Here is a 223,878-nt window from a genome sequence, read left to right on the forward strand (position 1 = left end):
AGGGTCTGGAGCAGGCACTGGCGGCGTTCATCCGCCTTGCCCAGCCCATCACCTTCGACGCGCCCGACGGACAGCCCGTGTCGATGCTGCTGTGCCTGCTGGTGCCTGAAAACGCCACGCAGCAGCACCTGGACATCCTGGCCGAACTTGCCCAGCTGATGTCCAACAAGGCATTGCGCGAGGCCCTGGCCACCGAGCCCGATCCGGCCATCGTCCACAAAATGCTCACGACCGGCCAACTCTGATCCCACGCGGAATCGCTGCCATGCTCACGGTGCAGGAACTCGTCGACGACAACGCCGACAAAATCCCCTTTAACTGGATCTCGGGCCAGGGCGCCGCAGACCGCGCGATTCCCGACGACGGCATGGCAGCCGCCGACCTCGTCGGCCACTTGAACCTGATTCACCCGTCGCGCATCCAGGTGTTCGGCCAGGAAGAGCTGGCGTACTACACGCGCTTCGACCTGCGCCGCCGCATGCACCACATGGACGAGCTGCTGATCGGCGGCGTGCCGGCGATTCTGCTGGCCGATGGCCTGACGCCGCCGCAAGATCTGGTCGACCAGTGCGACCAGCACCAGGTGCCGCTGCTGTCCACGCCGGTGGCCGCCGCGCAGCTCATCGACCTGTTGCGCATCTATCTCGGCAAGAAGCTCGCACCCACCACCACGGTGCACGGCGTGTTCCTCGACGTGCTGGGATTGGGCGTGCTGATCACCGGCGAATCGGGTCTGGGCAAGAGCGAACTCGCCCTTGAACTGATTTCGCGCGGCCACGGGCTGGTGGCCGATGACGCGGTCGAGTTCTCGCGCACCGCGCCCAACATGATCGAAGGCCACTGTCCGCAACTGCTGCAGAACCTGCTCGAAGTCCGCGGCCTGGGCCTGCTCGACATCCGCACGATCTTTGGCGAAACGTCGGTGCGCCGCAAGATGCGGCTCAAGCTCATCGTGCACCTGGTGCGCGCCACGGCGCAGGACAAGTTCGAGCGCCTGCCGCTGCAGGACATCACCCAGGACATGCTGGGACTGCCCGTGCGCAAGGTGATGCTGCAAGTGGCCGCGGGCCGCAACCTGGCCGTGCTGGTCGAGGCGGCGGTGCGCAACACTATCCTCAAACTGCGCGGCATCGACACGCTGGGCGAGTTCATGGAACGCCAGGCCATGGCGATCCTCCAAAGCAGCAAATGAGCCCGCAACGTCGCCCTGCGGCATCGTGAGCCTTTACGAAACCCTGGCCGACGAGATCGCCGCGTCGATTGCAAGCGGCGTCCTGCGTGCCGGCGACAAGCTGCCTTCGGTGCGCGACGCGTGCGCCGCGCGCGGCGTCAGCCCTTCCACCGTCTTCCAAGCCTATTACCTGCTAGAAGCGCGCGGCCTGATTCGCGCGCAGCCGCGCTCGGGCTACTACGTCAACGCCCCCGCCGAATCGCTGCCGCCCGAACCGGGCGCCTCGTGTCCCGACGGCGAATCCACCGAACTGGCGATGAGCGAGCGGATCTTCGACATCCTCGGCTCGGTGCGCAACCGTGACGTCACGCCGCTCGGTTCGGCCTTCCCCTCTCCGCTTCTGTTTCCGTTGCCGCGATTGGCGCAGGCCATGGTCGCGCATCTGAAGCGCCAGGATCCGCGCGACACCGTCGAAGACCTGGCGCCCGGCAATCCGCGCCTGCGCCGGCAGATCGCGCTGCGCTACCTGATCGGCGGCATCAACCTGCCCGCCACCGATATTGTCGTCACCAACGGCGCCCTGGAGGCGTTGAACCTCTGTCTGCAAGCGGTCACGCAGCCGGGCGACACCGTCATGGTCGAGGCGCCCACCTTTTATGGTGCGCTGCAGGCGCTGGAACGACTTGGCCTGAAAGCGCTGGAAGTCCCTACCCATCCGCGCACGGGCATCGACCTGGACGCGATGCAGGCTGCCATCCTGCGTCACGCACCGCGCGCCTGCTGGCTGATGACGCAATTCCAGAATCCGCTGGGCTGCCTGATGCCCGACGACCGAAAGCGGCAACTGGTCGAACTGCTTGCGCGGCACGACATTCCGCTGATCGAAGACGACGTCTATGGCGAGCTGTACTTCGGCACGACACGGCCCGTACCCGCAAAGGCGTACGACACGCGCGGACTGGTGCTGCATTGCTCGTCGTTTTCGAAATGCCTGGCGCCCGGCTATCGCATCGGATGGGCCAGCGCCGGACGCTACGCCCAACAGGTGCAACGCCTGAAATTGTCATCGACGCTGTCGGCATCGGGCCCCGCACAGGGCGCGATTGCCGAATACCTGGAACAGGGTGGCTACGACCGCCACCTGCGTCGCCTGCGCCAGACCTTGCAGGCGCAGCAGGAGCGCATGGCCGACGCCATCGCACAGGCCTTTCCCGCCGGCACGCGCGTAACGCGGCCACAGGGCGGATTCTTCCTGTGGCTGGAACTGCCCGCCGCCGTGGATGCGTTGTCGCTGCACCGCCAGGCGCTGGCGCGCGGCATTAGCGTGGCGCCTGGCCCGATCTTCTCGGCCAGCGGCCAGTTTGGAAGCGCGCTGCGTCTGAACTACGGACATCCCTGGGAAGCCGGCATCGAGGCCGCGATCCGCACGCTGGGCGATCTGGCGCACGAAGCCTGTCGCGCGGCGACCGCCGCACGCTAGCGCGCCTGTCCGGCCGCGCGCGGGACATCCGCCCGCGGCCTTCATCAGCGCTAATTCAACGTCGACGACGCCCGCGCGCGCTTTACCTCCAGCGCGCTGACCCCGCCCGCCTCGTTGCCCCAGCTATTGCGGATGTACGTCACGAGCATCGCAATGTCGTTGTCGTTCAGCACCTGGCCAAATGGCGGCATGCCGTGAGGACGCGGGTTTGCAGCCGTGGCGGGCGCGTACCCGCCGTCCAGCACCATGCGGATGGCGTTGACTGGCGACGGGGCAGTCACCGTCGGATTGCCGGCCAGCGCGGGCCACGCCGTGCCGCTGCCCTTGCCGTCCGCCTGGTGGCATTGCGCGCATTGCTGGCTGTACAGCTTGCCGCCCAGCTCCATGGCCGCGGGCGCGGGCGCGGCGGCACGCGCATCGGTTGCGGGCGGCGTGGCGGGCAGCGATTTCAGATACACGCCGATGCCCAGCGCGTCATCCTCTGTCAGGTGCTGCGTGCTTCCCAGCACGACTTCCGCCATCGGCCCGCTGACCGTCGAATGCGCCGCAATGCCGGTCTTGAGCAGCGTGGCGATGTCCTGCGCCGACCAGCGCCCCATGCCGGTCTGCATGTCGTTCGTCAGCGGCGGCGCGTACCAGTCCAGCACGGGAATCACGCCGCCGGCCAGCGCGTCGCCGCTGCGCGTGGCGCCCAGGCTGTTGCGGGGTGTGTGGCAGGCCGCGCAATGGCCCAACCCTTCGACCAGATAGCGGCCGCGATTCCATTGGACCGATTGACCGGGATCGGCTTCTTGCACTCCCGGCTTGAAATACAGCGCGCGCCATGCCGCCAGCAGCATCCGCTGGTCGTACGGAAAGGCCATCTCGGGCGGCCGGTTGGCCTGCCTGACGGGCGAAATGCTGCGCAGATAGGCATACAGCGCATCCGAATCGCTGCGCGTGACGCGCGTGTATTCGGTGTAGGGGAACGCCGGATACAGCAGCGTGCCGTCCTTCGATTTGCCGTTGTGCAGCGCCCGCCAGAAGTCGTCGGCCGTCCAGGCGCCAATGCCGGTCTCCGCGTCGGGCGTGATGTTCGGGCCGTACACCGTGCCGAACGGCGTAGGCACAGGCGTGCCGCCGGCAAACGCCTTGCCCCCTCGGCTGGTGTGGCAGGCCATGCAGTTTCCAGCCAGCGCCAGGTAGCGGCCGCGCTCGATCTGCGCCGCGCCGTCGGCCGCCGCCACGGCGGGGCCGGTGCTGGCATCGTCACGCGTGCCGAGCCAATACAACGTGCCTGCGGCCACCACGACCACCAGCAGCAGAACAACCAGGATTCTTTTCATCAGCGTCATTCGCGGCCCCGTTCAGCGTTGCGCCTGGCTGCCGCATTCCGCGGGGAGCCGGACCGAATTCGCGGCGTCGGGCACGTAGGGCTCGACGACGGGCTGCGACGACAGCCACGCCGCCAGGGCGCCGATGTCGTTGGGGGTGAGCTTGTTGGAGATGTCGGCCATGCAATCCGGCGCGGCGGCGCGGCGCAGGCCGTTCTTCCAGCCGCCGATCTGCGCGCCGATGTAGTCGCGCGGCAGACCCAGCAGGCCTGGGATCGCGGGCAGCATGCCGGACAGGGCCGCGCCGTGACAGGACGCACAGGCCGGCAGGCCGCGCGCCGCATCGCCCTCCTTGGCAAGCCGGCGACCGGCCTCCAGCGTGGCGGCGGACACGTCCGCGCGAACAGGCGCCGGATACGGCACATGCTGCTCGGAAAAGTACGCGGCCATCTCGCGCAGGTAGTCGTCGGGCAAGCCGGCCAGCAGGTGCGTCATGGGCCGGTACTGCCGCCGCCCGTCGCGAAAGTTCAGAAGCTGGTGATAGAGGTAGTCCTGCGGCTTGCCGGCCAGCCGCGGATAGTAGCCGTCGGCGCCCGCCCGGCCCTGTGCGCCGTGACAGGCGGTACAGGCCGCGACCCGGGCCGCCATGGTGTCGGGCTGCAGCGTAGGCGGCGCCGTCTGCTGCGCCAGCGTCGGCGCGGACATAAACACAACAGCCGCAGCCGCCAAAGCGCTGCGGAAGGCCCAAAACCGCGGCAGTGAAACACTACAAGAGGAAATGAGGGCTAACATCTAGGTCAAATTCCAACCCCCCGAATCGTGATGGCGGGGCGCGTAAAAGTGGAACTGCGATGGAACTGCGGCGTCTGCGGCCCCTAGCTTACGTCAGGGCATGCAGCGGGGAACAGGCGCAGATCCTGAGTTTATGGCCATATCAGATGCTATCCCGCCGGCATCGTCCTGGAAAAGCGTGCCACAATCATGTCCATGTTGAAAGTCGTCCTCGTCACCGGCATTTCCGGTTCCGGCAAATCCGTCGCGCTGCGCATGCTCGAGGACGCGAGCTACACCTGTGTCGACAATCTTCCCGTCCGTTTCCTGACCGAGTTCATTGCGCAGGCGCGCGATGACGGCATGGAACGCGTCGCCGTCGCAATCGACGTGCGCTCACCGGGTGAACTGGCCGAACTGCCCGACGTGGTCACCGCGCTGCGCGCCATGGGCACCAGCCTGCGCGTCGTCTTCCTGGATGCCAACACGGCCACGCTGGTGCAGCGCTATTCCGAATCGCGCCGCCGCCATCCGCTGACCGACCGCCTGCAACGCGGTGGCACGGCGCCGTCGCTGACCGAATGCATTGCGCTGGAAAGAGAGCTGCTGGCGCCGCTGCGCGAGCAGGAACACGTCATCGACACGTCAGAGCTGACGCCCGGCCAGCTTCGTGCCTGGATCCGCGACCTGATCAAGGCGGACCGCGCGCCGCTGGTGCTGACGTTCGAATCCTTCGCCTACAAGCGCGGCGTACCGGGCGACGCGGACCTGGTGTTCGACGTGCGCTGCTTGCCCAATCCCCATTACGACCGCAACCTGCGTCCGCTGACCGGCCGCGACGAACCCGTGGCCACGTGGCTCGCCGGGTATGAGCAGGTGGGCCTGATGATCGACGACATCGCGGGCTTCCTGAAACGCTGGCTGCCGCTGTACACGCAGGACACCCGCAACTATCTGACCGTGGCCATCGGCTGCACCGGCGGCCAGCACCGTTCGGTGTATGTCGTGGAGCAACTGGCGCTGCGCTTTGCCGACCACGACCCGCTGCTGGTGCGCCACCGCACGCAACTGCCCGACGAAACCGCATGACGCTTTCCCGCCCGCTACATTTCCTTTTCATGCTGCTGCTGGCGATCGCCGTGGCAGGCTGCTCCACCAGCGGCGGACGCAAGAAGGGCGGCTACTACAAGGACGACGGGCCGGACGCCAATCCGCCGTCGAACCTGGACCAGATCCCCGACGCGGTGCCCAAGCTGGAACCTTACGCCAGCGGCGCGAACCGGCCCTATGTCGTGTTCGGCCAGCGCTACGTACCCGACACCAGCGGCCAGGCCTACAAGAAGCGCGGCATCGCCTCGTGGTACGGCAAGAAATTCCATGGCAACTCCACGTCGATCGGCGAGACCTACGACATGTATGCCATGACCGCCGCGCACACGACGCTGCCCATCCCCAGCTACGCGCGGGTGACCAGCATGATCAACGGCAAGACGATCATCGTGCGGGTGAACGACCGCGGCCCCTTCCATAGCGACCGCATCATGGACTTGTCCTACGTCGCGGCCTACAAGCTGGGCATCATCGGCCCGGGCAGCGGACAAGTGGTCGTGGAAGCCATCCAGCCCGAAGAGATCCGTCGTCTGGCCTCGCAAGGCGCGCCTGCGGCCCCCGCGCCGGAACCGGAATCGGCCACGGGCTCCACGCCGGTCATGGCGCCGGTGACGTCCACCCCCGTGCCGTTGGCGCCCGAGCCCCTGGCGCCTGCCGCGCCCAGCCCCGCCCCGATGCGTCCGGCTGCCGGCGCCGCCACGGGCAGCGTCTACCTGCAGGTGGGCGCGTTCAGCCAGCCCGGCAACGCGCAGTCGCTGGTCAGCCGCATCAATACGCAGCTCGGCGCCGAAGGCGCGCCGCCGGCGTCGGTGGAACAGGCCAATAATCTGTACCGCGTGCGGATCGGTCCGTATCCCGATCGCCAAAGCGCGCTCAATGCCGTGCCGCTGGTGTCCGACCGGATCGGCATCCTGCCGACGATCGCGTCGCAGTAAGCGGAACGACGGCTACCAGGGCAGCTCTGCCTGCCCGTCGCACACCCGGCGCGCGTGCGCGCTGCGGCTCACATAGCGGTTGCCTTCATGCGCCAGCAGCGCCTGCTTGCGCGGCAATCCGCCGCCGAAGCCCGTCAGCGAGGTGTCCGCGCCGATCACGCGGTGACACGGAATGATGATGCTGATGGGATTGCGGCCGACCGCGCCGCCGACTGCCTGTGCGCCCTTGGGCCGGTTCACCGTGCGGGCCAGTTCGCCGTAGCTGGTGAGCGTGCCGAATTCCAGCGCGCACAACGCATGCCAGACCTGGTGCTGAAAGGTTGTCCCCACCGGGTCGAGCGTCACGTCGAACAGGCGGCGCTCGCCAGCAAACCATTCGTCAAGTTCGCGCCGCGCCTGCTCCAGGAACGGATCGCTATCGGTCAGCGTCCATCCATCCGGCGGCGGCAGCAGCGCCTGATCGGTGAACCACGCGCCGCGCAATCCCTTCGGGCTGGCCACCAGGCGCAGATCACCGAGCGGCGTGGGCATGTCGCGATAGGTCAGCCGCTCTTGCGGATCGGCAGGCTTGTTGGACACGACGGTCGAATACACCATGGCTTACTCCTGCCCCTTCTTGCGGGTCAGGGCACGGTTGTAGAGCACGTCGCGCGGCTGGCCGGTGACCTTGGCCGCGACCCGCGCGGCGTCGCGCACGGACAGCGACTCCAGCAAGGCATCCAGCAGGACGTCGTGGGCGGGATCGACGTCGTCGGATTCAGGCGCGTCCGCCTCGGCATGGACGATCAGCACGAACTCGCCCTGCTCGCGATGCGCATCGGCGGCCAGCCATGCCGCGGCCTCGCCCAGCTTGACGGTGCCGATCTCTTCGAAGCGTTTGGTCAGTTCGCGCGCGACGGTCAGTTCACGTTCCGGACCGCAGGCCTCGAGCAGGTCCGCAAAGGTGGCCGCCAGCCGGTGCGGCGATTCGAACATCACGACGGGCGCAGGCAACGCGCACCATTGGCGCAGCCAGCGCTGCCGGGCCACTGCCTTGGACGGCGCAAAGCCCGCGAAGGCGTAGGCAGGATTCTCGTCCGTGGTGACACCGCTGCCCATGAGGGCGGCGATCACGGCGCTGGGGCCGGGTACAGGCACCACCGCATAGCCGGCGGCGCGCACGGCGCGGACCACGCGAGCGCCGGGGTCGCTGACCGCGGGCGCGCCGGCATCGGACACCAAGGCCACGCGCTGGCCTTGCGCCAGTCGCTCGCAAATGGCTTGCGCCGCGGCGGCCTCGTTGTGGCGATGCGCCGCCATGAGCGGCGTGCTGACGCCCCAGGCGTCCAGCAGCGTGCGGCTGGCGCGCGTGTCCTCGGCAGCGATCACATCAGCCCGTTGCAGGGCGTGCCAGGCGCGCAGGCCCAGATCGCCAAGATTGCCGATAGGCGTGGCCACGACATACAGCGTCGAGGCGGGCCAATGCTGGCCCGCCACGCGTTCCGACACGCGGGACCAGGCATCGCCGGCAATGGGAGGTGAGACGTTTTGATTCATTGCTGCCTGCTGACACGAAAAACCATGTCAGTGTAGCCGCCTATGCCCGCTGCTTTCGGAATCCCATGACGGACGACACCCTGCGCCTGGCCTGCGAACTCGCCCTGGCGGCACGCCGCCGCGCCGCAAAACGCCGGCGGCGAACCGGGCGCACGCCTGCCGACCGCCCGCCCCCGCGCCGCTCTCCCACCCAGCGGCGCGGCGACCATCATGAAGCGGCGGCGTTGCGCCTGCTGGCGGCCCAGGGTCTGACGCTGCTGGCGCGCAACCTGGCCTGCCGCGCCGGGGAAATCGACCTCGTCATGCGCGAGGGCGACACGCTGGTCTTCGTCGAGGTCCGGGCGCGCGCCGCCAGCCGCTTCGGCGGCGCCGCCGCCAGCATCGGCCCCGAAAAACAGACGCGCCTTGCCCGCGCGGCGGCGTATTGGCTGCCCGAACTGGCCCGCCGGCACTGGGCCGGCCTGGTCCCGCCCGCCCGCTTCGACGCCGTGGTTTTCGACAACGGCGACCCCGCCTGGCTGCGCGGCGCATTCTGGCTGCCATGACCGGGCAAGTCTGGCGGGACATCCCCCCTCGCCCACGTTGCGCATGGACAGAACCGCGGCCCTGCCCCGTGAGATAATCGCGCCCATGGATATGACCTCTCGTATGACGTCGCACTTTCGCGACGCCATGGCCGCTCACGAACAAAGCATGAACGTCCTGGCCGAACCGCTGGCCGTGGCCGTGGACGTGCTGTTCGGCGCCCTGGCGAACAACGGCAAGATTCTGGCTTGCGGCAATGGCGGCTCGGCTGCCGACGCGCAGCATTTCATCGCGGAACTGGTGGGCCGCTTCGAACGCGAACGCCTGCCGCTCGCGGGCATTGCGCTCAACACCGACACCTCGATTCTCACGGCAGTCGGCAACGACTACGGCTTTGACGAAATCTATGAACGGCAGGTCAACGCCTTCGGACAGGCCGGCGACGTGCTCGTGGCCATCTCGACCAGCGGCAATTCGCCCAACGTGGTCCGCGCCATGGAAGCCGCCAGCGCGCGCGAGATGCACGTCCTGGCCCTGACCGGCAAGGGCGGCGGCGTCATGGGGGAACTCATTACCCCGATGGACGTCCATCTATGTGTTCCCAGCGATCGCACCATGCGCATCCAGGAAGTCCATATTCTGCTGCTGCACGCGCTGTGCGACGGCATCGACGCTCTTCTGCTTGGAGACACCGAATGATTCTTGACGTCAGACCCGCAGTCCGCCCGCTGATGCTTGCCGCCGCGCTATCGACCGCGGCGCTTTCGCTGACGGCCTGCGCGCCCTTGATCGTGGGCGGCGCCGCCGCCACCACGGCGGTCGTGGTCACCGACCGCCGCACGTCCGGCGTCCAGCTCGAAGACCAGAACATGGCGTTCAAGGCCCAGAGCCAGATCGCCCAGAAGCTGGGCGACACGGCCCGCGTCAACGCCATGGCCTACGGCGGCCACCTGCTGCTGACCGGCGACGTGCCCTCCGAAGAAGCCAAGAACCAGGCCACGGCCATCGCGCAAAGCGTCGAAAACGTGAAGCAGGTCATCAACCAGCTCAACGTCGGCCCCATCGCCTCGTTCGGCCAGCGCTCCAACGACACCTGGCTGACCTCCAAGGTCAAGACCGCGCTGCTCAACACCAAGTACGTGCCCTCGGGCACCATCGCGGTCACCACCGATCGCGGCGTCGTCTACCTGATGGGCAAAGTCACCCAGGCAGAAGGCGAATACGCCGCCAATGCCACCGCCGACGTCGGCGGCGTGACCAAAGTCGTCAAGCTCTTTGAAATCATCAGCCGCGAAGAAGCCATCCGTCTGTCTGGCAGCGGCTCCAAACCCGCCACCACCGAAAGCAAGGCGCCCATCGAAACCGGAACCGGTCCGGCCACCGACAACGCGGCTGGCACCGGCGGCACGAGCAGCGGCGTTGAAGCAATGCCCATCAAATGAAAAAAGCCATCGTAGCCCTCGCAGTTCTCGTGGCGGTCGGCATCGGCGCCTGGTTCGCCATGCGCCCGGCCCAGACCGCCCCCGACGTCACCTTCACCACGCTGGAAGGCAAGACCTTCTCCATGCAGGACCTGCGCGGCAAGGTCGTGCTGGTCAAATTCTGGGCAACCAGCTGTGTGACTTGCGTGAAGCAGATGCCCGACACCATCTCCGCCTACAACGAGTATGCGGACAAAGGATATGAAGCCATCGCGGTCGCCATGAACTACGACCCGCCCAACTTCGTGCTCAACTTCGCTGAAACCCGCAAGCTGCCGTTCCCGGTCGCGCTGGACACCAAGGGCGAGATCGCGCGCGCCTTCGGCGACATCCGCCTGACGCCCACGGCGTTCCTCATCGACAAAGAGGGACATATCATCAAGCGGTACCTGGGCGAATACGACAAGGCCGAGTTCCACGCCACCGTCGAAAAGGCCCTGGCCGCCGGCTGATCCGCCGCATCGGCGCAGCCCCAAGGAATCGCCCGCTGCAAGCGGGCGATTTTTTTTGGGCTTGAAGATGGCTGAAGGTGTCTGACACCCATCGGGCAAGATCGCCCAATGGATGAGCCGCCACAAGGGTGTCTGGCACCTTCCAATAAAAGGCCGCCCGTTGTTGAACGGGCGGCCAGTTTCTTACATGAAGCGCACGGATCGCAGGGTGCGGGCGGTTGCAGCCGCCCGCGCGCCGCGCATCAGAAGGCGGGAACCACTGCGCCCTTGTACTTTTCCTGGATGAAGGTCTTGACCTCCGGCGAGTGCAGCGCGTCGACCAGCTTCTTGATGCCGGGCGCGTCCTTGTTGTCGCTGCGGGTGACCAGCACGTTGGCGTACGGCGAATCGGCGCCTTCGATGAACAGGGCATCCTTGGTCGGCACCAGACCGGCTTCCAGCGCGTAGTTGGTGTTGATCAGCGCCAGGTCCACGTCGTCCAGCGCGCGCGGCAGCATGGCGGCTTCGAGTTCGCGGAACTTCAGCTTCTTGGGGTTCTCGACGACATCGGCGGCGGTCGCCAGGATGTTGGCCGGATCCTTGAGTTTGATGACGCCCTGCTTCTGCAGCAGCACCAGCGCGCGGCCGCCGTTGGACGGGTCATTGGGGATGGCGACCGTGGCGCCGTCCTTCAGGTCGGACAGGCTCTTGATCTTCTTGGAATAGCCACCGAAGGGCTCGACGTGGACCAGCGCCACCGGCACGAGCGTTGCCTTGCGATCCTTGTTGAAGCTTTCCAGGTACGGCTTGTGCTGGAAGAAGTTGGCGTCCAGTTGCTTGTCCGCCAGTTGCAAGTTGGGCTGCACGTAGTCGCTGAACACCTTGATGTCGAGCTCCACGCCTTCCTTGGCCAGCTTGGGCTTGACCACTTCCAGGATCTCGGCGTGCGGCACCTGCGTGGCGCCCACGACCACCTTTTCGGCGTGAGCCGCGTTGGCGGCAACCAGGAGGACCGACGCCGCCAGGGCGGAACGGACAAAGTTCAAACGCATGTGTTGCCTCTTTTATGATGAAAACCGGGATCGATGTCCCGCAGGTTCGGGCAGGCCCCCTTTTGCGAGACGTGCCGTTGTGAAAACGCCCCCAATTTACCTGAATGCCGGTTATTTGTCGGGCATATGGACATGGGTTTGCAGCATAAGAAACCTGTGGGGACTACAATCCGTCGTATGCTTGCGCTAGGCGCGTTCCAACCGCGTTCTTGTGCAGGCATTTTTTTAACGCCCATCAACTTTTTTGTTATTTATCTGCCGACTTAGCTGCCATGACCGACACCCCCGACCCTGCTGCCGTTTCGTCTCCCGCCGTCAAAGCCGCCGTGCTGTCCGAGGCTCTGCCGTATATCCGACGATTTCACGGCAAGACCATCGTGGTCAAGTACGGCGGCAACGCCATGACGGAAGAGCGATTGCAGCGCAGCTTCGCGCACGATGTCGTGCTGCTCAAGCTGGTGGGTCTGAACCCGGTGGTGGTCCACGGTGGTGGTCCGCAGATCGATGACGCCCTGCGCCGCATCGGCAAGCAAGGCACCTTCATCCAGGGCATGCGCGTCACCGACGCCGAGACCATGGAAGTCGTGGAATGGGTGCTGGGCGGCCAGGTCCAGCAGGACATCGTCATGATGATCAACGAGGTCGGCGGCAAGGCCGTCGGCCTGACCGGCAAGGACGGTGGTCTGATCCAGGCCCAGAAGAAGCTGATGGCCAACAAGGACAACCCGTCCGAGCCCATCGACATCGGTTTCGTCGGCGACATCACGATGGTCGAGCCGGCCGTCGTGAAGGCGCTGCAGGACGACCAGTTCATCCCCGTCATTTCGCCCATCGGCTATGGCGAGGACGGCACGGCCTACAACATCAATGCCGACGTCGTCGCCGGCAAGATGGCCGAAGTGCTGGGCGCCGAAAAGCTGCTCATGCTGACCAACACCCCGGGCGTGCTGGACAAGGGCGGCAAGCTGCTGCGCAGCCTGTCGGCCCAGACCATCGACGAGCTCTTTGCCGATGGCACGATCTCCGGCGGCATGCTGCCCAAGATCTCGTCCGCGCTGGACGCCGCCAAGAACGGCGTCAATTCGGTGCACATCGTCGACGGCCGCGTGCCGCACTGCCTGCTGCTTGAAATCCTGACCGACCAGGGCGTCGGCACGATGATCAGCTCGCACTGATGACGCACACCCCCGCAGCACGGCGCGCCGCGCGATCGTCATGATGCAAGTGCGACGCCAGTTGCTGCGGCCCGCGGTGCGGATGCGCCGCTCCCGCGGGATTGCCACAGGCGCGCCCGCGCGCCTGTGGCTGTTCGATCTGGACAATACGCTCCACGACACCTCGCACGCCATCTTCTCCAAGATCGACCACGGCATGACGATGGCGGTGGCCGAGGCGCTAAACGTGGACGTGGATGCCGCCAACCTCGTGCGCAAGCAGTACTGGAAACGCTACGGCGCCACCATGATCGGCATGGTGCGCCACCACGGCGTGGATGCCCACGAATTCCTGCATCGCAGCCACGACTTCGACGTCGCGCCGTTGATGCGCTCGGAAAAGGCGCTTGCCTACAAGCTGCGCCGCCTGCCCGGGCGCAAGGTCCTGCTGACCAACGCGCCGCTCCACTATGCGCGGTCCGTCCTGTCGCAACTGGGCATACTGCGCCAGTTCGACAGCCTGTGGGCCATCGAGCACATGCGGTTGCATGGCGAGTTCCGGCCCAAGCCCTCCGCGGCGCTGCTGCGCTACGTGCTGGCGCGCGAAGGCGTTCCCGCCCACCGCGCCGTGCTGGTCGAAGATACGTTAGCCAACCTGCGGGGCGCCCGTCTGGCTGGCCTGAAGACGGTCCACGTGTATCACCCCGGCACGCCCTTCGGCCGCGGACGCTCGCACCGCCCGGCCTACGTCGACTTGCGGGTAAACTGCGTCAGTGATTTATTGTTACGCCGACGCCCCCTGCGGGGCTGACGGCTCGCAGCATCCCCTCCACCCGTCATCCTGCGCGAAGCAGTCCCTCCCATGGCGAGCAAACCCGGCGAGCGCAAGACCCAGATTCTGCAGACTCTGGCCGAAATGCTGGAACAGCCGCACGCGTCCCGCATCACCACGGCCGCTCTGGCCGCGCGTCTGGAGGTCTCCGAAGCCGCCCTCTACCGGCACTTCGCAAGCAAGGCGCAGATGTTCGAAGGACTGATCGAGTTCATCGAAACCAGCATCTTCACGCTGGTGAACCAGATCGCCACCGCCGAGCCCTACGGATTGCCTCAAGCCCACAAGACGGTCTCCATGCTGCTGACGTTCTCGGAGCGCAACAAGGGCATGACCCGCGTGCTGACCGGCGATGCACTGGTCACGGAAGACAACCGGCTGCAGGAGCGTATCAACCACATCAACGACCGCATCGAGGCGTCGTTGAAGCAATCGCTGCGCATCGCCATCACCGACGGCGGCCTGCCGCAGGAAGCCAACATTGCCGCGCATGCCAGCCTGCTGACGCATTTGGTGCTGGGCCGCTGGCTGCGCTACGCGCAAAGCGGATGGCGCGTCACGCCCACGCTGCATCTGGACGAACAGCTGCGCCTGGCCTTGGGCTGATGCGCCCGAATTAGCGCCATTTCACGTACCAATCCCGGTTCTTTTCGTGGGTCGACCGCACGCATCGTGATCCGATTGGTTCGCGCCGATGCAACACTCGCATGCTTGCCCCGCGCGGGGGGCGACGAGCATAATGCCCAGGACGAGTTTTCCACAAGCGCTGTTCTCCACCTTCTTGACGTTCATCAATACGGGTTTTCCACAATGCCGTCACGATCATCCTGTAGCGTCGACACACCGATTTGATTGACCCCGTGCTCGCGGGCGGTGTTTCGTCAGTTTGACCTCAACCGGAGAAGGATATGGCCGCGGAAACCGCAGTCCCCGCCTCGCAAGCCCCCAAGAAAACCAAGATTCCAATCGGGCTCATCGCCGGCATCCTCGTGATGATCGGCGTTTTAATGATGCCCCTGCCCGCGGACCTGCCCGTTGCAGGCCACCGCATGCTGGCAATCCTCGCGTTCGCCGTGGTCGTGTGGATCACCGAAGCCGTGTCGTATGAAGCCAGCGCGATCATGATCACGACGCTGATGGCTTTCCTTCTGGGCACCGCGCCCACCATCAAAGACCCCAACGTTCTCTACGGCACGTCCGCCGCCATCAGCATGGCGCTGACGGGCTTTGCGAACTCGGCGCTGGCGCTCGTCACCGGCGCCTTGTTCATTGCCGCCGCCATGACATTCACCGGACTGGACCGGCGCATCGCGCTGGTAACACTGTCCAAGGTTGGCACCAGCACGCGCCGCATCCTCATCGGATGTATCGCCGTGACGATCGTGCTGAGCCTGGTCGTGCCCAGCGCCACCGCGCGCAGCGCCGCCGTGGTGCCGATCATGATGGGCGTCATCGCTGCCTTCGGCGTGGACAAGCGCTCGAACATCGCGGCCGGCATCATGATCATCGTGGCCCAGGCCACCAGCATCTGGAACGTCGGCATCCAGACCGCCGCCGCGCAGAACCTGCTGACGGTCGGCTTCATGGAAAAGATGCTGGGCGAACGCGTGGCGTGGTCGGACTGGCTGATCGCCGGCGCCCCCTGGTCGCTGATCATGTCGGCCGTGCTGATCGTCATCGTGCTCAAGCTGCTGCCGCCTGAAAGCAACAGCATCGCCGGCGGCAAGGAAGCCGTCGAGAAATCGCTGCTCGACCTGGGTCCCATGACCGGTGCGCAAAAGCGCCTGATGGCCGTGTCGGTCATGCTGCTGCTGTTCTGGTCCACCGAAGGCAAGCTGCACAAGTTCGACACCACCTCGACCACCTACTTCGGCCTCGTGCTGCTGATGCTGCCGCGCTTTGGCGTGATGACGTGGAAAGACGTGCAATCGCGTATCCCATGGGGCACGGTGATCGTGTTCGGCGTGGGTATCAGCCTGGGCACGGCGCTGCTCACGACGCAGGCTGGCCAGTGGCTGGGCAACCAGGTGGTGCTGCACACCGGCCTGGACCATCTTGGCCCCCTCGCCATCTTCGCCATCCTGGCGGCCTTCCTGATCGTCATCCACCTGGGCTTTGCCAGCGCCACCGCGCTGACCTCGGCCATGCTGCCCATCCTGATTTCGGTGCTGGCAACGCTGCCGGGCGACTTCAGCCGCCTGGGCATGACGATGCTGCTGGGCTTCGTGGTCAGCTACGGCTTCATCCTGCCCATCAACGCACCGCAGAACATGGTGTGCCTGGGCACCGAAACTTTCAACGCCAAGCAGTTCGCCAAGGTCGGCATCATCGTGACCATCGTCGGCTACCTCTTGATGCTGCTGATGGGCATGACGTACTGGCGCTGGCTGGGCTGGCTGTAAGGAGTCGTCATGAAAATCACGCTAGCCCAAGCCAACGAATACGGCAGCCGGGTGCTGATGGCACAAGGCGTGCCGGAAGACATCGCCCGCGACGTGGCCGAGCATCTGGTGGAATCCGACCGTGTTGGCTACACAAGCCACGGCCTGTCGATCCTGACGAATTACCGCCGCGTGCTGTCCGAGGGCCTGGCTCAGCCCGACGGCCGCCCCGAACTCCTCAACGACCGCGGCGCCATGCTGGCCTACGATGGCCACCACGGACTGGGTCAATACGTGGGCAAGGTGGTCATCGAAAAGGCGATCGAGCGCACGCAGGAACACGGCCAGTGCATTCTGACCCTGCGCCACAGCCATCACCTTGGCCGCATGGGCCATTTCGGTGAAATGGTGGCGGCCAAGGGGCTGATCCTGCTGGCCTTTACCAACGTGATCAACCGCTCGCCCACCGTCGCCCCGTTCGGCGGCGCGCAAGCGTGCCTGACCACGAATCCGCTGTGCTTCGCGGGCCCGTTGCCTGGCGGCCGCCCGCCGTTCATTGTGGACATGGCGACCAGCTCGATCGCGGTGAACAAGGCGCGCGTGCTGGCTGCCAAGGGTGAACAGGCGCCGCCAGGGTCGCTGATCGATGCAGAGGGCAATCCGACGACTGACCCGGGTGCGCTCTTTACCGATCCGCCTGGTGCCCTGCTGCCCTTCGGCGGCCACAAGGGCTATGCGCTGGGACTGGTGGCGGAACTGCTCGCGGGTGTGCTGTCCGGCGGCGGCACGATCCAGCCTGAACATCCGCGCATCGGGGTGGCGACCAACAACATGTTCGCGCTGCTGCTCGATCCGCAGGTGGACTTCAATACTGACTGGCGGTCGATGGAAGTCGGCGCGTTCATCGACTACCTGCATGCGTGCAAGCCGCAGCCTGGGGTTGAGTCGGTGCAGTATCCGGGTGAATACGAAGCTCGGAATCGGGCGGTCAATGCGGATTCGGTGGAATTTGATAGCCGGATCTGGGATGGGTTGACGAAGTTGGCCGTGGAGCTTGGGGTGCCTGACGCGTTGCCTTAGGGTGCTTTGGATGGCGGTGGTTAGGCTGGCATCGAGTCAGGTTCTTTAGACGCCCGCCGCAGCGGGGGCTTGGGTGCGCGGGGCTACGATTGCGGTCCGGAGCCTTCGCTCCGGACTGCCCCGTCCTCAACCTCGTCCGCCTTCGGCTCCCTTCGGTTTCCGTCGGGCGCATCTACACGCCCCGCGCACCCAAGCCCCCGCTACGACGTGCTCCAGTTGCTTCAGCTTTGCTGGCGGCGGGGCGAGTTGGGTTCTTTAGGTTCTTGCCCACGGTGGGGGGAGAGAGAAAGATCTTGCGGGGCCCGCCCCCGGCCGGCCGCGCGGGCGGCCTTTGGGGGCTTACGCGGCGTCTTGCGTCGCGGCGATGACGCTTCGCGTGTGGCTGCAATTGCTACAGGTGCCTGACGCCAGCAAACGCGTAAGACTGATTCCGGTGTTTGACACCAGCAAACTCGTAAGACCGTTTCCGGTGTCTGACACCGGCAGAAGATCGAAACCCGTCGCTCATTCCGGTGCCTAAAACCAGCTGCAAATCGCGCTAGCCTGGCCATTAATCGTCACTTGAACTCCAGTGCCCGATGGGCGGCGCGCGAACGGGTCGGGGAGTGTCATAAATTTTGTGTTTGGGGCCTAACATGTTGCTCAAGGAGCATGTATGGCTACCAAGAAAAAGACACCGCTGAGGGAACTGCCGGCGATTCCCGCCGAGCTGGTTGATCAATTCGTCAAAGGCCCGATGACCGCCGAGGCGGTGCAGGACCTGTCGATGGCGTTCAAGAAGGCGCTGATCGAACGGGCCCTTGGAGCGGAATTGGGCCACCATCTGGGCTACCCGGCGGGCGGCGAGCGCCCCGAGCAGGCCACCAATCAACGCAACGGCAAGAGCTCCAAGACGGTCCTGACCGATGATGGGCCGCTTCGGGTAGAGATCCCACGCGACCGCGATGGCAGCTTCGCCCCGATCCTGATCCCCAAGCACGAGCGCCGCTTTACCGGGTTCGACGACAAGATCATCGCCATGTACGCCCGCGGCATGACGGTGCGCGAAATCCAAGGGTTTCTGCTCGAGCAGTACGGCACGGAAGTCTCGCCGGAGTTCGTCAGCTCGGTGACCGACGCGGTGATGGACGAGGTCACCGCCTGGCAAACGCGGCCCCTGGAGACGATGTATCCGGTGGTGTTCTTCGACGCGCTGAGGGTCAAGATCCGCGAGGACGGCGTGGTGCGCAACAAGGCCGTTTACTTGGCGCTGGCGGTGTTGCCGGACGGCACGCGCGACATCCTGGGCCTGTGGATCGAGCAGACCGAGGGCGCCAAGTTCTGGATGAAGGTGTTCAACGAGCTCAAGACCCGCGGCACGCAGGACATCCTGATCGCTGTCACTGACGGTCTGAAGGGCATGGAGCAGGCGCTGAACGCGGTGTTCCCGGCCACAACGCTGCAGACATGCATCGTGCACTTGATCCGCTCCAGCCTGGAATACGCCAGCTGGAAGGAGCGCCGGACGGTGGCTGCGGCGCTGAGGCCGATCTACACGGCGGCGACCGTGGAGGCAGCGCTGGCCGCGCTCGTGCAGTTCGAGCAAGGCCCTTGGGGCCAACGCTACGCGCCGATCGCAGACGCATGGCGCCGGGCATGGGACCGTGTGATCCCGTTTTTTACGTTCCCACCGGCGATCCGCAAGGTGATTTACACCACCAATGCGATCGAGAGCATTAATGCCCAACTGCGCCGCGCGGTGAAAACGCGAGGTCACTTCCCAAGCGATGAAGCCGCCACCAAGCTACTGTGGCTGGTCCTACGCAACATCACCGGGGCCTGGGGCAGCGCCACGCACGACTGGAAGGCCGCTATGAACCAGTTCGCCGTGATTTATGCAGAACGCTTCACTGACCCGTATCGCTGAGATAGCATCAATAAGCCTGATAGAACCAACTATCAGGCTTCTAACGCCTCAAACACAAAAATACTGACACTCCCACGGGTCGGGAAGCTGTGGCTGGCGGTCGACGCGCGCCGCCCATCACCGCCACTCCCTCTTGATCGCGATGCCATCAGCACACCGATCTTCACCAGCGCGAAGCGAACATCGCGACGACGTCCCACCACCCCGATGCCGATTGCCGCCGCCCGGGCGGCAGCAATTCGGCGGCCCCGCAGATCTCCTACCCTGACCACAGGTCTTGCAGCGCCCCATACCAAAGACCCCGGCAGCACGGCGTCGCGGTCACCGTGGGCGCGAGCGCCGTCGATGCGCCCGAGGGAATCTGAAGGGAAGGCCGAAGGCCTGGACGAAGATGACGAAGGGGCAGTCCGGAGCGAAGGCTCCGGACCGCAATCGTGGGCGATCGTGCCCACGGTGACCGCGGCGTCGGGCGACCTACGAAGAACTTCTTGGCGCCAAGATCACCGACCTGCGAAGCGCCCCAGGCAACAGGAGCCAACAAATGCAGGAGATAAAAACTACGCAGCGACCAAGGAATTCGATCGGCAAACCACCATCAAGTCTTCACAGACCGATGCCGACTAATACTCATCATGATCCCAAACGCAATCCCCATCGTGAACAACGCCGTCCCCCCATAACTCATGAACGGCAACGGCACCCCCACCACGGGCAATATCCCCGTCACCATGCCTACGTTCACGAACACGTAGATGAACAGCATCATCGTCAGCGCCCCCGCCAGCAGCCGGCCGAATTGCGACGCAGCCCGGGATGCGATCGTCAGACCGCGCGCCATCATCAGGCCGTACAGCACCAGGATCGCAATACCGCCGTACAGTCCGAATTCCTCGGCGTACACGGCAAAGATGAAGTCAGTCGTGCGTTCCGGAATGAAGTCCAGGTGTGTCTGCGTTCCCTTCATGTAGCCCTTGCCGTACACGCCGCCCGAGCCCACTGCGATCATTGACTGGATCGTGTGAAAGCCCTTGCCCAGCGGATCGGAGCTGGGGTTGAGCAGTGTGCAAACCCGGTGCTTCTGGTATTCATGCAGCACCACCCAGTCCACGTCCGGCTCGCAGAGCTTATCTTCGTAATAGACCAGTGTGCCGATGGCAATGACGCCGGCCAGCATCACCGGCACCAGCAGTTTGAACGACAGTCCCGCGAAATAGATCACGAAAAAGCCCGCGCCGAACACCAGCAGCGCCGTGCCCAGGTCGGGCTGCAGCACGATCAGGCCAAAAGGTGCGGCCAGCATCGCGGCGGCGGCGAGGAAGTCGCGCACGCGGACCGCGCCTTCGTGGCGCTGGAAATACCAGGCCAGCATCATCGGCACCGCGATCTTCATCATCTCGGACGGTTGGATGCGGGTCACGCCCAGGTTCAGCCAGCGGGTTGCGCCCTTGCTGGTTTCGCCGAAGAACTCGACGCCCAGCAGCAGCACCACGCCCACCACATAGAACGGCAACGCCAGCTTCATCAGCAGCTTTGGCGGAATCAGCGCCATTGTCCACATCGCGAAGAACGCGATGATGAAGTTGCGCGACTGTTCCGCGAAGCGCCAATCCGTGCCACCGACGGCCGAGTGCATCACCGTCAGGCCCAGCGCCGCGAACATCATCAGGATCGCGAGCAGCGGCCAGTCGAAGGCCGTGAACACGCGCAGCAGAATCAGGCCAAGACGTTTCATTGTTGGCGCACCAGGTCGGAGGCGATGTCATCGACGGTCGCCATGGTGTCGGCGGGTTGGGGACGCGCGATCTTGTCCTGGCGATCCTTGGCCAGCCAGTAATCGAAGACCTTGCGCGCGACGGGGGCCGCCACGCTGGCGCCCCAGCCGGCGTTTTCGACGATCAGCGCCACGGCGATGCGCGGTTGCTCGAGCGGCGCGAAGCCCATGAACAGCGCGTGATCGCGCAGGCGTTCGTCGATCGCGCTGGCCCGGTAGTGGCCGCCACGCAGACTGAACACCTGCGCCGTGCCAGTCTTGCCGGCCGCCTGGTACGGCGTGTTGGCGAACGCGCGCCGCGCCGTGCCGGCGCGCACCACGTCGGCCATGGCGTTCTTGATGACGTCCACGTTGGCCTGCTTGAGCGGTATGCGGTAGTCCGGCGGCGCCTCGGTGGGCTTGGCCACGCCCGAGCGCGAATCGCGCACCGCGTGCACGAGGTGCGGGCGGCGGTACAAGCCGTTGTTGGCCAGCGTGGACGTGCCCTGCGCCAATTGCAGCAGCGTAAAGGCGTTGTAGCCCTGACCCACCGCCACGGAAATCGTTTCGCCCGCGTACCAGCGCTGGCGCTCCTTGTCCTTGTAGGCCGAGCGCTTCCAGTCGGTGGACGGCAGCACGCCGCGCTTCTCGCCTTCCAGGTCGATGCCGGTGATCTGGCCGAACCCGAACTGCTTGGTGAAATCGTGCAGGGCGTTCACGCCGATTTCAGGGCCGAGCGAATAGAAATAAGTGTCGGACGACACGACGATGGCCTTGTGCATGTCCGTCATGCCGTAGGCCGCGCCGCCCGCGTTGCGGAACTTCTGTCCGCCGAATTCGTAATAGCCCGGATCCGAAACCCGATCGGTCGCGCGGCGTTTGCCCAGTTCCAGCGCCGCCAGCGCCACGAAAGGCTTGTAAGTGGAGCCGATGGGATACGTGCCGTACAGGGGACGGTTGATAAGCGGATGGTCCGGCGATTCGTTCAGCATGCGCCAGTTGTCGACGTCGATGCCATCCACGAACAGGTTCGGGTCGAACGACGGCTGCGACACGAACGCCAGGACCTCGCCCGTATCCGGGTCGATGGCGACGAGTGCGCCGCGCTGGCCCTCGAAGGCCTCTTCGGCCACCTTCTGCAGGCCCATGTCGATGGACAGCATGATGTCCGAGCCCGGCACCGGATCGATGCGGCGCAGCGTGCGCATGGGCCGGCCGCCGGCGGTGACCTCGACTTCTTCGAGGCCCGTGCGGCCGTGCAGCTGCTCTTCCCAGGTCTTTTCGATGCCCTTCTTGCCGATGACCTCGGTGCCGCGGTAGTTGCCGAGCTGCCCGGCCCGGTCCAGCTCTTCGATGTCGTTGTCGGCGATGCGGCCGATGTAGCCGACCACGTGCGCGGCCGACACGCCCTGCGGGTACTCGCGCACCCAGCGGGCGCGCAGTTCGACACCGGGGAACTGGAAGGCGTGCGCGGCAAACCACGCGGCTTCGGTTTCGTTCAGATTGTTGCGCAGTTGCAGGCTGGCGTAGCGGCTGGATTCGGCCGCGCGGCGCTTGAAGCGGCGCTGGTCGGACGGGCTGATGTAGACGACTTCGGTCAGGCGCTCGAAGAGTTCGTTCATGTTGCCCGCGTGGGCCGGCACGACTTCTAGCGTGTAGGTGCGGTAATTGCGGGCCAGGACTTCGCCGTTGCGATCCAGGATCTCGCCGCGGCGCGGCGGAATCGGCACGACCGCGATGCGGTTGCGGTCGGCGCGTTCGGACAGGCCTTCGTAGCGGTCGACCTGCAGATACCAGAAACGGCCGACCAGCACGCCGAAGCAGACCAGGGCGAAGGCGCCGCCCACCCAGGCGCGCAGGCGAAAGCGCTGCTTCTGCTGCTGGCCGGTTTTCTTGAATTCAAACATGACGCAACGCCGCCGTCAGGCGGATGAGGATTCGGCGTCGTCGACACCGCGTTGCGGCAGGTGCAGCACCCAACCCGCCAGCGGCCACAACGCAGCCGTCAGCAGCACGCTGATGCCCCAGTCCCAGCCCGGCCATTTTCCGGCCAGCCACGCGTGGATGATCTGGGTGACGAAGCGCGCAATGAAGAACACAGGCAGCATGTGCATCGCCTGGCTCCAGAGGTCGAACCGTTGCAGCCGGCGATGCAGGACCACCGCGCCGTAGGCGACGAGCGTGTACGACAGCGCGTGCTCACCCAAGAGGCCGGCGTCGTGCACGTCCATCAGCACGCCGAAGAAGAAGGCCGTGAACAGACCCACGCGGCGCGGCTCGTGCACGCACCAGAAAGCGATGATGAGCAGCAGCACGTCGGGCGCGCCCTGCCACAGACGCCACGGCAGCAGCGACACCAGCCAGGCGAGCAGGACGGTGCCCCACACGAAAAAGGCATGCGCGGGACCCGACAGCCGGTCGGGATGCACGTTGCTGGGCGTGCCAAGGCGGCGCGGGGACTGCCCCGCAGCGTGTTGGTTAGTCCGATCCACCGGAATCGACCTCCTGACGGTTGGACTCGGCGCGATCCACATCCACCTGCAGAACCAGGAAATGGCGATAGCGTTCGGGGTGGGCCAGCGGTTCACATACGGCGCGCGCGAAACCGGAGGCGGTATCGCGTTCCACCGAGGTCACCTTGGCCACGGGCAGGCCGGCGGGAAAGAGGCCGCCGACGCCGCTGGTGACAATAGTATCGCCTTCCTTGATGTCGGCATTGGCCGCCAGGTAACGCACTTCCATCTTGCCGGGCGAGTTGCCGCCGAACGCAATCAGACGAAGTCCGTTGCGCAGGAGTTGCACGGGGATAGAAACCTGCTCGTCGGTGACGAGCGCCGCTTCAGCGGTCATGGGCGTCACGCGAACGATCTGGCCAACCACACCGCCTTCGTCGATGACGGGCATGCCGGGCGCCAAGCCAGCCTTGCTGCCCTTGTTGAAGACCAGGCGCTGCGTGAACGCGTTGGTGGGTTCGTACATGACTTCAACGACCACGGCGGACTGCGCCACGGTGTCGGTCACGCCAAGCAGGCGGCGAAGCTGGGAGTTTTCGGCGGCAAGCTGCGCCGCGTGGGATGCGACTTGGGCGAGTTCGATGCGCTGACGCTGCAAGGCTTCGTTTTCGCTGCGGATGAGGTTGGCCGCGTTAACCCATTCGTTGACTTGCTGGACGAGATCGCGCGGCGCCATGACGGCACGCTGGAACGGATAAAGCCCTACGGCAATCGCGCGGCGCGCCGGTTCCAGCATGCGCCATTGGGAATCCATGACGATCAGGGCCAGAGCAAGGACGACCAGAACGACCAGCCGCACCTCTGCCGGTGGGCCGCGCCTGAATAGGGGGGGAGTCCCTTGTCGTTGCATGAATCTCAGCCCGGGCGCCCGCGTCCGAGGCCCCCGCAGCGGCCGGAGCCAGAAAAAAGCGGGGCTCCGGGCTGGCGGGCAATATTAGTCGTTGATGAAGATGGCGCCCAGTTTCTCAAGGTGTTCCAGCGCCTCGCCGCAACCGCGCACGACGCAGGTCAGGGGATCGTCGGCCACCACGACCGGCAGGCCGGTTTCTTCTTGCAGCAGGCGGTCCAGGTCACGCAGGAGCGCGCCGCCACCAGTCAGGGCGATGCCCTTGTCGGTGATGTCGGCGCCCAGTTCGGGCGGCGTCTGTTCGAGCGCGATCTTGACGGCGGAAACGATCTGGTTGAGCGGATCGGTCAGCGATTCGAGGATCTCGTTGGACGAGACCGTGAAGCTGCGCGGCACGCCTTCGGCCAGATTGCGGCCCTTGACTTCGATTTCGCGGACTTCGGAACCCGGGAATGCCGAGCCGATTTCCTTCTTGATCAGTTCGGCCGTGGGTTCGCCGATCAGCATGCCGTAGTTGCGGCGGATGTAGTTGACGATGGCTTCGTCGAACTTGTCGCCGCCGACGCGCACGGAACCCTTATAGACCATGCCGCCCAGCGAGATGACGGCCACTTCCGTGGTGCCGCCGCCGATGTCGACGACCATCGAGCCGCTGGCGTCGGACACGGCCAGGCCGGCGCCAATGGCGGCGGCCATGGGTTCTTCGATCAGGAACACGTGGGAAGCGCCGGCGCCGAGCGCCGATTCACGGATGGCGCGGCGTTCAACCTGGGTGGAGCCGCAGGGTACGCAGACGATGATCCGCGGGCTGGGCGCCAGCATGTTGCGGGGGTGCACCATGCGGATGAACTGCTTGAGCATCTGTTCGGTGACCGTGAAGTCGGCAATCACGCCGTCTTTCATGGGCCGAATGGCCTCGATGTTGCCGGGAACGCGACCGAGCATCTGCTTGGCTTCGTGCCCGACGGCCTGAATGATCTTCTTGCCGTGGGGGCCGCCTTCATGACGGATTGCGACCACGGAAGGCTCATCGAGAACGATGCCCTTGCCGCGGACGTAAATCAGCGTATTGGCGGTACCTAGGTCAATCGCCATATCGCTGGAAAAATAACTGCGCAGGAATCCGAACATGGGAGCTCAGCTAAATTCTGGGGGGAATTGGGGTCAAGCCGCGGGGCGTTTGGCCCGTGAAACAACGGGTCCGCCTGTCATCACGGCGATTAAACCGTGAATCATAACTTATAATTTCCCCGGAAATAGCGCATAAATGCAGGCTATTCAAGCTTTGTAACGGGTTTGGCGTATGCATACTGCCCACTCCCGCCCCGCGGCCTTCGCTTACCGATTTTTGCAATCCCCCATGGCGCTCAACGACAAAGATGTGGCCCGCATTGCCCGGCTGGCCAGAATCGAACTGACCCCCGACCAGCGCACCGTCGCGCAGGCCGAACTCAACGGCATCCTCCACCTGATCGAACGGCTTCAGTCCGTCGATACCCAAGGCGTCGAACCCCTGGCTCATCCCCTGTCCGCGCACGAGGACATCGTATTGCGCCTGCGTGAAGACGCCGTGACCGAAGCCGGATCGGAAGCCCGCCGCCAGGAACTGCTGGCCAACGCGCCCGATGCCCAGGACGGCCTGTTCCTGGTTCCCAAGGTCCTGGATTAAGTCATGACGAAACCTGCCCTGCATACCCAATTCGAGGGGATCGCCGCGTTGCGCGCGGCCCTCGCGCAACGCGAAGTCAGCGCGGTAGACCTGGCGCAAAGCGCCCTCTCGGCCGCCGAAGCGGCCAGCGGCCTGAATTCCTTTTTACATATTGACGCCGAATTGACGCTGGCCCAGGCCCGCGCGGCCGACGCTGCACTGGCAGCCGGCACCGCGGGTCCGCTGGCCGGCATCCCGATCGCCCACAAGGACGCGTTCGTGACGCGCGGCTGGCGCACTACCGCGGGCAGCAAGATGCTCGACGGTTACGTCAGCCCGTTCGACGCGACCGTCGTGGAACGCCTGGGCGCGGCCGGCGCGGTGTCGCTGGGCAAGCTGAACTGCGACGAATTCGCCATGGGCTCTGGCAACGAGAACTCGGCATACGGCGCCGTGAAGAACCCCTGGGATCACGCCGCCGTACCCGGCGGCTCGTCGGGCGGTTCGGCCGCCGCCGTGGCCGCCCGCCTGGTCGCCGCCGCCACCGGCACCGACACCGGCGGCTCGGTCCGCCAACCCGCCGCGCTGTGCGGTGTCAGCGGCATCAAGCCCACTTACGGCACCGTGTCGCGTTACGGCATGGTGGCCTTCGGCTCCAGCCTGGACCAGGCCGGCCCGCTGGCCCCCAGCAGCCGCGACCTGCTTGAAATCCTGGACGTCATCAGCGGCTTCGATCCGCGCGACGCCACCAGCCTCGAAAAATGCGATGGCGCGGTCAACGAACCCGGCCGCGTGCGCCGCGACTTCGACGCCGCGCAGGCCCGTTTCGACGCCGCCGGCAGCCAGCCGCTCAAAGGCCTGCGCATCGGTGTGCCCGAAGAGTATTTCGGCCCCGGCCTGGCCCCCGATGTGGCCGCCGCCGTGCAGGCCGCGCTTGAGCAGTTCGAAGCGCTGGGCGCCGTGCGCGTGCCCGTCTCGCTGCCGCGCACCGAGCTGGCCATTCCGGCGTATTACGTCATCGCCCCCGCCGAAGCGTCCAGCAACCTGGCCCGCTACGACGGCGTGCGCTACGGCCATCGCGCCAAGCAGTATGGCGACCTGAACGAGATGATCAGCCGCTCGCGCGCCGAAGGCTTCGGCGACGAGGTCAAGCGCCGCATCCTGATCGGCACCTACGTGCTGTCCCACGGCTATTACGACGCCTACTACCTGCAGGCGCAGCGCCTGCGCCGCCTGATCGCGCAGGACTTCCAGCGCGCCTATGCCGACCAGTGCGACGTCATCATGGGGCCGGTGACGCCGTCGGTCGCCAAGAACATCGGCGACAACCGCGACGACCCGACCGCCGACTGGCTGGCCGACGTCTACACGCTGGGCGTCAGCCTGGCGGGCCTGCCCGCCATGTCGATCCCCTGCGGCTTCGGCGGCGAAAAACAGAATCGCCCCATCGGCCTGCAGATCATCGGCAACTACTTCGACGAAGGCCGCCTGCTGGCCATCGCCGACCGCTACCAACACGTGACGGACTGGCATCAGCGTGCCCCTGTCCAGCAAGGCTGAGAACATGAACTGGGAAATCGTCATCGGCCTGGAAACGCACACGCAGCTTTCCACGGACTCCAAGATCTTTTCGGGCAGCAGCACGCAATTCGGCGCCGCACCCAACACGCAGGCCAACGAAGTCGACCTGGCCCTGCCGGGCAGCCTGCCGGTCATGAACCGCGGCGCGGCCGAACGCGCCATCCGCTTCGGCCTGGCCGTGGGCGCCAAGATCGCCCCGCGCTCGGTTTTTGCGCGCAAGAATTACTTCTACCCTGACCTGCCCAAGGGCTACCAGATCAGCCAGTACGAGCTGCCGGTGGTGGTGGGCGGCTCGCTGTCATTCTTCGTCGGCGAAGAAGAAAAGACCGTCAACCTGACGCGCGCCCACCTTGAAGAAGACGCCGGCAAGTCCCTGCACGACGACTTCAACCTGGGCAATGGCAGCCCGGCCAGCGGCATCGACCTGAACCGCGCCGGCACCCCGCTGCTGGAAATCGTGACCGAGCCCGAAATGCGCTCGGCTGCCGAGGCCGTGGCCTACGCGCGCGCGCTGCACAGCCTGGTCGTGTGGCTCGGCATTTGCGACGGAAACATGCAGGAAGGCTCCTTCCGCTGCGATGCCAACGTGTCGGTCCGCCCCGTGGGCCAGAAGGAATTCGGCACCCGCACCGAGATCAAGAACGTCAACTCGTTCCGCTTCCTGGAACGCGCCATCACCTTTGAAGCGCGCCGCCAGATCGAGCTGATCGAGGACGGCGGCACCGTCGTCCAGGAAACGCGCCTGTACGACGCCGACCGCGACGAAACGCGCAGCATGCGCAGCAAGGAAGACGCGCACGACTACCGCTACTTCCCCGATCCCGATCTGCCCACGCTGGTGATCTCCAGCGCGTGGGTGGACGAGGTCCGCGCCGCCATGCCCGAACTGCCGGCCGCCCAGCGCGCCCGCTTCGAAACGGAATACGGCCTGCCCGCGTACGACGCCGCGCAACTGACCATCAGCCGCGATCTGGCCGCGTACTTCCAGGCGGTCGCCAACGCGCTGCCGGCCGGCCAGGCCAAGCTCGCGTCCAACTGGGTCATGGGCGAAGTCGCCGCCGTGCTCAACAAGGAAGAAAAGACCATCGCCGAATCGCCCGTCGCGGCGCCGGCGCTGGCGGCCCTGATCGGCCGCATCATCGACGGCACCATCTCCAACAAGATCGCCCGTGAAGTCTTCGGCGCCATGTGGGCTGGCGAAAACGGCGGCGATGCCGACGCCATCATCGAATCGCGCGGCCTGAAGCAGATCAGCGACACGGGCGCCATCGGCGCGATGATCGACGAGGTGCTGGCTGCCAACCCGGCCATCGTCGAGGAGTACCGCGCCGGCAAGCAGAAGGCGTTCAACTCCCTGGTCGGCCAGATCATGAAGGCCGCCCGCGGCAAGGCCAATCCGCAGCAGGTGAACGATCTGCTGAAGCAGAAGCTGGATAGTTGATGGACCGCCGGTTCTCCCCACGGAGAACCGGCGCAATATCAGACTGAATCGGGGGCCGCGGCATATTGCCGCGGCCTTTTGTTTGGCCAAGAATGATCTGGTCGATTTCGCCGGAGGCTTGGCCATGAACTACACCGAGGTCAGCAGCAACGACTTGCTGCACCGATTCACCGATTACCTGCAGGCCCTCAGCCAAGGGCAGCACTTCATCATCGCTGTCGACGGCGTGCGCCGCGCAAGGCTGACGCCCGTCCTGCCCGATACCTCACTGAACGCGCACGATGCCCTGGAGGCCATGAAGCGCCTGCATACCGCGGCTCCGGTCTCCCACGACATCATCCGCGCCTGGATCGAAGAAGGCCGGGAATGAACACCATCCGTCTGGTGCCGGACGCGTCGGTCGCCCTTGCCTGGCTGCTGTACCGCGTGGATGTCCACGAATCGCTGCTTGCCCAGCATCTGCTCGACGTCGCGCACGGCTCGCAAAACACCGTGCCTCACATCTGGCGCGTGGAAGTTGCCAATGGCGTTTTGCGTGCAGAGCGCAGCCAGCGCATTTCGCGGGCCCAGGTCGCTGCGTTCAATCAACTTCTCGACAACCTGCCCATCGCCGCCGACAACGACGATGCGGCTTCCAGCATCGCGCGCACCTGCCAGCTTGCCCGCGCCCATGGGTTGACTGCCTACGACGCCAGTTATCTCGAACTCTCGCTGCGGCAGCGCGCGTGCCTGGCCACCTTTGACCGCAAGCTGGCGGACGCGGCGCGGGCCAGCGGCGTCACCGTGTTCGGGCAACCGCACGGCGTCGCCGAACCCGTTGCGCCCTACCTATGGCAATGACGTTTTGGCAATTGCATCTTTGCAATGACAAAGGGCGGCCCATGGCCGCCCTTTGTCATTGCTTTCAGCAACGAGACGCTTACTTCACCCCGTACTTCGTCCGATACGCCAGCACGGCATCCCGGTTCTCCGCAAACGACGTATCATCCTGCAGCAGGGCCAGGATGTCGGTCAGCGAGGCAATCGCCACCACGGGGATGCCGTAGGTCTTGGCCACGTCCTGCACGGCCGAATGCGGCGACAGGGCGTCGTCCGGGCCGGCGCGTTCCATGCGGTCCATCGCGATCAGCACGGCGGCCGGTTCGGCGCCGGCGGCGCGGATGATTTCCACGGACTCGCGCACCGACGTGCCGGCCGTGATGACGTCGTCAATGATGACGACCTTGCCTTTGAGCGGAGCGCCGACCAGCGTGCCGCCTTCGCCGTGATCCTTGGCTTCCTTGCGGTTGTAGGCGAACGGCACGTCGCTGCGGCCCTGCATGTCCGGGTGGCCGGCCAGCGCCACGGCGGTGGCGGTGGACAGCGGGATGCCCTTGTACGCGGGGCCGAACAGCATGTCGAATTCGACGCCGGAATCCAGCAGCGCCTGTGCGTAGAACTGCGCCAGCTTGCCGACCGAACGGCCATTGTTGAACAGGCCTGCGTTGAAGAAATAGGGGCTGATGCGGCCCGACTTGACCTTGAAGCTGCCAAAGCGCAGAACGCCCTCGTTCAAGGCGAAACGGACGAAATCCAGGGCGGTGACGGAGGACGGGGCGGCGGGCATGCAGGGTGATCCGGTAGGTGGCAGACCCCGCATTTTATCCGCTGTCGGGGCTGTTCCAGGTGGCCGCGGCGGAGTCGGTTAAATTCCTGGCATTGTCCGCCCCCTTGCGGCCGCATTACAGGAGTTTCGCTTTGCTGCGCATCACGTCGATCAACCTCAATGGCATCCGGTCCGCCTTCAAAAAGGGCCTGCAACCGTGGATGGAAAAGCACGCCGCCGACGTGCTGTGCCTGCAGGAAATCAAGGTATCCCACGAGGACCTGACCGACGAACTGCGCCATCCGCCCGGCTACACCGGCCACTTCCACCACGCCGTGAAAAAGGGCTACAGCGGCGTGGGCATCTACCTGCGAGATGCCGCCGAGCGCGTGAACAACGGCTTTGATTGTGAAGAGTTCGATAGCGAAGGCCGCATCATCCGCGCCGACTGGAAGGATCTGTCGGTCATCAGCGCCTACCTGCCTTCCGGCTCCAGTGGCGACGAACGCCAGCAGGCGAAGTACCGCTTCCTGGACAGTTTCGGCCCGTGGATCGATGCCTTGATGCACGAGCACAAGACGACCGGCCGTGAATTCGTCATTTGCGGCGACTGGAACATCGCGCACAAGGAAATCGACCTAAAGAACTGGAAGGGCAACATGAAGAATTCGGGCTTTCTGCCCGAAGAGCGCGCGTGGCTGACGGACGTCTTCGACAAGCGCGGCTTTGTGGACGTATTCCGCACCATCGACGACCGCCCCGACCAGTACACCTGGTGGAGCAATCGCGGCCAGGCCTGGGCCAAGAACGTCGGGTGGCGCATCGACTACCAGATCGCTACTCCCGGCATCGCGGCCAAGGCGCGCAGCGTCGCCATCTACAAGGACGAACGCTTCTCGGATCACGCGCCGTTGACGATCGATTACGACTTCACTTTGCGCGCGTGATTTTTCTCAAAATAAATATAGGGACGCATTAAGGGCGCCAAGCGGGCGGCGGCGTCTTTGCGACGCTGCCGGATGCCCCGCAGCGGCGTATCAGAAGGCGCCCTGCCCTATGCCGCATAGGCGAAATTAAACGGGGACACTTCAAAAATCCCTGAATTTTCAAGCTCCCCCGTTTGATCAGCCCGGTTTCCATCCACAGGCGGTCAACACTCCGCTTTTATACGTCCCCGTTTATCGTCTGGAAAAATCTGTTTGTTATCAAGGTGATGGCGCAGTTTTTCGCTTTGCGCAGGGCAACATTTTGCCCCTACAATCCCCGCACCATACAGGTGCAGCCATGCACCAAAACAAACTGATCGCGCCCCAATTTGGCGCAATTTCCGCACCTATTCGAAGCACCCCCGAGGAGATCATGGTGAAAGTGCAGAGTCTGGACGACTTCCTGCGTGGCGTCGCCGCGCGCGACCCGCAGCAACCCGAATTCATGCAAGCCGTCCAGGAGGTGATGCTCAGCTTGTGGCCCTTCGTCGAGAAGCATCCCCACTATGCCGAGCACGCTCTGCTGGAACGCCTGGTCGAACCGGAACGCGTCATCCAGTTCCGCATCTGCTGGACCGACGATCAGGGCCGCGCCCAGGTCAACCGCGGCTTCCGCATCCAGCACAGCTCCGCAATCGGGCCCTTCAAGGGCGGCATGCGCTTTCACCCGTCGGTGAACCTGTCGATCCTGAAATTCCTCGCCTTCGAACAGACCCTGAAGAATTCGCTGACCACGCTGCCCATGGGCGGCGGCAAGGGCGGTTCCGACTTCGATCCCAAGGGCAAGTCCGACGCCGAAGTCATGCGCTTCTGCCAGGCGCTGATGATCGAGTTGTATCGCCACCTGGGTCCGGACACCGACGTGCCCGCCGGCGATATCGGCGTGGGCGCGCGTGAAGTCGGCTTCATGGCCGGCATGATGAAAAAGCTGTCCAACTCGACCGCCAGCGTCTTCACCGGCAAGGGCCTGACCTTCGGCGGCAGCCTGATCCGCCCCGAAGCCACCGGCTACGGCACCGTCTACTTCGCCGAAGAAATGCTCAAGCGCGTGGGCAAGTCGTTCGACGGCATGCGCGTGTCCGTGTCGGGCTCGGGCAACGTGGCGCAGTACGCCATCGAGAAGGCCATGGCGCTGGGCGCGCGCGTCATCACCGTGTCGGATTCGAACGGCACCGTGGTCGACGAAGCCGGCTTCAACCACGAGAAGCTTGTGGCGCTGATGCACATCAAGAATGACCTGCGCGGCCGCCTGGACACCTACGCCCGCCAGTTCGGCCTGCAGTACGAAGCCGGCAAGCGCCCGTGGCACGTGCCCGTCGACGTCGCCCTGCCCTGCGCCACGCAGAATGAGCTGGAGCTGTCGGACGCCCAGACGCTGATCAAGAACGGCGTGCTGGCGGTTGCCGAAGGCGCCAACATGCCCGCCACGCTGGACGCCGCCAAGGCCTTCATCGCCGCGCGCGTGCTGTACGCGCCGGGCAAGGCCAGCAACGCCGGCGGCGTCGCCGTGTCGGGCCTGGAAATGGCCCAGAACTCGGCCCGCCTGTCGTGGACCCGCGAGGAAGTGGACACCCGCCTGCATGCCATCATGCGCGACATCCACGAAAACTGCGTGCGCCACGGCCATTCGGAGCGCGAGTACGTGAACTACCTGGACGGCGCCAACATTGCCGGCTTCGTCAAGGTCGCGGACGCCATGCGTCAGCAAGGGCTGTATTGATCGCCGCCCGCTGAAGCGCGCGCGACAACGCGCGGGCCCGGCATGCAAAAGGCCGACTCGGATGAGTCGGCCTTTTGCATTGCGGCGATGGCGGGCCGCGGATGGGCCCGCGCCTGCGCCTTTAAAAAGCGCGCAGCCTGGCGGGGTGGCGCAAAGATCAGTGCTTCATCGCGCCGTGATCGTGGCTCATGCCGGGATTGTGCGAGGCCGGCTTGACCTTGAACTCCACCGCCACTTCGCCTGCCTTTTCGAACTTGAGCGTGGCGGGCACAGTGGCGCCATCCTTGAACGGCGCCTTCAGCTTGATGAACATGACGTGATAGCCGCCCGGGCTGAGCTTGACCTCGGTATCGGCGGGCAGCGCGATGCCGCCTTCGACCTGACGCATCTTGGAGACGCCGTTTTCGGTCTGCACGGTGTGCAGTTCGACGCGTTCGGCGGCATCCGACGAGACCGACAGCAGACGGTCCGGCGCCTTGGCATCGTTGTCGATATCCATGTACCCCGCACCGTTGGCCTGTCCGGGCGCCGAGGCGCGGACCCAGAGATCGTCGACTTCGACCTGGCCGACCTTGTAGTCCTTGGCCCACGCCGAACCGGCGGTGCACAGGCCGATCGCGGCAACAACGGCAAACTTGCGGATGTTCATGGGTGTCCTCCTGAGACGTTAGCGGCGCCTGACCAGGCTGCGGGCGGCTGACAGCACCGAGTCGGTCAAGGCTTCCATGGCCTCGGAGTTTACCCGCCAATGCTGCCAGTAGAGCGGCACGTCCTCCCACGCCCGGCCGCGCAGCAGAACGAGTTGACCGGCATCAAGATGTTCCTGCACGAGCGGCAGCGGGTTCATGGTCCAGCCCAGTCCGCCCAGCGTGGCCTGCACGAAGGCGCGCGTGGACGGCACCCACCAGACCGGCGGCTCCCACGGCGCGGGGTCGGCGATCTTGTGCGCAAACCGCGCCTGCAGCGCGTCCTTGCGGTTGAAGACCAGAACGGGCGCCTGAGCCAGCGTCTGCGCGTTGACGCCCGAGGCGAAGTAGCGCTTGTGGAAGTCCGGCGTGCAGGTGGCCACGTAGCGCATGCTGCCCAACGCGTGGATGCGGCAGCCCTGCACCGGATCGGCCAGCGTGGTCACGGCGCCCAACACGGAGCCGTTGCGCAGCAGCGCGGCCGTGTGATCCTGGTCTTCGGACAGCATGTCCAGCGTGGCGCGGGTGCGCGCCGCGAATTGCAGGGCGGCGTCGACGAACCAGGTTTCCAGGCTGTCGTGGTTGACCGCGATGGGGATGCTGGCGTGGGGCACGTCGTCGTCGGCCACGCCCAGCCGGTTCAGCGCGTCGTGTTCCAGCAAGGCGGTCTGCTCGGCCAGTTGCACCAGCACCTGTCCGTCTGCCGTGGCGGCGGCCGGCACCGTGCGTTGGACCAGCAGCCGGCCCATCCGGTCTTCCAACGCCTTGATCCGTTGCGACACCGCCGACGGCGTAACGCTGAGCGACAGCGCCGCGCGCTCGAAACTCCCTTCGCGCACCACTGCGGCCAGGGCGCGCAGGTTACCGTGATCGATTTTCATCAGATTAGAAATACTTAATATAGTGAAGGAAAATTAGCTGTATTTCATATATATGGCAAGGGAAAATGGCGCATTGCCGATCGCTCTCAGCATTCGGCCACCCATCAAAGCGCCGCCACAGGCGTTGCAGTCACAGGTATTTTTTCCATGTTTGCCACCTTGTCATCCCCCGCCTTTCTTACCGCCTGGGCCAGCGGCACGGCCACGGGCCTGGGCCTCTTTGCCGTCGTGGGCGCGCAAAGCGCGTTCATCCTGCGCCAGGGCCTCATGCGCGCGCATCTCTTGAGCGTCGTCGCCATCTGCGCGCTGATCGACGCGGTCTTCATCTTTGCCAGCGTGTCCGGCCTGCAGGCGCTGACCGCGTGGTTCCCCTGGCTGACGACCGCCGTGCTGTGGTTCGGCGTGGCGTTCCTGACCTGGTACGCCGCGCAATCCGCGCGCCGCGCCTGGACCGCCACGGGGGGTCTGGCCGCCGCCCGCGACGTGGTGCCGTCGCGCCGCGCCGCCATGCTGGGCGCGCTGGGTTTCTCGCTGCTGAACCCGCACTTCTGGCTGGACATGGTGGTGGTCGGCTCGCTGGCGCACGGCTTCGAAGACGCCCGCATGGCCTTCGCCGCCGGCGCTTTCACCGCCAGCCTGCTGTGGCTGGCGGTACTGGGCATCGGATCGCGGCTCTTTGCACCCTTCTTTGCCAGCGCGTCGGCCTGGCGCGCGCTGGACGGCATCATCGCCGTGGTCATGGCTGGTTTGGCGATCAGCCTGGCGCTGAAGGGCGTCTGAGCCTCGCCATGTACACCTCCACGTTCATCTTCGCCATAAAGCAGTTCGACGACGCATTCCACCGCCTCGACCAGCGCATCGCAGAGGCGGCGCGCGCGATGCCGGGCTACCTGGGGGAAGAATCCTGGGAAGACACCACGCGCGGGTTGTTCGCCAATGTCTATTACTGGCAATCGCTTGAAGCGTTGGACGCGCTGATCCGGCATCCGGCGCATCAGCAGGCCAAGGCCGCGCAGTCGCAATGGCTGGACGGATACCGGGTGGAGATTGCCCAGGTGCTGCGCCAGTACGGGCACGGCGTGCCCGCGCCGGCACTTTTATAATCGGCGCCTCACCACTTTCTGTCGGGCGCCGGGCCGGCCCGCCAACGCGCCATGCGTGGACCTTCGCCTTCCAAAGACGTGCGCCTGCCGCCGCTTGCCGCCATCCAGGCGTTCGAAGCGGCCGCGCGGCTGGGTTCCTTCGAGCGGGCGAGCGAAGAACTCTTCGTCACCGCCAGCGCCATCGGCAAGCGCATCGCCTCGCTGGAAACCCTGCTGGATGTCACGCTGTTCATTCGAAGCAGCCGCGGCGCGACGCTGAGCGCGGCCGGACGCGAGTACCTGGAACAGGTGCGTACGGCGCTCGATCTGCTGTCCGACGCCTCGCTGCACAAGCGCAACGAACCCAAGCTGGAAACGCTGCGCGTCGTGTCCACGCCGACATTCGCCCGGCAGGTGCTGATTCCTGCCCTGCCCGGTTTCACCGCGGCAAACCCCGGTGTCGAACTTGAAATCATGCTGTCCATTCCCTACCTGGACATCATGCCCCCCAACGCCGACGTCTGGATCCGCTTTGGCAGCGGCAAATATCCCGGCCTTCATGCGCATCCGCTCACGCACGATCCGGTGTTCGCGGTGTGCGCACCGAGTTATCAAGCGGCGCGCGGCCCGTTCAAGCGGCCCGCCGATTTGGCGCGCGCCGACCTCTTGCGTTGCCCGATGGAACCCTGGCGTCCGTGGCTGGCGGCGGCTGGCCTGGACTGGCCCGAGCCGTCGCGCGGCGTGTGGCTGGTAGACCTGGGCATGATGCTCGCCGCGGCGCGCGCCGGCCAGGGCGTGGCGCTGACTCGCCGATCGCTGGCCGCCGAGTGGCTGGACGAAGGCAAGCTCGTTCGCGTGCTGGATGTGGAGATCCCCGGCGAGTCGCAGTACTACCTGTGCACCGAAGCCACACGCACACCGGGCGGCGCGGCCCAGGCGTTTTCCCTATGGCTCGCCGAGGTCTGCAAACGCGCAGCCCAATGGCCATGCGGGCCGCAGGCCGGTCAGGAATAAATTTCCAGTTATCTGCGGAATGAATTTCCGCACGACGCCGCACCCTGATCGCTAGGATGCGGCCAGCGTGACTGCGCCCGTCCCGGAGACACGCTGTGTGGACAAGCGGAAGCGGACGCATTGCGAACGCAACACCGACGCACGCCCATCTCACCGCCCATTCCACTCACAGCATTCAGCAAGCTGAAAGGAACCTTGCATCCGCACTAGGTATTTACGCGGAAAAGCACCGCCGGGTCAGATTCGCGTAAGCGATTAAGCAGACAGTCACGACACGCAACAAAGGAGCGCGCCAACAAAACACCATCCGCCGATTGGCGCCAGCACACGGCTTTCCACGCAGTTCACCCAATTACAACGGAGACATCCATGGATTTTCGTTTGAAGCTGCTTGCAGGAACCCTTGCATTTGCCCTATCGGCCGCGTCCCACGCCGCCGACCCCATCAAGATCGGCGTGGCCGGCCCCTACACGGGCGGATCGTCCTCCATGGGCGTCAGCATGCGCGACGGCGTTCGCCTTGCCATTGAAGAGATCAACAAGAACGGCGGCGTGATGGGCCGTCAGCTCGTCGCGGTCGAACGCGATGACGAAGCCAAGAACGAGCGCGGCGTACAGATCGCGCAGGAACTGATCAACAAGGAACAGGTGACCGCCACCGTCGGCTACATCAACACCGGCGTCGCATTGGCCTCCCAACGTTTCTACCAGGACGCCAAGATCCCGGTGTTCAACAACGTGGCCACCGGCAGCGTGATCACGCATCAGTTCAAGGCGCCTGAATACCCCGACAACTACGTGTTCCGCAATGCGGCCCACGACAGCATCCAGGCCCCGATGATCGTGGAAGAAGCGATCACGCGCCGCGGCTTCAAGAAGGTCGCGATCCTGGCCGACTCCACCAACTACGGCCAGCTCGGCCGCGAGGACCTGGAAAAGGCCCTGGACGCCAAGGGCATCAAGCCGGTCGCCGTCGAGAAGTTCAACATCAAGGACGTCGACATGACGGCCCAGCTGCTCAAGGCCAAGGCCGCGGGGGCCGAAGCCGTGCTGACCTACGGTATCGGCCCGGAGCTGGCCCAGGTCGCCAACGGCATGACCAAGCTGGGCTGGAAGGTGCCGATCATCGGCAGCTGGACGCTGTCCATGGCCAACTACATCGACAACTCCGGCGCCAACGGTGAAGGCGCGCGCATGCCGCAGACCTTCATCCAGGACCCGGACACGCCCAAGCGCAAGGCGTTCATCGACGCCTACCTGGCCAAGTTCAAGCCCAAGAACAACCGCATCGATTCGCCGGTGTCGGCGGCGCAGGGCTATGACTCCATCTTCCTCTTGGCCGCGGCCATCAAGCAGGCGAACTCGACCGACGGTCCCAAGGTGCGCGAAGCACTGGAAAACCTGCAGACCCCGGTCGAGGGCGTGGTGATGACCTACAACAAGCCCTTCTCGCACGACAACCACGACGCGATCACCGCGAAGGAAGTGGTCATCGGCGAGGTCAAGGGCGGCCGGGTCATCAAGGCCAACTAAATCCCGACAAGCAGGAAGGCGGCGGCTGCCCGGCCGCCGCCGCCCGCGCCTGAAGCTTCGGGCGCGGGGCATGCAGCCGCCTGAAAACAGCGTTCTGCCCAAGGGGGTTGGGACGGAACACAGCGCCTCAAGACACACACCATGATTCTTCTACAGCTCATCTATAGCGGTATCGCGCTAGGCATGATCTATGCGGTCATTGCGTTCGGCTACCAGCTCACCTTCGCCACATCGGGCACCTTGAACTTCGGCCAGGGCGAAGCCCTGATGCTGGGTGCGCTCGTCGGCCTCACGCTCGTCGGACTGGGCGTGAACTACTGGGTCATGATTCCCATCGTCTGCATCTTCGGCTTCGCGCAGGGCGCGCTGGTCGAACGCGTGGGCGTGCGGCCCGCCATCAAGACGCGATCGGAATTCGGCTGGATCATGGCCACCATTGCGCTGGGCATCATCTTCAAGAACGTGGCCGAAAACATCTGGGGCCGCGACGACCTGCGCTTTCCCTCGCCGCTGCCCGAGGCGCCGATTCAGGTGCTGGGCGCCAACGTGCTGCCGATGGAGCTGCTGGTGGTGTTCGGCGCGCTGGGCATGATGATTCTGGTGGAAATCTTCAACCGCAAATCCATCTACGGCAAAGCCTTCGTCGCCACGTCCAACGACCGCGACGCGGCCGGCCTGATGGGCATCAACACCGGCATGGTCATCACGTTCTCGTACGCACTGTCGTCGCTGACTGCGGCGTTTGCCGGCGTACTGGTCGCGCCGCTGACGCTGACGGGCGCCACGATGGGCGCCGTGCTGGGCCTGAAGGCATTTGCCGTCGCGATCATTGGCGGCCTGTCCAGCGGGATGGGCGTCGTGGTGGGCGGGCTGATCCTGGGGATCGCCGAAACGACCACCGGTTTCTATCTATCAACGGGATACAAAGACGTGCCGGGATTGGTATTGCTGCTGCTCGTTTTGACCTTCAAGCCCGCCGGCCTGTTCGGCAAGACCGCGATCAAGAAGGTGTAAGCGATGAAACCCCTGCATCTTCTCCTATCCATCGTGGCCGTGGCCTGCCTGGCCGCCGTGCCGCTGGGCGTGACCAACACGTATTACCTGCACCTGATTGAAACCATCATGATCTATTCGATCCTGCTGTTCGGGCTCGATATCGTGGTGGGCTACACCGGCCAGGTGTCGCTGGGCCACGCCGGCTTGTTCGGCATCGGCTCGTACGTGGCCGGCGTGCTGGTCTTTCATCTGCAGATTCCCATCTGGCTGACACTGCCCGCCGCCATCGTCATCGCCGCCGCCTTTGGCGCAGTGCTGGCGCTGCCGGCGCTGCGCGTCACCGGCCCCTATCTGGCGATGGTGACGCTGGCCTTCGGCACGATCATCCAGATTCTGATCAACGAGATGACCTTCCTGACCGAAGGCCCGCTGGGCATCAAGGTCACCAAGCCGTCCATCGCCGGCCACGTGCTGACCAAGGCCGAATACTTCTGGCTGGTCGCCGCGCTGCTGGTGATCTCGCTGATCGTGGTGCACCGGATCTTGAAGTCGCACCTGGGCCGCTCTTTCGAAGCCTTGCGCGACAGCCCCATCGCATCCGACTGCATGGGCGTGTCGGTGTACCGGCACAAGGTGATCGCCTTCGTCATCAGCGCCGGCTTTGCCGGCCTGGCGGGCGCGCTGTACTCGTATTCGGAACAGTACATTTCGCCGAACACGTACAACTTCGAACTGACGATCCTGTTCCTGCTGGCCATCATCATGGGCGGCCGCAAGAGCCGCACCGGCGCGCTGCTGGGCGCCTCGATCATCGTGCTGCTGCCCAAGATGCTGGACGACATCGGCACCTTCCGCCTGATCGCGCTGGCGGTGGCGATCCTGGTGACGGTGGGCAGCGTCGTGGCCATCTCCAAGGGCCGCACCGAGCCGCGCAAGGTCGCGGTGCCGGTGATCGGCACGATCGTGCTGGCCATCTTCTCGTACTGGCTGGACGCCGTCACCGATTGGCGCCTGACCATTTTCGGCGCGATGATCCTGTTCGTCGTGTACTACCTGCCCGACGGCATCGTGGGCTTCGTTCGCAACCTGTTCTTCTCCACGCGCCGCGCGGCCCTGGCCGTCAAGAAAGACCTGGTGAAGGAACAGGACGCCGTGCCGGACGCGGTGGCGGGCAAGGGCGAGACCCTGCTCGCAGCCAAGAACTTGCTGATGCAGTTCGGCGGCCTGAAAGCCCTGAACGAGGTGGACCTGACCGTCAAGCGCGGCACCATCCACGGGCTCATCGGACCCAACGGTTCCGGCAAGAGCACGATGATGAACGTGCTGACCGGCATCTACGTGCCCACGGCCGGCGCGGTGGAGTTCGGGGGCAAGTCGCTCGTCGGCCTTCCGCCCGCGGACATCGCCGAAGCCGGCATCGCGCGCACGTTCCAGAACGTGCAACTCTTCGGCGAAATGACCGCGCTGGAGAACGTGCTGGTGGGCCTGCATCACACGTTCACGACGGGTCTGGCCGGCATCGCGCTGCGCACGCCCAAGTGGAAGACCGAGGAACAGGGCGCACGGGCACGGGCCATGGCGCTGCTGGAGTTCGTCGGCCTGGAATCGCTGGCCAGCGAAGAGGCGCGCAACCTGCCCTACGGCAAGCAGCGCCTCCTGGAGATCGCCCGCGCACTGGCGCTGGATCCGCAACTGCTGCTGCTGGACGAACCGGCGGCAGGCCTGACGGCGCCTGACATCGTGGAACTGCTGGCGATCATCCGCAAGGTGCGCGACCACGGCATCACGCTGATCCTCATCGAGCACCACATGGACGTGGTGATGGGGGTGTGCGACACGGTGTCGGTGCTGGACTTCGGCCAGAAGATCGCCGAGGGCCTGCCTAACGAAGTGCAAAGCAACGCCAAGGTGATCGAGGCGTATCTGGGCGGCGCGCCCGCCTGACGCCAAGGGGACAAGAAGATGCTATCGATCAAGAATCTGGAAGCAGGCTACGGGAAGGTGAAGGTGCTGCACGGCATCAGCATGGAAGTGCCGAAAGCCAAGGTGGTGACGTTGATCGGCTCGAACGGGGCTGGGAAGACGACGACGATGCGGGCGCTGTCGGGGATGATCCGGCCGACTGCGGGGGAGATCACGCTGGGTAGCAAGCGGATTGATGGGATGGAGTCACATCGCATCGCGCGGTTGGGGCTGGCGCATTCGCCGGAGGGGCGCCGGGTGTTTCCTACGCTGTCAGTGACCGACAATCTGCTGCTGGGTGCGTTTCCGCGTCTGACGGGTAGCCGGCCTAAGGGTGACGTTCAAGCTGATCTGGGGCGGGCGATGGATCTGTTCCCTCGGCTGAAGGAACGGCGGGATCAGCTGGCGGGGACGCTGTCAGGCGGTGAGCAGCAGATGCTGGCGATGGCGCGTGCGGTGATGTTGAATCCGGAATTGGTGCTGCTGGACGAGCCTTCGATGGGACTGGCGCCGATTCTGGTTGAAGAGGTGTTCCGGATCATTGCGCGGCTCAAGGAGGAAGGCGTGACGATGCTGCTGGTGGAGCAGTTCGCGGCGGCGGCGTTGAATGTGGCGGATTATGGGTATGTGCTGGAAAACGGGCGGATTTCTGTGCATGGGAGTGCGGAGAAGTTGAAGCATGATCCGGCTGTGGTGGCGGCTTATTTGGGTGGGGGGCATTGAGGGTGACGATTGGTCGGCTAGCGGTGAGGTGGGTTCTTTAGACGCCCGCCGCAGCGGGGGCCTGGGTGCGCGGGGCTACGATTGCGGTCCGGAGCCTTCGCTCCGGACTGCCCCGTCCTCATCCTCGTTGCCGCCTACGGCGGCTGCCTTCGGATTCCGTCGGGCGCATCTACACGCCCCGCGCACCCAGGCCCCCGCTGCGACGGGCTCGTGTGGTTTCAGCTTTACCGGCGGCGGGGTGAGTCGAGTTCTTTAGGTTCTTGCCCACGGTGGGGGGAGAGAGAAAGATCTTGCGGGGCCCGCCCGCGGCGGCCGCGCGGGCGGCCTTCGGGGGCTTACGCGGCGTCTTGCGTCGGAGCGATGACGCTTCGCGTGTGGCTGCGATGTGGTCGGGTTCTTGCCTATGTCAACGTTGGGTGTCTGACACTGACGAGCGTCATTCGCAAGCCGCTCTCCGCAAGCGCGCAAGCGCACGCCGCACCGACGACCCACGGCTCCGATGCCGATTGCCGCCGCCCGGGCGGCAGCAATTCGGCGGCCTCGCAGATCTCCTACCCTGAACACAGGTCTTGAAGCGCCGCGTACCAAAGACCCTCGTAGCACGGCGTCGCGGTCACCGTGGGCGCGAGCGCCGTCGATGCGCCCGACGGAATCCGTAGGAGTCGCCGCAGGCGAGGACGAGGATGAGGAAGGGGGAGTCCGGAGCGAAGGCTCCGGACCGCAATCGTGGGCGATCGTGCCCACGGTGACCGCGGCGTCGGGCGACCTACGAAGAGCTTCGTGGCGCGGCAAAAGGAAATGGGCCTCGCAGGCATCCGACCAAATCAGTCTTCACCTGCGAGGCCCACTCTCACGTCACATTGATCAATGCGACGTCACCCTCAGATGATCGTCAACGTCACATCAATGTTGCCGCGCGTTGCGTTCGAGTACGGGCACACGATGTGTGCGGCCGCGACCAGCTTTTCGGCCTCAGCGCGGTCCAAGCCCGGCAGCGAGATCTTCAGTTCCGCTTCGATGCCAAAACCCGTCGGAATCGCGCCGATGCCGACGATGCCGTTTACCGACACGTCCGCCGGGATCGCGATCTTGTCGCGGTTGGCGACGAACTTCATGGCGCCCAGGAAGCAGGCCGAGTAGCCGACGGCGAACAGTTGTTCCGGGTTCGTGCCTGCTGCGCCGGCGCCGCCCAGTTCGCGGGGGGTGGTCAGCTTGACGTCAAGGTTGCCGTCGTCGCTGACGCCACGGCCTTCACGGCCTCCGGTGGCGGTGGCGTTGGCGCGGTAGAGGACTTTTTCGATCGACATGGTGTGGTTCCTTTGAATGAAAGTTTGTACTGCTTGCCTTACGGGACCCTTCCCGGGTTGGCGGTCAACGATGAACTTGCGACTTGCTTAAGAGTTTAAATCGTGAACAACAATATCGTGCGCTATTTATAAAACCGGATGATGACAGTCATCACCCACAACCTCAAAGACTTCCGGCCAGCTTCTCCCGCAGCGCGTGCAGCATCTTCGTCATGCCCTGCGCTTCGTCCAGCGAACACTGCGCTGCCGCGCCAACCGCGTGCGGCACCGCTTCGGCCTTTTCGCGCAGATCGCGGCCCTGTTTCGTCAGACCCACGATCACCTGGCGCTCGTCGCTCACGGCGCGCTTGCGCGTCACCAGGCCCGCGGCCTCCAGGCGTTTAAGCAGCGGCGTCAGCGTGGCCGAATCCAGAAACAGGCGGCTGCCGATATCCGTCACCGTAATTTCGTCGCCTTCCCACAGCACCAGCATCACCAGGTATTGCGGGTACGTCAGGTCCAGCCCGCTCAGCAGTTTGCGGTACACCTTGTTCATCGCCAGCGAGGTCGAGTACAAGGCGAAGCACAACTGGCTGTCCAGCAGCAGCGGATTGAATGCGGCTTTGGTCTTGTTTCGGGATTTCATGGTGCGATATTAAATAGCGCGCGATTTATCGTCAACACTTTTTTTAGGTCCTGATAACGATTACGCCGCCTGCTCCGCTTCCACCGCGCCGCGGTCCGAGCCGTATTGCTTCAGCCCGTCCAGGTCCAGCACCCGAACCGCCCCGTATTCCACGTTCAGCAGCCCCGCCTCCTCCAGCTTGCGCAGCGCCTGGTTCGCACGCTGGCGTGACACCCGGGCCAGATAGCCGACTTCTTCCTGTGTAATCGTCAGTCGCATCCCCATGCCCGGATACAGCAAAGGGTTGAAGAGCTCGGCCAGACAGCGGGCCACGCGCGCATCGGGATCGAGCAGACGGTCGTACTCCGCCTTGCCGATGAACTGCGCCACGCGCTCGTTCAATTGATGCAGCAGATACCGGTTGAACGGAATACTGGTATCCAGCAACCAGTCGAACGTCGTGCCCGGCAGGCGCGCCACCACTGAATCGCGCAGCGCCACGATGTCGTACTTGCGGACCTCGCGTTTCAGCAGCGAGCCCTCGCCGATCCAGCCCCCGGCGGGCACGCCCGTCAGCGATGCGACCTTGCCTTCCGAATTGCCCACCGACACCTTCACCAGTCCCGCCAGTACGCCGATCCAAGCCTGGGCGAGTTCGCCTTTGCGCTCTATGATCGATCCGGCAACGACCTGCTGCACGGAAAGGTCCCGCTCCACGCGCGCTTGCTGTTCGGCGTTGAGCACGCGGAACCAGGCGGCGGCGAGTTGCAGGGAGTCGGATAGCTGCATCGGGAATACCCTAAAAGGCCCTTGAATGTCGCGATGGTGACAGTTGGTAGCAACCCAACCTTATACCTTAACTCCTGCCGTAAATCTAAAACCAACTGGTCAAGCACACCGCCGCAACCGCCGCTTCCATTGCAGGCACTGCGCGCGATGCGCCCAAACCGGAGGAGACAACGTGGCACATTCATCGCCCGCATCTGCACAGGTGCCGGCGGCGCCGGACACCTTTCCGGCGCTGCTGCTCGCGCATGCCAACGTTCGTGGGTCGCGGCCCGCGATACGAGAGAAAGACCTGGGGATCTGGCAAACCCTGACCTGGTCCGAAGTGGCGGAGCATGTCCGTCACGTCGCGCAGGGTCTTGCATCGCTCGGCATTCAGCCCGGCATGCACATCGCCGTCATCGGTGAAAACCGCCCGCGTCTCTATATGGCCATGATGGCCGCGCAATCGCTCGGCGCCATTCCGGTTCCGCTCTATCAGGACGCGGTCGCGCAGGAAATGGTTTACGTGCTGCAGGATGCGGAGATCAGCGTTGCGATCGTCGAGGACCAGGAGCAGGTCGACAAGATGATCGAAGTGCGCGAACAGTGCCCGGCGCTCAAGCATGTCGTGTTCGACGACCCGCGCGGCCTGCGCCATTACGCCGATCCCATGCTGCTGTCGTATGAGCAACTGGAAGCGCTGGGCAGCGAATATGCCGCCAAGCATCCCGACTTCTACGCGCGCGCCGTCGCTGCCGTGCAGCCGCACGACGCCGCGGCCATGTTCTATACGTCCGGCACGACGGGCAAACCGAAGGGCGTGGTGCTGACGCACCATGCGCTCATCGACCGCGCGCGCGCCGTGTCGGAAATGGAAAAGCTGACCGACCAGGAAGACGTGCTGGCCTATCTGCCGCCCGCCTGGATCGGGCAGAACATGTTCTCGTACACGCAGTTGCTGGTCACGGGCTTCACGGTGAATCATCCCGAGTCGCCCGACACCGTGTCGATCGACATGCGCGATATCGGCCCCACCTATTACTTCGCGCCGCCGCGCGTGCTGGAAGGTCTGCTGACCCATGTGATGATCCGCATGGAGGACGCGGGCTATCTCAAGCGCAAGCTGTTCGCGGCGTGCATGAAGCTGGCGCGCCGCGTTGGCACGAAGATCCTGGACGGTGAATCCGTCAACGCCTGGGACCGCATGCGCTACGCGGTGGGCAACGTGCTGATCTACGGTCCGCTGCGCAACGCGCTGGGCATGAGCCGCGTGCGCGTGGCGTACACGGCCGGCGAAGCCATCGGTCCGGACCTCTTTGTGTTCTACCGCTCCATCGGCATCAACCTGAAGCAGCTGTACGGCTCCACCGAAACCTCGGTGTTCGTCTGCGTGCAGCCCGATGGCCAGGTTCGCGACGACACCGTCGGACCGCCGGTGGCGGGCGTGGAGATTCGCGTGGCCGACAACGGCGAGATCCTGGTCAAGAGCCCGGGGCTCTTCAAGGAGTACTACCGCAATCCCGACGCCACGGCCGAAGCGCGCAGCGCCGACGGCTGGTTCCACACGGGCGACGCGGGCTATCTGGATACCGACGGTCAGCTCAAGATCATCGATCGCGCCAAGGACGTGGGCAAGCTGGCCAACGGCAGCCTGTTTGCGCCCAAGTACATCGAGAACAAGCTCAAGTTCTTCCAGCACATCAAGGAAGCGGTGGCGTTCGGCGCCAACCGCGAAGACGTTTGCGCGTTCATCAATATCGACCTGGAAGCCGTGGGCAACTGGGCCGAACGCCGCGGTTTGCCCTATGCCGGCTACACCGACCTGGCGGGCAAGGACGAGGTCTATCAGCTGATCGCCGAGTGCGTCGAGCAGGTCAACGCGGATCTCGCGACCGATCCGAAGCTGGCTGCGTCGCAGGTCAGCCGTTTCCTGATCCTGCACAAGGAACTGGACCCGGACGACGACGAGCTGACCCGCACGCGCAAGGTGCGCCGCGCCTTCATCGCGCAGAAGTACGGCGTGCTGATCGACGCGCTCTTTGGCGGCAAGCAGTCGCAGTTCATCGAGACCGAAGTGAAATTCGAAGACGGACGCACCGGCAAGATTTCGGCGGATCTGCGGATCCATCCGGTCAAGACGTTTCCCGCCATCACCGCCCGAGCCGCGTAAAGAACATGAGCCATAACGACCGCGACCAGCGTATCGGCGATGTCATGCTGGACATGCAGAACATCTCCCTGTCTTTCGGCGGCGTGAAGGCGCTGACCGATATTTCCTTCAACGTGCGCGAGCACGAGATCCGCGCCATCATCGGACCCAACGGCGCGGGGAAGAGCTCGATGCTCAACGTCATCAATGGCGTGTACACGCCGCAGCAAGGCGGCATCGCATTCCGCGGCGAGCGGTTTTCGCGCATGAACCCGCGCCGCGCCGCTGAAATGGGCATCGCGCGCACGTTCCAGAACCTGGCGCTGTTCAAGGGCATGAGCGTTCTGGACAACATCATGACGGGCCGCAACCTGCGCATGAAGAGTGGCCTGCTGGCGCAGGCGTTCCGCCTGGGGCCGGCCGAGCGCGAAGAGATGCAGCACCGCGAGTTTGTCGAGAACATCATCGACTTCCTGGAAATCCAGGCCTATCGCAAGACGCCGGTGGGCCGTCTGCCTTACGGCCTGCAAAAGCGCGTCGACCTGGGTCGCGCGCTGGCGATGGAGCCGCGCCTGCTGCTGCTGGACGAGCCGATGGCCGGGATGAACATCGAGGAAAAGCAGGACATGAGCCGCTTCATCCTGGATGTGAACGATGAGTTCGGCACGACCATCGTGCTGATCGAGCACGACATGGGCGTGGTCATGGACATCTCGGATCGCGTCGTGGTGCTGGACTACGGCAAGAAGATCGGCGACGGCAAACCCGACGAAGTTCGGGCGAATGAAGACGTCATCCGCGCCTATCTCGGCGTGTCGCACTAAGCCGGACAACCAAGGCGGAAAGACATGGGATTTTTTCTAGAGACCTTATTCGGCGGCCTGATGAGCGGCATGTTGTACGCGCTGATCGGCCTGGGCTTCGTGCTGATCTTCAAGGCGTCCGGCGTCTTCAACTTCGCACAGGGCGCGATGGTGCTGGTGGCGGCGCTGTCTATGGCGCGCTTCTCGGAATGGCTGCCGCGCTGGCTGGGCTTTGACAACATGATCCTGGCCAACGTGCTGGCGTTCATTGTCAGCGCCATCGTGATGTTCCTGCTGGCGGTGGCGATCGAACGCTTCGTGCTGCGCCACCTGGTCAACCAGGAAGCCACGACGCTGCTGATGGCCACGCTGGGCATCAGCTATTTCCTGGACGGCCTCGGCCAGATCACGTTCGGCAGCTCGGTCTACTCCATCAACGTCGGCATGCCCAAGGATCCGCTGATGATCCTGGACTCGGTGTTCGAAGGGGGGCTGCTCATCAACCTTGAAGACCTGACCGCGGCGGTCATTGCCGCGCTGCTGGTGGCGACGCTGGCGCTGTTCTTCCAATACACCTCGACTGGCCGCGCGCTGCGGGCCGTGGCCGACGACCACCAGGCCGCGCAGTCGATCGGCATTCCGCTGAACCGCATCTGGGTGATCGTGTGGAGCGTGGCCGGGCTGGTGGCGCTGGTGGCGGGGATCATCTGGGGATCGAAGTTCGGCGTGCAGTTCACGCTGTCCACCGCCGCGCTGCGCGCGCTGCCGGTGGTGATCCTGGGGGGGTTGACGTCGGTGCCTGGCGCCATTCTGGGCGGCCTCATCATCGGCGTGGGGGAAAAGCTGTCCGAGGTCTATCTGGGGTCGCTGGTGGGAGGCGGCATCGAAATCTGGTTCGCCTACGTGCTGGCGCTGGTGTTCCTGCTGTTCCGTCCGCAAGGGCTGTTCGGCGAGAAGATCATCGACCGCGTCTAAGCCTGCGTCACCGAGGATAAAAAATGTTCTATCGCGAAAACGGCCAATTCAAGACCAGCTATCGCGCTGACCAGCAGATCTTCCCGATCCGCCAGGACCGCGTCTTCATCTGGCTGCTGATGGCGGTGGCGTTCATCGTCGTTCCAGCCATGGCCAGCGACTACCTGCTGCGCGCCATCCTGATTCCGTTCCTGATCCTGGCGCTGGCCGCCGTGGGCCTGAACATCCTGGTCGGGTACTGCGGACAGATCTCGCTGGGCACAGGCGCCTTCATGGCGGTGGGTGCGTATGCGGCCTGGAACTTCGGCGTGCGCTTTCCCGGCATGCCGCTCGTGGTGCAAATCTTGTTGGGCGGCTGCTTTGCCACCATCGTCGGCGTGATCTTCGGCATCCCCAGTTTGCGCATCCGCGGCCTGTATCTGGCGGTGGCAACGCTGGCGGCGCAGTTCTTCGTGGACTGGGCGTTCCTGCGCATCCCCTTCTTCACCAACTATTCGTCCTCGGGCAGCGTGTCGGTGCCGCCGCTCACGGCCTTTGGCCTGCCGGTGCAAAGCGCCATGGAGAAGTACCTGTTCGTGCTGATCCTGGTTGTCATCTTCAGCTTGCTGGCCAAGAACCTGGTGCGCGGCGCCATCGGCCGCCAGTGGATGGCGATCCGCGACATGGACGTGGCGGCATCGGTCATCGGCATCCGGCCCATGTACGCCAAGCTGACGGCGTTCGCGGTCAGTTCGTTCATCGTGGGCGTGGCCGGCGCGCTGTGGGGTTATATCCACCTGGGCTCCTGGGAGCCGCTGGCGTTCGACCTGGGCCGTTCGTTCCAGCTGCTGTTCATGGTCATCATCGGCGGGCTGGGCTCGATCATCGGCAGCTTCTTCGGCGCAGCGTTCATCGTGCTGGTGCCCGTGGCACTGGCGAACATCCCGCACATGCTGGGTCTGCCGCTGTCGGTGGACACCGCCGCGCACATCGAGCACATGGTGTTCGGCGCGCTGATCGTGTTCTTCCTGATCGCCGAGCCGCACGGCCTGGCGCGGCTGTGGAGCATCGGCAAGGAGAAGCTGCGGATCTGGCCGTTCCCCCACTGATCTTTTTTCGTTTTGATTTCCGCGGGTCCCACGCGGCACGACCGCGCTGGACCACCGCCCCGAATACCCGGCTCAAGACCGGGCCAATCCCGGTGTCCCAGGGTTGAACCGACCCAAGCACCACGCAGGAGGTAAATGGAGATGAAGCGTCTTAACCTGAAGTTGGCGGCAGCCTTGATGGCCGCAGCCGGCGCCGCAGGCGCCGTGGCCACGCCGGCAATGGCGGCCGAAGAGCAGTTCGTTCCGTTGCTGGTGTATCGCACGGGATCGTTCGCGCCGCTGGGCATTCCCTGGGCCGACGGCAAGCTGGATTACCTGAAGCTCGTCAACGAACGCGATGGCGGCGTGAACGGCGTCAAGATCACGTACGAAGAATGCGAGACCGCCTACGCCACGGACCGCGGCGTGGAGTGCTACGAGCGCCTGAAGGGCAAGGGGACGGGCGCCTCGGGCTTCGATACCCAGTCCACCGGCATCACCTTCGCGGTCAGCGACAAAGCCATCATCGACAAGGTGCCCGTGGAAACCATGGGCTACGGCCTGTCGCAATCGGTGGACGGCAGTGTGTTCGAGTGGAACTTCCCGCTCCTGGGCACGTACTGGACTGCCGCCGACGTGATGATCCAGGACATCGCCAAGAAAGAAGGCGGCATGGACAAGCTCAAGGGCAAGAAGATCGCGCTGGTCTACCACGACTCGCCGTACGGCAAGGAGCCGATCCCGCTCTTGCAGAAGCGCGCGGCCAAGGAAGGCTTTGAGCTGCTGCTGTATCCGGTGACGGCGCCGGGCGTGGAGCAGAAGTCCACCTGGCTGCAGATCCGCCAGGCGCGTCCGAATTATGTGCTGCTGTGGAGCGCGGGCATCATGACGCCCACCGCCATCCGCGAAGCGCAGGCCAGCGGCTATCCGCGCGACAAGATGTACGCGATCTGGTGGGCAGGGTCGGAAGGCGACGTGAAGGATCTGGGCGATGTCGCCAAGGGCTACAACGCCATCACGATCCACAACAGCGGCGCCGACAGCGACAAGGTCTACGACGATCTGAAGAAGTACGTCTACGACAAGGGCCAGGGCGCGGACAAGACCGGCAAGACCACGCTGGGCACCATCGCCCACACGCGCGGCATGATGATCTCGATGCTGCAGGTGGAAGCGATCCGCGCCGCGCAGGAGAAGTACGGCAAGGGCAAGGCGCTGACGCCCGAGCAGGTGCGCTGGGGCTTCGAGAATCTTGACCTGACCCAGGAAAAGCTCGACAAGCTGGGCTTTGGCCAGATCATGCGTCCGGTCAAGACCTCGTGCGCCAACCACAAGGGCGACGACTGGGCCCGCATCGTGCAGTGGGACGGTTCCAAGTTCAAGGTCGTTTCCGACTGGTATCAGGCCGACAAGACGATCCTGGACCCGATGGTCAAGGAATCGGCGGCCAAGTACGCCAAGGAAAAGAACATCACGCCGCGCAAGTGCGAGTGATGCTTCTGGAGCACCCGCGGCCCCGCGCCGCGGGTGCGCAACGCAAGTTGATATGAACCGGCGGCCGGCTTTCCGGCCGGCCGCCGCCACGCCGCAGGAAGGTTTATGAACGACGCCAATATTGCCGCCGCCGACGCCCCCCAGGTGCTGCTCGATGTGAACGGCATCGAGGTGATCTACAACCACGTGATCCTGGTGCTCAAGGGAGTGTCCCTGCAGGTGCCCGAAGGCAGGATCGTGGCGCTGCTGGGCGCGAACGGCGCCGGCAAGACCACGACGCTGCGCGCGATCTCGAACCTGCTCAAGGGCGAGCGCGGCGACGTCACGAAGGGCCACATCCAGTACCGCGGCCAGCGTATCGAACGCCTGACTCCCGCCGAACTGGTCAAGCGCGGCGTCGTGCAGGTGATGGAAGGCCGGCATTGCTTTGCCCACCTCACCATCGAGGAAAACCTGCTGACGGGCGCCTATACGCGCAGCATGAGCCGGGGCGACACCACCGCCGCGCTGGAGCGGGTCTACCAGTATTTCCCACGCCTGAAGCAGCGCCGCACCAGCCAGTCCGGCTACACCTCGGGTGGCGAGCAGCAGATGACCGCGATCGGCCGCGCGCTGATGGCCAACCCCAACATGATCCTGCTCGATGAGCCGTCGATGGGTCTGGCGCCGCAGATCGTCGAAGAGATCTTCGAGATCGTGCGCGACCTGAACCAGCGCGAGCGCGTGAGCTTCCTGCTTGCCGAGCAGAACACCAACATCGCGCTGCGCTACGCCGATTACGGCTACATCCTGGAAAACGGGCGCGTGATGATGGACGGCGCGGCCGCCGACCTGGCGCAGAACGAGGACGTAAAGGAGTTCTACCTGGGCATTTCCAGCGGCGAACGCAAGAGTTTCCGAGACAACAAGTTCTACCGCCGCCGCAAACGCTGGCTGGCCTGATTCCCGACGCGGGCAAGCCAGCGCTTGCCGCATGGCGCCGGCAACGGCGCCGCCAACCGGCACACGAGAAGGTGCGATTCCATGTCCGAGTTTTTCGATGACCGCGAAACCCGCGCGCCCGAGCAACGCGAGCGCGATCTGATGGCCGCCCTGCCCGGGGCGATTGCGCGGGCCATTGCGCGCGCGCCGGCCATTGCCGAGCAACTGCGCGGCGTGGACCCCGCCACGATCACCTCGCGCGAGGCGCTGGCCCGGCTGCCGGTCCTGCGCAAGCATGAACTGCTGGAACGCCAGCAGCACAGCCGCGACGACGGCGCGCGGCCCGCCGGTCCCGAGAAAGCCTTCGGCGGGTTCTCGGCCATCGGCTGGGGCGAAGCGATGCGCGTGTTCGCCTCGCCCGGTCCGATCTATGAACCGGAGAGCGCGCGGTCGGATTACTGGCGCTTCGCGCGCGCCCTGTACGCGGCGGGCTTTCGCGCCGGCGAACTGGCCTACAACTGCTTTTCGTACCACTTCACGCCGGCCGGCTCGATGATGGAAACGGCCGCCCACGCCGTGGGCTGCACCGTGTTTCCCGGCGGCACCGGGCAGACCGAGCAGCAGGTTCGCGCGATTCAGGACCTGGCGCCCAGCGGCTACACCGGCACGCCGAGCTTCCTGAAGATCATTCTTGAGAAATCAGACGAACTGGGCGTGAAGCTCGATTCGCTGCGGCGCGCACTGGTCTCCGGCGAAGCCTTTCCGCCGTCGCTGCGCGACTGGCTGGCGGCGCGCGGCATCGACGGCTACCAGGCCTACGGCAGCGCCGACCTGGGCATGATCGCGTTCGAGACGCCCGCGCGGGAAGGACTTGTGGTGGGCGAGGACATCATTGTCGAGATCGTGCGCCCAGGCACCGGCGAACCCGTGCCGGCAGGCGAAGTCGGCGAGGTCGTGGTGACCACGTTGAATCCGGATTACCCGCTGGTGCGCTTTGGCACCGGCGATCTGTCGGCGGTGATGTCCGGCATCTCGCCGTGCGGACGCACCAACACGCGCATCAAGGGCTGGATGGGACGCGCCGACCAGACCACCAAGGTGCGCGGCATGTTCGTGCATCCGTCGCAGGTGGCGGACGTGGCGCGGCGGCACCCTGAGATCCTGCGCGCGCGGCTGGTCATCAGCGGCAGCACCGGTTCGGACCGCATGGTGCTAAAGGTGGAGTCGCGCGAGCAGAACGACGAGCTGGCCCGCCGCATTGCCGATTCAGCGCGCGACGTGACCAAGCTTCGCGCAGACGTGGAATGGGTGGCCGAAGGCGGCCTGCCGAACGACGGCAAGGTCATCGACGACATCCGGACGTACGAATAGGCGATTCGACGCGAGTGCAAGCGCGAGGGCAAGCGTGCGGGCAAGCGGCCGCTACGCGCGCGGTCCGGTTGCGTCGCCGTCGCGGCGCCCAGCCCGCGTGATGTACGCGTGGATGCCCATGCCAGCGAGCATCGCCCCCGCAAACACCGCTGCGTCGCCGATGCCGGCCGCGGCAGCGACGAGCGCCGGGCCGGGGCAGAAGCCCGCCAGCCCCCACCCCACGCCAAACGCCAGGCTGCCGGCGGCCAGACGCGCGTCGAGCCGGGTGGCTTGCGGCCAGCGCATGGGCTCGCCGGACAAGCTGGCCCGGCGACGCCGCAACAGCGCATAACCGACACTGGTCGCCAGCACGGCGCCGCCCATCACCAATGCCAGGGTAGGATTCCACAACCCGGCCAAATCCAGAAAGCCCAGCACACGCGCCGGGTCCGCCAGGCCCGATATGAGCAGGCCCAGTCCGAAGACAAGCCCGGCGGCGAAGGCGTAGAGCGCGGCCATGATCAGACGCCCGCCACGTGCCGCAGCACGTAGACCGTAGCAAAACCCGCAGCCATGAAGATCAGCGTCGCCACGAGCGACCGGCGCGAGCCGCGCGACAGGCCGCACACGCCGTGTCCGCTGGTGCATCCAGACGCATAGCGCGTGCCAATGCCGACCAGCAGGCCGGCGACGATAAGGCGCGGCGTGCTGGCCTCCACCGTGATGGAAGGCAGTTCGGAAAAGAGGCGGAACAGCCAGGGCGCCGCGCACAGCCCCAGCAGGAAGGCGATGCGCCAGCCGCCGCCGCGCTCGGGCGCCAGCAACCCGCCCACGATGCCGCTGATGCCCGCGATGCGTCCCGCGCCCAGCATCAGCAGCACCGCGCCGGCGCCGATCAGCAGGCCGCCCGCCGTGCCGGCGGCCGGGGTGAAGGCGGACCAGTCCACGTTCACTTGAGTGACTCCATAGCGCGTCCGCAGTACAAACTGGATAGCGTTTTCATCACCTGGCTGACCTCGAAGCTGGCCATCTGGTAATAGACGTATTTGCCCTCGCGCCGCGTCGCGACCAGACCCTCGTCGCGCAGCACACCAAGCTGTTGCGAGAGCGTCGGCTGGCGGATGCCGGTCAGCGATTCCAGCTCGCCGACGTTGCGTTCATTCTGGACCAGCTGACACAAGAGCAGCAAGCGGTCTTCGTTGGCCAGCGCCTTAAGCAGCGCGCAGGCCTGGGTGGCGGACTCGCGCAGGACGGCGACTTCGCAATCGGTAAGGGGAGCGTTCATGACGAGGTGTTGGACACGTGGGGGATAGCGGCGTCATTATATTTATGAATAAACTATGCGCAAATATTATTTATCTTCGTAAATTGACCTGATCGGGCCGCCCGTGCGGCCTTCACGCGAGCCCTCATGACCCCGCATATCCAGGCCTTCTTCGACACCGTTACTGCGACCATCACCTACGTCGTCCACGAACCCGCGCCCGGCGGCGCGTGCGCCATCATCGATTCGGTGCTGGACTACGATCCCAAGTCCGGCCGCAGCAGCACCGCCAGCGCCGATCGCGTGGCCGATTACGTGCGCGAACGCAGCCTGCGGACCGTCTGGCTGCTGGAAACCCATGCCCACGCCGATCATCTGTCGGCGGCGCCCTACCTGCAACGGCAACTCGGCGGCGTCATCGCCATCGGCCAGAGCATCCGCACCGTGCAGGGCGTCTTCAAGACCATCCTGAACCTGGAGCCGGAGTTCCAGCTCGACGGCTCGCAGTTCGGCCATCTGTTCGCCGATGGCGAGACCTTTCAGATTGGTTCGCTGACCGCCACGGCCATCCACGTGCCCGGCCATACGCCGGCCGACATGGCCTATCTGATCGGCGATGCGGCATTCGTGGGCGACACGCTTTTCATGCCGGACGTGGGCACGGCGCGCTGCGATTTTCCCGGTGGCGACGCGCATCTGCTGTATCAGTCGATCCAACGGCTGCTGAGCCTGCCAGACGACACGCGGCTCTACATGTGCCACGACTATCCGCCCGCGGGCCGCGAGGCCGCCTGGCAAACCACCGTGGCCGAACAGCGCCGCGGCAACATCCACGTGCGCGACGGCATTACCGAGGACGAATTCGTCGCCATGCGCACGCGGCGCGATGCCACGCTGTCGATGCCCACGCTGATCCTGCCGGCGATCCAGGTGAACATCCGCGCGGGCCATTTCCCGCCCCCCGAAGACAACGGCGTGCGCTATCTCAAGATTCCCGTCAACGCGCTCTGACCCCCGGCCGCGGCGCACTTGCGCCGCGCGGCCTTATCCCGCAAGATCGCCCGATCGCAGCCACCCGATCCGACGCGCATCCATGTTTGCCGAAGCCGAAGCCGACCCCATCCTGTCCAAAGACGAATTCAAGGCGCTCGAAACGCGGCTGCGCGTCGCGTTGCTCAATGCGCAGTACGAACGGCTGCGGCAGGCCGACAAGACGCTTCTGATCGTCGTGGCCGGCATCGATGGCGCCGGCAAGGGTGCGACGATCAACCTGCTGAACGAATGGATGGACCCCCGCCACATCCGCACGCTGGCCTACGGGCCGCGCGAAGGCGACGAGCTCGAGCGCCCACCGCTGTGGCGCTACTGGCGCGATCTGCCGCCCAAGGGCAGCACGGGCATCGTGTTCGGGTCCTGGTATACGCCGCTCGTCATTGAAGCCGTGCGCAAGAAGCCCAACGCGGACGCGATCGAGGCGCACTCGGCGGCGATCATGCGCTTTGAGACCATGCTGGCCGCCGAAGGCGTGCAGATCATCAAGCTGTGGTTCCACCTGTCCGCCAAGGCACAGAAGACGCGTGCACAGCGCCTGCTGGCCAACCCCGATACGGCCTGGCAGGTCAGTCCGGTCGACATGAAGGTCAACAAGCGGTTCGACCGTATCCGGGCAGGCGCCCAAGTCGTCCTCAATCACACGGACTGCGGCCATGCGCCGTGGGTGGTGATTCCCAGCGCCGACGAAAACATGCGCGCCGCCCGCACGGCCGAGGCGGTGCTCGGCGCGCTGCGCCGGCGCGGGGTGCCCCGCCTGCCGCCCGCTTTCGTGGCGCACTCCAGCACGACGCGCATCGTGGACCGGCTGGGCAAGCTGGACTACGACGCCAAGGTGGACAAGGAAGACTACGAGACCGAACTCGGCCTGCTGCAAGGCCGGCTGGCGCGCGCCGCCCGGTCCGACAAGTTCAGGAATCGCTCCCTGATCCTGGTGTTCGAGGGGCAGGACGCCGCCGGCAAGGGTGGCGCCATCCGCCGCGTCACACACGCGCTGGATATCCGGCAAGTCGACATCACGCCGATATCCGCGCCCACGACCGAAGAGTTGGCCCGGCCCTATCTGTGGCGTTTCTGGCGCTGCATTCCCAGCCATGGCCGCATCGGCATCTTCGACCGCTCGTGGTACGGCCGCGTGCTGGTCGAGCGCGTCGAAAAGCTGATACCGCCCGCCCGGTGGCGCCGCGCGTATGCCGAGATCAACGACTTCGAGGAACAGCTTGCCGCCAGCGGCGCGCTGGTGCTGAAGTTCTGGCTGGCCGTCACGCCCGACGAGCAGCTCAAGCGTTTTCACGAGCGCGAGAAATCGCCGTTCAAAAACTTCAAGATCACGCCCGACGACTGGCGCAACCGCGACAAGTGGAAAGAATACGCGGCGGCAGCCAACGAGATGATGACGCGCACCGACGTGGCCCACGCGCCGTGGCATCTGGTGTCGGCCAACGACAAGCGTTACGCTCGCCTGCAGGTGCTGCGGCATATCGTCGACGCCATGGAAACCCAACTCTGAAGACCCCAGGAGGCCTTGCGCCATGAGTACCGCAGAAATCCGTCCCATCGTCGCCACCGACTTCGACGCCTGGCTGCCCCTGTGGAAGGGCTACCAGGACTTCTACCGCGTCAGCATCGACGACGCCGTCACGCGCAACACCTGGGCGCGCTTCCTGGACCCCGCCGAGCCCATGCACGCGGCGCTGGTCTATGAAAGCGGCCGCGCTGTCGGCATGGTGCACTGGATCTTCCATCGCTCCACCTGGACCGCCGGCGACTACTGCTACCTGCAGGACCTTTATGTGGACCAGGACGCGCGCGGCACGGGCGCGGGCCGCAAGTTGATCGAACACGTCTACGCCGAAGCCGCCGCGGCCAACTGCGCTCGCGTCTATTGGCTGACACACGAAACCAACGCGACCGCCATGCAGCTCTACGACCGGATTGCCGACCGTTCCGGCTTCATCCAGTACCGCAAGGTGATGGCTTGAGCGCGCGCGATCCCAACTGTCCGCTGTGCCAGGAAGACGGCGGCACGCTGCTGTGGCGCGGGCCGCACCTGCGCATCATCGAGGTCGACGACGCCGACTATCCGGGCTTCACGCGCGTGATCTGGAACGGTCACCTGGCCGAGATGACCAGCTTGTCCACGCATGGCCGCGACCTGCTGATGCGGGCGGTGTATGTGGTGGAGGAAACGCAGCAGGCGATCCTGACGCCGGACAAGATCAACCTGGCGTCGCTGGGCAACATGGTGCCGCACCTGCATTGGCACGTGATCCCGCGCTGGCGCGGCGACCGGCATTTTCCGGATCCGATCTGGGCGGCGCCGCGCATCGCGCCGGGCGCTGAGCCGGATTCCTGGAAGGACCGGCAGGCGCAGGTGCAAGCGCTGCTGCCTCGCTACCGCGACCGGCTGGTGGAAGCCATGAATGCGTTGCTATGGCATTGAGCCTGCGTGGGCGTTGAGGCTGTCAGGGCAATGAGCCGCCAGGCGCCACGGCCGCAGTCCCGCGCCGCTCCCCCAGCCAGCGTGCGTACGCCGATTCGACCAATTGCGCGGTGCGATCCGCGCTGAACAGACCCTGCCCGCGGATGAATTCGCGGCCCGCCTCGCCCATGCGGCGTCTGCGTTCGGGATCGGCCAGCAGGCTTTCCAGCGCCGCGGCCAGCGCAGCCGGGTCTCGCGGCGGCACCAGTAGCCCGGTCACGCCGGCCTGCATGGTTTCCGGCACGCCGCCCACGTCGGTGCCGATCACCGGCACCCCCATGGCGGCCGCCTCGACGAACGCCGTACCAAAGGCTTCGCGGTGGGTCGGCAACGCAAACACGTCGAACGCCTGCAATACGTTGCCGATGTCATGACGCCGGCCCAGGAAATGCACGCGCGATGCGAGGCCCAGGGATTGCACCTGCGCCTTCAGGCGCTCGAACACCGGCATGCCATCTCCGGCCAGCACCAGGTGGGCATGCGGAAACGTGGCCACAACCTGGTGGAAGGCGTCGATCAGGTCCGCGTGCCCCTTTTCCGCACGCATCACGGCCACGCAACCCACCACGAGCGCGTCGTCAGGCAGCCCGAGTTCTTGCCGGACAGAGCCCTGGCCATCGCTTTCGGGCAGGACGATCGGGGAATGGATAGTGGCGATGGACTGCGGCGCCGCGCCGCCATCCAGCAGCTGGCGGTGCACGTGCCGGCTCACCGCGATGACGCGGTGGGCCAGCCACGTGTAGGCGTACAGCGAGTTGATCGGCTTGGCCAGGTGGCGGGTGCGCACAATGAGCGGCGTGCGCGCCAGGCGCGCGCCCATCGCGGCCCGCACCGTGTCGCTGCGGCTGTGGGTGTTGACTACGTCGAACCGGCCACGAGCCGCCACGCGCCGCACGAATGCCACGCTGCGCATGAAATTCACAGGGCCGTCCATGTTGATGGTGTGCACGGTGAACCCGGCGTCGCGCAGGCGCTGCGTCAGTTCGGCGTGCGGCTGGCACACGGCTTCCAGGTGATGGCCGCGCTCGCGCATGGCGACCATCTCCTTATAGATGCAGAATTCCTGTCCGCCGAACGCCGTAGCCGCCTCCGTATGCAGAATGCGCAGGCGGCCGGCGGTAACGGGCGAGGGATGCAGGTCTGAAGGGTTGCGTGGCGGCATGACGGCGAAGGGCGCCAGGCGGCCTGGCGAAGCCACGACAGAATCGTGGGTTCAAAAAAGGCCGACGGTGTCGGCCTGTAATAGGGTTGTTACATAGAGGTTAAGTGAATGTAATCGACAAACCGCTGGCGCGACAAGCCGGTCGGATTCGCGGTGCTGCGCGCCGCCGGTGCGCAGCGTCAAACTTCCGGTACGCCGTGATCCGGCGCGTCGCAGGCGTTGCAGTAGACTGGCCGCACCGTCAGTTGCAGGAGCCGGCATGAAATCGTCCAACATCATCGTGCAGCGTGTCTATGAAGGCACCGGTCCGGAAGGTCACTACCTTGCCCTGGTCGACCGCATGTGGCCACGCGGACTGCGCCGCGCAGACCTTGGCCTGGACGAATGGGCCCGCGACATCGCCCCCAGCGCCGAACTGTGCAAATGGTTCAGCCACATCGAGGACCGCTGGGATGACTTCCGCGCCAAGTATCTGGCTGAACTCGCCACCCCAGCGCAGCAATCGCGCATGGCGGCGTTGCTGGACGCGGCGGGGGATCGCCCCCTGACCTTGCTTTTCGGCGCGCGCAATACCGAGCACAACCAGGCGGTGGTGTTGCGCGACGCGCTTCTCGACTACGCCCGACATCACCGCAAACGCGCAGCCTGATCCAGCCGTCCCCGCGCCGCGATCCGCCTGCGCTTCCGTCTTTACCCCCTTTACCCTTATGCCCAGCCGATGGCGCGCGCCCCGCGCGCCCGAGCCTATCCCAGAGGAATTCCATGTCTTTCAGTTCCGATGCCTGGACCCGCAACGCCGCGCTCTATGAGAAGACGCGCGACATGCCGTTCAACCGCGAGTTGGCCAGCGGCCAGCTCGCCGAGGACGCGTTCAAGCACTACATGATCCAGGACGCGCACTATCTGGTGGCGTTCGGACGCGCGCTCGCCATCGCCGCCGCCAAGGCCGGCGATGCCGATGGCGTGGTGCAGTTTGCCGAGGCCGCCAAGGGCGCCGTCGTCGCCGAGCGCAGCCTGCACGCCGGGTTCATGCAGCAGTTCGGTATCGACGCCGCTACCTTCGAAGCCACGCCGCTGACGCCGGCGAGCCATCACTACACCAGCTTCCTGATTGCCACCGCCTGGAGCGCGCCCTATCCGGTCGTCCTGGCCGCCCTGCTGCCCTGCTTCTGGATCTACGCCGAGATCGGGCGCGACATCCACGCACGCGCCGTGCGGCCCAATCCGTATGCGGCCTGGATCGACACCTACGCCGGCGACGATTTCCACGCGCTGGTCCGCGCCGTGATCGCCACCGTGGATCGTGCGGCGGAGACGGCGTCGCCGCAGACCCTGGCCGCGATGCACCAGGCCTACACGCACGCCGCCCAGCTTGAATGGATGTTCTGGGATTCGGCGCACCGTCAGGCTGGCTGGCCAGTCTGATTGGGAAGGCGGTCTGATCGCACAAGCGGGCCAATCCGGCTGACCGGGCTGTGCCAAAATCGCGCCCATGCCGATCGACAACCGCCTCACATCCAACGCCCTGGCCGCCCAGGCCGCGCAACTGCCTGCCGCGTGGCAGGCCGCCCTGTCCGCCGACCCTGCCGTCGCCGCCGCGCTGGCTGCCGCCACCGCCCATGTGGAGGCGCGCCTCGCACAAGGCGCCGTGGTGTACCCCGCCACGCCCTTCCGCGCGCTGCATGGCCTGGCGCCGTCGGACGTGCGCGTCGTGATCCTGGGCCAGGATCCCTACCATGGCCCCGGCCAGGCGCAGGGCCTGGCGTTTTCGGTGCCGGACGATTGCAAGCGCCCGCCCAGCCTGCGCAACATCTTCAACGAGATTGCGCGCGACTATCCGGCGCTGAGCGTCCCGGCGGGCAACGATCTGAGCCCCTGGGCCGACCAAGGTGTGCTGCTGCTCAATACGGCGCTCACGGTCGAAGACGGCCAGCCCGCCTCGCACGCGAAGCGCGGCTGGGAAACGGTGACGGATGCGCTGATCGCGCACGTGGCACGCGATCCCTCGCCCAAGGTCTTCATGCTGTGGGGCGCCCACGCGCAGGCCAAGCGGCTGTTGCTTCCGCCCGACAGTGGTCATCTCGTCCTGATGTCCAACCATCCATCCCCGCTATCCGCCCGCCGGCCGCCTGTGCCCTTCCTCGGATGCGGCCATTTCCGGGCCACCAACACCTGGCTGCAGGACCAAGGGAAAAACCCTATTGATTGGGGACTGGACAAAAAAATAATTCCATTGCAGGGCGAATTCGGGTTATGATCGCCGCACTGCACAAAACGAGTTCGGCATTTACCGCCTTGATTTAGCGGAATTTTTTGCAGACTGCCGGGAAGCCTATCCCCGGCCTCATGCCGAACTATCATCGATTCCTGACCCCTTTCCTTTCGCCCTGCGTTCCATCAGTACAAGAGAACGCGCCACGCGCATGGTTGATCCGGTCGGCACGATGCTCCATCAACCGTCGCCTGGATCCGGCCGCCTAATCCCCTGGCCCGACCAAGCACTGCGTCGCATTGATTGCGGCAAGGGAAAGTAATGTCTTTCGATACCCTGGGTCTCGCGCCCGCCCTGTTGTCGGCCGTTCAAGAAGCTGGCTTCACCACCCCCACCTCCGTTCAAGCCGCCGCCATTCCGCAAGCACTGGCCGGCCACGACCTGATGGTGTCCTCGCAGACCGGCAGCGGCAAGACCGCCGCCTTCATGCTGCCCGCCCTGCACCGCATCGCCCAGATGCCCGCCAACAAGGGCGTCGGCGTGCAAGTGCTGGTGCTGACCCCGACCCGCGAACTGGCCCTGCAAGTCACGGAAGCCACCGCCACCTACGGCCGCAAGCTGGCCGACCTGCGCACCGCGACCGTCGTGGGCGGCATGCCCTACGGCGCGCAACTGAAGGCACTGTCGCGCCGCGTTGACGTGCTGGTCGCCACCCCGGGCCGCCTGATCGACCACCTGCAATCGGGCCGCGTCAAGCTGAACACCGTGCACACGCTGGTGCTGGACGAAGCCGATCGCATGCTGGACATGGGCTTCATTGAAGATATCGAGACCATCGTCGAGCGCCTGCCCGAAGGCCGCCAGACGCTGCTGTTCTCGGCCACGCTGGACGGCACCGTCGCCAAGCTGGCCTCGCGCATGATGCGCGAGCCGCAGCGCATCGAGATCGCCGGCGCCAAGGAAAAGCACACCAACATCACGCAAAGCCTGCTGTACGCGGACGATGCCAGCCACAAGATGCAACTGCTGGATCACGTACTGCGCGACGCCTCGCTGGATCAAGCCATCGTCTTCACGTCGACCAAGCGCGGCGCGGACGACCTGGCCGACCGCCTGGCCGACCAAGGCTTTGCCGCCGCTGCCCTGCACGGCGACATGAACCAGCGCCAACGCACCCGCACGCTGTCGCAACTGCAACGCGGCCAGCTGCGCATCCTGGTTGCCACCGACGTGGCAGCCCGCGGCATCGACGTGCAAGGCATCAGCCACGCCGTCAACTTCGATCTGCCGATGCAAGCCGAAGACTACGTGCACCGCATCGGCCGCACGGGCCGCGCTGGCCGCAACGGTCTGGCCTTCACGCTGGCCACGCACTCCGAGCGCCACAAGGTCCGCCGCATCGAGCACTACATCGGCCAGTCCATCACCCCTGAAGTGATCGCCGGCCTGGAACCCAAGCGCACCCCGCGTCCGTCCACCGGCGGCGGCGGCGGTGGCAAGCCGTATGGCAAGCCTTTCGGCAAGCGTCCCGGCGGTTTCGGCGGTTCGCGCCATTCGGGCGGCTTTGCAGGTAACCGCGACGGCGCGCCGCGCGATGGCGCACCGCGTGAAGGCCGTTCGTTCGGCGGCCCGCGTGGCGAGTTCAAGCCGCGCGACGGCGGCTACCAAGGCAACCGTTCGTTCGACGACCGCCCGTTTGGCGACCGCCCGCAGCGTTCCTTCGGTGACCGTCCCAGCTTCGGCGATCGTCCCCAGCGCGAAGGCGGCTACCAGGGCAATCGTCCCTTCGGCGACCGTCCTCAGCGTGAAGGCGGCTTCCGCGGCGGCGACCGCGATTCGCGTCCCAGCTTCGGCGACCGTCCCAGCTATGGCGACCGTCCGCAGCGCGATGCCCGCCCGTTCAGCGAGCGTGCCCCGCGTGAAGGCGGCTTCCGTGGTGGCGATCGCGACGCGCGCCCCAGCTTTGGCGACCGTCCCAGCTTCGGCGACCGTCCGCAGCGCGAAGGCGGCTTCCGCGGCGGTGATCGCCCCGAAGGCGGTTTCCGTGGCAAGCCCTCGTTCGACAAGCGTCCTGGCGGCCCCGCCAAGCGTTTCGGCAAGTCGAACGATCGCCGCGGCTGATCCCCACGCCTGATTCAAAAAAGCCCCGCGGCCATGCCGTGGGGTTTTTTTTTGGGAAAATGCCGGTTTACCCACGTCTCTGCCGCCCATGCAACGCCCCGCCCCCGCCAATCTGCCCCCCCTTTCCCCCGCCGCGCGTGAGCACAGCGACGCCGCCGCCGCCCACCTGCGCGCCGCGATCGCGTCCAACGGCGGCTGGCTGCCGTTCGATCACTGGATGGCGGAAGCCTTGTATGCCCCCGGGCTGGGCTATTACGCGGCAGGCAACGTCAAGCTGGCCGATGCAGACGACGGCGGCAAGACGCCAGCCGGCGACTTCGTGACCGCACCACAGCTCACGCCGCTGTTTGCGCACACGCTCGCGCGCCAGGCGGCCGAGGTGCTGCGCCAGACCGGCACGCACGACGTGCTGGAGTTCGGCGCCGGCACCGGCGCGCTGGCCGAAGGCGTGCTGCATGAACTGGATGCGCTGGGCCTGGCCGACACGCGCTACTGGATCCTGGAAGTGTCGGCGGACCTGCGCGCCCGCCAGGCCGAACGGCTGGCGCCTTTTGGCGACAGGGTGCAGTGGCTGGATGCGCTACCGAACGCGTTTTCGGGCTGCGTGCTGGCCAACGAGGTGCTGGACGCGATGCCCGTGTCGCTCTTTGCCTGGAGCGAAGCGGGTCAGGTGCAGGAACGCGGCGTGACGGTGGATGCAAACGCCGGGTTCACGTGGGAAGATCGGCCGGCCCCGGCGGCCCTGGCCACCGCCGTTGCGGCGCGCATGCCCGCGCTGCCCGGCTATGTGTCCGAAATCAATCTGCAGGGCGAGGCGTGGATCGCTGCGATGGGCAGTTGGCTCGAGCGCGGCGCGGCCTTGCTGGTGGACTATGGCTTTCCGCGCAGCGAGTACTACCATCCGCAGCGCGCGGGCGGCACGCTGATGTGCCACCTGCGCCACCATGCGCATGGCGACCCCTTCACCGCGCCGGGCCTGCAGGACATCACCGCGCACGTGGACTTCACCGCGATGGCGGAAGCCGCCCTTGAGGCGGGCATGCAGGTGCTGGGCTACACCTCGCAGGCCCGCTTTCTGATGAACGCCGGCTTGATGGAGCTGCTGGCCGGGCTGGACCCGTCCGATGCCCAGGCCTACGCGCAGGCGGTCGCGCCCGTGCAGAAGCTGCTGTCGGAGGCCGAGATGGGCGAGTTGTTCAAGGTGCTGGCCATCGGCCGCGGCATGACGGCGCCGCTGTCCGGGTTTTCACGCGGCGACCGGCTGGGCAAGCTGTAAGCGACGAGTAGTGGCCGACTGCGCTGAGCGGCTGCGGCGAGTAACTGCGGGGAGTAACTGCGACGAGTACTGCAGCAAGCGGCTGCGATGTGCAATTGCGGCAAGCGCCGCAGCGGCCGGCCGAATCAGCCCGCCTGCAGATCCACCAAACGCGCCAATCGCGCCTGACGCACGCTTTCCTTGATGCGCGCCGGCTCGCCCGCGCACGCCTTCGCGATGGCGCCCGCATCCACGCCGCGCACCGCCGCCACCCGTTCCTGCCAGGCGGACAGATCCACCGCGCGCAACACGGCCGCGGCATCCAGCAATTCAAAAAAGCGTTCCGGTTTGCGCAAGGCATCGGCGCGCTCCATCAGCGCAAGTTGCGCATCGGCGCCGTCCGGCATGCCGTCCAATGCATCGAGCGCGTCCAGCACATCAGGCAGCAACCGCGCATAGTCGTTGCATTCCGTGGGCACGCGCATCCGGCGGCCGAGCGCCTCGCGCTCGGGCGTCAGGCGGCACATCAGGGCGTAGCGGCTTGCCAGCGGCAAGCCCTGCTGCGCGGCGCGGTCGACCTGCGGCCCTACTTCCTCCACGCCCAGCAGTTCCGGCATCACGCGCGCCAGCGCGCCGGATTCGGCTAGCACGCCCAGCATGCGCGAAGGCGTTTGCGCCATCAGGCCGCGCGACAGTTCCTTCCAGACGCGCTCGGCCACCAGCGCATCGGCCTCGCCAGCCGCCACCATGCGCCGGCACAACGTCATCGTTTCCGGCGCCACGCTGAAATCGCCAAAGCGCGCCGCAAAGCGGGCGAGGCGCAGGATGCGCACGGGGTCTTCCTCGAACGCCTCGCCCACGTGCCGAAAGACGCGGGCGCGCAGGTCGTCGGCGCCGTTCAGCGGGTCGACGAGCTGTCCATTCTCGTCCTGCGCAATCGCGTTGACCGTGAGGTCGCGGCGACGCAGGTCTTCCTCCAACGTGACGTCCGTGCCCGTATAAAAAGTGAAGCCCTTGTAGCCTCGCCCCGACTTGCGTTCGGTGCGGGCCAGCGCGTATTCCTCTTTCGTGCGGGGATGCAGGAAGACGGGAAAATCGCCGCCGACCGGGATGAAGCCGCGGCGCGTCATGTCCTCGGGCGTGGCGCCCACCACGACCCAATCGTGATCGCCAGCCGGCAGGCCCAGCAGCGCGTCGCGCACGGCGCCGCCGACGATGTAGGCGCGCAGGCCCTCGGTGGCCGGGTCCCGCGTCATTGCGCCGCGGCGGTTTCAGTGCCGACCGGCACGATGTTGCCCAGGCGTTCCTTCAGCGATTGCGGCTGGCCGGTGAACATCGCCGCGTAGTACGTGGCGTTGGACATCACGTTCTTGACGTACGTGCGCGTTTCGGTGAACGGGATGGTCTCGGCAAAGATGGCGCCTTCAACCGGATGCGTGAACGTCGAGCGCCAGTTGCGCGGCCGGCCCGGACCGGCGTTGTAGCCCGCGCTGGCCAGCATCTGCGAGCCGTTCAGGTCGCGCAGCACGATGTTCAGGTAGTTGGTGCCCAGTTCGGTATTGGTGTCGAAGTCGTTGACGCTGCCCGGCGTGAAGTCGCTCATGCCGATCTTGCCGGCGACCCACTTGGCCGTGGCGGGCATGAGCTGCATCAGGCCCGATGCGCCCACGTGCGAGCGCGCATCCATGATGAAGCGCGATTCCTGGCGGATCAGCCCGTACACCCACGCCGGATCCAGCGCGATGGCGTTGGCCTTGGCGGTGACGCGGCCCTCGAACGGCGCGATGAAGCGCTGGCTGAAGTCGAATTCCTTTTCCGTGCGGTCCGACGTGTTGACCACGCGGTCGTAGATGTTTTCGGCGCGGGCCAGTTCGGCGGCCGCCATGAGCTGACGGTCGTTCATGCCGCGCAGCGTGAAGTTCCATTCCGGCACGGCCTCGGCACGCCAGCCCAGACGGAACAGCAGCACGGCGCGCTGCAGGCCCGGATTGGCGCGCGCCTCGGCGATCTCGCGGTCGCTGATGGGCGCCGGACGCGGCGGCACGTTGATGCGCCGGCCAAGTTCTTCGGCCGCGAGCTGGCCGTAGAAATCGAAGCGGTCGGAGATGCTGGCATAGGCGGCGTGGGCCTTTTCCTTTTGGCCTTGCGCGGCCTGGCCGCGGGCCTTCCAGTACACCCACGCGGTCTCGGCCTGCTGCGAGGCCGGCATCTCGTCGATGGATTCGATGACCCACTTCCAGTCGATCTTGGGCTGGCGCAGCGCCGCGCGCACCTTCCAGGCGGCGTTGTATTCCGTCATGCGGATATGGCCGGCCTCGCGGTACCAGTCGTTGGCGCGGCTGTCCAAGCCCAGCGCGGCGGCCAGCGCGTACTGCCCCCGCACCCAGGCCAGGTTCTGCTTGGACATCGACTTGGCCCATTCGCGGCGCAGATAGGAATCGGCGACGCTGACGTCCGACCGCGCCAGGCGGGCCAGCGCGATCGTGACCAGTTCCTTTTCGTTGCGGCCCACCGGCATGCGGTCCTGACGCGTGAGCCACTTCATGGGGTCCTTCATCAGGACGTCGTAGGTCTTCACGTCTCGCGGCTCGAACATGTACTGCACGAACTTGCGCGCGTCGGTGGTCTTGTTGGCCTCGATGGCGTCGCGCAGCTGCGGTTCAAGCTGCTCCCAGCCCAGGATGCCGTCGGCCACCAGCTGGTCGTACAGCGCCCAGCACGCGCTGCCGGGCGCGAAGACGGCCATCGCCTGCGCGGCGGTGGCGCGCTGGCCGGTCATGTGCTTGGCGTCAAGAATGGCGCATTCGATCTGCGCGTTGCTGTTCTTCACGGGCGCCAGCTTGCGCACGGTTTCGAAGTCGCCGCTGCGCGCGGCAGCCAGCAGCCAGTCGCCGCGCAGGCGGTCGGCCAGGTAGGCGTCGCCATTGCTGTTGATGAACTGCTGCAGGGCCGCGACGGGACGGCCCGAGGCGGGCGGCGTCCAGAGCTGGTAGCGCAGCAGCCAGTATTCGGGGTACATGCCCAGCGGATCGCCCTTGGCCTGCGGCACGAGCACGCCCAGAACGGACCACTGCTTGCGGCTCATGGCCTCGCGGGCGGCGACCACGGCGGCCAGCGCGGGGGTTTCGGCAGTAGGCGGCAAGCCCGCCAGCGCCACGGGCGGCACCGCGATCATCGGCTGGGCGGCCTGCACGGTGGGCTGGGGCTGAGGATTGACGGCGGCGCTGCGCTGCTGCGCATCAACGGGCGCACAGGCGGCGGTGAACAGCGCCACCAGCGGGAGAAAGCGGTGCAACCCGCGGTACAGCCCGGAGCGGGCGTCGGCGGCTTGGGACGAGGATTTCTGATACCGTGGTGGCTGCTGGGCGCCTGTCTCTCGACGCACCCGCATGCTGAGCCTACGCAAGTTCGTCTTCAGCATGTTTGCCTTCATCTTCAACCCCCCGGTTACAGCCACAGCATGACTACGCAAAATACTCAAGAGGATACCGCAGTCCAGGAGCGCACGCGATTGCGAAAATTGCGCGCCGACCTGCCGGAAGACCAGCGCAGCCGGGGCGCTTTGCTCATGCGCGCGCGCCTGTTCACATGGCTGAACGTCGCCCGCGACCAGGCCGTGCAGGCGGGCAATCCGGCCCCCACAACCGTCGCCGCGTTCTGGCCCATGGCCGACGAACCCGATCTGCGCCCCCTGCTGACGCAATGGAGCGAGGCCGGCATGACCGTCGCCCTGCCCGTGGTGCGCGAGCGCAACGCGCCGCTCGCGTTCCTGCCCTGGACACCCGAGGCCGAGCTGCGCGCCGGCCCCTACGGCATCCAGGAGCCGGTGGCCGGTCCCGAACTGCTGCCTGATGTCGTTCTGGTGCCCACCCTCGGTTACACGGAACAGGGCGACCGCCTGGGCTATGGCGGCGGCTACTACGACCGCACGCTCGCCGCCCTGCGCGAACGCGGCCACGCGTTCACCGCCATCGGCATCGCCTGGAGCTGCGGTGAGCTGGAGCCGGGATACGTCCCCGCCGCGCACGACGTCCGGCTGGACGCGGTCCTGACCCAGGACGGCTGGGTGCCGCACGCCCCGCTTGAGGAAGGCAAGACAGGCGGATCGGTCCTGCATTCGTATCGGATGAACTGACACGCCGGTCTGCGGGTGCAACCAACGCACCCGTCTGATGCGCCCCCCCTGACGCACCCGTCGGCGCACCCGGCGACGCACCAGCCTGACGCATCAGCAGCTTCGCGAGGGCGCACCAGCGTGGTGCGCCTTCCAACGCCCCCGCGCCCGCCGTGGCGCGGCCCGTCCCCCGATCTCCGCGTCGTCCGCCGTGGGGATGGCAATTCCCCCGTCCGCAGCGCATATTGACTCCGTGGCGCCCGCCTGCCGCCATACCTGGCATGCGGGTTGCTTGTAGATATGCATCTGCACCGGAGGAGCCATGATGGACAGACCCGCCCGCCCATCCGCCTATGACGAAATGCGCGACGGCGAAAACCGCATCCGCGCCCACTATCAGGCATTCGAGCGCTGGCACAACGAGCAGTCGGCCGAGGCCATGTCCGTGCGCCGGCTCGAGGCCGACCTGAGCTTTCGCCGCGTCGGCATCACGTTCTCGGTGGCGGGCGACGCCGCCGGCACCGAACGCCTCATCCCTTTCGACCTGATCCCCCGCATCATCCCCGCCGACGAATGGCGGCTCCTGGAGGCAGGCCTGAAACAGCGAGTGCGTGCGCTGAACCTGTTCATCCGCGACATCTATCACGGCCACGACATCGTGCGCGCCGGCATCGTGCCGGCCGAGCAGGTCTTCCTGAACGCGCAATACCGCCCCGAGATGCAGGACGTCGACGTGGCCGAAGACATCTACTGCCACATCGCCGGCGTGGACATCGTGCGGGCGGGCGCCGGCGAGTTCTATGTGCTGGAGGACAACCTTCGCGTGCCGTCGGGCGTGTCGTACATGCTGGAAAACCGCAAGATGTCGATGCGGCTCATGCCCGACGCCTTCGGCCGCATCAAGGTCGAACCGGTGGCCCACTACCCCGACCTGCTGCTGGACAACCTGCGCGAGGTCGCGCCGCACGGCGGCGACGACCCCACCGTGGTGGTGCTGACGCCGGGCATGTACAACTCGGCGTACTTCGAGCACGCGTTCCTGGCGCAGCAGATGGGCGTGGAACTGGTCGAAGGCCAGGACCTGTTCGTCGAACAGAACACCGTCTACATGCGCACCACGCGTGGGCCGCGCAAGGTGGACGTGATCTACCGCCGGCTGGACGACGATTTTCTGGATCCGCTGGCGTTTCGCGCCGATTCCGCGCTGGGCGTGCCGGGCCTCTTGTCGGTGTATCGCGCCGGCCGCGTCACGCTGGCCAACGCCATCGGCACCGGCATCGCCGACGACAAATCCACGTACCTGTACGTGCCCGACATGATCCGCTTCTACCTGGGCGAGGAACCCATCCTGTCGAATGTGCCCACCTGGCGCTGCGGCCGGCCGGACGAACTGTCGCACGTGCTGGCCAACATGCACGAACTGGTGGTCAAGGAAGTGCACGGCGCGGGCGGCTACGGCATGCTGGTCGGGCCGTCCGCCTCGCGCGCCGACGTGGACGCGTTCAGGGACCGCGTACGCGCCAACCCCGGCAACTACATCGCGCAGCCCACGCTGGCGCTGTCGACCACGCCGACCTACGTGGAATCGGGCGTTGCGCCGCGCCACGTGGACCTGCGTCCGTACGTGCTGTGCGGCAAGGAGATCCGCACCGTGCCGGGCGGCCTGTGCCGCGTGGCGCTGACCGAGGGCTCGCTGGTGGTCAACAGCAGCCAGGGCGGCGGCACGAAGGACACCTGGGTGCTGGAGGACTGACCATGCTGAGCCGAACCGCCGACAACCTGTTCTGGATGTGCCGCTACACCGAGCGCGCCGAAAACACCGCCCGCATGCTGGACGTGAACCTGCAGATGTCGCTGCTGCCGCAGGACACGCACACGCGCGAAGGCTCGTGGCTGGGCGTGCTGCGCATTTCCGAGCTGCAGGGCCTGTACCAAAGCAAATACGCCTCCATATCGCCGCACGACGTGCTGCAGTACATGGTGCGCGATCCGGAAAATTCGTCATCGATCTATGCCTGCATGCGCGCCGCTCGCGAAAACGCGCGCGCGGTGCGCGGCAGCCTGACGACCGAAGTCTGGGAAACCTACAACACCACCTGGCTTGAACTCCTCAAGCACCTGCACACCGGCCTGCTGGAGCGCAATCCGGGCGAGTTCTTCGAGTGGGTGAAGTTCCGCTCGCATCTGGCGCGCGGCGTCACGATCGCCACCATGCTGGAAGACGAGGCGCTGTACTTCATGCGCATCGGCATGCATCTGGAACGCGCCGACAACACCGCGCGCATGCTGGACGTGAAGTTCCATGAACGCGGCGGCGCGGGCGCGCAGGACAGCCGTGCGGAACCGGCCGGCGCGGCCGCCGTGCAAAGCGAGTTCTATCGCTGGTCGGCGCTGCTCAGCTCCGTGTCCGGCCTGGAGATCTACCGCAAGGTGTACCGTGATGTCATCACGCCCGACCGCGTGGCCGAACTGCTGATCCTGCATGGCGACATGCCGCGATCGCTGCTGGCCGCGATGCGGGCGGTGGCCGGCGACCTGGCGCGCGTCTCGAATCAGCGCTCCACGGAAACCGAGCGCCGCGCGGGCATGCTTTGTGCGGAGCTGCAGTACGGGCGCGTCGAAGACATACTGGCGAGCGGACTGCACCGCTACCTGGATCGCTTCCTGGACCGCATCAACGACCTGGGCAACCGGATCAGCCAGGACTTCCTGGTGCCGCTGTCGGCCTAACACGGGAGAGGCAATGAAGCAGATCATCACGCACGTCACGCATTACCGCTACACGGCGCCGGTCAACTACAGCATCCAGACCCTGCGCCTGACGCCGCGCGACGACGAGCATCAGCGCGTGCTGCGCTGGCACATCGAGGCCCCCGGCGAACTGGACAAGCAGGTCGACGCCTACGGCAACATCACGCATACCCTGACGCTGAACCAGCCGCACAGCGACATCGAACTGCGCGTCTCCGGCCAGGTGCTGGTGGCGCCGCTGACGCGCGGCGTGCTGGGCAGCGAAGACAGCCGCCTGCCGGTGCACGCCTATTGCGTGCCGACGCGGCTGACGCAGGCGGATGAAACGATTCTGGCCTTTGCGCGGGCAGTGTTGCCGAATGGACTGTCGACGTCGGACGACATCCTGAAACTGGCGGCGGCGATCCACGGACGCGTGGCCTACGTGCCCGGCACCACGGACGTGACGACCGCCGCCGATCAGGTGCTGGCCCTGGGCCTTGGCGTGTGCCAGGACCACGCCCACCTCTTCCTGGCCTGCGTGCGCGGCCTGGCGGTGCCGGCGCGGTACGTCAGCGGTTACCTGTACACCACCGCCGAGCATGCGGCCAGCCATGCATGGGCGGACGTCTGGCTGCCCGACGTGGGCTGGACCAGCGTGGACATCACCAACAACCAGTTCGCCTCGGAATGTCATTGCCGGCTGGCGGTGGGCCGGGACTACGACTCGGCCTCGCCCGTGCGGGGCGTGCGCACCGGCGGCGGGGAGGAATCGATGGAAATCAGCGTCCAGGTCCAGGCCGGCGCGCAGCAGTAGCCGGCAGCAATAAGCCGCCGCAGTATGCCGTTACATCCGCCCCGCCGCGCCGCAATACAATGCGAGGTGGTTTTTCCCTCTTTCCGATCATGACCTACTGCGTAGCCGCCCGCCTCGACGCCGGCCTGGTGTTTCTCTCCGACTCCCGCACCAATGCGGGCGTCGACCAGATCAGCGTCTTTCGCAAAATGACCGTTTTCGAACTGCCGGGCGAGCGCGTCATGGTCCTGATGACCTCCGGCAATCTGGCGGTCAGCCAGGCCGTGCTGAACGTGCTGACCCGTCAGCGCGAAGAAGGCGCCGACACCCTCTGGAACGCGCCCGACATGTTCGCGGCCACGCGGCTGGTGGGCGCGGCGGTGCGCGAGGTCTACCGCAGCGAGGCCGCCGCCCTGCACGAGCAGGGCGTGGATTTCAACGTCAGCATGATCTTCGGCGGCCAGATCGGCACCGAACAATGCCGCCTGTTCCAGGTGTATTCGGCGGGCAACTTCATCGAGGCCGGCCAGGAATGCCCCTATTTCCAGATCGGCGAGGCCAAGTACGGCAAGCCCATCCTGGATCGCGTGCTGCAGCCGGACACCTCGCTGGACGAGGCCGCCAAGTGCGCGCTGATCTCCATGGATTCCACGCTGCGCTCCAATATCTCGGTCGGCGTGCCACTGGACCTGCTTGTGTATAGCGCCAACTCGTTGCGCGTGACGCACTTTGCCAGCATCGACGAACACAACGAATACTTCCGCATGATCCGCGGCACCTGGGGTGAACGCCTGCGCCAGGTCTTTGCGGAAATCCCGGATCCGTCGTGGACCAATCCCGACGCCCCCGGCTCACTGGTGCCGCCGTCGCGCGTGCACCAGCCGCTGCGCATGGAGCCCGTCAACACCGCCCACGCCCCCTACGTGACGCCGCAGGTGCTGGCCGAAGAGCCGGGCAAGGACCAGCCCAACTGAGGCGGTTCGGGCGCAACACAGGGCGGGCGTCCATCCTTCAGCGGCCCTCACCGTTCAACGACTCCGACACATCAGCGCCGCTCGAACTTCGGCGCGCGCTTTTCTTCAAACGCCTTGCGGCCTTCCTTGGCGTCGGCCGTGGCAAAGCAGATCGCCTGCAGATCGCGCTCGTACTCCACGGCCTTCTCCAGCGGCATCGACAGCGCGGCGCGCAGATTGACGCGGGCCGTCTCGGCCGCGATGGGCGCGCGCGAGGCGATGGTGGCGGCGAGCGCCTGCGCGCGCTCGCGCAGTTGTTCTTGCGGCACCACCTCGCTCACCAGGCCCCAGGCCAGCGCCTGCTCGGCGCGGATGGGGTCGCCGGTCAGCACCATCAGTGCGGCGTTGCTCGGGCCGATCGCATGGACAAGCTGCGCCGTCATGCCGCCGCCGCCGATCCAGCCCAGCTTGATCTCTGGCGCGCCCAGGCGCGCGTTGTCGGCGGCGATGCGGATATCGCAGGCCAATGCCATCTCCAGGCCGCCGCCGAACGTGTAGCCGTTGATCGCGGCCACCGTGGGCTTTTTCAACATGCGCACGCAGTCGCAGTAGTCGAGCCGGTTGCGAAAATCCCAGGGCGTCGCGTAGCGGTCCAGCTCGGTGATGTCCGAGCCGGCGCAGAAGGCCTTGGGACCCGCACCGGTCAGGATCACCGCGCGCACCTGCGCGTCGGTATTGCATTGCTCCACCGCCGCAATCAGCAAATCGGCCATCTCGGGCGTCATCGCGTTCAGCTTCTCTGGGCGGTTGAGTTCGATGATGGCGACATGGCCATCGATACTGAGATTGACGAGTGCGCTCACGTCGACATCCTTATTGCGGAGTGCTTGGGGTGGCGGCCAGGCTGGCCTCGAAACGCTCGGTCAGGCCGCGCGCCAATGCATGGGACGATGCGCCGGCGGCGACGCCATCGCGCAGGAACTGCGAGGCCTCGCTCTGAAAGGCGATGTAGCCGTCGTGCCGCGGCCGGATCGAGGCCGCTTCCAGCGTGCGGGCCGTATTGGCGTAGAAGTTGCCGCTCGCCGCATTCACGTTTGCATCGGCCCAGCTGCCCCGATGGCTGGGCTGTCCGTCATGCTGCGGGATGAAGCGGCTTTGGGTCTCGGCTGCCAGCAACCACAACAGATGCGCGCGTAGCTCTGGTCCCACGATGCAGCGCCGCGATATCGCAATGCCGGTGCCGCCCAGGATCGACCCGGGCCGGCCAGCGTCGGCCTGGGGCGCGTCACGGAACGTGAGCGGCTTGGCGACGGCGGCGGTGGCGTAATTCACGTAGCCATAGACCAGCGGGCAGAGCGTGATGTCGTCGCGCGCGCTCATGTGACCAAGCAAGGCGATCGGGTTGTACGCCAGGGCGTGCGCGGGCGTGCGCCGCGCCAGCTCAGTGAGCACATCGCACGCGCCGGCGAGCGTCGCTTCGTCGTGCCAGGCGCCGTGCGGCCGCAGGTCGGTGTCGGGCGCGATGGCGGCGGCGATCGACAGCAGCGACAGAAACGGATGCGGTCCCCCCCAGCTGAGCGCGACGGAGCCGCTGCGTTGCGACAGCGTCATTACCTCATCCCATGTGCGCGGCGCGGGGCCGTCGAGCCGATCCGCGCGCGTGGCCATCACCTGCGTCGCAGCGTCCAGCGGCAGCGCCCATTGACGGTCGGCCATGCGATAGCTGTCGTACGACAGTCCGATGCTGTCGCGTGCGATCCGCGCCAGCTCGTCGGGCGCGAACACGGTGTCCAGCGGCTGCAGGCAATCGTGCGCCAGGGCTTCGCCCAGATGCGGATGATCCAGCACCACCAGGTCATAGCGGGCGCAGAGCTCGGCAATCGGCGCCGACTCGAACCCCTCGAGCGACTGCTTGTCCCAGTGCACCAGCGGCGTGTGGGCGGTCGCCGCGTGCAGCGCATTGAAGCCGCGCGGGTGATCCCAGGTCAGGCCACGATAGGGTAGCTGGCTCATTCCGAGGCTCCACGCAACACCGCGCCCGAGGCCGCATGTGCGGCGATCTCGTTGTCGCTGAAGCCAAAATCACGAAGCACTTCGTCGGTGTGCTGACCGGTGAGCGGCGCACCGCGCACCACCTGGCTCGGCGTCTTGGAGAAGCGGATCGGAAAGCCCGGCGTCTTGATCCGGCCTTCGGTCGGATGGTCGTATTCGACGAACGTGCCGTTGTGCGCGATCTGCGGATCGTCGACCAGATCGGCATAGCCATACACGGGGCTGCACCAGATGCCGGCGGCATCCAGTTTGGCGAACCAGTCGGCGGTCGAAGCCTTGGCCAGCGTATCGCGCACCAGCGCGTAGATCTCGTCGCGCTTCTCCCAACCGTCGCGTTCGGTGTACGCCGCCAGGCGCGGCTCTTCGGTCACGCGCGCCAGCACCTTCATGTCGGGCATGGCCAGCGCCAGATAGCCGTCCGTCGTCGCGAAGGTGCCATAGGGCGCGCGGATGTACACGTGGGCATGCGGCTCGGCGCTGCGCACCTGCGGCTTGTGCCCCACGGTAAACACCGAGAGCTCCTGCATCTGGATCGTGGTGATCGCATCCAGCATGTTGACCTCGACCTTCTGGCCCTCGCCGGTGCGCTCGCGGTGCAGCAGCGCGGCCAGTACGCCTTCGAAGGCGCAGTACGCGGTGACGGCGTCGACCACATACTGGCCCGCCGCACGCGGCGCTTCGCCGGCCTGGCCCGACGACAGCATCGCGCCAGACATCGCCTGCAACAGCAGATCCTGCCCGGGGCGCGTGGCATAGGGACCGTCTTCGCCGAAGCCCGACATCGATACATAAATCAGGCGCGGGTTCAGGGCCGACAGGGTCTCGTAATCCACGCCCAGGCGGCCGGCCACACCAGGCCGATAGTTCTGGATGAACACATCGGCCTGCGCCGCGAGCTTCTGGATGATCTCCTTGCCGCCGGCGCTCTTCAGATCGATCGCCAGCGAACGCTTGTTGCGGTTCAGCGAAAGAAACGACACGTTGATCTTGTTGCCCGTGATGCCGCCGGCGGGCGCGTGCCGCTGCCATTCGCCGGTGGGCGGCTCGATCTTGATCACGTCGGCGCCCAGGTCGCCCAGGCGCTGCGCCGCGAACGGCCCCGCCATGGCGATGGAGCAGTCCAGAACCTTGTAGCCAGAAAGAATGCTCATTGCTTCTACCCTTTGCGTGGCGCCGATGCGCCTCAGTGCATGACCCAGCCGCCGTCCACCGCCAGCGTCTGTCCGGAAATGAAACCCGCCTCGTCCGAGGCCAGGAACAAGATGGCCGCGGCGATGTCGCCGGCGTGCCCCCGGCGCTTGACCGATTGGCGTTCGAGCACCATCCGGTTGTAGCCCTCGGGATCGGGATGGATTTTCTCGGCGTCGGTCGGAAAGGCGCCCGGCGAAATGGCGTTGACCGTGATGCCCCACTTGCCGAACTCGCGGGCGAAGGCGCGCGTGGCCCCTACCATCGCGCCCTTGGACTGCACGTAGGGCAGCAGGTTTTCCCAACCGCCCGATAGGGTGATCGACGAGATGTTGATCACGCGGCCCCACTGCTGTTCGCGCATGCCCGGCAGTGCCGCGCGCACGATCTGCACGGCGGCCTCCACGTTGACACGGTGCACGCGCGCCAGCTCGGCATCGCTGTATTCCTCGAACGGGCGCGACGGATAGATGGCCGCGTTATTGATGACCACGTCGATCGTGCCCTCGGCCGTCAGCCGCTCAAGGTGCGATTGCAGCGCGCTGGCGTCGGCAAGGTCGGCCTGCAGGATCTGAAGCTGGCCGGCCAACTGTGCCGGCACGGTGCTGCGCAAGCGATCGATATGCCCGGCGTGGTTGTCCAGCGCAATCACACGTGCGCCCGCTTCCAGCAGCGCAATCGTGGTGTCCACGCCAAAGCCGCCCGCGGCGCCCGTGTACAGCACGCGGCGGCCTTGCAACGAGAAGCGCGCGCTCACGTGCGCCCCGCGATGGGCGTAAAGCGTCCCGACAACGGCGGATAGTCGGTCTCGGGCTGCACCGCGATTGCGCGGATACGAGCTTCGCAGGCCGCGATGTCGGCGGCCGAGCCCAGCACGCTGAACGTGGTGTCGTAGCGGCGCTCGTCGCCATGCTCGAGCCAGATGAGCTCGTTGCGCTCGCGCGCCGCGCCCTGGCCCAGCACATGGTTGGTGGAGGGCTCGATGCCCATTGCATACTGGCCGGATTGCAGGTTCTGCCATTGGTACTGGCAGGGGAATTGATGCTTGTAGGTGCTGACCTGCATGCCCAGGCCCAACGCATCGTTCACCAGGGCGACCGGCACGCTGCCGTCGGCCGCGGCCGCCATCTCGTGCTGCCACACCTGCTCATGAAAGCCCAGCTGCGGCGCCGGCATGCGGCGGTAGCCCACGCCCTGCTTGCGGTAGTCCTGCTCGTGCGCGGCCCACACCACCTCGCGGATCGGCGCCAGATAGCGCGAGTCTGCATCCAGAACCGGATAGCCCAGGTTGATGTGATAGCAGAGCATGTGCGGCGTGCGGTAGAAGCCGCGATTCACGACACGGTCCGACAGCCTGATGTCGTTGGTGCCCACCTCGATCTCGATGCGGCGGTGCAGCTCGAGATGCTCGCCGAACACGGTGCCCTGGCTCACCACGCCTTCGGCCCACAGCACGCAGCGATCGCCATCCCAGCGTTCGCCGTAACCCGTCAGCCGCGCGGGAATGGTGCCGACGCGGCCATGGATGGATTGCTTGGCCGTCTTGCGCGGGCCGTACACATAGTTGTCGGCCGGTGCGTCGTACATGAACAGGATGTGGTCCAGCCCGCAGGTGATCATGAGGCCCGAGAACGAGCGCATCCAGCCCAATCCGCCCTCGCCTTCGTAGTCATGCAGGCCGGGATGGCGAAAGCCCGACGGCGATTGCCATCCCATGGCCATACCGCGATATTCGCAGTCGGCGATGTCCATCGCCCGATCCACCAGCACCGTAAAACGCAGGCCCGTGCCGCTGCGGAACTCCAGCATGCGGATACCGCGCTCCAGCCCGTCGTCCAGCGTCATCAGGCGTACGCCGGCAAACTGCGCAAGCTGTCCGGTGCGCGCCTCTACGTCGCGGCGCGTCATCCAGGTTCCGTAAATGTCAGGCATGAGTTCTCCCTGGCGGATGCGCGGGCGCGCGTCCACCGGTGTCGGTGTTCGGAATCGTGTTCAAGAGGCGCGCCGCGGACGCTGTTCGTTGATGGCTTCGCGGCGCGCCGGTGCTGCTTGGGGCGCCGGCCTACAGACCGTTCGCGCGCAGCCGCTCGTCGAGGAATTGCTTGGCGCGCGGCACGTCGTCTTCGGTCAGGTGTTCGATGATGATGGGAATGTTGGGGTGCTTCTTGGCCAGGCGCTGCAGGTACAGGTCGTAATTGAGCGCGCCCAGGCCCGGCGCCGGCAACTCGATCTCCCCTACCCCACGGAACGTATGGCTTTCCGCCGCGCTGTCGTCACCGATGTCGCTGTGCTTTTCCGACTTGTCATCGCCCGAACGCTTCACGTCCTTGGCATGCGCGATGCAGATCTTGTCGGAGAGCGCGTCAAAAACCTGATTGAGCGTGCGGTCCATCTGGTCAATGTTGTGCGCTTCGAAGAAGTTCGTCGGGTCCATCAGAAGGCCCAGGCCCGGGTGGTCTACTTCGGCGAACATGCGCAGCGTTTCCTCGACCGATCCCACTACGTTGTTCACGTAGGTCTCCAGCAGGAACACCGCCCCATGGTCGTAGGCATGCTGCGACAGCTCGGCGATCACCGCGCGGCACTGGTCCCAGCCTTCCTCGGTCTTGTTCTTGGGGTGATGCACCCAGTCGCTTTCTGTGTCGAACGTGCCGGTTTCCGAGATCACGTAAGGCGAGCCCAACTGGCGTGCGTGCGTGAGGATCTCTTTCAGATAACCGTTGCGGCGTTGGCGCTCGGCGGGATCGGGATGCACGATGTTGGTGTAGGCCGAGATGCAGGACACCGGCAGGTTGTAGTTGCGGAAGGTGTCGCGGATCTGCGTGCATTTCTGCGCGGTCAGTTGCCCCGGGCCCAGCTCCATATCCTTGAAATGCAGGTCCAGCTGCACGGTGTTGAAGCCGTGCGAGCGGATCACCTTGGCGGTGCGCTCCAGCTCATAGGGAAAGTAGCCCGAGAAGATTCCGGTCTGGATCATGATGGTTGTCTCCGTCTGTTTTTCTGTCTGGTTATTCAACAGCCGGCAGCCGTACCGTGCGGCCTTCGGCGATGGACGTGTACGCGGCCTCGACCAGCGCCATCGTGCGTACGTTGTCGGTCACGCTCAACGCAGGCTCGGTGCCGCTGGCCAGCGCGTACTGCAACTGCTCCATCACGCCGATGAAGGCATGCGGAAACCACATCGTGTCCCACGTGGGCGTCACCCAACGCCCGTCGGTATGGCCATTGGCCGCGCGCGAGGCGTAGCTCAGGGTCGACGGCTCGCCGGTGGGCCAGCCGATGGTGCCGCGCGCGACGCCCTCGGTGCCTTCCACGCGCCAGCGGATGTGCTGGTCGTCGGGGTATCCCTCGGCCCGCGGACCCGACCACACGTCTTCGAGCGACAGCGCGAGCAGGCCGTTGCCAAAGCGCAGCGTGGTGCTCACCAGCCCATCCTGATGCGCGAACTCGGTGCGCGGATCGGGACGGGTGATGCTGGTGATCTCGGTGGGCTCGCCAAACAGATAGCGCAGGGCATCGAGGTGATGCACGCTCATGTTCGAGAGCGTCAGACGGTCGTAGCCGCGCAGGAAATCCTGCCAGTGCGGGATTGCGTGCATGTCTATCTGCGCAAACACCGGCGTGCCCAGCACGCCCTGGTCGAGCAGCTGCTTGAGCGTGCGCATCGACTGGTCGTAGCGCATGTTCTGGTTCACCGACAGGATCTTGCCGGCGGCCCGGGCCTCGTCGCGCAGGGCGCGGGCTTCATCCAGCGACAGCGCGAGGGGCTTCTGCGCCAGCACGCCGCGCACGTGCGGGGCGCGCAATGCGGCGCGGATCAGCGCGGGCTGCTGGTCGGGCGGATACGCGATGTCCACGATCTCGATCTGCGGATCCGCGATCAGGGCCAGGGGGTCGTCATGCACACACGGGATGCCATAGCGTTCAGCAACCGCGGCCGCTTTGCTGCGGGTGCGTGACGCGATCGCCGCCACGGTGAAGCCGGCCTGCTGATAGGCCGCCAGATGGCACTCGGCCATGATCATGCCGGCGCCGATGCAGCCGATGCGAAAGCGCCGTTCGCGGACGGGGGGGTCGGGCACCAAGGTAGGGTTCGACATGTGCTCCTCCTGCCGGCCTGGTATGCACTGTCGACTGCCTGGCATCCTGCCGTGCTGTGTTTGATGTATTGAGCCGCGATATTCACATCAAAACAATCAGGGGTAAAGACGGTGGGCGCTCATAGGGCCGCGGCGTTACCTTTTTGATCTCGAATGATTGCAAATGATGGCTTATGATGGCCGCGCTGCCATCGTCCTGATGGTGTATTGAGAGCCTGATACCCCATGCGCCCCACCATTTCCCTCATTGCCCGTGAAGCCGGCATGTCCACCGCCACGGTGGACCGGGTCCTGAACGACCGGGACGGCGTGCGCGGCAAGACGCGCGACCGCGTGCTAGCGATTGCCAATCGCCTGGGCTACTTCGTCCCGGGCGCCGAGGTCGCCAGTCAGGACGTGCGGGTCGATTTCGTCTTGCCCGCCGGCACCAACAGCTTCATGACCGCGCTGGGCCGGCACCTGCTCGAAGAAGCCGCCGCCCGCCCCGACGTGCAGGCCCGCCTGCATCTGATCGAGGGATTCGACGCCAACAAGCTCGCGAAAAAGCTCTACGAGCTGCGCGAGCAGACGCAGGCGGTTGGCCTGGTCGGGCTGGACCATCCTCAGGTGCGCGACGCCATCATGGCGCTGCGCGACAGCGGCGTGCACGTGAGCACCCTGGTGTCGGACATTCCGATCTCGGCGCGCCTGGGGTACGTGGGCATCGATAACCGCGCCGCAGGCCGCCTGGCCGCGCTGTTGCTGGGCCGATTTCTGCCGCAGCACACCGAACGCAAGGTCGCGGTGTTCGTGGGGTCATTGGCCTATCGCGGCCACGAAGAGCGCGAGATGGGCTTTCGCTCGCTGCTGAGCGAAGAGTTTCCGCACCTGCGCATCGCCCACACGCTCGAGATCGGCGACGACCGCGACCGCGCCTTTGCCGTCACGCAGGATCTGCTGCGCACAGACCCGCCGCACGCGATCTACAACATCGGCGCGGGCAATCAGGGCATCGCGCGGGCGCTGAAGGAGGCGCGGCCGGCCGAGGCGTGGGCGGCCGACGCGTGGCCGGACGCGGCCCGGCCGGTCGCGGCCCGGCCGAACGCGGCCCGCCCGGACAAGGCGTCCTCCGCCCCTCGCATCGTCTTCGTCGGCCACGACCTCACCGAAGCCACGCGCCGCCTGCTGCTCGATCGCACGATGGACGCCGTGATCGACCAGAATCCGCGCGTCGAGGCACGGGAGATCGTGAAGCTCCTGGTGGCGGCCGTGAAGGGCGCACCGGAACCCAGCTACCTGCCGCGGCTGCAGGTGATCTTCAGGGAAAACATTCCGGAGCCGTGATGGCCCGGCGCGGGCCCGGTCTGGAACCCGTGCGCGCGGTTCGCACCAGCCCGGGCCCAGGCAAGATCCAGCCCATCCGAGGCACTACACGCACGCTTTTTAGCGCTTCTGCCGGCAAGTCCACGTAAACCCTCCTTTCCGCGCGCCGAAGCCCGGCTTGCGAAACCGCGAATTCCCAACCTCGCCCTTGTCGCGCCACACTGCCGATGCCTGCCCGCCATGCGCGGCATCGCGGGCCAAGAGACTACAAGGAGCGAGACATGTCCCACCGATACGCGCGCGCCCTCAAGCGTGCAGCCTGGCCCATGCTGGCCCTGTCGTGCCTGGCCTTTGGCAATGCCGGCGCGCAGGGAACCTACCCGAATCACCCGATTTCGCTGGTCGTGCCGTTTGCCGCGGGCGGTCCCACCGACGTCGTGGCCCGCAGCCTGGGCGCCTCCATGGCCAAGACGCTGGGCCAGAGCATCGTCATCGAAAACCGCACCGGCGCCGGCGGCACGCTGGCCTCGCAACACGTGGCGCGCGCCGCACCCGACGGCTACACCTTCCTGATCCACCACAACGGCATGGCGACGGCTCCGGCGCTGTACCGCAAGCTGTCGTTCAATCCGCTGACCGACTTCTCGTATGTCGGCCAGGTTGCCGACGTGCCCATGACCCTGCTTGGCCGAAAGGACCTGCCGGCCGACGGCATGGCCAACTTCATCAAGTACGCCAAGGAGAACGGCAACAAGATCAACCTGGCCAACGCCGGCTTGGGCGCCGTGTCGCAGCTGTGCGGCATGCTGCTGCAGGAGTCGCTGGGCGTGCAGTTCACGACGGTCCCCTACGCGGGCACCGCGCCGGCCATGACCGCGCTGCTGGGCGGACAGGTGGACGTGCTGTGCGACCAGACAACGCAGACCATCCCGCAGATCAAGGCCGAACGCGTCAAGCTGTACGGCGTCACCACGCTGGACCGCATCAAGGCGCTCCCGGACGCCCCCACGCTGAAGGAAGGCGGCCTGAAGGACTTCGAGGTGAAGGTGTGGCACGGCGTCTATGCGCCGAAGGGCACCCCGCCCGAGGCGATCGACAAGTTCAACGCCGCGCTGCGCACCGCGCTGAAGGACCCGGCATTCACGCAGAAGATGGCCGAACTGGGCGCCGAAATCGTGCCCGAGGCCAAGCAGACGCCCGAGGGTCTGCAGACGTGGCTGAAGTCTGAAGTAGACAAGTGGGGCGGGGTGATTCGGAAGGCGGGTGTGTACGCGGATTGATGCGTGCGGGGCGCCCTACGGTGACCCGGTCTCTGGCGCGGACAGCGCGCGCCAACAAAAAAGGCCGGCGGATATCGCCGGCCTTTCTGCCTTGCACGGGCCGCGAGCCCGCTGCCTTTGAAGCTTTACACCGTAAGTTCCTTCCAGATCGCCAGCGGCGCTTCAGAACTGTTCAGCGTGTAGAAGTGCACGCCGGGCGCGCCGTTGTCCAGCAGGGTCTGGCACAGCTCGGTCACCACATCCACGCCAAACGCGCGGATGGAGGCCTTGTCGTCGCCGAATTCGGCCAGGCGCAGGCGGATCCAGCGCGGCACTTCGGCGCCGCACATTTCCGAGAACCGCAGCAGCTGCGTGTGGTTCGTGATGGGCATGATGCCCGGCACGATCGGCACGTTCACGCCCTTGGCGCGGGCGCGGTCGACGAAGTCGAAATAGGCGTCGGCGTTGAAGAAATACTGCGTGATGGCGGCATCGGCGCCGGCCTTCACCTTGGTCACGAAATGGTCCACGTCGGCCGACGGATTGGCGGCCTGGGGGTGCATTTCGGGATAGGCGGCCACTTCGATGTGGAACCAGTCGCCGGTTTCTTCGCGGATGAACGACACCAGTTCATTGGCGTAGCGCAGTTCGCCCGCGTCGCCGCCCATGCCCGACGGCAGGTCGCCGCGCAGGGCCACCACGCGCCGCACGCCCTCGTTCTTGTAGGCCTGCAGGATGTCGCGCAGATCCTGGCGCGACGCGCCCACGCACGACAAGTGCGGCGCCGCATCGCAGCCCAGATTGCGCAGCGTGCGCACCGCGTCGGCCGTGCCGGCGCGCGTGGAACCGCCCGCGCCGAACGTCACGCTGACGTACTTGGGCTGGATGGCCAGCATCTGCTTGGCCGCACGCACCAGACGCTCTTGGCCGGCCAGATCACGCGGAGGAAAGAATTCCAGACTAAAAGCAGGAGAGTTCGATTCGGACATATCAGTATTTTTATGGCGCCATGCGCCGCATTCAGCAGGTGCCCCACCCGCGGGGTGCCGCGGATCCGGCTCCGCCGGTCCGCAGGCACGCCCCTGGGGGAAGCGCGCAGCGCTCGGGGGGGCCCTCTACCTCTACGGGATCAGCTTGGTCAGGAGACCGGAAATGATGCTGTAGAGGATGGCGCCGCCCACGGCCCACCAGAACCCGTTGACCTGGAAGCCCTTGAGCACGGAGCCCACGAACCAGAACAGCAAGGCGTTGATGACGATGAGGAAGAGCCCAAGGGTAACGATCGTGATGGGCAGCGTCAGCAGCACCAGGACCGGCTTGACCAGCATGTTCACCAGACCCAGCACCAGCGCGGCGATCAGCGCCGAACCGAAACTGGCCACCGTGATGCCGGGCAGCAGGTAGGCAACGGCCAGCAAGGCCACTGCGTTCAGGATCCAGACGAGTATCAGTGTCACCATGTTCGAACTCCTGTATTGACGCTCCGCGGACCCGTCGGCGCCGGGCGGCGACGGGCGTGACCCGCAGACCGGAAAACCCGCGCCGACATGGCGCGGAATTTTCCTATTGTGCTACATCCATCAATAGCGGTAGTGGTTGGGCTTGTAGGGGCCTTCGACCGGCACGCTGATGTAGTCGGCTTGGTCCTTGCGCAGGGTCGTCAGCTTGACACCCAGCTTCTTCAGATGCAGGCGGGCGACCTTCTCGTCCAGGTGCTTGGGCAGCACGTAGACTTCGCCGGACTTGTAGGCGTCGTTGCGCGTGAACAGTTCGATCTGGGCGATCGTCTGGTTGGCGAACGAGGACGACATCACGAACGAGGGGTGGCCGGTGGCGCAGCCCAGGTTCACGAGACGGCCCTGCGCCAGCAGGATGATGCGCTTGCCGTCCGGGAAGATGACGTGGTCGACCTGCGGCTTGATCTCTTCCCACTGGCAATCGGCCAGGGCAGCGACGTCGATTTCGTTGTCGAAGTGGCCGATGTTGCAGACGATGGCCTGGTCTTTCATGGCGTTCATGTGCTCACGCGTGATCACATGGTAGTTGCCGGTGGCGGTGACGAAGATGTCGCCGTGGGCGGCGGCTTCTTCCATCGTGACGACCTTGAAGCCTTCCATGGCGGCCTGCAGGGCGCAGATCGGGTCGATTTCGGTGACCCACACTTGCGCGCGCAGCGCGACCAGCGCCTGGGCGCAGCCCTTGCCCACGTCGCCGTAGCCGGCCACAACCGCGATCTTGCCGGCGACCATGACGTCGGTGGCGCGCTTGATGCCGTCAACCAGCGATTCGCGGCAGCCGTACAGGTTGTCGAACTTGGACTTGGTGACCGAGTCGTTGACGTTGATGGCGGCAAAGGCCAGCTCGCCCTTTTGCGACATCTGGTACAGGCGATGCACGCCGGTGGTGGTTTCTTCGGTCACGCCCTTGATCAGCGCCAGGCGGGTCGAGTACCACTTGGGATCGCGCTTCAGGGTTTCCTTGATGGCGGCGAACAGGATGCGCTCTTCGTCGCTGCCCGGGTTGGCCAGGACCGAGATGTCCTTTTCAGCCTTGGTGCCCAGATGCAGCATCAACGTGGCATCGCCGCCGTCGTCGAGGATCATGTTGGCGTTCTGGCCATTGGGCCATTCGAAGATCTTGTGGGTGTACTGCCAGTACTCTTCCAGCGTCTCGCCCTTGACGGCGAAGACCGGGGTGCCGGACGCGGCGATGGCGGCGGCGGCGTGGTCCTGCGTGGAGAAGATGTTGCACGAAGCCCAGCGCACTTCGGCGCCAAGGGCCACCAGCGTTTCGATCAGCACGCCGGTCTGGATGGTCATGTGCAGGCTGCCGGCGATGCGCGCGCCCTTGAGCGGCTGCGATGCTGCGAATTCCTCGCGGATGGCCATCAGGCCGGGCATTTCGGTTTCGGCGATGGCCAGTTCGCGGCGGCCCCAGCCAGCCAGCGACATGTCGGCGACGAGGTAGTCGGAAAAGGATTTATCAGTCACAGCGTTCATGGTGTGTAGGCTCCACGTGAAATACGAACGGCGCACGAGATGGCCGGACAACGCGAATACACCACGACAGTCGAGTGCTCGCCTTTCCCGCCATACGCGACAAAGGTGAGCGCCGTTGCTGTAGCGACGCGCGGGGCGCGGCGCTTGAACAAGGATTCCTGAGCCTGGCGAGCCGGGGTCCGCATGGGTAAGACACATGGGGGACCGCAGGGTCGTCGCAACGCTCCTCAGGATTGCCGGGCATTGTACAAGGTTGGCGCGCCGCGCGGCTAGTAAATCCGCGCGGCGCGTGTGTTTCAGGTGGTGGTCGCCCAGTCGGTGGCTGCCCCGCGCGAATCGCCCTGGGTCAGCGGCACCAGTGCGTCCAGCAGGTCCGAAGCGACCGAATCCCAGCTGCGGGTCAGCGCCCGCGCGCGCACCGCGTCCCGGTGCAGCGGCAGCGCGGCCAGGCAGGCCCGCTTCAGATCGTCGTCCAGCCTGCCCGTCACGCCCTCCTCGACCACAGCAAGCGGCGCCTCGCTGCGAAAGGCCGCCACCGGCGTGCCGCAGGCCATGGCCTCCAGCATCACCAGCCCGAAGGTGTCGGTCAGGCTGGGAAATACGAACACGTCGGCCGCCGCGTAAAAGCCGGGCAGCGCACCGTCCTGCTGCATGCCCAGGAAGACCGCGTCCGGAAAACGCTTCTTCAGGCGGGCCTCGTCAGGTCCTGCGCCCACCACCACCTTGCTGCCCGGCAGATCCAGGGACAGGAAGGCATCCAGGTTCTTTTCCTTGGCCACGCGGCCCACGCTCAGCCAGACCGGCCGGGGCAGGTCCTGGAACGCCTGGCTGGCCGAGGGCTGGAACTTGCGCGGATCGACCCCGCGCGACCAGACGCGCAGATTCGTCAGGCCCCGTCGCACCAGGATGTCGCGCACCGTGGGCGTGGGTACCAGCACGCATTGCGACGGCCGGTGGAACCAGCGCAGGTAGCGCCACGGCAGCGCGGCAGGAATGCCCATGCGCGCCTGCAGGTAGTCCGGAAACATGGTGTGGAACGACGTGGTGAAGCGCCATCCCCGCCGCATCGCCATGCGCCGGGCGGCCAGACCCAGCGGCCCTTCCGTGGCGATGTGCAGCGCGTCGGGGATGGTGTCGCCCAGGATGCGGCGCAGTTGCCGACCGGGTTGCAGGCACAGCCGCAGATCGGGTTCAGAGGGCGCGGGGATGGTTCGGCTGCCCTCGGGGCTGACCACGATCAGCTCGTGGCCCCAGTCGCTGAGGATCTGCCGCATGGTCGACCAGGTGCGGACGACGCCGTTGACTTGCGGATGCCAGGCATCCGTGACGAGAACGATGCGCATGATGGAGCCGGAAGTGGGCAATGGCGCTATTCAGCCTGCGCCATGTGACAACCCCAAGACGGGGACGCAAGCGCGGCTTCGCGTCTTTAACGTGGCTTCAATGGGGATGGCGGCGCGGTCGTGCCCAGGCGCGGCGGCGCGTCAGTGCGCAGCGCGTCAGTTGTTGCGCCGCGGATACCCTTGCGACTTGATGCGGATCCAGACTTCGCGCTTTTCTTCTTCCGACATGAACACCCAGTTGGCGACTTCCATGGCGGTGCGGCCGCAGCCCCGGCAGATGTCGTCGAACAGCGTGGAGCACACCGCCACGCAGGGTGAATCCGACGCTTTGAAGGCGCGCTGGGCGTCCTCGGCGTCGGGCAATTCGGAAAGATCGGCGAAGTAACGATTCATGGGCCGAAGGTTAACACCAGGGGTGCGTCCCTTTTTGGATAGCCCTATCGCCTGCCGAGGCTTGATTGACAGGCGGTGCGCCCCCGTCCCTTCATCGCCAGCCGAAGAAATTTCTGGCTTCGGCCAGCACCGCGTCCGGCGTTTCCTCGGCCAGATAGTGCGCGCCGGGCAGCGGGCCGCCGGTCACGTCGTCGGCCACCGCGCGCCACAGGGCCAGCACATCGAAGTTTCGGCCCACGGCGCCGCGCTCGCCCCACATCGCGCGCACCGGCATGCGTAGGCGCTCGCCCGCCGCGCGGCCGGCCTTGTCGTGGTCCAGGTCGATCGTGGCGGACGCGCGGTAGTCTTCGCAAATGCCGGTTGCCCAGCCGGGTTGGCGCGCGGCGCGTACGTATTCGGCCATGGCCTCAGCCGAAAAATGCGCCAGTCCGCCCGGCCGACCGCCCATCACGGACCGCAGATAGAAGACGGGATCGTGCTCGATCATCGTTTCCGGCGCCGGCGCCGGCTGGATCAGCCAGAACCAGTGGAAATAGGCCTGCGCAAAAGCGCGCGTCGTGCCTTCATACATATCCAGCGTGGGCGCGATGTCCAGCAGCATCATGCGCGAGACGGCCTCGGGGTGGTCCAGCGCCAGTCGGTGCGCGACGCGCGCGCCGCGGTCATGCGCCAGGATCTCGAAATGGTCATGGCCCAGACCGCGCATCAGCGCCACCATGTCTGCCGCCATGGTGCGCTTCGAATGCGCGGCGTGGTCGGCACTGGCAGCGGGCTTCTCGCTGTCGCCATAGCCGCGCAGGTCGGCAGCCACGCAAGTCCGATGACGCGTCAGTTCGGGCCAGACGCGGTGCCAGATGGCGTGGGTCTGCGGATGGCCGTGCAACAGCAAGAGGGGCGGACCCGAGCCGTCGATGCGCGCGGCGATCTCCACGCCGTTGGCCCGAAAGCGCCGCACCTGCAGGTCGAAAAAGGCGGTCATCTGCGTCATCTCCTTTTGTTGTCGCGCACGTCACGCGCTAGGCGGCGTCCAGCCGGTCGCGCACCTGACGCGCCACGTCCTTCATCCACGGAAAGCGCGCCCAATGGCGGGCTTCAAAACGCTCGACCTCGGGCAGTTGCTGCAGCGTTGCACCCACCATGTCCTGTCCCTGCGCGAACATGTGCCGATGCCGCGCCGGCAGGTCAAAGTGTGCGGTCCAGCCGTCGGCCGCGCACACCTGCCCGGCCATCACGTCGATGCTGACGCGGTTTGCGCCAGCCGCCGTATTGGACACCTTCGAGAGCAAGGCGTCGACCTCGGCCGGTGGCAACGTCACCAGCAAGAGGCCGTTGTTGAGCGCGTTGAAGTAGAAGATTTCGCCGAAGCTGGACGCGATCACCGCCCGGATGCCGAACTGCTGCAAGCCCCAGACGGCGTGCTCGCGGCTGGAACCGCAGCCGAAGTTGGGCCCCGCCACCAGAATGGACGTGCCCGCGTACGCAGGCTGGTTCAGCACGCAGTCCGGCCGCGGCGCGCCCGCTTCGTCAAAGCGCAGGTCGTAGAGCAGACCCTTGTCCAGCCCCGCCTTGTCGATGATGCGCAGGAACTGCTTGGGCATGATCTGGTCGGTGTCCAGATTGGAATACGGCAGCGGCGCGGCCACGCCTTCGGTCATGGCATTCATTTGGCGTCTCCCCAGGTGCGCACGTCGACGATACGGCCCGCCAGCGCAGCCGCTGCGGCCATTGCGGGACTCATCAGGTGCGTGCGCCCTGCCCGCCCCTGGCGTCCCTCGAAATTGCGGTTCGTGGTGGACGCGCAGCGCTCGCCGGGGCGCAACACGTCGTCGTTCATGGCCAGGCACATCGAGCAGCCGGACTGGCGCCATTCGAAGCCGGCCGCGATCAGGTCGGCGGCCAGCCCTTCGGCTTCGGCCTGCGCGCGCACTGCGCCAGAACCGGGCACCACCATCGCCCGCACCCCCGCCGCCACCTTTTTGCCGCGCGCCAGATCGGCCACGACACGCAGGTCTTCGATGCGGCCGTTGGTACAGGAACCGATGAAGACGCGGTCGATCGGCACGCCCGCGATGGGCGCGCCCGCGGCCAGGCCGATGTAGTCCATGGCTTTTTCCAGCGCCAGCCGGGCCAGCGCGTCGGGCTCGTCCCGCGGATCCGGCACGGCGCCATCGACCGGCATTGCCTGATCGGGGCTCGTGCCCCACGTCACAAACGGCGCGATGCGGCCCGCGTCGAACGCGTGTTCCACATCGAAGCGCGCGTCGTCGTCCGAGCGCAGCGTGGCCCACCAGGCGCGCGCGTCGTCCAGCATGGCGCCGCGCAGCTGCGGCGCGTGCGCCGTGACGTAGGCGTCGGTGACGGCGTCCGGCGCGATCAGCGCGGCGCGCGCGCCGGCTTCGACCGTCATGTTGCACAGGGTCATGCGCGCTTCGGCCGACAGTGCGGCCACCGCCTCGCCGCAGAACTCCACGGCATGGCCGCGCGCGCCCTGCGCGCCGATGCGATGCACGATGTAGATCACCAGATCCTTGGCCGACACATGCGCCGGCAGCGCGCCGTCGATGCGAATCCGCATGTTGCGCGCCACGCGGTACACCAGCGTCTGCGTTGCCAGAATGTGCTCGACCTCGCTGGTGCCGATGCCAAAGCCCAGCGCGCCCAACGCGCCGTACGTGGTGGTGTGGCTGTCGCCGCACAGCACCACCATGCCGGGCAGGATCATGCCGTGTTCCGGCGCGATGACGTGCTCGATGCCTTGCAGCGGATCGGTCGTGTCAAAGAGCGCGATGCGCTGCGTATCGCAATTGCGCTTCAGGTTCAGCGCCTGCCGCGACGACGCATCGTCCGCAATCACGCGCAGCGCGGAAGGCACAGGATGCGTGGGGATGATGTGGTCCACCACCGCCATCTGCTGGCCCGGGCGCAATACGTCGCGGCCCCGCGCGGCCAGGCCGCTGAAGGCCTGCGGACTGGTGTACTCGTTCATGATGTGCAGGTCGACGTAAAGCAGCACGTGCTCCGCATCGATCCGGGCCACTTCATGGCTGGCCACCAGTTTGTCGTAAAGCGTCATGCCGGGCATGTCTGTGCTTCCTTGCTTGAAAGAGGCGCCCGCGGTGCGCGCGGGCGGGTAATGCGGCCGGCGGTATTGCCGCCGGCTATTGCGGGTGCATCCTGCGCGTTCAGTTCGCCTCGATGCCGGCTTCCTTGACGATGCCGGACCAGCGCGTCATTTCGGCAGCCACCATCGCGTCGGTCTTGTCCGGCGTGGTGATCAGCGGTTCAAACCCCTCCCGCTGCATGCGTTGCGTCAGCGCGTCCGTTTTCAACGCCTGCCCCAGCTTCGCGTTCAGCGTGTCGATCACCGCCTGCGGCGTGCCGGCCGGCGCGCTGACGACGAACCAGGTGTTGAATTCATAGCCAGGCAGACCAGACTCGGCGATGGTCGGCACGTCGGGCAGCAGCGGCGAGCGCTTTGTGCCGGTCACCCCGAGCGCGCGCAGCTTCTTGCCGTCGACCTGCGGTTTGGCGGCGGAAAGCACCGGAAAACTCATCTGCACCTGGCCGCTGATCGTGTCGAGCATGGCCGGGCCGCCGCCCTTGTACGGCACGTGCATGATCTGCGTCTTGGATACGGACTTGAAGAGCTCCGCGGCCATGTGGAACGTGCTGCCGGTACCGGCCGAGCCAAAGCTCAGTTCGTTCGCGGGACGCGCACGCACGTACGTCAGCAGCTCGCTCACCGACGCGACGGGCAACGAATTGGTGACCGTCAGCACGTGCTGGGACGTGCCCACCGTTCCCACCGAGCGCAGATCCTTCGCGGTGTCGAATGGCATGTTCTTGAAGAGCGCCGGATTGATCGCCAGCGACATGGTGTTGATGCCCAGCGTATAGCCGTTGGGTTCTGCGCGCGCCACGGCCGACATGCCGATGTTGCCGGACGCGCCGGCGCGGTTTTCGACGATCACGCTCTGCCCCAGTTCCTTTGCCCACGCGTCGGCGATCAGGCGGGCCGCGATATCCACGCTGCCGCCCGGCGCGAACGGCACGATCAGCGTCACCGCGCGTTCGGGAAAGGCATTGCTGGCCGCGGCGGCATGGGCCCAACAGGATGCGGCAACGGCCGCGCACAATGCGCCGGCCAATCTGGCTATCTTCATTTCGGGTCTCCTCGTGTGGCCGCGTGGCGCGGCTCTGTATCGGTGAACCCAGTGTATAGGCCGGTTTCGTTCTTATAATTCGTTGAATTTATAAATCTTTATTAAATTCAATTTATAAATCGCCATGGACGCGCTCTCCGATCTCGCCTTCTTCTCGCTAGTGGTCAAGCACGGCAACCTCTCGGCCACGGCGCGGGAACTGGGGCTGACGCCGCCCGCGATCAGCACCCGGCTGGCCAAGCTGGAGCAGCGGCTGGGCGTGCGTTTGCTGAACCGCACCACGCGACGTGTCAGCGTCACGCAGGAAGGCGAGCTGTACTTGGCCGAAGGCGCGCGCATCCTGGCCGATCTGCAGGCGCTGGAACGGTCGGTGTCCAGTGCCCGCGCCCAACCGCAGGGGCTTCTGCGCCTGAACGCGACGTTCGGCTTTGGACGCGCGCACATCGTGCCCGCCGTTTCGGATTTCTGCAGGCAGTTTCCCGACGTGGAAGTGCAGATGCGCCTGACCGACAGGCCGCTCAATCTGATCGAGGAAGGCTTTGACGTGGCGGTGCGCTTCGGCGACCTGCCGGACGCGCGACTGACGGCGCGCAGGATCGCCTCAAACCGGCGCCTGCTGTGCGCGTCGCCGCGCTACCTGGAGATTCATGGCGAGCCGCGCGCCCCCGGCGACCTGCAGCGCCACCGCTGCATCGTCGTGCGCGAGAACGACGTGGCCTACGGCACCTGGCGGCTGGAATCCGGCGCGCGCGCGGAAACGGTGAAGGTGCGCGGCCCGGTCAGTTCAAACGACGGCCAGAGCGCGCTGGAATGGGCGCTGGACGGCCACGGCATTGTCATGCGGTCCGAATGGGAAACGGCGGCGCACCTGCGCGCGGGGCGGTTGCAAGAAGTGCTGACCGACTGGCGCACGCCGCCCGCGGATATTCACGCGCTGTACCCGGAACGCCTGAACCTGCCGGCCAAGACGCTGGCGTTCGTGGACTTCCTGTCGCGACGCTTTGCGCGCCGCCTGCGGGCGCCCGGCTCCGACGCCGCCGTGTGGTGAGGCCTCAGATCTCGTCGATGGCCGTGCTGGCCGGCGCGTTCTTTTCCGCGTCGATGGCGTAACGGTCTCGCGTCCGCACGTAAAAGCTGGCGCCAAACCGGCCCACCGGAAAGTAATCCTGCAGGCGCACGCGCCACGTCTCCGTGTCGATCAAGCCATCGCGCGCATGCAGCCAGCGCACCTGGCCGATGAAGATCTGGCGGCTGGCGGTCTCCATGGTCTCGAACAGCGTGCATTCGAACGCGACGGGCGCCTGCACGATGCGCGGCGGCGCGACGCGGTGGCTGGGCGCGGCGTCCAGACCCGCGTGCGCCAGTTCGCTGACATCGGAGGGCAGGCGGTCGCCGCAGCGGTGCATCTTTTCGGCCATGGCTTCGTCGGTCAGGTGAACGACGAACTCGCGGTCGCGCGCGATGTTGACCGCGGTGTCCTTCAGCCCGCCGTCTTCCAGGCGGTTGATGCTGACCATCACGATGGGCGGGTCCTCGCCCAGCATGTTGAACATGCTGAACGGCGCGGCGTTGACCACGCCGGTCTCGGACAGCGTCGTGATTAGCGCGATCGGACGGGGCACGATCAGGCTGGCCATCAGCTTGTAGCGCTGATATTCGGTGATAGCGTCGAAGTCGATTTCCATGTCAGGCCAGTCCCAGCATCTGGGCAAGTGTTTGCGCGGGCTGCGGGCGCTCAAGGCTGATGCGCCGCTCCAGGTCCGCCAGGTGGTTGTCGTTGGTCCGCACGGCTTCGGCTACGTCGCCGCGCTCCATCATGTCCACGATCAGCACGTGCTCGCCGTGTTCGCAGGCGGCGTTGCCGGGCGGCTCGTACAGCGCCACGATGAGCGAGCAGCGCGAGACCAGCTCGGCCAGGTAGCCGTGCAGGATGGTGTTGCCGGACAGTTCGCCCAGCCGCACGTGAAACGCGCTGGCCTGCCGTGCCCAGGCCGGTTGCCCGGCGCGGTGCAGCAGCGCATGCTCGTCACGCAACTGCTTGCGCAGCGAGGCGTAGTCGGCGCGCGTGGCGCGGGCCGCGGCCAACGGCAGCAAGGCCGCCTCCAGCGCGCGGCGCGCCTGGAAGATCTGGCGGGTGTCCTCGGGCGTGGGTTCGGCCACCACCGCGCCGCGGTTGTGGTGCAGGTCCACGACGTGCTCGTGCGCCAGCCGCTGCAACGCCTTGCGCGCCACCGATCGCGATACGCCGAACAGGTCGCAGATCGCGGCCTCGGGCAGCTTGGTGCCAGGCGTCAGGCGCTGGCTCATCACGCTTTCGTAGACCGCTTCGCAGATGCGGCGTTCCATGTCGGCGTCGGGCAGGACGTCATCGTCCGCGGCGGGCTTGGGGGGCTTGGACCGCGCGGCGGCGGCGCGGCGGGATTGGGTTGGACTTGGCACTGCGGCTCCTAAACGATCACACCCGGCGGCAAGCCGTCCACATGCCGGCAGATCTCGCCTGGCGTGGTGAACCAGATCTCGCCACGGTCACGGGCGGCGGCCAGTGGCGCCAGCGCGCGCCGCAGGTGACGCAACCGGTATGGCTGGCCCACGATGTAGGGATGCAGCGCAATGCCCATGACCAGCGGCTGGCGAACCGCCTGCGCGCGCATCTCCTCGAACTGGTCAAGGATCATATCGGCAAAATCGCGCGCATCCATCTTGCGGCCCATGATCATCGGAATGTCGTTGAGCTCCTGCGGATACGGAATGGCCCACAGGTCGCCCGCGCGGGTGCGCATACGCATGGGCTGGTCGTCGTGGCACCAATTCAGGGTGTAGCGGTAGCCCGCCTCGGCCAGCAGGTCGGGCGTGGCGTGGCTTTCCGAAATCCACGGCGACAGCCAGCCCGCCGGCTCGCTGCCCGCGTGCCGCAGGATGCGATCGCGGCAGTGCGCGAGCAGCGCGCGTTCCTCGTCCTCGGGCAATCCGCCCTGCCGGTGCGCGTTGCTGTAGCCATGTCCGATGAGCTCGTCGCCGCGCGCCAGGAAGGCGTCCACCAGATCGGGGCAATGCTCATACAGCGCGGTGTTGATCAGCACGCCGGCCGGCAGGCGCAGCTCGTCAAAGAGTTCCAGGCAGCGCCACGCGCCCACGCGGTTGCCGTATTCGCGCCAGGCGTAGTTCAGGACGTCCGGATGGGGCGACGCCGGGCCAAGTTCCGCGCCCAGTCCTTCCCCGAACGCGAAGTGCTCGATGTTGAAGCCCAGGTACACGGCCAGGCGCGCGCCGTTCGGCCACGAATAGTCGGCGCGGCCCGCGATGGCGCGGTACGGGAAGCGGCCGTGGCAGGCCAGCGGTTGCGGCGTCCAGGCGGCGTTGCCGTCGCGCCCCGGTTTAGTGCTTGGAAGCGAGGATGGATTCATTTTGGTGCAAATCCTGAAGCATGATTGTGAACAAAATCGCTGCGGTTTTGGCGACAAAATCCTGACATCGGTGTGCACATATCCCGTCTGCGCTGCCCGCGCCCAGCGGCGGCGGGGCGAAAACGGCAAGCAGCAATGAACGCGGATCAGGTGGCATGGATCTTGCATAAGGGAACGAAGCAGCACTTAACCCCATGCAAGATTCATTCCACTTTTTCAGGAGTGTCCCGATGACCCCGACCCGTCGTTCCTTCATGCGCCACGCGGCCGCCGCCGCGCTTTTCGCCGCGGGCCTTGCCTCGCAGCCGGCGCTGGCAGCGGACCCGATCAAGATCGGTCTGATCACCGCGCTGTCCGGGGAGTCGGCGCGCGCCGGCGAAGCGCTGACCCGCGGCATCACCGTCGCCATTGACGAGATCAACGCGCGCGGCGGCTTGTTGGACGGCCGCCAGGTCGTGCTGGTGCGCCGCGACGACGAAGGCAATCCTGCCAAGGGCATGGCCGCCGCGCGCGAGCTGATCTACAAGGAAAAGGTCGCCGTGCTGTTCGGCGGCCTGGACACGCCGGTCTCGATGGCCATCGTTCCCATCGTGAACCAGGAGAAGGTGCCGTTCATGGGGCCGTGGGCCGCGGGCACCGCCATCACGCAGAACAAGGGCAATCCCAACTTCGTGTTCCGCGTGTCGGCGATGGACGAGATCGTCGACAGCGCGATGGTTCAGTACGCGCAGAAGACGTTCCAGAGCGCCAAGCCCGGCATGATCCTGGTGAACAACCCCTGGGGCGAATCCAACGAGAAAGGCTTGAACGCCGCGTTGGCCACCGCCAAGATCACGCCCGCCGGCGTCGAAAAATTCCAGCCCAACGATCTGGACATCGTGCCGCAACTGAGCCGCCTGAAGGCCGCCGGCGCCGACACGCTGTTCCTGGTCGGCAACGTGGGGCCGTCCGCGCAGGTGGTGAAGTCGCTGGACCGCATGGGTTGGAAGGTGCCGATCGTGTCGCATTGGGGCCCGGCCGGCGGCCGCTTTACGGAACTGGCCGGTCCCAACGCCAAGAACGTGCACTTCGTGCAGACCTACAGCTTCTTCGGCAAGCAGGGGCCGGTGGGCGACAAGGTGATGCAGGCGCTCAAGACCAAGTATTCCGACATCAAGGGTCCGCAGGACATCACCCCGGCCGTTGGCGTGGCCAACGCGTACGACGGCATGCAGCTTGCCGCGCTGGCCATCGCGCAGGCCGGCTCGACCGATGGCGACGCGGTGCGCCAGGGGTTCTACAAGATCGGCAAGTACGAAGGCCTGATCAAGACGTATGAGCAGCCCTTCACGCCGGCCTCGCACGATGCGCTGCGTGAGGACGACTACGTGTGGACGCAGTTCATCGACAACCGCATCCTGCCCGTCAAGGGCGTGCAGTAAAGCGGCCAGACGCCGCGGGAGACGCGCATGTTGTTGATGTCCGCCATCGTCAGCGGCCTGGGACTGGGAAGCATGTACGGGCTGATGGCCCTGGGCTTTTACCTGACCTATGCCGTGTCCGGCACAGTGAACTTCGCCCAGGGCAGTTCCATGATGCTGGGCGCCGTGCTGACCTACACGTTCGCCCAGATGCTGGGCTGGCCGCTGGCCGTGGCGCTGCTGTTTGCGCTGGCGCTCTGCGCGCTGTACGGCCTGGTCGTGGAGCGGCTGGCAGTGCGGCCGTTTGCCAGCCGCGGCTCCAATGCGTGGCTCATGTCCACAGTGGCGCTGGGCATCGTGCTGGACAACGTGGTCATGTTCACGTTTGGCAAGGAGCCGCGCAGCCTGCCCTCTCCGCTGGCGCAATCGCCGCTGGAGATCGGCGGGCTGGGCCTGGGCATCTATCCGCTGCAACTGCTGATCCCGGTGGTGGGTCTGGCGCTGGCGGCTGCGCTACACACCTTGTCGCGCCGCACGCGCTGGGGGGTGGCGCTGCTGGCCGTGGTGCAGAACCCGAACGCGGCGCGGCTGATGGGCATTCCCGTGCGCCACGCCATCATGGCCGCCTTCGCGGTGTCCACGCTGTTTGCGGGCGTGGCCGGCGCGCTGGTCGCGCCGCTCTTTAACGTGCAGGCGGACATGGGCACGCTGTTCGGTTTGAAGGCCTATGTGGTCGCCATCCTGGGCGGCATCACCAGCGCGTGGGGCGTGATGATTGCGGGCCTGCTGTTTGGCGTGGTCGAAGCGCTGATCACCGTGGCGCTGGGCTCCGGGTATACGCAGATCATCAGCTTCACGCTGGTGATCGTCATGTTGGCCGTGCTGCCCAATGGCCTGTTCGGGCGCGCCGATGTGAGGAAGGTCTGATGAACAAGCAATCCGCAATGCGCTGGCTGCCGCCGGCGCTGTATGCCCTGCTGGCCGTGGCGGCGCTGATACTGGCCGCCACCGTCAACGGCTACTACGTTTTCGTGCTGGGCAATGTGGCGCTGCTGGCGCTGGCCGGCATCGGCCTGAACGTGCTGCTGGGTCTGACCGGCCAGATGTCGTTCGGCCACGCGGGCTTTTATGCCATCGGCGCGTACACCGTCGCGATCCTGACCGGCCAGGCCGAATGGAGCTTCTGGCTGGCGTGGCCGGCCGCCGCGCTGGTGTGTGGCGCGTTCGGCCTGCTGCTCGCCGTGCCCGCGCTGCGCGTGAAAGGCCCGTATCTGGCGATGATCACCATCGCCTTCGGCTTCATCGTGGAACACGCGCTGATCGAAGGCGGCTCGGTCACGGGCGGGCAGAACGGCCTGATGGGCATTGTGCAGCCCGCTATCGGCAGCCTGGGCGGCGACCGCGGCGTGGCCATGCTGGCCATCGTGGCGGTGTTTGCCGCGCTGATCGGCTATGCGCTGCTGTCGCGCGGCGCGTGGGGCGCGGCCATGCGCGCGGTCAAGGACAGCGAGACAGCAAGCGAATCCATCGGCATCAATCCGCTGGTGGTCAAAGCGGTGGCCTTCATGGTGTCGGCCGCGGTGGTCGGCCTGGCGGGAGGGCTGTATGCGCCGCTCACGGGCATGATCACGCCGCACAACTTCAATTTCATGCAGTCCATTCTTTTCGTGCTGGCGGTGACCATCGGCGGCGCGGGCTCGCTGGCCGGGCCGCTGCTGGGTGCGGTGGTGGTGGGCCTGCTGCCCGAAGTGCTGTCCAGCCTGGAGGAATACCGGCTGCTGTTCTTCGGCGCCTTCCTGCTGGTGGTGCTATGGGCCGCGCCCGAAGGCGCCGCCGGGCTGCTGGCGCGCTGGCGGCGGCGCGCGCAGACGCAAGGGCTTGCGCCGCGCCACGGCGCGTTGCCTGCGACCGCGCGTGCGCGCCGCACGTTGCAGGCCGACGCGCTCACCATGACCTTCGGCGGCGTGCGCGCCGTGCAGGCCGTGTCGTTCACGGTGCCGCCCGGTGCGGTGACGGCGCTGATCGGCCCCAACGGCGCGGGCAAGTCCACCGTCATCAACATGCTGAGCGGCTATTACCAACCGACCAGCGGCCGCGTGGCGCTGGGCGATGCGCCGCTGGCCGCGCTGCCCGCGCATCGCGTGGCGCGCAGCGGCATTGCACGCACCTACCAGACCTCGCAGCTCTTCGACACGCTGAGCGTCGAAGACAACGTCGCGCTGGGCATGCTGCGCGGACGGTTGGGCGGGCTGCTGGCGTCGCGCCGCTACCTGGCGCCCGACGTGCGCGAACGCGCGCGCGCCCTGCTCGCGTTCTGCGGCTACGAAGGCGCGCTGGACATTCCCGCGGCCGACCTGCCGCACGTGGACCGGCGGCTGGTGGAGATTGCGCGCGCGCTGGCCACCGATGCCGACGTGCTGCTGATGGACGAGCCCGCAGCGGGCCTGTCGCGCGAGGACAAGACGCGGCTTGCCGGGCTGCTGCGGCGCATTGCCGAGGCGGGCGCGGGCGTGCTGCTGGTCGAGCACGACATGACGCTGGTGATGGGCGTGTCCGACCACATCGTGGCGATCGACGCCGGACGCGAACTGGCGCAGGGCAGCGTCGCCGCGATCCAGCAATCGCCGGAAGTGCGGCAGGCCTATCTGGGCGACGAGGCCGCGCGCCGGGCGCCCGCCGCGCGGCGCAGGCCGGCGGGCGAGGCGCTGCCGCCCGAGGTGCTGGGTGTGGGCAATCTCACGACCGGCTACGGCGCCAATCCCGTGCTGCACGGCATCGACCTGCAGGTCAGGCAAGGCGAGATGGTGGCGCTGCTGGGCGCGAACGGCGCGGGCAAGTCCACGCTGATGCGCACGCTCGCCGGGTTGCACCGGCCCGCGCAGGGCGGCATGCACCTGCAGGGTCAGGAGCTGCACGGTCTGGCCGCTGATCGCATCGTGGCGCGCGGCCTGGTGCTGGTGCCGGAAGGACGCCAGGTGTTTCCCGGACTGAGCGTGCTGGACAACATCCGCCTGGGCGCCTTCCTGCATCCGCAGGATCGTGAGGCGCGTGTCGAGGAAATGCTGACGCGCTTTCCGCGGCTGCGCGAACGGCTGCACCAGCGCGCGGGGTTGCTGTCGGGCGGTGAACAACAGATGCTGGCGATCGCGCGCGGCCTGATGGCCAAGCCCGTGATCCTACTGCTGGACGAGCCGTCGCTGGGCCTGGCTCCCAAGATCATCGACGAGCTGTTCGATGCGCTGGACCGGCTGCGCAAGGAGTCGATGACCATCCTGCTGGTGGACCAGATGGCGGCGCTGGCGCTGTCGCTGGCCGACCGCGCGTACGTGCTGGAATCCGGCCGGGTCGCCGCGCACGGCGCCGCCGAAGACATCGCGAAGGACGGCGCGCTGGCGCGCGCGTATCTCGGGGCGTAGCGGGCCCGGAGAACCTGGGCGGCCGCCTGGAAATGTGGCCGCCGAAAGGGTCTGAAGGGTCTGAAGGGTCTGAAGGGTCTGAAGGGCCGAAGGGCCGAAGGGCCGAAGGCGCCCCCCCGTGAACATCACGCGGCGTCCGCCCCCAGCCGCGCGCCCGCGCGCACGATGCCGCAGCGTTTGTGCGCGCGCATGACCACGCCGACTTCGCTGTTCAGCACGCCGTCCAGCTCGCCCAGCCGCCGCGTCACCACGTCCCACAGATGCAGGCTGTCGCGGCACAGCACGTGCCAGAAGAGCTGCGATGCGCCGCTGGTGCCGAACAGGCAGCGGGTATTCGGGTCGAGCGCCAGATGCGCGGCCAGCGCGTCCACGGTTTGCGGGCGCACCTGCACCGAGATCACCGCTTCCACCGGAAATCCGACCAGCGCCGGCTCGACTTCCACGCGAAAGCTCAGCGCCCGGCGCTCCACCAGGTTCTGCAGCAGGCGATGCGCGGTGGGTTCGCTGACACCGGATCGCTCGGCCAGTTCCGCCAGGCTGGCGCGGCCGTCGCGCATCAGGTGCGACACCATGCGCTGCTCGGGATCGGTCAGCGCGGCTGGCGGGGACAGCAGCGGCGCGTCCGCATCGCCTTCAGACGTCGGCTGAATCCGCCACTGGCCCGCGCGCCGGAACGGCCGAAGCACCAGCCGCGCCTCCACGTGCTCCACCCCGTCGATGGACGGCAGCACGTGGGTCACGACGTCCGGCATATCGGCCGCGTCGGCCAGCGTCAGCTCGGCCATCAGATCGGCGGAACCGGCCAGCGTCACCACGAGCTGGCTGATGTCCAGCTTCGCGAGTTGGTCGGCCACGTCCGGCACCCGGCCAGACCGGCAGCGCACCCAGGCATGCAACACCACGCCGCGGCCGGTGGCCAGCGGGTCCGGTTCCGCGATGACGCGCAGCGCGTCCGCGTCCATCAGGCGCTTGATGCGCCGCGCGACGGTTCGCTCGGCGATGCCGGTCGCCGCGCCCAGCTCGCGCCAGGACGCGCGAGGCTGCGCCTGCAGCGCGACGAGGCACGCGAGATCCGTGTCGTCCAACGCGGCGCTTAGGGAATTACCCTTACTTGACGTGACCATATCCATTAATCTAACGTTCGCGCATTGATAAAAACACAAAATTTACTGGTCTATTTGACCAAAAAACAAAACACAATTTGAGGACGTCATGAGCAGCACATCCGCAACCTTGCGCGCGGCGCAAGGCGCAAGCGCCCCGCCCGTTTCGCGCGGCCGCACGATTCTGGCCGGTAGTGTAGGCAATGCGGTGGAATGGTTCGATTGGACCATCTACGCGTCGTTCGCCATTTTCTTTTCCAGCCAGTTCTTCCCGCCCGGCAACGAAACCACTGCCCTGCTTGCGACGTTCGGCATCTTCGCGGTGGGCTTCTTCATGCGTCCGGTGGGCGGATGGGTGCTCGGCATCTTCTCCGACCGCTACGGCCGCAAGGCCGCGCTGGGCCTGACGATCCTGATGATGGCGGGCGGCTCGCTCATCATCGCCATCACGCCGACCTACGCCACCATCGGCATCGCTGCGCCGCTGCTGCTGACCGCCGCGCGCCTGCTGCAAGGCCTGTCGCTGGGCGGAGAGTATGCCTCGGCCACGACCTTCCTGGCGGAAATGGCGCCGCCGAACAAGCGCGGCTTCTATTCCAGCTTCGTCTTCTTCAGCGCCGCCGTCGGCATCCTGGCCGCCTCGGCCGTGGGCTGGATCCTGACCACCGTTCTTACCAAGGCCGAAATGGCCGAGTGGGGCTGGCGCATCCCGTTCCTCTTGGGCGCGCTGGGCGGCCTGGCCGGCATGTGGATCCGCCGTGCCATCCCGGAAACCGAAGCCTTCTCGCACGCCAAGAAGGCCGGCATCGAAAAGCAGCCCCTGCGCACGCTGCTGCGCGACCATCCGCGCGAAGTGCTGCGCATCGTGGGCTTCTCGGTGCTGACCACGTTCGCGTTCTACATCTTCGTTGCCTACGTGCCCACCTACGCCATCCGGCAGGTTGGCGCCGACCCCAAGACCGCGTTTGCGGCCAACACCGTCGCGCTGATCGTATTCATGCTGGTGCAGCCGCTGTTCGGCATGCTGGCCGATCGCATCGGCCGCAAGCCCCAACTGATCTTCTTTGCCGCCGGCTACCTGATCTTCTTCTATCCGGTCATGACCACGCTCGGGCCGTCATTCGGTTCGATCCTGGCCGTCGAACTGTTCGGTTTGGTGCTCTACGCGATGTACACCGCGATCGCCCCGGCCATCATGTCCGAGCAGTTTCCCACCAGCGTGCGCGCCGTCGGCATCGGCACGCCGTACAACCTGGTCGTCGCGCTGCTGGGCGGCACCACGCCCTACCTGCTGACCTGGCTGCAAAGCAAGGGCATGGAGCGCTGGTTCTTCTATTACGTGCTGGCGGGCGCCGTGATCACGCTGATCACCTTCATCCGCATGCCCGAGACGAAAGGCCAGGTCCTGAAATAGACCAGCCCCGGTAGGCCATCCCGCCCAGCCATCCCGATCAGATCGCTTTCCGGTCCCGCCGAGGACCGGAAGGCTTTTTCCATTTCGACGAGACACATGCCCGCCCAAGACACCACTCTGCATTTCCAGGACGCCCGCCAGCTTGCCCGCGCCATCCGCGAGCGCAAGCTCCGGTCGCGCGACCTTACCCTGTATTTCCTCGACCGCATCGAGCGCGGCGCCGCACTGGCCGCCTACAGCGTGGTCACGGCCGAGCGCGCGCTGGCGCAGGCTGAGGCGGCAGACCGTTTGCTGGACGCCGGCATCACTCTGGGCCCGCTGCATGGCGTGCCGGTCGCGGTGAAGGACAGCGTGCAGTGGGAAGGCACGCCGTGCACCGGCGGCTCGCAGGCGCGCGCCGGCGTCGTCAGCACGGAAACCGCCGCGGCAACGCGCGGGCTGGCGGCGCAAGGCATGGTGATCCTGGGCAAGACGCGCATGACGGAGTTCGCGTTCGGGCTGTCGGGACAGAACCCGACGCAGGGCACCGCCCGCAATCCGTGGGACGCAACGGTCGCGCGCGCGCCGGGTGGCTCGTCCAGCGGCGCGGGCGTGGCGGTCGCGGCCGGTCTGGCGCCGCTGGCGCTGGGCGGCGACACCGGCGGCTCGGTGCGCGCGCCGGCGGCGTTGAATGGCGTGGTCGGCTACAAGCCGTCCTCCGGCCTTATCAGCCGCGCGGGCTGCCTGCCGCTGTCCGACACGCTGGACGTGCTGGGCCCGATCGCGCGCAGCGTGGGCGACGCCCGCCTCCTGACCCAACTGCTGGCCGCCCCGGACGTCGATGACGGCGCCACGCTGGCGCTGCCGGCCGCCCGCTTCACCAGCCTGCGTCACACCGCCGCGCGCCAGCCGGGCGCCGTCGCCGTACTGGCGCCGCAGGCCTGGCCGGCCCCGCTGACCGACGAGGCGCTGCAAACCTGGCACGCGGCGCAGGGACGCCTGGCCGAGGCTGGCTTCACGCCCACCGCCTGGCACCCGCCCGCCTCGCTGTCGTTTGCGCGCATGGCGGAAGACAACTCGCTGGTGCTGGCGTACGAGGCCTTCCGCTATTTCGGCGCTTTGGCCGAAGACGCCTCGCAACCGTTGTGGGACGTGGTGCGCGCGCGCATCGCCGCTGGCGGCCGGATCACGCAAGCCAGCTACGAGGCCGCGGTGCTGCGCCGCCAGGCCGACATAGCGGCTTTCGAAACAGCGATGCGGGGCGTTGACGCCCTGCTCATGCCCGCCAGCGATCAGGCCGCTCAGGCGCTGGACGCGCAGGACACGCGCCACGCCGGCCTGGGCAAGCTGCTGCGCCCGGCCAACTTCCTGGGCGCGGCGGCCGTTGCACTGCCGGCGGGCCTGGACATGGACGGCATGCCGTGCGCCGTGCAACTGCTGGCGCCCGCAGGCGGTGACGCCGCGCTGCTGGACTGCGCAGCGGCGCTGGAAACGGTGCTGTCTCCAACGCCGCTGCATCCGGATCTGTCGGCCTGGGGTCTTTGACGCCGCGCGCAGCCACGGCAGAAGCCCGGCCCGGCCGGCGCGCGCCGTGAATCAAGAACCCCGTTCATCGGCGGCACAAAACGAAAAAGCGCCCAATCGGGCGCTTTTCGTTATCCGCATCGCGGATCCTGGATCGCGTCAGGCGGACTTCTTCAGTTCCTGGACCTTGTCCGTGGCTTCCCACGAGAACTCGGGCTCGGAGCGGCCGAAGTGGCCATAGGCGGCGGTCTTGGTGTAGATCGGGCGCAGCAGGTCCAGCATGTTCACGATGCCCTTCGGACGCAGGTCGAAGTGCTCGCGCACCAGCTTGGCGATCTGGTCGTCGGGGATGACGCCGGTGCCTTCCGTGTAGACGGTGATGTTGATGGGTTCGGCCACGCCGATGGCGTAGCTGACCTGCACCTGGCACTGGCGCGCCAGACCGGCGGCCACGATGTTCTTGGCCACGTAACGGGCGGCGTAGGCGGCCGAACGGTCGACCTTGGACGGATCCTTGCCCGAGAACGCGCCGCCGCCGTGCGGGCAAGCGCCGCCGTAGGTGTCGACGATGATCTTGCGGCCGGTCAGGCCGCAATCGCCTTGCGGGCCGCCGATGACGAAGCGGCCGGTCGGGTTGACCAGGAACTTGGTCTTGGGCGTGATCAGGCCTTCGGGGAAGCTGGGCTTGATGATGTCTTCGATGACCGCTTCGCGGATGGTCTCTTGCGAGACTTCGGGCGCGTGCTGGGTCGACAGCACCACGGTGTCGACTTCGGCGGGACGGCCGTCGACGTAGCGGAACGTGACCTGCGACTTGGCGTCCGGACGCAGCCAGCCCAGGCGGCCGTCCTTGCGCAGTTCGCTCTGGCGCTGCACCAGGCGGTGCGCGTACCAGATCGGCGCGGGCATCAGGTCGGGGGTTTCGTCGCAGGCGTAGCCGAACATCAAGCCTTGATCGCCGGCGCCCTGGTTCAGGTAGTCTTCCGAGCTGCGGTCCACGCCCTGCGCGATGTCGGGCGACTGCTTGTCGTAGGCGACGAGCACCGCGCAACCCTTGTAGTCGATGCCGTACTCGGTGTTGTCGTAACCGATGCGGCGGATCGTGTCGCGCGCGACCTGGATGTAGTCGACGTTGGCGGTGGTGGTGATTTCGCCAGCCAGCACGACGAGACCGGTGTTGCACAGCGTTTCGGCTGCGACACGCGCGTTCGGGTCTTGCGTGAAGATGGCGTCGAGGATCGAATCGGAGATCTGGTCGGCAACCTTGTCGGGGTGCCCTTCGGAGACGGATTCGGAAGTGAAGAGAAAATCGTTGTTGGCCACAGATGCGTCCTTATTGTCCGGTCTTGCCGGCGCATAGGTTCTCGAGGCGCGTTGCACCCCGGTCTGCAATGCAATGCCAACTGGGCGCGACGCTTTAGCGGATTTGGCGCAGGCTGCGCGAAGCGCAGTACCCTTGCCGTCGCCCCGCAAGTTGTCGGTTAACTCGGCGACTGGGCGCATTTTAAGCGAAAATGCCGTTCTTATGCTTGTTGCCGGGGTGTATCCATATGCCTCGATCAGCCGTACTACCCTGCCCGATTTCAACCTTTTGACGCATGTTGCTGCCTCTGTTCCGACTTTTTGCCGCCCTGCCGCTCCCCGTCGCGCATGCGATCGGAAGGTTCGCGGGACGCGCCATCTACGCCTTGCCGGGCAAGTACCGGCGGCGCCTGCAGGCCAATGCGGCGCAGGCGGGCTACCCCGGCGCGGCGTTCGCCCGGCGCGCGGCGGCCGAAGCCGGCGCAATGATTCTCGAGAATCCCCGCGTCTGGTTCCGCAACCAGGAAAGCCTGGCGCAGGTGGTGTCCGACGATGACGACGTGGTCGCCGCCGCCCGCGCCGAGAACCGCGGCATCCTGTTCCTGACGCCGCACCTGGGCTGCTTTGAGATCACCGCGCGCTACCTGGCCCGCCAGATGCCCATGACGGTGATGTTCCGCCCCCCGCGCAAGGAAGCGCTGGCGCCCTTGCTGGAAACGGCGCGCAACAGCTCGGCCGTCAATGCGGTGCCCGCCAACATGCAGGGCGTGCGGGAGTTCGTGCGCGCGCTGCGACGCGGCGAATCCGTCGGCATGCTGCCCGACCAGGCGCCCAGCGTGGGCGACGGCGTGTGGGTGCCGTTCTTCGGGCGCCTGGCCTACACCATGACGCTGCCCGGCAAGCTTGCATCGCAGACCAACGTCCCCATCATCCTTACGGCCGGCGAACGCCTGCCCAAGGGCCGAGGCTGGCGCATCCACTACGTGCGCGTGCCCGAGCCGCTGCCCGCCGAGCCCGAGGCCCAGGCCGCCCTCATCAACGCCGCGATGGAAACGCTGATCCGCCGCTGCCCCGACCAGTACCTCTGGAGCTACAACCGCTACAAGACTCCGCGCGGCGCCACCCCGGCACCCGACGCTGAACCGGCGCCCCCGACCGCTTGAACCCTGGCTTATCCCGCCGTCCGGTCTCCATCCACATCCATGAACGATAGAAAAACGCGCACGCTGGTTACCCTGCTGAAATGGTTCGGCCGCATCAAGCCGTCGACGCGCCTGCGCATCGGCGCGGTGTTGGGCTGGCTGGCGCCGCGGCTGGCCAAGTCGCGCGCGCGCATCGTCCGCCGCAATCTTGAACTGAGCTTTCCCGACCAGCCCGAGGCCGTGCGTGAACAGTGGGTGGCCGATCACTTCCGCGCGCTGGCGCAATCCATTGTCGACCGCGGCGTGCTGTGGTACGGCACGCCCGAGGCCATCAAAGAGATGGTCACGCAGACCGGCGCCGACCGCATCAACGCGCTGACGGCCGAGGGCCGCTCGGTCATCCTGCTTGCGCCCCACTTCATCGCGCTGGACGCCGCCGCCACCCGCCTGACCATGGAAGTGCCCAGCGCGGCCACCATGTATACGCCGCAAAGCGACCCGCACATCGACGCCGTCGTGGCCGCCGGGCGCGCGCGCTTCAATGAAGTATTCCTGGTCAGCCGCAAGGACGGCGTGCGCGACCTGATCCGGCACCTGCGCGCCCCGCGCCCGGTCTACTACCTGCCCGACATGGACTTCGGCCGGCAGGGCTCGGTCTTCGTGCCGTTTTTCGGTGTGCCCGCCGCCACGCTGCTCGCCACAGCGCAGCTCGCCCAGAAATGGAACGCCGCCGTCCTGCCTATCGTGGGGTTCTGGAATCCTGACACCGGCAAGTACCATGTCGACGTGCTGCCGCCACTTGACGACTTTCCGGGCGACGACACGCTGGAAGCGGCCACCGCCCGCCTGAACCGCGAACTCGAATCCTGGGTGCGCCGCTGCCCCAGCCAGTATTACTGGGTGCACCGCCGCTTCAAGACACGCCCCGAAGGCGAAGCCAAGCTGTACTGAACCGCGGCGCGCACTCGCCGCACCGCGAGAATGGGGGATAATCCGCAGATGAACTGGAACTTCACCAAAATGCACGGCGCGGGCAACGATTTCGTTGTGCTCGACGGGGTCCGCCAGACCATCGAGATGACGCCCGAACGCGCGCGCGCCCTCGGCGACCGCCACTTCGGCGTCGGCGCCGACCAGATCCTGCTGGTCGAACGCGCCACGCGGCCGGACGCCGACTTCCGCTACCGCATTTTCAATTCCGACGGATCCGAGGTCGAGCACTGCGGCAATGGCGCCCGCTGCTTCGTGCGCTTCGTGCACGAGCAAGGCCTGTCCGACCGCAATCCGCTTCGCGCCGAGATCGCCACCGGCATCCTCGTCCTGGACGAAGGCGACGACGAGCAGGTCACCGTGGAAATGGGCAGCACCCGCTTCGATCCGGCCGCACTGCCCTTCGACACCACCGGCCTGCCTTCCGTCACGCAGGGCCAGGACACCCTCTGGGAACTGGACCTCGACGCCCCCGCCGGATTTCCCCGCACGGTCACTCTGTCCGCCGTCGCCATCAGCAACCCGCACGCCGTGCAGGTCGTCGACAACGTCGACACCGCGCCCGTCGCCGTGCTGGGGCCGCTGATCGAAACCCATCCGCGCTTTGCGCGCCGCGTCAACGCCGGCTTCATGCAGGTTGTCGACCGCAACAACATCCGCCTGCGCGTCTTCGAGCGCGGTGTCGGCGAAACACTGGCCTGCGGCACGGGCGCCTGCGCCGCCGTCGCGGCCGGCATCCGCCGCGGCCTGCTCGATTCGCCCGTGCGCGTACAAGCGCTCGGCGGCGTGCTGACCGTCGCCTGGAACGGCGAACAACTCCGCATGACCGGCCCGGCCGAATCCGTCTTCACGGGCCAGGTCGACATCGACAAGCTCGTCTTTTCCATGGCGCTGAACCGATAACTCTATGACCGATACCGCTTTCACCGCCCAGGACATCGCAACCTTCCTGCAAGAGAACCCCGGCTTCTTCGACGAACACGCCGAAGTCTTCGCCACCCTGCAGGTGCCGCATCCGCACGGTTCGCGCGCCATCTCGCTGGGCGAACGCCAGATCCTCACGCTGCGCGAGCGCACCCGCGAACTCGAATGGCGCCTGAACGAACTGGTCCGCAACGCCACCGCCAACGAGACCATCGGTTCGCACGTGGCCAAGTGGTGCTGCCGCCTGCTGTCCGAATGCGATCCGCAACTGGTGCCCGGCGAAATCGCGCTGGGCCTGGCCGAACAGTTCGAACTGAACCACGTGGCGCTGCGCCTGTGGAACCTGTCTGACCTGCCCGATCACGGCTACGGCGAGCCCGTATCCGATGACGTGCGCACCTTCACCGACAGCCTGAAAACACCTTATGTCGGCGCCGACACCGCCTTCGAAGCAGTGGCGTGGCTGGACGCCAAGCCCAAGTCGCTGGCGCTGGTTCCCCTGCGCCTTGAAGCCGACGGCGCGGCCGTGGGCCTGCTGGTGCTGGGTTCAGATGACCCGGAACGTTTCACGCCGGAAATGGGCACGACGTTTCTTGAATCCGTCGGCCAGCTGGCGTCGGCGGCTTTGCACCGGTTGAATCCGGCCTCGCCCAAGGCGTAGGGCTGCCGGGGCGGACAAGGACAACGCGATGCAGAACGCCGAGCAGAATGCGGAGCAAGAAGCCGAGCAAGTAACCGAGCAAGCCAACAATCCGCCCCCGCTGCCGGATCCGATGCGCGCCTGGCTGCGCCATCTGGAGACCAACCGCCGGTACTCGCCCCATACGCTGGACGGCTACCGGCGCGAACTGCATTTTCTGCGCGAACTGGCCGACAAGGCCGGTCTGCCGCTCGACAAGCTTGGCAACGGCCACATCCGGCAGTTCGTCGCGCGCCTGCACGCGCAGGGCCGCGGTCCGCGCAGTCTCGCCCGCACACTCGCGGCGTGGCGCGGTTTCTATCAATGGTGGGCGCCGGCCGTCGAACTGGCCGGCAATCCCGTCGCGGGCGTACGCGCGCCCAAAGCGCCCCGTGGCCTGCCCAAGGCCTTGTCGGTCGAACAGACCCAGGCTCTGCTGGAAAGCGCGCCGGCACAGGTCGCCACCGAACCGGCCGCGCTGCGCGACCAGGCCATGTTCGAGCTGTTGTATTCCAGCGGACTGCGGCTGTCGGAATTGGTGGGACTGGACCTGCGCTACGAGCGCACCACCGATTACGAGTCGCGCGGCTGGCTGAATCTGGATGATGCCGAAGTCGTGGTGCTGGGCAAGGGCGGTAAACGCCGCTCAGTGCCGGTCGGTCAGCAGGCCCTGGCCGCGCTGCGCAAGTGGATCGAGGTGCGTCCGCAGCTTGCGCTGCCCTCGCCGCCGCCCGCAGACGCGGCCGCGTTATTCCTGGGCGCCCGCGGACGCCGCATTTCACCCCGCGTGGTGCAGTTGCAGCTTGCGCGCATCGCGCAGACGGCGGGCGTGCCCACGCATGTGCACCCCCACGTGCTGCGCCACAGTTTCGCCAGCCACGTCCTGCAATCCGCGCAAGACCTGCGCGCCGTGCAGGAGATGCTGGGCCACGCGAACATCTCGACCACGCAGATCTACACGCGGCTGGATTTCCAGCATCTGGCCAAGGCCTACGACCAGGCCCATCCGCGCGCTGGGCGCAAATCCTGACCTTTCTTGGCGGGGCGCTCGTCCAGCCTGATCAAACGCCCGGCCCGCACGCGAGCATCGCCTACCCGCCCGCGGCCAACATGCCGCCCAGCAGCATCACGCCCAGCAGCAACACCGCCATTGCGGCCAGCGCCTCGACCGCATAGCGCAGCCGCGCCGCGCCAGCGCCGGACAGGCGGCTGCCCAGACGCGTCGCGGCGCTCCCGGCCGCGACAGCCAGGCAAGCCAACGCCGCCACGGTCAGCCCCGTGCCCAAACCCATCGCCAGCGCCGATGCGACGCCGGCAAGAAGGAAATTCTGCGACAACGCGAACACCAGCACGATCAACGCGCCGCTGCAGGGCCGCAGGCCCACCGCGAAAATCGCCGACCACGCGCGGCGCCAGTTCATCGGACCGGCAACCTGTTCCGGCGCGGGTACGTGCGCGTGTCGGCAACCGCAGTCGAGGTCATGGTGATGATCGTGGTGATGCGCTTGGACCTGAACCTGCGGATTGCCGTACGCATGCTTGTGCGCGTGTTCGTGATCATGCCGGTGCTCGTGTACGTCCTCGTGTACGTGCTCATGCCCATGCGCATGTTCGTGCGCGTGTTCGTGCACATGCACCGGCGCATCTGCATGGTCATGCGCTGCATGTTCACGCGCCCCAGCCCGCCGCAGCAACGGCCTCACCGCCTTGACCCACACCAGCCACACGCCCAACAGCGTCACCAACGCATACGACGCCAGCTCCAGCCAGCGTGTCGCTTCGTTCATCGTCGCCGCCGTCGCGTTGAAGATCAACGCCAGCACCGCCACCATCACGATCGCCACCAGCGCCTGGATCAGCGAAGACGCCAAAGCCAGCAGCGCACCGTTGCGCGCCGTCTGGCGATTGGCCAGGACGTACGACGAAATCACCGCTTTGCCATGGCCCGGCCCCAGCGCATGAAAGACGCCGTAGGCGAACGACAGGCCGACCAAGGCCCACGCTGCGCCGCCGTCCGCCTGCCAGGCACGGACAGCGCCCGTCAGTTGCCGGTAGAAATGCGACTGCCAGACAGACACGCTGCCAAAAAAACTGGACAGCCAGCCGGGACCGGCAAGGCCGCTCCCGCTTTCCGGCACGCCAAAGGGATGCGTGCCTTGCGCGGCCGCAATCGACAGCCCACCGAGCATCAGCAGGACGATCGCCAGCGCGCGCGCGCAGCGGCTCACGGGCATCGCACCTCGATGCGGTGCGTGAGTCCCTTGGTAATGGCGAACAGTTCGTCGGGCAAGGCGTCCGGGTCGGCCGGGATCGCGGCCAGTTCCTGCATGGTTTTCCAATCCAGTTCCTTGGGCTTGCGGTAGTCGGCCTTGCAGGCCGCGCCTTGCGGACCGCCGAGCGACACCGCCCCCTTCTCTTCAAATGCGTAGGCCACGAAATAGGTGGGGTCGTAGATGTCCACTTGCGCGCCGCCCGCGCCCGGCGCGACGGGCTTGTCCAGCGGCAGCGTGAAGGACAGCGTCAGCCGTGTGGTCTTGGGGTTCCAGTCAACGCGGGCGTCGCGAGGCGCGGCGAATGCCGCGGTCTTGCCATCAACGGTGACGCGCGTGAAGTAATGCGAGATCGGCTCGCCCAGCGCCTTCATCCAATCCTGCGCCATGCCTTTCAGGGTGTCGGCGGGAAGCGTCCCGTCCTTGGCCTTTTTCAGCCCCTGCGTCGCGTAGGCGCCGAACATTTCGTCGAACAGCCACACCTGCCGCACGGCGGTGATGCGCTGTTCGGCATCGACGTCGATCTGCGCGCGCGCATCGATCCACATGTGCGGGTGCGCGCTGGCGGCGCCCGCCGCCAGCAGCGCCGCCACGGCGCTCAGGGTTGCAAGGCCGCGGCAAGCTGGCGTGCGTTCCATTCAAACATTTCCAGGTAGGTGGCGCCCGGCTGTCCAGGCTTGGACAGGGCATCGGAGTAGAGCGTACCACCCACCTTTGCGCCGGTCTCGCGCGCGATCTGCTGGACCAGCTTGGGACTGCTGATGTTCTCGACGAACACCGCGGGCACCTTGTCGCGCCGCACCTGTTCGATGATCGCGGCCACCTCGCGCGCCGACGGCTCGGCGTCGGTCGACACGCCCATTGCGGGGATGAACGTCACGCCATACGCGTCGCCGAAATAGCCGAACGCATCGTGCGAGGTGACGACCTTGCGGCGATCGGCGCCGATGGCGCCAAAGGTCTTGCGCACGGTGGCGTCCAGCGTCTGCAGCTTGGCGATGTAGGCGTCGGCGCGTTGGCGATACGCCTGCGCATGCGCGGGATCCGCGGCGGCCAGGCCGTCGGCCACGTTGCGCGCGTAGATCACGCCGTTCGCCAGGCTCTGCCAGGCATGCGGGTCGGCGTCGCCATGGTGATGGTGATGGCCGGGCTTGTGGTCGTGGTCATCGTCATGGTCATGGTCGTGGTCATCGCCGTGCTTGTGATCGTGTCCGTCCTTGTGATCATGATCGTGATCAGCCCCGTGCGCGTGCCCATCGCCATGCCCCGCGAACTTGCGGGGCGTCACGCCCTTGGACGCCGTCACCGTCTGTCCGGCGAATCCGGACGCCTTCGTCAGCTTGGGCAGCCAGGTCTCGAAGTCCAGGCCGTTCACCACCAGCACGCGCGCATCCGCGAGCTTTTTCGCATCGCCCGGCGTGGGTTCGTACCCGTGCGCATCACCGTCAGGCCCGACCAGCGTCGTCAGGCTGATGTCGGCGCCGCCCACTTCCCGCACGATGTCGCCCAGGATGGAAAAGCTGGCCACCACTTTCAGCGGCTCGGCCGCCTGCGCGGTTCCCAGGACGGCCGACAGGCAGACGCCCGCCATGGCCAGCAGTGCGCGGCGGCGTGCCGGCAGAATCGAACGCATGGTCAATCTCCTTATGAAGTCTCAGGCAGGGCGCGCGCGGCGCGTTGCCCGCAGCAGCCCGCCTTGCGGGCCGCCCACGATGGAAAACAGATAGCAGGCGCCGGCCGCCAGGATGATCGCGGGCGAGGCCGGCACGTCGAAGTGGTACGAGACCAGCAGCCCGGCCACCGAAGACGCCACGCCGATCGCCGCCGACAGCGGAATCTGACGGGCCGCGCTGCGCACCCAGAACCGCGCCGCGGCGGCCGGCAGCATCATGATGCCTACCACCATCAGCGTGCCCAGCACCTGAAAGCCCGCCACCAGATTCACCACGACCAGCACCAGAAAGCCCATGTGCACCACGCCGCCCATGCCGCCGCTGGCGCGCAGGAATCCCGGGTCCAGGCATTCGGCAACCAGCAGCCGGTAGATGGCCGCCAGCACAAGCAAGGTCACGCTGGCCGTGGCGGTCACAAGCAGCAACGCCGCGTCGTCCAGGCCCAGCACCGTGCCGAACAGCACGTGCAGCAGGTCCATGTTGGAGCCGCGCAGGGACACCAGCAGCACGCCCAGCCCCAGCGATATCAGGTAGAAGGCGGCAAAGCTCGCGTCCTCGCGCAGCGGCGTCAGCCGGGCCACCAGCCCCGCCAGCAATGCCACGGCCAGTCCAGTCGCAATGCCGCCCAGCATCATCGCGCCGAGCGACAGGCCGGCCATCAGAAAGCCCACCGCCACACCCGGCAGAATGGCGTGCGACATCGCATCGCCCATCAGGCTCATGCGCCGAAGCACCAGAAAGACACCCAGGGGCGCGGCGCCCAGCGACAGCGCGCAAGCACCCGCAAGCGCGCGCCGCATGAAACCGTAGTCGAGGAACGGCGATACCACCCAATCCACGAGCGTCATGCCCAAGCTCCCGCGTGGCGTTGGCGCGCCGTCTTCAGATGCGCCTCGGTCAAGGTGGCGGTGGTGTCGCCCCAGGCCACCACTGAACCGGACAACAGCAGGCTTTCCGGAAAGTGATCGCGCACCAGGTCCAGATCGTGCAGCACCGCGATCACGGTGCGGCCCTGTCCATGCAGGCCGCACAACAGCGCCATCAGTTCCTCGGCGGTGTGGCTGTCCACGGCCGCAAAGGGTTCGTCCAGCAACAGCACCGGCGCATCCTGCACCAGCATCCGCGCAAACAGGGCGCGCTGCATCTGCCCCCCCGACAGCGTATCCACGCCGAGGCCCGCGCAATCAGCCAGGCCCACGGTTTCCAGTGCGTGCATGCACCGGTCCAGCTCGTCGTTGCTGAACGCGCGCCATGCGCCGACCCGGCGCCACGCCCCCATGGCCGCCAGGTCCAGCACCGTCGTCGGAAACGAGCGGTCCAGTTCCGCCGCCTGCGGCAGCCACGCCAACGCCGATCGTCCGGCGCCCTGGATGCGCACGCTGCCGGTCATGGGTCGCAGCACGCCCATGATGCCCTTGATGAGCGTCGACTTGCCCGCGCCGTTGGGTCCGACCACGGCCGTCATGCCGCCGGGCGCGAAGCTGCCCGAAACCGCGCGCAACGCCGCGCGCCCATGCCAGCCGAACGATGCGTCGACCAGCTCGACCGTGATGGGCGCCGCGTTCATCGCGGCCACCAGTCCAGCGCCCAGCCGGTCAACGCCCACAGCGCGATGCCGGCCATCAGGGCGTAAGCCATGCGGCGCCAGGCGGAAACGAGAAACGCGGAACGGGGCGGCGAGCCCCGGCCGGGCGCGGCGCCGGGCCGCGAGGGCAGGAGCGAGAAATGGGACATGGCAGGCAATACCGGAATTCGGCAACGACGGGAAAGCGGCAACCGCAGCAACAACATACGACCCAGCGTCAGTTTTATTATGTTATATCATAACTAAACCATGACGGCTTTAGGGCCGGTTCCCGCACGCGGGGGTTTTCTGCTACCTTCCAGGCATCTCGCGCGCGCGTCGCGCGCGCTTCCCATTCAGATAAAGCCCGCCATGTCCGCTCCGTCCCGTCCACCCCGCAACGACAGCGTTGGCGCTCAGCTCAGCGTCGCCGAAACGCTGTGCGCGCAGCGCGGACGCCGCCTGACCCCCATCCGCCGCAAGGTCCTCGAACTGTTGCTGCGCCATGGCCGCAGCCTCAAGGCCTACGAGCTGCTGGACGCCATGCGCGCCGTCCACCCGGGCGCTGCGCCGCCCACGGTATACCGCGCCCTGGACTTCCTGATGGACGAAGGCCTCATTCACCGCCTGGACGCCGTCAATGCCTGGAGCGCCTGCCACGACGCCGGCGGCGCCCCGCATGACCTGCTCGTCGTCTGTACCGGTTGCGGCGCCGTCGCTGAAGTCTCCGACCCGGCCATGAGCCGTCAGTTGGCCGAACGCGTTGCCCAGACGGGCTATGCGCTGGCCACGCATGAAACCGAAATCCGCGCGCTGTGCCCGCAGTGCCAGAAGACCCAGCCGGCCGACGCGGGTCATCACCATCATCACCACTGATCGGGCGGGCGCCCCTGAGGCGTTTCATCCATTGGGTGCGCCTCATCCTTGGATTGGCCTTATCCCGGGCACCTCTCATCCTTTGATGAGCCCCATTTCGAGCCGCATCTCATCCTTAGGATGCGCCCCATCGGCCGCGCCATTTCAAGCCCGCCCGCTCCCGGGCCGCCGGCTCGCCCTTGAATTCAGGCAAACCGCCCCAAAATAGAGGTATCGCCCGATACTTGACGGCGATCGGCTGCCATCTGGCGGCCACGGCCCCCCGGGTTGGCCCGGGGTTTGCCCCCTGCCCCCGACTGTGCTGTAATCCTGCGTCCGGCCGCTATCGGTGGCTCTCGCAGCCTGTGGCAGACATCAATCGGCAGGGACTGAAAACCCCGTCAGGCGCTGTGTTTCACGCCCTGACATCACGCTAGCAGCTTCGCCATGAACACCCCGCGCAGTTTGGACAAAATGGTTCCCGTCACCATCCTCACCGGCTTCCTCGGTGCGGGCAAGACCACCCTGCTCAAACGCATCCTGACCGAATTCCATGGCCGCCGCGTCGCCGTCATCGAAAACGAGTTCGGACCCGAAAGCATCGACAACGACCTGCTCGTGCAGGACAGCGACGAAGAAATCATCGAGCTGTCCAACGGTTGCGTCTGCTGCACGGTGCGCGGCGACCTGATGCGTACCCTGTCCGAGCTGCGCGCCAAGCGCGAAGCCGGCGAACTCACTTTTGAACGCGTCATCCTCGAAACCACCGGCATGGCCAACCCCGGCCCCGTGTGCCAGACGTTCTTCATGGATGACGACATCGCCGAGTACTACCGCCTGGACGCGGTGGTCACCGTGGTCGATGCCAAGCACGGCATGTCCACGCTCGACGAACAGCCCGAAGCCCAAAAGCAGGTCGGTTTCGCCGACCGCATCCTGATCTCGAAGAAAGACCTGGTCAACGAAGTCGACTACGAAGCGCTGCGCCACCGTCTGGTTCACATGAACCCGCGCGCACCGATCACCGCCGTCAACTTCGGCGACGTCGACCTCAAGTCCATCATCGACATCAGCGGCTTCAACCTGAATTCCATTCTGGACATCGACCCGGAGTTCCTGGCCGATGAGCATCCGGACGCCGCGCACAACCATGCCCACGGGCACGATCACGACCATGATCACGGCCACGGCCATGACCACGATCACGATCATGACCACGACGGCGAATGCGGCGCGCACTGCAATCATGCCCACCATCACCACCCCAAGCACGACGACGAAATCGGCGCGTTCGTGTTCCGTTCCAACAAGCCGTTCGATCCCGCGCGCCTTGAGGAATTCCTGGGCGGCGTCGTGCAGGTCTATGGTCCCGACCTGATGCGCTACAAGGGCATCCTGTACATGAAGGGCATCAACCGCCGCATGTTGTTCCAGGGTGTGCACATGATGATGGGCGCCGAACCCGGCAAGCCGTGGACCGCGGCCGAAAAACCGTCCACCAAGATGGTGTTCATCGGACGTAAGCTGCCCCAGGAGATTTTTACCCGGGGCTTGGAGCAGTGCCTGGCGGGGTAATCCCCATTCCTGCGTGACGCGATGCGACGAAGGCAGTACTGTGAGGTACGGATAGCGTAGGCAACAAGTAACACGGACCGGGACGGACGCCCGCGCCAGGATCGATTCATAGTGGAGTGTTTACATGGCTACCAAGGCAGCAACCAAAAAATCAAGTAAGTCGACGAGCGATACGGCGATTGATCTGCCCAGCGAAAAGGAATTGCTGGCCATGCCCGAGTCGGACTACATGAACGACCGCCAACTGGCGTTCTTCAAGGAACGGCTCAAACAACTCGAGCAGGACATTCTGGCCAACGCCGGCGAGACCACCGAGCACCTGCGTGAAACGCAATTCGTGCCGGATCCCGCCGACCGCGCCACCATCGAGGAAGAGCACGCCCTGGAACTGCGCACCCGCGACCGCGAGCGCAAGCTGCTCAAGAAGGTGCAGCAATCCATCGCCCGCATCGATAGCGGCGAATATGGCTGGTGTGAAGAAACGGGCGAGCCCATCGGCATCCCCCGTCTGCTCGCCCGCCCCACGGCCACCCTGTCGCTCGAAGCGCAGGAACGCCGTGAAATGCGTCAAAAGCTGTACGGCGACTGATCCGTCCCGCTTCCGCTCCGTCCCTGAAAGGCCATGCCGGTTAACCGCATGGCCTTTTTTCTACTTGATATCCCGGCGACCGCCCCCAGCTAAAACTTTCAACGGAAGGAACGCATGGAACAATTTCACGCCACCACCATCGTGTGTGTGCGCCGCGGCAACCGCGTCGCGCTGGGCGGCGATGGCCAGGTCACCCTGGGCAACATCGTCATCAAGGGCACTGCCCGCAAGATCCGCCGCCTGTACCACGACAAGATTCTCGCTGGCTTCGCCGGCGCCACCGCCGATGCGTTCACGCTGCAGGAACGCTTCGAAGCCAAGCTAGAAAAGCACCAGGGCAACCTGATGCGCGCCGCGGTCGAACTGACCCGCGACTGGCGTACCGACCGCGTCCTGCGACGCCTGGAAGCCATGCTGATCGTGGCCGATGCCGAACACACGCTGGTTCTCACCGGCAACGGCGACGTGCTGGAACCCGAGCACGGCCTGGCTGCCATCGGCTCCGGCGGCGCGTACGCGCAATCGGCCGCGTTGGCCCTGCTGCGCAACACCGACCTCCCGCCCGAGACGATCGTCAAGCAATCGCTCGAGATCGCCGGCGACCTGTGCATCTACACCAACCAGAACCACGTCATCGAAACGCTGGGCGACTGACGCCTGCCGCGCGGCGCACCCTGCGCCGCGGCGCCCTCCCAGCCCGCCCTAGCTTCAAGGATCCGCCCTCATGTCCGCATCCAACATGACGCCCGGAGAGATCGTCTCCGAACTCGACAAGTACATCGTCGGCCAGAACCGCGCCAAGCGCGCGGTCGCGGTGGCACTGCGCAACCGCTGGCGCCGCCAGCAGGTCGCCGAACCTCTGCGCCACGAAATCCATCCCAAGAACATTCTGATGATCGGCCCGACCGGCGTCGGCAAGACCGAGATCGCCCGCCGCCTGGCAAAGCTGGCCAACGCGCCGTTCATCAAGATCGAAGCTACCAAGTTCACCGAGGTCGGCTACGTGGGCCGCGACGTGGACACCATCATCCGCGACCTGACCGAATACTCCATCAAGCAGACCCGCGAACTGGAAATGCGCCGCGTGCGCACCCAGGCCGAGGACGCCGCCGAAGACCGCATCCTGGACGCCCTGGTTCCGCCGCCCCGCGGCGCCTCGGGTGAGCCCCAGCGCGGCGAGGACAACAGCGCCCGCCAGACGTTCCGGAAGCGCCTGCGCGAAGGCCTGATCGACGATCTGGAAATCGAGATCGAAGTCGCGCAGACCGTGCCGCAAATGGACGTCATGACCCCCCCCGGCATGGAAGAAATGGCCGAGCAGTTGCGCGGCATGTTCGCGGGCATGGCGCGCGACAAGAAAAAGCCCAAGAAAATGAAGGTGCGCGAAGCCTTCAAGCTCATCGTCGACGAAGAAGCCGCCAAGCGCGTCAACGAAGAAGACCTGCGCAGCGTTGCGATCAACAACGTCGAGCAGAACGGCATCGTCTTCCTGGACGAAATCGACAAGATCGCCGCCCGCCAGGAGTCCGGCGGCGCGGATGTCTCGCGCCAAGGCGTGCAGCGCGACCTGCTGCCGCTGGTTGAAGGCACCACCGTCAACACGCGTTACGGCATGGTCCGCACCGACCACATCCTGTTCATCGCGTCCGGCGCCTTCCACCTGTCGCGTCCGTCCGACCTGATCCCCGAGTTGCAGGGCCGCTTCCCGATCCGCGTCGAACTCGAATCCCTCACCGCCCAGGACTTCGTGCGCATTCTGTCCGACACGGATGCGTCGCTGACCAAGCAGTACACGGCGCTGATGGCGACCGAGGACGTCGAACTCGAATTCACCGACGAAGGCGTGCGCCGCCTGGCGGAACTGGCCTTCGAGGTCAACGAAACCACCGAGAACATCGGCGCCCGCCGTCTGTACACCGTGATGGAAAAGCTGCTGGACGAGCTTTCCTTTGACGCCACGTCCAGCCAGGACAAGCACGTCAAGATCGACGCCGCCTACGTCAACTCGCAACTGGCCGAAGCTGCCAGCAGCCAGGACCTCGCCCGCTACGTGCTCTGACGCCCCGGGCTCCCGCCGCAGACGCAAAAAAACCCCGCCGCAACGCTTTGCGGCGGGGTTTTTTCTTTGGGACAGCGTCAGTTCGTGATCGCCGTCACCACGTACTTGCCATCCTTGCGCGTAGCGGTAAACCGCACCTTGTCGCCCGCCTTGATATTGGCCAGCAACGCCGGATCGGCCTGGTAGACCAGCGACATCGCCGGCAGGTCCAGCGCCTTGATGGCATCGTGCTTTATCGTTACCTTGCCCGCCGCGGCGTCCACGCGCCGCACCTCGCCCGTGGCATCGGCCTGCTGCGCAAAAGCGACTGGCGTCGCGAGCGACACGACAGCCATTGCGGTGGCAACGGCCATGGGCGTTGCGTACTTGCGGTTAAAACCCATATGTAACCTCCCTATGCGATCCAAGCGGCCGGGGCGCCTAAGGCGTTCCTGCCGCTTTTTACAGTGCTAGGATACTGCGCGAATGCAACCATTCCGCCGCCAGTGCGCAACAATCCTGACGGTTGTTTGCGGGGCGGCTCTGCTTGCGGGCTGCGCTTACCGTCGGAAGCAAGCCTCCAACTCTTCTCACTCAATCAAAAAACCATGGCCAACCGCTTATCCGTCATTGCCACCCGCACCGGCGACGATGGCACCACCGGGCTCGGGGACGGATCCCGAATCCCCAAGGACGCCCCGCGCATCGCCGCCCTGGGCGATGTGGACGAACTGAACAGCGTCATCGGCCTGCTGCTCACTGAAACCCTGCCGGACGACGTGTCCGCCGACCTGCTCACCATCCAGCACGACCTCTTCGACATGGGCGCGGAGCTTTGCATCCCCGGCCATGCCGCGATCACCCAAGAGCAGGTTGCTTATCTGGATGCGCGGCTCGCGCACTACAACGCGGCGCTGCCGCCGCTGCGCGAGTTCATCCTGCCTGGGGGCTCGCGGCCGGCGGCGGTGGCGCATATGGCGCGCACGGTGGCCCGGCGGGCTGAGCGTGCGGTGGTGGCACTCGCGGAGGTGGAAAGCGTGAATGCGCCGGTCCGGCAGTACCTGAATCGGCTGTCGGATCTCCTGTTCGTGGTGGCGCGCTTCCTCAATAAGGCGACTGGTAAAGGGGACATATTTTGGACCAGCCCAGTCGCCCGTAAGGCCACGTAACTCCTGCGTGAATTTGCAAGGGCAAAATTGTGGCCTCTTTCTATGCCGTTGTGACCACCTCGTTTTGACAAACGCTTTGTTTCACTTGTTTGAAGGCGTCATGACAGTTGCGGCATAATTGAGGGTTAACGAGCGGGTTCGCGCACCGCGCTCATCGCTCAAGGACTATATAAGAATGAGTATTATTGTTACCGGCGGAGCGGGCTTTATCGGCTCCAACTTCGTACTCGACTGGTTCCTGGAATCCAATGAGCCCGTTGTGACGTTGGATAAGCTCACCTATGCGGGCAACCCGGACAACCTCGCTACGCTTAAAGGCAATCCCGCTCACAAGCTGGTTCAGGGAGACATCGGCGACTTTGAACTCGTCAGCCAACTGCTCACAGAGCACAAGCCGCGCGCCGTCCTCAATTTCGCCGCGGAATCGCACGTGGATCGCTCGATCCACGGTCCGGGCGAGTTCATTCAGACCAACATCGTTGGCACCTTCCAGCTGCTCGAAAGCGTGCGCGCGTACTGGAATGCGCTTCCCGACGATGATCGCGCGGCGTTCCGCTTCCTGCACGTCTCCACCGATGAAGTCTACGGCTCGTTGAAAAAGGACGATCCCGCCTTCAACGAGACCAACCGGTACGAGCCCAACAGCCCCTATTCGGCCAGCAAGGCAGCCAGTGATCACCTAGTTCGCGCGTATCACCATACCTACGGCCTGCCCGTGCTCACGACCAATTGCTCCAACAATTATGGTCCGTACCATTTCCCCGAAAAGCTGATCCCGCTCGTGATCCACAATGCGCTGGCTGGCAAACCGTTGCCTATCTACGGCAACGGCCAGCAGATCCGCGATTGGCTGTACGTGAAGGACCACTGCGCAGCGATCCGCCGGGTGCTGGCCGACGGCAAGCTGGGCGAAACCTACAACGTAGGGGGCTGGAACGAAAAGGCCAACCTCGACGTCGTCCACACGCTTTGCTCGCTACTCGACGAGCTCAGCCCTCGTGCCGATGGTCAGCCGTATAAGAACCAGATAACGTTCGTCAAGGACCGGCCGGGTCACGATCAGCGATACGCCATTGATGCGTCGCGCCTGGAGCGGGAATTGGGATGGAAGCCGGCGGAAACCTTCGAATCCGGCATTCGCAAAACCGTTGAATGGTATTTGGCTAACCAGGATTGGGTCGCGAACATCACCAGCGGCGCTTATCGCGACTGGGTGAACACCCAGTACGACGGCTGAATGTGCCAACGGCTTGCGCTCCACCCGGATCGCGGCCTCCTGCAATCATGAGCGCTTCCCCAATTTACTTCCCGTACCCATTCGTTGAGCAGTGGGCAACAGCGTTTCCCTTCAATCGCATTCTCTCGGGGATGGCACGATGAGCCAGAACGTCGCTATCCTCCTCTGCACCTATCAAGGTGGCCAGTACCTTGCAGAACAGTTGGATTCCTTCGCCTCACAATCGCACCGGGAATGGAGCGTTTGGGTATCGGACGACGGTTCCCAGGACAACACGCAAGAGGTGCTCAAATCGTACCAACAGGCTTGGGGACCAGAACGCCTTTTTGTCCGCGCGGGACCACGCAAGGGCTTTGCCGCGAACTTCCTGTCTCTTGTCTGCCGCGACGAAATCGCTGCTGATTATTACGCAATGTCGGACCAAGACGACATATGGCATGCTGACAAGCTTGAACGGGCTGTCCGCTGGCTCAAAACTGTCCCCGATGACGTCCCGGCGCTATATTGCACCAGGACCGAGCTGGTGGACGAAGCAGGCGGAAAACTTGGATACTCGCCCTTGTTCACGCGCCCGCCGTCCTTCAAGAACGCCTTGGTGCAGAACGTGGCAGGCGGCAATACCATGGTCTTCAACAACGCCGCACGCGAGTTGTTGAAGTCGGCCGGCGCCGACGTTAAGGTTGCAGCCCACGATTGGTGGGTGTACATCGTGGTGAGCGGATGCGGCGGCCAGGTGTTCTACGACCCCATCCCTTCATTGCTTTATCGGCAACATGCGGAGAATTTGATCGGCGCCAACACCGGCTTTGGCGCACGCCTTCAACGGATTGGCAAGCTGTTCAAGGGCCACTTGAAGGCATGGACAGACCAGCACATCGTTGCCATGCGGCCCATCATTTCCAGCCTGTCGCACGACAGCTCGTCCACCTTCGAGCGGTTCACCTTGGCGCGTCAACGCAGTTTGATCCCTCGCGTCTTCGGAATATGGCGATCTGGGATCTATCGACAGACTCCGCTCGGCAACCTCGGGCTGCTGATCGCAGCGATTCTCAATAGGATCTAGGCTCGTTATGAAGATTCTTCTATTGGGCAAGACCGGACAAGTCGGAAGTGAGCTGCATCGCACCCTGCTCCCGCTCGGTGAGTTGATCACGTTAAGCCGCGCAGAGGCGGATCTTGAAGTTCCGGCAAGTCTGATCGATGTGTTGGCAGCGCATTCACCGGACGTGATCGTGAATGCGGCTGCCTATACCGCGGTTGACAAGGCGGAATCAAATACGCAAACGGCGCATGCAATCAATGCAGAGTCTGTGGCGGTGATCGCTCAATACGCAAGATCACGCGGCGCGTTGCTGGTGCATTACTCCACTGATTACGTTTTTGACGGCGCCAAAACCGCAGCCTATGAACCCTCGGATATTACCAATCCGCTAAGCGTCTACGGTCGCACGAAACGCCAAGGCGAAGAGGCCATTGTGGCCAGCGGCTGCCCGTTCCTGATTCTTCGGACGAGCTGGGTGTTCTCAGCGCATGGAAGCAATTTCGTCAAGACAATACTGCGCTTGGCGAAGGAGCGCGACGAGTTGCGCATCGTCGCGGATCAGCACGGCGCACCCACGTCGGCGGAATTGATCGCCGACGTAACCGCGCTGGCTATTGCGGGATTTCGCCAGGGGCTGTGCAAGAGCGGCATCTATCATCTGACCGCCGCCGGCCGAACCACATGGCACGGCTTTGCGCGCCATATCGTGTCCCGCGCAACCGCGAACGGCGCGGCAATCAAGGCAAACTCCGAGAAGATTCATCCGATTCCCACGGACGATTACCCCCTGCCGGCACCCCGCCCCAAAAATTCCTGCCTGGACACGTCCGCGCTGAGCGAAGCGTTGCTACTACAGTTTCCCGACTGGACCGTTCATGTGAACCGAACCGTGGATCAATTGACTACATCGATGGAGTATCCCCTATGAACCGCAAAGGCATCATTCTGGCCGGAGGCTCCGGCACGCGATTGCACCCGGCCACGCTGGCCATTAGTAAACAGCTATTGCCGGTTTACGACAAGCCAATGATCTATTACCCGCTCAGCACTTTGATGCTGACGGGAATTCAAGACATCTTGATTATCTCGACGCCGCAAGACATTCCGAGATTCCAGCAACTTTTGGGTTCCGGGGAGCAGTGGGGCCTTAACCTTCAATATGCGGTCCAGCCCTCCCCAGACGGATTGGCGCAAGCGTTCATTATCGGTGAATCGTTTCTCGACAACTCGCCTTCGGCGCTTGTACTCGGGGACAACATTTACTACGGCCATGACTTCGCAAGCTTGCTGAGCAGCGCCAACGAGCGAACGACGGGCGCCAGCGTATTTGCTTACCATGTCCACGACCCAGAACGGTACGGCGTGGCGGAATTCGACTCCGAGGGAAAAGTTCTCTCCATTGAGGAAAAACCTAAGACGCCAAAGTCGAATTACGCGGTGACCGGTCTGTACTTCTATGACAACCAGGTCGTCGACATCGCGAAACGCATAAAGCCATCCCCGCGCGGCGAACTTGAAATTACCGATGTGAATCGCGTCTACCTGCAGCAAGGAAATCTCTCCGTGGAAATCATGGGTCGGGGATATGCCTGGCTGGATACCGGTACCCATGAATCCTTGTTGGAAGCAAGTCAATTCATCGCGACTTTGGAGAATCGCCAAGGTCTGAAAGTGGCATGCCCCGAAGAGATCGCCTATCGCCAGGGATGGATCACTGCCGAGCAACTGGATGGATTGGCTACGCCCCTCCAAAAGACCGGCTATGGCCAATACCTGAAGCGCCTCCTCCTCGAAAGGATCTACTGATGAGAGTTTCCTCTCTAGAAATTCCAGAAGTTAAGGTTATTGAACCCAGGATTTTCCAGGACGCGCGCGGATATTTCTTTGAGAGTTTCAATCATCGTCAATTCGAGACGGTCATTGGCCAGAGGGTCGAGTTCGTTCAGGACAATCAGTCCCTGTCCATGAAGAATGTCTTGCGGGGACTTCACTATCAAATCGAAAATACCCAGGGAAAACTCCTGAGGGTCATATCAGGTGAAGTGTTTGACGTCGCAGTTGACATTCGCAGATCGTCGCCGACATTTGGCCAGTGGGTCGGAGAGAATTTGTCTGCGGATAACAAGCGGCAATTATGGATCCCGCCAGGGTTCGCTCACGGGTTTCTGGTCCTGTCCGACTCGGCGGAAGTTTTGTACAAGACTACGGACTATTACGCGCCCCAGCATGAACGCTGCATCGCGTGGAACGACGAATCGCTAAATATACGATGGCCGCTTGGCGCCCCCCCGATACTGTCGAAATCCGACGAGCTGGGTAAGCCTTTAATAACCGCGGAACTATTTAAATGAGTTCAATCTTCGTGACCGGCGGCGCAGGCTACATCGGCACCCACACGTGCTTGGAATTGTTGCGGGCCGGCCATAAGGTTTTTGTTTACGACAATCTGTCGAATAGCAGCCGTCTGGGACTTGAACGTGTTGAGCGTATTGCCAACGCGGATATCCAATTCATGGAAGGCGACATTCGCGACGCAAGTGCGTTGACGCGCGCACTTCAGGAAAGCCAATGCGATTCGGTGATCCATTTTGCGGGATTGAAAGCTGTCGGCGAATCCGTTACGAATCCCTTGACTTACTACCATAACAACGTTGTGGGCACCTTTACACTGCTGACTGCGATGCAGACCATCGGCGTGAAAAAGCTGGTTTTCAGCTCTTCGGCCACTGTCTATGGTGAACCGGTATCATTGCCCATTGATGAAGCGCATTCTTTATCGGCAACCAATCCGTATGGCCGCACCAAACTGATCGCTGAAGACATGCTGCGTGATCACTTTCGAGCGTCACCGGATTGGAACGTAACCATTCTGCGTTATTTCAATCCTGTCGGTGCCCACGAAAGCGGCTTGATCGGTGAAGACCCAAAGGATACGCCGAACAATTTGATGCCATATATTGCTCAGGTGGCGATCGGGCTTCGCGAGAAATTGAATATCTGGGGCAACGATTATCCCACCCCTGACGGAACAGGCGTGCGTGATTACATACACGTCGTTGACCTCGCGATTGGGCACGTAAAGGCAATTGAAAGGGCGGCGCCGCCGCAATGCATCGAGTTGAATCTCGGAACCGGCCGTGGTTATAGCGTCCTGGAGGTCCTGCGCGCGTTTGAGCAGGCGAGCGGCAAGACCATCGCGTACGAATTTTTACCTCGAAGACCTGGTGACGTCGCCGCTTGCTACGCCAGCACCCGCCATGCCGAGTCAATACTGCAATGGCGCGCCGAACGAAACTTGGCAGCCATGTGCGAAGACCACTGGCGCTGGCAGCATCGCAACCCTGCCGGGTACGCTTCAAACAACGATTTCGCGAGTGAAAATGCAACGGAATAGCGGCTCCCCGGCTTCACTGACCAAGAGTCTTTGGAGCAATCGCGGCCTGATCAAAGCTCTGGTTAAGCGGGACGTGCTTGGCCGGTACAAAGGATCCTTCCTCGGGATCGTTTGGTCCTTTTTCAATCCGGTGTTCATGCTGCTCGTGTACACATTCATGTTCAGCGTGGTGTTCAAAGCCCGTTGGCCTGGCGGAAGCGAATCAAAAACTCAGTTCGCGATAATTTTGTTTGCGGGTCTGATGGTGTTCAACCTGTTTGCCGAAGTGATCAACAGAGCGCCAAGTCTCATCCTGTCGAATACGAACTACGTCAAAAAGGTGATATTTCCCCTGGAAATTCTGCCTGTCGTCGCCCTAGGCGCTGCGCTCTTTCATTTTCTGATCAGCATGAGCGTCTGGTTGCTGTTCTATCTTATTTTTCTAGGCATACCGCCAGCAACCGCACTCCTTTTACCCATAATCTTGTTCCCACTGCTGCTTTTCACCCTTGGGATAACCTGGATTTTGGCGTCCCTAGGCGTTTTTCTGCGTGATGTGGGACAGGTGATTAGCATCCTGACCATGGCCCTGATGTTTCTATCCCCGATCTTCTACCCGATCTCCGCGCTGCCTGCACAGTATCAGGAGTTCATGGTGATGAATCCAATGACTCCTGTGGTCGAAGCGGTTCGAAACGCCCTGATCTGGGGCAAGGCTCCCGACTGGTTGCTCTACAGCGGTTACACGCTAATAGCTGCCATGATCGCGTGGCTGGGATTTGCATGGTTTCAAAAAATGCGAAAGGGATTTGCTGATGTCCTCTGATACTGCAATCACGGTTGAGAACCTTAGCAAGTGCTATCAAATCTATTCCTCGCCGCGGGATAGGCTGAAGCAGTTTTTCATCCCTCATCTGCAACGCGCGGTGGGAAAGCCGCCGAGCCATTACTTCAACGAGTTCTGGGCACTTCGAGACGTATCGTTCGAGGTTAAGAAGGGCGAAAGTGTGGGCATTCTTGGACGTAATGGATCCGGCAAATCCACTCTTTTGCAGATGATCTGCGGCACGCTTTCCCCAACGGCGGGCAGCGTTCAAACGACCGGCCGTATTGCTGCGTTGCTCGAACTGGGCTCTGGTTTCAATCCTGAGTTTTCTGGTCGAGAGAACGTTTACATGAATGGAGCCCTGCTTGGACTAACCAGCCAACAGATAGATGAAAGATTCGATGCCATCGCCTCGTTCGCGGATATCGGTCAGTTTATCGATCAGCCCGTCAAGACCTATTCGAGCGGCATGTTGATTCGGTTGGCTTTCGCCGTTCAGGTTCAAGTCGAGCCCGATATCCTCGTCGTTGACGAAGCGCTGGCTGTGGGCGACGCGCTTTTCCAAAAGCGATGTTTCCGGCGCATCGAGAAGCTGGTAGCCGATGGAACGACTTTGCTTTTTGTGTCTCACGACCAGGAAAGCGTTCGGACGCTCACCAGTCGCGCCCTCCTCCTCAAGCAAGGTCGGACCGTCACCTGGGGCAAGTCGTCGGACGTGGTCCTGGAGTACCGACGGCAGCTGCACGACGAAGAATCGTCGTACTTCACGGCAGCCACGAAACAACTCGCGGCCAAGGCCCAGGCTGCGGTGACGCCTGCAGCGACGGGAGATGGCTCCGATCGATCCGACGAGCAAGCCCATACCTCGCCTGCGGAGACGGCACGCTCCGACAAGCTTACGTTTGGGGATGGCGAGGTCAGAATCGTCAAAGTGGAGACATTGAATGGCGAGGGGCAAGAGTCGACTGTGTTCTTCCCGGGCGACGCGCTTCGCATTCGGATTTCGTGCGAGGTCTTAAGTCCCATTTCCAACCTGAATGTTGGCGTGAGAATCAGGAACAAGGAAGGCATCAAGATTTACTCTTGGGGCACACTTAATCAAGACATGCGGTTAAGAAATTCGGCCGCCAGCACTCCACTATTCTGGGACCAGAAGTTCTCCGCGGGCGAGACATTTGCGGTTGAACTGTCGTGTGACTCACCGTTGGGGATGAATCTGTATGAGATTCAGGCAACAGTAACGTTTGAAGAAACGCCGGACTACATGGGACAACGCATGTTGCATTGGATCGACGAAGCCGCTTTCTTCCAAATTTTGATGAATCGCGATGAAAACTTCTTTGGTGGGGTCGCGGATTTGAGGATGAATGCATCGTGGTAAATAAGATTTCACCCCACTCGGAAGTACCCGACCGCGAGCCGACCGTACTTGGCGGAATTGAGCGTGTAATCCGTACATGCGGAATGTCGAAGATATTATGCCTTGGCCGGTCCAGTTCAGCTCATGTGACGGCACTGCTGAAACACGGTGTGGATGCTGTCGGCTTTAGCGAGTCCACGGCGACGGCGCAGGGCGCCGACGGTCAGATAACTGGCGGGAACTTGTCTGGATCGGTCACTCAGTTGCCGTTTCAGGACGCCGAATTCGGCACCGTTCTCATCGTCGACTGCCTGGAGTACGTGCATACTGGGAAAGTCGAGCAGGCACTATCCGAAATTCGCCGCGTGGCGCAGCGTTATGTCTGGTTGCAGGTGGCAACGACTGCGGCCGCGCAGGATCCCGCGCGCTTGACCGTTCAAGATCGCGCATGGTGGGAACGCCTTTGCTTCGAAGCCGGTTTCCGGAAGCATCCAGCCTACTACGCTGTGAATGATTATGAAAGCCTGAATAGTGACGGCGCTTCGATCTGCATATTGTTGGAACGCATGCCCGCAGCAGCTGAAGCCGCATATCCGCTGTCATCGCTGGATGAAGAGCGCAGTCTGCACATGGATATGTTTCGAGACACGGGCACTCGATCAGATGCTCACGTCGGACGATATCATTTCGCCTCCAAATACATCAGGCCCGGTGATGTAGTTCTCGATGCCGCGTGTGGACTCGGGTACGGCACGTATACTTTGAAAGGCCTGACGGCAGCGTCGTCCTTCAGGGGTATCGACGGTAGCACTTCCGCAATCGATTATGCCAACGCCTGCTATAGCGTAGACCAGACCATTACCTTTTCGGAAGGCTTTCTACCCGAATGCCTGTTCGACATCCCGGACAACAGCGTGGACGTTGTCGTTTGCTTTGAAACGTTGGAACACGTGGAGCGTCCGGCTGACCTCTTGAAGGAGTTTCGCCGCATTCTGACTCCTGGAGGCAGAATCATATCGAGCGTTCCCAATGACTGGAGTGACGAGACGGGAGAAGATCCCAACCCGTATCATTTCCACGTTTACGATATTCCGAAATTCACCTCCCAGATGGAAGGCTGTTTCGAAATCGAACATCTGTTCGGCCAGACTGCAGACAGGGTGAAACTAGCAAACGGACGATGCGAATGGGAAAGGCGCCCGCGTCAGCTTCGCGAAATTGCCCTCGACGAAACAGAGGGCGTCGAATCTGAATGGCTGTTGGCGATTGCCGCCAAATCCCCAATCGGAGGTGAGGACGTCCCGTACGTTGACAAGGGTTACACCTCTGAAGAGCGGGTAACGACGGGGAATGCCTTGGCATTTTCTCGAGATTACGAAAATCCATGGCTGATTCGAAGCCTGGTTGCTCTGGGTTCTCGGACATCCAATGGTCGTCTGCGTGAAAAGTGGGCCCGCCAAACGTTGATCAAGGCCTCGTCGGATAGCCCCGATGCGGGAGCAGCCCTTTGTATACTCGCGTATCTGGCTCTGAATCGAGAAATCGTCCTTGACGATGCTGATGGCGAAGCAATCAAACGATACATCGCCGATGGACAAGCGTCGAGCAACCCAAGCGTCCTGCGCTGGCAAGTTTCCCTTGCGTACGTTCAAGGGCTGCTTTCGCTGAGCGTTGGCGACCGCAACGGTGCGAAAGAATATCTTCGATGGGTGCTTGATGCGGACGTGGCAAGCTTCAGCGTTACGTTGTTGACTAAGCCCGCCCAGGCTGGATATTTGCTCGGGCTATTGGAAGCTGTGGACGGCGACCTCGCCGCGGCTCGCCAGACTTGGCGGCAAACCGCTGTGGACGTACAAGGTGCCATGGCGCAGTACTTTTCCGCGCCTCATCTAACACCCGCGCCGTTCGTCCTGCGCGAAACGGCGGCCGCGATGTTGTTCTGTGGCCGAATACTGGCTGCGGACAAGCATTCGGACAGCCTGAACTCAGCGCCTGCGGCCTTCTTCGATAATGCAGCAAACGACTACTTGTCCGAGATCGAGCGCTTGACCGCGCTCGCTCTCAAGTTTGAATACCAGCTTGTCGCAGAATCTCGGGAGAATGGTCGTGCGCTAGCGTCGCAGGCCCACCAGTTGGCCGAGATTCAAAAGTATGTGGTTGCTTTGGAGCAAAGCCGCAACGAGCAGAAGCTACAGATGGCCGAGCTGCGCCAATATATTTCCGACCTTGAAGAAAACCAGTCCAGGCTGACGCAAGAATTACAGAAACGATAGGCTGCGCAACTCTAGCGGCGGCGAATGTTTTACTTTTTTCGAGCGTCTCGGGTTCGATGTAGACGGGAACATTCATAATAATAGGATTAACCATAAATGAAGAGTCTAAACGTTTGGATTGTGACGTCCGAATTCCCACCCATGTACGGCGGCGGAATTAGCACCTACTGCCGCGAAGCTGGCATGGCATGGGCTGAGTCCGGGCATTCGGTTACCGTGTTTACGCGGGCGAACCCTGGACAAACTGAAATCAGCGAAGAATCGCTGCAAGAACGGTTTGGGCTCGTTCGCGTTCCAGTCGTGGCTGCTCCGAAATTGCAGGCTGCACTCGGTTACTGGCATTTGATGTCTTATTGCATCGCCGACGAAATCATCCGTCGAATCAAGACATCGGGAATAACGCCCGACATGATCGAGGTTCAGGACTATGGCGCAATGGCGTATTTCCTGTTAAAGCGAAAGCTGGCTGGCGCGCCTGAATTGACTTCGACCCGTATCGTCATCTATTCCCATACGCCCGTTTTCGAGCTCGCCCAGGTCAACCAGGAACCGTCATATCTCTTTCCCAATTACTGGTTGGGCCAGTGCGAGAAATTTTGCCTGCGGGCGGCCGATGCTGTGCTTAGCCCCTCTGAGTTCCTGAAAGGGAAGATTCAGCAGCATACTGACAAACCCATCGAAGTCATCCCCTACCCGCACTTTCAAACTGCATCTGAACCGTCTGGCAAAGGGGAAGACGTCCCGGAGTTTGACTGCATTTATCTGGGAAGACTGGAATACCGTAAAGGTGTAGTGCAACTTCTAAGCGCTTTCAAGACGCTTTGGGAGGCCGGGCACAAGATTCGCCTGCGCATGGTGGGGGGTGATACCCATTGGTCGCCCAAGCAGATCAGTATGAAGACATATATCCAAAACAGATATTCGTCTTTCATCGATCAGGGCCTGCTCACCTTGTCTGAGCCAGTTCCCACGGACCAACTCCCTGCGATTTTTGCTTCGGCCCGAGTCGTTGTGGTGCCGTCGATATACGAAAACTATCCATATGTCTGCATGCAGGCCATGGAACTGGGAATGCCCGTCGTCGTCTCGAAGTCCGGAGGGCAGGCCGAGATGGTTGGGTCCGACTCATCCTGCGGCTGGGTGTTCGATTGGGACCAACCCAACAGCTTTCAGGACACCATTCAGCAAGCGCTGGCAAGTTCACCCGCGGAATTGAAGACAATTGGCTCCAACGGCCAGCTAAGAATCCGGGATGTTTGCTCGGTACCGAACTTCATTCAGAACCGGACACAGCATCTGGCTCGCACGATCGCGCTCTCTGACTCCCAACCCGCGAAGTATCCGTTTGCGCATGAGGACGTCAAGGTGGATCGCATTGCTCCCGTTGCACAAGACGTTTCGGGCAGTGTGTCAGGGCGAATTTCCGTCGTTATACCCTTCTACAACCTGGCCGCGTTCCTTCCCGACACACTGGCCAGCGTGGCAGCCAGCGACTATGCGGATATCGAGATCGTCATTGTGAATGACGGTAGTACCGATTCCGATGCAATTAAGCTGCTGGGGCAACTGCGTCAGACGAGTCCACATCTTCGCATTCTGGACATAGAGAATGGCGGCCTGGCCAACGCGCGCAACGTGGGCGCTCGGGCGGCCACAGGAGAATACGTTGCCTTCTTGGACGCTGACGACTGCGTCATGCCCACGTATTACTCGCAGTGCGCGCACATCCTGAAGAAGTTTGACAACGTTTCCTTTGTTTATTCCTGGCTAAATTACTTTGGTGAGAGTGAAGGCTATTGGCTCAACTTCGACACTGAGTTCCCCTACTTTCTGGCCGCCAACATGCTCGCTGCGTTCCAGGTTGTGCGGAAGAAGGATTTCCTGGAAGCCGGCATCAATGATCAAGAAATGATGTTTGGAATGGAAGATTTTGAGGCATGGCTGCGGATGGCCAGCCTCGGGTACAAGGGAGTTTCCATTCCTGAGCCGCTCGTGAACTATCGTGTGCGACACAATTCCATGGCTCGGCAGTTCCGGCGGAGCACCGTTCTCTATATGTACGAGCAGATGGCCAAGAAAAACCCAGCCATCTATCAACGGTTTGGCGATGAGCTCTTCATGCTGATGAATGCGAACGGCCCCGGGTACCTCTGGAACAACCCCACCATGACGTACCCAAGCATTGGCTACATCGGGGATGGCGCGATCACTGCCGCGGAAAGCACGGCCGTTGCAACTGAATTCAGTGCTGGCGATTTGATGCGCCTGAAAGCTCTCGCATCGAGGCCGTTCATGGCAAAAATCATAAGGCTGGTACTTTCTTTCAAGGCCGACAAATGGTTCAAACGATGACCGATAACGCAACGCCCCTACGTTGCCTCGTCCTCGGTGGGCGCGGGTTCGTAGGGTCCCATCTTGTCGATGGGCTGCTCGCGGCGGGACACCGCGTTCGTAGCTTTGGACGCCTGCATACCGGCCATCACAAACCTCGTGAGAATCTCGAATATTTCGACGGAAATTTTGAAAATTCGGATGACGTGAGATCAGCGTTGGAAGGCTGCGATGTTTGCTATCACCTGATATCCACGACGTTGCCGAAGTCGTCGAATGGCGATCCTTGCTACGACATCGAAAGCAATTTGATTGGCAGCGTTCGACTGCTCACCGCGGCCGTCAGCGAGGGTGTAAAAAAGGTAATCTTCACCTCGTCGGGCGGCACGGTGTACGGAAATCCTCGGTATACCCCTATACCAGAGAGCCATCCCACCGATCCCATTTGTTCCTATGGAATCACCAAACTCGCTATTGAGAAGTACCTGGAGATGTTCCGGACCCTGCACGGGTTGGAGTACCAGGTCCTGCGTTTGGCGAATCCTTATGGGGAAAGACAGCTGACGCGAGGCAATCAAGGAGCCATTGCGATCTTTCTGGGAAAGATCATGAGAGGAGAGAGCGTGGATATTTGGGGCGACGGGTCGTCGGTTCGGGACTATCTGCATATTTCAGACGTCACACGCGCGCTAATTCGTTGCATCGAGCCGGGGCGTACCGAGGAGCGCGTTTTAAATATCGGCTCCGGGATAGGCGTCTCGGTAAATGAGCTACTGGATTCGATAGAAGCGGTCGTTGACCGGCCTGCAGAACGGAAGTATCTACCAGCCCGCGCATTCGATGTTCCCTCGAATGTGCTGGACATATCAGCGGCGCACCGTTCGCTCGACTGGTCGCCTCAAGTCGGCTTTACCGTGGGCATATCACGGTTTTACCGCTGGCTTTCGAATAACCCCCACGCTCTCTAAGCGCGCAGGGCAAGCAAACACGACTGTCACATGGGGCTGGACCAAATTCAATTTATATTTGGACCTGGGCGTCTCCAGGCGATTAAACTTGTGCTGCAAGACAAGTGAACCGCATTCGCGTCAAAATGCATAAAATCGATATATTGGACAGACCGGGATTTAGGCGCGCTTTTGCAAATAATGGCGCGCCTTATATATTGCTGGTCGCGGTCCTTGTAATTTCTGCCATCTGTTTTGGACCGGGTATCGTCATGTCGGATACCATGACCAGATGGGCGGGCGCCTACACCGTTATCGGCAAGCTTGATATTCCGTGGGGCCTGGAACTTTGGCTGGCCCCGACGATGACGTGGTTTATGGTGCCATTTGCCGCTACGGAATTTGGTCCACCGTTATTTCTTATCGCACAAATCGCCTACTTAATGCTCGGGGGAGCGGCATGGATTCGTTTCTCCTCATGCCAGCGCCCATGGTGGGTCGGTTTCGTGTTTATGATTCCACTTATTTTCACTTACGCAAGCTTCATCGTCCCGGACGTTTGGACGCTAGCCGCGATCTTGGTCACCGTCGGTTGTTTTCAAGCGCTTGAGACATCAAGACGCACGCTTCCGCTTATCATCTTTTTTTTCTCTTGCATCGTTCTATTCGGTTTCCGCCAGAATTCGCTCGTCCTTGTGCCATTCATTTGGTTTTTCATCTGGCGACTCCGGCAAGTGACAAAAAGGGTAAAGGCAGGTATGTTCGCCATTACTGTTCTCGCCCTTTCTACGATAGCGCTGGTGCCCCCCTTTGTGGGATTCGTCGGTCCAGATAGTTCGGCGTCCGCACCTGCTTGGGAACTGGCTGGGGCAATCAGGATAGCGAAGGAAAACGGTATTCCCTTAGATTCAACATTGTCGCTCGAAGGTTTTGGTGACACGGAACTTGCCGCCAGTCGCCACTCATTTGTAACCATAAATCCCCTTATTTGGGGGAGCGACGCTGCAATTCCGACGATGGCCATAATGAACCAGTCAGCAGAGATAAAGTCTCGATGGCTGCAGATGATAATTAAGCACCCCATCATATACATTAAGACCAAACTCAGGATCTACGAATGCATGATGGGCCTTTGTGAAGGCGACATAATTGGAAGAACGACTTGCATGAAGCCGTGGCCTCAGTTGGAGGGACTCCTTCGCACATGTGACGGTTCTGGATCAAGTTCGAAGGTTTTAACAGCGGTAAATAAGATTCAGGAAACGACAGGCATACTATTCCTTCCCATAATTTGGATCCCGCTATCCGCCGCAATAATGTTTCTCAGTTGGAATACATATAGCCGGCACGATCGGATCTTGATCATTCTGGCAGCAGCATATTTTGGAAGCTTCTTTGTACTCAATCAAGCGGCGACGTTCAGATATTTCGTGCCAACGTATGTGGTGTTTGCAGCATATCAAGCCCGGTTTTTTCTTTCCTTACCCCGGACGTTAATGCGACGAAAGCACGGGTGATTGAATACGACATGACCAGTGGTCTTGCAATGGCAAATCCTGGTCCAACTATGATTTGAAAACTTCGCGTCGCGATGATGAGCAAACGATGCTTGCGCCGTTTCATATCGTACTAGTTTTATATGGAATCTAATGGCCGAAAACGCCATACGCAAACGTATGTCCGAACGCCTCGCTAGCCGTGAGAAACTCGGGCCTTGCCTGCTGCTAGCCGCGGTGCTCGCTCTGTCTTTTCTGGTCTTCGAGCCTGGCATCTCAATGTCAGATACCTTGGCTAGGTGGGCCGGCGCCTACACGATAGTCGGGAAACTCGAGATCCCCTGGGGATTTGAACTTTGGTTGGCCCCAACGATGACCTGGTTTATGGTCCCGTTCGCGGCAACTGAGTTCGCAGGGCCATACTTCCATGCCGCTCAAGTTTTTTGGCTGCTTTTGGGCGGCATTTCTTGGATCTATTTCACTTCCAGTGCCCGCCCGTGGTGGGTGGCAGTACCTTTCATGATCCCGTTGGTCTTTGCCTATACGAGTTTCATCGTGCCGGATGTCTGGACGCTCACTGCGATTTTAGGGATTGTCGGCTCCCTATATGCATTAGAACGGTCGGCTCGTGTATTAGTAATATTCGTGTTTCCGCTATCTTGCGTGATCCTATTCGGCTTCAGACAGAATTCACTGGTGCTCCTGCCATTTGTGTGGTTGTTTATTGCAAAGCTGCAGAACGGATCAAAGGCCCTAAAATTTGCTCTGGCGGCAACGACTTTGGCGGCCTTGGGCGTCATCAACTGGGTCCCTTCCACGATCGGCTTCCAAGGTGCCACTAGTTCTGCAGCTGCGCCAGCGTGGGAACTCCTCGGAGCTATCAGTGTAGCGCGCGAGATTGGCATGGAACTGGACCCGGCGGTTACCTTTGACGGCATCGCCGACACGACCAAAGCCGTGGAAGAACACTCATTCGTCACGATTGACACCGTTCTTTGGGGTGAGAACGCAGCGATTCCGACGACGGCAATCATGGCTCACGCGGACGAAATCAAAAGCAGGTGGTTTCGGCTGATTCTCAGGCACCCCATGTTATATCTGCGGACGAAGGTGAGAATCTATAAATGTATGCTCGGATTGTGCCAAGGATACCTCCAGACCCGAATCGCATGCGTGAAGCCGTGGCCGGTGCTGCAGGATAACCTAGACACGTGTGTGCCCGACTCCAACGCCGCCAACGTGCTCAACAAGCTGAACCGTATTCAGGGGCCGGCACAAGCCGTACTGCTGCCAATTTTTTGGCTGCCCCTCTCTATCGTTGTTTTTTTCTTCGCATGGCGTGGGTATGGCCCGCACGACAGAATGGTGATCTGTCTGGCGACAGCGTACCTCGGTAGCTTCTTTCTGCTGAACCAAGCAGCATCGTTCCGATATCTACTCCCGACCTACGTAGTGTTCACCGCATACCAGATTCGGTTTCTACTCGAACTTCCATCAAGATTCAGAACGCGACATTCGTGAGCGGTGAGAGTACTTAGATTTTTCCTGGAAAATACTTCACCGATAGACCCGCCACAAGCCGTCTGATCGTTTACACGCGCGTTTCGAAGCATCGCCCCAGGAATGACACCCTTTTTCACCACATGAGTTAGCAGCGATCGAATTAAATGGCTTGAGGGCGAGGGCTTGCTACGGCAAGCCGTTGAACAAATCGCGCTTTTTAAAGAAAACGCCTATAAGCTTTTTGCAGATCGCATTTGTTGTGGTGGCCACAATCAATATTGAGGATAATCCGCCAGCCAAAGCACTCCAATACAAGTAGCGAAAATCGGAGGCTGGCGCAACAACAATATATGGAAAAATATAGAGCAGACCAGATGCGGATACCATAGCGACAACGAGGCCAACTCTCGCAGGCGACAAGATGGTTAATCCGATCAACAATTGGAGCGTGAGCAGAATAAGCCAGAACCAACCAACATATAGAAATGATCCGTTTGACCATGCCAGGATGCTGGAGACAACCGTCTTTGCACTTGTCGCGCCGGGGAAGCGATAATCAGAAACGTCTGGAACCCTTTTCTCGCCAGCGAAGTGCGTTTGCAGAATCAGACTGCGATCTTTATAGCTTTGAGGCCGCTCGTAGGCGTAATAACCTTCGCTCATTAGAAAATTAAAGACGGCAAATCGATGCTTCAAGTAGGCTGAAGGCTCATTGGAGATCGCATTCAACCAGCTAGCACGCAACTCGGCCTGAAAGCCAGCATCGGTGTTACGCGGCAACAAGGATGGCAAACCATCTAGACGACGCATTATAAGATTGTTTGCATTTCCCCATAAAATGGATTTAGCGTAGCCCTCGGCCACTTTATCCATACTATACCCAGGCGCCCTCTTTATATATTCTGGAAAATAGTCCACGCCACTTATGCTGGAAATTCCTGCAATATCATATAATTCTAAATACTGAATTGGATATCGCTTTTGCGCTTTGATATAGCCATATGATAAGACATGCACAGCTACAGCCACTGCCACTAGAATAAATATCGAGGCGATCGCAGAATATACCATCGTAGTGCGTTGCGAGAATCCGGGCTTGCGCTGCGTCAGGATCGTCCAAGACAACATCAATATAACGGGGAAAATCGCAAGTATTCCGTTCGTTCTCACGCCAAACGCGTAGGCCACTAGGCATACAGCTGCGATAGCTCTGAACGCCGATATGCGCTGTTGCATAAATGCCAGACTCACAAGTCCGCAAGCTAGAAACAGCGAAAATGAAAAGCCTACATCCTTCCACAACACCCCCGAAAAATTTATAACAATGGGAGTTGCGAGAAAGAGCGCAATAAAAGGGGTCCAGACGCCTAGTCGTGAAATCTCAAGAATCCTGGCCCAAAAAGCCGCGGCTATAGATAGCAGCAGCAGATGCAATATCAATAGAGATTCGACACTTCCCGTCGCTTCAATTAGTTGGGCCCACACCCACGCCATGAGCGGTGGGTGCCAATCCCAATAATTTTCGGACATCGCTTCGCGCAGCTGATCCGCGGAATCGTTGGAAAAAACTCCTGGATAAAATGCCGCAAGCGTCAGATACGCCGCCATCAAAAGAAGCAGGAAGAATATCCAGCGATGAAGACCACGCCAATTGAGCAGAACGATCGCTGCTGCCAGCGCGAATCCAAGAAGAACAAACGACAACAATATGACCGGATACGTCAGCCCACCTTTGTAACTCGATCCCGGTACGACAATGACGTCTCTGATTTCATTCCGCTCAGAATAGAGGTCAACGATTTTCTCGTTGTTCTCCCATTTTAATTTGACAATTCCTGAATACGGGTTCGTCGCAAACTGCATCCGAGTGGGGCCCTTGAATTTCAAGGACGCGATCCCAGGCTGCATTAGATAGGAAATATAAATTCCGTCGCGCTGCACCCACGAAGAATCCATTTCAAAGCTGTCCCACGGAATTCTCGTATTTTCACCAATTTCAAATGCCCCGCGAAACCAAACCTCGGCACCATTTGAATTCGCGTCCTTTTTTCCAGTGGCATGGATCTCAACGCTGGTGACCGCCCCCGCGCCGGTCGGTCCAAGAAAACCAAAGCTGATCAGGGCGTGACCTAGAGCCCCGCAAAGTGCACCGAGAAACACCGCATGCAAGAAAAATAGAATGCTGGTTCGCAACAGGTCAACATTGAGCTGTTCGATTGCGCGATTCCAAAAGGAAACCATACCACCTAGTTCTTCGGTGAATAATAGTTCATACACGCTCTGACCAGAACTGCCAACACAGACAGATTGCCCTTGACGCTGGATATCTTTGTCGGAATCTCTCCTTTGGGATAGCGTCGTATCGTCGGAAGTTCGAGGCAGCGATAACCCACTTTTGGTACACGATAGGATAGATACGCCAGCAGCTCATAGGTCATGAACACATCCCGAAACGGCGCAACGCTGGGGTCCAGCAGCATTCGTCTGCTGTAGGCTCGGAAACCCTGGGTCGTATCCGTCCATTTAAAGCCCGAAAATAGGCTCAGCATAGGAGCATGGATATACCGTATAGCGAAATGTCGGGACATCGGCGTATTTTCTGCCACTCCCCCCGCGATAAAACGCGAGCCTTGGACAAAATCCACGCCTTGTTTCAAAGCTTCAATGAAACGCGGTATCGCTTCAGGATCGTCCTTATCGTTCCCGTCGATGGTGATGATCCCTTCATAGCCTTGATCGAGCGCGAAAGCATATACACAGCGTAATTGGGCGCTCAACTTGCCGGGCCCAGTTTTAACTAACAGGCCTTTGACTTCATAATTTTGCAGGGATTCCAGGTCCAGCGAGTTATCGGTACTACCCCCATCGACGATGACGATGTCTGCAATATTATGAATCTGGAGGGCGGCCATTCTCGTCAACAGACGCTTGATCCGGTCCCCCTCGTTAATAACAGGAATGGCGACGCACCAAGGATGCCTGCAGCCGCTCCATAGGGCCGTTAGAAATGCCGGTACCTGCCAACCCGCCCGCGATTCTGGTGAGACATTGAAGTTCATGTTGCTGTTGCCTTTAGCCCACCCGGGCCGTTATTAGGGCGACACCCGCGATCACCATTGCAATACCGAGTGCAGTGGTCCAGGGAAACGGCTCTCGAAATATCGCTGCCGAGCACACGGCCACCGTTGCGATCGCACCCGCCGTCAGTACCGGGTGGGCCACATTGAGCGGCAGGCGGGCCAACGCAGCTGCATAAAGCAGGAAAGCCATTCCATATAGTGCGAGGCCGAGCCAAAAAGGCCAGTTTTGCAACGCGGCCATTGGCTCGCTGGGTGTCGGAAATTTGCGAGGCGGCGTCATCGCTATCTTGACCAGGACGCTGGCGGAGGCGTTTGCTGCAATGCCAAGAATCAAGACAAGCCACTTCATCCGCGAACCTCAGCAGCCTCGTCCCGGTAGTGCCGTACTGCCACGGCCAGTGCCCGCCCGATGGATGTCACGTGCGCTTCACTCTTGGTGGCCAGCATCTCGATGGAGACGACATGATTGGGCAAATATTTATTCAGAGCTGCGGCGACCTTGGCGTGATCCACTCCCCCATCACCCAGCGGTAGCAACTCTGGCTCGCTCGCATGGACGTGGTAAACATGGGATGCGCAATTTTGAAGGACTGTGGCTGGGTCTTCGCCATTGATGGCGAGCGCGCCCGTATCCAATTGCATTCCAATAGCTTGATGATCAACCAAGCGGACGACTTCCAGCGTTTCACCGCTAGAAGTCATAAAGTTGGCGCCGTAGCACGTCGGATTGGGCTCCAGGCAGATCCGCACACCATGGAAATGAGCGATGTCTCCAAGCCGTCTGAAAAAGGCCACCGCGGTGTCCATGGTTTCTTGATCGTCAAGTGCGGAACGGTCTCTGTTCTTCGGTGAACCGAAAACAATTCGTTTGGCGCCTAGGCCGGCGCCTATCCGACATACCGCCCCAAGATGACTGAGCATCGCGTCCTGCGATTCACGCGCGCCGAATAGATTCAAGCCGGTGGTGCCAAATAGCAAAGCCTGCATGCCCGTGAGTTCAATCCCGCGATCAGCCCACCACGTTCTTACGCGAGCGATGTCCTTGTCGGATGCCCTCCCGGGTTCCGCGAAATACTTGCCCGGAGCGACATCGATAGCATCAACCGCGTGCCGTTGTAGCAACGCCGCCACCAATTCGTCTTCACTGATATCCCAGGCGATATTGGAGATGGCCAGCCTCAAGATTTCACCCCCGAATCGGTCTTTAACGCAAGTGGCTCGGACTGCGCATATGCCCTGATTGCCTGAATCGTTTCACGAGCACCATACTGATAGAGACCCGCACTCCCAAAAGTCGCGGCGTGGATTGTCCGCATATCGTAGGTGGCCGGCGTCCCGGGCAGCACCTGGTCAAACAGCTTCCCGAAGCCCTCCTTGGACACCTCGGCCACGCTGACAGGTTCTGCAGTGAGGTGAAGGAGTTTCACGCCGGCCTTAAGCGCTGTTTGGATGTCGTACCAGAGGTTCACCATGGGGTAAAACTGGAATACTCCACGGCTCTCGATGGCGTTCAGGTTATTCGTGTTCAGAAAATCATAAACAACGTTCTTGCGAAGCCCCGGGCCCACAAGCCCAGGTAGGCGCACAATAAGATGAGCCGGAAAGTGGTGCTCAACAAATTTCTCGAGCAATCGGCGATGCAGACCATATGCATGTAGCCCCGATTCCACCACGGGCGTCGCTTCGTCCACCCCTATCGGCTCTTTAAATACGTCGACCGTGCTTATCAAAACAAACGTTTTGCATTGGATGGTTTTCAGGTGCGCGATCAGTCCCTCGATCTTTCGCAAATCGGCCTCGGGCTCTCGATTGGCGATCCACTTCTGAGCCGGAGCGCCAGCACACACCACTGTATCGAACGACTGCCCCTCGATGGTGGCGATGTTTGTGGAACGAAAACACGCATCAAAGGACGCCTGTTTGAGAAGCGTGGATCCGACGAAGCCCGAATATCCGATTAACGCATTATTCATCTCGATACTCCAAATATGGCGCTCTCGGCGATTGCCGTAGAAGGGAAAGCCTCGGCATCCAGTTTTTCGAGAACGTCGTATATGTTGTCAACTTTTCCGCCCAGCACAGAATAGCAGCCGGGAAGTTCCGAGTGCTTTTCGAACAAGATTGGCCTCCCGTCGTCACCCTCGTTCTTCATCAGGACAGTCTTGATCTCGAACAACGATTCAACGTATGTAGCTTCGAGCACCGCAGGCAGATATCTCCCTACATCCCGAACCATGCGCTCCACTCGCGTGGCGCGTTCGTAGCGCTCTAGCCTGTCGTAAGGATTGATACCTTGTTCATCGTTCCAATGCATGTGGGGCGTATAACGCACATGTGAAAGCGTATGCAATCCTCGCGCCGGAAAGGGCATCATCGAGAAGAATGGACCGTCCATGACCGTGATGCCCAGACCCTCGAGTTCGGGTGGGGCCTTCATCAATGCCATCTCCGTTATTTCCTGTTTGAGACGCGTCCTGGTGCCGGGAAAATCCCCCGTGAACTGATTCAGTCCGCTGTATGTGCAGTTGAAGACATACTGGGAACTTAGAAACGTTTCAGCGCCATCTGCGCGCGTCATTGCCACCTTCAGGTCACCCTTTGGTCCCTTGGATACTGAGGTCACTTGGGTCTGAAGATGGACATGCACGCCACAGTGCTCCAGCTCTCTCGTCGCCCAACTTGCCAATTTGGTCGAGTCAAAAGCGTATTCACGGACCAGAAATACATCCTCGATTAAGTTTGGCTCGAACAAGGCTCGAAGCGACGACTCCGCAGGCTGAATGCTTGCGCCAATCTCACGGCAAAATCGTTCAAATTGTTTGGCAGTGACCTTGGAGTTGCGGCGCGCGATAGCATAAAGCTTAGTAAAATCTTGAGTTACCGCCTCGGGCCAGTCCCGGACAAATTTTGGCAGATTAACGCGGCTCCGATACGCCGTCGTGAAACTGCGCGGATAATGGTACCCGTTGTGAACGCGAGCTTGATTATTATACGAAGCACGCTTCAGCAGTGCGGATTCTCGCTCCACCAGCACGATACGCTTGAATCCGCGCTGCTTCGCCAAATATATGGCAATGGCAGCTCCGTAGAATCCGCCACCTACAACGATGGCATCTTGTTTATCGTCTATGGTTGGCATTTAGCGATCCGCTCGGACCCATCGTCCGACGCGCCTACCGGAGTGGTTCTAATCTCCTCGATATTCAACTTTTCACGCCTGGTCATACGAGCGCTCGTAAATTCCTGCCCAACATGATAAAGCGGCCCTTCATTTGACAGGCTAACCATTTGCAGGATGTATTCGCCAAGTACCAGAAGGACCAAAGAGATAAGGAAGAACATCCCTGATTGCTGGAGCGACAGGCTAATCCAGCCAGGCGCAACGTCGGGCTTCAGCAATCCAACAACGAGAACGTAGATGGAATATAAAAGATTCGCGACAGCGCCAAATAACGATAATGAGGTAACGATACGCATCGGCGCACGCGTACTGGACACCATCAACCGCATTCCTCGGTCCACACTTTCGCCCAGTCGCTTGGTGTGCGCAACCTTCGGTTCTGCGCTGTAATTCAAGTTAACACGCGCGAATCCTCCAGTTGCCGGGAGATGCCGATACGTCATCGCCGGTTGAGAATGTTGAAGAATAAAGTTAACGACTCGTTTACTCAAAACTCTATATTGGGGCGCTTCTTTGGCGAGATGAATGCCGTTGAAGCGCTTATATAGCCCGTTGAACACGGCATACGACAATCGATAGGCGACCGACTGAGGGACCTTTCGCTGATTATTGGCAAACACCACGTCGGCGCCGCTGACTGCCTTTTCAAGCATTTCCGGCAGAAATTCCACACTGTCGGCCAAGGGATCAATAACGGCAACGAAATCGCCCAGTGCATTTTCCAGGCCAACCCATGACGCAGTGTCTGCGTCGACCTCCTTGGTCAACGCATATATTTGCAAATTAGGAAGACCGCGTTCCCCCGTAAGCGTTTTAAGCACGGAAACGCTGTCGTCGCTGGAGGCGTTATCGACGATAATAATTTCATAGTCACTAACCAGCGACGCAATGCAGGACGCAGCATTGGTTAGTATTTTTTCAAGATCGTTCGAACGGTTCCGCACCACGAAAACGATCGACATGAAAATGGGAAAAAAGGCCATCAATACCCCATTGAACGCTACTACCAAATTGGCTTGCACCAATAATTGGAAACCGCGGGAATTTTACCTTACCTGATAGCCGAAAGTGCCTCGCCAGTAGAAACATAAGCGGCGTATTAAGCAATTAATTTACCAATTTCATCCTCGGAGTGGATCGGATTTGATACGACAAATATCGTGATTGACCCAGCCGACGATGTTGCCCTGTTTAACGGATCAGGTGACCTGTAAATGAATCGAAGCGGTGGCTGGCCGACGCTGCATTGAACAGTTCGCCCGATGTCAACGACCTTCCCGGCTGCGTGCTGGTGCGCAGCGATGAGCAATGACTCATGCAAACATGCATTGACGCGTCGTAAAGGCGCGGTTTACGAGTCAAGTTGACTTAGTCACTTCCTCGAAGCGCGCCCGATGTGAAGTCGGATGCAGTCCAAGCGCACAGCACCATGCCTCAACCTATTGGCAAACGGCTCCACGTTCCGACTAAAACTGCCGTTCAAAACGATCTTAACGGGCGGATCAGTTCACCCCAGCCGCATGCGCCTGCTCATCCGCGTGGTACGAAGACCGCACCATCGCACCCACCGCCGCATGCGAGAACCCCATCGCGTAAGCCTCACGCTCGAACATTGCGAACGTGTCCGGATGCACATACCGCAGCACCGGCAGGTGGTGTTCCGACGGCTGCAGATATTGGCCGATCGTCAGCATATCGACATTGTGGTCACGCATATCCCGCATCACCTGCAGGATTTCCTCGTCGGTCTCGCCCAGGCCCAGCATCAGGCCGGACTTGGTGGGCACTTCCGGGTGCAGCTTCTTGAACTCGGCCAGCAGCTTCAGCGAGTGCATGTAGTCCGAACCCGGACGTGCCTGCTTGTACAGGCGCGGCACGGTTTCCAGGTTGTGGTTCATGACGTCCGGGGGACCCGCGTTCAGGATGGTCAGCGCGCGGTCCAGGCGGCCGCGGAAGTCGGGGACCAGCACCTCGATGCGGGTGGTGGGCGACAGTTCGCGGATATGCGTGATGCAGTCCACGAAGTGGCCGGCGCCGCCGTCGCGCAGGTCGTCGCGGTCGACCGAGGTGATCACCACGTAGGACAGCTTCATGGCGGCGATGGTGCGCGCCAGGTTTTCGGGCTCTTTGGTGTCCAGCGGGTCAGGCCGGCCGTGGCCCACGTCACAGAACGGGCAGCGGCGCGTGCACTTGTCGCCCATGATCATGAACGTGGCCGTGCCCTTGCCGAAGCACTCGCCGATGTTCGGGCACGAGGCCTCTTCACAGACCGTGTGCAGGTTGTGTTCGCGCAGGATGCGCTTGATGTCGTAGAAGCGTGAACCGGGCGCGGCGGCCTTCACGCGGATCCATTCGGGCTTCTTCAGGCGCTCGGCCGGAATGATCTTGATGGGAATGCGCGCCGTCTTGGCCTGCGATTTCTGCTTTTGCGTCGGGTCGTAGACCGCCTCCGCGGGCGCGGCGGTGGATTCGTTCGAGGGCACAGGAGACTCGGCGAGCGTGGACATGGGACACCTTCGTGACCGGCGCGCAAAACGGCCGGGTCTGGGAGAAAACAGGCATTTTACCCTTCGCGGCCCGATCCGATGCGGGAACGTCCGGCGGCCCGGGGAGCCGCTGCAGTATGTCCGGCGCCCCCAACAGCCCTGGGTTATCGTCTGGCCTGACGCATTTCCAGCCTTTGCCATGCCTTCCCTGCCCTTGCCCGCCCCAATCGCCGTGATTGCCGCCCGTCTCGATGCCGGCCCGACCGCCCGCGCTTTGCAGGCCTGCAGTGAACGCGTCGCGTCAGCGGGTTACTACCTGTCCGTCGGCCCCTGGCACGAGCCCGCCGGCCTCGCCCTGCTGGACGGGCTGCGACCGGCGGCGGCCCTGGTGATTGGTCCCGTGGACACGCCCGCCCTGCGCACCGCCCTCAGCGCGCTGGAGGTCCCCATCGTCGAAACCTGGATCGCCTGCCCGCAGACGCTGGACAGCGCGGTCGCCATCGACAACGCCGAAGCCGGCCGCATGGCGGCCCGGCATCTGGCCGAAAAGCGCCATCCGCGCGTCGCCTGCATCAGCGCCGACACGCCCTGGGAGCGTGCCCGCCGCGAGGGCTTCATCAGCAGCGCGGCCGCGTTGGGACTGGAACTGGTTGCGGACATCGTCCAACCGGAAGTCCAGCACATGAACGACGGGCGCATGGCGTTCCTGCGCCTGTTGGCCACCAATACGATCTTCGATGCGGTGTTCTGCACGTCCGACCTGCTGGCGGCCGCCGCCGTGTCGGAGGCGCACAACCGCGATCTGCAGGTACCGCAGGATCTGGCGGTGCTGGGGTTCTCGGACGACGGCAGCGCGGTGCAGTGGGTGCAGGGCCTGACCACGCTGGGCGTGGACGCCGCCGAGCTGGGCCGGCGGGCCGGTCAGCTGTTGCTGGACCGGCTGGACGGCGAACGAGGCGCCGGGCAGCACGACATGATGGAAGTGGTGTTCGATGCGCGCCTGAGCACCTGAGGCGCGTGAGGCTGGTCTACGCTTCGTACAGCGCCGGAAAGCCGCAGTCCTGCAGCATGCCGTTGGCTTCCTTCAAAAATGCGGGCGTCGCGGTTTCCGGGACGCGGACCAGCCATTGCACGGCTTCCTCTTTCTTGCCTTGCAACAGCAGCATCCGACCCAGGTGGAACATGCCGCGGAAGTCGCCGCCCTCGGCGCAGCGCTGGTAGCAGTCAAACGCGCGTTCCAGGTCTTGCGGGACCACGTCGCCGGCCTCGTGATAACGGCCCACGACGCCGATCGACTTCACGTGGCCGGCCTGCGCGGCCTGCTGGTACAGCGCCAACGCCGCAGCCTGGTTCTGCGTCACGCCGCCCCGGCCCGTGCGCAGCATATGGGCGTAGTTGTACAGCCCCCAATCCAGACCCGTGTCGGCGGCGCGGCGAAACCAGTACGCCGCGACCGTATCGTCGGCCGCCACGCCCCAGCCGTTTTCATAGCAGCGTCCCACCATGTTGATGGCCATGGGGTGATCAGCGTGCGCGGCGCGCTTGAACCAGGCCAGTCCCTCCGCGGGCTGGCGCTCGACGCCCACGCCGTCCAGCAGCATCTGTCCGTAGATGGTCTGCGCCTCGGTCAGCCCCAGGTCGGCGGCGGCGCGGATCCATGCGGCGTATTCCTCTGGCGGTCCGGATTCGCGCAGACGGGCAAGCTGTTCGGGCGTGGTGGCGGCGACCTCGGCCGCGGTGTAGGTCTTCAATTTGTGTTCCTTCGGCGTTGCCAGGCGTGCGCAAGATTCTGCGCCAGCGCATCGCCCGTCTCGGTGGGCGTGCGCCGCACCCCACAGGCCGCCATGTCGACGGTGCGCAAGCCTTCGTAACCACAGGGATTGATGCCCAGGAACGGCGCCAGATCCATCTCGACGTTCAGCGACACGCCATGGTACGCGCGGCCGTTGCGGATCTTGATGCCCAGCGCGGCGATCTTGGCCAGCTCGCCGCCTTCGGGATGCGGCACATAGACGCCCGGCGCGCCGGGCTTGCGACAGGCCCCGTCCACACCCAACTGCTCGAGCGTGTCGATGACGGCCGATTCCAGCAGCGCCACGTATTCCTTCACGTACATGTCAGCGCGGCGCAGGTCGAACAGCGCGTAGGCCATGACCTGGCCGGGGCCGTGATAAGTCACCTGGCCACCGCGGTCGCAATGCACGATGGGAATGTTGCCGGGATTGAGCACGTGTTCCGGCAGGCCCGCCTGGCCCAGCGTGTAGATCGGCGGATGCTCGCACAGCCAGATTTCATCCGGCGTGTTGTCGTCGCGCTGGCTGGTGTACGCCTGCATGTCCTGCCAGACCGGCAGATAGTCCGCCGGCCGCGCGAGCCACTTGATCACAGCGGTCTTGCCTTACAGGACGATGGACACCATGGGGTGGCCATGCAGCGCCCGGTACAGCGCATCCAGTTGCTCGCGCGAGGTGGCGCGCACCGTGAAGGTCAGGCCGAGGTAGTTGCCGCCCTTGCTGGGGCGCATTTCCACCGTCGCGGCGTCGAACCCGGGATCGAACTGCAGCACGACCTCGGTCAGCGTCTGCGCAAACTCGGGATGCTGCTTGCCCATGACCTTGATGGGAAAGTCGCTGGGATATTCGATCAAAGAATCTTCGGGCGGAATGTTCATGATGTGCCTAAAAAGAGTTGCCCCTGAATGTTCTTATATGGGGGCAAGCGGCGTGCCGGCAAGTGCCGGCGGGCGCCGTTGGGGCGGACGGCCGGCCCGCATGCATTGCAGGCAGGCCGCCCCGCGCCAGGACTACAGCGCGGCGATGCGGGCATCATAACCCGCACGCAATTGCTCAAAAACAGGGCCGGGCTTGCCCATACCCACGGGTTTGCCGTCCAGCGACACGATGGGCAGCACTTCCTTGGTAGCGGACGACAGCATCAGCTCGTCGGCCTGCTCCACCTCTTCTTGCGAGATCCGGCGCGACTCGAACGGGATGCCGGCCTCGGCGGCCAGTTCGCCCATCAGGCCGTAGCGGATGCCTTCGAGGATCAGGTTGTTCTTGGGCGGGGCCAGCAGCTTGCCGCCGGAGACCACCCAGATATTGGTGGACGCGCCTTCCGTCAGGTAGCCGTCGCGGAACTGCAGGACCTCGTCGACGTGGGCGTCCACGGCCTGCTGCTTGGCCAGCACGTTGCCCAGCAAGGACACGGACTTGATCTCGCAGTGCAGCCAGCGCTCGTCAGGGATGCTGATGGCGGACAGGCCTTGTTCGCGCTGCGCGGCAGGCGGCGGGGACCAGGGCGCGATCATACCGAACACCGTGGGCGTGACGGCCGGCATGGGGAACGGATGGTCGCGCTTGGCCACGCCGCGCGTCACCTGCAGGTAGACGATGCAGGTGTCGAGGTTGGAGCGGTCGAGCAGCTGCTGGATCAGGTCGATCCACCCGCTGCGGTCGAACGGCGGCGCGATGCGCAAGGCAGCCAGGCTGCGATCAAGGCGGTCGAGGTGTTCGGCCATGCGGAACGCATTGCCTTGGTACACGGGGACGACTTCGTAGATGCCGTCGCCGAAAATGAAGCCGCGGTCCAGGACGGAGACCTTGGCCTCGTCCACGCGCAGGAATTCACCGTTGAGATACACCTGGCTTTCGCCCGGCACGCCCGGAATCATGAGGCACTCCTGAATTTGAAATGGAACAGGGACGAGCCGCGCGGCTCGCCCCCGAAGAATGCAAAACGGGCGTTTCGCGCACGAAACGCCCGCTGCTAGCTTACACCCGCGGCTGCGGCCGCGGGGCGCCGATTTACTGGAACCAGCGCTTGACGGTATCGACCATGCGGCCAAAGAAGCCGGCACGTTCGACGGCGTCCTGTACCACCAGCGGTTCGGTGCGCAGCACCTTGCCATCCAGCGTGAATTGCAGCGTGCCGACCTGCTGGCCCTTGGCCAGCGGGGCGATGAGCGGATCGGTGCGCTGCGCGACCGGCTTCAATTCACCCGCCTTGCCGCGCGGCACGGCGATGGACACCGGGTTGGGCGGACCGAGCTTGACGTTTTCGGCGGTGCCTTCCCAGACGCGGGCGTCGATGCCGGGCTGGCTCTTGTCGAACAGCTTGACCGTGTCGAAGTTCTGGAAGCTCCAGTTCAGGAGCTTGAGGCTTTCTTCGGCGCGCGTCGCTTCGCTGTCGGTGCCCACCACGACCACCAGGATGCGGCGATCCCCGCGCACGGCCGTCGACACCAGGCAGTAGCCGGCCGAATCCGTGTGACCGGTCTTCATGCCGTCCACCGACGGGTCGGCCCACAGCAGGCGGTTGCGGTTGGGCTGCGTGATCTTGTTGTAGGTGTAGCTCTTCTGCTTGTAGTAGTGGAAGAAGTCCGGGTGATCGGTGATCAGGTGCGCGGACAGCGTGGCCAGATCGCGCGTGGAGGTCATGTGCTGCGGATCCGGCAGACCCGTGGCATTCATGAAGTGCGTGTTCTTCATGCCCAGGCGATCGGCCTCCTGGTTCATCAGCGCGGCAAACGCGGACTCGCTGCCGCCCACGGCTTCGGCCAGCGCCACCGAGGCGTCGTTGCCCGACTGCACGATCATGCCCTGGTTCAGTTCGTCCACCGTGACCGGCTTGCGCGGTTCGATGAACATGCGCGAGCCGCCCGTGCGCCAGGCGTGCTCGGACACCGGCACGGTCTGCTCGAGCGTCAGGCGCTTTTCTTCCAGTGCGTTGAACACGACGTAGGCAGTCATGATCTTGGTGAGCGAGGCCGGCTCGACCTTCATGTCGGGATTCGAAGCGGCCAGCGTCTGGCCGCTGTTCACGTCGACGACGATCCAGGCCTTGGCCGCGATGGTGGGCGCCGGGACGGCCGAGACGTCGCCGACGGGCACCGCGCCGGTCGGCGACGGAGCCGGTGCCGTCGCGGCCGGCGCGGCGGCGGGTGCGGCTGGCGCCTGCTGCGCCCAAGCTGGCAGGGAGGCCGCCAGCATCGCTGACAACACCGCGCCTGAAATGATGCGACGGGTAAAGACAACGGGGGATTGAGCGGAGTGAGGCAATTTCTTCATCGGCAACGTGGGTCCAGGAATGACGCCCGCCGGCGCGGGGCAAGTGGCTGACAATTATAGGCAGTCGATCAGACCCATCCCGGCCGCGTGGGGTTCCCTGCGCGCCTAAAACATGCAACCTGATGCAACCTGCGAACTGCCAGGAGGCCGGATCAGTCCAGCGCAACCTTCAAACGGGCCTGCACCAGCTGGCGCAGCACGAGCAGCTTGCCGTGGAAGAAATGCGACGCGCCCGGCACCACCACCACCGGGATCGAGCGCGGCCGCGCCCAGTCCATGGCTTCAGATAGCGGCACCACTTCGTCTTCTTCGCCGTGCACCATCAGCGTGTCGTCCGGCACCTGCACCTCGTGCGACTGGAAGCGGTTGACGGCCGGCCCCATCAGCATTAGCGCCGACGGCAGCACGGCCTCGCCCGCATCGGCCAGCGCGGCGTAGGTTTGCGCGGCGACGGCGGTGCCGAACGAGAAGCCCGCCAGCACCCACGGCGCCTGCGCCAGTTCGGGATGCAGTTCGCGCATCTGCGTAACCACGGCCAGCATGTCCTGCGTTTCGCCGACGGACTTGTCGAACGTGCCTTCCGATTGGCCGACGCCGCGGAAGTTGGGGCGCACCGCCACCAGGCCGTGCTGCACGCAGGCGCGCGACAGGGTTGTGACCACCTTGTTCTCGCGCGCGCCGCCCTGCAGCGGATGCGGATGCAACACCAGCGCCCAGCCGCGCGGCGTGTCGGCGGGCCAGTCGATGGCGCAATCGATGCGGCCGGCGGCGCCGGTGAAAGCGTGGGTTTCAGTGCGTGCGGACATGGCGGGACTCAGCGTGCGGAAAAAAGAAACGATGTTAACCGCCCGGCCGGCCCGGCGAAATGCCGGTTGACCGCAACCGGCGCGCAGCGGCGCGAGCCGACGCTCACTTTCCGCGCGAGGCGGCTGCGGCGGGCGGCCGCAAGGTGGCGGCAAGCCATTGCGCGAGCTGGTCGCTCGCCTCGTCGGTGGCTTGGCGCAGCGCCGCGACGCCCCCTTCGGCATCCTGCGTGGGCGCGGGCGCGGCCACCAGAATGCGCTTCTGGTCTACGACGTTGCGTCCATCCAGCAGCACCGCCTGCAGCAGGACGCGCCCCTGGCTCGACTGGCCGTCTTCGGAGAAAACCTGCTCGAACTGCGCCAGCGAGACCTGCAACTGCGGTGTCTGCAACGTGACGCGGTCGCTCAGCACCGCGCCTTGGCGCGACAGGCGATCGGTGATGCGCTGCCGGACGAGGTCCGCCGGCGACGCAGCCCAGCGGTACGTGGCATAGGAACGCGGCGCGGCGCTGTCGCCCACGCGCCAGATCATGCCGGTGTCGGTCAGGCCGGGTGCCGACTGGAACGTCAGTGCGATCGGATCGCGGGCCGGCAAGGCAGGCACGGGCCGCGCATCCAGCCCCAGGTCGAACAGCGTGGGCGGCGCGTCCACGCGGCCGATGCCGCATCCGGCAAGGGCCAGGGTCAGAATCAGAATGGCGCTGCGCATCTTCATGAGGTCTATCTCCGGAATCCGGCAAAACCGGGTTCGCCGGGTCCCGGCGCGATGGGCGGGGGACCGAACAGGAACGATTGCGGCGTGTTGTCCACACGGCGCAGGGTGATGGCGGCGCCACGCGCGGCCGTGCTGACGTCGTTCGCCATGGTGGTGAAGGCCGGGAGCGTCTCGCCATCCAGCCGCGCGGCGGCCAGGGCGATGTCGTTCAGGCTGCGCGTGGCCACCGCCAGCGGGCCGTCTGGCGCATTCAGGCGCGCCAGCGACTGGCGGGCCTGCTGGGCTAGGTCGCCGATCTCGCGCGCGGCGCGATCGGCCTGGCGCGAGGTGCTGTTCAGCGAATCCATCAGCGGGCCCAGCTTGGCCAGCGTGGGCGCGAGGTCACGGCTGGCTTCCTTCAGGGACAGCGAGATGTCGTTGGCATTCTGCAGGCTGGCCGTGAGCGCCTGCACGTTCTGTTCGCTCAGCACGCGCTTCAATTGTTCGGTTGCGACTTCGACGTTGGAGATCAACTGGTCGCCACGCTTCTCGATGCGGTCCAGAAAGCCCGGGCGCAGCGGAATGGCTGCCGGATGCTCGGCGGTGGACGTCAGGCGCTTGAGCGACGAGCCGTCGTCGCGCAGGTCCACGTTGGCCATACCGGTCACGCCCTGCACGCCAAGTTCCGCCCACGTCGATTCGGTGATCGGCGTGTTGGGCGCCACGCCGATGCGGATGCGCACCTGCCCGGGCTTGTTGGGATTGAGCGCCAAGGACTGCACGCGGCCCACGGGCACGCCCTGGTAGCGCACGGCCGACTGTGGATTCAGGCCCGTGACGGCCGTGGCCGAAATGATTTCGTATGGCTGCAGTTGCGTCCGGTCGCGGCCGATCCAGATGGCCGTCAGCGTCGCGGCAGCCAGCAGGACCAGCGTGAAGATACCGGCCATGAGCGCATGACTACGGTTTTCCATGGTGCATTCCCTTCGGTGCCAGGTCTCCCAGCGCGCGCAGACCGCGCTCGCCCAGGAAGAATGTATGTATGAACGGGTGATCGAACTTCAGGACTTCAGGCACCGTGTCGCAAATGATCACCCGCTTCTCGGCCAGCACGGCCACGCGCGTGGCCAGCGCCAGCAGCGTGTCCAGGTCGTGCGTCACCATGACGACGGTAAAGCCAAGCTGCCGGTGCAGGCTGCGCACCAGGTCCACGAATTCGTCGGACCGCAGCGGATCGAGCCCGGCCGTGGGCTCATCAAGGAACAGCAATTCCGGGTCCAGCGATAGCGCGCGCGCCAGCGCTACGCGCTTGACCATGCCGCCCGACAGGTCCGACGGGCGCTTGTCCGCATCGCGCGACGACAGGCCCACCATGGCCAGCCGGCACATGACGACGTCGCGCACCAAGTCTTCCGGCACCGTGCGCAGTTCGCGCAGCGGCAGCGCCACATTGTCGAACACCGACAGCGCCGAGAACAGCGCGCCCGCCTGAAACAGCATGCCCCAGCGGTATGACAGGCGCCGGCGCTCTCCCGCCGTCAATTCCGACAGCGTGTGACCCAGCACCTTCACGGTGCCCGCCGCCGGCACGTCCAGTCCGATGATCTGCCGCAGCAGCACCGTCTTGCCCGTGCCTGAACCGCCGACCAGCACCAGGATCTCGCCCGGAAACACCGTCAGGTCCAGATTGTCGTGCACGACATGGTCGCCGAACGCGGTTCGCAGGCCGCGCACGGTAATGACCGGCTCGACGGTCACGCCCTCTTCGGTGAACAGCCGATTCTGCGTGGCGTTGTTCATCAGATGCCCACCGAACTGAAAATGACCGCGTACACCGCATCCAGCAGAATCACGCCCGTGATCGACGTAACCACCGACGTAGTGGTGCCGCGGCCAAGGCTTTCGGTGTTGGGTTGGATGCGCAGGCCGAAATGGCAGGCGATGAGCGCAATCAGGATGCCGAAGGTCACGCCCTTCAGCATGCCGATCCAGTAATTGGTCAGCGTGATCGCATCAGGCAGCGACTGCAGGAACCACTGCGCGGACACGCCCAGTTGCGCCTGCGCCGCCAGCATGCCGCCCAACAGCGCCATCGCGCTGGTCCACAGCACCAGCAGCGGCATCGTGATCGCCAGCGCCACCACGCGCGGCAGGATCAGCCGCTGGCCGTGCGAAATGCCCATGACCAGCATGGCGTCCAGTTCCTGTGTGACCCGCATCACGCCGATCTGCGCCGTGATCGCAGACCCCGAACGCCCGGCCACCAGAATGGCTGCCAGCACGGGGCCCAGCTCGCGCACGATGGACACGCCCAGAAGACGCACGATGAAGCGGTCGGCGCCAAACATCTGAAGCTGCTGCGCCGACAGGTAGGACAGCACCACACCAATAAGAAAGCCCACCAGCGCCGTGATGCCCAGCGCCTGCGCGCCAGTCCGGTACACCTGCGCGGAAATCTCGCGCCACGGTCCCAGCCAGGGCCGGCGCAGCATGGCGCCCACGTCCAGCACCAGCTGGCCCAGCATGATGAGCAGCGCCTTGCCGTTCTCGGCGGCCCGCAGGATCGCACCACCCGTGGCGCGCACCCATGTCCAGGTTTCGGGCTTGGCGGCGGGCGCGGGCGTCTCGCCCTTGTTCATCGCCAGCGCGTTGAAGACGTCCTGCTGCCCCGCGCCCCAGCGCACGCGCTCGGGCAGCTTTTCACCCCACGCCTGCCAGATGATCAGCGCGCCGATCGTGTCCAGCCGATGGATCGCGTGCATGTCCCAGCGCGCGCCTTCCTTGGCCGCCCGCGCGAGCGCAGCGCGTCTGCGTTCCACTTCGCCCGACTCGGCCAGCGCCAGGACGCTCCAGTCGCCGCCGACGTGGCAGACCCCGCCTTCATGGCGGAAAGGCGCGGCGGCGGTCGCAAGCAATGCGGAATGCGGCATGTCGTCGGGGTGCGGATGCAAAAATGTATCGCCAATCATAAACGCAGGGGGCTGCGGCCGCGAGCGCGGCCCGCGTGCCCTACAATCGCGGCCATGCCCGCCCCCGTTTGCCCCATCGACCTCCCCGCCCCGGAAACGCTTGCCCGGACGCTGGCGCAGCGCCTGCCCGCCTTCCAGGACGTCACCTGGACCGGCAGCACCGGATCGACCAATGCCGACCTGCTCGCGCGCGCGCGCACCGGTGCCGGCGCGGGCAAGCCCTGGCTGCTGGGCACGCATCAGCAGGACGCCGGCCGCGGCCGCGCGGGCCGCCCGTGGCAGAACCGCTCGGGCTCCACGCTGATGTTCTCGTGCGCCTTTGACGTGCACCTGCCCGCCATGCAGCTGGCGGCACTATCGCCGCTTGCCGGCGTGGCCGCCTGCGAAGCGCTGCGCACCGTCGCCGGGCCGGGTTCGCATGGCCTGTGCATGAAATGGCCCAACGACATTCAATGGCACGACGCCAAGCTGGCGGGCATCCTTGTCGAGACTACCCGCAATCCGGGCGGCCGCGACACCGGCTACACCGTGGTGATCGGCATGGGCGTCAATCTTGCCGATGCGGCCGAACTGTCGGTGGCGCTGGGCCGCGAGATTGCGGACTGGACGCAGGTGCAGGCCGGCGCAGAGCGCGCCGCCGTGGCCGCAGACCTGATCTGCGCCAGCGCCGCGGCGTGGCACGAGGCGGTCCGCACACTTGAACGCGACGGCTTCGGCGCATTCCGGCAGCGCTTCGACCAGGTGGACGCGCTGGCGGGCCGCAAGGTGAACGTGCTGGACAAGGGCGCTATTCTTTTAAGCGGCACCGCCTGTGGCGTGGACGAGCAAGGCCGCCTGCTGGTGCAAACGCCCGAGGGCGCCACACCGATCTCGGTCGGTGAAATTTCGATTCGACGCCAAGCATGATTATTCTCATCGACTCCGGCAACAGCCGCCTCAAAGTGGGTTGGCTGGACGCCACCAATCCGGACATGCCGCGCGAGCCCGCGGCCGTCGCCTTCGACGGCCTGGACCTGAACGCGCTGGATGACTGGCTTGCCGCCCTGCCCCGGCCGCCGCGGCGCGCGCTGGGCGTGAATGTCGCTGGCGCGGCCCGCGGCGACGCCATCGCGACCATCCTGCAAAAGCACGGCTGCACCGTCAACTGGTCGCCATCGCAGGCAACGACGCTGGGCCTGGTCAACAGCTATCGCACGCCCACGCAGCTGGGCGCCGACCGCTGGGCCTCGCTGCTCGGCGTGCTGTCGCGCCTGCCCGGCACCCACCCGCCGTTCGTGCTGGCCAGCTTCGGCACCGCCACCACCATCGACACCGTCGGACCGGACAACGTCTTTGCGGGCGGCCTGATCCTGCCCGGCCCGGCCATGATGCGCACGTCGCTTGCCCACGGCACGGCCAACCTGCCCATCGCCAACGGCCAGGTCGTGCCCTATCCCACGGACACGCACGAGGCCATCGCCTCCGGCATCGCCGCTGCGCAGGCCGGCGCGGTCGTGCGCCAATGGCTGGCGGGCCGCCAGCGCTACGGCCAGACCCCGCAGATCTACGCGGCCGGCGGCGGCTGGCCCGAAGTGCACCAGGAAATCGAACGGCTGCTAGCCGACGCGGGCGGGGCATTCGGCGCCACGCCGGTTCCCGTTTACCTGGACCACCCGGTCCTGGACGGATTGGCCGCCGTAGCGCGCGCCACCTTGAACACCACTCCCTGACGAAGGTCCGGCATGCGCGTGCTCTTCATCCTGATCCTGTTGGCGAATCTGGGCGTCTATGCGCTGGGACAAGGCTGGCTGGGCGCCCGGCCCGAAGACGAAGGCCGCGATGGGCGGCGATTCAGCCAGGAATTGAATCCGGGCGCGGTGACGTTGGCGCCGCGTAAAACGCCTTAACGGCCCGGCGACGCTCCGTCCAGCCAGGGTCCCAACGCATCCATCGTCCGTCCGGTGGCGCCCGCATGCTGGTCGAACCAAGCCCGCGCGGCCTTGCTCGCCAGCTGCCTGCGCGGCGTGTCCCGCAGCAGCGCGATTGCCGCGTGCACTGCCTGCGCCGGATCCTCGGCGCGCAGCGCGGCGCCGGCCTCGATGGCGTCTTCCGCCGCCTGCTTGAAATTGAACGTGTGCGGCCCGACGATGACGGGCACGCCCGCCGCGCAGGCTTCGATCAGGTTCTGGCCACCCAGCGGCGCAAAGCTGCCCGCCACGATCGCTACATCCGAAGCTGCGTAATAAAACGCCATCTCGCCCAGCGAATCCCCAAGCAGCACGGCGGCGTCCGGTGGCGCAAGCGTGCCTTCCGAACGGCGCACAAAACCGACTTTCGCGTCCGACAGCAGGCGCGCAGCTTCTTCAAAGCGCTGGGGATGACGTGGGATCAACAAAAAAAGCGGCGCGCCCGGCGCTGCGGCCTGACGCTTGATCGCCTCGATGAACGGCGCGTCCTCGCCCTCGCGCGTGCTGGCAACCGCAACCACCTGGCGCCCGAGCTGTGCCCGCCACGCGCGTCCCGCCTCTACCTGAGCGGGCGGCAGCACCAGATCGAACTTGAGGTTGCCGGTCACGACGGCCGCCGGCGCACCCGCCTCGGCCAGCCGCCCGGCATCCTCCGCCGTCTGCGCCAACACCATGTCCAGCCCGGCCAGGGCCTCGCGCATCACGCTGCCCATCCGGCGCGCCTGGCGCAGCGACGACGCGGAATAACGCGCGCTGACCAGCGCCATGGGCACCCGTGCCTGCCGCGCAGCGGCCAGCAGGTTCGGCCAGATCTCGCGTTCCATCAAGAGGCCGCAGCGCGGCCGGTGCGCCGCCAGGAAGCGGCGGGTCGCGCCCGGAAAATCGTAGGGCAGCCAGACCTGCCGCAGTTGCCCCCGCGCGATGGCATCCTGGAACAGGCGCTCGCCCTCCGCGCGGCCGGTCGCCGTCGTGTGCGTGAGCAACACCGGCAGGCCGCGCGCCAGCAGTGCGTTCAAGAGCGGCAGGGCGGCTCGCGTCTCGCCCAGACTGACGGCATGCATCCAGACCGGGTTGTCCGGCAGCACGGTGGCCGGATCAGGGCGCCCAAAGCGTTCGGGAGAGAAGATTTCCCAGCGGCCCCCGGCGCGCTTGGCGCGGCGGGCCATCCATAGCCAGATCAGCGGCGCGAGCGCCCGAAGCCCCAGCGTGTAGACGCCGCGGTTCATGTCACTGCGCGGCGAGCGCCTGCTCGACCGACGCCATGACGGCCTCGCGCGACGGCGAGGCGCCGCGGTCGCCGAGGCTGGCGGTGTAGTTGGACCCGACCAGGGGGGTGCGCACGGGCGTGGAAGCCCGGTAGATGCCGATCGTGGGACGGCCCAGCGCGGCTGAGAGGTGCGTCAGGCCGCTGTCCAGGCCCACCATCAGGCGGGCGCCGGCCAGCAGCTTGGCCACGGCGGACAGATCCATGCGGGGCATGACCTCGGCCCCCTCCATGCCGGCCACCAGCAGCTGGGCGCGCTCGGCTTCCTGTTCGTTGCCGGCCAGCAGCTTCAACGTGCAGCCGGCCTCGCGCAGGCGGCGGAACACCACGCGCCAGTCTTCCTCGGGCCAGAGTTTGTCGTCACGGCTGGCCGACGGCATGATCACCGCATAGCCGCGGTCAGTGTCCAGATGATGCAGCCGCGGCAGCTCGGCGGCGTTCAGACCGCCGCTGCCGACTTCAACGACCGGCTCGGGTGCCTGGGTCGCCTGGCGCGCAAACGCCTGCAAGCCGAAATCGGGCAAGCCGGCGTGCTGATAGCCGAACGTCAGCCCGGCCAGCTTGCGCTGACGGATCACCGCGGGCTGCCAGAACTCGACGCGATGACGCACGTTGTAGAACAGCGAGGCCAGCGGCTCGCGCGCGGACCGCCAGTCCAGCCCATGCTTGACGCCCTGCGTCTGACGCACCAGCCACGCCGATTTCAGCAGGGCCTGCATGTCCAGGACCACGTCGTAGCGCACTGCCCGCAGGCGCTCGCGCAGCGCGCGCCGCTCGGCGCGCACTTGGGCAGACCACCACGACTTACGCCAGCGCCGATGCGCGACCTTGATGATTTCGTTGACGGCGGGATGCCACGACGGGATCTCGGCGAAGGCTTCCTCGACGACCCAGTCGATCTGCGCGTCCGGCACGTGCCGGGCGATATCCGTGATCGCAGGCAGCATGTGGACGAGGTCGCCCAGGGAGGACGTGCGAACGATGAGAATTCGTGTGGGCATGGACAAGGATTGGTGCAGGGAGCCGCGCTCGACCCGATGAGAGCAGACACCGATCAACGCAGCCGGAACTTTACATCAACAATGGCAATTGCTGCGCACGCCAGCGCATCCTTTGTCGTGCCGTTCCGGGCAAGCTGCGGCAGACACCAAATCGGGATTATGACCGCTTCTTTTTCTTCAAGATCATCCACTTTGGCATTCGGAACAAAACTAGGCGGCGGTACAACACGACATACGTCGTCGAGAAAACACCCGTAAACAGCATCAGCAGCCAGGGATTCTGCCAAAAAAGCACCGCGGGGATAACTGCCAGCGACGAGAGCAGCCACAGGTACGGCGACGTCATTGAATTACGTTGCGTCTGATGCCGCATTTCACGCGAACCGATGGCCCAGCGGACCAGGCGTTTGTAGATCAGCATATGCAAGTGCACGCCATCCGGCGCGCCTGGCGAGCGCCCCCGGAGGAATTTCTTGCGGTAGATGGAGAAGAGCGTCTCGAACACCGGATAGATGCACAACAGCAGGGGGAACCAGGCGGAGACGTAGGGATGCCGCGCGAGCATCAATACGGACAGTTCACCGATGATGAATCCGAGGAGATATGCGCCACCATCACCAAGGAAAATATGGCCGTGCGGAAAATTCCAGACCAGGAAGCCGATGACGGCGCCCAAGGTGCTCAAGGCAACAATTAGAAGGAAGCGGTCACCCAGGTAAAACGATACGTACGCAAAACCGGCCAATATCATTGCGGACACCACGGCGGCCAAGCCGTTATATCCGTCGATAATATTTATCGCATTGGCGGCGCCGCCGATGGCGACGGAAGTAAATACCAGCGAAATCACCCCGAATTGCAGCAGCCAGTCCACGCCGATAATGTCGACACGCGTCACTTCAGCGCCCAGTAGATAAAACGCTGCAGCACCCGAGAGCATCGCAAGTCCCAGCCGGACAAGCACGCGCACCCGTTTGGTCAGGTCCTCGGCAAACCCGCCCAAAAAAGCAGGCATGCCTGCCGCGATCAACAGAACAAAACTCGGAAGCACATCGGGTTCGCGCACGGCGACCAATGCACAGGTCACACCGGAAGCGACGAGCAGGGACAAGCCACCGATGCGCGGCACTGGGGCCGCATGGTACTTCTGCACTCCTTCCAGGTCGTGATCGGCCGTCAGACCAAGGTGCCAGGAGCGGTAGCGAACGATCAGCAAGGTCGAAATGAGCGAAACCAGGAACGCTACGAGTACGTACAGCATGGAAGGGCGCCTAAAAAGTTAGGCGGATTGTAGCGTCAGACGCATTTGTGTAATGAACATAAGATCGGCAGGTTTACAAATGGACGGATACGTTGTTCCAAAAATTAAATGGGGCACGCATCGACAACAGCCAAACGGCTAAACTGCGGACCTTTTCCGAACGGCAAGAAAAGTTCGGATGATGATTCCGGTCATCCGCTGCCTCGATTCCAGCATCAAGACGTATTCTCGAAAATATGCATCCTTTCAAGCCCGCTGAACACGCAAGCCTGCTGCAACTGCCCGAATGGAAGGCATTTTCCGAAGCCGTCCTGGAAGGCGCGTTTTGCACTGACGCGCTGCGCCTCGTGCAGGCTGCCGACCTGACCGTTGACTTGAGCGCGCATGTCGACTCGCCCGCCGCGCGGCAGACCGGCGCCGCCCTGCTCCACGCACGCGGCTTCGACACCGCGCGCAAGGCCTTGCTGGCGGGCGAGCCTGTCAACATGACCGAGGATCGGGCTGCGTGGCACACGATGCTGCGCGCGCGTCAGCCTATCGCGGAAGTCGCCCACGAACACCAGCGCGTGCGCGACTTCGTGCAGGACGCTGATGCGCACGGCAAATGGAAGTCCATCATCCATATCGGCATCGGCGGCAGTGACTGGGGCGTGCGCCTGGCCACAGACGCGTGCGGTGGCTACGGCTGCCGCCGTGACCTCAAGTTCGTCGCCAATATCGACGGCCACGCGATCGAGGACGCAGTCCTGGGCATGGACCCCCGTGAAACGCTCGTGGTGGTGACGTCCAAGTCGTTCACGACGGCCGAGACGCTGGCGAACCTGCGGCGCGCGGTGCAGTGGCTGGCCGATGCGGGCATAGAGAATCCTTACGACCATGTGGTCGCCATCACTGCCAAGCCGGCGGCGGCGGCCAAGATCGGCATTCCCGAAAACCAGACCTTCCAATTCTGGGACTGGGTGGGGGGCCGCTACTCGCTTTGGTCGGCTGTCGGCCTGCCGGTTGCGCTGGCCGTGGGCCTGGACGTGATCGAGGGCATCCGCGCCGGCGCCGCCGCGATGGACGATCACTTCGCCCAGGCCGACATCGCCGACAACGCCCCGGTGCAGCTCGCGCTGGCCGGCATCGCCAACCGCAGCGTGCTCGGCTACGGCTCACTGAGCATTGCCGCCTACGACGCCCGCCTGCAATACCTGGCCCCCTATCTGCAGCAGCTCGACATGGAGTCGCTCGGCAAATCCGTGGATATTGCCGGCCGGCCCGTGGGCGTGCCCACCGGTCCTTCGGTGTGGGGCATGCCGGGCACGGACGGGCAGCACACGTTCTTCCAGTGGCTGCACCAAGGCACGGACGGCGCGGCGGTCGATTTCATCATGTGCCGCGAAGCCGACCATCAATGGGTCGAGGAACACGCCATGCTGCTGGCCAATTGCCTCGCGCAGCGCCAGACGTTGCTGCGGGGCACATCGATCGACGCGGATGAGGCGGCGCTGAAGGCGCAAGGTATGCCGGAAGCCGATGCGCAATGGCTTGCCCGCCACCGCCACCATCAGGGCGGCCGGCCCTCGACGTTGATCGTGCTTCCACGCCTGACGCCCGAGGCGCTCGGCGCCTTGCTCGCGCTTTACGAGCACAAGGTCTTCGTGCAAGCGCTGGTCTGGGGCATCAACCCCTTCGATCAATGGGGTGTCGAAGCCGGCAAGAAGATGGCCAGCGGCATCCTGCGCGAACTCCATGGCGAACCGCAGGCGCCGTCGCACGACCAATCCACTCGGCACTGGATCTCGCTGCTGGCAGGCGACCGGCAGGACCGCGACAACCACTATTGACCGCTTGGCCTGGCAGGGTTTTGTCCCCGAGATAGCCAAACCCGCCTTTTGGGCACAGAATGCACATAAAGCGTTTCTACAAGGAGACAGCCATGCGCATTGCCGATGCCCAATGGATTCCTTCGACGCAGCACCAGACATGGGATGCGTTGACCGACCCGCGAGTGTTACAGAAATGCATTCCCGGGTGTGTCGAAGTCGCCATGCGCAGCCCGACCGAATATGCGGTCACGCTGCGCGCCAAGATCGCCGGCATCGACACCGACTACGAAGGCGAGATCCTGCTCTCCGACATGAACGCCCCCGACAGCTGCACGCTGGTGTTCGAAGGCAAGGGGCGCGCCGCCTGCCTGGCGATCGGCACGGCGCAGATCAATCTGACCACCAAGGACCAAGGCACCCGCGTGGCCTACACGGTGGCCGGCATGGCGGGCGGCAAGCTGGGCGAATGCGGAGAAGGCGTTCTCTTGAAGGCCGGCGAGAAGATCATCGAGAAGTTCTTCGCTTCCTTCATCGACCACATGGCGGCACAGCCGCGGATCGCGCCCCCTCCCCCGCCTCCCGAACCAGAAGCGCGCGGCCTTTCGAATTCACGCTGGTCCTGGATGCTGGTCGTGCTGGTCATCGCGGTTTTCTGGGGATACCACACGTTTTACAAGTGATAACCCTAGGGTGCCGGTGATATCCTTGACGGCATGAATCCGCCGCCGACGCCCCCGCAGCCAGCCACTGATCCCACACGCTCACGTCGGGACCTGCTGATGGCGATGGCAGGCGTGTCGGCCACCGTGGTGCTTGCCGCCCTGGATTCCACCATCATCAGCACCACCCTGCCACGCGTGGCCGAGGCGCTGAACGGCATGGCGCTCTACGCCTGGGTCGGCACGGGCTATCTGCTGGCCACTGCGGCCTCCATCCTGATCTTCGGCCGGCTGGGCGACATGTTCGGCCGCAAGCCCTTGATGCTGGTGTCGGTGCTGATCATCGCGCTGGGCTCCATCGCCTGCGGCCTGGCGCAATCCATGACCCAACTCATCGTGTTCCGCACCCTGCAGGGGGTGGGCGGCGGCATGATGATCGCCACGGCATTCGCCGCGCCCGCGGATCTGTTTCCCGACGCCAAGCAGCGGGTCAGATGGATGGCGCTGGTGTCCGCGGCCTTTGCCATGGCCAGCGGCATCGGCCCGGTGCTGGGCGGGGCGGCCACGCAGGCGTTGGGGTGGCGCGCGGCGTTCTTCATCACGCCGATCGCGGCGGCGGCCGCCTTCTTCCTGTTGGCGCGCTATTTCCCGCGCATCCGGCCCATTCACGACGGCAGCCGCAAGATCGACTGGGTGGGCGCCATTCTGCTCGTGCTGGCCGTGGGCGCGCCGCTGGCCGCGCTGGAGCTTGCTTTCGCCAGCGGCGAACACGCGCACCCGATGCTCGGCCTGACGCTGGCGCTGGTCGGCGCTGCCGCCATTGCCATCCTGATTCCGACCGAACGCCGCGTGAAGTCGCCGATCTTCCCGCTGCGCGTGCTGTCCGGCCGCGACCCGCGCCTCTTGAACGTGGCAGCAATGATGGTGGGCGCGGTGATGTTCATCCTGATCTTCTACAGCCCGCTGCTGTTGCAGCAGGTGCTGGGCTACACGCCCAGCCAGGCGGGCCTGCTGCTGACGCCGCTCGTGGCCGCGATCTCGGTCGGCAGCATCATCAACGGCCGCATGTTTCCCAAGCAGACCGAGCCGCAGCGGCTGATGGTGTTCGGCGGCGGCCTGCTGGCCGCAGGTTCGCTGATGGTGCTGCTGATTTCACCGGGCACGTCGGCGTGGTGGATCCTGTCCGCCTTTTTCGTCAACGGCTGCGCGCTGGGCTTTCTGTTGCCCAACCTGACGCTCTTCATGCAGATGCTGAGCGAGCGGCGCGACGTGGGCGTGGCCTCGGCGCTGGTGCAGACCACGCGCGCCATCGGCAGCGCGCTGGGCACTGCCGTGGTCGGCATTCTGATTTCGCACAGCACGGTGCTTTCCGGCGTGCGGACCGGGCTGATCCTGTGTATCGTCCTGTCCCTGACCTGCGCGCTGCTGGCGCACCGGGTGAAGATGAAGAATCTGGTCACGAACCGGAAATAAGGCGTACGCCCGAGACAAATCATGCGTCAACGCAATCTGATGGATTTGCTGCTTCTGGCCGCCGTCTGGGGCGGCTCTTTTCTGTTCATGCGCGTGGCGGTCAAGGAGTTCGGACCCATCGCACTGATCGAGCTGCGCGTCGGACTTGCCGCCCTGTTCTTGCTGCCGGCCGCGATGTGGCGCGGCAAGCTGCCGATCATCGGACGCCACTGGAAGGCGTTGCTGGTGGTCGGCACCCTCAATGCCGCCGTGCCCTTTCTGCTTTACGCCTATGCCGCACAGTCCCTGGGCGCCGGCTTCCTGTCGGTGGCCAATGCGGTGACGCCCGTGTGGGGCGCCGTTGTGGGGTGGCTGTGGCTCAAGGACAGGCTCCCGTGGATGCGGTCGCTGGGGCTGTTCATCGGCTTGATCGGCATCGTCGTGCTGGTCTGGGACAAGCTGAATTTCCAGGATGGCGGCACAGGCCCCGCCGTCCTCGCTGCCGTATCGGCGCCGGTCTTCTACGGCATCGCGGCCAACTGGACAAAGCGTTTCCTGACAGGTGTGGACGCGCTGGCAAGCGCCACGGGCAGCATGATCGCCGCGTCGCTCGTGCTGTTGCCGCTGGCCATTCCGGCTTGGCCGGAGACGCCGGCATCGGCGCCCGCGTGGATCTCCACCATACTGCTGGCGGTGGTCTGCACCGGTGCGGCTTACATCATCTTCTTCCGGCTGATCGCCAATGTGGGTCCCACTGCGGCCGTGAGCGTGACGTTCCTCGTGCCGATATTCGGCGTGGTCTGGGGCGCAACGCTGCTGGATGAAGCCGTGACGCCGTCCATCGCGATTGGCGCGGCCATCATCCTGGTGGGAACGGCGCTGGCGCTGGGGCTTCTCAAACCCCGTACTTGAGCACCCGCGTTCAGTACTTGTCCGACGTGCCCGTGAACGCCACGCCGATCCGCAGCAACGCATAAGACGCCGCATCGATCCACCGCCGCACGAAACCCCGGCGCTGGTAATCCAGCGGCCGGATGAAGCGTCCGCCCTCGCGGATGGCGGTTTCCAGGCGCTCCTGCAGGTCCCAGGCGAACGGCTGGCTGTCGACCACGACATTGGCCTCGCGCGCCAGCAGCAGGCTGAAGGGGTCGAGGTTCGATGACCCCACCGTCGCCACGTTGTCGATCACCGCGACCTTCGCGTGCAGGTAGCTCGGCATGTACTCGTAGATCTCGATGCCGTCGCGCAGCAGCTTGTCATACAGCGAACGCGTGGCGTGATACTGCATCCGGTATTCGACCTTGCCCTGCAACAGCAGCCGCACGCGCACGCCGCGGGCGGCGGCCTTGGCCAGCGCGCGGCGAAAGCGCACGCCCGGAAAGAAGTAGGCATTGGCGATCAGGATGTCGCGCCGCGCGCGCGAGATGCCGAACAGATAGGCACGCTCGAATGTCCTGCGAAAGCGCAGGTTGTCGCGCAGCACCAGCGCGGCGCGCAGCATGCCGCCAGGCGGCGCAGGAACATCGCGCGGCTTGAGCAGCTGCAACCGATGCCAGTCGCGCGGATGGCGCCGCAGGCGCGCCCAGTTCAGGCGCACCCACAGGAGATCCTGCGCATGGGCCGCCTGCGTGACGAGCGGGCCCTCGACCTGCACGGCGAAGTCGAAACGCGGACCGGTCAGGCCGTCGGTGGGATCCAGGTCATCGTAGTCGTCGATGACGTTGATGCCGCCGATGAAGGCCATGCGGCCATCGATGATGGTGACCTTGCGATGCAGGCGCCGCAGGCGGCTGCGCGATGGCACGAAACGCGCAAACCAGCGCGGCTCGGGCCGGAAGATGCGGCACTGCGCGCCCGCATTGGTCAGCGCAACGCGCACGCGCTCTCCGTGCAACGCGCTGCCAAAGCCATCCAGGACCACGCGTACCTTGACGCCGCGACGCGCGGCCGCCGACAGGCACTCCAGCACCTTCGTGCCGGTGCGGTCGAGCATGAAGATGTAGGTTTCCAGGTGCACGCTGACCGTGGCCGCGTCGATCGCCGCGCACAGCGCGGGAAAGAAGTCGGCGCCGTTCTGGAGCAGACGGATATCGTTGCCCTGCACCCACTCCAGCCTGTCCTGCTCGTCCTTCACGGGAGTTCCAGCTCCGCGAGCAAGGGCGAATGATCGGACAGCTTGGCCCACTCGCGGCCGCGCAGCACCCGGGCGCTGCGCACGGCAAAGCCCCGCTGGTAGATGCGGTCCAGGCGGAACCACGGGAACACGGCGGGAAACGTGCGCGGCGGCGGCGCCAGCAGCCGGGAGCTGCCGTCCATGCCGAGCTGGTTGTTGCGCTCCATGACCGAGACGCCGCTGCTGGGCAAACCGCGCAGGGCGTTGGACAGCCGCTTGACCGAGTCGCGCAGGCGCGGCAGGTCGCCGCCATGGCTGCGCGGGGCGTGCGAAAACACTTCGTACAGCCCAAGCTGCTGCACGAACATGGGCGCCAGCCGGTCATTCCAGTCGTTGAAATCGCCGGCGATCAGGATGGGCTCGCCGTCGGGCACCATGCGCTTGATGCGCTCGGTCAGCGCCAGGATCTGGCGGCTGCGGCTGCCGGCAAAGAGGCCCAGATGCACCACGAAGCAATGCACCGCCCGATCGCCCACATCGATGCGCGCGTGCAGCAGCCCGCGTTGCTCGAGGCGATGGTCGGAGATGTCGAGATTTTCGTGGTCGAGGATGGGATAACGCGACAGCAGCGCGTTGCCGTGGTCGGTGGCGTGACGGATGGCGTTGCGGCCATAGGCCACATCCAGCCGCAATGCCGCGGCCAGGGATTCGTGCTGGGCGTCGAGCAGCGACTTCTGCTCGTTGCGGCCCTGGACCTCCTGCAGGAAGACCAGGTCGGGGCGCAGGCCATACAGGCCCAGGCGAAGTTCATTCAGGGAGTCGCGCCGGCCTAGTGCCGAACGGCCCTTGTGTATGTTGTAGCTGACGACTCGGATGAGCGACATGGAAGCAATGGCGCCTTTCAAATCTTGGGAACCACCGGCCGGGTCCCGGTAGGTCCTCTGGCCAGCCGCCGCCGTGTTTGGCGGCGTTAGCCAGATTACTCCATTTCAGCCGGGCATTCCCATCTTTGCGGCATGCGGTCACGCCAGACTGACTGATCAGACACTTGAAACCTGCTCATGATTCGGGCGTGGCGCCCAGTGCGGATCGTGCTTCAAGCAGACCGCCGCGGATCCGGCGCTGCCGGTCCGCCAGCGGCCCCCGTGAAGAAGGCCGCCGGGGGGGAGCGCCAACGGCGCTCCGGCGCTTTACGCCTTTTCGACGTTGCGCAGGCGGATGTGCAGCTCGCGCAGTTGCTTCTCGTCGACTTCCGACGGCGCTTGCGTCAGGAGGTCCTGGGCGCGCTGCGTCTTCGGGAAGGCGATCACGTCGCGGATCGATTCGGCGCCGGTCATCATCGTGACGATGCGGTCCAGGCCGAAGGCGATGCCGCCGTGCGGAGGCGCGCCGTACTGCAGCGCGTCCAGCAGGTAGCCGAACTTCTCGCGGGCTTCCTCGGCGCCGATCTTCAGCGCGCGGAACACCTTGCTCTGCACTTCCTCGCGGTGGATACGGACCGAGCCGCCGCCGATTTCCCAGCCGTTCAGGACCATGTCGTAGGCCTTGGCGAACGCCTTGCTGGGATCGGATTCCAGGAAGTCTTCGTGGCCGTCCTTGGGGCTGGTGAACGGGTGGTGGGCAGCGGTGTAGCGGCCGTCTTCCTCGTCGTATTCGAACATCGGGAAGTCCACCACCCACAGCGGCTTCCAGCCGGCCGTGAACAGACCCGTCTTCTTGCCGAACTCGCTGTGGCCGATCTTCACGCGCAGCGCGCCGATGGCGTCGTTGACGACCTTCTCGCGGTCCGCGCCAAAGAAGATGATGTCGCCGTCCTGGGCGCCGGTGCGCTTGACCAGTTCGGCCAGGGCGGCGTCGTGCAGGTTCTTGACGATGGGCGATTGCAGGCCGTCGCGGCCCTTGGCCACTTCGTTGACCTTGATGTAGGCCAGGCCCTTGGCGCCGTAGATGCCGACGAACTGGGTGTAGGCGTCGATCTCGCTGCGCGACATTTCGGCGCCACCGGGCACGCGCAGGGCGACCACGCGGCTGCCGGGCGCCGTAGCGGCGGCGGCAAACACCTTGAAGTCCACGTCGCGCATGACGTCGGTGATATCGGTGAACTCGAGCTGCACACGCAGATCGGGCTTGTCCGAGCCGTAGCGGCGCATCGCTTCGGTCCACGGCATGATCGGGAACGGCGACGGCAGGTCGACGCCCTGCACCACCTTGAACACGTGGCGGATCAGGTTTTCGAAGATTTCACGGATTTCGAATTCGTTCAGGAACGAGGTTTCGCAATCGATCTGGGTGAATTCCGGCTGACGGTCGGCGCGCAGGTCTTCGTCGCGGAAGCACTTGGTGATCTGGTAGTAGCGGTCAAAGCCCGAGACCATCAGCATCTGCTTGAAGAGCTGCGGCGATTGCGGCAGCGCGAAGAAGTGGCCGGCGTTGACACGCGAGGGCACCAGGTAGTCGCGCGCGCCTTCCGGCGTGCTCTTGGCCAGCATCGGCGTTTCGATGTCGATGAAGCCCAGCTCGTCCAGGAACTTGCGGGTTTCGATGGACACGCGGTAGCGCAGCATCAGGTTGCGCTGCATCTGCGGACGGCGCAGGTCCAGCACGCGGTGCGTCAGGCGGGTGGTTTCCGACAGGTTGTCGTCATCCAGCTGGAACGGCGGCGTGACCGACGCGTTCAGGATCTCGACTTCCTTGCAGAGCACTTCGATTTCGCCGGAGGCCAGTTCAGCGTTGGCCGTGCCGGCCGGACGCTCGCGCACCAGGCCGGTGACGCGGACGCAGAATTCATTGCGCAGGCGCTCGGCGGTGGCGAAGGCGGCGTTGTCCGGATCGAACACGATCTGCGCCAGGCCCGCGCGGTCGCGCAGGTCGATGAAGATGACCCCGCCGTGGTCGCGGCGGCGGTTCACCCAGCCGTACAGGGTGACGGTCTGGCCGAGATGGTCACGGCAAACCTGGCCGGTGTAGCAGGTACGCATGCGGGATGACTCCGTTTTGTGCTTGGTGTGTAAGGGTTACGAATCGGCGCGGGGTGCGTCCTGCACGCCCGGCGCCGGAGAGAGCGCAGCCGGCCGGACCACGGGCGTTGCCCCCGGGACCGGGGCGACCACGCCCATGGAAACGATGTACTTCAAGGCCGCGTCCACGCTCATCTGAAGGTCGACGACCTCGGCGCGAGGCACCATCAGGAAAAAGCCGGATGTGGGGTTGGGGGTCGTCGGCACGTACAGGCTGATGTGGTCGCCAGGCAGGCTGGCGGCCACTTCACCGCTGGGCGTGCCGGTGACGAAAGCGATGGTCCAGGCGCCTGCCCGCGGATACTGCACCAGCACCGCGCGGCGAAACGCCTGGCCGTTGGGGGCAAGCACGGTATCGCTGACCTGCTTGACCGAGTTGTAGATGGAACGCACGAGCGGGATGCGGCCCAGCAGGCTTTCCCACTGGTCGACCATGGTGCGGCCGATCAGGTTGGCGGCGAACACGCCCGTCAGAAGCACCACCACGATCACGAGGGCGAAGCGGAAACCGGGAATGTCCAGTCCGAACAGCGATTCGGACGACAGGAAGCCGGGCACGAACCCTTCAAGGGTGGCGACCAGCAGTCCCAGTACCCACACCGTGATGACCAGGGGAACCCAGATCAGCAGCCCGGTGATGAAATACTTCTTGATGACGCGCATCCGCATCGCGATGCGCTCTAGGAAGCGGCGCTGCCGGCAGCAGGCGTCGCCGGGGCGGGGGCTGCGGCAGGCGCGGCAGCCGGCGCGGCGGCGGGCGTGGCGCTTTCAGCGGAGGCCGGGGCGGCGCCCGGGCTGCTGCTGTTGGCGCCGCTGCTGCTGTTGCCGCTGCCGTTGTTACGGAAGTCCGTGACATACCAGCCGGAGCCCTTGAGCTGGAATCCAGCCGCGGTCACCTGCTTGGAAAACGTGCTTTGGCCGCATTCGGGGCAAACCGAAAGCGGCGCGTCGGAAATCTTCTGCAAGACGTCTTTGGCATGGCCGCAGGCGCTGCACTTATAGGCGTAGATGGGCATCGAGGGCTCCCAGGCGCAAGCCCGGCATATCAAATTCCGCCTGCTGCCGCGCGCGGGCGCAAGGCTCGGCGGCTGGGCAAGGCCGGAAAAATACGGGAAAGTCTTGAATTTTAGCGGTTTTTCATAAAGCGTCGGTGTCCGCCCCACCCTGCCGGCCGCAAGCCGGCGCCCGGGGCACGGCCTCCCCGGTGCGGGCGGCCTTTCCCTACACGGGCAGCAGGAACATCACGGCGGCCACCAGGGTCGGTCCCAGGGCGCACAGGAACAGGCGCCCGGACGAAATGCTGCCATCCGGGAAATGGTTCTTCAGGATCGCGAAACCGGCCGGATTGGGCGCGTTGGCGATCACCGTCAACCCGCCGCCCGTGACCGCGCCAGCCACCAGCATGTAGCGCCAGGCCTCGCTGGTGCCTTCCACGAGCGACCCCAGATAGGTGAGCGCCGCGTTGTCGGTGATGGCCGTCAGGGCCGTCGCGCCCCAGAACAGGACGAAGGGCTCCAGCCCGCCAAGCAGTCCCTGCAGCCACCACTTCTGTAATCCACCCAGCACCACGAGACCGGCCAGGAAGAAGCCGACCATCAGGCCCTCCTTGATCATCAGGCGGTCCTGGTGCCGCTTGTAGGCCTCGGAAAAGCCGATGAACATCATCAAAAGGCCCAGGAAGATGGCCGGATGGTGCGCGGTCAGCACGATGGCGACCAGAAACACCAGATGCACCAGGATCACGATGGCGGGCACCGGCGCGCGCTTGCCGGCGCCCTCCGGCGCATCGACGCCGCCGCGCGTGCCCACCGCGCCTTCGAGCAGCGCCTTGCGGCAGATGAACGTCAGCAGGCCCGCATTCAGGCACACCGCCAGCGCCGCGCGCCAGCCGAAGTGCTGCAGCATGAAGGCCGAATCCCAGCCGAACGTGCCCGCCACCATCAGGACGGGCGGCGCGGCGTAGGAGGTCAGCACGCCGCCGATGGACACGTTCACGAACAGCACGCCCAGCGTCAGATACTTGAACCCGGCCCGGCCGCTGCTGCGAAAGTACGCGTCGCGCAGCAGGATGGCGGCCAGCGTCATCGCGGCGGGTTCGGTGATGAACGAGCCGCCCAGCGGCACCAGGGCCATCACCACGAAAAAGGTCGAGAGCTCGCGCGGCATGGGCAGCGCCCGCGCCACGATGCGGACCAGCAACCCCACCAGCTCAAGAATCGGCCGGCTGGCCGCCACCACCATGATGACAAAGACGAACAGCGGCTCCGTGAAGTTGCGCGTGTCCATGTAATCGATGGCGGCCGACGGTCCGGCCAGCGCGGCCATGGTCACGATCAGCGCAAAGGCCCACACGCCGAAGACGGCCTCGACCTCGGAAAACAGATGCCAGAAGCCCGCGTGCGGCCCGCCCCGATGCGCCAGGCGCGCAAAGAAGGGAACCGAAAAGGTGTGGAGGACCGCCACGGCAAACAGGATGGTGGCGATGACCTCTAGCGTCTGGGGCATTTGCGGCAATTCCTATGACGCCCGGCGGAGGGGTGTTCCGGCGGGCTTGTCGGACAAGCGTCGCAATATAGCCCAGCGGCTGGCCGGTGTAACGCAGGGTCAACACTGATCCCTGCCGCCTTTTCTACGCGATCGGGGCCGGCGGTTCGGCGCCCGCCTGGGCCGCCTTCATCTCCATCAGCAGGCTGTGCAGCATCTCGGTGGACAGGCCGTGCAGCACCAGCCGGTAGCCTGCACGCAGCGTAGACATCGGCACCAGCGGATGGCTGTTGTTGACCAGGATCAGGTGCTGCGGCGCGCCCAGCAGCTTGGCCGCATAGATGCCCACGGTCTCATCGAGCTGCAGCGAATTGGCCGCGCGCCAGAAGTCGTTGTCGGTCAGCAGCAGTTGATACAGCGGCGTGAACAGCTCGATGGCGCTTTGCAGGTCCAGGAAGTTCAGCTTGCCTTGCGGCATGTCCTCCAGCCGGATCGGCGGGTCGCGCAGCATGGAAAAGTCCACGGTCTGCGGCGCATGCATCTCCACGCCCGCATCCCGCAGCGCCTGGTTCAGCCGGATGACGAAGTTGAAGAGATTCAGGTCGTGCTTGACGAACAGATCGTCCTTCAGGTCGTCGATCGTCATCGGCTCGAGCGGCGTCGTGGTGATCGGCACCGGCGAGTTCGCCGCGATGAACGCCAGCGCCTGCGCCCCCAGATGAAAATGCCGCAGGATCAGCCAGTTGGCCTCGGGCGACACGAACCGCTTCAAGCCCCATGCCAGGATGCGGTGCAGCACCCGGGAATGCGACCAGCGGCGCGGCAGGAACGTCTTGACGATCTGGATCAGGATGATGAAGGCCCGCGCAAGCGGCCGCAGGAACGGCAACAGGTACTGGCGCGACGCGCAGCTGGAATCCGTCAGCCAGGCCTTCTTGACCTTGTCCGGCAGCGGCGTGCTGCGGTCCAGGTACAACGCGAGCCAGGGGCTGGGATCCGCCGGATCGTGCTCCCGGGCAAGGAATTCGGGCTCCTTGTTCATGCCGCGTCCGCCTCCATCACGTGATGAAACTGCATCAGGTAAAGCGCCGCCGTGCGGCGCGCGGTGTCAACGATGCGCTGCTCGGCGCGGCCGTCCTCGTCGCAATCGAGCGCCAGTTCCACGGCCGACAGCCAGCGCGCCAGATGGTGTTCATCGTTGTGACCGTGGTATTCCAGGAAGCGGAAGGCGTCGGGCGGCAGCTTCAGGCTGGCCTTGAGCAGCGGCAGCAGCGCCGGCACGATGCGCTGCCCCGTGCCTTCGATGATGTAGATGGCGCCCAAAAGACCGATCGGATCGCGCGTGGCGGCCAGGCTGTGCAGGTAGGCATTGAGCGCCTCGCCGCCGGGATTGCGGCGCAGGGCATCAATGCTGTCCACCGTGCCGCCCGCGGTGCGGTAGTCGTCGAACAATATCTGGAAGTCGTTCTGCTCTTCGCCCGCGTGCATGTCGATCAGCGCGGCCAGCGGCGCGTATTGCTCGGTCAGCGACGCAGCGCCTTCGCGCATCCACTTGCTGCCTTCGCGCACCTGCGGAATCCAGTTCTCCATCCACGTCAGGTAATCCGTGGTCTGGAATTGGCGGTTGCGCAGGCGGCGGACCACCGGCGTGCGCCACACGCGCGAGCGGTAGTCGTGCCAGATCGCCGCGAGTTCGGTCAGAAGCTGGCCCAGGCCTTGCGGCGCCATGTCGGGATCGTGCGGCGGCGCGATAGCGTCGGCGTCGGCGGACGCCGCGTCTTCGCGCGCAGCGGCGCCCGGCGTAGCGACGCCCGACACGCCTGCGGCCACCGTCGGCTGGGCGTGCACCGCTTCGGCTTCCAGCAGCATGTAGGCCGCCATGAAGCGCCCGGACTCGGGGATGTAGCAGAAGATCTGTTCGCCCGGCTTGACCTCCCGCGTTTCCAGGAACTCGGCCAGCATGATCATGATGGAGGCAGCGCCCGTGTTGCCGCGCCACGCCAGGTTGCTGAACCAGCGCTCGCGCGGGATCACCAGGCCGGCCTTCTCCATCAGGTCTTCCACGACCGGGATGAATTTTTCCGATGAGTAATGGCACAGGAAGTGATCGACCTGGTCCGGATCCACCCAGCCGTCGCGCACCAGCTTGGCGTACTCGTGAATGCCGATGTCGAACAGATGCGGCAACAGGCGGATGTCCTGGCGCAGCGACAACGCGCCATCGGCCTCGGCCTCGTTCCAGGACGGGTAGTCCAGATGCCCCTTGCTCCGGTCGGCCGACAGCCCCAACTGCATGCACACCGGATAGTCGCCGGAGAACGAGCGCTGATGCACCCACTTCAAGCGCAGGCGCACGCCCTGCGACGCGCCGGGCAGCGGCCGCTGGCCATTTCCCAGCAGCACCGCGCCGGCGCCGTCCGACAGCATCCAGCGCAGGAAATGCGCGTCGAAGTCGGCGTCGTAGCCGCGCGCAGCGAAGCGCGAGCGCTTGAACAGGCGCGACGGCAGTTCGCTGGCCACGGCCAGCGCGCTGGCATGCGCGCCCAACTCGACGCCTTGCGCGGCCGCCTGGATCGCCGACACGCCCGCGGCGCAGATGCCATGCACTGACAGCGTCTCCATCGGCGGCGCGGCCAGCTCGCCCTGGATCATGTTGGAATAGCCCGGCATCAGCGCATCGCCGCCGGACGAACCGCTGGCCAGCATCGACACGGCCGACAGGTCGGTGTCATGGCGCCGCAGGCAATCGCGAATTGCGTTGGCTGCAAGCTGCGCATTCGAGAACACGGTCGCGCCATCCCGATCGATCGCGTAGTAGCGTTGCTTGATGCCGTTCTCGGCCAGGATGCGGCTCTTGATCCGGCTGGACATGCGGTTCAGCGGCGCGATGTAGTCGTCCATGGCTTCGTTGGACACGGGCTCGCCCGGCATGAAATAGCCGGCGCTCTCCAGGTAGACACGATGAAACGCAATGGGCATGACGGATCTCTGGTTGGGAAATGGGGGTGTACGGCGCTAGCGGAGGTGCTCGGGCGCCATGCAGGAACGGCTGCGAAAGCGCGGCACGAAAGCGCCCAGCACGAAGGTGCGGAACATATAGGGCACCAGGCCGCGCTCGTTCAATTCAGCACGCACGCGGCTGCGGTAGTAGTCACGATGCAGGCCGGTCAGCTCGGACCAGTGCGCGCGCGGATGCTCGTGGTGCGCGGTGTGCAGGCCGATGTTGAACAGCAGCGGATTGACCAGCCCCTCGAAATTGCGCGCGTAGTTCAGGCCCGCAACGTGCCGCGGTCCGCCGTCCGCATGCGCGTGCTGCAGATAATTGGTGGCCAGCAGCCAATGCAGGCCGTGCAGCTGCGGCACGATCACGAACACCAGCGCCTTGACCGGGTTCACCGCGATCAGCCCGGCCCACAGGCCCAGCCACGCGCCGTACTGCGCCATGCAATAGCGAAAGGCGCCCGGCCAGTGTCTGCGCAGCCGGCCCAGCCACGCGAAAAACAGGGGATACAGCACCCAGGCCGCTTGCACGGGATGGATGACGTAGCCCCACAAATGGTTGGTGTCGCCGCCAAACCGGTACGTGCGCGCCACATCGCGCTCGCCATGCTTGTAGCGGTGATGATTGGCCACATGGGCCGGATAGAACACGAACGTCGGATGGCCCTGCAGCAGCGTGATCCAGAAGTCGGTGATGCGGTTGGCCCAGCGGCCGCGCCACATCCGGATGTGCGTGTGGTTGTGATGGATGACGCCGATGCCCAGCGTCAGAAACAGCATCAGCGCATAGGCCGGCCACCAGAACCCGTTGAACCACTGCCAGGCCGCCAGCAGGGGCAGCGCAGCCAGATAGGTCAGGCTCTGCCAGTCCCGCCGGTTGCGCAGCGTGGGCAGCGCACGCCGCGGGCCGCTCTGGCCATTCGGGCCGATCCTTGCCGCCACTATGCGGAGCCTCGCAGGCCGGCGCCGGACTCACGCTGCCGATAGGCTTCCAGCTGTCGCTCGGCGGCTTCCGCCCCCAGCCGCGTGCGGAACAGGCGATCCATGAAGGTGAACTGGAAGCCGTAGTTGCCGTTGTAGCAGGCGTGGTGCAGATGGTGCCGGCGGCTGGCGGCGAACCAGTGCGCGTACGAGACCTTGGGAAAGAAATCGTAGTTGGCGTGACCGATGCAATTGAAGAACAGGCTAAAGAGCGGCACCGACAACAACGACCAGAAGCTGAAATCGTGCACCACCATCGGCAGCAGGATCACGTTGCCCAGCATCAGCGCCTCGATGGGATGAAAGCTGTATGTCGAGAACGGCGTGGTCACGACCGAGCGGTGATGGGGCAGGTGAAAGCGGCGCAAGAGCCGCGTGTGCAGCAGCCGGTGGTTGATCCAGAAATGCACGTCGTTCCAGGCCACCAGCGCCAAAATTTCCAGCACGATCTGCTGCCAGCTCGCGTCCGGGTCCAGACGCGCCCACCCTAATTGCAGAAGGCCCCACGGAAAGATCATGCCGGTGCCGAACAACAGGATCGACAGCCCTGACTGCGCCAGCTCGCGGCGCAACTGGCCCGGCGCGAGCGGCCGTGGATCGAGCGGCCGGCCCAGCCCCAGGGCCGGCAGGATGTGCCGGGTCAGCAACCAGGTGGCCGCGCCAAAGACCAGGTAGATGCCGCCGAAGAAGAGCAGCCCCGCCAGCATGACCTGCCAGGCGGACAAGGCTTCAAAAGCTTGGCCCATGAAGGTTTTATGTCACCCCGAAGAATGGCCGCATCATAAGCAATCCGTCAGCTTCCCGGTAGGCGATTTATTACCAATTGAATCCGGACGCCACAAAGCGCTCACGCCGCGCGCAGGGTGACGCCTTGCGCTGGAAACTGGCGGTCCAGCGCGTCCACGGCGGCGCCCAAGCGCGCCGCGAGGGCTTCACTGGCCGGCAGCATGGGCAGGCGCAGTTCGTTCGACAGCAGCCCCTGCCGCGCTAGCTCCGCCTTCAGCGGACCGGGATTGGGCTCGCCGAACACCAGCTGGATCACCGGCGCCAGCGCATGGAACAGCGATCGGGCTTCGTCCAGCCGCTGCGCCCGCACCGCGCGGTGCATCGTCACGAAGAGATCGGGGCGCACGTGCGCGGCCGCGGCGATCATGCCGGTGGCGCCCAGGCACATCGCGGACAGCGATTGCAGATCTTCGCCGGCCAGGACGTTCATCTGCCCATCGCTGATCAGCGCCACCGTCTTGTCCAGCGAGCCGCCGCAATCCTTGATGGCGGCGATGTTGGGATGCGCGGCCAGCGCCCGCAGCGTGGACGTCTCCAGCGTGGTGCCGGTCCGGTACGGAATGTCGTAGAGCACCAGCGGAAAGCGCGAGGCATCGGCCAGGCAGCGAAAGTAGGCCGCGGCCCCTTCCTGGCCCGCCCGCACGTAGTACGGCGCGGGCGCCAGGATGCCGGCCAGGGGACGCGTGCCAAACGCCGTCAGCCGATGCAGCACGTGACCCTGATGATTGCCCGCCAGCCCCATCATGATGGGCAGGTCGCCCGCCTCGGTCAGCACCGTATCCAGCACGGCAAGCTGTTCGGCATCGTCCAGCGCCGCGGCCTCGCCCGTGCTGCCGCAAACGACCAGCCCGTCCACACCTGCGGCCACGTAGTGGCGCACCAGGCGGCGCAGCGCCCCGCCGTCGACATGGCCGCCGGAAAACGGCGTGACCAGCGGCACCCAGACGCCCTGGAACAGAGATTGTTGAGATTGCATGAGAACACTCCTTCGTATGGACCGTTGGGGGACCGTACAGAAGTGCTCGGGAGGTCAGGGGGTGCGCGCGGAGGCGCCAAAGCGCCGCCAGGAGGCCGCTGTTCCGTCGCCCATCTGACGGAACAGCATGCTCCGGTCAGATGAGCGGCTGTTTTTTGGATTTCAGGCCGGCGGCAGCCAGCACCACGCCAAGGGCGCGGAGGTGGCTAGCAGTCTGGTGGGCCTGATGAATCATGGATGAGCGGGACGCGATATGCGGCGGATGCAGAAATCTACCGGGCGGGCGCGGCGGTGTCAACGCGGCGGCGCGCCGTACTGCCGGCCGCGCCGCAGGCAGGCGTTCAGCTGAGCGTCGCCAGGAACACCGCGCACAGCGCCTCCATGCCCTTGCGGTCGTCTTCGTCGAACCGGTCGGGCACGGGGCTGTCCACGTCCCACACGCCGATCAGTTCGCCCTTGTGCACCAACGGCACCACGATTTCCGAACGCGAGGCCGCGTCGCAGGCGATGTGGCCGGGAAAGGCATGCACGTCCGGCACGAGCTGCGTCTGACGCTGGCTGGCGGCCGCGCCGCACACGCCGCGATTGAGCGGAATGCGCACGCACGCGGGCTTGCCCTGGAACGGGCCCAGGACCAGTTCCGCGCCGTCGAAGAAATAAAAGCCCACCCAATTCAGGTCGGGCAGTGCCTGGAACGCCAGCGCGCTCAGGTTGGCGGCGTTGGCGATGCGGTCGGGTTCGCCTTCCAGCAGCGCGCGCGCCTGCATGGTCAGTTCGGCATACAGGGCGGCCTTGGAATCGGCGACGATGGGAGCGGCTTCGAACATGAAAATGTAACTGTACTGGCGGTTATCGATGCAGGTGATTTTAGGGGTTCCACCCGATAAAAGGGCCGGGCTGTTACCGTGTGGGACAATACTTTGTTGTCAAACGCATCAACCGACCCACCCTTCTTGATCAAGAAGCACTCCATGGACAAGCCCCTCGAACCTGCGTTTTCCTTTTCGGAACGCGCCCTGCAACTCACCAGCTCCGCCATCCGCGAGATTCTCAAGGTAACCGAGCGCCCCGAAGTCATTTCGTTCGCAGGCGGCCTGCCCGCGCCCGGCGGCTTCCCGGTAGAAGTGGTGCGTGCGGCATTCGACAAGGTCCTGTCCACCAACGGCCGCGCGGCACTGCAATACGGTCCCACCGAAGGTTACGCGCCCCTGCGCAAGTGGGTGGCCGATGACCTGACCGCCTCCGGCGCCGACATCGCCCCCGACCAGGTCCTGATCGTGTCCGGCTCGCAGCAGGCGCTGGATCTGCTGGGCAAGGTGCTGATCGACAAGGACAGCAAGGTCCTGGTCGAAGACCCCAGCTACCTGGGCGCACTGCAATCGTTCAGCCTGTACCAGCCGAACTTCGTGCCCGTGCCCACCGACGAAGGCGGCCTGATCCCCGAAGCCATCACGCCCGAACTGGCTGACGGCGCCCGCTTCCTGTACGCCCTGCCCAACTTCCAGAACCCGACCGGCCGCACGCTCAACCTGGAGCGCCGCATCGCGCTGGTCAAGCGCGCCGCCGAACTGGGCCTGACCATCGTCGAGGACGATCCCTACGGCGAACTGCGCTACGCCGGCGAGCCGCAGCCCGGCCTGATCGCGCTTGCCAAGGAATACGGCGCGAACGTCGTGCGTCTGGGCACGTTCTCGAAGGTGCTGGCCCCGGGCCTGCGCCTGGGCTACATCGCTGGCGGCCGCGCGCTCATCAACAAGCTGGTGCAGGCCAAGCAGGCAACCGACCTGCACACGCCCACGCTGACCCAGATGGCCGTGTACGAGATCGTCAAGGACGGCTTCCTGGCCGAGCACCTGCCGAACGTGCGCGAGATCTACCGCGCCCAGGGCAGCTGCATGCTGGACGCCATCCAGAAGGAATTCCCGTCCACCGTCACCTGGACCAAGCCGGAAGGCGGCATGTTCATCTGGCTGACGCTGCCCGAGCACATCGACAGCACCAAGCTGCTCGAAAAGGCCATCGCGCAGAACGTGGCCTTCGTGCCCGGCGCGCCGTTCTACAGCGGCGAAGGCAAGCGCAACACGCTGCGCCTCAGTTTCGCCACCGTGCCGGAAGACAAGATCCGCACCGGCATCGCCATCCTGGGCAAGCTGCTGAAGGCGGAATGACAACGTCCGCCGTCGTCCCTTGAAGGGGCGGCGCGGATGCCTTGATGACCGATCGGCCGGGCGCGATGCCCGGCCGTTGTTTTATGCTGTCGGCTTTCCCGACCACTTGTGACCGTGACAGTGAGCGCTTCGCAACAATCCCCCGCCGATCTCAGTGACATCGTCTTCACCGACTGGGTCGAACGCTGGCTGCCGAAGTCGTGGCGGCCCTACGCGCGGCTGTGCCGCCTGGATCGCCCTATCGGCACCTGGCTGACCCTGCTGCCGGCCATTGCCGCGCTGGTCCAGGCCGCGGGCGGCCTGCCCGACCTGCAACGCCTTATCGTCTTCTCGCTGGGCGCCCTGCTGATGCGCGGCATCGGCTGCACCGTCAACGACATGTGCGACCGCGATTTCGACAAGCACGTCGAGCGCACGCGCTTCCGTCCGCTGACCAGCGGCCAGCTGTCGATGAAGAACGCCGTGTGGTTTCTCCTGGGCCAGTTGCTGGTCTGCGGGTCGCTGCTGTTCTTCCTGAACGACATGAGCCGCTGGCTGGCGGTGGCCGTGCTGCCCTTCGTCTTCATCTATCCGCTGTGCAAGCGCGTCACCTACTGGCCGCAGGTCGTGCTGGGCATCTGCTTCAACTGGGGCATGCTGATGGCCTGGTCGGACACGCAGAACCACGTGCCGCTCGCCGCCATCGCCATGTGGCTGGGCGCGGTGCTGTGGCAGGTGGGCTACGACAGCATCTATGCCTACGTCGACGTGCGCGACGACCGCAGCGTCGGCCTGCACTCGACCGCGATGCGCTTCGGCGACCAGGGCAAGCTCTGGATTGGCGGGTTCTACGCAGGCACCGTGCTGCTGTGGGCCTGGGGCGGTTATGCCATCGGCCTGTCGTGGGCCTATCAGGTCGGCATGGTCGCTGTGGCCGCGCATCTGGCCTGGCAGTTGAAGGTGTTCGACATCCAGCATCCCCACCGCAATTTCATGCTGTTCCGCGCCAACCTGTGGCTGGGCGCATTGCTGGTTGCCGCGGCATTGGCGGGCACGTTGATCCGCTGATGCGGCGCGGATGAAGCGGCGCGGAAGCGCGACATGGCGACGTCTGCGCGTCCCGCGCTTTCGAGCCGCACTTTTGGGCCGCACTTTTGGGCCGCACTTTCGGGCGGTAATTCCGGGCGGTGCCAGGCGGCACTTCCGGGCCGTGCATTTGCGGGATTGACGGCCTCAGGCGATGATGGGCCTTCCGCCCCACGTCACGGAGTCACCGCATGCCTGCAATGATCAAATCCCTGACCACCGCCGCCGCCGTGTGCGCCCTCTTCGCCACGCTGCCCGCACAAGCCGCCACCGATTGCGCCCCGCTGCGCGGTTGCGCCGCCAAGTTCTGCCACATCGAAAACGACATTGCCGCCGCGCAGGCGCAGAACAACTCGCGCCGCGAGGCGGGCCTGCGCAAGGCATTGTCCGAAGCCAAGGCAAGCTGCACCGACAGCCGCCTGCAGTCGCAGCGCGAGGCCGACGTGCGCGAGAAGCAATCCAAAGTGGCCGAACGCCAGCAAGAGCTGACAGAGGCGAAAGCCAAGGGCAAGCAGGACAAGATCGACAAGGCCCAACGCAAGCTTGAAGAAGCACAGGCCGAATACAACGACGCGTTGGCCGACCTGAACCGCTGACCTGACGTGCCCGCGAGCCAGGGCGTCGCGCGCGCTGGCCGCCGCTTATCTCCCACTCTCCTGCGGCCGCTACCTCGCCGCGCCCCCTCCGATGTCTGCCTCTGCCTGCCCCGAGCCGGCCGCGCGCCCACTCCTCCAGTCGTCCTCCCATTCGCCGTCGAGCCGACCTCCAAGGCCGGGAAATCTGACGCGTCACACAATGGAAATATCGCCACCCATGGCGCCAACATGGACAATCCAAACCGATTAGCCATGATTTTGGAAAGATGTTTTCAGGTAATAAGGGTTTATCCCAGGGTTGTTTAGGCACAGAATGCCTCTCATCGGGACACAGCAAGCGAGCCCCAGGCAGTCAGGCCTGGGGCTCGAATCCCAAGCTCACAAGACTCGGAGGTCTGCCATGAAAACCCTTGCTACCGCACTGATGCTGTCCATGTCCGTTCTGGCTGCCGGCGCTCAAGCCGCCGAAGCCGACCAAGCCCCCACCCGCGCTCAAGTTCAAGCCGAGCTGCAACAAGCCAAGGTTTCGGGCCAATACACGTTCGGCGAAGAAGGCTACCCCGCCCCCATCGCTCAACACTCCAGCCTGACCTCGCAGCAAGTTCAAGCCGACCTGGCCCAGGCCAAGAACGCCGGCCAAGTGACCTTCGGCAACATGGACTACCCGCCCGTCGCCGCCTCGGCCTCCGCCACGTCGCTGAGCCGCGCCCAAGTCGAATCGCAACTGGCACAAGCCAAGACCGAAGGCCTGGTGACCTTCGGCAACCTGGACTATCCCCCCCACCTGGGCAGCTGATCCACGGGCCACGCCGGCCGTGAATCGCTACCAGGCAGCCCTCTGGCCACAAGCCAGAGGGCTTTTTCTTTGACGCTTCGACCACTTCAACGGTCATATCGACGCGACTTGCAGCCGATTCGACGGTTTAGCCGCTACAAATCGACAGCACTCCCGCATAGGATGGGGCCACTTCCCTTCCCTCTCATTTTGCAGGAGCCGCACCATGTCCACGCACACCAAGCCCATCGTTCTGCTGGGCGCCGGAAAAATCGGTTTTGCGATCGCGCTGATGCTGGAACGCAGCGGCGATTATTCCGTCCTCGTCGCGGACCAGGACGCCAGCCGGCTGGCCGTGCTTGCCGAACTGGGCTGCGAAACGCGCCAGGTTAGCGACGATGCCGGCGTGGCCCGCTGCATCGAAGGCGCCTACGCGGTGGTCAATGCGCTGCCCTTTCATCGCGCGATCGCAGTGGCGGGCCTGTGCGCCAAGGCCGGCGTACATTACTTCGACCTGACCGAAGACGTGGCCAGCACGCACGCGATCCAGGCGCTGGCCCATGACACCGGCAGCGTGCTGATGCCGCAATGCGGCCTGGCGCCCGGCTTCATCGGCATCGTCGGCAACGCGCTGGCGCGCCGCTTCGACACCTTGCTCGATCTGCGCATGCGCGTCGGCGCACTGCCGCGCTATCCGTCCAACAGCCTGCGCTACAACCTGACGTGGAGCACCGAAGGGCTGATCAACGAATACTGCAATCCCTGCGAGGCGATCGTGGACGGCCAACTGACCAGCGTGCCCGCACTGGAAGGCTACGAAACCTTTGCGCTGGACGGCGTGGAGTACGAAGCCTTCAACACCTCCGGCGGCCTGGGCACCTTGCCCGCGACGCTGCTGGGCCGCGCGCGCAACGTCGATTACAAGTCAGTGCGCTATCCCGGTCATTGCAACATCATGAAGCTGCTGCTCAATGACCTGCGCCTGCGCGACCGCCGCGACCTGCTCAAGGACATCTTCGAGTCGGCCATCCCCACTACCGAACAGGACGTGATCGTGATCCAGGCATCGGCGTCCGGCTACCGCCACGGCCGTCTGGAAGAAGAGTCGTATCCGATTCGTGTCTTCGGCGCGGAAGTCGACGGCCACCGCCTGAGCGCAATCCAGTTGTCCACGGCCGCAGGCATTTGCGCGGCCCTAGATCTGGTGGCGCACGGCGTTCTGCCGCAGCAGGGCTTCGTGGGGCAAGAGGCGATTGGCCTTGAGGCATTGCTCAACAACCGATTCGGCCGCATTTACGCGGGCAAACCGCTGGCGCTGGCCGGGTGCGCGGTGGCCGATCGCTGAGTCCGTCATCACGGCCGTCATCACAGCCGGCCTCGTCGCCGCCAGCGCGCGGCGCTACGTCCAGCCTTCCAGACGCAGCGTCGCGCGCACCAGGCGCTGCTCTTCCTGCTCGATATCCGACAGGCTCTGGCGCACGCTGTCGACATGATCGGCCGCGGCCTTGCGCGCCTGCTCTGGCTGGCGCCCGATCACCGCGTTGAACAGCCGCGTGTGCTGGCGGTCGATCTGGCGCTTCTCGGGCTCGCGGTGGTACAGGTTGTTCACGCACGCGAACACCGATCCCAGCAGCAGATCCGTCAGCGATTGCAGCGTATGCACCAGCACAGGGTTGTGCGAGGCCTCGCAGATCGCCAGATGAAAGGCGTGGTCCAGATGCGCGTGGGTGGCGGTGTCAGTGGCGGCGCCCTGCGCGGACACCATCTCGTCATACCGGCGCCGGATCATGATGAAATCGGCCTCGGTCCCGCGGATGGCGGCCAGCCGTGCCGATTCGGCCTCCAGCAGCGACCGCACTTCAAGCAGGTCATACAGCGTGCGGGGCTGCGAATTGAACAGGTGCATCAGCGGCCCGGCGTCCACCTTCGAGATGCGCGCAACGAACGAGCCCTTGCCCTGCGCCGTGTGAATGATCTCGCGGGCGCGCAGCAGCTTCAGGCCCTCGCGCAGCGCCGTGCGCGACACGCCCAGCTTTTCGGTCAGGCGCCGCTCGGACGGCAGGGCCTGGCCCGCCTTGAGGACGCCGTCCAGAATCAGACGCTCGATCCGTTCGGCGACTTCATCGGCCACCTGACGGGGCTTTTCTTCAGTTTCCGCGTGCATGCATTCTCCGCGACCAGTGGTATGACCATGCGCGGTCGGCGCTCTCGCGGATCGGCCTTTCCTTGGTAAGTGGCTGATATCAAACCATAAAAATTTATATTCCGCCCGGGGTGCGCCGCACAAACTGGTATGACCAGCGGGTTTCCGTATGGACATCGGCGCGGTCGCGGACGATGATGTCAGCACCCTCACCCGGCGCGCCGCGCCGGTCAGCCTGACTCAACGCCAGAGAACCGCATGACTCAACGCATCCAGCACCACGGCCTGCAAGTGGCGGCCAATCTCAGCCAATTCATTGAACAGGAAGCGCTGCCCGGTTCCGGCCTGGAGGCCGACGACTTCTGGCAAGGCTTCGCGGCCCTGGTGCACGATCTGGCGCCGAAGAACCGGGCCTTGCTCGCCGAACGCGATCGCCTGCAGGCCGAACTTGATGCCTGGCATCGCGCCCATCCCGGTCCCATCACGGATCCCGCCGCCTACCGCAAGTTCCTCGAAGGCATCGGCTACCTGCTGCCGCAGCCTGCCACCGTGCGCGCCACCACCGACAACGTGGACACCGAGATCTCGCAGCAGGCCGGCCCGCAGCTCGTCGTGCCGATGTCCAATCCGCGTTATGCGCTGAACGCCGCCAACGCGCGCTGGGGCAGCCTGTACGACGCCCTGTACGGCACCGACGCCATCCCTGCCACGCCCGGCGACACGGGCCGCGGCTACAACCCGGAACGTGGCGCCGCCGTCATCGCCCGCGCGCGCAGCTTCCTGGACACCGCGGCGCCGCTCGCGCAGGGCTCGCATGCGGATGCCAAGGGCTACACGGTCGAAGGCGGCCAGCTTCGCGTGGCGCTTGCCACGGGCGCGACCGGACTGAAGACGGGCACGCAATTCGTCGGCTACCAAGGCGACGCGTCCGCTCCCACCGCGATCCTGCTCAAGAACAACGGCCTGCATTTCGAAATCCAGATCGACCGCGCCAGCACCATCGGCGCCACCGATGCGGCGGGTGTGAAAGACGTGGTGGTCGAGGCCGCGCTCACCACGATCATGGACTGCGAAGACTCGGTCGCGGCCGTCGACGGCGACGACAAGGTGCAGATCTACCGCAACTGGCTTGGCCTGATGAAGGGCGACCTGACCGAGGACGTCACCAAGGGCGGCAAGACCTTCACCCGCAAGCTCAACGCCGACCGCAACTACACGCGGCCGGACGGCTCGGCGCTGACGCTGCATGGCCGCTCGCTCATGTTCGTGCGCAACGTGGGTCACCTGATGACCAACCCGGCCGTGCTGGATCGCGACGGCCAGGAAATCCCCGAAGGCATTCTCGATGCCGTCGTCACCAGCCTGGCCGCGGTGCAGGACCGCAAGCACAAGCTCAATTCGCGCACGGGCTCCGTCTACATCGTGAAGCCAAAGATGCACGGCCCCGCCGAAGCCGCATTCGCCAGCGAACTCTTCGACCGCGTCGAAGACCTGATCCGCGTGCCGCGCAACACGCTGAAGATGGGCATCATGGACGAAGAGCGCCGCACCAGCGTCAACCTCAAGGCCTGCATCGAAGCTGCCGCCTCGCGCGTCGCCTTCATCAACACCGGCTTTCTGGACCGCACTGGCGATGAGATGCACTCCGGCATGGAAGCCGGTCCCATGCTGCGCAAGGGCGACATGAAGTCCAGCGCGTGGATCACCGCTTACGAACGCAACAACGTGCTGGTGGGCCTGGACGCCGGCCTGCGCGGCCGCGCTCAGATCGGCAAGGGCATGTGGGCCATGCCCGACCTGATGGCCGCCATGCTCGAACAAAAGATCGCGCATCCCAAGGCCGGCGCCAATACCGCCTGGGTGCCTTCGCCCACCGCTGCCACGCTGCATGCGCTGCATTACCACCAGGTCGACGTGCAGGCGGTCCAGCAGGAACTCGAACGCACGAAACTCGACAGCGTGCGCGACGACCTGCTCAATGGCCTGCTCACGGTGCCGGTCGGCGATCCCGCCAAGTGGTCCGCCGCCGACATCCAGCAGGAACTGGACAACAATGTGCAGGGCATTCTTGGCTACGTGGTGCGGTGGATCGACCAGGGCGTGGGCTGCTCGAAGGTGCCCGATATCCACAACGTGGGGCTGATGGAAGACCGCGCCACGCTGCGCATTTCCAGCCAGCACATCGCCAACTGGCTGCGTCACGGCATCACGAACCGCGATCAGGTCACCGAGACCTTCAAGCGCATGGCCAAGGTCGTCGACGGCCAGAACGCGGGCGACCCGCTCTACCAGCCGATGGCTGGCAACTTCGACACATCGCTGGCATTCAAGGCCGCGTGCGCCCTGGTGTTCGAAGGCCTGACCCAGCCCAACGGCTACACCGAGCCGCTGCTGCACAAGTACCGCCTGGAGTACAAGGCGGCGCGCGACTGATTCAGCGCCACGCTTGACCAAAGCCGGACGGCAATGCCGTCCGGCTTTTTTTTTCGGGTTTGGGTTTGGATCCGGGCGGGGGGTGTCTTGCTGCCTCATCCCTCCCTGATTAAAAACCTCTTGATTTTCGCACGATCGTGCTAAATTCCCGCCATGACAGCAAAAACCGAGAAAAGCGAACTCACCTTCGCGGCCATCGTGAACACGGCGCTCGACATGGCCGCCGCGCAAGGCATGGAAAGCCTCTCGCTGGGCCAGGTCGCCAAGCGGCTCGGCATCAGCAAGAGCGGCGTCTTCTCGCGCGTCGGCTCGCTCGAAGCCCTGCAGCAGGCGGTGCTGGACGAATACGACCGGCGCTTTGTCGAAGCGGTCTTCACGCCTGCCATGGCCTACCCGCGCGGTCTGCCGCGCTTGAACGCGCTGGTGTCGCTGTGGATCGACCGCGCCAGCAATGTCGAAACGCTGACCGGCTGCATCTACGTGGCCGGCGCGTTTGAATACGACGATGTCGACTCGCCGCTGCGCGCGGTGCTGGAACACAACCTGAAGCGCTGGCGGGCCGCGATGGTGCGCACGGTGAACCAGGCGCTCGAAGCCGGCCACTTGCGCCCCGACACAGACCCGCAACAGCTCGTGTTCGAGGTCTACAGCCTGATGATCGGCCTGATGCACGACGCGCGGTTCCTGCGTGACCCGAAGGCGCACGAACGCGTGAAGGCCGGCTACGAGCGTCTTATCTCTACGTATCGCAGCTTCAAGTACATCGAGTAATCCCCGAAGCCGGCGTTGTGCCGGCTTTACTTTCGCTTAATTTCGCACGACCGTGCGAATATTGACAGGAGCAGGCCATGTGGATTCTTATTCCGTTAGGCGCGTTAGGCGTATCGTCCATCCTTTGGCGCCAATGGCGCTTGCTGCTGCGCCAGTTGCCCGACCGCGCCGAACACCTCGTGCTGTTCTAAGACCCCGCCTCCCCACCATGCCGCGCACCATTCACCTGCTGATCGTCGACCCGCAAAACGATTTCTGCGACTTGCCCGAGTCGTACCGGCCCCTCGACCCGCTGACCGGCCTGGCGGTTGCGCCCGCGCTGCCCATCGCTGGCGCCCACGCAGACATGCAGCGGCTGGCGCGGTTCATCGACGCCACGGCCCCCGTGCTCTCGTCGATCACGGTTACGCTGGATTCGCATCATCGTCTGGACATTGCGCACCCCACATTCTGGCGCGCGGGCAATGGCGACCCGGTCGCGCCCTTCACGCCGATCACGGCGGCGCAATTGCGCGCCGGCGAATTCGTGCCGCGCCATGACGACGACCTGCCGCGCACGCTCAACTACCTGGATGAACTCGAAGCGCGGGGCCGCTACACCCTGATGGCGTGGCCGGTGCATTGCGAGATCGGCACGTGGGGTCATAACGTGCATCCCGACGTGCGCGCCGCGTATGGTCGTTGGGAAGAAGAGCGCCAGTTCATCGTGCGCAAGGTGCCCAAGGGCGCCAACCCCTGGACCGAACACTACAGCGCGCTGATGGCCGAGGTGCCCGACGCCGACGATCCGCGCAGCCAGCTCAACCGCGGCTTGCTGGACTCGCTGGACCGCGCCGATCTGATCCTGATCGCGGGCGAGGCCGGCAGCCACTGCGTCAAGGCCACCGTCGAACACCTGGCCGAGCACCTGCCCGGCGGCAACCTGTCGCGCATCGTGCTGCTGACGGACTGCATGAGTCCCGTCGCGGGCTTTGCGAACGCACAGTCGAGCTTTCTGCAACGCATGCGGGATCTCGGCGTGCAGGAACGTACCAGCACCGACATGGCGCGCGCGCTGGCGTAAGATGGCGACGCGCAGTCGGCGCGCCCAAACACAACGGCCGCCTGCATCAGCAAGGCGGCCGTGAAACGGTGAACAGCGAAGTCAGCGCGTGGCGTTCAGGCGCCGTGGCCCGTCTTGCCTTCGCATTCAACGTAAAGCGCGCTGATCGCTTCGCACAACGCGGGCGGCTGCTGGAACAGGCGCGACACCAGCAAACAGCCCTGGATCGTCGCGAACACCGCCCGCCCCGCTGCTTCGGGCGTCCCGGAAAACTTCAGCGTACCCTGCGCCGCGCCTTCGGCCAGCACGCGGGCCAGCCACGCTTCGTGCGCGCGGAAGAATCCCTGCAGCGCGCCGCGGACCCGTTCCGACAAACTCATCACGTCGGCGGCCAACATGCCGCCCAGACAGAGTTCACCGGAACCGCAGGCGGCGGATTCCATCATCGACAGATATTTTTCAAGCTGCGCCTGCGCCGGCTGCGCGGTGTCGATCCCGCGCACCGCGCCAAGTGCGCGCGTGCTGTAGGCCTCGACCGCTTCGTACAGCAGGTCGTCCTTGCCTGGAAAGTAGTAATGGATGCTGGACGTCTTGACGCCCACATGCTCAGCCAGGTCGCGGTAGCTGAAGCCGTTGCATCCGCGCATGCGGATCAGCTTCTCGGCGTGCGCCAGAAGCAGTTCGCGAGTGGTATTGGAAGTCGGGGTATCCATGGCGGCATATTACCTACTAATAGATCGGTTCGTCATTGGGAGGGTCCCTGATCGGCAGTTACCGAGCGGGCCATTCCATGTTACCGACCGTGCCAGCGGACTCCGGCCGGGACAAGAATCCCGCCCCCGGGGTCCGCTTTGATTGCCATCTGCTTCAGCCTTGCACGGGCGGGTAGTCGAGTTCACCGCCGTCGGTCAGGCCTTGGGCGCGGGCGGCTGCCAGTTCCTGCTTGACCTGAGCGCGCGTCTTGTCGCCAGCGTGGGCAAAGGCGGTGGCGGCGTAGCCTTCTTCACCTGACACCAGTTCGCCATTGGCGCGGGCGGCGGCGAGTTCTTGCTGCACCTGAGCGCGGGTCACCGTGCTTTGGGTGTTCAGTTCGGGCGGATAGTCCAGTTCGCCGGCTTGGGCAGCGCCGATGAAGGAAGCGGAAAGGATCAGGGCGGAAATGAGGGTCTTCATGAGAAATCTCCAGATTGGTTGAGTTGCTGCAGTTGCTGCGAGGTTGTCGGTTAAGGCTATCTATCTATAGATAGAGGCGTGGTCGAAAAAATCAGCCTTGAACGGGCGGGTAGTCCAGTTCGCCACCGTCGGTCAGACCTTGAGCGCGGGCAGCAGCCAGTTCTTGCTTGACCTGAGCGCGCGTCTTGTCGCTGGTGAAAGCGATCGGGGCAGCGGCGTAGCCTTCTTCACCGAATGCCAGTTCACCGTTGACGCGGGCGGCGGCCAGTTCTTGCTGCACTTGAGCGCGGGTCACCGTGCTTTGGGTGTTCAGCTCGGGCGGATAGTCCAGTTCGCCAGCTTGGGCAGCGCCGATGAAGGAAGCGGAAAGGATCAGGGCGGAAATGAGGGTCTTCATGAGAAATCTCCAGATTGGTTGAGTTGCTGCAGTTGCTGCGAGGTTGTCGGTTAAGGCTATCTATCTATAGATAGAGGCGTGGTCGAAAAAATCAGCCTTGAACGGGCGGGTAGTCCAGTTCGCCGCCGTCGGTCAGGCCTTGAGCGCGGGCAGCAGCCAGTTCTTGCTTGACCTGAGCGCGGGTCTTGTCGCTGGTGAAGGCGATCGGGGCGGCGGCGTAGCCTTCTTCACCGAATGCCAGTTCACCGTTGACGCGGGCGGCGGCCAGTTCTTGCTGCACTTGAGCGCGGGTCACCGTGCTTTGGGTGTTCAGCTCGGGCGGATAGTCCAGTTCGCCAGCTTGGGCAGCGCCGATGAAGGAAGCGGAAAGAATCAGGGCGGATACGAGGGTCTTCATGGTCAATCTCCAGTTTTAGATGCAGTATGCGTTTCAGTTAGCTATCTACTTGTAGGTAGATGTCGAGGGAAATAAAAAAGCGGTCCTACTGTATTTCTGATTTCGGCGCGGGGCGGTTTGTTGTTTGCGCTGCGTCGATGGGATGAATCTTACCTACTACTAGATAGACGACGCAAGCGGGTAAAGTGAAACAATTTATGTCGCGATGCAGGCCAACCACATCGGATGCGGCGTGACGGCCTGAATCAGTGCAGTACTGCGGTTCCCGCTGGCGCGGCCAACGGGACCGCCGTCGCCGGCAATCAAGCGGACAGCGCCTGCATCACCGCGTACAGATCGGACTTGCCCTCAAAGCCGATGCCCGGCAGATCCGGCATCGTGACGTAGCCGGCCTCCACCTTCACCCCATCCGGAAAGCCGCCAAAAGGCTGGAACAGATCCGGGTAGCTCTCATTACCGCCCAGACCCAGACCCGCCGCGATGTTCAGCGACATCTGATGCCCGCCATGCGGCACGCAGCGGCTCGCGGACCAGCCATGCTGACGCAGCATCGCGAGCGTGCGCAGATACTCCACCAACCCATAGCTGAGCGCGCAATCGAACTGCAGATAATCGCGGTCGGCGCGCATGCCGCCATAGCGGATCAGGTTGCGCGCATCCTGCATCGAGAAGAGGTTTTCGCCCGTGGCCATGGGCTTGTCGTAGTAATTACGCAGCGTCGCCTGCAGCTCGAAGTCGAGCGGATCGCCCGGCTCCTCGTACCAGAACAGGTCGTACTGCGACAGCGCCTTGGCGTAGGCAATCGCCGTGTCCAGGTCGAACCGCCCGTTCGCATCCACAGCCAGCTTCTGGCCGTCCTGCAGCACGCTCAGCACCGAGTCGATCCGGCGAAGGTCCTCGTCCAGCGACGCGCCGCCGATCTTCTTTTTCACGACCGTGTAGCCGCGATCGAGATAGCTGCGCATTTCGTCTTTAAGCGCGGCGTGGTCCTGCCCTGGGTGGTAGTAGCCGCCGGCCGCGTACACAAACACCCGCCGGTCCGGCTGGCCATTGCCGTAACGTTCGGCCAGCAACTGGAAAAGCGGCTTGCCTTCGATTTTTGCGACCGCATCCCACACGGCCATGTCGATGGTGCCGATCGCCACCGACCGCTCACCGTGACCGCCGGGCTTCTCGTTCTTGAACATCGCGTCCCAGACCTTGTGCGGATCCAGGTTGCGCCCCGTGGCGTCCACCAGCGTGTCCGGGTCTGCTTCCAGCACGCGCGGGATGAATCGCTCGCGCATGAGCTTGCCCTGTCCATAGCGGCCATTCGAATTGAAGCCGTACCCGACCACCGGCTTACCGTCGCGGATCACGTCGGTGATCACGGCGACCAGGCTCAGCGTCATCTTGCTGAAGTCGATGTAGGCGTTGCGGATGGGCGAGCTGATGGGCAGGGTCTGCTCGCGGATGTCGACGATTCTCATGGCTTGTCTCCGGTTGGGTCGCATCGGGAATCAATAGATTAGTGGCGCATCCCTGCCCTAGAATTCACCCAAGTTCATTTGATTATTTACTTTCAGTGAAAGCCGACCTCGCCTCCGAGCTGCAGTTCTTCGTGCTGATCGCCCGGCTGGGCAGCCTGTCCGCGGCTGCGCGGCAACTGGATCTGACGCCACCGGCGGCCACCAAACGACTGGCGCTGATGGAAAAGCGCCTGGGCGTGCGGCTGGTCAATCGCACCACGCGCAGCATCAGCCTGACCAACGAAGGCGAGACCTACCTGGCCTATGCGACCCGGATCCTGGCGGACCTGCGCGAGATGGAAGATGTGGTGTCCAGCAGCAGCGCCCAGCCGCGCGGCCTGATCCGCGTCAACGCCACGTTGGGATTCGGCCGCACGACCATCGCGCCGCTGGTCTCCGACTTTGCGAAGCGCTACCCGCAGGTGCAGGTTGAACTGGAGGTCACGGACCGGCCCGTCGACCTGGTGGAAGGCGCATTCGACCTGGCCATCCGCTTCGGCGAACTGCCCGACAAGCGCCTAGCCGCCCGGCGCATCATGACCAACCGGCGCTTTTTGTGCGCGTCGCCCCGCTACCTGAAGGCGCACGGCACGCCGGCAACACTGGCCGACCTGGCGCATCACCAGTGCATTCTTCACCGGCAAAACGACGAGGCGCACGGCGTCTGGCGGTTCACGCACAAAGGCCGCGTCGAAGTGGTGAAGGTGGAAGGCGGGCTATCCAGCAATGACGGCGACATCGTGCTGGGCTGGGCCCTGGACGGCCACGGCATCCTCATCCGGTCGGAATGGGATCTGGCCAAATATCTGGAAAGCGGCAGGTTGCGGGTGGTGCTGCCCGACTTCGCGTTGCCGTCGGCGGACCTGTTCGTCTATTACCCGCAGCGCCGCAACCAGACGGCTCGCACGCGGGCGTTTATCGATTTTCTGGTTGAGGCATTTCAGCCAGGTCCTGCAAAGGAAATCGCTGGCGCGGACCGTCCCTAGCCCTTGAGGCGCGCCTGCGTCGCCCCGTGTTCCCCAAAAGCAAAACCCCGGCCTTCCATTGAAAGCCGGGGTCTTGAACATACCTAACGCGGGGCGACGCTTAGAACGGAATATCGTCGTCCATGTCGGCCAGGTTGGCGCCGCTGCTGGCCGGGGCCGCTGCGGGAGCCGGGCGCTGCTGAGGCGCCGGGCGCTGGGCCGGAGCAGCGCGCTGCTGGCGCGGCGCGTCGTCGTAGCCGCCGCCACCGTAGTTGCCGCCACCACCGCCGCCGCCGTCTTCGCGGCCGCCCAGCATTTGCATCTGGTCAGCGACGACTTCGGTGCTGTAGCGGTCCGCGCCGGTGTCCTTGTCTTGCCACTTGCGCGTCTTCAGGCGGCCTTCGATGTAGACCGAGCGGCCCTTCTTCAGGTATTCGCCGGCGATTTCAGCCAGGCGGTTGTACATGACGACGCGGTGCCATTCCGTTTCTTCGCGCTTTTCGCCGCTGGCCTTGTCCTTCCAGGACGAGGTCGTGGCGATCGACATGTTGCAGATTGCCGCCCCGTCGGGGCTGTAGCGGACTTCCGGGTCGCGACCCAGATTGCCCACGAGTATGACTTTGTTAACCGATGCCATGCCGATGTCCCTCTGTTGTTGACAGCCTGCGACTTGCGTTGCCGCGAGCGCGCCGGCAACAACATAAAAAAGCGATGTTGAAGACCGGCTTCATGAAACTCGCCGGTCATCGAAGCGATGACCGGCGATGCCCAGGTGAAGCCTGTGTTGATGCGTATTATCGACGAAAGCGCCCGCCGCGCCAAACGGGATCGGTGACAAATCGATCACCGCAGGCAAACCATTTCGGCGCTGTTGGACGCCGTTCGGGGCCAGATCCGCGACTTTCCAAAGCCTGCGGGAAAGCCCGCAACGGTCAGGCCAGGGGCCGCAGCGCCCAGGTGACCGCCAGCCACACGGCCGACAGGATTGCCGCGCCGATGAACACGGCGCTGGCGCCCGAATGCCCCGCCAGCCAGCCACCCAGCGCGCCCCCGGCGAACAGACCCGCGGCCTGCGCGGTGTTGTAGAAGCCCAGCGCCAATCCCTTGTAGGCCTGCGGCGCCACGCGCGAGACCAGCGACGGTTGCAGCGCCTCCAGCACATTGAAGGCGACGAAGAATCCGGTCAGCGCGATGGCCAGCGTGTAAAAGCCGTGGCTGGCGGCCGGCAGCAGCGCGCACACCAGCACCAGGCCGGCCACCGACGCGCGCAGCGCGCCGCGGTGCGCCCGGCGCTTTTCGGCCACGAAGACCACTGGCACCATCAGCACGAACGACACCAGGATGACCGGCAGGTAGACCTTCCACAGGTCGCGCGCGTCCAGTCCGCCGACCTTGGCCAGCAGCGCCGGCACCACGACAAACAGCGATACCTGGATCAGATGCAGGACAAAGACGCCAAAATTCAGCCGCAACAGGTCGCGATGGGTCAGGACCTCGCGCGGCTTGGCCGCCTGCATCGTGCGGGCCTGCGTGCGAGGCACCACGGGCACCACGAAGCGCGCCACGGCCAGGCAGACGACGCCCAGGCAGGCGATGGTCCAGAACAGGCCCGACAGCCCCCACCAGCCCACCAGCACCGGCGACAGCACCAGGGACACGGCGAACGACAATCCGATCGATGCGCCCACCATCGCCATCGCGCGCGTGCGCACCTCGTCGCGGGTGGCGTCGGCCAGCCAGGCGGTGACCGCGGCGGAAATGGCGCCGGCGCCCTGGATGGCACGGCCTATGGTGATCCAGAAGACGTCCGTCGCCTGCGCACAGACGATGCTGCCGGCGATAAACAGCAACAACCCGAAGATCACCACCGGACGGCGCCCCCAGCGATCGGACGCCAGACCGAAGGGAATCTGCATGAACGCCTGGGTCAGGCCGTACATGCCCAGCGCCAGCCCCACGCGGGCAGGATCGTCGCCGCCCGGCATGCCGCTTGCGGCAACGGCAAAAACCGGCAGCAACAGGAACAGCCCCAGCATCCGCGCGGCGAACAGGCCGGCCAGGGCCACGCTGGCGCGGCGCTCGGAGGGGGTCAATTTCAGTTTTTTATCTGCCGGCATGCGGAAATTTCAACGATGACTAGGGCGGCGCGCATGCTTCTCATGTCATACGCTCACGGTCTGATGCTTGCGGTGCGGCGCCGGCCTCGGGCCAGTCCAACCGGATGAACGGCCTTGAACGCGAGAGGATTCGGCGCGCTATAGTACCAAGTTGGCCTTTGAAATCGCTTAAATGCGCCCAAAGGGTGCGCGGGATCAAAGGCGTCATCGACGACGCAACTGGACGTTACCCATACCGACGTGACCATACGCATCCGGGGTGCTCGCACCCACAATCTCAAGAACGTCTCGCTGGACCTGCCGCGCCACAAGCTGGTGGTCGTCACTGGCCTGTCCGGGTCCGGCAAATCCTCGCTGGCATTCGACACGCTGTACGCGGAAGGCCAGCGGCGCTACGTGGAAAGCCTTTCGGCCTACGCCCGCCAGTTCCTGCAACTGATGGACAAGCCGGATGTGGATCTCATCGAGGGCCTGTCTCCGGCCATCTCGATCGAACAGAAGGCCGCGGGACACAACCCGCGCTCCACGGTCGGCACCATCACCGAAATCCACGACTACCTGCGCCTGCTCTACGCGCGGGTCGGCACGCCCTACTGCCCCGACCACGGCCTGCCGCTGCAGGCCCAGAGCGTCAGCCAGATGGTGGACGCGGTGCTGGGCTGGACGCCCGAGACGCGGCTGGCGGTGCTGGCGCCCATTGCGCGCGGCAAGAAAGGCAGCTTCGAGGACGAATGCGCCAGCCTGCAGGCGCAGGGCTACGTTCGACTGCGCGTCGATGGCCAATTGGTGGAAATCGACGGCATGGCGCCGCTGAAGAAGACCGAGAAGCACGATATCGACGTCGTCATCGACCGCCTGCGCATCAAGCCCGAAAGCAAGCAGCGCCTGGCCGAAAGCTTCGAGACGGCGCTGCAGCTCGCCGAAGGCCGTGCCCTGGCGCTGGACATGGACAGCGAGCGCGAACAGGTCTTCTCCAGCCGCTACGCCTGCCCGGTGTGCAGCCACAGCCTGCCCGAACTCGAACCGCGCCTGTTCAGCTTCAACAACCCGATGGGCGCCTGCCCCAGTTGCGACGGCATCGGACAGGTCGGCTTCTTCGATCCCAAGCGGGTCGTCGCCTTTCCGGAACTCAGCCTGGCCGCCGGCGCGATCCGCGGCTGGGATCGCCGCAATGCCTTCACGCACTCGCTGCTGACCAGCCTGGCCGCGCATTACGAATTCGACATCGAGGCGCCCTTCGAGGACCTGCCCGAAGCGTTGCGCGACAAGGTCCTGTACGGATCCGGCGAGGAAGAGATCTCGTTCCTGTACTTGAACGAAAAAGGCCGCAGCACCGTCAAGCGCCACACCTTCGAGGGCGTCATCCCGAATTTGGAGCGCCGCTGGCGCGAAACGGACTCGGCGACGGTGCGCGAGGAACTGGGCAAGTACCGCAACATCAAGACCTGCCCCGACTGCGCCGGCTCGCGCCTGCGCCCCGAAGCGCGCAATGTGCTGATCGGCCATGACCCGCGCGGCGGGGAACGCCACGGCCAGGCCATCTATGAAGTCGAGGCCATGCCGCTGTCCAGCTGCCTGGACTGGTTCCGCAACCTGAACCTGACGGGCGCCAAGCAGGAGATCGCGCAGCGCATCGTGCGCGAGATCGAGGCCCGGCTGAGCTTCCTGAACAACGTCGGCCTGAACTACCTGTCGCTGGACCGCAGCGCGGACACGATCTCCGGCGGCGAGGCACAGCGCATCCGGCTGGCCAGCCAGATCGGCTCGGGCCTGACGGGCGTGATGTACGTGCTGGACGAGCCCTCCATCGGCCTGCACCAGCGCGACAACGACCGCCTGATCGGCACGCTGCAGCACCTGCGCGATCTCGGCAACAGCGTCATTGTGGTCGAGCATGACGAGGACATGATCCGCATGGCCGACTGGGTCGTGGACATGGGACCGGGCGCGGGCGAGCACGGCGGCGAAGTCGTCGCTCAGGGCGATCCCGAGACCGTGCAGCGCGATCCCAATTCGCTGACCGGCCAATACCTGAGCGGCGCGCGCGCCATCGCCATCCCGAAGCGCCGCCCTGTCGACGACGAACTGCCGTGGCTGACGCTCACCGGCGCCACCGGCAACAACCTCAAGAACGTCGACCTGCACGTGCCCGCCGGCCGCCTCGTCTGCGTGACCGGCGTGTCCGGTTCGGGCAAGTCCACGCTCATCAACGACACGCTGGCGGTGGCCGTGTCGCGCCAACTGCATCACGCGCAGAGCGAGCCCGCCCCCTACGTGTCGATGCAGGGGCTGGAGAACTTCGACAAGATCATCAGCGTGGATCAAAGCCCCATCGGGCGCACGCCGCGCAGCAATCCCGCCACGTACACGGGGCTGTTCACGCCGATCCGCGAACTCTTCGCCGGCGTGCCGGAAGCGCGCACGCGCGGCTATGACCCGGGGCGGTTCAGTTTCAACGTGAAGGGCGGCCGCTGCGAAGCCTGCCAGGGCGACGGCGTGGTCAAGGTCGAGATGCACTTTCTGCCCGACATGTACGTGCCCTGCGACGTCTGTCACGGCAAGCGCTACAACCGCGAGACGCTCGAAATCCGCTACCGCGGCCGCAACATCAGCGAAGTGCTGGACCTGACGGTGGAGCAGGCGCTCGAATATTTCGAATCGGTGCCTGCCATCTCGCGCAAGCTGCATACGCTGATCGACGTGGGTCTGTCGTACATCCGCCTGGGGCAAAGCGCGACCACGCTGTCCGGCGGCGAGGCGCAGCGCGTGAAGCTTTCGCAGGAGCTGTCGCGCCGCAGCACCGGGCGCACGCTGTACATCCTGGACGAGCCGACGACCGGCCTGCATTTCCGCGACATCGAACTGCTGCTTCAGGTGCTCAATCAGTTGGTGGACGCCGGCAACACGGTGCTCATCATCGAGCACAACCTGGACGTCATCAAGACGGCCGACTGGCTTATCGACATGGGTCCTGAAGGCGGCGACGGCGGCGGCAGGGTCGTGGCGCAAGGCACGCCGGAAATCGTGGCAGCAACGCAGGCCAGCCATACCGGCCAGTATCTGGGCAAGCTTTTGCGCCGCAAGCCGGGCGACTGAACACCCCCACTCCATCCAATGGGAAAGCCAGCATGTACACCCTGATCATCGGCAACAAGAACTACTCGTCCTGGTCCATGCGTCCGTGGATCGCGCTGCGCGCCGCGGGCATCGCGTTCACGGAGCAGAAGGTCGGCCTGTTCACCGAGGAATTTTCCAAGCGTGTCGCGGCGGTGTCGCCCGCCGGCCTGGTGCCCGTGCTGCTGGACGGCGATTTCGCCGTGTGGGATTCGCTGGCCATCTGCGAGTACGCCGCCGAGCGTCATCCGGAGGCCGCCTTGTGGCCGAAAGATGCCAAGGCCCGTGCCCGCGCGCGATCGCTGGCCGCGCAGATGCACAGCGGTTTCGGCGCGCTGCGCCAAGCCATGCCGATGAATGTCGAAGCCGATTTGCCGGGCATCGACTTCCCCGACGCGGCGCTCGCGGACGTCGCGCGCGTGCAGGCCATCTGGCAGGAAACGCGTGTGCAGTTCGGCCAGGGCGGCCCGTTTCTTTTTGGGCGGTTTTCCATTGCCGACGCCTTCTTTGCGCCGGTGGTCTCGCGTTTCAAGACCTACAACATCGCCGCGGCAGGTCCGGTGCGCGAGTACATGGACGCTGTCCTGGCGCTGCCGGCTATGCGGGAATGGACGCGGGACGCGCTGGCCGAAGCGACCTTCGTCGAGGCCGACGAGCCCTACCGCAAGCAGCGCTGACAGCGGAACCCTACGCCATGTCGAACAGCCGCTTGTGTTCGCGGATGGCGTAGCGGTCGGTCATGCCGGCGATATAGTCCGAAATGGCGCGCGCCTGTTCGTTGAACTGCGCGCGGCGGTAATCGGGCGGCAGCAGACGCGGATCATCCAGGAACACCGCAAACAGCTCGCGCACGATGCGCCGCGCCTTGCGCGTCATGCGCAGCACGCGATAGTGGCGGTACAGGTTGTCGAACAGGAATTTCTTCAGCGTGTCGGCTTCGCGGCGGATCTCGTCGGAGAACCCCGCCAGCGGCGGCGAGCGGCGCACATCGTCCGCGCTGGCCGGCGCCGCGTCGCGGATGCGCGCCAGCGACGTGTGGGTCAGGTCGACGATCAGCGTATTGATCATGCGGCGTATCGTTTCAGCAACTGCGCGCCGCGGCGCCAGACCGGGATAGCGGTCCACCACGTACGCATGGTGGCGCTCGAAGATCGACACTTCCTTCAGCTGATCCAGCGTGATGAGCCCGGACCGCAGGCCGTCGTCCACGTCGTGGTTGTTATAGGCGATCTCGTCAGCCAGGTTGGCAAGCTGCGCCTCCAGCGACGGCTGCGTGCGGTTCAGAAACCGTTCGCCGACATCTCCCAGCACCCGTGCATGGGCCACCGAACAATGCTTGAGAATGCCCTCCCGCGTCTCGAAACACAGGTTCAGGCCATTGAAGTCGGCATAGCGCTCTTCAAGCTCATCCACCACCCGCAGGCTTTGCAGGTTGTGTTCAAAGCCGCCCGCCTCCGGCGCCAGTTCGCGCATGCAGGCGTTCAGCTCGTCCTGGCCGGCATGGCCGAACGGCGTGTGCCCCAGGTCGTGCGCCAGCGAAATGGCTTCGGTCAGGTCTTCGGACAGCCCCATGCTGCGCGCCAGCGTGCGCGCGATCTGCGCCACTTCCAGGCTGTGCGTAAGGCGTGTGCGGAACAGGTCGCCTTCATGATTGACGAAGACCTGCGTCTTGTATTCCAGCCGCCGGAAGGCGCTGGAATGGACGATGCGATCCCGGTCGCGCTGGAATTCCGTGCGGTTCTCGGGTGGCGGCTCGGCATGCGCCCGGCCGCGCGATCGGGACGGGTGAGAAGCATAGGAAGCCAGTTCATTCATCTGCAACACCGTCCTTTACTACGTTTACTGGGTAGTTCGTGCCAGCACGGCGCGCACCGCGTCGTCGGGGGCCGGCCGCATCAGGGCTTCACCGATGCGTGTCATGAGCACGTAGCGGATCGAGCCGCCTTCGGTCTTCTTGTCCACCTGCATCAGGTCCAACCAACGGTCGGCGCCCAGGTCCGGCGCGACGGTCGGGCAGCCGATGGCCTGGACCAGCGCGCGAACGCGTTCGACGTCGGCGGGATCAAAGCCGGCCACATCGGCCGACAGCTCAGCGGCTTGCACCATGCCGCAGCCCACGGCCTCGCCGTGCAGCCAGGCGCCGTAGCCCAGGCCCGATTCGATGGCATGGCCGAACGTATGACCCAGGTTCAGGATGGCGCGCAGCCCGGATTCCCGCTCGTCCTTGCCCACCACCTGCGCCTTCAGCTCGCACGAGCGGCGGATGGCATACGTGACGGCCTCCGGGTCCAGGGCGCGCAGTTTTTGCGCATTGTCCTCGCACCAGCGCCAGAATTCCGGATCCAGGATGAGGCCGTACTTGATGACCTCGGCCAGGCCTGCCGAGACCTCGCGCGCCGGCAGGGTGCCCAGCACGTCGGTATCGATCTCGACCGCGATCGGCTGGTAGAAGGCGCCGATCATGTTCTTGCCCAGCGGGTGGTTCACGGCCGTCTTGCCGCCCACCGAGGAGTCGACCTGCGCCAGCAGCGTGGTGGGCACCTGCAGAAAACGCACGCCGCGCATGTACACGGCCGCGGCAAAACCCGTCATGTCGCCAATGACGCCGCCGCCCAGCGCCACCAGGACGCAGCGCCGGTCCAGTCGATTGCCCAGCAGCGCGTCGAAGATCAGGTTGAGCGACTGCCAGTCCTTATAGGCCTCGCCGTCGGGCAGCTCGATGCGCAGCACCCGCTTGCCCGTGCGCGCCAGCGCGGCTTCGGCGCGTTCGGCATACAGGGCCGCCACGGTCGGATTGGTGACCACCGCAATCGCGGTGGCGTCCGCGGGAATGCATTGATCCAGGGAGTCCAGACGGCCCGGTCCGATGTGGATCGGATAGCTTCCGCCCGGAGTTTCAACGTCAACAACGTTCATATGCGCTTCTCGAATGCTTGTAATTGCGGCAGCAGCGCCTTGACCAGGGTGTGGATGGGCATTGACCCCGTTTCCACCACCAGGTCGGCGACTTCCTTGTATAGGGGCTCGCGCCGGGTCATCAGGTCGCGAAGGGTGCCGCGCGGGTCGGCGGTGGCCAGGAGGGGCCGATTGCGGTCGCGGCAGGTCCGGCGGAACAATTCGTCCACGCTGGCGCGCAGATAGACGACGATGCCGCGCTCGTGCAGAAGCTGCCGGTTCCCGGCGTCCAGGATGGCGCCGCCGCCCGTTGCAAGAATTATGTTGCGCCGTTGGGTACACTCTTCCAAGGCGGCGGACTCTCGGCGACGAAAACCGGCTTCGCCCTCGATTTCGAAGATTACCGGCACCCGCACGCCGCAACGCGCCTCGAGCTCATGATCCAGATCCATAAAGTCGCGCCCCAGCGCGCGCGCCAGGCTACGGCCTATGGTTGTCTTGCCCGCGCCCATCATTCCGACCAAAAATACCGGCAGGTCGTGCGGCAACGACGCGGTCTTGCCCGAGCACTCGACGGCGCAGGGCTGGCTTTCAGGCGCGGCGTCGGCGCGCGCCGGGTCCGGGGCTGCCTCCGGACATGAGTTAGCGGCAAAGTTCATGGCGGCATTATCACATTTGCCGCAGTTGCCCGCGCACCACACTGACCTATTTTGTTACAGAAACCGATCCGCCACGATGAGGCGGGACCGGAGATACCCGTAAAATCGCCGCGATGAGCAAGCCCCAGAATTCCTCCAAGAAAGACAAGCCCGCCAGCAGCGGCTCCCCGATACTGCGGTTCTTCGTTAAAACCGGCATCCTTTTCGCCGGCCTGTTCCTGTGCGGCGTCCTGCTCGCGGGCATGGCGCTGGCGCTCGCGTGGCCCAACCTGCCCGACCTGAACGCCATGACGGACTACCGTCCGCGGGTGCCGCTGCGCGTGTACACCGCAGACCGCGTCCTCATCGGCGAGTTCGGCGAAGAACGCCGCAACGTGCTGCGCTTCAACGAAATCCCGGACGTCATGAAATCGGCGGTCCTGGCGGCCGAGGACGACCGCTTCTATCAGCACGGCGGGATCGACTGGATGGGCGTGGTGCGGGCCGGCCTGACCAACCTGATCAACATGTCCAAGACGCAGGGCGCCAGCACGATCACGATGCAGGTCGCACGCAACTTCTACCTGTCGTCCGAAAAGACCTATTCACGCAAGTTCTACGAACTGCTGCTGACCTTCAAGATTGAATCCGAGCTCACCAAGGACCAGATCCTCGAGCTCTACATGAACCAGATCTACCTGGGCCATCGCGCCTACGGGTTTGCGGCCGCGTCGCGCACGTATTTCGGCAAGCCGCTGTCCGAAATTACGCCGGCCGAAGCCGCCATGCTGGCCGGCATCCCCAAGGCCCCCTCGCGCTTCAACCCCATTGCCAACCGCCCCCGCGCCGAACTCCGCCAGCGCTACGTGCTGGGCCGCATGCACTCGCTGGGCTACCTGACCGAACCCGAATACAAGCAGGCGATGGCGCAGCCCATCGTCATGAAGTCCGCCGAAGGCACCCCGGCCGGCGGCTATTCCATCCATGGCGAATACGTGGCCGAGCTGGCGCGCCAGCTCCTCTACAACGTGTACCAGGACAACGTCTATTCGCGCGGCATCAACATCTACACGACCGTGCAGTCCAAGGACCAGGAAGCCGCCTACCGCGCCGTGCGCGAAGGCGTGCTGGAATACACGCGCCGCGCGCCCTACCCCGGCCCGGAAGAACAGCTGGACCTGCCCGCCGGCACCGAGAACAATCCCGCCGCGCTGGACGAGTTCCTGGATGGCGTGTTCGACAAGTTCCCCGACAGCGGCGACCTGCTGACCGCGGTCGTGCTGTCGGCCAGCCCCACCGAAGTGAAGCTGGCGCGCAGCTCGCGCGAAGTCATCACCGTGACGGACAAGAAGGTGCTGGGTGTCGTGGCCCGCGCGCTGAACGACAAGGCCAAGCCCGAACAGCGCATCAAGCGCGGCTCCGTGGTCTACATCCGCAAGTTCGGCGACAACTGGGAAATCATCAACCTGCCGTCGGTGCAGGCAGCCTTCGTGGCGCTGTCGCCGCAGGACGGCGCCATCCGTGCCATGGTCGGCGGCTTCGATTTCTACCGCGGCAACTTCAACCGCGTGACACAGGCATGGCGCCAGCCGGGCTCGAACATCAAGCCCTTCATCTACGCCGCCTCGCTGGAACGCGGCCTGACGCCGGGCACGCAGATCTCGGACCAGCCGTTCGAACTGACCGCCGCGCAAACCGGCTCGAAGGCCTGGAATCCCAAGAACTACGGGAACCAGTACGAGCCCATGCTGACGCTGCGCCAAGGCCTGTACAAGTCCAAGAACATGGTGTCGATCCGCATCCTGCAGGCCATCGGCCCGCAGTACGCGCAGGATTACCTGACCCGCTTCGGCTTTGACAAGGCGCGCCAGCCCGCCGTGCTGCCGCTGGCGCTGGGCGCAGGTTCGGTCACGCCGCTGCAACTGGCCGGCGCCTTCTCGGTGTTCGCCAACGGCGGCTACCGCGTCACGCCTTATCTCATCGACCGTGTCACCGACAGCAGCGGCAAGGTCATCATGCAATCCAAGCCGGTTGTGGCCGGCGACGCGGCAGCCCGCGCCATCGACCCGCGCACCGCCTGGGTCATGGACGACATCCTGCGCGGCGTCACCACGTACGGCACCGCGGCGCGCGCCCGGGCGCTCCTCAAGCGCGGCGACATCGCCGGCAAGACGGGCACGACCAACGAATCCGTGGACGCCTGGTTCTCGGGCTACACGCCGACGCTGGCGGCAACCGCCTGGCTGGGCTTTGACCAGCCCAAGTCGCTGGGTTCGCGCGAAACCGGCGGTGGCGTCGCCATGCCGATCTGGGTGGACTACATGCAGAGCGTGCTGAAGGGCGTGCCGGAAGAAAAGCAGCGTCCGCGTCCGGACGGTCTGCTCGTCGAAAACGGCGAGTTCTACTTCTCGGAGTTTCCGCCGGGACAAGCCGTGGCGCGCCTCGGACTGCCCGAAGCCGACACGCTGGGTGAATTCCTGAATGGCCTGAGCAGCAGCTCCAGCGAGGACACCCGGATCAAGGTCGCGCCGGGCGTGGGGACGCAAACCACCACGCCCTGGTCGCAGAAGATTCCTTTCTGATGCAAAAAGGCCGGCCCACTGGGCCGGCCTTTTTTACAGCCGTATCGTCACGGGGACGCCGGCGGCAGCGGAGCAGATCTGAGACAGGGCGTCCGGCAGCTGCGGTCCTCCCCGGGTATCGTTCCAGTGCTGGCCATCAAAGCGGTAGTGGAAGCCGCCGCTGCGCGCGGCGACCCACAGCTCCTGCATGGCGGCCTGGCTGTTCACCACGACGTGGGTGTTGTCCTCGAAAACCATGGTCAGCACATTGCCGCTGCGGCTGGTTTCGACATCGACGTCGAGCGAAGCCGCCCAGTCATCGGCCTGGCTTTCGATGCTGTCCAGCACCTGGTCGATCAACGCAAGAAATTCGGTTTCGGTCATAATCGAGCCTGCAAGAATTACGGAGTTCCCAGTGTTCCAATTGGCATACAGCCGCATGGCTCTTCGCATTGTAGCCACGCTCATGGCGACCGGCATCGTGGCGGCCTGCGGGTACAAGGGGCCGCTCTACATGCCGCCGCCCCCTGAAGGCAAGGCGCCGGCCAGCACGCAGCAGACCGCGCCGCCGACGCAGATCCCTCCTGCCCCGGCCCTCCCATGACGCCTCCGTTCCCGACCCCGCCAGAATTGGCCGGCCATCCCTACTTCCAGTACCGCAATAATGTGTTGTACGCCGAAGATGTGCCGCTTGACCATCTGGCCGAACGGTTGGGAACGCCCCTTTACGTCTACTCCCGCGCGGCACTGAAAGCCGCGTGGCAATCCTATTGCAGCGCCATCGGGCAACGCCCCGTGCTCGTCTGCTACGGCATGAAGGCCAACTCCAACCTGGCTGTGCTGGGCGAGTTCGCGCGGTTGGGCGCCGGTTTTGACATCGTGTCGGGTGGCGAATTGCATCGGGCGCTCGCCGCGGGCGCCGATGCCTCCCGCATCGTGTTTTCGGGCGTAGGCAAGCAAGCCTGGGAAATGCGCGATGCCCTGCACGCCGGCGTAAAGTGCTTCAACGTCGAATCGGTCGACGAACTGCACCGCCTGTCCGACGTCGCGGCACACATGGGCCTGCGCGCCCCCGTGTCGCTGCGCGTGAACCCGGACGTCGACGCCCGCACGCACCCGTACATCTCGACCGGCCTGAAGGAAAACAAATTCGGCATCGCCATCGGCGACGCGCTCGAGGCCTACCGCACTGCGCAGTCGCTGCCTGGTCTTCAGATCGTCGGCGTGGACTGCCACATCGGCTCGCAGCTCACCGACATCAGTCCCTACTTCGATGCCCTCGAAAAGCTGCTGGACCTGATCGAAAGCCTGCAACAGGCGGGCATCGCTATCGAACACCTGGACCTGGGCGGTGGACTGGGCATCCGCTACCTGGACGAGACGCCGCCTTCGCCCCGCGCCCTGCTCGACCGCGTTTTTGAACGGTTGAACGCGCGCGGCCAAGGTCATCTGCAACTGGTGCTGGAACCGGGACGCTCGCTCGTCGGCAACGCCGGCGTACTGCTCACCACCGTCCAGTACATCAAGCATGCCGAAGCCCGCAATTTCGCTATCGTCGACGCAGCCATGAACGACCTGCTGCGCCCGGCGCTCTATGACGCGTTCCATGGCGTGCAACCGCTGCACCCGCGCGCCGGCGACCCCGCCGAATACGACCTCGTCGGCCCTGTGTGCGAAAGCGCCGACTGGCTGGCAAAGCAGCGCCTGCTGACCATCCGCCAGGGCGACGTGCTGGCGGTGGAATCGGCCGGCGCCTACGGCATGACCATGGCCAGCAACTACAACTCGCGCGGGCGCCCGGCCGAGGTCATGGTCGACGGCGACAAATACTATGTCGTGCGCCAGCGCGAAACCCTCGCGGACCAGCTTCGCGGCGAATCGCTGCTACCCTGAACCGGCGTCGCGCAAAAGACAAAGGCCCCTGCATGCAGGGGCCTTCGTTCGTCTGCCGGGATATTCGCGGCGTTAAAGCTGGCCGTACGAGTGCAGGCCCGACAGGAACATGTTCACGCCCAGGAACGCAAACCCCGTGATCAACAGGCCTATCAGCGCCCAGTAGGCAGCCATCGCGCCACGCAGGCCCTTGATAAGCCGCATGTGCAGCCAAGCCGCGTAATTCAGCCAGACGATCAGCGCCCAGGTTTCCTTCGGGTCCCACTGCCAGTACGCGCCCCACGCGTCGGCGGCCCACAGCGCCCCCAAAATGGTGGCCACCGTGAAGAAGGCGAACCCGATCGCGATGGCGCGATACATGATGTCGTCCAGCACTTCCAGCGAGGGTAGCGCCTCCGCGATGCGGCGGCGGCCCAGAAGAATGGCGCCCACGATCACCGCGCCCACGCCGAAGTACAGCATCCAGGTGGCCGACAGGCCATCGGTGCGGAACACCATCGGCTCGGCGCATAGCAACACGCCCAGGATGAACAGCGGCGCCAGCTTGGCCCACGACGTGGTCTGACCGTGCTGCTTGACCAGGTACGCAAAGCCCACCATCGCCGCCAGCGAGAACGTGCCGTAGCCGATGAAATTGGCGGGCACGTGCAGTTTCATCCACCAGCTTTTTAGCGCGGGCACCAGCGGCTGGATCTGTCCCGCGTCGCGCGTGAACGAATACCAGAGCAGGAACACGACGGCCGAGGTGACCACCAGCATCACGAAGCCGCCCAGCGCGCGCGTGGCGTACTTGCGTTCGTAGTACAGATAGAACAGCGCCGTGATGAGGCAAAACAGCACGAAGACTTCATACAGGTTGCTGACCGGGATATGACCCAGGTCCGGACCCATCAGATGGCCCTCGCGCCAGCGCACGAGCAGACCCGTGACGCCAGCAAACACCGCGCCCCAATTCAGCGCCGTGCCCAGCCAGGCAGCCGTCGGGCTGAAAAGGCCGATCCAGTAGCACACCATCGACAGCGCAAACAGCGCGCTCATCCAAAGAATGGCGGACTGCGAAGAAAACAGAAACTTCAGGAAGAACACCTGCTCGGCGCGGGCGAGGTCGGTGCCATAGAGCATCAGCGCCAGGCCCGACGAGATCGCACAGGCGATCATCAGCCGGCGCAGCGGCCGCCACAGCCAGCCCAGCCAGGCCACCGCGGGCACCGTGCCGCACAGGATGATCTTCTCGTAGTAGTCCATCGCGTGCCCGTAGCGGGTCAGCGCGAATCCCGCGCCCGCTGCCAGCAGCAAAAAGAAGACGATGTCGGTCCAGTCGGGCTTGCCGCGTTGCGCGCGGCTGTCGCCGGTTTCGGATAAGGCGTCCTGCCAGAGCGTTTCAGGCGACGGGGGTTGCGTGGTGGTCGTCGTGGACATAAATAACCTCAGGACCCTTTTTTCTGGCGCAGCAGCGCCTGCTTGAAGCGTTCAAACTCTTGATTGAAGTCAAGTGTACGCTTCTGAGACGTCATGGCCGCCAGGACGCTGCTGCCGCCGCCTTGCGGCTTGACCCAGATCCAGACACGACGATCGCGAATGTAGAACATGGAGAACACGCCCAGGACCAGCAGCAGGCTGCCCAGGTAGACCGTGTTTTTGCCCGGCGTGCGGCTGACCTGGAACACGCTGGCCTGCACGTGATTGAAGTCGGCCAGCGACAGGAACACCGGCGCGGGATAGACGGTCAGGTCGGACAGCGCCGCCACTGCCAGGCGCGACCACACCGCCGCACGTTCGCCCTCCTGGCCCTCGACGGGCACGGGCGGCTGACCCGCGCGTTCGCGCGCGATGGCGCGCAATTCGTTCATGCTGGCGCCGATCAGGCGGATCACGACATCGGCCGCGCGCTCAAGATCCGGGGCCGGCGTATTGGCTTGCAGGAAAGCCGCGACGGCCTGCAGGCCGCCGGCGGCAAAGGTGTCCAGCGCGCGCTCTGCCGCGGTTTCCAGCGGTTGGCGGTCCGCGCCCGATGGGCTGTTGCGTTCGGCAAAGCGGCGGGCGGCTTCCTTGCGCGCGGCCGGATCGGCCAGGGTGGCGCGCAGGCGCATGAATTCAGCGATGGTGCTGTCGTCGTCGGCCGGAATGCGCAGATAGCGGAACGGCTCGGACGCGTTGTTGCGCACGCCGGCCAGGAACACGGCCGCGCCGTCCAGCTCGACGGGCAGCATGTAGTTCTGGAATTCGTGCGCCTGGCCCGCATCGTCGATCAGCTTGTACTCGACGCTGGGCCCGACGTTGCGCAGGTTCTCGTTCTTCTTGCCGGCAGCGCTGCCGGCAACCGATGCCACGTGTTCCGCAAAGCTCTGGTCGGCGCCCTTGGGGTCGCCCCGGGTCAGGTCCTCGACGTTGATGGGACGCATGGCCGTGATCTCGATGCCCATGCTGCGCGGGCCCTTGGCCGTCTGCGCGGTGAGCTCGCTGGTCTTGCCGACCGTGCCATCGACCGAGAACGTGGCGTCGTTGGCGCCCACCAGCGGATAGCCCTTGAGCGCGACCGTGCTGCCGCCATCGTCAAAGCTGGATTGATAGACCGTCATGCCCTTGAAGCGCAGCGGTTCGTTGACCTCGATGGTGGAATCGAAGGTCTTGCCGGTGTCCGGGTCCGTGACCTCGACTTCGCTGGCGAAGCGGCTGGGCATACCGGTGGAGTAATAGTCGACGACGAACTTCTTGAGCTTGAGCGTGAAGGGCATCGGCTGCACCAGGGCGCCGTCACCCACCATCACGACCGCGGTGCTGGCCTGGCCGCCCTCGGGCACGAGGACGCTGGCGCGAAAGCTCGGGTTGTTGACCGACAGGCGGCCGCTTTCCGGCACTTCGGAGATCAGCATGTTGTCGACGATGGGCTGCTTGCCGCCGAACATGACCTGCAGGCGCACCGGCAACTCGCTGTCGAGCAGGCCGCCGATACAGATGATGACCATGGCCGCGTGGGCAAACACATAACCCAGGCGGTTCGCGCTGCCCTTCTTGGCGGCCAGCAGGACGCCATCCTGGTCCTCGCGCACGCGCACCGCATACCCCATGCGGCCCAGCAGCGCCTTCAGGCCGGTCACGGTCTGCGGCACGCCGGTGGGCTCGGTGGTTTCCACGCGATGCGGGAATGCGCGCAAGCTGCCCTCGCGCACGTGCTCGCGGAACGACCGGGCGTCGCGCAGCATCTTGGGCGCATTGCGGATCAGGCACACCGAGGTCGACACGACCAGAAAGCCCATGATCAGCAGGAACCACCAGCTGTTGTAGACGTGCCAGATGGAGAACTTGTCGAACACTTCAAACCAGAACGGGCCGAACTGGTCGATGTAGTTGTTGGACGAGCGGTTCTGCTGCAGCACCGTTCCTACGAGGCTGGCCACGCAGATGAACATCAGCAGGCTGACGGCAAAACGCATCGAACCCAGAAGTTCAAAGAGATCGCCTGGCAGGCTGCGCAAAGAGGGGCGGGAGTGGGTTCGAGTCGAATTCATGAAAAAAGGGGGGCCGCGCTATCGGCTACCCCCCTCATAGACAGTGCATGACGGAACGAGGTTCCGGCACGCGCAAGTTGCATCAACGCGGACCGGCCGCGCACGTTGCGGCCGATCGTTTACCGAAGGCCGGCCGCGTAATCCGACACCGCCTTGATGTCGGCGTCCGACATGCGGTCCGCGATGGCATGCATGACGTCGTTCTTGCGGTCGCCGCTACGGAAAAGCTTCAGTTGCTCTTCGATGTACACGGGGAACTGGCCCGACAGACGGGGGTACTGACCGGGAATCCCGGCGCCATTGGCAGAATGGCATGCCGCGCAAGCCGGGACGTTGCGGTCTGGCAAACCGCCACGCCAGATCTTTTGACCTAGCTCAACCAGGTTCTCATGGCCAGCCGTGGCGGGCTCTTTGAGCGGCTGCGTTGCCAGGTACAGCGCGATGTTCTGCATGTCGGCCGGCGTCAGGTTCTGCACCATGACGGTCATGGGGCTGGGATTGCCGCCCGGGCCGTTGCGAACAGGCGCTTTGGCGCCTTCCTTCACCTTGAAGTCGGCAAGCTGCTTGGCCAGGTATTCGTGCGGCTGCGCGGCCAGGTTCGGGTTCACCGGAATGGTGCTGTTACCCGCCGCGCCGTGACAGGAGGCACAGGCAATGATGCCGCGGGCCGCGTCGCCTTGGTCAAACAGCTGACCGCCCTTGGCGGCATCTGGTTTGGCCGGGCCCGCAGCGCCATTGGCGGCGAAACTCGTAGCAGAGAGGGCGGAGGCGCCGAGCAACAGCCCGCTCGCAACCAACATCCGGGACAGCACACGCTTCATGAAGACCTCGACGATCACATCGATCAAGGCGCAAAAAGGCGCCCACGCCTGCCCGCACTCGCAGTAAAACCGTATCGAACCTGTTTTGCTTGTCCTGCTTGCGATCTTTCTGCGAAGCTGCGTCAGCGCTGCCCGAAAGGGGCTTTTATCGGCTGGATGACAGCTAAACAGTAAGCAAAAAAGACGGCTCCGCGCACGGGGACCACTGTAGCAAACGCCGGATTATACAATAGGGCTCGAAACCAACCGTATCGAAAGCCATCCGTGTCCCTCCTACATCGCGCCTCCTTCCTCACTTCCGCGGCTCGCCTCGACCAGTTGCCGCCCGCCGGCGCTCCCGAGGTCTGCTTTGTCGGCCGCTCCAACGCCGGCAAGTCCACGTCCATCAACGTGCTGTGCAACCAGCGCCGTCTTGCGTTCTCCAGCAAGACGCCGGGCCGCACGCGCCTGATCAACATGTTCGGCCTGCCGGACCCGCTGGACCCGGAAGCCCACATCGGCTATCTGGTCGACCTGCCCGGCTACGGCTATGCATCCGTGGCCCGCAACGAGAAGGAAAAGTGGGCGGACATCCTGGGCGGCTACCTGCGCGACCGTGAATCGCTCGTCGGCATCGTGCTGCTCATCGACATCCGCCGCGGCGTGACCGAACTGGACCGGCGCCTGGCGAACTTCATTGCACCCACCGGCCGCCCGGTGCTGGCGCTGCTGACCAAGGCCGACAAGCTGCCGTACGGTCAGCGCATGCGCACCGTGTTCTCGGTCCGCAAGGATCTGGCCGACATCGGCGCGCTGCACACGATTCCCTTCTCGGCGCCCGAGCGCATCGGCCTGGAAGAAGCCGGCGCCCACATCGAAAATTGGATTTCCCCCAAGGTCGTACCATGAACCCGCAGATCATCACCCCAGAGTTTCCGGTTTCCCGCCCCCGCCGCCTGCGCCGCGACGACTTCACCCGCCGTCTGGTGCGCGAGAACGCACTGACGGTCAATGACCTGATCTACCCCGTCTTCGTGGCCGAAGGCTCCGGCCTGCGGCAGGCTGTGGCCTCGCTGCCCGGCGTGGTCCGCTATTCGCTGGACACGCTGCTGCCCGTGGCCGAAGAATGCGTGGCGCTGGGCATCCCCGTGCTGTCGCTGTTTCCCGCCATCGACCCGTCGCTGAAGACCCCGGACGGCATCGAAGCCACCAACCCCGACGGCCTGATCCCGCGCGTGGTCCGCGAGCTGAAGTCGCGTTTCCCGGAACTGGGCGTGCTGTGCGATGTGGCTCTGGACCCGTACACCAGCCACGGCCAGGACGGCGTCATCGACGCGGACGGCTACGTCGTCAACGAACCCACCGTCGAGATCCTGGTCAAGCAGGCGCTCACGCAGGCCGAAGCCGGCGTCGACATGGTCGCCCCCAGCGACATGATGGACGGCCGCATCGGCGCGGTGCGTCGCGCGCTCGAGGCCAATGGCCACATCCATACGCGCATCATGGCGTATTCGGCCAAGTACGCCAGCGCGTTCTACGGCCCCTTCCGCGATGCCGTGGGCTCGGCCACCAATCTGGGCAAGTCCAACAAGATGGCCTACCAGATGGATCCGGGCAACATCGACGAGGCGCTGCGTGAAGTGGCCGGCGACCTGCAGGAAGGCGCCGACATGGTGATGGTCAAGCCGGGCATGCCTTACCTGGACGTGCTGCGCCGGGTCAAGGACACGTTCCGCGTGCCGACCTTCGCCTACCAGGTCAGCGGCGAATACGCCATGATCAAGGCGGCCGCCGCCAATGGCTGGCTGGATCACGACAAGGTCATGATGGAAGCGCTGCTGGCCTTCAAGCGCGCCGGCGCCGACGGCATCCTGACGTACTTCGCCATCGAAGCGGCCAAGCTGCTGAAAAGCCAGCGCTAGAAAGACCTCCGGGCGCGGCGGCTTTGGCCGTCTGCGCTCGGCGCCACCCGCCGGCCAGGACGCCGGCAATCCCCGCCATCAAGCCTTTGCGGCGGCCGCCCGCGCCGGCTGCGCGCCGCGGCGCAGTCCCAGCCACGTCCCGCCCAACACACAGCCCAGACCGACGACATGCGTCAGCGTGACGTGCTCGTCCACGAACAGGGCCGCGAACAGCAGCCCGAAGATCGGCAGCCAGTTCACGAACAGCGCGGCGCGGCTGATCCCCAGCCGCGCGATGCCCGCGTTCCACACGATGTTGCTGATACCGGACGCGACCACCGCCGAAAACATCAGCACCGCCCAAGGCCACCATGCCATCTGCCACGTCTCAGTGTGGTACGAGGACGGCGTCAGCGCGGCATGTCCCACCAGCATCACGCCGCCGGCCAGGTACATGTACCAGAGCATCCCCAGCGGATCCATCATGCGTGACATCCGCTGGATGACGAGGCCGCCAAACACGAACACCAGCACGGCCACGAACACCACAGCATCGCCCCAGCCGGTCAACCCGAGCTGCGCGCCGCTGCCCACCACCACCATGCCGACGCCCAGGAGGCCGAGCAGCGCGCCGGCAATGCGGGTCACCGTGAGTTTTTCACGGTAGAAGATGGCGGCAAGAAAGGCGGACAGCAACGGGCTGGTGGCCATGATCAGCGTGCCATTGGCCGCCGACGACACTCGCAAACCCGACACCAACGCCACCTGGTGCGCATACACCACCAGAAAGCCGGCAAGCGCCACCCAGCCCAGCTGCGCGCTACCCAACTTCGGGATACGGCCGCCGCGCGCCTTGATGATGAGGGTGACGGTAATGAACGCAATGACGATCCGAACGGCGGCGAGCGCCTGGATGTCCATGTGCTGGGTCAGATACTTGATGGAGACGATGTTCAGGCCCCACGTGGCCATGACGAACATCAATTGAAGATAAATCAGACCGTTCCGGTCCTGACTTGCATCAACGGTGGGGGACGTCACGGCGCCGGCCTGGAGGGAGTGGGATGCGCCGCGCGGGCAGCGAAGCGATCATGGTATATCGCGCCCTTTCTTGATTCAACGCAAGCATCGTTGCGTTGCGCGCATCAGACGCTGGCGCATGCCCCGCCGCCAGCGTGCTCGTCCCTCAACGCACGAGCACGCGGTCCAGCGATTCCGTGAAGCGCTTTGCGTCCTGAAAGCCCACTACGCGCGCATCCGCGATTTCCTTACCGCCCGGCTCGAAGAACATGATGCCCGGCGGGCCGAACAGCCGGAAGCGCTTGAGCAGCGCGCGGTCGTCGGCATTGTTCGCGGTCACATCCGCCTGCACCAGCACCATGCCCGCCATGCGCTGCGCGACGCCCGGATCCGTGAAGGTGAAGCGCTCCATCTCGCGGCACGACACGCACCAGTCCGCATAGAAGTCCAGCATCACCGGCCGGGTGCTTTGCGCCAGCAGCGCGTCCAGCTCGGCATTGCTGCGCACACGCGTGAAATGGACCTCGCCCGCCGCGGCGGCGCCGGCAGCCGGCGCATCGCCGCGCGCGGCCAAGTGCGACAGCGGCTGCAGCACGTCGCGCCCGCCACTGGCCGCACCGACGAGCCACGCCGCGGCCGCCAGGGCAAGCAACAGGCCCAGGCCCTTGCCGAACATGCGTCCGGCGCCCGCGCCTTGCGGCAAGGCGTCGAAGGCGCGCAGCATCACGGCCGACACGACAGCCAGGAACGCCCACCCCGTCATCTGGACCCAGGTGGGCACGACGGGAATCAGCATCCACCACGCGGTCGCCAGCAGCAGCATGCCGAACAGCCGCTTGACGCCGTCCATCCACGGTCCGGCCTTGGGCAGCAAGGCGGACGACGACGCACCGACGATCAACAGCGGCACGCCCATCCCCCATGCCATCGCAAACAGCGCCGATCCGCCCAGGACCACGTCCCCGGTCTGCGAGATATACAGCAAGGCGCCGGCCAGCGGCGCGGCCACGCACGGGCCGACGATCAGCGCCGACAAGGCGCCCATGACCAGGGCGCCGGTGTAGCGTCCGCCCGGCACGCGCGACGAGCGCTCGGACAGCATCGCCTGCACACCCGACGGCATCTGGAACGTGAAGACATCGAACATCGCCAGCGCCAGCACGGTCAGCAGGATGGCAAAGAGGGTCAGGATCCACGGCGTCTGCAACCAGGCCGCGAGCCCCGCGCCGCTCAGGCCGGCAGCCACGCCCAGCGCGGTGTACACCACCGACATGCCCAGCACGTAGGTGGCGGCCAAAGCCAATCCGCGTCCGCGGCTAGGCCGCTCCTGCTGCGCGCCGCCCAGCACGATGGACGACAGGATGGGGATCATGGGCAGCACGCAGGGCGTGAAAGCCAGCAAGAGGCCCAGCACCAGAAACACGCCCGCCGTCTTGATCCATCCCAGGCCACCCAGCGCGTCGGCCAGGCCCGTGTCTCCGGCATTGACCAGCGCGGACAAGCCGCCAGAAGCCGCTTGCGGCGCCAACGCCCCGCCAAGCCCCGTGCCCGCCACCGTATATCCACCTGCCACGGGCGTGAGCTTCACGGTGCTGTCCATCGGCGGATAGCATAGGCCGGCATCCGCGCAGCCCTGGCCCGTCAGCGTCAGCGTGAACGGCTGTCCGCCGGCTCCCACCGGGACGCGGATCGTCACGTCCTCGTGGAAGACCTCCATGTCCTTTTCAAAGGTCGGGTCATACTTGACCTCGCCCTTGGGATAAACGGCCTCGCCCAACGTGGTGGCATCGGCGGGGCTGATGGCAATGGCGAAGCGCTCGCGGTACATGTAATAGCCGGGCGCGACCTTGTAGTGCAGCTCCAGCGTGTCCGCGGACGCCATCTTGGCGCTGAACACGAACGCCTTTTCAGGCTCCAGGAACTCGGTATCCGCGCGCGCGGCAGCCTGCCATCCGAACAACAGGATGGTCATCGCCAGCAGCATCAGGCAGTGCCTGAAAAAGGGGGAGGTCGCGCTCTCGGCGCGTCCGCGCGCGCCGACCGTACCGGCAAGTTGCAACATCAGTTTCTCTTGTTCTGCGTAATGGCCGTCTGCTCGCGCACCCAGTCCAGGTATGGCGCTGCGCCGGCGATGACCGGCAGCACGATGATCTCGGGAACGTCGTAGGGATGCATTTTCGACAAGGCCTGCACGACGGCGGCATGCCGCGCGTAGGTCGTCTTGATCTGGATGGGGATCTCTTCCGTCCCTTCGACCTCTCCGTTCCACAGGTAGATGGACAACCCGGGCGCGCCGAGGTTCACGCACGCGGCCAGTCCGTCTTCGACGAGCACGTGCGCAATGCGTTTGGCCAGCAACAGGTCCGGCGCATTGCTGATGACCAGCACGACGTCGTCATCGCGCAACATGGAGCCTCCTTGGGATACCCGCGTGGGATGTAACTCGCGGTATTTTATCGGTATTGCGGCCACCTTCCCGGAACCGCCGCGCGCCAGGCCGCCGCGCCGCCCTCTTACACGCCGAGGCAAGCATGTCCGACAACTGCCTGTTCTGCCGCATCGCCCGTCACGAGATTCCCGCGCACGTCATCCACGAAGACGATCGCCTGCTGGCCTTCCTCGACATCCAGCCCGTGCGCCCCGGGCACACGCTCATCATTCCCAAGCAGCACTATCCCTATTACGAAGACATGCCGGCCGACCTGGCCGCCAGCATCGTCAACCTGGGCCAGCGGCTGGGCCGCCAGATGAAACGCCTGTACGGCGTCGAGCGCGTGGGATTTGCGTTCACGGGCATCCATGTCGCGCACGCGCACGCCCATGTCGTTCCGATGCATCACCCGCAGGACGTGACGTCCACGCAGTACATCGAGCAGCAGGACCTGACTTTCAGGATGCCGCCTCAGCCGCCCCAGGATGTGTTGGCCGCCACAGCCGCGGAGCTTCGGGGGCAGTTGCGCGGCGGGCGCGAACGCGAGGATGGGGGCAACGCCTGATCGGTGGATTCGCGCCTCATCGCGAATCGCAGCGCGCCATCGCGGTGCCAAAAAAAAACAAGGGCGGGTCCGAAGACCCGCCCTTGTCGCTTATCTAGCTGCCGAATTTACTCGGCGCTGTCCTCAGCGGCTTCATCGACTTCCGGACGGTCAACCAGTTCCATGAAAGCCATGGGAGCGTTGTCGCCTTGACGGAAGCCCATCTTCAGCACGCGGGTGTAGCCGCCGTTACGGGCCGCGTAGCGCGGGCCGATTTCGGCAAACAGCTTCACAACCGCATCGCGATCGCGCAGACGGGCAAAAGCCAGACGCTTGTTCGCGAGCGTGGGCTCCTTGCCCAGCGTGATCAGGGGTTCGATGACGCGGCGCAATTCTTTCGCCTTCGGCAGCGTGGTCTTGATGGCTTCGTGGGTGATCAACGAAACGGCCATGTTGCGGAACATGGCAAGACGGTGACTGCTGGTGCGGTTGAGCTTACGCAAGCCATTACCGTGACGCATGATAAGTTTCCTTTGAATCTAAAGAAGGCGTTTCCGCCATCGGGTTGCCGGCTCTTCTATCAGCCTGCAATCAGGCTGCGGTCCGGTAGAAAACGGGGCATTTTACGACGATTTCGCAAACTGCCCGACCGCGAGGCCGGGCGCTGCGGGAGACGCCCCTTTTCAGGGGCGGCGCCCTTTCAAGATTTACGGACGCTCCAGGCCCAGGGGCGGCCAGTTCTCGAGCTTCATGCCGAGGGTCAGGCCACGTGCAGCCAGCACTTCCTTGATCTCGTTGAGCGACTTGCGACCCAGGTTCGGGGTCTTGAGCAGCTCGTTTTCGGTACGCTGGATCAGGTCGCCGATGTAGTAGATGTTTTCGGCCTTCAGGCAGTTGGCCGAACGCACCGTCAGCTCCAGGTCGTCGACCGGACGCAGCAGCACCGGGTCGATCTGCGGCGTGCCGCGGACCGGGGCTTCGTACGAATCGCCAGCGCCTTCCAGGGCGGCGAAGACCGAGATCTGGTCCATCAGGATGCGGGCCGACTGGCGCACCGCTTCCTCGGGCGAGATCACGCCGTTGGTTTCGATGTCCAGGACCAGCTTGTCCAGGTCGGTGCGTTGTTCAACGCGGGCGCTTTCAACGGCGTAGCTCACGCGGCGGACCGGGCTGAACGAAGCGTCCAGAACGATGCGGCCGATGGTGTGGGTGCGGTCTTCCGACAGCGCGCGCACGTTGCCCGGCACGTAGCCGCGGCCCTTTTCGACCTTGATCTGCATTTCCAGCTTGCCTGCTTCCGTCAGGTTGCAGATGGCGTGGCCGGGGTTGATGATCTCGACGTCGTGCGGCAGCTCGATGTCGCTGGCCAGCACCGTGCCGGCGCCGGACTTGCGCAGAACCAGCGTCACTTCGTCGCGGTTGTGCAGCTTGAAGACCACGCCCTTCAGGTTCAGCAGGATGTCGACGACATCTTCGCGAACGCCCGGGATAGTCGAGTATTCGTGCACCACGCCCGTCATCTGGACTTCGGTCGGCGCGTAGCCGGTCATCGAAGACAGCAGGATGCGGCGCAGGGCGTTGCCCAGCGTGTGACCGTAGCCACGCTCGAACGGCTCCATCACGATCTTGGCATGGTGCGTGCCGACCGGTTCGACTTCAATGGAGCGCGGCTTCAGGAAACCTTGAGTGGACATTTACTGTGTTCCTTTTCAATACCCTCGGCTCGTTACACCGATAAGGCTGATGGACAGGGTGAGACTTGATGCTCAAATCATGGGCGGCGCAAAAACGCTGCCCGATACTTACCGCAAAGCCCGCTCCACCAAATGGCGAAAGCGGGCTGCTGCGGGACTTGCTAACGGGCCAACCGGGTCGCGTGACCAGCTTGCCAGCACCTTGCGAAGGAGGCGCCGGCAGGCGTGATTAACGCGAGTACAGTTCGACGACCATCGATTCGTTGATGTCGCGAGCGACGTCAGCGCGATCGGGGGCCGACTTGAACGTGCCGGTCAGCTTGGCCGCGTCGACTTCCACCCACTGGGGGATGCCGATGCTGGTGGCCAGGTCGAGCGATTCCTTGATACGGCCTTGCTTCTTGGCCTTTTCACGAACCGAGACGACGTCGCCAGCCTTGACCAGCATCGAAGCGATGTCAGCCGTGTGGCCGTTCAGTTCGATGGCGCGGTGGCTCACCAGCTGGCGAGCTTCGGCGCGCGTCGAGCCGAAGCCCATGCGGTAGACGACGTTGTCCAGACGCGATTCCAGCAGCTGGATCAGCGTTTCGCCGGTGTTGCCACGGCGACGCTCGGCTTCAGCGAAGTACTTGCGGAATTGCTTTTCCAGCACGCCGTACATGCGCTTCAGCTTTTGCTTTTCGCGCAGCTGCAGGCCGTAGTCGGAAGTGCGGGCACCCGAAGTGCGGCCGTGTTGGCCAGGCTTGGAATCCAGCTTGCACTTGGAATCCAGCGAGCGGCGGGCGCTCTTCAGGAACAGGTCAGTACCCTCGCGGCGCGAGAGCTTGCATTTGGGTCCAATATAACGTGCCATGTGGATTCCCTTTAGATACGACGACGCTTCGGCGGACGGCAGCCGTTGTGCGGAACGGGCGTGATGTCGGCGATGGACGAAATCTTGATGCCCAGCGCGTTCAGCGCACGGACCGACGACTCGCGGCCAGGACCGGGGCCCTTGATGCGGACTTCCAGCGTCTTGATGCCGTACTCGAGCGCAACGCGGCCAGCCGTTTCAGCGGCAACCTGCGCGGCAAACGGGGTCGACTTGCGCGAACCCTTGAAGCCAGCACCGCCCGACGTGGCCCACGACAGTGCGTTGCCCTGACGATCGGTGATGGTGATGATGGTGTTGTTGAACGAAGCGTGAACGTGCGCGATGCCGTCCGAGACGTTCTTCTTGACCTTTTTGCGCACGCGCGAAGCGCCGCTGGTGGAAGCTTTCGCCATAATCCTGTTCCTCGATTATTTCTTCAGGGACGCAGCAGCACGACGCGGGCCCTTGCGGGTCCGGGCGTTGGTGCGAGTGCGCTGGCCGCGCACGGGCAAACCGCGCTTGTGACGCATACCGCGGTAGGTTCCCAGGTCGATCAAACGCTTGATCGAGAGCTGTACTTCACGACGCAGGTCGCCTTCAACCGTGAACAAACCAACATGTTCGCGGACGCGTTCCAATTCAGCGTCGCTCAGATCCTTGACCTTTTTGTCAAAGGGTACGTTTGCCGCTTCGCAAATCTTGCGAGCGCGCGTACGACCGATGCCAAAAATGGCGGTCAGGCCGATCTCGGCGTGCTGTTGCGGCGGAATGTTAATGCCAGCAATACGGGCCATGACTGTTCCTTGAATAAATCCGTTGCGTAGTCGCTAACCCGAGTTAGCCTTGACGCTGCTTGTGACGCGGGTCGGTGCAGATAACGCGCACCACGCCGTGACGTTTGATAACTTTGCAGTTGCGGCAGATCCGCTTAACCGATGCCATTACTTTCATGGTTGACTCCTAATTTTCCGTAATCCGGTTTCGCTCACTTGGAGCGGAAAACAATCCTGGCTCGCGTCAGGTCATAGGGCGTGAGCTCCACTGTGACCTTGTCACCCGGCAGGATCCGGATGTAATGCATACGCATCTTGCCGGAAATATGGCCCAACACCACGTGGCCGTTTTCGAGCTTGACGCGAAATGTCGCGTTCGGGAGGTTCTCAAGAACCTCACCTTGCATCTGAATGACGTCGTCCTTGGACATTCTTTTGCTTACCGCATCGGCAAACCCGCGCCCTTGAAGTTGGCCTTCTTGAGCAACGAGTCGTACTGGTGAGACATCATGTAGGCCTGAACCTGCGCCATGAAATCCATCGTCACCACCACAATGATCAACAGAGACGTACCACCGAAGTAGAAGGGAACGTTCCAGCGCATCACCAAGAATTCCGGCAACAGGCACACCAACGTGATGTAGATGGCACCTGCGAGCGTCAAACGCATCAGGATCTTGTCGATGTAGCGCGCCGTTTGCTCGCCCGGACGGATGCCCGGAACAAACGCACCACTCTTCTTCAGGTTGTCCGCCGTTTCGCGGCTGTTGAAAACCAGAGCCGTGTAGAAAAAGCAGAAGAAAATAATCGCGACCGAGTACAGCGTGATGTAGAGCGGTTGACGAGGCGACAGGGCCGCAGCCAGGTCGCTAAGCCAGCGCATGTTCTCGCTGCTGGAGAACCAGCTCGTGATCGTGGCCGGGAACAGAATGATCGACGACGCGAAGATCGGCGGAATCACCCCTGCCATGTTCAGCTTCAGCGGCAAATGCGAGCTTTGACCACCGTAGACCTTGTTGCCGACCTGACGCTTGGCGTAGTTCACCGTGATCTTGCGCTGTCCGCGTTCCACGAACACCACAAAAGCGGTAACCAGCACCACCAGAGCCACGATGAACAGTGCCGAAAGCACAGACATCGCGTTGGTGCGGACCAGGTCCAACAGTGCAGCCAGCGCCGCGGGAAGACCCGCCACGATACCTGCGAAGATCAGGATGGAAATCCCGTTGCCCAGACCGCGTTCCGTGATCTGCTCACCCAGCCACATGACGAACATGGTGCCAGTGACCAGAGTCACGACGGTCGTGAAGCGGAACAGCATGCCCGGATCGATCACCAGTCCCTGCTGAGACTCCAACGCCACCGAAATGCCCACGGCTTGCACCAGCGCCAGCACGACCGTGCCGTAGCGGGTGTATTGGGTAATCTTCCGACGGCCGGATTCGCCCTCTTTCTTGAGCGCTTCCAGCGACGGCACCACCACCGACATCAACTGCATGATGATGGATGCCGAAATGTACGGCATGATCCCCAGGGCAAAAATCGAGAAACGCGAGAGCGCTCCGCCCGAGAACATGTTGAACAGGCCCAGGATCCCGCCCTGGTTCTGACGGAACAAGTCCGCCAGCGCGTCCGGGTTGATACCCGGAACCGGGATGTGTGTACCCAAACGGTAAACCACCAGGGCGAGCACCAGGAACACCAGACGGCGCTTCAGATCGCCGTATCGTGCTCCGGATTTGCCCAATGCCTGCGCGTTAGCCACTCGTCACCTCTGATCAAGCAAGCGAGCCGCCCGCGGCTTCGATGGCGGCGCGAGCGCCGGCCGTCGCGGTAATGCCCTTGAGCACGACCTTGCGCGAGAGTTCACCAGACTTGATGACCTTGGCGTAACGAACCGCCTGGCCAATCACGCCGGCCGCCTTCAGCGCTTGCACATCGATGTCATCGATGGGCAGGGCCTGGAGGTCCGACAAGAGAACTTGTGCATACAGGTGTTGACCCAGCGGGGTGAAACCACGCTTGGGCAGGCGACGTTGCAGCGGCATTTGACCGCCTTCGAAGCCAACCTTGTGGAAACCGCCCGAGCGCGACTTCTGACCCTTGTGACCACGGCCGGCGGTCTTACCCAGACCCGAACCGATGCCACGGCCGACGCGGCGCTTGGCGTGCTTGGAGCCCTCGGCGGGCTTCAGCGTATTAAGTTGCATATCCGACATGGTGATTCCTTAGGCTTCCGAGACGGAAACGAGATAATCCACCTTACGGATCATCCCACGCACCTCGGGCGTATCGACCAGCACGCGGCTGCTGTTGATGCGGCCCAAGCCCAAACCGCGAACCGTATCACGGTGCGATTGCTTGGTACCGATCACCGAGCGCACGAGGGTCACTTTGATCTGCTTCTGAGCCATGATTTACCCCAGGATCTCTTCGACCGTCTTGCCGCGCTTGGCAGCAACATCGGCCGGGGTCAGGGAGGCGCGCAGGCCGTTCAACGTGGCGCGAACCATGTTGTAGGGGTTGCTCGAGCCCAGGCTCTTGGCAACCACGTTACGCACACCCATCACTTCGAAAATAGCGCGCATCGGGCCGCCGGCGATAACGCCAGTACCTTCAGCAGCGGGCGAAATCAGCACGGTAGCGGCGCCATGCTTGCCGACCACGGTGTGGTGCAGCGTGCCGTTCTTCAGAGCGACCTTGAACATGCCGCGACGGGCCTGTTCCATAGCCTTCTGAACGGACACCGGCACTTCACGCGCCTTGCCCTTACCCATGCCGATGCGGCCATC

At 64.6% G+C, this 223,878-nt stretch carries 219 protein-coding genes and 1 riboswitch (2 of these 220 cut by a window edge); of the genes, 107 read left to right on the forward strand and 112 right to left on the reverse strand.

Translation table 11 applies throughout. The features are described 5' to 3' along the window. The 3 genes in view from AB3147_RS26700 to AB3147_RS26710 are tightly spaced (at most 25 nt apart) and all read left to right on the forward strand, a layout consistent with a single transcriptional unit that may run on beyond the window. Positions 1-245, forward strand: partial view of a PTS sugar transporter subunit IIA gene (locus tag AB3147_RS26700; RefSeq protein WP_175122034.1) — the 3' portion only. 211 nt of this gene lie to the left of the window's left edge; only the last 245 of its 456 coding nucleotides appear in the window; its start codon lies beyond the left edge, outside the window; its stop codon occupies positions 243-245. Between the two features lie 20 nt (positions 246-265). Further along, a complete protein-coding gene (gene hprK / locus AB3147_RS26705; RefSeq protein ID WP_006216298.1) occupies positions 266-1,192 on the forward strand; it encodes an HPr(Ser) kinase/phosphatase in 927 nt (308 codons plus the stop codon). Positions 1,193-1,217: 25 nt separating this feature from the next. Beyond that, positions 1,218-2,651: an aminotransferase-like domain-containing protein gene (locus tag AB3147_RS26710; RefSeq protein ID WP_367353408.1), complete on the forward strand. Its 1,434-nt coding sequence runs from the start codon at positions 1,218-1,220 to the stop codon at positions 2,649-2,651. A 50-nt stretch (positions 2,652-2,701) separates the two neighbouring features. On the opposite strand, the gene AB3147_RS26715 is transcribed toward AB3147_RS26710, so the two are convergent. Together AB3147_RS26715 and AB3147_RS26720 are read right to left on the reverse strand one after the other, a co-directional pair. Next, positions 2,702-3,985 (reverse strand): c-type cytochrome, encoded by a 1,284-nt coding sequence (locus AB3147_RS26715; protein WP_367353409.1) that lies wholly within the window; start codon positions 3,983-3,985, stop codon positions 2,702-2,704. A 12-nt stretch (positions 3,986-3,997) separates the two neighbouring features. Beyond that, complete coding sequence (locus AB3147_RS26720; protein ID WP_367353410.1) at positions 3,998-4,756, reverse strand: c-type cytochrome; 759 nt, start codon at positions 4,754-4,756, stop codon at positions 3,998-4,000. A 195-nt stretch (positions 4,757-4,951) separates the two neighbouring features. Between AB3147_RS26720 and rapZ the strand changes: the two genes are divergently transcribed. Continuing rightward, positions 4,952-5,824, forward strand: coding sequence for an RNase adapter RapZ (gene rapZ, locus AB3147_RS26725; RefSeq protein WP_056566400.1), 873 nt, complete (start codon positions 4,952-4,954; stop codon positions 5,822-5,824). Continuing rightward, positions 5,821-6,780 (forward strand): septal ring lytic transglycosylase RlpA family protein, encoded by a 960-nt coding sequence (locus tag AB3147_RS26730; RefSeq protein ID WP_367353411.1) that lies wholly within the window; start codon positions 5,821-5,823, stop codon positions 6,778-6,780. The genes rapZ and AB3147_RS26730 overlap by 4 nt, the downstream gene beginning before the upstream one ends. Before the next feature lie 12 nt (positions 6,781-6,792). Here AB3147_RS26730 and AB3147_RS26735 read toward each other — a convergent pair whose 3' ends face one another. After that, positions 6,793-7,377 (reverse strand): methylated-DNA--[protein]-cysteine S-methyltransferase, encoded by a 585-nt coding sequence (locus AB3147_RS26735; RefSeq protein WP_175122029.1) that lies wholly within the window; start codon positions 7,375-7,377, stop codon positions 6,793-6,795. A gap of 3 nt (positions 7,378-7,380) precedes the next feature. Then, entirely contained in the window at positions 7,381-8,316 is a 936-nt protein-coding gene (gene rsmI, locus AB3147_RS26740) for a 16S rRNA (cytidine(1402)-2'-O)-methyltransferase (protein ID WP_367353412.1), read from the reverse strand. 65 nt (positions 8,317-8,381) lie between these two features. Here rsmI and AB3147_RS26745 point away from each other — a divergent pair, with 65 nt between their 5' ends. The 4 genes from AB3147_RS26745 to AB3147_RS26760 all read left to right on the forward strand — a co-directional run bounded on the left by AB3147_RS26745 (position 8,382) and on the right by AB3147_RS26760 (position 10,774). Beyond that, positions 8,382-8,861, forward strand: a complete 480-nt coding sequence (locus tag AB3147_RS26745) for a YraN family protein (RefSeq protein WP_367353413.1) — start codon at positions 8,382-8,384, stop codon at positions 8,859-8,861. 85 nt (positions 8,862-8,946) lie between these two features. Next, complete coding sequence (locus tag AB3147_RS26750) at positions 8,947-9,540, forward strand: phosphoheptose isomerase (RefSeq protein WP_175122026.1); 594 nt, start codon at positions 8,947-8,949, stop codon at positions 9,538-9,540. After that, entirely contained in the window at positions 9,537-10,283 is a 747-nt protein-coding gene (locus tag AB3147_RS26755) for a BON domain-containing protein (protein ID WP_191578456.1), read from the forward strand. Before AB3147_RS26750 ends, AB3147_RS26755 begins: the two co-directional genes overlap by 4 nt. Beyond that, positions 10,280-10,774: a peroxiredoxin family protein gene (locus AB3147_RS26760; RefSeq protein ID WP_056560300.1), complete on the forward strand. Its 495-nt coding sequence runs from the start codon at positions 10,280-10,282 to the stop codon at positions 10,772-10,774. The genes AB3147_RS26755 and AB3147_RS26760 overlap by 4 nt, the downstream gene beginning before the upstream one ends. A gap of 242 nt (positions 10,775-11,016) precedes the next feature. Here the strand turns inward: AB3147_RS26760 and AB3147_RS26765 are convergent, their stop codons facing one another. Next, complete coding sequence (locus AB3147_RS26765; RefSeq protein ID WP_056560303.1) at positions 11,017-11,805, reverse strand: MetQ/NlpA family ABC transporter substrate-binding protein; 789 nt, start codon at positions 11,803-11,805, stop codon at positions 11,017-11,019. A gap of 272 nt (positions 11,806-12,077) precedes the next feature. Between AB3147_RS26765 and argB the strand changes: the two genes are divergently transcribed. The 6 genes from argB to AB3147_RS26795 all read left to right on the forward strand — a co-directional run bounded on the left by argB (position 12,078) and on the right by AB3147_RS26795 (position 19,158). Continuing rightward, a complete protein-coding gene (argB, locus tag AB3147_RS26770; protein WP_013396740.1) occupies positions 12,078-12,980 on the forward strand; it encodes an acetylglutamate kinase in 903 nt (300 codons plus the stop codon). A gap of 43 nt (positions 12,981-13,023) precedes the next feature. Continuing rightward, complete coding sequence (locus AB3147_RS26775) at positions 13,024-13,770, forward strand: pyrimidine 5'-nucleotidase (protein ID WP_367353597.1); 747 nt, start codon at positions 13,024-13,026, stop codon at positions 13,768-13,770. 51 nt (positions 13,771-13,821) lie between these two features. Next, complete coding sequence (slmA, locus tag AB3147_RS26780) at positions 13,822-14,397, forward strand: nucleoid occlusion factor SlmA (protein WP_175138985.1); 576 nt, start codon at positions 13,822-13,824, stop codon at positions 14,395-14,397. Between the two features lie 302 nt (positions 14,398-14,699). Next, positions 14,700-16,193, forward strand: a complete 1,494-nt coding sequence (locus AB3147_RS26785) for a DASS family sodium-coupled anion symporter (RefSeq protein WP_175122023.1) — start codon at positions 14,700-14,702, stop codon at positions 16,191-16,193. A 9-nt stretch (positions 16,194-16,202) separates the two neighbouring features. Further along, entirely contained in the window at positions 16,203-17,252 is a 1,050-nt protein-coding gene (locus tag AB3147_RS26790) for an Ldh family oxidoreductase (protein ID WP_367353414.1), read from the forward strand. A 655-nt stretch (positions 17,253-17,907) separates the two neighbouring features. Continuing rightward, positions 17,908-19,158 (forward strand): IS256 family transposase, encoded by a 1,251-nt coding sequence (locus tag AB3147_RS26795; protein WP_142051401.1) that lies wholly within the window; start codon positions 17,908-17,910, stop codon positions 19,156-19,158. A gap of 595 nt (positions 19,159-19,753) precedes the next feature. Here AB3147_RS26795 and rodA read toward each other — a convergent pair. The 5 genes from rodA to AB3147_RS26820 all read right to left on the reverse strand — a co-directional run bounded on the left by rodA (position 19,754) and on the right by AB3147_RS26820 (position 25,399). Next, positions 19,754-20,890: a rod shape-determining protein RodA gene (gene rodA / locus AB3147_RS26800; protein ID WP_367353415.1), complete on the reverse strand. Its 1,137-nt coding sequence runs from the start codon at positions 20,888-20,890 to the stop codon at positions 19,754-19,756. After that, complete coding sequence (mrdA, locus tag AB3147_RS26805; protein ID WP_175124993.1) at positions 20,887-22,815, reverse strand: penicillin-binding protein 2; 1,929 nt, start codon at positions 22,813-22,815, stop codon at positions 20,887-20,889. Before mrdA ends, rodA begins: the two co-directional genes overlap by 4 nt. A gap of 15 nt (positions 22,816-22,830) precedes the next feature. Further along, positions 22,831-23,337 carry a rod shape-determining protein MreD gene (mreD, locus tag AB3147_RS26810; RefSeq protein WP_175125001.1) on the reverse strand — a complete coding sequence of 169 codons (507 nt, stop codon included), beginning with the start codon at positions 23,335-23,337 and terminating at the stop codon, positions 22,831-22,833. A gap of 49 nt (positions 23,338-23,386) precedes the next feature. Then, positions 23,387-24,271: a rod shape-determining protein MreC gene (mreC, locus tag AB3147_RS26815; protein ID WP_056560320.1), complete on the reverse strand. Its 885-nt coding sequence runs from the start codon at positions 24,269-24,271 to the stop codon at positions 23,387-23,389. 84 nt (positions 24,272-24,355) lie between these two features. Then, positions 24,356-25,399, reverse strand: a complete 1,044-nt coding sequence (locus AB3147_RS26820; RefSeq protein ID WP_006216320.1) for a rod shape-determining protein — start codon at positions 25,397-25,399, stop codon at positions 24,356-24,358. 229 nt (positions 25,400-25,628) lie between these two features. On the opposite strand from AB3147_RS26820, the gene gatC reads away from it, so the two are divergent. The 5 genes from gatC to AB3147_RS26845 all read left to right on the forward strand — a co-directional run bounded on the left by gatC (position 25,629) and on the right by AB3147_RS26845 (position 29,778). Then, positions 25,629-25,937 carry an Asp-tRNA(Asn)/Glu-tRNA(Gln) amidotransferase subunit GatC gene (gatC, locus tag AB3147_RS26825; protein ID WP_175124992.1) on the forward strand — a complete coding sequence of 103 codons (309 nt, stop codon included), beginning with the start codon at positions 25,629-25,631 and terminating at the stop codon, positions 25,935-25,937. 3 nt (positions 25,938-25,940) lie between these two features. Then, entirely contained in the window at positions 25,941-27,476 is a 1,536-nt protein-coding gene (gatA, locus tag AB3147_RS26830) for an Asp-tRNA(Asn)/Glu-tRNA(Gln) amidotransferase subunit GatA (RefSeq protein ID WP_367353416.1), read from the forward strand. A gap of 4 nt (positions 27,477-27,480) precedes the next feature. Beyond that, a complete protein-coding gene (gatB, locus tag AB3147_RS26835) occupies positions 27,481-28,938 on the forward strand; it encodes an Asp-tRNA(Asn)/Glu-tRNA(Gln) amidotransferase subunit GatB (protein WP_367353417.1) in 1,458 nt (485 codons plus the stop codon). 124 nt (positions 28,939-29,062) lie between these two features. Next, entirely contained in the window at positions 29,063-29,308 is a 246-nt protein-coding gene (locus AB3147_RS26840; protein WP_175124989.1) for a hypothetical protein, read from the forward strand. Then, the gene (locus AB3147_RS26845; protein ID WP_175139639.1) at positions 29,305-29,778 is read left to right on the forward strand and encodes a type II toxin-antitoxin system VapC family toxin; all 474 of its coding nucleotides are present in this window, start codon (positions 29,305-29,307) and stop codon (positions 29,776-29,778) included. Before AB3147_RS26840 ends, AB3147_RS26845 begins: the two co-directional genes overlap by 4 nt. 79 nt (positions 29,779-29,857) lie before the next feature. Here AB3147_RS26845 and pyrE read toward each other — a convergent pair whose 3' ends face one another. Further along, on the reverse strand, positions 29,858-30,544 hold the full coding sequence (gene pyrE / locus AB3147_RS26850) for an orotate phosphoribosyltransferase (RefSeq protein WP_367353418.1): 687 nt from the start codon (positions 30,542-30,544) through the stop codon (positions 29,858-29,860). 131 nt (positions 30,545-30,675) lie between these two features. On the opposite strand from pyrE, the gene AB3147_RS26855 reads away from it, so the two are divergent. Together AB3147_RS26855 and gdhA are read left to right on the forward strand one after the other, a co-directional pair. Next, positions 30,676-31,470, forward strand: a complete 795-nt coding sequence (locus AB3147_RS26855) for an exodeoxyribonuclease III (protein ID WP_218343266.1) — start codon at positions 30,676-30,678, stop codon at positions 31,468-31,470. A 412-nt stretch (positions 31,471-31,882) separates the two neighbouring features. Further along, positions 31,883-33,229, forward strand: a complete 1,347-nt coding sequence (gdhA, locus tag AB3147_RS26860; RefSeq protein ID WP_105241110.1) for an NADP-specific glutamate dehydrogenase — start codon at positions 31,883-31,885, stop codon at positions 33,227-33,229. 157 nt (positions 33,230-33,386) lie between these two features. Here the strand turns inward: gdhA and AB3147_RS26865 are convergent, their stop codons facing one another. After that, the gene (locus tag AB3147_RS26865) at positions 33,387-33,878 is read right to left on the reverse strand and encodes a copper chaperone PCu(A)C (protein ID WP_175124985.1); all 492 of its coding nucleotides are present in this window, start codon (positions 33,876-33,878) and stop codon (positions 33,387-33,389) included. A gap of 18 nt (positions 33,879-33,896) precedes the next feature. Next, positions 33,897-34,796, reverse strand: coding sequence for a LysR family transcriptional regulator ArgP (locus AB3147_RS26870; RefSeq protein ID WP_056560345.1), 900 nt, complete (start codon positions 34,794-34,796; stop codon positions 33,897-33,899). Between the two features lie 147 nt (positions 34,797-34,943). Between AB3147_RS26870 and AB3147_RS26875 the strand changes: the two genes are divergently transcribed. The 7 genes from AB3147_RS26875 (at position 34,944) to AB3147_RS26905 (ending at position 42,106) form a co-directional block, all read left to right on the forward strand. Continuing rightward, the gene (locus AB3147_RS26875; RefSeq protein WP_175124984.1) at positions 34,944-35,576 is read left to right on the forward strand and encodes a LysE/ArgO family amino acid transporter; all 633 of its coding nucleotides are present in this window, start codon (positions 34,944-34,946) and stop codon (positions 35,574-35,576) included. Between the two features lie 8 nt (positions 35,577-35,584). Further along, positions 35,585-35,899 carry an antibiotic biosynthesis monooxygenase family protein gene (locus AB3147_RS26880; RefSeq protein ID WP_175124983.1) on the forward strand — a complete coding sequence of 105 codons (315 nt, stop codon included), beginning with the start codon at positions 35,585-35,587 and terminating at the stop codon, positions 35,897-35,899. Positions 35,900-35,950: 51 nt separating this feature from the next. After that, the gene (locus tag AB3147_RS26885) at positions 35,951-36,892 is read left to right on the forward strand and encodes a LysR substrate-binding domain-containing protein (protein WP_175124982.1); all 942 of its coding nucleotides are present in this window, start codon (positions 35,951-35,953) and stop codon (positions 36,890-36,892) included. A gap of 369 nt (positions 36,893-37,261) precedes the next feature. Beyond that, entirely contained in the window at positions 37,262-38,425 is a 1,164-nt protein-coding gene (locus AB3147_RS26890; RefSeq protein ID WP_367353419.1) for an ABC transporter substrate-binding protein, read from the forward strand. Between the two features lie 141 nt (positions 38,426-38,566). Then, positions 38,567-39,439, forward strand: a complete 873-nt coding sequence (locus AB3147_RS26895) for a branched-chain amino acid ABC transporter permease (protein ID WP_006216335.1) — start codon at positions 38,567-38,569, stop codon at positions 39,437-39,439. Between the two features lie 3 nt (positions 39,440-39,442). After that, positions 39,443-41,365 carry an ABC transporter permease subunit gene (locus tag AB3147_RS26900; protein WP_367353420.1) on the forward strand — a complete coding sequence of 641 codons (1,923 nt, stop codon included), beginning with the start codon at positions 39,443-39,445 and terminating at the stop codon, positions 41,363-41,365. Positions 41,366-41,383: 18 nt separating this feature from the next. Then, entirely contained in the window at positions 41,384-42,106 is a 723-nt protein-coding gene (locus tag AB3147_RS26905; RefSeq protein ID WP_056560356.1) for an ABC transporter ATP-binding protein, read from the forward strand. 881 nt (positions 42,107-42,987) lie between these two features. Here AB3147_RS26905 and AB3147_RS26910 read toward each other — a convergent pair. From AB3147_RS26910 to AB3147_RS26920, 3 genes are all read right to left on the reverse strand, one after another. Beyond that, a complete protein-coding gene (locus AB3147_RS26910) occupies positions 42,988-43,413 on the reverse strand; it encodes an organic hydroperoxide resistance protein (protein ID WP_191579564.1) in 426 nt (141 codons plus the stop codon). Between the two features lie 163 nt (positions 43,414-43,576). Then, the gene (locus AB3147_RS26915; RefSeq protein ID WP_367353421.1) at positions 43,577-44,038 is read right to left on the reverse strand and encodes a MarR family winged helix-turn-helix transcriptional regulator; all 462 of its coding nucleotides are present in this window, start codon (positions 44,036-44,038) and stop codon (positions 43,577-43,579) included. A 60-nt stretch (positions 44,039-44,098) separates the two neighbouring features. After that, entirely contained in the window at positions 44,099-44,806 is a 708-nt protein-coding gene (locus AB3147_RS26920; protein WP_175124978.1) for a Crp/Fnr family transcriptional regulator, read from the reverse strand. A gap of 172 nt (positions 44,807-44,978) precedes the next feature. On the opposite strand from AB3147_RS26920, the gene AB3147_RS26925 reads away from it, so the two are divergent. From AB3147_RS26925 to AB3147_RS26955, 7 genes are all read left to right on the forward strand, one after another. Beyond that, a complete protein-coding gene (locus tag AB3147_RS26925; RefSeq protein ID WP_367353422.1) occupies positions 44,979-46,955 on the forward strand; it encodes an AMP-dependent synthetase/ligase in 1,977 nt (658 codons plus the stop codon). A 5-nt stretch (positions 46,956-46,960) separates the two neighbouring features. Continuing rightward, positions 46,961-47,758, forward strand: coding sequence for an ABC transporter ATP-binding protein (locus AB3147_RS26930; RefSeq protein ID WP_056560369.1), 798 nt, complete (start codon positions 46,961-46,963; stop codon positions 47,756-47,758). Between the two features lie 24 nt (positions 47,759-47,782). Then, positions 47,783-48,712: a branched-chain amino acid ABC transporter permease gene (locus tag AB3147_RS26935; protein ID WP_063955103.1), complete on the forward strand. Its 930-nt coding sequence runs from the start codon at positions 47,783-47,785 to the stop codon at positions 48,710-48,712. Between the two features lie 23 nt (positions 48,713-48,735). Continuing rightward, a complete protein-coding gene (locus tag AB3147_RS26940; RefSeq protein WP_218342582.1) occupies positions 48,736-49,800 on the forward strand; it encodes a branched-chain amino acid ABC transporter permease in 1,065 nt (354 codons plus the stop codon). 135 nt (positions 49,801-49,935) lie between these two features. After that, positions 49,936-51,273 carry an ABC transporter substrate-binding protein gene (locus AB3147_RS26945; protein WP_108005808.1) on the forward strand — a complete coding sequence of 446 codons (1,338 nt, stop codon included), beginning with the start codon at positions 49,936-49,938 and terminating at the stop codon, positions 51,271-51,273. Between the two features lie 105 nt (positions 51,274-51,378). After that, complete coding sequence (locus AB3147_RS26950) at positions 51,379-52,215, forward strand: ABC transporter ATP-binding protein (protein ID WP_175124974.1); 837 nt, start codon at positions 51,379-51,381, stop codon at positions 52,213-52,215. An 81-nt stretch (positions 52,216-52,296) separates the two neighbouring features. Then, entirely contained in the window at positions 52,297-53,565 is a 1,269-nt protein-coding gene (locus AB3147_RS26955) for a phenylacetate--CoA ligase family protein (RefSeq protein ID WP_367353423.1), read from the forward strand. A 51-nt stretch (positions 53,566-53,616) separates the two neighbouring features. Here AB3147_RS26955 and AB3147_RS26960 read toward each other — a convergent pair whose 3' ends face one another. The 3 genes from AB3147_RS26960 to AB3147_RS26970 are packed head-to-tail and all read right to left on the reverse strand — an operon-like array spanning position 53,617 to position 54,829. After that, positions 53,617-54,063 carry a DUF6691 family protein gene (locus tag AB3147_RS26960; RefSeq protein ID WP_367353424.1) on the reverse strand — a complete coding sequence of 149 codons (447 nt, stop codon included), beginning with the start codon at positions 54,061-54,063 and terminating at the stop codon, positions 53,617-53,619. A gap of 2 nt (positions 54,064-54,065) precedes the next feature. Then, positions 54,066-54,497: a YeeE/YedE family protein gene (locus tag AB3147_RS26965; protein ID WP_218342579.1), complete on the reverse strand. Its 432-nt coding sequence runs from the start codon at positions 54,495-54,497 to the stop codon at positions 54,066-54,068. Further along, positions 54,494-54,829: an ArsR/SmtB family transcription factor gene (locus AB3147_RS26970; RefSeq protein WP_175124970.1), complete on the reverse strand. Its 336-nt coding sequence runs from the start codon at positions 54,827-54,829 to the stop codon at positions 54,494-54,496. The genes AB3147_RS26965 and AB3147_RS26970 overlap by 4 nt, the downstream gene beginning before the upstream one ends. Positions 54,830-54,955: 126 nt before the next feature. Between AB3147_RS26970 and AB3147_RS26975 the strand changes: the two genes are divergently transcribed. The 4 genes from AB3147_RS26975 (at position 54,956) to AB3147_RS26990 (ending at position 58,301) form a co-directional block, all read left to right on the forward strand. Continuing rightward, complete coding sequence (locus AB3147_RS26975; protein WP_239213482.1) at positions 54,956-55,819, forward strand: MBL fold metallo-hydrolase; 864 nt, start codon at positions 54,956-54,958, stop codon at positions 55,817-55,819. Positions 55,820-55,901: 82 nt separating this feature from the next. After that, entirely contained in the window at positions 55,902-57,368 is a 1,467-nt protein-coding gene (gene pap, locus AB3147_RS26980; protein ID WP_239213484.1) for a polyphosphate:AMP phosphotransferase, read from the forward strand. A 22-nt stretch (positions 57,369-57,390) separates the two neighbouring features. Beyond that, complete coding sequence (locus AB3147_RS26985) at positions 57,391-57,840, forward strand: GNAT family N-acetyltransferase (RefSeq protein ID WP_105241129.1); 450 nt, start codon at positions 57,391-57,393, stop codon at positions 57,838-57,840. Next, positions 57,837-58,301 carry an HIT family protein gene (locus AB3147_RS26990; protein WP_175124967.1) on the forward strand — a complete coding sequence of 155 codons (465 nt, stop codon included), beginning with the start codon at positions 57,837-57,839 and terminating at the stop codon, positions 58,299-58,301. Before AB3147_RS26985 ends, AB3147_RS26990 begins: the two co-directional genes overlap by 4 nt. A 22-nt stretch (positions 58,302-58,323) precedes the next feature. Here AB3147_RS26990 and AB3147_RS26995 read toward each other — a convergent pair whose 3' ends face one another. After that, positions 58,324-59,502, reverse strand: a complete 1,179-nt coding sequence (locus AB3147_RS26995) for a glycosyltransferase (RefSeq protein ID WP_367353598.1) — start codon at positions 59,500-59,502, stop codon at positions 58,324-58,326. Positions 59,503-59,761: 259 nt separating this feature from the next. On the opposite strand from AB3147_RS26995, the gene AB3147_RS27000 reads away from it, so the two are divergent. From AB3147_RS27000 to AB3147_RS27020, 5 genes are all read left to right on the forward strand, one after another. Further along, positions 59,762-60,151, forward strand: coding sequence for a DUF488 domain-containing protein (locus AB3147_RS27000; protein ID WP_175136814.1), 390 nt, complete (start codon positions 59,762-59,764; stop codon positions 60,149-60,151). 113 nt (positions 60,152-60,264) lie between these two features. Further along, a complete protein-coding gene (gene tenA, locus AB3147_RS27005; protein WP_367353425.1) occupies positions 60,265-60,927 on the forward strand; it encodes a thiaminase II in 663 nt (220 codons plus the stop codon). A 67-nt stretch (positions 60,928-60,994) separates the two neighbouring features. After that, positions 60,995-61,759, forward strand: coding sequence for a uracil-DNA glycosylase (locus tag AB3147_RS27010; RefSeq protein ID WP_175136816.1), 765 nt, complete (start codon positions 60,995-60,997; stop codon positions 61,757-61,759). 276 nt (positions 61,760-62,035) lie between these two features. Beyond that, a complete protein-coding gene (locus AB3147_RS27015) occupies positions 62,036-63,835 on the forward strand; it encodes a DEAD/DEAH box helicase (protein WP_367353426.1) in 1,800 nt (599 codons plus the stop codon). An 88-nt stretch (positions 63,836-63,923) separates the two neighbouring features. After that, complete coding sequence (locus AB3147_RS27020) at positions 63,924-65,111, forward strand: class I SAM-dependent methyltransferase (RefSeq protein WP_367353427.1); 1,188 nt, start codon at positions 63,924-63,926, stop codon at positions 65,109-65,111. Positions 65,112-65,236: 125 nt separating this feature from the next. Here the strand turns inward: AB3147_RS27020 and AB3147_RS27025 are convergent, their stop codons facing one another. Continuing rightward, positions 65,237-66,346, reverse strand: a complete 1,110-nt coding sequence (locus AB3147_RS27025) for a CCA tRNA nucleotidyltransferase (RefSeq protein ID WP_367353428.1) — start codon at positions 66,344-66,346, stop codon at positions 65,237-65,239. After that, entirely contained in the window at positions 66,343-68,481 is a 2,139-nt protein-coding gene (locus AB3147_RS27030; protein ID WP_438861035.1) for a transglycosylase SLT domain-containing protein, read from the reverse strand. Before AB3147_RS27030 ends, AB3147_RS27025 begins: the two co-directional genes overlap by 4 nt. Before the next feature lie 69 nt (positions 68,482-68,550). On the opposite strand from AB3147_RS27030, the gene AB3147_RS27035 reads away from it, so the two are divergent. The 5 genes from AB3147_RS27035 to AB3147_RS27055 all read left to right on the forward strand — a co-directional run bounded on the left by AB3147_RS27035 (position 68,551) and on the right by AB3147_RS27055 (position 73,704). After that, a complete protein-coding gene (locus tag AB3147_RS27035; protein ID WP_175186170.1) occupies positions 68,551-69,225 on the forward strand; it encodes a 5-formyltetrahydrofolate cyclo-ligase in 675 nt (224 codons plus the stop codon). Between the two features lie 301 nt (positions 69,226-69,526). Then, positions 69,527-70,957 (forward strand): circularly permuted type 2 ATP-grasp protein, encoded by a 1,431-nt coding sequence (locus AB3147_RS27040; protein ID WP_175136821.1) that lies wholly within the window; start codon positions 69,527-69,529, stop codon positions 70,955-70,957. 2 nt (positions 70,958-70,959) lie between these two features. After that, a complete protein-coding gene (locus tag AB3147_RS27045; protein ID WP_367353430.1) occupies positions 70,960-71,934 on the forward strand; it encodes an alpha-E domain-containing protein in 975 nt (324 codons plus the stop codon). 13 nt (positions 71,935-71,947) lie between these two features. Beyond that, a complete protein-coding gene (locus tag AB3147_RS27050; RefSeq protein WP_175136823.1) occupies positions 71,948-72,751 on the forward strand; it encodes a transglutaminase family protein in 804 nt (267 codons plus the stop codon). Between the two features lie 89 nt (positions 72,752-72,840). Further along, positions 72,841-73,704 (forward strand): proteasome-type protease, encoded by an 864-nt coding sequence (locus tag AB3147_RS27055; RefSeq protein WP_175136824.1) that lies wholly within the window; start codon positions 72,841-72,843, stop codon positions 73,702-73,704. Positions 73,705-73,775: 71 nt separating this feature from the next. Here the strand turns inward: AB3147_RS27055 and AB3147_RS27060 are convergent, their stop codons facing one another. The 7 genes from AB3147_RS27060 to AB3147_RS27090 form a co-directional block, all read right to left on the reverse strand. Beyond that, a complete protein-coding gene (locus tag AB3147_RS27060; protein ID WP_128829573.1) occupies positions 73,776-74,546 on the reverse strand; it encodes an enoyl-CoA hydratase/isomerase family protein in 771 nt (256 codons plus the stop codon). Between the two features lie 10 nt (positions 74,547-74,556). Beyond that, complete coding sequence (locus AB3147_RS27065) at positions 74,557-75,696, reverse strand: type 2 periplasmic-binding domain-containing protein (RefSeq protein WP_367353431.1); 1,140 nt, start codon at positions 75,694-75,696, stop codon at positions 74,557-74,559. Continuing rightward, positions 75,693-76,886, reverse strand: a complete 1,194-nt coding sequence (locus AB3147_RS27070) for a CaiB/BaiF CoA transferase family protein (RefSeq protein ID WP_367353432.1) — start codon at positions 76,884-76,886, stop codon at positions 75,693-75,695. Before AB3147_RS27070 ends, AB3147_RS27065 begins: the two co-directional genes overlap by 4 nt. Positions 76,887-76,918: 32 nt before the next feature. Further along, entirely contained in the window at positions 76,919-77,680 is a 762-nt protein-coding gene (locus AB3147_RS27075) for an SDR family NAD(P)-dependent oxidoreductase (RefSeq protein WP_175124947.1), read from the reverse strand. Next, a complete protein-coding gene (locus AB3147_RS27080) occupies positions 77,677-78,855 on the reverse strand; it encodes an aldose 1-epimerase family protein (protein WP_367353433.1) in 1,179 nt (392 codons plus the stop codon). Before AB3147_RS27080 ends, AB3147_RS27075 begins: the two co-directional genes overlap by 4 nt. A gap of 130 nt (positions 78,856-78,985) precedes the next feature. Then, entirely contained in the window at positions 78,986-79,900 is a 915-nt protein-coding gene (locus AB3147_RS27085) for a sugar phosphate isomerase/epimerase family protein (RefSeq protein WP_175124945.1), read from the reverse strand. A gap of 31 nt (positions 79,901-79,931) precedes the next feature. After that, positions 79,932-81,023: a Gfo/Idh/MocA family protein gene (locus AB3147_RS27090; protein WP_367353434.1), complete on the reverse strand. Its 1,092-nt coding sequence runs from the start codon at positions 81,021-81,023 to the stop codon at positions 79,932-79,934. A 225-nt stretch (positions 81,024-81,248) separates the two neighbouring features. Between AB3147_RS27090 and AB3147_RS27095 the strand changes: the two genes are divergently transcribed. Together AB3147_RS27095 and AB3147_RS27100 are read left to right on the forward strand one after the other, a co-directional pair. Continuing rightward, complete coding sequence (locus AB3147_RS27095) at positions 81,249-82,346, forward strand: LacI family DNA-binding transcriptional regulator (protein ID WP_367353435.1); 1,098 nt, start codon at positions 81,249-81,251, stop codon at positions 82,344-82,346. 260 nt (positions 82,347-82,606) lie between these two features. After that, a complete protein-coding gene (locus tag AB3147_RS27100; RefSeq protein WP_367353436.1) occupies positions 82,607-83,605 on the forward strand; it encodes a tripartite tricarboxylate transporter substrate-binding protein in 999 nt (332 codons plus the stop codon). A 125-nt stretch (positions 83,606-83,730) separates the two neighbouring features. Here AB3147_RS27100 and metF read toward each other — a convergent pair whose 3' ends face one another. From metF to AB3147_RS27145, 9 genes are all read right to left on the reverse strand, one after another. Then, entirely contained in the window at positions 83,731-84,573 is an 843-nt protein-coding gene (metF, locus tag AB3147_RS27105; protein ID WP_367353437.1) for a methylenetetrahydrofolate reductase [NAD(P)H], read from the reverse strand. 132 nt (positions 84,574-84,705) lie between these two features. Next, positions 84,706-85,041: a phage holin family protein gene (locus AB3147_RS27110; protein WP_056327402.1), complete on the reverse strand. Its 336-nt coding sequence runs from the start codon at positions 85,039-85,041 to the stop codon at positions 84,706-84,708. 123 nt (positions 85,042-85,164) lie between these two features. Next, positions 85,165-86,583 carry an adenosylhomocysteinase gene (gene ahcY, locus AB3147_RS27115; protein WP_175124937.1) on the reverse strand — a complete coding sequence of 473 codons (1,419 nt, stop codon included), beginning with the start codon at positions 86,581-86,583 and terminating at the stop codon, positions 85,165-85,167. A gap of 100 nt (positions 86,584-86,683) precedes the next feature. Beyond that, positions 86,684-86,818: riboswitch (S-adenosyl-L-homocysteine riboswitch) on the reverse strand. Positions 86,819-86,879: 61 nt separating this feature from the next. Then, a complete protein-coding gene (locus AB3147_RS27120; protein WP_239213506.1) occupies positions 86,880-87,926 on the reverse strand; it encodes a glycosyltransferase family 4 protein in 1,047 nt (348 codons plus the stop codon). Positions 87,927-88,082: 156 nt separating this feature from the next. Continuing rightward, a complete protein-coding gene (locus AB3147_RS27125; RefSeq protein WP_175124935.1) occupies positions 88,083-88,319 on the reverse strand; it encodes a DUF1289 domain-containing protein in 237 nt (78 codons plus the stop codon). 91 nt (positions 88,320-88,410) lie between these two features. Beyond that, positions 88,411-89,298, reverse strand: a complete 888-nt coding sequence (locus AB3147_RS27130) for an alpha/beta fold hydrolase (RefSeq protein ID WP_367353438.1) — start codon at positions 89,296-89,298, stop codon at positions 88,411-88,413. A gap of 37 nt (positions 89,299-89,335) precedes the next feature. Continuing rightward, positions 89,336-89,983 carry a 3-isopropylmalate dehydratase small subunit gene (gene leuD, locus AB3147_RS27135; RefSeq protein WP_313371246.1) on the reverse strand — a complete coding sequence of 216 codons (648 nt, stop codon included), beginning with the start codon at positions 89,981-89,983 and terminating at the stop codon, positions 89,336-89,338. Beyond that, complete coding sequence (gene leuC / locus AB3147_RS27140) at positions 89,980-91,401, reverse strand: 3-isopropylmalate dehydratase large subunit (RefSeq protein WP_367353439.1); 1,422 nt, start codon at positions 91,399-91,401, stop codon at positions 89,980-89,982. The genes leuD and leuC overlap by 4 nt, the downstream gene beginning before the upstream one ends. A gap of 100 nt (positions 91,402-91,501) precedes the next feature. Beyond that, positions 91,502-92,482: a tripartite tricarboxylate transporter substrate binding protein gene (locus AB3147_RS27145; RefSeq protein ID WP_191577609.1), complete on the reverse strand. Its 981-nt coding sequence runs from the start codon at positions 92,480-92,482 to the stop codon at positions 91,502-91,504. A gap of 124 nt (positions 92,483-92,606) precedes the next feature. Here AB3147_RS27145 and AB3147_RS27150 point away from each other — a divergent pair, with 124 nt between their 5' ends. Beyond that, the gene (locus AB3147_RS27150; protein WP_343739134.1) at positions 92,607-93,530 is read left to right on the forward strand and encodes a LysR family transcriptional regulator; all 924 of its coding nucleotides are present in this window, start codon (positions 92,607-92,609) and stop codon (positions 93,528-93,530) included. Positions 93,531-93,534: 4 nt separating this feature from the next. Here AB3147_RS27150 and AB3147_RS27155 read toward each other — a convergent pair whose 3' ends face one another. The 3 genes from AB3147_RS27155 to AB3147_RS27165 are packed head-to-tail and all read right to left on the reverse strand — an operon-like array spanning position 93,535 to position 95,886. Continuing rightward, positions 93,535-94,167, reverse strand: coding sequence for a flavin reductase family protein (locus AB3147_RS27155; protein WP_175124929.1), 633 nt, complete (start codon positions 94,165-94,167; stop codon positions 93,535-93,537). 1 nt (position 94,168) lies between these two features. Further along, positions 94,169-94,921 (reverse strand): GntR family transcriptional regulator, encoded by a 753-nt coding sequence (locus tag AB3147_RS27160; protein WP_175124928.1) that lies wholly within the window; start codon positions 94,919-94,921, stop codon positions 94,169-94,171. Between the two features lie 8 nt (positions 94,922-94,929). Continuing rightward, complete coding sequence (locus AB3147_RS27165) at positions 94,930-95,886, reverse strand: polysaccharide deacetylase family protein (protein ID WP_343736731.1); 957 nt, start codon at positions 95,884-95,886, stop codon at positions 94,930-94,932. Positions 95,887-96,116: 230 nt separating this feature from the next. Between AB3147_RS27165 and AB3147_RS27170 the strand changes: the two genes are divergently transcribed. From AB3147_RS27170 to AB3147_RS27180, 3 genes are read left to right on the forward strand one after another with little or no spacing between them, the layout of a single operon-like run. Further along, a complete protein-coding gene (locus AB3147_RS27170; protein WP_175136847.1) occupies positions 96,117-97,307 on the forward strand; it encodes an ABC transporter substrate-binding protein in 1,191 nt (396 codons plus the stop codon). Between the two features lie 27 nt (positions 97,308-97,334). Continuing rightward, the gene (locus tag AB3147_RS27175) at positions 97,335-98,213 is read left to right on the forward strand and encodes a branched-chain amino acid ABC transporter permease (RefSeq protein ID WP_367353440.1); all 879 of its coding nucleotides are present in this window, start codon (positions 97,335-97,337) and stop codon (positions 98,211-98,213) included. Then, entirely contained in the window at positions 98,213-100,702 is a 2,490-nt protein-coding gene (locus AB3147_RS27180; RefSeq protein WP_367353441.1) for a branched-chain amino acid ABC transporter ATP-binding protein/permease, read from the forward strand. Before AB3147_RS27175 ends, AB3147_RS27180 begins: the two co-directional genes overlap by 1 nt. Positions 100,703-100,827: 125 nt before the next feature. On the opposite strand, the gene AB3147_RS27185 is transcribed toward AB3147_RS27180, so the two are convergent. Continuing rightward, complete coding sequence (locus AB3147_RS27185; RefSeq protein WP_367353442.1) at positions 100,828-101,832, reverse strand: Lrp/AsnC family transcriptional regulator; 1,005 nt, start codon at positions 101,830-101,832, stop codon at positions 100,828-100,830. A gap of 82 nt (positions 101,833-101,914) precedes the next feature. Between AB3147_RS27185 and AB3147_RS27190 the strand changes: the two genes are divergently transcribed. Together AB3147_RS27190 and AB3147_RS27195 are read left to right on the forward strand one after the other, a co-directional pair. Further along, positions 101,915-103,219, forward strand: a complete 1,305-nt coding sequence (locus tag AB3147_RS27190) for an MFS transporter (protein WP_367353443.1) — start codon at positions 101,915-101,917, stop codon at positions 103,217-103,219. A gap of 96 nt (positions 103,220-103,315) precedes the next feature. Then, a complete protein-coding gene (locus tag AB3147_RS27195; protein WP_367353444.1) occupies positions 103,316-104,743 on the forward strand; it encodes an amidase in 1,428 nt (475 codons plus the stop codon). Positions 104,744-104,881: 138 nt separating this feature from the next. Here the strand turns inward: AB3147_RS27195 and metK are convergent, their stop codons facing one another. Then, a complete protein-coding gene (metK, locus tag AB3147_RS27200) occupies positions 104,882-106,045 on the reverse strand; it encodes a methionine adenosyltransferase (RefSeq protein ID WP_056327270.1) in 1,164 nt (387 codons plus the stop codon). A gap of 275 nt (positions 106,046-106,320) precedes the next feature. On the opposite strand from metK, the gene AB3147_RS27205 reads away from it, so the two are divergent. The 5 genes from AB3147_RS27205 to xerC all read left to right on the forward strand — a co-directional run bounded on the left by AB3147_RS27205 (position 106,321) and on the right by xerC (position 110,789). After that, entirely contained in the window at positions 106,321-107,187 is an 867-nt protein-coding gene (locus tag AB3147_RS27205) for a lysophospholipid acyltransferase family protein (RefSeq protein WP_175124920.1), read from the forward strand. 39 nt (positions 107,188-107,226) lie between these two features. After that, positions 107,227-108,117 (forward strand): lysophospholipid acyltransferase family protein, encoded by an 891-nt coding sequence (locus AB3147_RS27210; protein WP_175124919.1) that lies wholly within the window; start codon positions 107,227-107,229, stop codon positions 108,115-108,117. A gap of 30 nt (positions 108,118-108,147) precedes the next feature. Continuing rightward, the gene (gene dapF / locus AB3147_RS27215) at positions 108,148-109,059 is read left to right on the forward strand and encodes a diaminopimelate epimerase (RefSeq protein WP_286891915.1); all 912 of its coding nucleotides are present in this window, start codon (positions 108,148-108,150) and stop codon (positions 109,057-109,059) included. A gap of 4 nt (positions 109,060-109,063) precedes the next feature. Continuing rightward, positions 109,064-109,741, forward strand: coding sequence for a DUF484 family protein (locus AB3147_RS27220; RefSeq protein WP_175136852.1), 678 nt, complete (start codon positions 109,064-109,066; stop codon positions 109,739-109,741). A gap of 112 nt (positions 109,742-109,853) precedes the next feature. Then, positions 109,854-110,789, forward strand: coding sequence for a tyrosine recombinase XerC (xerC, locus tag AB3147_RS27225; protein WP_367353599.1), 936 nt, complete (start codon positions 109,854-109,856; stop codon positions 110,787-110,789). A gap of 61 nt (positions 110,790-110,850) precedes the next feature. On the opposite strand, the gene AB3147_RS27230 is transcribed toward xerC, so the two are convergent. The 6 genes from AB3147_RS27230 to AB3147_RS27255 are packed head-to-tail and all read right to left on the reverse strand — an operon-like array spanning position 110,851 to position 115,436. Then, positions 110,851-111,993: a HoxN/HupN/NixA family nickel/cobalt transporter gene (locus AB3147_RS27230; RefSeq protein WP_438861012.1), complete on the reverse strand. Its 1,143-nt coding sequence runs from the start codon at positions 111,991-111,993 to the stop codon at positions 110,851-110,853. Continuing rightward, the gene (locus AB3147_RS27235; RefSeq protein ID WP_175136854.1) at positions 111,984-112,667 is read right to left on the reverse strand and encodes a DUF1007 family protein; all 684 of its coding nucleotides are present in this window, start codon (positions 112,665-112,667) and stop codon (positions 111,984-111,986) included. Before AB3147_RS27235 ends, AB3147_RS27230 begins: the two co-directional genes overlap by 10 nt. Then, complete coding sequence (locus tag AB3147_RS27240) at positions 112,628-113,662, reverse strand: metal ABC transporter solute-binding protein, Zn/Mn family (RefSeq protein WP_367353445.1); 1,035 nt, start codon at positions 113,660-113,662, stop codon at positions 112,628-112,630. The genes AB3147_RS27235 and AB3147_RS27240 overlap by 40 nt, the downstream gene beginning before the upstream one ends. A gap of 21 nt (positions 113,663-113,683) precedes the next feature. Then, positions 113,684-114,550 (reverse strand): metal ABC transporter permease, encoded by an 867-nt coding sequence (locus AB3147_RS27245; RefSeq protein ID WP_218342551.1) that lies wholly within the window; start codon positions 114,548-114,550, stop codon positions 113,684-113,686. Then, a complete protein-coding gene (locus AB3147_RS27250) occupies positions 114,547-115,269 on the reverse strand; it encodes a metal ABC transporter ATP-binding protein (RefSeq protein ID WP_175136857.1) in 723 nt (240 codons plus the stop codon). Before AB3147_RS27250 ends, AB3147_RS27245 begins: the two co-directional genes overlap by 4 nt. Continuing rightward, the gene (locus AB3147_RS27255; protein ID WP_367353446.1) at positions 115,266-115,436 is read right to left on the reverse strand and encodes a hypothetical protein; all 171 of its coding nucleotides are present in this window, start codon (positions 115,434-115,436) and stop codon (positions 115,266-115,268) included. The genes AB3147_RS27250 and AB3147_RS27255 overlap by 4 nt, the downstream gene beginning before the upstream one ends. A 202-nt stretch (positions 115,437-115,638) precedes the next feature. Here AB3147_RS27255 and AB3147_RS27260 point away from each other — a divergent pair, with 202 nt between their 5' ends. The 5 genes from AB3147_RS27260 (at position 115,639) to hslU (ending at position 120,344) form a co-directional block, all read left to right on the forward strand. Then, a complete protein-coding gene (locus AB3147_RS27260; protein WP_056327248.1) occupies positions 115,639-116,142 on the forward strand; it encodes a Fur family transcriptional regulator in 504 nt (167 codons plus the stop codon). A gap of 426 nt (positions 116,143-116,568) precedes the next feature. Further along, a complete protein-coding gene (locus tag AB3147_RS27265; RefSeq protein ID WP_191577591.1) occupies positions 116,569-117,696 on the forward strand; it encodes a CobW family GTP-binding protein in 1,128 nt (375 codons plus the stop codon). Positions 117,697-117,820: 124 nt separating this feature from the next. Then, entirely contained in the window at positions 117,821-118,285 is a 465-nt protein-coding gene (dksA, locus tag AB3147_RS27270) for an RNA polymerase-binding protein DksA (protein ID WP_056327244.1), read from the forward strand. Positions 118,286-118,399: 114 nt separating this feature from the next. Then, a complete protein-coding gene (gene hslV, locus AB3147_RS27275) occupies positions 118,400-118,939 on the forward strand; it encodes an ATP-dependent protease subunit HslV (protein ID WP_054430777.1) in 540 nt (179 codons plus the stop codon). Positions 118,940-119,009: 70 nt separating this feature from the next. After that, complete coding sequence (gene hslU / locus AB3147_RS27280; protein ID WP_175124909.1) at positions 119,010-120,344, forward strand: ATP-dependent protease ATPase subunit HslU; 1,335 nt, start codon at positions 119,010-119,012, stop codon at positions 120,342-120,344. Positions 120,345-120,421: 77 nt separating this feature from the next. Here the strand turns inward: hslU and AB3147_RS27285 are convergent, their stop codons facing one another. Beyond that, a complete protein-coding gene (locus AB3147_RS27285) occupies positions 120,422-120,727 on the reverse strand; it encodes a copper-binding protein (protein WP_175124908.1) in 306 nt (101 codons plus the stop codon). A 204-nt stretch (positions 120,728-120,931) separates the two neighbouring features. Here AB3147_RS27285 and AB3147_RS27290 point away from each other — a divergent pair, with 204 nt between their 5' ends. The 14 genes from AB3147_RS27290 to AB3147_RS27355 all read left to right on the forward strand — a co-directional run bounded on the left by AB3147_RS27290 (position 120,932) and on the right by AB3147_RS27355 (position 137,898). After that, on the forward strand, positions 120,932-121,492 hold the full coding sequence (locus AB3147_RS27290) for a cob(I)yrinic acid a,c-diamide adenosyltransferase (RefSeq protein WP_367353447.1): 561 nt from the start codon (positions 120,932-120,934) through the stop codon (positions 121,490-121,492). A gap of 175 nt (positions 121,493-121,667) precedes the next feature. Further along, positions 121,668-122,729 carry a dTDP-glucose 4,6-dehydratase gene (gene rfbB, locus AB3147_RS27295; RefSeq protein WP_218342547.1) on the forward strand — a complete coding sequence of 354 codons (1,062 nt, stop codon included), beginning with the start codon at positions 121,668-121,670 and terminating at the stop codon, positions 122,727-122,729. 139 nt (positions 122,730-122,868) lie between these two features. Further along, entirely contained in the window at positions 122,869-123,792 is a 924-nt protein-coding gene (locus AB3147_RS27300) for a glycosyltransferase family 2 protein (RefSeq protein ID WP_367353448.1), read from the forward strand. Between the two features lie 7 nt (positions 123,793-123,799). After that, complete coding sequence (gene rfbD / locus AB3147_RS27305; RefSeq protein WP_218342546.1) at positions 123,800-124,699, forward strand: dTDP-4-dehydrorhamnose reductase; 900 nt, start codon at positions 123,800-123,802, stop codon at positions 124,697-124,699. Then, positions 124,696-125,577 (forward strand): glucose-1-phosphate thymidylyltransferase RfbA, encoded by an 882-nt coding sequence (gene rfbA / locus AB3147_RS27310; RefSeq protein WP_175136863.1) that lies wholly within the window; start codon positions 124,696-124,698, stop codon positions 125,575-125,577. The genes rfbD and rfbA overlap by 4 nt, the downstream gene beginning before the upstream one ends. After that, positions 125,577-126,122 (forward strand): dTDP-4-dehydrorhamnose 3,5-epimerase, encoded by a 546-nt coding sequence (gene rfbC, locus AB3147_RS27315; protein ID WP_367353449.1) that lies wholly within the window; start codon positions 125,577-125,579, stop codon positions 126,120-126,122. The genes rfbA and rfbC overlap by 1 nt, the downstream gene beginning before the upstream one ends. Then, on the forward strand, positions 126,119-127,165 hold the full coding sequence (galE, locus tag AB3147_RS27320; protein ID WP_367353450.1) for a UDP-glucose 4-epimerase GalE: 1,047 nt from the start codon (positions 126,119-126,121) through the stop codon (positions 127,163-127,165). Before rfbC ends, galE begins: the two co-directional genes overlap by 4 nt. After that, positions 127,152-127,970, forward strand: a complete 819-nt coding sequence (locus tag AB3147_RS27325; RefSeq protein WP_175124901.1) for an ABC transporter permease — start codon at positions 127,152-127,154, stop codon at positions 127,968-127,970. The genes galE and AB3147_RS27325 overlap by 14 nt, the downstream gene beginning before the upstream one ends. After that, positions 127,960-129,351: an ABC transporter ATP-binding protein gene (locus AB3147_RS27330; protein ID WP_175136866.1), complete on the forward strand. Its 1,392-nt coding sequence runs from the start codon at positions 127,960-127,962 to the stop codon at positions 129,349-129,351. The genes AB3147_RS27325 and AB3147_RS27330 overlap by 11 nt, the downstream gene beginning before the upstream one ends. A gap of 83 nt (positions 129,352-129,434) precedes the next feature. Continuing rightward, positions 129,435-131,603 (forward strand): methyltransferase domain-containing protein, encoded by a 2,169-nt coding sequence (locus AB3147_RS27335; protein WP_367353451.1) that lies wholly within the window; start codon positions 129,435-129,437, stop codon positions 131,601-131,603. Between the two features lie 96 nt (positions 131,604-131,699). Next, on the forward strand, positions 131,700-133,955 hold the full coding sequence (locus AB3147_RS27340) for a glycosyltransferase (protein ID WP_367353452.1): 2,256 nt from the start codon (positions 131,700-131,702) through the stop codon (positions 133,953-133,955). Then, the gene (locus AB3147_RS27345) at positions 133,952-134,902 is read left to right on the forward strand and encodes an NAD-dependent epimerase/dehydratase family protein (protein WP_218342542.1); all 951 of its coding nucleotides are present in this window, start codon (positions 133,952-133,954) and stop codon (positions 134,900-134,902) included. Before AB3147_RS27340 ends, AB3147_RS27345 begins: the two co-directional genes overlap by 4 nt. A gap of 104 nt (positions 134,903-135,006) precedes the next feature. Continuing rightward, a complete protein-coding gene (locus AB3147_RS27350; RefSeq protein ID WP_367353453.1) occupies positions 135,007-136,398 on the forward strand; it encodes a hypothetical protein in 1,392 nt (463 codons plus the stop codon). A gap of 159 nt (positions 136,399-136,557) precedes the next feature. Further along, positions 136,558-137,898, forward strand: a complete 1,341-nt coding sequence (locus AB3147_RS27355; RefSeq protein ID WP_367353454.1) for a hypothetical protein — start codon at positions 136,558-136,560, stop codon at positions 137,896-137,898. Between the two features lie 168 nt (positions 137,899-138,066). On the opposite strand, the gene AB3147_RS27360 is transcribed toward AB3147_RS27355, so the two are convergent. The 8 genes from AB3147_RS27360 to lipA form a co-directional block, all read right to left on the reverse strand. Beyond that, positions 138,067-140,157 carry a hypothetical protein gene (locus AB3147_RS27360; RefSeq protein ID WP_367353455.1) on the reverse strand — a complete coding sequence of 697 codons (2,091 nt, stop codon included), beginning with the start codon at positions 140,155-140,157 and terminating at the stop codon, positions 138,067-138,069. After that, complete coding sequence (locus AB3147_RS27365) at positions 140,127-140,939, reverse strand: glycosyltransferase family 2 protein (RefSeq protein WP_367353456.1); 813 nt, start codon at positions 140,937-140,939, stop codon at positions 140,127-140,129. The genes AB3147_RS27360 and AB3147_RS27365 overlap by 31 nt, the downstream gene beginning before the upstream one ends. 13 nt (positions 140,940-140,952) lie before the next feature. Beyond that, on the reverse strand, positions 140,953-141,309 hold the full coding sequence (locus tag AB3147_RS27370; RefSeq protein WP_367353457.1) for an SMR family transporter: 357 nt from the start codon (positions 141,307-141,309) through the stop codon (positions 140,953-140,955). Beyond that, entirely contained in the window at positions 141,306-142,142 is an 837-nt protein-coding gene (locus tag AB3147_RS27375) for a sugar phosphate isomerase/epimerase family protein (protein ID WP_218342536.1), read from the reverse strand. The genes AB3147_RS27370 and AB3147_RS27375 overlap by 4 nt, the downstream gene beginning before the upstream one ends. Continuing rightward, complete coding sequence (locus tag AB3147_RS27380) at positions 142,139-142,933, reverse strand: NAD-dependent epimerase/dehydratase family protein (RefSeq protein ID WP_218342535.1); 795 nt, start codon at positions 142,931-142,933, stop codon at positions 142,139-142,141. The genes AB3147_RS27375 and AB3147_RS27380 overlap by 4 nt, the downstream gene beginning before the upstream one ends. After that, positions 142,930-144,099, reverse strand: a complete 1,170-nt coding sequence (locus tag AB3147_RS27385) for an FAD-dependent oxidoreductase (RefSeq protein ID WP_367353458.1) — start codon at positions 144,097-144,099, stop codon at positions 142,930-142,932. Before AB3147_RS27385 ends, AB3147_RS27380 begins: the two co-directional genes overlap by 4 nt. Next, positions 144,087-145,124: a glycosyltransferase gene (locus AB3147_RS27390; protein ID WP_367353459.1), complete on the reverse strand. Its 1,038-nt coding sequence runs from the start codon at positions 145,122-145,124 to the stop codon at positions 144,087-144,089. Before AB3147_RS27390 ends, AB3147_RS27385 begins: the two co-directional genes overlap by 13 nt. 519 nt (positions 145,125-145,643) lie before the next feature. Next, on the reverse strand, positions 145,644-146,648 hold the full coding sequence (gene lipA / locus AB3147_RS27395) for a lipoyl synthase (protein WP_175136877.1): 1,005 nt from the start codon (positions 146,646-146,648) through the stop codon (positions 145,644-145,646). A 178-nt stretch (positions 146,649-146,826) separates the two neighbouring features. Between lipA and AB3147_RS27400 the strand changes: the two genes are divergently transcribed. Further along, the gene (locus AB3147_RS27400; protein ID WP_367353460.1) at positions 146,827-147,639 is read left to right on the forward strand and encodes a substrate-binding domain-containing protein; all 813 of its coding nucleotides are present in this window, start codon (positions 146,827-146,829) and stop codon (positions 147,637-147,639) included. A 16-nt stretch (positions 147,640-147,655) separates the two neighbouring features. Here the strand turns inward: AB3147_RS27400 and AB3147_RS27405 are convergent, their stop codons facing one another. From AB3147_RS27405 to AB3147_RS27450, 10 genes are all read right to left on the reverse strand, one after another. Then, positions 147,656-148,378: a tetratricopeptide repeat protein gene (locus AB3147_RS27405; RefSeq protein ID WP_286937891.1), complete on the reverse strand. Its 723-nt coding sequence runs from the start codon at positions 148,376-148,378 to the stop codon at positions 147,656-147,658. Beyond that, positions 148,375-149,013, reverse strand: a complete 639-nt coding sequence (gene lipB, locus AB3147_RS27410) for a lipoyl(octanoyl) transferase LipB (protein ID WP_279971587.1) — start codon at positions 149,011-149,013, stop codon at positions 148,375-148,377. The genes AB3147_RS27405 and lipB overlap by 4 nt, the downstream gene beginning before the upstream one ends. A 12-nt stretch (positions 149,014-149,025) precedes the next feature. Beyond that, positions 149,026-149,301 carry a YbeD family protein gene (locus tag AB3147_RS27415; RefSeq protein WP_175124995.1) on the reverse strand — a complete coding sequence of 92 codons (276 nt, stop codon included), beginning with the start codon at positions 149,299-149,301 and terminating at the stop codon, positions 149,026-149,028. Between the two features lie 129 nt (positions 149,302-149,430). Then, complete coding sequence (locus AB3147_RS27420) at positions 149,431-150,297, reverse strand: D-amino acid aminotransferase (RefSeq protein WP_367353461.1); 867 nt, start codon at positions 150,295-150,297, stop codon at positions 149,431-149,433. Between the two features lie 133 nt (positions 150,298-150,430). Further along, positions 150,431-151,693, reverse strand: a complete 1,263-nt coding sequence (locus AB3147_RS27425) for a D-alanyl-D-alanine carboxypeptidase family protein (RefSeq protein ID WP_175124881.1) — start codon at positions 151,691-151,693, stop codon at positions 150,431-150,433. A gap of 152 nt (positions 151,694-151,845) precedes the next feature. After that, complete coding sequence (locus AB3147_RS27430; protein ID WP_175185896.1) at positions 151,846-152,499, reverse strand: alpha/beta hydrolase; 654 nt, start codon at positions 152,497-152,499, stop codon at positions 151,846-151,848. Positions 152,500-152,602: 103 nt separating this feature from the next. Further along, on the reverse strand, positions 152,603-153,211 hold the full coding sequence (locus tag AB3147_RS27435; RefSeq protein WP_218342528.1) for an ABC-type transport auxiliary lipoprotein family protein: 609 nt from the start codon (positions 153,209-153,211) through the stop codon (positions 152,603-152,605). Between the two features lie 5 nt (positions 153,212-153,216). Next, positions 153,217-154,164 (reverse strand): MlaD family protein, encoded by a 948-nt coding sequence (locus tag AB3147_RS27440; RefSeq protein WP_175124878.1) that lies wholly within the window; start codon positions 154,162-154,164, stop codon positions 153,217-153,219. Continuing rightward, positions 154,151-154,990, reverse strand: a complete 840-nt coding sequence (locus AB3147_RS27445; RefSeq protein WP_175124877.1) for an ABC transporter ATP-binding protein — start codon at positions 154,988-154,990, stop codon at positions 154,151-154,153. Before AB3147_RS27445 ends, AB3147_RS27440 begins: the two co-directional genes overlap by 14 nt. Further along, complete coding sequence (locus AB3147_RS27450; RefSeq protein ID WP_175185921.1) at positions 154,990-156,120, reverse strand: MlaE family ABC transporter permease; 1,131 nt, start codon at positions 156,118-156,120, stop codon at positions 154,990-154,992. The genes AB3147_RS27445 and AB3147_RS27450 overlap by 1 nt, the downstream gene beginning before the upstream one ends. Positions 156,121-156,213: 93 nt before the next feature. Between AB3147_RS27450 and AB3147_RS27455 the strand changes: the two genes are divergently transcribed. From AB3147_RS27455 to AB3147_RS27465, 3 genes are read left to right on the forward strand one after another with little or no spacing between them, the layout of a single operon-like run. After that, positions 156,214-157,065, forward strand: coding sequence for a biotin--[acetyl-CoA-carboxylase] ligase (locus AB3147_RS27455; protein WP_367353462.1), 852 nt, complete (start codon positions 156,214-156,216; stop codon positions 157,063-157,065). Further along, the gene (locus AB3147_RS27460) at positions 157,062-157,868 is read left to right on the forward strand and encodes a type III pantothenate kinase (RefSeq protein WP_175124875.1); all 807 of its coding nucleotides are present in this window, start codon (positions 157,062-157,064) and stop codon (positions 157,866-157,868) included. Before AB3147_RS27455 ends, AB3147_RS27460 begins: the two co-directional genes overlap by 4 nt. Positions 157,869-157,880: 12 nt before the next feature. After that, positions 157,881-158,045, forward strand: a complete 165-nt coding sequence (locus AB3147_RS27465) for a hypothetical protein (protein ID WP_175124874.1) — start codon at positions 157,881-157,883, stop codon at positions 158,043-158,045. On the opposite strand, the gene AB3147_RS27470 is transcribed toward AB3147_RS27465, so the two are convergent. The 3 genes from AB3147_RS27470 to AB3147_RS27480 form a co-directional block, all read right to left on the reverse strand. Continuing rightward, positions 158,042-159,331: a 3-deoxy-D-manno-octulosonic acid transferase gene (locus AB3147_RS27470; RefSeq protein ID WP_218342525.1), complete on the reverse strand. Its 1,290-nt coding sequence runs from the start codon at positions 159,329-159,331 to the stop codon at positions 158,042-158,044. The two genes, AB3147_RS27465 and AB3147_RS27470, sit on opposite strands and share 4 nt — an antisense overlap. A 1-nt stretch (position 159,332) precedes the next feature. Beyond that, entirely contained in the window at positions 159,333-160,370 is a 1,038-nt protein-coding gene (gene waaC, locus AB3147_RS27475; protein ID WP_175136889.1) for a lipopolysaccharide heptosyltransferase I, read from the reverse strand. 157 nt (positions 160,371-160,527) lie between these two features. After that, the gene (locus tag AB3147_RS27480; protein WP_218342524.1) at positions 160,528-161,631 is read right to left on the reverse strand and encodes an MraY family glycosyltransferase; all 1,104 of its coding nucleotides are present in this window, start codon (positions 161,629-161,631) and stop codon (positions 160,528-160,530) included. A gap of 236 nt (positions 161,632-161,867) precedes the next feature. On the opposite strand from AB3147_RS27480, the gene pgi reads away from it, so the two are divergent. The 4 genes from pgi to AB3147_RS27500 all read left to right on the forward strand — a co-directional run bounded on the left by pgi (position 161,868) and on the right by AB3147_RS27500 (position 166,465). Continuing rightward, positions 161,868-163,460, forward strand: coding sequence for a glucose-6-phosphate isomerase (gene pgi, locus AB3147_RS27485; RefSeq protein WP_367353463.1), 1,593 nt, complete (start codon positions 161,868-161,870; stop codon positions 163,458-163,460). 92 nt (positions 163,461-163,552) lie between these two features. Continuing rightward, positions 163,553-164,122 carry an SRPBCC family protein gene (locus AB3147_RS27490; RefSeq protein WP_175136892.1) on the forward strand — a complete coding sequence of 190 codons (570 nt, stop codon included), beginning with the start codon at positions 163,553-163,555 and terminating at the stop codon, positions 164,120-164,122. 99 nt (positions 164,123-164,221) lie between these two features. Next, a complete protein-coding gene (locus tag AB3147_RS27495; RefSeq protein WP_191577564.1) occupies positions 164,222-165,574 on the forward strand; it encodes an MFS transporter in 1,353 nt (450 codons plus the stop codon). A 21-nt stretch (positions 165,575-165,595) separates the two neighbouring features. Next, entirely contained in the window at positions 165,596-166,465 is an 870-nt protein-coding gene (locus AB3147_RS27500; RefSeq protein WP_218342522.1) for a DMT family transporter, read from the forward strand. Between the two features lie 10 nt (positions 166,466-166,475). Here AB3147_RS27500 and clsB read toward each other — a convergent pair whose 3' ends face one another. The 12 genes from clsB to AB3147_RS27560 all read right to left on the reverse strand — a co-directional run bounded on the left by clsB (position 166,476) and on the right by AB3147_RS27560 (position 179,737). Continuing rightward, complete coding sequence (gene clsB / locus AB3147_RS27505) at positions 166,476-167,687, reverse strand: cardiolipin synthase ClsB (protein WP_175136895.1); 1,212 nt, start codon at positions 167,685-167,687, stop codon at positions 166,476-166,478. Next, positions 167,684-168,550, reverse strand: coding sequence for an endonuclease/exonuclease/phosphatase family protein (locus tag AB3147_RS27510; protein ID WP_175124739.1), 867 nt, complete (start codon positions 168,548-168,550; stop codon positions 167,684-167,686). The genes clsB and AB3147_RS27510 overlap by 4 nt, the downstream gene beginning before the upstream one ends. 306 nt (positions 168,551-168,856) lie before the next feature. Continuing rightward, a complete protein-coding gene (aspS, locus tag AB3147_RS27515) occupies positions 168,857-170,644 on the reverse strand; it encodes an aspartate--tRNA ligase (RefSeq protein ID WP_175124740.1) in 1,788 nt (595 codons plus the stop codon). A 36-nt stretch (positions 170,645-170,680) separates the two neighbouring features. Beyond that, the gene (locus AB3147_RS27520) at positions 170,681-171,346 is read right to left on the reverse strand and encodes a DUF502 domain-containing protein (protein WP_370632979.1); all 666 of its coding nucleotides are present in this window, start codon (positions 171,344-171,346) and stop codon (positions 170,681-170,683) included. 17 nt (positions 171,347-171,363) lie between these two features. After that, positions 171,364-171,699, reverse strand: coding sequence for an FmdB family zinc ribbon protein (locus AB3147_RS27525; RefSeq protein WP_218342520.1), 336 nt, complete (start codon positions 171,697-171,699; stop codon positions 171,364-171,366). Between the two features lie 205 nt (positions 171,700-171,904). Beyond that, entirely contained in the window at positions 171,905-173,188 is a 1,284-nt protein-coding gene (locus AB3147_RS27530; RefSeq protein ID WP_286891842.1) for a putative Na+/H+ antiporter, read from the reverse strand. Between the two features lie 124 nt (positions 173,189-173,312). After that, positions 173,313-174,209 carry a DUF6999 family protein gene (locus AB3147_RS27535; protein ID WP_175124744.1) on the reverse strand — a complete coding sequence of 299 codons (897 nt, stop codon included), beginning with the start codon at positions 174,207-174,209 and terminating at the stop codon, positions 173,313-173,315. Continuing rightward, a complete protein-coding gene (locus AB3147_RS27540) occupies positions 174,206-176,146 on the reverse strand; it encodes an iron-containing redox enzyme family protein (RefSeq protein WP_367353464.1) in 1,941 nt (646 codons plus the stop codon). The genes AB3147_RS27535 and AB3147_RS27540 overlap by 4 nt, the downstream gene beginning before the upstream one ends. Before the next feature lie 36 nt (positions 176,147-176,182). Then, on the reverse strand, positions 176,183-177,109 hold the full coding sequence (locus tag AB3147_RS27545) for a fatty acid desaturase (RefSeq protein ID WP_239216020.1): 927 nt from the start codon (positions 177,107-177,109) through the stop codon (positions 176,183-176,185). After that, entirely contained in the window at positions 177,109-177,894 is a 786-nt protein-coding gene (locus AB3147_RS27550; RefSeq protein WP_175136899.1) for a sterol desaturase family protein, read from the reverse strand. The genes AB3147_RS27545 and AB3147_RS27550 overlap by 1 nt, the downstream gene beginning before the upstream one ends. Before the next feature lie 101 nt (positions 177,895-177,995). After that, positions 177,996-178,910 (reverse strand): 4-hydroxy-tetrahydrodipicolinate synthase, encoded by a 915-nt coding sequence (dapA, locus tag AB3147_RS27555; protein ID WP_367353465.1) that lies wholly within the window; start codon positions 178,908-178,910, stop codon positions 177,996-177,998. 341 nt (positions 178,911-179,251) lie between these two features. After that, the gene (locus tag AB3147_RS27560) at positions 179,252-179,737 is read right to left on the reverse strand and encodes a GAF domain-containing protein (protein WP_367353466.1); all 486 of its coding nucleotides are present in this window, start codon (positions 179,735-179,737) and stop codon (positions 179,252-179,254) included. 144 nt (positions 179,738-179,881) lie between these two features. On the opposite strand from AB3147_RS27560, the gene AB3147_RS27565 reads away from it, so the two are divergent. From AB3147_RS27565 to AB3147_RS27585, 5 genes are all read left to right on the forward strand, one after another. Beyond that, positions 179,882-181,078, forward strand: a complete 1,197-nt coding sequence (locus tag AB3147_RS27565; protein ID WP_175124749.1) for an aminotransferase-like domain-containing protein — start codon at positions 179,882-179,884, stop codon at positions 181,076-181,078. Between the two features lie 120 nt (positions 181,079-181,198). Beyond that, a complete protein-coding gene (ubiA, locus tag AB3147_RS27570) occupies positions 181,199-182,125 on the forward strand; it encodes a 4-hydroxybenzoate octaprenyltransferase (RefSeq protein WP_175124750.1) in 927 nt (308 codons plus the stop codon). A gap of 209 nt (positions 182,126-182,334) precedes the next feature. Next, positions 182,335-182,739, forward strand: a complete 405-nt coding sequence (locus AB3147_RS27575) for a DUF1090 domain-containing protein (protein WP_175124751.1) — start codon at positions 182,335-182,337, stop codon at positions 182,737-182,739. 400 nt (positions 182,740-183,139) lie between these two features. Beyond that, positions 183,140-183,535, forward strand: a complete 396-nt coding sequence (locus tag AB3147_RS27580; protein ID WP_175124752.1) for a DUF4148 domain-containing protein — start codon at positions 183,140-183,142, stop codon at positions 183,533-183,535. 205 nt (positions 183,536-183,740) lie between these two features. After that, positions 183,741-184,859 (forward strand): saccharopine dehydrogenase family protein, encoded by a 1,119-nt coding sequence (locus tag AB3147_RS27585; protein ID WP_367353467.1) that lies wholly within the window; start codon positions 183,741-183,743, stop codon positions 184,857-184,859. Between the two features lie 54 nt (positions 184,860-184,913). On the opposite strand, the gene glcC is transcribed toward AB3147_RS27585, so the two are convergent. After that, entirely contained in the window at positions 184,914-185,678 is a 765-nt protein-coding gene (glcC, locus tag AB3147_RS27590) for a transcriptional regulator GlcC (RefSeq protein WP_175136906.1), read from the reverse strand. Between the two features lie 237 nt (positions 185,679-185,915). Here glcC and AB3147_RS27595 point away from each other — a divergent pair, with 237 nt between their 5' ends. The 3 genes from AB3147_RS27595 (at position 185,916) to AB3147_RS27605 (ending at position 189,924) form a co-directional block, all read left to right on the forward strand. Then, entirely contained in the window at positions 185,916-188,090 is a 2,175-nt protein-coding gene (locus AB3147_RS27595; protein ID WP_367353468.1) for a malate synthase G, read from the forward strand. Between the two features lie 153 nt (positions 188,091-188,243). Next, the gene (locus AB3147_RS27600) at positions 188,244-188,861 is read left to right on the forward strand and encodes a TetR/AcrR family transcriptional regulator (RefSeq protein ID WP_191577548.1); all 618 of its coding nucleotides are present in this window, start codon (positions 188,244-188,246) and stop codon (positions 188,859-188,861) included. Positions 188,862-189,069: 208 nt separating this feature from the next. Continuing rightward, positions 189,070-189,924, forward strand: a complete 855-nt coding sequence (locus AB3147_RS27605) for a cysteine hydrolase family protein (protein WP_175124756.1) — start codon at positions 189,070-189,072, stop codon at positions 189,922-189,924. Between the two features lie 95 nt (positions 189,925-190,019). Here the strand turns inward: AB3147_RS27605 and AB3147_RS27610 are convergent, their stop codons facing one another. From AB3147_RS27610 to AB3147_RS27630, 5 genes are all read right to left on the reverse strand, one after another. Continuing rightward, on the reverse strand, positions 190,020-190,616 hold the full coding sequence (locus tag AB3147_RS27610; protein ID WP_175124757.1) for a TetR/AcrR family transcriptional regulator: 597 nt from the start codon (positions 190,614-190,616) through the stop codon (positions 190,020-190,022). Positions 190,617-190,770: 154 nt separating this feature from the next. Beyond that, complete coding sequence (locus AB3147_RS27615) at positions 190,771-191,076, reverse strand: DUF4148 domain-containing protein (protein ID WP_175124758.1); 306 nt, start codon at positions 191,074-191,076, stop codon at positions 190,771-190,773. A 91-nt stretch (positions 191,077-191,167) separates the two neighbouring features. After that, positions 191,168-191,473, reverse strand: coding sequence for a DUF4148 domain-containing protein (locus AB3147_RS27620; RefSeq protein WP_175136910.1), 306 nt, complete (start codon positions 191,471-191,473; stop codon positions 191,168-191,170). A gap of 91 nt (positions 191,474-191,564) precedes the next feature. After that, positions 191,565-191,870, reverse strand: coding sequence for a DUF4148 domain-containing protein (locus AB3147_RS27625; protein ID WP_175136911.1), 306 nt, complete (start codon positions 191,868-191,870; stop codon positions 191,565-191,567). Between the two features lie 302 nt (positions 191,871-192,172). Further along, positions 192,173-193,339, reverse strand: coding sequence for a mandelate racemase/muconate lactonizing enzyme family protein (locus AB3147_RS27630; protein ID WP_218342510.1), 1,167 nt, complete (start codon positions 193,337-193,339; stop codon positions 192,173-192,175). 95 nt (positions 193,340-193,434) lie between these two features. On the opposite strand from AB3147_RS27630, the gene AB3147_RS27635 reads away from it, so the two are divergent. Beyond that, positions 193,435-194,364 (forward strand): LysR substrate-binding domain-containing protein, encoded by a 930-nt coding sequence (locus AB3147_RS27635; RefSeq protein WP_367353469.1) that lies wholly within the window; start codon positions 193,435-193,437, stop codon positions 194,362-194,364. 100 nt (positions 194,365-194,464) lie between these two features. Here AB3147_RS27635 and ssb read toward each other — a convergent pair whose 3' ends face one another. Beyond that, on the reverse strand, positions 194,465-194,980 hold the full coding sequence (gene ssb / locus AB3147_RS27640; RefSeq protein ID WP_175124763.1) for a single-stranded DNA-binding protein: 516 nt from the start codon (positions 194,978-194,980) through the stop codon (positions 194,465-194,467). Between the two features lie 295 nt (positions 194,981-195,275). Beyond that, on the reverse strand, positions 195,276-196,460 hold the full coding sequence (locus AB3147_RS27645; RefSeq protein WP_175185875.1) for an MFS transporter: 1,185 nt from the start codon (positions 196,458-196,460) through the stop codon (positions 195,276-195,278). Between the two features lie 240 nt (positions 196,461-196,700). Here AB3147_RS27645 and uvrA point away from each other — a divergent pair, with 240 nt between their 5' ends. Both uvrA and AB3147_RS27655 read left to right on the forward strand, forming a co-directional pair. Beyond that, positions 196,701-199,556: an excinuclease ABC subunit UvrA gene (gene uvrA, locus AB3147_RS27650; RefSeq protein WP_239216363.1), complete on the forward strand. Its 2,856-nt coding sequence runs from the start codon at positions 196,701-196,703 to the stop codon at positions 199,554-199,556. 32 nt (positions 199,557-199,588) lie between these two features. Continuing rightward, on the forward strand, positions 199,589-200,251 hold the full coding sequence (locus AB3147_RS27655) for a glutathione S-transferase N-terminal domain-containing protein (RefSeq protein ID WP_367353470.1): 663 nt from the start codon (positions 199,589-199,591) through the stop codon (positions 200,249-200,251). A 10-nt stretch (positions 200,252-200,261) separates the two neighbouring features. On the opposite strand, the gene AB3147_RS27660 is transcribed toward AB3147_RS27655, so the two are convergent. The 3 genes from AB3147_RS27660 to AB3147_RS27670 are packed head-to-tail and all read right to left on the reverse strand — an operon-like array spanning position 200,262 to position 203,128. Further along, positions 200,262-201,389: a deoxyguanosinetriphosphate triphosphohydrolase gene (locus AB3147_RS27660; RefSeq protein WP_175124767.1), complete on the reverse strand. Its 1,128-nt coding sequence runs from the start codon at positions 201,387-201,389 to the stop codon at positions 200,262-200,264. Positions 201,390-201,413: 24 nt separating this feature from the next. Further along, a complete protein-coding gene (aroB, locus tag AB3147_RS27665) occupies positions 201,414-202,490 on the reverse strand; it encodes a 3-dehydroquinate synthase (protein ID WP_175124768.1) in 1,077 nt (358 codons plus the stop codon). After that, positions 202,487-203,128: a shikimate kinase gene (locus tag AB3147_RS27670; protein ID WP_367353471.1), complete on the reverse strand. Its 642-nt coding sequence runs from the start codon at positions 203,126-203,128 to the stop codon at positions 202,487-202,489. Before AB3147_RS27670 ends, aroB begins: the two co-directional genes overlap by 4 nt. A gap of 113 nt (positions 203,129-203,241) precedes the next feature. Between AB3147_RS27670 and AB3147_RS27675 the strand changes: the two genes are divergently transcribed. Next, the gene (locus tag AB3147_RS27675; protein ID WP_175124770.1) at positions 203,242-205,689 is read left to right on the forward strand and encodes a penicillin-binding protein 1A; all 2,448 of its coding nucleotides are present in this window, start codon (positions 203,242-203,244) and stop codon (positions 205,687-205,689) included. Between the two features lie 33 nt (positions 205,690-205,722). Here the strand turns inward: AB3147_RS27675 and cyaY are convergent, their stop codons facing one another. Further along, positions 205,723-206,052 carry an iron donor protein CyaY gene (gene cyaY / locus AB3147_RS27680; protein ID WP_175124771.1) on the reverse strand — a complete coding sequence of 110 codons (330 nt, stop codon included), beginning with the start codon at positions 206,050-206,052 and terminating at the stop codon, positions 205,723-205,725. Between the two features lie 55 nt (positions 206,053-206,107). On the opposite strand from cyaY, the gene lptM reads away from it, so the two are divergent. Both lptM and lysA read left to right on the forward strand, forming a co-directional pair. Next, positions 206,108-206,272 carry an LPS translocon maturation chaperone LptM gene (gene lptM / locus AB3147_RS27685; RefSeq protein WP_313699793.1) on the forward strand — a complete coding sequence of 55 codons (165 nt, stop codon included), beginning with the start codon at positions 206,108-206,110 and terminating at the stop codon, positions 206,270-206,272. Continuing rightward, positions 206,269-207,561 carry a diaminopimelate decarboxylase gene (lysA, locus tag AB3147_RS27690; RefSeq protein WP_367353472.1) on the forward strand — a complete coding sequence of 431 codons (1,293 nt, stop codon included), beginning with the start codon at positions 206,269-206,271 and terminating at the stop codon, positions 207,559-207,561. Before lptM ends, lysA begins: the two co-directional genes overlap by 4 nt. Before the next feature lie 72 nt (positions 207,562-207,633). On the opposite strand, the gene ccsB is transcribed toward lysA, so the two are convergent. The 3 genes from ccsB to AB3147_RS27705 all read right to left on the reverse strand — a co-directional run bounded on the left by ccsB (position 207,634) and on the right by AB3147_RS27705 (position 211,891). Continuing rightward, positions 207,634-208,980, reverse strand: a complete 1,347-nt coding sequence (gene ccsB, locus AB3147_RS27695; RefSeq protein WP_175136918.1) for a c-type cytochrome biogenesis protein CcsB — start codon at positions 208,978-208,980, stop codon at positions 207,634-207,636. An 8-nt stretch (positions 208,981-208,988) separates the two neighbouring features. Then, a complete protein-coding gene (locus AB3147_RS27700) occupies positions 208,989-211,070 on the reverse strand; it encodes a cytochrome c biogenesis protein ResB (RefSeq protein ID WP_175124775.1) in 2,082 nt (693 codons plus the stop codon). Positions 211,071-211,189: 119 nt separating this feature from the next. Continuing rightward, positions 211,190-211,891 carry a c-type cytochrome gene (locus AB3147_RS27705; RefSeq protein ID WP_175124857.1) on the reverse strand — a complete coding sequence of 234 codons (702 nt, stop codon included), beginning with the start codon at positions 211,889-211,891 and terminating at the stop codon, positions 211,190-211,192. A 264-nt stretch (positions 211,892-212,155) separates the two neighbouring features. On the opposite strand from AB3147_RS27705, the gene yihA reads away from it, so the two are divergent. Further along, the gene (gene yihA / locus AB3147_RS27710; RefSeq protein ID WP_056571052.1) at positions 212,156-212,779 is read left to right on the forward strand and encodes a ribosome biogenesis GTP-binding protein YihA/YsxC; all 624 of its coding nucleotides are present in this window, start codon (positions 212,156-212,158) and stop codon (positions 212,777-212,779) included. Beyond that, positions 212,776-213,792: a porphobilinogen synthase gene (gene hemB / locus AB3147_RS27715; protein ID WP_175124776.1), complete on the forward strand. Its 1,017-nt coding sequence runs from the start codon at positions 212,776-212,778 to the stop codon at positions 213,790-213,792. Before yihA ends, hemB begins: the two co-directional genes overlap by 4 nt. 78 nt (positions 213,793-213,870) lie before the next feature. Here the strand turns inward: hemB and AB3147_RS27720 are convergent, their stop codons facing one another. From AB3147_RS27720 to cutA, 3 genes are all read right to left on the reverse strand, one after another. After that, positions 213,871-214,752, reverse strand: coding sequence for a DMT family transporter (locus AB3147_RS27720; protein WP_367353601.1), 882 nt, complete (start codon positions 214,750-214,752; stop codon positions 213,871-213,873). Positions 214,753-214,957: 205 nt separating this feature from the next. After that, a complete protein-coding gene (dsbD, locus tag AB3147_RS27725) occupies positions 214,958-216,853 on the reverse strand; it encodes a protein-disulfide reductase DsbD (RefSeq protein ID WP_438861013.1) in 1,896 nt (631 codons plus the stop codon). Continuing rightward, the gene (cutA, locus tag AB3147_RS27730) at positions 216,853-217,200 is read right to left on the reverse strand and encodes a divalent-cation tolerance protein CutA (protein ID WP_175136921.1); all 348 of its coding nucleotides are present in this window, start codon (positions 217,198-217,200) and stop codon (positions 216,853-216,855) included. Before cutA ends, dsbD begins: the two co-directional genes overlap by 1 nt. Positions 217,201-217,322: 122 nt before the next feature. On the opposite strand from cutA, the gene AB3147_RS27735 reads away from it, so the two are divergent. Then, complete coding sequence (locus AB3147_RS27735) at positions 217,323-217,787, forward strand: HIT family protein (RefSeq protein ID WP_175136922.1); 465 nt, start codon at positions 217,323-217,325, stop codon at positions 217,785-217,787. A gap of 107 nt (positions 217,788-217,894) precedes the next feature. On the opposite strand, the gene rplQ is transcribed toward AB3147_RS27735, so the two are convergent. The 11 genes from rplQ to rpsE all read right to left on the reverse strand — a co-directional run. Further along, entirely contained in the window at positions 217,895-218,287 is a 393-nt protein-coding gene (gene rplQ, locus AB3147_RS27740; protein WP_006389635.1) for a 50S ribosomal protein L17, read from the reverse strand. 186 nt (positions 218,288-218,473) lie between these two features. Next, positions 218,474-219,460, reverse strand: coding sequence for a DNA-directed RNA polymerase subunit alpha (locus AB3147_RS27745; RefSeq protein ID WP_008169002.1), 987 nt, complete (start codon positions 219,458-219,460; stop codon positions 218,474-218,476). 229 nt (positions 219,461-219,689) lie between these two features. Beyond that, positions 219,690-220,313 carry a 30S ribosomal protein S4 gene (rpsD, locus tag AB3147_RS27750; RefSeq protein ID WP_175124780.1) on the reverse strand — a complete coding sequence of 208 codons (624 nt, stop codon included), beginning with the start codon at positions 220,311-220,313 and terminating at the stop codon, positions 219,690-219,692. 11 nt (positions 220,314-220,324) lie between these two features. After that, the gene (gene rpsK / locus AB3147_RS27755) at positions 220,325-220,726 is read right to left on the reverse strand and encodes a 30S ribosomal protein S11 (protein WP_006216516.1); all 402 of its coding nucleotides are present in this window, start codon (positions 220,724-220,726) and stop codon (positions 220,325-220,327) included. Between the two features lie 15 nt (positions 220,727-220,741). Beyond that, complete coding sequence (gene rpsM / locus AB3147_RS27760) at positions 220,742-221,107, reverse strand: 30S ribosomal protein S13 (RefSeq protein ID WP_008168996.1); 366 nt, start codon at positions 221,105-221,107, stop codon at positions 220,742-220,744. A gap of 43 nt (positions 221,108-221,150) precedes the next feature. Next, positions 221,151-221,264: a 50S ribosomal protein L36 gene (gene rpmJ, locus AB3147_RS27765; RefSeq protein ID WP_003806928.1), complete on the reverse strand. Its 114-nt coding sequence runs from the start codon at positions 221,262-221,264 to the stop codon at positions 221,151-221,153. A gap of 34 nt (positions 221,265-221,298) precedes the next feature. Then, positions 221,299-221,517 carry a translation initiation factor IF-1 gene (gene infA, locus AB3147_RS27770; RefSeq protein WP_003806927.1) on the reverse strand — a complete coding sequence of 73 codons (219 nt, stop codon included), beginning with the start codon at positions 221,515-221,517 and terminating at the stop codon, positions 221,299-221,301. Between the two features lie 8 nt (positions 221,518-221,525). Beyond that, positions 221,526-222,851 carry a preprotein translocase subunit SecY gene (gene secY, locus AB3147_RS27775; RefSeq protein ID WP_056327063.1) on the reverse strand — a complete coding sequence of 442 codons (1,326 nt, stop codon included), beginning with the start codon at positions 222,849-222,851 and terminating at the stop codon, positions 221,526-221,528. A gap of 13 nt (positions 222,852-222,864) precedes the next feature. Then, positions 222,865-223,305, reverse strand: coding sequence for a 50S ribosomal protein L15 (rplO, locus tag AB3147_RS27780; RefSeq protein WP_175124781.1), 441 nt, complete (start codon positions 223,303-223,305; stop codon positions 222,865-222,867). Positions 223,306-223,314: 9 nt separating this feature from the next. Continuing rightward, entirely contained in the window at positions 223,315-223,500 is a 186-nt protein-coding gene (gene rpmD, locus AB3147_RS27785) for a 50S ribosomal protein L30 (protein ID WP_006216520.1), read from the reverse strand. Between the two features lie 3 nt (positions 223,501-223,503). Then, positions 223,504-223,878, reverse strand: partial view of a 30S ribosomal protein S5 gene (gene rpsE, locus AB3147_RS27790; RefSeq protein WP_008168987.1) — the 3' portion only. The gene runs 147 nt beyond the window's last position; 375 of the gene's 522 nt are visible here — the last part of the coding sequence; the start codon falls outside the window, past its right edge; it ends in the stop codon at positions 223,504-223,506.

Origin of the sequence: Achromobacter animicus, from assembly GCF_040775605.1 — a bacterium.
Lineage (GTDB): Bacteria > Pseudomonadota > Gammaproteobacteria > Burkholderiales > Burkholderiaceae_B > Achromobacter > Achromobacter animicus.

What these genes read in the sequence shown, in the direction of transcription:
- hprK (WP_006216298.1), top strand. Translation starts at nt 266, where the DNA reads ATGCTCACGGTGCAGGAACTCGTCGACGACAACGCCGACAAAATCCCC.
- AB3147_RS26715 (WP_367353409.1), bottom strand. Translation starts at nt 3,985, where the DNA reads ATGACGCTGATGAAAAGAATCCTGGTTGTTCTGCTGCTGGTGGTCGTG.
- AB3147_RS26720 (WP_367353410.1), bottom strand. Translation starts at nt 4,756, where the DNA reads ATGTTAGCCCTCATTTCCTCTTGTAGTGTTTCACTGCCGCGGTTTTGG.
- rapZ (WP_056566400.1), top strand. Translation starts at nt 4,952, where the DNA reads ATGTTGAAAGTCGTCCTCGTCACCGGCATTTCCGGTTCCGGCAAATCC.
- AB3147_RS26730 (WP_367353411.1), top strand. Translation starts at nt 5,821, where the DNA reads ATGACGCTTTCCCGCCCGCTACATTTCCTTTTCATGCTGCTGCTGGCG.
- AB3147_RS26735 (WP_175122029.1), bottom strand. Translation starts at nt 7,377, where the DNA reads ATGGTGTATTCGACCGTCGTGTCCAACAAGCCTGCCGATCCGCAAGAG.
- rsmI (WP_367353412.1), bottom strand. Translation starts at nt 8,316, where the DNA reads ATGAATCAAAACGTCTCACCTCCCATTGCCGGCGATGCCTGGTCCCGC.
- AB3147_RS26745 (WP_367353413.1), top strand. Translation starts at nt 8,382, where the DNA reads ATGACGGACGACACCCTGCGCCTGGCCTGCGAACTCGCCCTGGCGGCA.
- AB3147_RS26750 (WP_175122026.1), top strand. Translation starts at nt 8,947, where the DNA reads ATGGATATGACCTCTCGTATGACGTCGCACTTTCGCGACGCCATGGCC.
- AB3147_RS26755 (WP_191578456.1), top strand. Translation starts at nt 9,537, where the DNA reads ATGATTCTTGACGTCAGACCCGCAGTCCGCCCGCTGATGCTTGCCGCC.
- AB3147_RS26760 (WP_056560300.1), top strand. Translation starts at nt 10,280, where the DNA reads ATGAAAAAAGCCATCGTAGCCCTCGCAGTTCTCGTGGCGGTCGGCATC.
- AB3147_RS26765 (WP_056560303.1), bottom strand. Translation starts at nt 11,805, where the DNA reads ATGCGTTTGAACTTTGTCCGTTCCGCCCTGGCGGCGTCGGTCCTCCTG.
- argB (WP_013396740.1), top strand. Translation starts at nt 12,078, where the DNA reads ATGACCGACACCCCCGACCCTGCTGCCGTTTCGTCTCCCGCCGTCAAA.
- AB3147_RS26775 (WP_367353597.1), top strand. Translation starts at nt 13,024, where the DNA reads ATGCAAGTGCGACGCCAGTTGCTGCGGCCCGCGGTGCGGATGCGCCGC.
- slmA (WP_175138985.1), top strand. Translation starts at nt 13,822, where the DNA reads ATGGCGAGCAAACCCGGCGAGCGCAAGACCCAGATTCTGCAGACTCTG.
- AB3147_RS26785 (WP_175122023.1), top strand. Translation starts at nt 14,700, where the DNA reads ATGGCCGCGGAAACCGCAGTCCCCGCCTCGCAAGCCCCCAAGAAAACC.
- AB3147_RS26790 (WP_367353414.1), top strand. Translation starts at nt 16,203, where the DNA reads ATGAAAATCACGCTAGCCCAAGCCAACGAATACGGCAGCCGGGTGCTG.
- AB3147_RS26795 (WP_142051401.1), top strand. Translation starts at nt 17,908, where the DNA reads ATGGCTACCAAGAAAAAGACACCGCTGAGGGAACTGCCGGCGATTCCC.
- rodA (WP_367353415.1), bottom strand. Translation starts at nt 20,890, where the DNA reads ATGAAACGTCTTGGCCTGATTCTGCTGCGCGTGTTCACGGCCTTCGAC.
- mrdA (WP_175124993.1), bottom strand. Translation starts at nt 22,815, where the DNA reads ATGTTTGAATTCAAGAAAACCGGCCAGCAGCAGAAGCAGCGCTTTCGC.
- mreC (WP_056560320.1), bottom strand. Translation starts at nt 24,271, where the DNA reads ATGCAACGACAAGGGACTCCCCCCCTATTCAGGCGCGGCCCACCGGCA.
- AB3147_RS26820 (WP_006216320.1), bottom strand. Translation starts at nt 25,399, where the DNA reads ATGTTCGGATTCCTGCGCAGTTATTTTTCCAGCGATATGGCGATTGAC.
- gatC (WP_175124992.1), top strand. Translation starts at nt 25,629, where the DNA reads ATGGCGCTCAACGACAAAGATGTGGCCCGCATTGCCCGGCTGGCCAGA.
- gatA (WP_367353416.1), top strand. Translation starts at nt 25,941, where the DNA reads ATGACGAAACCTGCCCTGCATACCCAATTCGAGGGGATCGCCGCGTTG.
- gatB (WP_367353417.1), top strand. Translation starts at nt 27,481, where the DNA reads ATGAACTGGGAAATCGTCATCGGCCTGGAAACGCACACGCAGCTTTCC.
- AB3147_RS26840 (WP_175124989.1), top strand. Translation starts at nt 29,063, where the DNA reads ATGAACTACACCGAGGTCAGCAGCAACGACTTGCTGCACCGATTCACC.
- AB3147_RS26845 (WP_175139639.1), top strand. Translation starts at nt 29,305, where the DNA reads ATGAACACCATCCGTCTGGTGCCGGACGCGTCGGTCGCCCTTGCCTGG.
- pyrE (WP_367353418.1), bottom strand. Translation starts at nt 30,544, where the DNA reads ATGCCCGCCGCCCCGTCCTCCGTCACCGCCCTGGATTTCGTCCGTTTC.
- gdhA (WP_105241110.1), top strand. Translation starts at nt 31,883, where the DNA reads ATGGTGAAAGTGCAGAGTCTGGACGACTTCCTGCGTGGCGTCGCCGCG.
- AB3147_RS26865 (WP_175124985.1), bottom strand. Translation starts at nt 33,878, where the DNA reads ATGAACATCCGCAAGTTTGCCGTTGTTGCCGCGATCGGCCTGTGCACC.
- AB3147_RS26870 (WP_056560345.1), bottom strand. Translation starts at nt 34,796, where the DNA reads ATGAAAATCGATCACGGTAACCTGCGCGCCCTGGCCGCAGTGGTGCGC.
- AB3147_RS26875 (WP_175124984.1), top strand. Translation starts at nt 34,944, where the DNA reads ATGTTTGCCACCTTGTCATCCCCCGCCTTTCTTACCGCCTGGGCCAGC.
- AB3147_RS26880 (WP_175124983.1), top strand. Translation starts at nt 35,585, where the DNA reads ATGTACACCTCCACGTTCATCTTCGCCATAAAGCAGTTCGACGACGCA.
- AB3147_RS26885 (WP_175124982.1), top strand. Translation starts at nt 35,951, where the DNA reads ATGCGTGGACCTTCGCCTTCCAAAGACGTGCGCCTGCCGCCGCTTGCC.
- AB3147_RS26890 (WP_367353419.1), top strand. Translation starts at nt 37,262, where the DNA reads ATGGATTTTCGTTTGAAGCTGCTTGCAGGAACCCTTGCATTTGCCCTA.
- AB3147_RS26895 (WP_006216335.1), top strand. Translation starts at nt 38,567, where the DNA reads ATGATTCTTCTACAGCTCATCTATAGCGGTATCGCGCTAGGCATGATC.
- AB3147_RS26900 (WP_367353420.1), top strand. Translation starts at nt 39,443, where the DNA reads ATGAAACCCCTGCATCTTCTCCTATCCATCGTGGCCGTGGCCTGCCTG.
- AB3147_RS26905 (WP_056560356.1), top strand. Translation starts at nt 41,384, where the DNA reads ATGCTATCGATCAAGAATCTGGAAGCAGGCTACGGGAAGGTGAAGGTG.
- AB3147_RS26910 (WP_191579564.1), bottom strand. Translation starts at nt 43,413, where the DNA reads ATGTCGATCGAAAAAGTCCTCTACCGCGCCAACGCCACCGCCACCGGA.
- AB3147_RS26915 (WP_367353421.1), bottom strand. Translation starts at nt 44,038, where the DNA reads ATGAAATCCCGAAACAAGACCAAAGCCGCATTCAATCCGCTGCTGCTG.
- AB3147_RS26920 (WP_175124978.1), bottom strand. Translation starts at nt 44,806, where the DNA reads ATGCAGCTATCCGACTCCCTGCAACTCGCCGCCGCCTGGTTCCGCGTG.
- AB3147_RS26930 (WP_056560369.1), top strand. Translation starts at nt 46,961, where the DNA reads ATGAGCCATAACGACCGCGACCAGCGTATCGGCGATGTCATGCTGGAC.
- AB3147_RS26935 (WP_063955103.1), top strand. Translation starts at nt 47,783, where the DNA reads ATGGGATTTTTTCTAGAGACCTTATTCGGCGGCCTGATGAGCGGCATG.
- AB3147_RS26940 (WP_218342582.1), top strand. Translation starts at nt 48,736, where the DNA reads ATGTTCTATCGCGAAAACGGCCAATTCAAGACCAGCTATCGCGCTGAC.
- AB3147_RS26945 (WP_108005808.1), top strand. Translation starts at nt 49,936, where the DNA reads ATGGAGATGAAGCGTCTTAACCTGAAGTTGGCGGCAGCCTTGATGGCC.
- AB3147_RS26950 (WP_175124974.1), top strand. Translation starts at nt 51,379, where the DNA reads ATGAACGACGCCAATATTGCCGCCGCCGACGCCCCCCAGGTGCTGCTC.
- AB3147_RS26955 (WP_367353423.1), top strand. Translation starts at nt 52,297, where the DNA reads ATGTCCGAGTTTTTCGATGACCGCGAAACCCGCGCGCCCGAGCAACGC.
- AB3147_RS26960 (WP_367353424.1), bottom strand. Translation starts at nt 54,063, where the DNA reads ATGGCCGCGCTCTACGCCTTCGCCGCCGGGCTTGTCTTCGGACTGGGC.
- AB3147_RS26970 (WP_175124970.1), bottom strand. Translation starts at nt 54,829, where the DNA reads ATGAACGCTCCCCTTACCGATTGCGAAGTCGCCGTCCTGCGCGAGTCC.
- AB3147_RS26975 (WP_239213482.1), top strand. Translation starts at nt 54,956, where the DNA reads ATGACCCCGCATATCCAGGCCTTCTTCGACACCGTTACTGCGACCATC.
- pap (WP_239213484.1), top strand. Translation starts at nt 55,902, where the DNA reads ATGTTTGCCGAAGCCGAAGCCGACCCCATCCTGTCCAAAGACGAATTC.
- AB3147_RS26985 (WP_105241129.1), top strand. Translation starts at nt 57,391, where the DNA reads ATGAGTACCGCAGAAATCCGTCCCATCGTCGCCACCGACTTCGACGCC.
- AB3147_RS26995 (WP_367353598.1), bottom strand. Translation starts at nt 59,502, where the DNA reads ATGCCGCCACGCAACCCTTCAGACCTGCATCCCTCGCCCGTTACCGCC.
- AB3147_RS27000 (WP_175136814.1), top strand. Translation starts at nt 59,762, where the DNA reads ATGAAATCGTCCAACATCATCGTGCAGCGTGTCTATGAAGGCACCGGT.
- tenA (WP_367353425.1), top strand. Translation starts at nt 60,265, where the DNA reads ATGTCTTTCAGTTCCGATGCCTGGACCCGCAACGCCGCGCTCTATGAG.
- AB3147_RS27010 (WP_175136816.1), top strand. Translation starts at nt 60,995, where the DNA reads ATGCCGATCGACAACCGCCTCACATCCAACGCCCTGGCCGCCCAGGCC.
- AB3147_RS27015 (WP_367353426.1), top strand. Translation starts at nt 62,036, where the DNA reads ATGTCTTTCGATACCCTGGGTCTCGCGCCCGCCCTGTTGTCGGCCGTT.
- AB3147_RS27020 (WP_367353427.1), top strand. Translation starts at nt 63,924, where the DNA reads ATGCAACGCCCCGCCCCCGCCAATCTGCCCCCCCTTTCCCCCGCCGCG.
- AB3147_RS27025 (WP_367353428.1), bottom strand. Translation starts at nt 66,346, where the DNA reads ATGACGCGGGACCCGGCCACCGAGGGCCTGCGCGCCTACATCGTCGGC.
- AB3147_RS27030 (WP_438861035.1), bottom strand. Translation starts at nt 68,481, where the DNA reads ATGCGGGTGCGTCGAGAGACAGGCGCCCAGCAGCCACCACGGTATCAG.
- AB3147_RS27035 (WP_175186170.1), top strand. Translation starts at nt 68,551, where the DNA reads ATGACTACGCAAAATACTCAAGAGGATACCGCAGTCCAGGAGCGCACG.
- AB3147_RS27040 (WP_175136821.1), top strand. Translation starts at nt 69,527, where the DNA reads ATGATGGACAGACCCGCCCGCCCATCCGCCTATGACGAAATGCGCGAC.
- AB3147_RS27045 (WP_367353430.1), top strand. Translation starts at nt 70,960, where the DNA reads ATGCTGAGCCGAACCGCCGACAACCTGTTCTGGATGTGCCGCTACACC.
- AB3147_RS27050 (WP_175136823.1), top strand. Translation starts at nt 71,948, where the DNA reads ATGAAGCAGATCATCACGCACGTCACGCATTACCGCTACACGGCGCCG.
- AB3147_RS27055 (WP_175136824.1), top strand. Translation starts at nt 72,841, where the DNA reads ATGACCTACTGCGTAGCCGCCCGCCTCGACGCCGGCCTGGTGTTTCTC.
- AB3147_RS27065 (WP_367353431.1), bottom strand. Translation starts at nt 75,696, where the DNA reads ATGAGCCAGCTACCCTATCGTGGCCTGACCTGGGATCACCCGCGCGGC.
- AB3147_RS27070 (WP_367353432.1), bottom strand. Translation starts at nt 76,886, where the DNA reads ATGAGCATTCTTTCTGGCTACAAGGTTCTGGACTGCTCCATCGCCATG.
- AB3147_RS27080 (WP_367353433.1), bottom strand. Translation starts at nt 78,855, where the DNA reads ATGCCTGACATTTACGGAACCTGGATGACGCGCCGCGACGTAGAGGCG.
- AB3147_RS27085 (WP_175124945.1), bottom strand. Translation starts at nt 79,900, where the DNA reads ATGATCCAGACCGGAATCTTCTCGGGCTACTTTCCCTATGAGCTGGAG.
- AB3147_RS27090 (WP_367353434.1), bottom strand. Translation starts at nt 81,023, where the DNA reads ATGTCGAACCCTACCTTGGTGCCCGACCCCCCCGTCCGCGAACGGCGC.
- AB3147_RS27095 (WP_367353435.1), top strand. Translation starts at nt 81,249, where the DNA reads ATGCGCCCCACCATTTCCCTCATTGCCCGTGAAGCCGGCATGTCCACC.
- AB3147_RS27100 (WP_367353436.1), top strand. Translation starts at nt 82,607, where the DNA reads ATGTCCCACCGATACGCGCGCGCCCTCAAGCGTGCAGCCTGGCCCATG.
- metF (WP_367353437.1), bottom strand. Translation starts at nt 84,573, where the DNA reads ATGTCCGAATCGAACTCTCCTGCTTTTAGTCTGGAATTCTTTCCTCCG.
- ahcY (WP_175124937.1), bottom strand. Translation starts at nt 86,583, where the DNA reads ATGAACGCTGTGACTGATAAATCCTTTTCCGACTACCTCGTCGCCGAC.
- AB3147_RS27120 (WP_239213506.1), bottom strand. Translation starts at nt 87,926, where the DNA reads ATGCGCATCGTTCTCGTCACGGATGCCTGGCATCCGCAAGTCAACGGC.
- AB3147_RS27125 (WP_175124935.1), bottom strand. Translation starts at nt 88,319, where the DNA reads ATGAATCGTTACTTCGCCGATCTTTCCGAATTGCCCGACGCCGAGGAC.
- AB3147_RS27130 (WP_367353438.1), bottom strand. Translation starts at nt 89,298, where the DNA reads ATGACCGCCTTTTTCGACCTGCAGGTGCGGCGCTTTCGGGCCAACGGC.
- leuD (WP_313371246.1), bottom strand. Translation starts at nt 89,983, where the DNA reads ATGAATGCCATGACCGAAGGCGTGGCCGCGCCGCTGCCGTATTCCAAT.
- leuC (WP_367353439.1), bottom strand. Translation starts at nt 91,401, where the DNA reads ATGCCCGGCATGACGCTTTACGACAAACTGGTGGCCAGCCATGAAGTG.
- AB3147_RS27145 (WP_191577609.1), bottom strand. Translation starts at nt 92,482, where the DNA reads ATGAAGATAGCCAGATTGGCCGGCGCATTGTGCGCGGCCGTTGCCGCA.
- AB3147_RS27150 (WP_343739134.1), top strand. Translation starts at nt 92,607, where the DNA reads ATGGACGCGCTCTCCGATCTCGCCTTCTTCTCGCTAGTGGTCAAGCAC.
- AB3147_RS27155 (WP_175124929.1), bottom strand. Translation starts at nt 94,167, where the DNA reads ATGGAAATCGACTTCGACGCTATCACCGAATATCAGCGCTACAAGCTG.
- AB3147_RS27165 (WP_343736731.1), bottom strand. Translation starts at nt 95,886, where the DNA reads ATGAATCCATCCTCGCTTCCAAGCACTAAACCGGGGCGCGACGGCAAC.
- AB3147_RS27170 (WP_175136847.1), top strand. Translation starts at nt 96,117, where the DNA reads ATGACCCCGACCCGTCGTTCCTTCATGCGCCACGCGGCCGCCGCCGCG.
- AB3147_RS27175 (WP_367353440.1), top strand. Translation starts at nt 97,335, where the DNA reads ATGTTGTTGATGTCCGCCATCGTCAGCGGCCTGGGACTGGGAAGCATG.
- AB3147_RS27180 (WP_367353441.1), top strand. Translation starts at nt 98,213, where the DNA reads ATGAACAAGCAATCCGCAATGCGCTGGCTGCCGCCGGCGCTGTATGCC.
- AB3147_RS27185 (WP_367353442.1), bottom strand. Translation starts at nt 101,832, where the DNA reads ATGGATATGGTCACGTCAAGTAAGGGTAATTCCCTAAGCGCCGCGTTG.
- AB3147_RS27190 (WP_367353443.1), top strand. Translation starts at nt 101,915, where the DNA reads ATGAGCAGCACATCCGCAACCTTGCGCGCGGCGCAAGGCGCAAGCGCC.
- AB3147_RS27195 (WP_367353444.1), top strand. Translation starts at nt 103,316, where the DNA reads ATGCCCGCCCAAGACACCACTCTGCATTTCCAGGACGCCCGCCAGCTT.
- AB3147_RS27205 (WP_175124920.1), top strand. Translation starts at nt 106,321, where the DNA reads ATGTTGCTGCCTCTGTTCCGACTTTTTGCCGCCCTGCCGCTCCCCGTC.
- AB3147_RS27210 (WP_175124919.1), top strand. Translation starts at nt 107,227, where the DNA reads ATGAACGATAGAAAAACGCGCACGCTGGTTACCCTGCTGAAATGGTTC.
- dapF (WP_286891915.1), top strand. Translation starts at nt 108,148, where the DNA reads ATGGGGGATAATCCGCAGATGAACTGGAACTTCACCAAAATGCACGGC.
- AB3147_RS27220 (WP_175136852.1), top strand. Translation starts at nt 109,064, where the DNA reads ATGACCGATACCGCTTTCACCGCCCAGGACATCGCAACCTTCCTGCAA.
- xerC (WP_367353599.1), top strand. Translation starts at nt 109,854, where the DNA reads ATGCGCGCCTGGCTGCGCCATCTGGAGACCAACCGCCGGTACTCGCCC.
- AB3147_RS27230 (WP_438861012.1), bottom strand. Translation starts at nt 111,993, where the DNA reads ATGCCCGTGAGCCGCTGCGCGCGCGCGCTGGCGATCGTCCTGCTGATG.
- AB3147_RS27235 (WP_175136854.1), bottom strand. Translation starts at nt 112,667, where the DNA reads ATGGAACGCACGCCAGCTTGCCGCGGCCTTGCAACCCTGAGCGCCGTG.
- AB3147_RS27240 (WP_367353445.1), bottom strand. Translation starts at nt 113,662, where the DNA reads ATGCGTTCGATTCTGCCGGCACGCCGCCGCGCACTGCTGGCCATGGCG.
- AB3147_RS27245 (WP_218342551.1), bottom strand. Translation starts at nt 114,550, where the DNA reads ATGACGCTCGTGGATTGGGTGGTATCGCCGTTCCTCGACTACGGTTTC.
- AB3147_RS27250 (WP_175136857.1), bottom strand. Translation starts at nt 115,269, where the DNA reads ATGAACGCGGCGCCCATCACGGTCGAGCTGGTCGACGCATCGTTCGGC.
- AB3147_RS27255 (WP_367353446.1), bottom strand. Translation starts at nt 115,436, where the DNA reads ATGTCCCATTTCTCGCTCCTGCCCTCGCGGCCCGGCGCCGCGCCCGGC.
- AB3147_RS27260 (WP_056327248.1), top strand. Translation starts at nt 115,639, where the DNA reads ATGTCCGCTCCGTCCCGTCCACCCCGCAACGACAGCGTTGGCGCTCAG.
- AB3147_RS27265 (WP_191577591.1), top strand. Translation starts at nt 116,569, where the DNA reads ATGAACACCCCGCGCAGTTTGGACAAAATGGTTCCCGTCACCATCCTC.
- dksA (WP_056327244.1), top strand. Translation starts at nt 117,821, where the DNA reads ATGGCTACCAAGGCAGCAACCAAAAAATCAAGTAAGTCGACGAGCGAT.
- hslV (WP_054430777.1), top strand. Translation starts at nt 118,400, where the DNA reads ATGGAACAATTTCACGCCACCACCATCGTGTGTGTGCGCCGCGGCAAC.
- hslU (WP_175124909.1), top strand. Translation starts at nt 119,010, where the DNA reads ATGTCCGCATCCAACATGACGCCCGGAGAGATCGTCTCCGAACTCGAC.
- AB3147_RS27285 (WP_175124908.1), bottom strand. Translation starts at nt 120,727, where the DNA reads ATGGGTTTTAACCGCAAGTACGCAACGCCCATGGCCGTTGCCACCGCA.
- AB3147_RS27290 (WP_367353447.1), top strand. Translation starts at nt 120,932, where the DNA reads ATGGCCAACCGCTTATCCGTCATTGCCACCCGCACCGGCGACGATGGC.
- rfbB (WP_218342547.1), top strand. Translation starts at nt 121,668, where the DNA reads ATGAGTATTATTGTTACCGGCGGAGCGGGCTTTATCGGCTCCAACTTC.
- AB3147_RS27300 (WP_367353448.1), top strand. Translation starts at nt 122,869, where the DNA reads ATGAGCCAGAACGTCGCTATCCTCCTCTGCACCTATCAAGGTGGCCAG.
- rfbD (WP_218342546.1), top strand. Translation starts at nt 123,800, where the DNA reads ATGAAGATTCTTCTATTGGGCAAGACCGGACAAGTCGGAAGTGAGCTG.
- rfbA (WP_175136863.1), top strand. Translation starts at nt 124,696, where the DNA reads ATGAACCGCAAAGGCATCATTCTGGCCGGAGGCTCCGGCACGCGATTG.
- rfbC (WP_367353449.1), top strand. Translation starts at nt 125,577, where the DNA reads ATGAGAGTTTCCTCTCTAGAAATTCCAGAAGTTAAGGTTATTGAACCC.
- galE (WP_367353450.1), top strand. Translation starts at nt 126,119, where the DNA reads ATGAGTTCAATCTTCGTGACCGGCGGCGCAGGCTACATCGGCACCCAC.
- AB3147_RS27325 (WP_175124901.1), top strand. Translation starts at nt 127,152, where the DNA reads ATGCAACGGAATAGCGGCTCCCCGGCTTCACTGACCAAGAGTCTTTGG.
- AB3147_RS27330 (WP_175136866.1), top strand. Translation starts at nt 127,960, where the DNA reads ATGTCCTCTGATACTGCAATCACGGTTGAGAACCTTAGCAAGTGCTAT.
- AB3147_RS27335 (WP_367353451.1), top strand. Translation starts at nt 129,435, where the DNA reads ATGTCGAAGATATTATGCCTTGGCCGGTCCAGTTCAGCTCATGTGACG.
- AB3147_RS27340 (WP_367353452.1), top strand. Translation starts at nt 131,700, where the DNA reads ATGAAGAGTCTAAACGTTTGGATTGTGACGTCCGAATTCCCACCCATG.
- AB3147_RS27345 (WP_218342542.1), top strand. Translation starts at nt 133,952, where the DNA reads ATGACCGATAACGCAACGCCCCTACGTTGCCTCGTCCTCGGTGGGCGC.
- AB3147_RS27355 (WP_367353454.1), top strand. Translation starts at nt 136,558, where the DNA reads ATGTCCGAACGCCTCGCTAGCCGTGAGAAACTCGGGCCTTGCCTGCTG.
- AB3147_RS27365 (WP_367353456.1), bottom strand. Translation starts at nt 140,939, where the DNA reads ATGAACTTCAATGTCTCACCAGAATCGCGGGCGGGTTGGCAGGTACCG.
- AB3147_RS27370 (WP_367353457.1), bottom strand. Translation starts at nt 141,309, where the DNA reads ATGAAGTGGCTTGTCTTGATTCTTGGCATTGCAGCAAACGCCTCCGCC.
- AB3147_RS27380 (WP_218342535.1), bottom strand. Translation starts at nt 142,933, where the DNA reads ATGAATAATGCGTTAATCGGATATTCGGGCTTCGTCGGATCCACGCTT.
- AB3147_RS27385 (WP_367353458.1), bottom strand. Translation starts at nt 144,099, where the DNA reads ATGCCAACCATAGACGATAAACAAGATGCCATCGTTGTAGGTGGCGGA.
- AB3147_RS27390 (WP_367353459.1), bottom strand. Translation starts at nt 145,124, where the DNA reads ATGGCCTTTTTTCCCATTTTCATGTCGATCGTTTTCGTGGTGCGGAAC.
- lipA (WP_175136877.1), bottom strand. Translation starts at nt 146,648, where the DNA reads ATGTCCACGCTCGCCGAGTCTCCTGTGCCCTCGAACGAATCCACCGCC.
- AB3147_RS27400 (WP_367353460.1), top strand. Translation starts at nt 146,827, where the DNA reads ATGCCTTCCCTGCCCTTGCCCGCCCCAATCGCCGTGATTGCCGCCCGT.
- AB3147_RS27420 (WP_367353461.1), bottom strand. Translation starts at nt 150,297, where the DNA reads ATGATTCCGGGCGTGCCGGGCGAAAGCCAGGTGTATCTCAACGGTGAA.
- AB3147_RS27425 (WP_175124881.1), bottom strand. Translation starts at nt 151,693, where the DNA reads ATGAAGAAATTGCCTCACTCCGCTCAATCCCCCGTTGTCTTTACCCGT.
- AB3147_RS27430 (WP_175185896.1), bottom strand. Translation starts at nt 152,499, where the DNA reads ATGTCCGCACGCACTGAAACCCACGCTTTCACCGGCGCCGCCGGCCGC.
- AB3147_RS27435 (WP_218342528.1), bottom strand. Translation starts at nt 153,211, where the DNA reads ATGAAGATGCGCAGCGCCATTCTGATTCTGACCCTGGCCCTTGCCGGA.
- AB3147_RS27440 (WP_175124878.1), bottom strand. Translation starts at nt 154,164, where the DNA reads ATGGAAAACCGTAGTCATGCGCTCATGGCCGGTATCTTCACGCTGGTC.
- AB3147_RS27445 (WP_175124877.1), bottom strand. Translation starts at nt 154,990, where the DNA reads ATGAACAACGCCACGCAGAATCGGCTGTTCACCGAAGAGGGCGTGACC.
- AB3147_RS27450 (WP_175185921.1), bottom strand. Translation starts at nt 156,120, where the DNA reads ATGCCGCATTCCGCATTGCTTGCGACCGCCGCCGCGCCTTTCCGCCAT.
- AB3147_RS27455 (WP_367353462.1), top strand. Translation starts at nt 156,214, where the DNA reads ATGCCCGCCCCCGTTTGCCCCATCGACCTCCCCGCCCCGGAAACGCTT.
- AB3147_RS27460 (WP_175124875.1), top strand. Translation starts at nt 157,062, where the DNA reads ATGATTATTCTCATCGACTCCGGCAACAGCCGCCTCAAAGTGGGTTGG.
- AB3147_RS27465 (WP_175124874.1), top strand. Translation starts at nt 157,881, where the DNA reads ATGCGCGTGCTCTTCATCCTGATCCTGTTGGCGAATCTGGGCGTCTAT.
- AB3147_RS27470 (WP_218342525.1), bottom strand. Translation starts at nt 159,331, where the DNA reads ATGAACCGCGGCGTCTACACGCTGGGGCTTCGGGCGCTCGCGCCGCTG.
- waaC (WP_175136889.1), bottom strand. Translation starts at nt 160,370, where the DNA reads ATGCCCACACGAATTCTCATCGTTCGCACGTCCTCCCTGGGCGACCTC.
- AB3147_RS27480 (WP_218342524.1), bottom strand. Translation starts at nt 161,631, where the DNA reads ATGCTGTACGTACTCGTAGCGTTCCTGGTTTCGCTCATTTCGACCTTG.
- pgi (WP_367353463.1), top strand. Translation starts at nt 161,868, where the DNA reads ATGCATCCTTTCAAGCCCGCTGAACACGCAAGCCTGCTGCAACTGCCC.
- AB3147_RS27490 (WP_175136892.1), top strand. Translation starts at nt 163,553, where the DNA reads ATGCGCATTGCCGATGCCCAATGGATTCCTTCGACGCAGCACCAGACA.
- AB3147_RS27495 (WP_191577564.1), top strand. Translation starts at nt 164,222, where the DNA reads ATGGCGATGGCAGGCGTGTCGGCCACCGTGGTGCTTGCCGCCCTGGAT.
- AB3147_RS27500 (WP_218342522.1), top strand. Translation starts at nt 165,596, where the DNA reads ATGCGTCAACGCAATCTGATGGATTTGCTGCTTCTGGCCGCCGTCTGG.
- AB3147_RS27510 (WP_175124739.1), bottom strand. Translation starts at nt 168,550, where the DNA reads ATGTCGCTCATCCGAGTCGTCAGCTACAACATACACAAGGGCCGTTCG.
- aspS (WP_175124740.1), bottom strand. Translation starts at nt 170,644, where the DNA reads ATGCGTACCTGCTACACCGGCCAGGTTTGCCGTGACCATCTCGGCCAG.
- AB3147_RS27520 (WP_370632979.1), bottom strand. Translation starts at nt 171,346, where the DNA reads ATGCGCGTCATCAAGAAGTATTTCATCACCGGGCTGCTGATCTGGGTT.
- AB3147_RS27525 (WP_218342520.1), bottom strand. Translation starts at nt 171,699, where the DNA reads ATGCCCATCTACGCCTATAAGTGCAGCGCCTGCGGCCATGCCAAAGAC.
- AB3147_RS27530 (WP_286891842.1), bottom strand. Translation starts at nt 173,188, where the DNA reads ATGCCCCAGACGCTAGAGGTCATCGCCACCATCCTGTTTGCCGTGGCG.
- AB3147_RS27535 (WP_175124744.1), bottom strand. Translation starts at nt 174,209, where the DNA reads ATGAACAAGGAGCCCGAATTCCTTGCCCGGGAGCACGATCCGGCGGAT.
- AB3147_RS27540 (WP_367353464.1), bottom strand. Translation starts at nt 176,146, where the DNA reads ATGCCCATTGCGTTTCATCGTGTCTACCTGGAGAGCGCCGGCTATTTC.
- AB3147_RS27550 (WP_175136899.1), bottom strand. Translation starts at nt 177,894, where the DNA reads ATGGGCCAAGCTTTTGAAGCCTTGTCCGCCTGGCAGGTCATGCTGGCG.
- dapA (WP_367353465.1), bottom strand. Translation starts at nt 178,910, where the DNA reads ATGCAATCTCAACAATCTCTGTTCCAGGGCGTCTGGGTGCCGCTGGTC.
- AB3147_RS27560 (WP_367353466.1), bottom strand. Translation starts at nt 179,737, where the DNA reads ATGTTCGAAGCCGCTCCCATCGTCGCCGATTCCAAGGCCGCCCTGTAT.
- AB3147_RS27565 (WP_175124749.1), top strand. Translation starts at nt 179,882, where the DNA reads ATGGACAAGCCCCTCGAACCTGCGTTTTCCTTTTCGGAACGCGCCCTG.
- AB3147_RS27575 (WP_175124751.1), top strand. Translation starts at nt 182,335, where the DNA reads ATGCCTGCAATGATCAAATCCCTGACCACCGCCGCCGCCGTGTGCGCC.
- AB3147_RS27580 (WP_175124752.1), top strand. Translation starts at nt 183,140, where the DNA reads ATGAAAACCCTTGCTACCGCACTGATGCTGTCCATGTCCGTTCTGGCT.
- AB3147_RS27585 (WP_367353467.1), top strand. Translation starts at nt 183,741, where the DNA reads ATGTCCACGCACACCAAGCCCATCGTTCTGCTGGGCGCCGGAAAAATC.
- glcC (WP_175136906.1), bottom strand. Translation starts at nt 185,678, where the DNA reads ATGCACGCGGAAACTGAAGAAAAGCCCCGTCAGGTGGCCGATGAAGTC.
- AB3147_RS27595 (WP_367353468.1), top strand. Translation starts at nt 185,916, where the DNA reads ATGACTCAACGCATCCAGCACCACGGCCTGCAAGTGGCGGCCAATCTC.
- AB3147_RS27600 (WP_191577548.1), top strand. Translation starts at nt 188,244, where the DNA reads ATGACAGCAAAAACCGAGAAAAGCGAACTCACCTTCGCGGCCATCGTG.
- AB3147_RS27605 (WP_175124756.1), top strand. Translation starts at nt 189,070, where the DNA reads ATGCCGCGCACCATTCACCTGCTGATCGTCGACCCGCAAAACGATTTC.
- AB3147_RS27610 (WP_175124757.1), bottom strand. Translation starts at nt 190,616, where the DNA reads ATGGATACCCCGACTTCCAATACCACTCGCGAACTGCTTCTGGCGCAC.
- AB3147_RS27615 (WP_175124758.1), bottom strand. Translation starts at nt 191,076, where the DNA reads ATGAAGACCCTCATTTCCGCCCTGATCCTTTCCGCTTCCTTCATCGGC.
- AB3147_RS27620 (WP_175136910.1), bottom strand. Translation starts at nt 191,473, where the DNA reads ATGAAGACCCTCATTTCCGCCCTGATCCTTTCCGCTTCCTTCATCGGC.
- AB3147_RS27625 (WP_175136911.1), bottom strand. Translation starts at nt 191,870, where the DNA reads ATGAAGACCCTCGTATCCGCCCTGATTCTTTCCGCTTCCTTCATCGGC.
- AB3147_RS27630 (WP_218342510.1), bottom strand. Translation starts at nt 193,339, where the DNA reads ATGAGAATCGTCGACATCCGCGAGCAGACCCTGCCCATCAGCTCGCCC.
- ssb (WP_175124763.1), bottom strand. Translation starts at nt 194,980, where the DNA reads ATGGCATCGGTTAACAAAGTCATACTCGTGGGCAATCTGGGTCGCGAC.
- AB3147_RS27645 (WP_175185875.1), bottom strand. Translation starts at nt 196,460, where the DNA reads ATGCCGGCAGATAAAAAACTGAAATTGACCCCCTCCGAGCGCCGCGCC.
- AB3147_RS27655 (WP_367353470.1), top strand. Translation starts at nt 199,589, where the DNA reads ATGTACACCCTGATCATCGGCAACAAGAACTACTCGTCCTGGTCCATG.
- AB3147_RS27660 (WP_175124767.1), bottom strand. Translation starts at nt 201,389, where the DNA reads ATGAATGAACTGGCTTCCTATGCTTCTCACCCGTCCCGATCGCGCGGC.
- aroB (WP_175124768.1), bottom strand. Translation starts at nt 202,490, where the DNA reads ATGAACGTTGTTGACGTTGAAACTCCGGGCGGAAGCTATCCGATCCAC.
- AB3147_RS27670 (WP_367353471.1), bottom strand. Translation starts at nt 203,128, where the DNA reads ATGAACTTTGCCGCTAACTCATGTCCGGAGGCAGCCCCGGACCCGGCG.
- AB3147_RS27675 (WP_175124770.1), top strand. Translation starts at nt 203,242, where the DNA reads ATGAGCAAGCCCCAGAATTCCTCCAAGAAAGACAAGCCCGCCAGCAGC.
- cyaY (WP_175124771.1), bottom strand. Translation starts at nt 206,052, where the DNA reads ATGACCGAAACCGAATTTCTTGCGTTGATCGACCAGGTGCTGGACAGC.
- lptM (WP_313699793.1), top strand. Translation starts at nt 206,108, where the DNA reads ATGGCTCTTCGCATTGTAGCCACGCTCATGGCGACCGGCATCGTGGCG.
- lysA (WP_367353472.1), top strand. Translation starts at nt 206,269, where the DNA reads ATGACGCCTCCGTTCCCGACCCCGCCAGAATTGGCCGGCCATCCCTAC.
- ccsB (WP_175136918.1), bottom strand. Translation starts at nt 208,980, where the DNA reads ATGTCCACGACGACCACCACGCAACCCCCGTCGCCTGAAACGCTCTGG.
- AB3147_RS27700 (WP_175124775.1), bottom strand. Translation starts at nt 211,070, where the DNA reads ATGAATTCGACTCGAACCCACTCCCGCCCCTCTTTGCGCAGCCTGCCA.
- AB3147_RS27705 (WP_175124857.1), bottom strand. Translation starts at nt 211,891, where the DNA reads ATGAAGCGTGTGCTGTCCCGGATGTTGGTTGCGAGCGGGCTGTTGCTC.
- hemB (WP_175124776.1), top strand. Translation starts at nt 212,776, where the DNA reads ATGAACCCGCAGATCATCACCCCAGAGTTTCCGGTTTCCCGCCCCCGC.
- AB3147_RS27720 (WP_367353601.1), bottom strand. Translation starts at nt 214,752, where the DNA reads ATGTTCGTCATGGCCACGTGGGGCCTGAACATCGTCTCCATCAAGTAT.
- dsbD (WP_438861013.1), bottom strand. Translation starts at nt 216,853, where the DNA reads ATGTTGCAACTTGCCGGTACGGTCGGCGCGCGCGGACGCGCCGAGAGC.
- cutA (WP_175136921.1), bottom strand. Translation starts at nt 217,200, where the DNA reads ATGTTGCGCGATGACGACGTCGTGCTGGTCATCAGCAATGCGCCGGAC.
- AB3147_RS27735 (WP_175136922.1), top strand. Translation starts at nt 217,323, where the DNA reads ATGTCCGACAACTGCCTGTTCTGCCGCATCGCCCGTCACGAGATTCCC.
- rplQ (WP_006389635.1), bottom strand. Translation starts at nt 218,287, where the DNA reads ATGCGTCACGGTAATGGCTTGCGTAAGCTCAACCGCACCAGCAGTCAC.
- AB3147_RS27745 (WP_008169002.1), bottom strand. Translation starts at nt 219,460, where the DNA reads ATGTCCACTCAAGGTTTCCTGAAGCCGCGCTCCATTGAAGTCGAACCG.
- rpsD (WP_175124780.1), bottom strand. Translation starts at nt 220,313, where the DNA reads ATGGCACGTTATATTGGACCCAAATGCAAGCTCTCGCGCCGCGAGGGT.
- rpsK (WP_006216516.1), bottom strand. Translation starts at nt 220,726, where the DNA reads ATGGCGAAAGCTTCCACCAGCGGCGCTTCGCGCGTGCGCAAAAAGGTC.
- rpsM (WP_008168996.1), bottom strand. Translation starts at nt 221,107, where the DNA reads ATGGCCCGTATTGCTGGCATTAACATTCCGCCGCAACAGCACGCCGAG.
- rpmJ (WP_003806928.1), bottom strand. Translation starts at nt 221,264, where the DNA reads ATGAAAGTAATGGCATCGGTTAAGCGGATCTGCCGCAACTGCAAAGTT.
- infA (WP_003806927.1), bottom strand. Translation starts at nt 221,517, where the DNA reads ATGTCCAAGGACGACGTCATTCAGATGCAAGGTGAGGTTCTTGAGAAC.
- rplO (WP_175124781.1), bottom strand. Translation starts at nt 223,305, where the DNA reads ATGTCGGATATGCAACTTAATACGCTGAAGCCCGCCGAGGGCTCCAAG.
- rpmD (WP_006216520.1), bottom strand. Translation starts at nt 223,500, where the DNA reads ATGGCTCAGAAGCAGATCAAAGTGACCCTCGTGCGCTCGGTGATCGGT.